Source organism: Haladaptatus paucihalophilus DX253 (assembly GCF_000376445.1).
Lineage (GTDB): Archaea > Halobacteriota > Halobacteria > Halobacteriales > Haladaptataceae > Haladaptatus > Haladaptatus paucihalophilus.
In genome coordinates, this window is sequence record NZ_AQXI01000002.1 from 115,344 (window position 1) to 346,029 (window position 230,686).

A 230,686-nucleotide genomic window follows, 5' to 3' on the forward strand; every position below is an offset into this window, starting at 1 on the left:
GGATACCGATTTGGACGCGTACGACGTTCTGTGGTGGCACAGCGAGGAACCACTCGATGACGGAACCGAAGCGTCCGAAGAAATACGGTCGTTCGTCGAATCTGGAGGGGGCCTTCTCCTGAGTCACGGTGCCGTCCTCGCCGCCGTATCCCTGGACATCGAAACGCAGCGACCCGATGTCGTTCGTCGCCGTTCGGTGGATTCCGGGGGATTTTTGATACGAACCCTCTACGAAGACCATCCCATCTTTGAGGGGTTCGATGAACCGGAACTCCTCACGACGTCCCGGTCGGAGGGACTCGTCGTTCAGTACGAAAAGCGCTCGCCGTACGACGGCGACGTACTGGCCGCGAGTGTCGAATCCGCACGGCGGCATCCCGCTCGGAAATCGCTCCTCCATTGGCAGGTCGGTGCGGGACGCGTCATCGGTATCGGACACGGACTACACGCATCTGCGGACGAGGACCCGCATTCGTCTTCCCGTCTACGATTGCTCGAAAACGCACTGTCCTACCTTTCGGGTGATGGAGACGTACCGCCGACGTTGGGGCGTCCAAAAGGCGAAGCGGAGTTCGAGGCGATGCGTGAGGTCGTACGGGACCCCCGCCACCGACCAGCGTATCATTTCACTCCGCCAGCGAACTGGCTCAACGACCCGAACGGCCTCGTTCAGTGGAACGGTCGCTATCACTTGTTCTATCAGTACAACCCTGCAGGACCGTTCCACGGGTCGATACACTGGGGGCATGCGGTCAGCGACGACCTCGTTCATTGGACGGACGAACCGATCGCCCTCACACCGACTCCGGAGGGACCGGATGAACACGGCTGTTGGTCGGGATGCTTTATCGATGACGACGGTACCCCTCGGCTGTTGTACACCGGTGGCCAACACGAGGACCAACTGCCGTGTCTGGCGACCGCGGAGGACGCCAGTCTTCGCTCGTGGGAGAAGGAGCCATCGAATCCGATCATCAAATCCGTCCCACGGTCGGTCGATATCCTCTCTACCGTGGACTGGAGCGCGGAATTTCGTGACCACTGCGTCTACAACGTCGACGACACGTGGTACCAACTCATCGGGTCGGGGGTCGAAGACGAAGGCGGAACGGCGCTGCTATTCAAATCTCAGAACCTCCAGGATTGGGAGTTTTGCTATCCACTCCTCGTCGGCGATTGGCGGGAGACGGGACCGGTATGGGAGTGTCCGGAACTCCTTCGATTCGACGAGGGAGCCCTCCTGCACGTTTCCGATTATCGAAACGTCGTCTACTTCACCGGGGAGTATGACGAGACAGAGCATCGGTTCGAACCGACGCATCGGGGAATACTCGATTACGGCTCCTTCTATGCGCCACAGTCCTTCGAGGACGACCGGGGACGGACCATCTCGTTCGGCTGGGTGAAAGAAGATAGAGACAGCGAGGAACGGTGGGACGCTGGCTGGTCGGGCCTGATGTCGCTCCCCCGGGTCGTTACGATGACGGACGAGCAGTATCCTCGCATCACGGTGGCGGACGAAATCACGCAACTGCGAGACGACTGTCACCGATACGAGGATCTTCGAGTCACACCGTCCGAAACGGGATATCTCGAGGAGATATCGAGTGACACGTTGGAGGTCGAACTCACCGTCGATGCACGGGACGTCCACGAGTTCGGTATCGTCCTCCGACAATCACCGGACGACACCGAGCGAACCGTCGTTCGCTGTAACGTCCCGCGCCGATTGCTCACCGTCGACCGAAGCGATTCGAGCACCAATCCGAACACCAACGACGCTTCACAGACGATGCCGATTCAACGTGCGGAGGACGGGACGATTCGTTTACACGTCTTTCTCGATCGATCCGTGCTCGAAGTCTTCGCGAACGATGCACAGTGTCTCACCAGTCGCATCTATCCGACACGTTCGGACAGCGTCAACGTAGACCTCTTCGCAACGCGGAAAGACGTGGTCGTCGAGTCGCTCGCGGTTTGGGAACTGGATACGACGACGCCCTGACGAAGCACGGGTTCTTTTTCGACCAGTCGCCGCTATGTCAACAAATCTAAATTAAAGATTAATCACTGTAGTTAAGAAACGTTCAAGTAGTAGGGTGAAAGACAATGATGTTAATGGGTAGCATATCGATACATCAGGTGCGGAAAGAATACGACGGTGACACGGGGACGGTCACCGCTGTCGACGATGTCAGTCTCGAGGTGAGCGATGGAGAATTTCTGACCATCGTCGGACCATCTGGATCGGGAAAGTCGACGCTGCTCAGAATGATCGCCGGGTTGGAGGACATCACCGGCGGCAGTATTCGGATCGGTGAGACGGTCATCAACGACGTCCCGCCGCAGCATCGAGGCGTCGCGATGGTCTTCCAGAATTACGCGCTGTACCCGCACATGAGCGTGCGGAAGAACATGTCCTACGGTCTCAAGTTGACGACCGACCTCGGTAGCGACGAAATCCGCCGCCGCGTCGAGGAGACGGCGGAGATGATGGGCATCGAGGAGCACCTCGAGAAGAAGCCTAACAATCTCTCCGGAGGACAACAACAGCGCGTCGCGACCGGACGAGCAATCGTCCGGCAGCCCGAAGTGTTCCTCTTCGACGAACCGCTGTCGAATCTCGATGCGAAACTGCGACTCCACATGCGAACGGAGCTTCAGCGGATTCAGAACGAACTCGAAACCACGTCCGTCTACGTTACCCACGACCAGACGGAGGCGATGACGATGTCCGACCGCATCGTGATTCTCCGAGATGGAACGATTCAGCAGGTCGGAACGCCCGAGGAAGTGTACGCGAGACCGACGAACCGATTCGTCGCGGATTTCATCGGCTCTCCGTCGATGAACTTCTTCGACGTTTCACTCCAGGGAACGACGCTCGCCGCCCCGAGCTTCGAGTACGACATCTCATCGGAGTGGGCACAACAGATCCGCGAGAACGGGACGAGCGACGAGTTCGTCCTCGGCATTCGCCCCGAACACATCGAAGCGACGGCGGACCAGTCGGCCCCGATTCGAGCGCGACTCGACGTCCTCGAACACGAAGGGAGCGACAACTACCTGTACCTCTCGAAAGGGGACGACGAATGGACGGTCCGCGTCGACGGAAACGTCCGGTACGACAGCGGAACGACGGTCGCTCTCGACCTACCTGCGGAACACATCCACGTGTTCGATAGACGCACCGGTGAGAATCTATTGCTCCGTGAGCGGCCGCTTCAAGAACGAACCGACTCGTCGGCACCTGCATGAGCGAGATGATCGACAGGACTCCACCCCCGGTAGCGGGTGGTCTCTGCAGAACCGTGTGACGAACACTCGACTACGAACCGAAAACGGAAATCGATACAATGACGCAGAACGACGCCAACACGACCGAATCGAACGGAAACCGAATCTCTCGCCGCCACGCTATCGGTACGGGTGGTGCGGTGTTGACGACCGCCCTCGCGGGGTGTAGCGGACTCACCGGCGGTGGCGGGTCGGATTCGGATAACTCGGGGAAATCCGGTGATGTCAACGTGGATTACTGGATGTACTTCGGGGCGCAGGAAAAAAAGGAGATGACGGAGCTGGTCAACGAATTCAACAAAAAGGACAACGGTATCCACATCAACGCGCAAAGCGTTCCGTTCGGAAGCTTCCTCAACAAGCTGTTTACCGCCGTTAACTCCGGGAATGCACCGCACATCGCCAGTTACTACGCCTCGTACGGTCGGCATCTCAAACCGATCACGGACCCCATCGACGACTACCTCTCGTCGAAGTCGAAGAGCGCGTACTTCGATATCGCACGCGAGAACACCAAGATAGACGGGAACACATACGCCCTTCCCATCGACGTTCACGGCAAGGGGCTGTACACGAACGACAAAGTCCTCGAGAAAGCGGGTGTCGACCCGGACTTTTCCGACTGGGATTCGTTCTCGAACGCTGCGAACACCATCAAGAAGAAGACCGACGCTCGTCCCTTCTCGTTCATCAACTGGAAAGCGGGACAGGCGGCGTACCGCGCATACATCATCGCCCTCACGCAAGCGGGCGGTAACGTCCTCACCGGTGAGCCGGGGGACTACAAAGTCGCATTCGACAACGAGAAAGGGATGCAAACGGCCCAGCTCATGAACGACATCACCGGGAAACTCGGCTGGGACTCCCAGAAGTTCCAGAGCGAATCCGCGCGCGTGGAGGATTTCGTCTCGGGCAAACTCGGCATGTTCATCGCCGGAACGTGGTCGATCAACAACTTCGAGAACGAGAACGGCGAGATTCCGTCCGACCTCTCCTTTACGTTCAAGAAGCCGTTCATGTTCCCCGGAGAGGGCGACAATGTCGCATGGGCCGAGTCGAATTCGTTGTACTTCCCGACGAACTCGAATCACACCGAAGAAGAGAAGAAAGCGGCCGTCGAGTTCGCGGAATTCGCCACCCAAAACAACACCCTGTGGGCGTCCGCTGGCGGTCACCTCCCGGCCGCGAAATCCGTGGCGACGTCGAAGGAAGTCAAGAACACGAAGCTCTGGACGGAGTTCGATACCATCTCGACCATGTACGAGATGGTGAAGGACAAACAGGTTCGGTACCAGCCACGGACCGGAATTCACATCAATAGCGACAAGTTCTGGGGCCCCTTCATCGACATGTATCTTCACAATACGTCCGTGAAGAAGGGTGTGAAAAACAGCGCGACCTCGCTCCAGCAAGCCTTAGATCGGCAGTAGGTGGTTCATCATGAGTAACGTCGATACATCTACAACCGCGGGGCGATTCGGGTCTATCCGAGAGCAGGTCGGAAGTCAGTCGACACGCCAACTGCTCGCTGGGCTCCTGTTTGCGGCCCCGTACTTGCTGTTGTTCAGTGTCTTTCTGCTGTATCCACTGTTGAAGGGGCTCTACATGAGCCTCTTCGAGTGGAACTTCCTCGACCCGTCGCAGTCGACGTTCGTCGGGGCGGCGAACTACGCTCGCTTGTTGAACGACCCGATGTTCTGGAACGCGTTCTGGAACACCATTCAGTTCGTCGCGATGACCGTTCCGCTCATCCTCGTCGTGAGCATGGTGCTCGCACTGGGGCTGAACAAGGAACTGAAGGGGAGCCGAATCCTCCAGTTCATCTACTTCAGCCCGTACGTGCTCACCGTTTCGGTCGTCGGCATCATCTGGCTCCAGATGTTCGCACAGAACGGCATCGGCACGTTGTTACTCGGCTGGCTGTTCGACGGGTCGCCGCTGAACTCGAAGTTCTGGGCGATGCCCGTCATCGTCGTCACGACGGTCTGGTGGCAATCGGGGTTCTACTTCGCCGTGTTGCTCGCGGCGCGACAGAACGTGCCCTCTCGACTGTACGAAGCGGCACGTCTCGACGGCGCCGGGCCGTGGCGTATGTTCTGGGACATCACGCTTCCGCACATGAAAAACGCCGTCCTGTTCGTGTTGGTCGCATCGACGATCTTCCAGTTCCAGATCTTCGGCCAGCCGTACATCATGACCAAGGGCGGTCCGGCCGGAAATACACAAACTCTCGTCTTGTACCTCTATCAACTCGGATTCGAAACGCGCGACCTCGGCTTCGGCGCAGCGGTGGGATACACGCTGTTGGCTATCCTGGTCGGCGTCTCGATTCTGAACTACGTCATCGTGGGGACGAACAATGAGTAATACAGATACCACCGTCGACGAATCACAGGCCGAATATTTCGACAGCGAACGGCTCTATCGGATCGGGTTGTACGTCGTCATGTACGGGTTGGCCGCCTTGTTCTTCATCCCGTACTGGCGGATGTTCCAGCTATCGGTGACGCCGATGAAGTTCATCTCGCAGGGTGGATTCCACCTCGTCCCGCCGGAGATCACGTTCGCGATTTGGAAGCGATACCTCATCGAAGAGCCCATCATCTACCAGTGGGCGTTCAACACGCTGTTGATCTCCTCGATTACGACGTTCATCGTGCTGGTCGTCGACTCGATGATCGCCTACTCGATTACGCGTTTGGAGTGGCCCGGGCGGAGCATCGTGCTGGGTGTCATCATGGCCAGCTTCATGATTCCCGGATACGTGAACATCATTCCGCTCTACACGTTGATCAACGACCTCGGGCTCATCAACTCGTACTGGGCCATCATCCTGCCGTTCGCGGCCGGACCGCTCGGCGTGTTCCTGCTCGTGCAGTTCTTCCGCGATATCCCGAAGGAACTGGAGGAAGCGGCGCGTCTCGATGGATTCTCGTCGGTGCGTATCTACACGCACATGATACTCCCGCTATCGACGCCCATCCTGACCGCGCTGGGGCTGTTCGTGTTCATCTGGAGTTGGAACCAGTTCCTCTGGCCGCTCATCGTCCTGAACGACGATGCGCTCTTCACGCTCCCCATCGGCGTCGTCACGCTCCGCTCGGTGAACGCGCTCTCGCCGAACCTCATCATGACGTCGCTCGCGCTCGCCTCGATGCCGTTGTTCATCGTCTTCCTCCTGTTCCAGGACAAACTCATTTCGAGCGTCCAGATGCAAGCGGGGACGGGATAACACATGGCCGAAACGACGGACCAAATCGCGTTTCGAAGCGCGCTCACGGCGGTGCCGAGCTTCGTCTACGGCAACGCACTTCGATTGGTCGTCCTGAGCGTCGCGTGGGTCGTTTGCTCGCTTCCGCTCATCACGGTCGGACCCGCGACGCTGCTCGCGTATGCGGCCGTTCAGGACCTGCGGTCGGAGCGGAACGCGGTGGATGTCTCGCGCTTGGGCTCGGTTCTCCGACGGAACGGCGTTGCGAGCGTCGTCTTCAGCGGCGTCCCGGTGGTCTTCGGCGGTATCTCGGTCCTCTACGGAATCCCGGCGCTCTCGCGGGGCATGCTGCTCGGCGAAATCATCGCGCTCATCGCCGGGTACGTCGCGATGTATTCCGCGTTGGTGCTGGTTCCAACGTTCAGTGCGATGGCGAGGGGCGTCTCTCCGGTGAGTGCGCTTCGCTACGGGATTCGGTGGGTCGCTTCCCACCCGACTGCCGTGCTCTCGATGGCGCTTCTCACGGTCGTCACCCTCGTCGTGACCGCGTTGCTCATGGTCGCGTTCCCCCTCCTGTTCGCTGGAATCGCCTTCTCGTTGCACGTCATCGTCACCGACGAGTTCGACACGCGCGCGGACGAAAACGGGCGGGCTTCGGCACTGGCGGCCGTGTGAGTACGCCATCTATTGTCCTCTCTCCGTTCGGTATCGTATCGACTGGGACGAGACGTGCGCTGGTGAGGGGATTATCGCGTGCTTGTGTGATATTCTAGCGATTTACGTGACGTAGCGGGAAATAAATATATTATATTATAAAATTTTATTTGAAAAAATTTCAGTGTGTGATGCATCTCGAAACTGCCTTTAGGATGTGGTAATATTGTAGACGCATGGACGATCAGGTCGAGGCGGAAGACACGGTTCTCCAGGAGACGCTCGAGGAGAACATCGGGATGTCTCAGTACGAGGCCAGTGTGTACCTCGCTCTTATCCGCGGCGGAAAGCAGTCGATGACGGAAATATCGGAGTCGAGCGGCGTCCCGAAACAGCGAGTGTACGACACCGTCAGCGACCTTCGGAACGAGGGATTCGTCGAAGTCATCGACGACTATCCGCGGAAAGCCTACGCCATCGACCCGTCCGAAGCGCTCTCGCCCATCAAGCAACAGATTACGCGAACGGAAGAGCGACTCGACGAACTACACGAAGCGGTAGAGGAAGTCGAAGGCGGTGTCGCGCTGTTCAAGAGCGAACCGACCATCAAGAAATACATACGAAAGGTGATCGAATCGGCGGAGGATAGCCTCTTTCTCCTTCTCCCGCGGAAACACCTGGACACGCTTCGAGACGACCTGACGGCTCTGCCCGCCGACGTCCATTCTCGCCTCATCGTTTCCGACCTGACCGAAGACGATGTCGACGGCGACGATATCTACCTCGACGAATCAGTCTCGGCCCTCGCGGACGACATTCACGGAGTCACCTCCAACGAACCGCTCATGGTGAGCGTGGATCGGGAACGTGCGTTCTACTGGACTCACGGCTCGAAACGGAAGATGACGTCCGAAATGCAGGGGTTCTACATCACGAATCCCGAGCTCGGATTCCTTTTTGATAGATTCCTCTCCGATTCTATCTGGCCGCTCGCTCGCCCGGTGAACCCGACGGACGACCCCGATTGGCCCACGTTTCCGAAGGAATACATCCGACTCAAGGACTGTCTTTCCGACCTCAAACGCGTGACACGGGAACGGGCGCTCGAGTCCTTCGAGGTGGAATTCGAGGGCTACGATACCAGAACCGGTGAAGCGGTGACGAAGCGTGGAACGGTCGCCGGGTATTATTTCACCGAATTCGATATCAGAGCGACGCTCAAAGTCGAACTCGACCGGGAGTACGATTCCGGCACGTCCGACGTTGTTACCGTCGGGGGGTGGAAAGCGACGTACGAAGACTACCAAGCACGTCGTCTCACCGTTTGGGAAAAAAGCGGAAAGGACCATCCCGCCACCATCGACGACGAAACGGAACGTCACCTCCTGCGCTGTCGAGAAGAGATTCCCGAGGAGTTCGGCGACGGTCGAATCGCACTCGGAATGGATGCGTTCGTCGATCGGATGCGTGAATTCATCGAGGAACGGAACGGGTCCCGTGATTACGAATCGATGCGAAAGTTCGGCGACTTGAAGGAACTACTCATCGAATTCGAAGCGAGCGACAGCGTCCCAGTCATCGAATGGGTCCCCACCGAAACGATTCCCGGTGGGCATACGGTCCATCTCGGGCAAGTTTTCGACGACTTCGGGTACGACCTCACCGTCTTTGGTACGTTCGGCGACCCGACACATCCCGTGTTCGAAGACGTGTTCTCCACCCACGATGTCCTCAGTGCAGGCGAGCCGACCTTCGCCGATTACATTCTGTTCGAAGACGGGAAGCTCATCCTCCGCGAGCCGAACTTCGACCAAGTGGATTGGGACACGGTGGTCGAGGAGATCGGTATCGAGACGCTCGCGGAGTCCGTCGATGGGACGACCGTCCTCGGTTTCGGGTCATGGTCGAACATCCCGTCGCTTCCGTCCGTTTGGGATGGGTTTCGGGACGAAATCTGGCCGCTCCTCGAAAACCCACCGAACTCGGTCGTCATCTCACCCGCGGACATTCAGCAGATGTCACCGAACCTCGTCAAAAACGGGCTCCAGTCCCTCCGCGCTCTCGACGACGTCGTTCCCGTGACGGTTACGACGAACCGGACACAAGCAAAGCGTCTCCTCACGGTCCTCGACGAGGAGGGGACGGACAGTTCGCTTTCGAACACGGCCATGACCCTCCGTAACGAAATCGGTGTTTCCAAATTCGTGGTCCACACGCTTCTCGAGGCGGCACTCGCCCGAGAATCCGGTATCGTGACCGCGCGAGCACCCAGACCGGCCCCCGAACAGGTCACGAACTCCGATGCCCACTTCGATACGGGGCTGACGCTCGGCCATGCGGAGGGGCTGTCCGACGGGACGTCACTCATCCTCGCGAATACGGTCGCGGGGTGTTTCATGCGCGAGGGAGTTCCGCCGACCGAGGAATCCATCCGTCATCTCCTCGACCAATACGATACCCTCTTCGAGGCTTAATAGCCCCGCATCGACCGAAGGCCACGCTCGACATCTACGGGCCATATCGAGCGGAAGCAACCATACCCGACGAGACTGACCGTTTCACGCCGACACGGAATTCGATTCGTGAACTTCGACGTATCGGTCGTCGGTTCCTGAAGCCGAATACTTACTCCCCTCGCTCACGTTCATTCTATGGTACAATGGTCGAGAGCGGACTGCGACGGTTGACCAACCGCCGATGGAAGGTGGGTGTCGGTATCCTTCTGGCCGTCATCCTCATCGTCGTCGGTGGTGTCGCGGTGTACTTCTCGCTTCCACATCACGGGACATCGGCCTCGGTGCAGTCGGCAGCAAAACGACCCACACGTCTCGATTTCGAAAACAGATGGTGTGACAGTTCTTTCTCCCACGAACGGGACATCGACCGTCGGACTCGTTTTCTATCCCGGCGCGCGCGTTGCACCGGATGCCTATTATGCCTCTCTCGCACCGCTGGTGCGACGTTCCAACGTGACGGTCTTCGTCCCGAAAATGCCGTTCAACGTCGCCCTCCTCGATGTGGGCGCTGCGGGGGAAGTCAGGTCTCGGTATCCCAGGATTCGGACGTGGTTCGTCGGCGGACATTCGCTCGGGGGCGTTGCCGCTTGTCGATATGCGAGCTCACACGACGTCCGAGGACTGGTGCAGTTCGCGTCGTATTGCGATACCAACGTGAGCGAACGTCCGATAGACGTACTGAGCGTCACCGGCAGCAGGGATACCGTTTTGGACCGGGAGGCCTACCGTGAGAGTAGAAATCTCCTCCCGCAGAACGCGACGGTCCGCGAAATCGCCGGAATGAACCACACCGAATTCGGTTCGTATCGCGGTCAGCGAGGGGACTCACGAGCGACCATCTCGTACGACGTCGCCCATCGACGGCTAGCGGATATCCTCGTTCCGTGGCTGAGCAAATCGGGTACTGCGACTGCGTAGCCCGGCTGTCAACCAGTTCGGTGCTCTGTTCGTCTCGACCCACGCCCGTGCTTTGAACCATCGTTACCGGATGAAATGTCACTTACCTCAGTCCATTCTCAAGATAGTCGAGGACTATCGGCCAGGAGTCCGCCGCGGCCCGTGCATTCGCTTTCGGGCTTCCCCCGTTGGCATCGTTCGTCGGGACACCGGTGTAGTCGGCGTAGGGCACTCCAAAGATGATACACCCGGGACGAAATCCTCTATCAAATCACGGCGGACGAATCCGACACTGACGACTCGACGGACGGGTCGGAGGATAGGGACGAGGAAAGGGAGGACGATCGCTGTAATTGATGTCTTTGGGACCGTGAGGTCGGCGTCCCCCGAAACCGTCACCACGTTCACCGTCGTTCACAATATTTCAATTGATACTTTCTTGGTAGTATGTGCCACATACTTATTATTGTACAGACGAAGTGTGTAGTCATGTCCAACGCTGCTTCAATCAACGCTGAATCGACGGTGGACGATTCCATAGATAAACAGATGTTCGTCCACGAATATCGGTTCGAATACGATATGAACGGTGAGACGCCACTTACCGAGTGTCTCATCGACATCATCGCATTCGTCACCGATGATTCTCGAGACGAAGCAAAATCGCTCGTTCATCAGCGTTGCCGTCACGATATTGAGGACCACTTTTCGATGCTCAATCGACGCCAAAAGTGGAAATCCTCCTTCTGGGTCGGTAGTCTGAACGTTACCATCAGTCGGGATGGAGAAATAGTCGTCCGAGAATTGTGATCGACTTTCCCTTTCACTTGGGTCGGCTTGGAAGCGTCCCCGACGTTCCGTCTACCATCGCAGTAACTGTCGATTCTGTCCCCAATCTAGCAGAGTGAGCTTCGGTGTGATTTCGAGGGGTCGATCGAAAATGACGAACTCATAGACTTCTCATCGAGTTCGAATCGTCCAGTAATGCTATGAGCGGACAGTGCAACGCTTATTCCCGATGATGGGGACAGGGCCTCCCCGGAAACGGGACGACGCACTGACACGGCCGGTTCGAGTCTTCGTCAGTGCGTCCGCAGATGGGCTGCCCGATAGCGTTCGTTGATGGGTTATCGTAAGACATATTCCATCTGTACTGGCAGCATCGATAAATACATTTTCGAATTTCATTGAAATATGTCTGACGAATGAGCAACGATAGATGATGAGGGATATCGGTCGTCGAAGAATCTTCGCCTTTAGTCCTGGTTTGGCATACGAGACCGGAGGATTCCGTTGCGACCGTGCAATGGCTCGGTTTTTGAGCTACATCGCCACCACGGACGAAACGTCGTTCGGCGGCCGATTGTCCCCGGTATCGGCTTCGACGGACACCTCCGGAATCGTCCTCACGGCATCCGACTCGTCCCCGATATATTATATTAATATTATTAGAAAATTCGTTAATTATATATTCTACACTGTGTACCGTAGGTCCATGACAGGTGGTACCGACCAACGGAGAGTAGCGATGACACGGCAGCGACGATACCGTCCGAGTTCGGACGCCGTATCGATAAACAGACCGGCGGAAAGGAGCGCCCAGGAACGACGACCCCAGTTAACGAAGACGAAGCTAAGTGGTGAGTCGCGATGGTGAGTGCCCTCAAAATAGTTCTCGCAGTCCTGCCGCTGGCGGTCATCGCCTACCTCATGATCGGCCGGTACTGGCCAGCGACTCGGGCGATGCCGATAGCATGGTTATCCGCCGTCGTCGTCGGAGTCACGAGTTGGCAGATGACGCCGTCGTGGGTCGCGGCCGCGACCATCAACGGCTTCATCACCGCGACGAACATCCTCTGGATCGTTTTCGGTGCGATTCTCCTGTTGTACACCCTGAAACAGACCGGCGCTTTCGACACTATCAACGCCGGGTTCACCTCCATCAGCGAGGACCGACGCGTTCAGGTGGTCCTGCTCGTCTTCCTGATGGGGTCGTTCATCGAGGCCGCCGCTGGTTTCGGAACGCCGGCGGCCGTCGTCGGTCCGCTCTTGGTCGGGCTCGGGTTTCCACCGCTCGCGGCGGTCGTGGTCGCGCTCACCGGAAACCTGATGGCCATCACCTTCGGCGCGGTGGGGACGCCGCTCATCATCGGGTTGCAGGACACGTTCTCGACGGCGAACGTGGCGACGCCCGCGGGAACGACGGTACCTGGTTGGGTCGCCCAAATCGGCGTGTGGGCCGCGTCGTTCCACGTTATCGTCGGTATGCTACTGCCGTTTATCGGCGTCGCCATGATGACGCGGTTTTTCGGCGAAGAACGTTCCATCAAACCCGCGCTCGAAGTGCTTCCACTCACCCTGTTCGCGTGGTTCACCTTCGCGGTTCCGTACTGGTTGACCGCGTACTTCCTCGGACCGACGTTCCCCGGCCTCATCGGCGCGATGAGCGGCATGGTGTTCACCGTCGGTACGCTGAAAGCCGGGTTCTTCCACCCCGACGAAGAGTGGGATTTCGCACCGCAGGAACTCTGGCCGGAACACTGGGTCGGCGATATCGAACCCGGTGAGACGTCCCCGAGTGACACTCCGGTCGCCGCCGACGGTGGCGTCGTGACGAAACAGATGCCCCTTTGGAAGGCGTGGACGCCGTACGCGCTGCTGGCGGCGCTGCTCGTTCTCACCCGCGTTTGGACTCCCCTCACGGACTTCCTGACGAGTACGCTCGTCCTCAAGTGGACAAACATCCTCGGTACTGGCCTCGATAACGACTTCGCACTGCTCTACCTCCCGGGGGCGGTCTTCGTATTCGTTCACCTGCTCACCATTCCGCTACACGGCATGAACGGACGCCAGATAAAGGATTCGTGGGTCGAAACGGCCGAGAACGTCACCCCCGCGGTCATCGCGTTGCTGTTCGCGGTGGCGACGGTTCAGATCATGATCCAGTCGGGCAAGGCCGCCAATATCGACAGCATGCTGGTCATCCTCTCGGACGCGACGGCGAACGTCGCGGGCGGCGTCTACCCGTTCTTCGCGTCGCTCGTCGGTGCGTTCGGCGCGTTCCTCGCCGGTTCGAACACGGTGAGCGACATCCTGTTTGGAACGTTCCAGTACAACGTCGCCGAGAACCTCGCCGTCTCGCGTACCATCCTCGTCGGTGCACAGGCCGTCGGTGGTGCGATAGGGAACCTCATCGCGATTCACAACGTGGTCGCCGCGCTCGCGGTGGTCGGCCTCGTCGGACAGGAAGGACGGGTCATCCGACTCGAACTCCTTCCGTTGACGTACTATGCGGGCATGACGGGAATCCTGACGATGCTGTTCGTCTACGTGATTTTCCCGGGCGTCTTCTGAAGCCGCCGAACTTTTTTCGCTTCGCATCGCCGGATAGGTGTGAGGAAACGACGATGGTTCGAGTGACTTCGTTCCACATAGTGAATTCGTTTCACAACGTGGTCAAATTTCGGACGGTAACTACAAACGAATGTGATTAGATACTTCGTTTGGGTATCAATCGATGAATCTCGACGAATTTGTAACCTCCTACGCACCGAACGAGACGCAAAACACGTTCGAACTGGAAAGTTCGAAGCTGCTCGATGTTTCGGTGGACGGTAGCGTCATGGCACGAGCGGGGTCGATGGTCGGCTACACCGGCGAAATTTCGTTCGAACAGAAGTCCGCCGGTGGACTGAAAGGAATGCTGAAACAGAAAGCCACCGGCGAGGGAGCGGTGATGATGAAGGCGACGGGAACCGGCCATCTCTATCTGGCCGACCAAGGCAAAGAGGTCCAACTGCTCGAACTGGACGCCGACGACGAGATCAGCGTCAACGGAAACGACGTGCTGGCGTTCGAGGACAGCGTCAGTTGGGACATCAAGATGATGAGCAGCATCGCCGGAGCGACCTCCGGCGGTCTGTTCAACGTCTATCTCTCGGGTCCGGGCTATATCGCGATTACCACGCACGGCAAACCGCTCGTCGTCCCGACGCCGGTCAGTACCGACCCCAGTGCGACGGTCGCGTGGAGTAGCAACGTCTCTCCGAGTTCGAAGCGGGATTTGAACCTCAAGAGCTTCATCGGCCGCTCCTCCGGGGAGTCGTACCAACTTCAGTTCGCCAACGAAGGCGGATTCGTCATCATCCAACCGTACGAGGAAGTACACCCCGAACAGTGACGGCCTCGTTCGGTCATTAGCTACGATCGCTCCCTGATCACGATATCTCGTTTTCCGCTCTCTTGTCCGGTTGATGCGCGGGACCTTCGGACCCTCCGGCTCGATCCACAGATCAAAAAACACGCTCAAATCCATAAATACAATATACTTTATTAAAAAGGAAAAATAAATATCCTTTTTATGCTATGGTACTAAACCTATTTTAGCTAACGCGGAATGGCTCCCATGAATTTACAAGACAATCAGAACGCTTCTACTCGTTCATTTTTGAACCCGTTTACGAGTGAGTTCCGTCCGTTCGCCCTCGTTCAGCTCATCCTGATTCCACTTCTTTTCACCGGGGTTCTTTACAGAGCGCAGAATTCCCCAGAATGGTTTGGTTCGTTTCATCTCGACCTTCTCTTTCTCTATGTTACACCCCTTTTGTTGCTCGCGCACACGTACTATCGGACCGATAGTGGACTGTGGATACACGTCGCACAGGCGTCTCTGTTGATACTTCTGACCTTCATCCTCCTCCGGCAGCACAACCTGTACATCCCGGGCGACGGACGCACCCTCCACGTCGTGCTGGTCTTCCTTCTGTACGCAGTCTATCCGTTCATCGGGTACGATTTCGTAGCGTTCCTCCGAAGTCGAGCGGTATACGTGGCCGCGTACGTCCTCATGCTCGGGGTGTTCTTTTTCCACGTCAACTCGATGGCCGCCGGTTCGACGAAAGCGTCGTTCGTCGTCTATATGGCGTTGCTATTCGGGGTAAACGTCTTCTTCATTCCGAGGTACGTCTCGCGGAACGTCTTCTTCTGGGGTCTGTCACTCGTCGCTGGGTTTTTCGTCGTGATAGGGCTCCCCGTCTACGTTATCGGGTCGTACGACCTCTGGTGGTTCCAGCCCCAACTCTTCGAGGCCACAGCCACCATTCCGCTGCTCGGGACGGAGTTCCACTACCTGCAATCCGTGCTCGACAATCCGAATATCCTCGCCGTCCTCACCTTCTCCGGAGCGTTTGCAGCGCTCGTGCTTGCCGTCGAAAACGTCTTCCAACGGCGGTTCCTCCTTGTGTCGCTCGCATCCGTACTGTTCTTCCTCAACGGACTCGCCACGTACCTGACGCATGCACGTGCATCGTGGTTGGCCCTCGCGTTGGCCACCGTCGTGTACGCCGGGTACGTTCTGTTCGGTCGTCGGAGCGTTCCGTTTACGGTCGTTCCGCTCGCGCTAGCATCCGCGGTCTTACTTCTCACAATCCTCTTCGCGGTCGGACCGATAGATGCACACGGGCGAGCACCGCTTTGGATGGCCGGACTTCGTGCCATCAAAAACGCACCCTCCGCCCTCGGCTACGGAGTTGTCAACACGCACGCCGTTATCGAACCGTTCGTCACCGACCCGCACTTCCGCGGGTACTCGCCCCACAATTCGTACGTCCAAATCTTCTTGCAAGTCGGCATCGTCGGTGGGATGGCGTATCTCGTAATCGTCCTCGGTAGCATCGTCGAGGGCATCGTTCGATGGAACTCTGTCGACGTGCCGATGCTCGGGTTCGCTCTCGCGTTCGCGGTTCACCAAACGTTTGCGGTGTACACGATGTTCAACAACGCCGTCGCCTCGATACTCGCGATGCTGGTCTTCGGGTATCTCATCTGCGGATACGAACGGTAGAACCGACTCGTTCCTCCCGTGTCCGTGCTTCGTGGTGCCGACCTCAAATCAGTTTGATGATCGCCGCCCACATGAAGAGAGAGATAACGCTCGCAAGTAAAAACGCGATCCAAAAGTCCGAGAAGTCGGGGAAGTCCGGGATAGTCGAGCCAGCGATGGCCATTTCTACTTCACGTTGGACCTCACGGAGTAATTAGTGTTGGGTTCAGATGGACAGTCATTAAATAGACATACGTCTCTTCGACTACCACCTCTGGGTCTTTCAGTGGAGTTTTCCGATGGTGGGGGATTTTCACGGTTTGAGTACACTACAATAATTGTCATATCATCCGAGTTCTTGTTCGTCGAATCCCTATCTCAAGAACAGCAAATAGGGAAACATACTTGTACGAAAATTAAATCAACTAATCAAACCGGAAACCGAATCGCCTTTCTTCTTCGCCCGAGACACCCATCCATGGTCGACGAGTCCGTTCTGATCGCGTTCGTCGCGGGTATCCTCCAAGGCATTTTCGAGTGGCTCCCGATTTCGAGCGAGGGGAATCTCACCCTGTTCCTCCGCGCGATGGGAAGTCAACCGAAAGCGGCACTCCGCTTTTCTCTGTTCCTCCACGCCGGAACCGCAATCGCCGCAACCGTCTACTATCGTGGAGAACTCGAAAACGTCCTCGGTTCGCTTCGGGGGTGGCGTCCCGATTCGGCGTTCGAGAATAGACAAGCCGAACTGTCGTTCCTCGTCGTAGCCACGCTCGCGTCGGGTATCGTCGGAATCCTCGCGTTGAAAACCCTCGATGCGGTCGTCTCCGAACTGGCAGGTGGCGGGTTCGTCGCACTCATCGGTGTGCTCCTGATCGGGACGGGAGTGTTGCTCCGCTTTGCCGACCGGTTCGAACTGGGTACCCGGGAAACCCCCACGTTGACCGACGCGATTCTCGTCGGTGGAATGCAGGGTTTGGCCATCCTTCCGGGTATTTCGCGCTCGGGGACGACCGCAGGGACCCTCCTCTTTCGTGGATACGACGGCGCTGACGCGTTTCGCCTGTCGTTTCTGCTTAGCATTCCCGCGGCCGCGGGTGCAGGTGCGTTGGTCGTCTACGAAACCGGTGGCCTCCCCACTGTCTCCCCCACGGTTGCACTCATTGCACTTGCAACCAGTGCTATCGTCGGCTATGTCACGATCGACGCGTTGTTGCGGGTCGTCGAACGGGTTTCCTTCTGGGCGGTCTGTGTCGGAATCGGGACGCTAGCGATCGCTGGGGGCGTCTTCCTCCTCGTCGTGTAATCTCCTCCGCGTCGAAATCGAACGCTTATGCGGTCCGTTTTTCTCGGCATTCAAAAGCCGATGAACGCGTAGCCGATTCCGAACGTCCCCAAAAGGATACCGGTCGCAATCATGGCCTCGTCTTTCGTCATTTTCTCATCTTCGAGTTATAGTTCCTCAACAATACATTCTTTTATACGAAGTTTGATGAGTTTTAAAGCAAGGATGGGGATTTTGCCAACTTGTGAGTGTTCCGCAACCACTGTCGGGCCACCGGCGTATCGAGTCACCGCTGCCGGTAGGTTACCTCTAGAATCTACGACTGCATTCTTTAGAGGAGGACCAGCAGTGTCTGACCGATTCCGAGCCAGACGGCGGCCGAGAGGAGTACTGCAACGAGGTATCCCTTCCAGAACGATGTCATCTGTTCGCCACCAAGGGCACTTTTCGTTCGCTCAATCCAACGGTGCCGTCCGTCGAAGGTGTCCTATCGGCCCGGAAGACTCTCCCATCCATACTATTTCCTCAACCCCACACGGTATTGTAATGAGGCCTCTACCGTCCGTAAAGATACCATTTCACTACTTCAGTGTCTCTTTACTCCTGGTCCGAACTATAATCTGCAGAAACGGAATGTCCCATTCCACGACTGATTTGACAATTTAATTTTGTATTTTACCCACTATATTGAATTTATTTAGTATTTAATCTGCTTATTTTGGTCAATGTTGGACGTAGCATTTATGATATTGCATATCTCTTTAATCAAATAGTGCTCTCCACATTCCGCTATCGCTTCGCTAGCGTTACTGGAACCATTTCACTCGTGGTACTTTCGGTCCTCATCGCGAACGAACGCGCGGTCCAATCGTTCGTTACCACGAGTTTTCCGGTACTCGATCAGCTTCATTCGACGGTACTCCCGATGCCGAAGATCGGAATTGCGGGCCTCATCACCGCCTTCGTCGTTACGGCGAGCCTCATTCCCATGTTCAAACCACGTCCTCGACGGGTATTGGACACGATTTCGGTCACGGAAAAACGACTGTTCATCGCCGTTTTAGGGCTCGCCACGCTCGGCTACGCGGACTACTCGTACCGTCTCCCTCGCTCGACGCTCATCATCATCACTGCACTGCTTGGGGTCGGTCTGCCCGCGCTATTCGTTTCGATTCGCCGACGTCCGACCGATACCAACGCGCCTGCAATCGTCGTCGGTGACGATGTTCGCTACGTCGCCGACGTTCTCAAAGCTATCAACACGCCCGTGTTGGGATACGTCTCGCCGCCGAGCGGAAACGAGATTCACGAGCGCGAATTGGAACGAGTCGTCACGGACGGTGGAACCGAACAACCGCTCCCGGGCGTCGAACGTCTCGGCGGCCTTTCGCGCTTGGAAAACGTCATCATCGAAAACAGCGTCGATACGGCCATCTTGGCCTTCTCGACCACGGACCGGGCGGAGTTCTTCGGTGCACTCGATACGTGTCACAAGCACGGGGTGACGGCGAAGGCTCCCAGTCGGCACATCGATAGTGTTCTCACGAAGACGGAAGCGACGGAGGACGACGAACTCGTCGAAGTCGCCCTCGAACCGTGGGACTGGCAGGATTACGTGTTCAAACGGGCGTTCGACGTGTTGTTCGCCGCGGCCAGCCTCCTCGCATTTGCCCCCCTCCTCGGCGTCATCGCACTGACGATAAAACTCGACAGCCCCGGCCCCATCTTCTACAGTCAGGCTCGGACCGCGGAGTTCGGCGGCACGTTCCAAGTGTACAAGTTTCGGAGCATGGTCACCGACGCGGAAGCGGAAACAGGGGCCAAAGTCAGCGAGGAGGACAAGGGCGAGGTCGACCCTCGGGTCACGCGCGTCGGTCGAATCCTCAGGCGGACCCATCTGGACGAAATCCCGCAGCTTTGGTCCATTCTCATCGGGGATATGAGCGTCGTCGGACCCCGCCCGGAGCGACCGGAGCTGGATTCCGACATCGAGACCGGCGTCGTCGAGTGGCGAAAGCGGTGGTTCATCAAGCCCGGCCTGACCGGACTCGCACAAATCAGCGACGCCACCGGACACGAACCGGCCAAAAAACTGCGGTACGACGTCGAGTACATCCGCCGACAGTCGTTCTGGTTCGACGTCCAAATCGTGACCCGCCAACTCTGGCAAGTGGTCCGGGACGTCGGTCATCTCGTCCGCGGAGAAGAAGAGCAGTAAGCGAGCGACCCCCGTCGGACCGCGCTAATTTTGTACACGATGCGTGCGGCGTTTCCCGACCGTTCGAAACCGCACGTGTGTCTGGCCGTTCTTCTTCGACGACCTCTCGTCGTGTTTCGAGCGTTCAACGACGCGAACCGATTTCTCCGAGAATCGGTTCCTCGTGTGTTTCTTCAGTAACGTCCTGCCACGTTCGGCAACAATCGTTTTTTATTCCTTCCGTACACACGAATCCGTAGAGACAAATGGAACTACTATCAATTGGGGCGCTAGTTGTATTCTGGGCGAGCTCGCTCGGAATTCTACAGACGTATCTCTTCTATCCCGCGTTACTTCGTGTGTTCACGAGCGACCGTCCACCCGTACAGTCCCCATCGGAATGGCCTTCCACGACGCTCGTCATCGCGGCGTACAACGAGGAGGACGTCATCGAGGAGAAGATAGAAAACAGCCTCGAACTGGACTATCCCGACGACAAGTTCGATATCGTCGTCTTCTCGGATGCGTCCTCGGACAGGACCGACGAGCTCGTGAAAGGGTACGCTGACGAGGGCGTCGAACTGATGCGAATCGAGGGGCGCGTCGGGAAGACGGAATGCCAAAACCAAGTCACGTCGAGGCTCGATTCGGACTTCATCGTCTATTCGGACGCGAACAGCATGTACGAACCAGACGCAATCAAACGGTTGATTGCCAGGTTCTCCGACGGCGTGGGATGTGTCGTTGGCGAACTCCGCTACTCGGACGACAGCGACGTCGAAGGCGAGTCGCTGTACTGGCGCTACGAGCAAGCCATCAAAAAGCTCGAAGCCCGGTTCCATTCCCTCGTGACCGGAAACGGTTCCATCTACGCCGTTCGACGCTCCTCGTACGTCCCCCTTTCACCGGGTGGCATCAGCGATTTCGCCGAACCGCTCGCCGTCGTCAGCAACGGTGAGAGAATCGACTACGCCGACGACGCAGTCGCGTGGGAACGAACCGGTGAATCGGTCGAATCCGAGATGTCCCGACGGATTCGAATCGTGACCCGCTGTTGGAACACGGTCACGGAGTTCACGGAACTCCTCAACCCGCTTCGATACCCCAAATTCGCCTTCCAGTTCATCTCGCACAAGATACTCCGCTGGTTGTCCCCGCTCCTGCTCGGAACCGCGTTCCTCGCGAACGCCGTCCTTCTGCTCCTCGACGCCAACCCGATTTACACGCTCTCGTTCGTCGTACAGGTTCTCTTTTACTTCTCTGCCGTCTTGGGATGGGTCTCGGAGCGATACGACGTGGCGATACCCGGACCGGTACACGTCACCTACTATTTCATCGTCTCCAACGTCGGGATGGTCCTCGGCCTGTGGAAGTTCCTGAAAGGGCAGAACATCGTCACGTGGGAAACCGCGGACAGAACGGGATGATCGCGTTTCGACCTCGTTAGTTCCCTTCTTTCCCGTTCGTCTTTGTCTCCGGCCGTCCTTTTACTTGTAACCGAGCGCCTGTAGCCGGTCTTCGACCATATCCTCGTCGAGCGAGGACTGGTCTTCTTCCTCCGGCGGGTCCGATTTGATGTCCCGTCTGGTTTCGCCCTCGACGACGAACCACGGCACTTTCACGAGTTCGGGAGCGCGGAGGCCGCGTGGATGTCCGTACGCCCGCACAGGAATCGGGGATAGTCTGTCTCCGAGCAGGTTCCCGTGGTCCGCGCTGACGACGGTCTTCCCCGGAATCTCATCGATGATTCGCTGGACGTGTGGGAACACCAGTCTGAGGTTCTCCTCGTAGGCCTCTTTTACCTCGGCGGGCGTGTCCTCGGAGATGTCGTACTGGAGTTCGTTCCAGATGGACCGGTCGCTTCGGAGGTTCGAGTCGTCGGTCGGTGCGAATCCTCGGTGGTTCATACTCCGTCCTTTCTCACCGATGAACGGGTAATGGGGCTGCATGAAGTGGACGATGAGACGCTTGTTCGGATACCGCTCGAAGGCGTCCATCGCCGCATCGACGACCGTCTCTGGGACGACTGTTTGAAGCTCATCGTCCCACTCCGTGAGGAGGTTGATGACGGAGTGAAACACGCCGTCCTCCAACTCCGTCACGTAGGGGTTTGCGGTCACGTACACCGTATCGTGGACCTCCTCGCCGGAAAAATTCCCTTGGATGAACTCCGAACTCTGACTCCCTCTCGACCGTCGAAACTCCAGTTTTCCGTCCAGAACGTTGTTTTCCTCGAAGGTATCGTATCGCGTTCCGTCGAGTATGACCAGCGTATCCCAATCTTCGTCCATGACATCGACACCGATATCGCCTCCCGCTTTTTGATGGACCTTCTTGTTGACCGCTATCCCGATTTTTCTGCATTCGCCCACGGACATTCGCGGATTTTGGAGGAGCTTTTTCACGTTAGACGTGTTATATCGGCCGAAATCTACCATTAAATAGGAGTTGGGAATACAGGAATATAGATGTGGGGGACTAGGATTATTCGTAACTGTTGTTAATGAGTTAATTCATCGTACAGCTCCACGAGATTGGCTTTCTCCTCTTCCCAACAGTACTCGTCGACGACTCTTTGGCGTCCCGCGTCTCCCATCTCGCTTCGTTTCTCTTCGTCCCGCAGGAGCTCTGTGACTGCATCCACGTCCGACTCTCGAAGGGATTCGGAGACGAAGATGCTGTAGTCCGAATCCAAATAGCGCTCGGTCGAGCCGCTTTTCGTCGCGACGACCGGCAGTTCGGCGTACATATACTCGAACATCTTCGTGGGGACGTTTCGCTCGAATCGCGCCGTATCGACCAGCACGAGGCCGAGGTCCGACTGGTAGAGGTAGGCGAACATGTCCTCGTAATCGACGTAGCCGAGGAGTTCGACGGCGGATTCGAGGTCGTGACGCCGGATGTACGATTTGGCTTTCCGCTCCACGTCGTCGTTCTGGAACGGACCGATGAGTCGGAGGGTGACGTCGATATCGCGCTGGCGAAGCTTATGCGTCAGTTTCAACATCCGCTGGAGGCCGCGTTCGCTGTCGAGGCCACCGACGTACGAGAGGGTGTATTCCGAATCGTTCTCTCCGTCCACCTCCCCGAATTCGACGTTTTCGAGGCGTGGGAAGTTCCGAACCGTGACGACCGAATCGTGGCCGCGGTTCGCGAACTGGTTCGCGGTCGGCAGGTCCGCGGTCACGATGCTGTCCATCGCTCGCGCCAACTGCGATTGAACCTGTGGAAATCCGCGAGCGAGAACGGGCTTTATCTCGTCCGGTATCCACTCCCGTACCCGAATCGCATCGGCGTAATCCTCGTGAACGTCGTAGACGACCTTCGAATCCGTTCGAAGGCTCAGCAGGATTCCGACCGTGAGAAGTTCCGGGTCGTGGAAGTGATAGACGTCCGCGTCGGCCTCTATCGCCATCTGATATATCTTCACGAGATGGGACCATCGCTCGACTCGGGAATCCACGGTACCGAGTGTGGTTATCCGTATTCCGTCCTTCGTAGTGTCTTCGTCGTGGTGGCAGAGCAATTCCACCTCGTACCCGGCATCGACGAGCGTCCGGGCCTGCTTATGAAAAATACGGGTGTCGAAGGGCGTATGAACCGTTGTGAGGATACAGACGGAGGTCACACCTCAATACGGTTCCGTGCGGACGATATATCTTTTGTCTTCAAATACGCTCGAAACTATACTAAATTCAGATTATACTAATCTATCGCCTCGACGAGCACCTTGTCGTTCTCGAAGCCGAGCAGATACACGACGACGCCGAAGACGCCGAGTGCGACCGCGCCGATAAGGACGGTTCCGAGGAAACTACCGATTCCCATCAGACGGCCGCCGACCAACACGATGGTGCTCACGAGGATGGCGATTACCCCTTTCCAAAACCGTCGAGAGTACGGCTGAATTCCGAGGAGATACCGAACCTCGACGAGGCGAAGGACGTTGAGCGTCGCGATGGAGCTACTCGTCGCGGCGGCCGCGCCGACGATACCGAACTGGCGGATGAGCAGGAAGTTCAGGCCGATGTTCATCGCACAGACGGCCACGGAATTGATCATCTGGAGCTTTTCGTACCCGGACATGATGAGCAGGTAGCCGGACGGTCCGACCATCGCCGCTGTCGTCTGCCCGAACGCCAAGATGACCAAGGCGAGACGAGCCGATTCCGTGGACGTTCCGAATATTTGGAGTACCGGCCCGGCATACGTCGCGAGGAATATCAACCCTAACACGGTGAAAAAGGAGACCCACTTGGTGACGACCGTATACACCATTTCCAGCCGATCTTTCTTGCCGTTGTGATAGAGGTCGGCGGCGAGCGACGGGAATATCGAACTCGCGGCCTGCAGGACCACGAGTAGCAACATCGACGTTTGATACGCCGCCTGATACCACCCGACTCTCGCGGGTGAAACGAAGAAACCCAACATCAGGATGTCCGTCCACGAGACGAGATACTGCGTGACGAGCGCGACGGTGAGCGGCATGGAGACGAGGAATATCTCCGTGAATTCGAACTGGGGACGAACGTCGAGGGAGATGACGCCGCGTCGCAAGAGGAAGAAGACCGCGAGCAAGACGCCGACCCCTAACGAGACCACGTAGCCCAGAATAGTTAGCCGGAGGTCGTTGAGGACGAACGCACCGACCGCCACGAGGAGAAACGCGACGCTCGATTGGCCGATGTCGCGTGTGTAAACGAAATATTTCGTCTCCTTGAGTCCCTTGGTCGCGTTGCTCGCGACCATCATCGTCGAGAACAACGGTATCCCGACGATGAACAACTGTATCGCGGACCCGAACCGGTTGCCCGTGAAGGCGCTGATGGCCGCCCGGTTGAAATATAGTAGCAGCGAGAGACCCGACCCGATGACGAGGGGCGTTACCAACCCGAGGAGTGCGGTTCCGCTCACCTTCGACGTCTCCTCGTCGTTTCGATATATCGGAATGAACTTCTGTACCGCCGTGTCCAGTCCGAGGCGGGCAGGAATGCTTCCGGCCTTCATGACGACCATTCCGAACGCGAACAGTCCCAACGCGTCAGTTCCCAAGCCCTGTGCGATGACGACGTTTATCGCGTATCGAAGACCTCGACCGACAATCCCGCCGACGAAGGCGATGGAGGCGAATTTAGCGATATTGTTCTTCATGTATCGACCAACGATTCCGTGATGTTAGTGCTTCAATCAAGTTTCCTAAACTCCATCGATAGTTATCTCGTCTCGGTCGGCGTGTCGATGGTTCGTTCAATAGTGGCTGTTGTTCCTATTTTTCAGCGTCCTGACCGACGTCGCTCGATAGCAGTACGCCGTGAGTCCGAGCATCGTGAAGAGATAGCGATTATCGGGAATATCGGACGTCACGAACGCGTTGAATCCCATAAACAGGAGTAGCGCGACGAACAGAATCCGATACGGGTCGCGATGGAGCGGCCGTTTCGGCGCGAGTAGCAAGTACGCGGCGCAACCGAACAACGACCCGAACAGCAACAGACCGAAGAGTCCGAATTCGACGAGGATTTCCAAGACGATATTGTGCGGGTAGTATTTCACATCGCCCATCCCGTACAGAATCGGCCAACTTCCGATGCCGTGGCCGAAAGCTGGCGCCGACAGCCACATCGGTATCGACGCCAGATAGTAGTCGACCCGTCCTTCCACCGACCCCGTGCTTTTGCCGGAGAGCGTTGCGACGATGCGCTGGATGGTGTTCGGGAGTTCGTCGAGATAGAGCAGGACGACGAAGACGATAGCTCCCACCAGTACGACCGCTCCGATCTTTTTCACGAGGTCCGTCCGGGCCAATTCGCGGGGGGACTTCGACAGGTCGAAATACCCGATTCCCAGCCAGAGGCCGGCACCGATGGAGGCAAGAAGCGGACCACGCGCGCCGTTCACGAGCAGGATGAATCCGAACAAAGCACTGAGGGCGATTCCCACTCGCCGTTGCATCTTCGATGACGCTTCGTACAGCGTGTACGCTACCGTGATGAGGAACGCAATCCCGATGACCCTCCCGACGAGGAGATACGTGGCATCGAACGGTCTGAGTTGGCTTTCACCCGCTACGACGATGAATTGGAAGATCGATATCGCCGCGATAACGACGGAAAAGATGACGGTGGCGGTCAAAAAGCGTCGTAGCCGTCTCTTGGATTTCGAGATGATGAGGGCCGGGGCACCCAGCGACCAGAACGTGACGGTGGCGAGTTCTAACGACTTCGAGGTCGCATACTCGGAGCTCGGGGTCCAGAGGTTGCTCAACAACGCATAGCAGATGAACGCCCCCAACAGGACAGTCAGAACCAGTCCGCTTCTCGGTGGGTGTTCCGTTTTCGTTATCAACACGTATCCGCCGACGATAGCTGAAATCACCGCCAGAATGGCCGTCAGATTCCCCGGAACCTTATCCAATATCGGGGCTTGTTTATACAAGCCCACGAAGAGAAAGAGAGTGAACAGCGCTTCGAAGGAGAATAGATTCTGTTTTAGAAGCCTCACGTCAATCCTACCGTCATCCATCAATTTAGGAGAACTCATGTTTTGAAGAACTTTCTCGAACCGTAGTCATCTACAAGCAACGAACAGGGATAATAAAAGCTTGTGGGCTATCGGGAAAACATGTATTAATAATTTAGGACCCTTTCAAAATATATCTTCTCAAACTGAGCCAAAAATCATCGAAAATAAAACCACCGAAATTGCACGTCGCGGTGGGGAATCCCGATTATTTCACCGATGTCACCACGTGAGCCCTTCGTACGTGATTCCCTCACGTCGTTCGACGATTCGACGCCCGTCCACGACGACCGGGTCCGTCATCGATTCGAATTCGTCGTCCAACGCGGCGAACTCGTCCCAATCCGTCACGACGAGCGCCCCGTCCGCGCCATCGAGCGCCGCTGTGGCGGATTCGACGTACTCGATATCGGGGAAATGCTCACGCATGTTTTCGGTCGCGACAGGGTCGTAGGCCACGACGGTCGCACCACGGTTTTGGAGCGCTTCGATGACCGGAATCGCCCGGGAGTTGCGAACGTCGTCGGTTCCCGGCTTGAACGCGAGTCCGAGTACCGCGATGCGCTTGCCCTGAGGCGGAACGTGGTCTTCGAGTAGTTCGAGCAACCGTTTCGGTTGTTTTTCGTTCACTTCGATGGCGGCTTCGACGAGCGACGGTTCGTACCCCTTCTCGTGTGCGGCGGCGACCAACGCGGCCGTATCCTTCGGGAAGCAGCTGCCGCCCCAGCCGACGCCGCTGCGAAGGAATCGCTCGCCGATACGGTCGTCGAGACCGATGGCGTCCATGACCTCGTAGGCGTCCACGTCGTACTCTTTGCAGATATTTCCGAGTTCGTTGACGAGGCTGACCTTCGTCGCGAGGAACGCGTTGTTCGCGTACTTTATCATCTCCGCCTCGCGGATGCCGGTTTCGACGACAGCGGGAGCGGACGACTCGACGAGCGGTTCGAAAACTGCCGACAGCCGTTCGTTCGCGCGCTCGTTCTCCGTTCCCAGAACCACCTTGTCCGGTCCGAGGAAATCCTCGACCGCGCTTCCTTCACGGAGGAACTCTGGGTTCATCGCCACGTCGAAATCCTCCCCTCGGCTCTCGTTCGACGCGTCTTCGATGATGGACCCGAGGACGTCCTCTGTCGTTCCCGGAACGACCGTGCTCTTGACGACGACGAGGTGGTAGTCGTCCTTCGACCCCAAGGCCTCGCCGAGCGAACGGGCTCCCGCCTCGATTATCGACGTGTCGATACTACCGTCCGCGCGGGAAGGGGTCGGCAATGCGAGGAACGTCGCATCCGTCTCGCGGACTGCACCGTAGTCGGTCGTCGCCGTGAGTCGGTCTCCTCCGTGTTCGGCGACGAGTTCGTCCAATCCGGGTTCGTGGATGGGTGCCTGACCGTCGTTGAGTTGTTCCACGATGTCCTCGTCGATGTCGATGTTGGTGACCGAGTGTCCGAGGTCGGCGAAACAGGCGGCGACGGTCGTTCCCACGTAGCCACTCCCGACGATGCTAAGTTCCATTAGGAACGGTACTAATCCCGGTTTCCTTGAACCTTCGCATATGCTTCGGTCTAAAAGTATTTATGACTGGCATCCCCGTTCAAAAGTATGAAAGCTGTAGTCCTGGCGGCTGGCAAAGGTACCCGCCTCCGACCGCTCACCGACGACAAGCCGAAAGGATTGGTCGAAGTGAACGGCAAGCCCATCGTCACCCACTGCTTCGAGCAACTCGCCGAACTCGGCGCGGAGGAGTTCATCGTCGTCGTCGGCTATCGCAAAGAAGACATCATCAGCTACTACGACGACGAGTTCGACGGGATTCCCATCACGTACACGCATCAGCGGGAACAGAAGGGACTCGCACACGCGCTGTTGACCGTCGAGGAGCACATCGACGACGACTTCATGCTGATTCTGGGCGACAACATCTTCCAGGCGAATCTCGAAGATGTGGTTCGTCGCCAGCAGGAGGACCGCGCGGACGCCGCGTTCCTTACCGAGGAGGTGCCGTACGAGGATGCCAGCCGGTTCGGAGTCTGTGACACTAACGACTACGGCGAAATCACGAACGTCGTCGAAAAGCCGGAGGACCCACCGTCGAACCTGGTGATGACCGGGTTCTACACGTTCACGCCCGCTATTTTCCACGCCTGCCATCTCGTGCAGCCCTCGAACCGCGGCGAGTACGAGATCAGCGAGGCCATCGACCTCCTCATCAGAAGCGGTCGTACCATCGACGCGATTCGCATGGACGGCTGGCGCATCGACGTCGGCTATCCCGAGGACCGCGACGAGGCGGAAGAGCGGCTCACGGACGAAGAAGTGGCCAGCCCGTCCGCATAAGGCCACCTCGCACCGTCCTCGCTTCGGTACGTAGCCCGCAACTTTCGGAGACGTCACCGTAACCGCATCGCTCAAACTATTCTACAGTAGAAACGGATTTAATAGAGGGCGCTTCATAAAAAGATGAATGGTCCAAACACCAGTCTCCAAAACGGTCCTCGTCACCGGCGGTGCGGGATTCGTCGGCAGCCACCTCGTCGATGCGCTCGTTCAGGAGAACGACGTTCGTATCCTCGACGACTTGAGCACCGGAAAGCGCTCCAACGTAAACGAAGAGGCGACGCTCATCGAAGGCGATATCCGCGACTCCGAGACCCTCGACCGCGCGACCGAAAACGTCGATCTGATATTCCACGAAGCAGGTGTCGTGAGCGTCCAACAATCCGTTGAGGAGCCGATGCGCGCGAACGAAGTGAATCTCGACGCGACGCTTGCCTTGCTCGAACGAGCGCGAGACCTCGACGCCCGCGTCGTCCTGGCGTCGAGTTGTGCGATTTACGGACAGCCGACCGAAGTTCCGATTTCTGAAGACGAGTCGTTTTCGCCGTCGTCCCCGTACGGCTTACAGAAGTCCGCGCTCGACCACTACGCTCTCCTCTACGAGGAACTGTATGGGTTGGAAACCGTCGCTCTCCGGTATTTCAACATCTACGGGCCGCGACAGTCGAGCGGCGATTACAGCGGCGTCATCAGCATCTTCAAACGCCAAGCGACGAACGGCGACCCGATAACCGTAGACGGCGACGGCGAGCAGACGCGTGATTTCGTCCACGTCGACGATATCGTCCGGGCCAATCTACTGGCCGCGACGACGGAACACGTCGGCGAAGCGTACAACATCGGTACCGGCGACAGCGTTACGATACGCGAACTCGCCGAGACGATCCGTGACGTTTCGGCGTCGTCGTCCGATATCGTTCACACGGACCCGCGTCCGGGGGACATCGACGAAAGCGAGGCCGACATCTCGAAAGCCACGGAGAAGTTAGGCTACGAACCAACGATTCCGTTGGACGAGGGGCTTTCGTCCTTATTGTGACTGTGTAGTCGGCTTTGACAGTACCATTGTCCACAGCACTGTGGTATTCGGATTTTCTCGCCTCTGAAGCGGTCAAATATCGGTGGTGGTGCCGGCGCTCGACCGGACTTGACCAGTGCAGCACAAAAATTCGACCGGAGGGACGTTATGGAACGAAACGATAGCGCTCTCGAGATAAGGGCTGTTGGCATCGCGCTTCCGTGTTTTTCCGGTGATACTACTCCCAGATGCACGCGGAAACCGGCTGGGAGCCGGAAATCGACCTCGAGGAAGGGATAAATTCGGTCTGCCAGCAGTATCGATAGACGGGAACGACGTCCGTCTTCTGTTTTATTGCTCGCGATATCGACCACTGCGTCGTATCGAGCGCAAACATCAATGCATCTCTACTCGCCAAAGCGGACGTCGGTGGAAATCACGCTTATTGAACAGGGGTTTGACTGTAGAGTATGGCGAAACTAGTGTACGACGGGCCGGACGGAACCAACGAACGCGAAATAGATGCGGATGCCATTGCCGACTCCGGCCGAGGAGGTGATATCAGAGTGAATCTCGAAGAGGACAGGTATCTGCACACTCCGTACACTGGTCTTTACTGGATACGAACGAGCGAAGACGAAGAAAAGATGCATTACTCGCACGTATGATGTTCTTTCCGTTCGATTCTCTCACGAACTATTCTCATATTGGGCAAAGGACTTTAGAGCGAGCCTCTCCGAGCGTTGATACATGAACTTCGACCCCACACAGAATCGTGAACGGGTCGCCTGGTGGCTCATCTTCGGTGTACTCGGCTTGATTATCGCGTTTATCCTTTACTCGTACGTCGGAACGATCGTCCTCGGACTGTTCGTCTACTACGCGACGCGGCCGATTTACCGAAGGTTGAGCCATCGGATACAACCACGTAGCCTTGCGGCAGGGCTTGCGTTGGGAGTGCTTGCGTTCCCCGGCATTCTCCTCATCGCGTACACGGTATTCGTGGGTATCCAGCAATTGAGCGAACTCGCAGGAATCGATCTCCGGCAGTACGAGTCCTCGTTGGGGCCGTACCTACAAACTATCCTTGGACAGCAAAATCCCCAAGACGCAATCAATCAAATTCTTTCGAATCCTCAACAACTCACCCAGTATCTCAATCCGCAAACGGCGAGCGGGGTAGTGACGTCGGCCGGTGGCTATCTCGGTGCCGCCGCATCCGGGCTCATACACGTCTTTATCGCGCTCATTATCGCGTTCTATCTCCTCCGGGACGACCAAAAACTCGCTGGCTGGTTTTCATCACAGATCAGCGGGGAGAACAGCGCGACGCACGCTTATTTGACGGAGGTCGACACCGACCTCGAAACGATTTACTTCGGAAACATTCTGAACGCGTTCGTCGTCGCCATCGTTGCAGCCATCACCTACACGGCACTCGATAGCATCGCACCGCCCGAAGTGGGCATTCCCGCAGCGGTCCTCTTGGGACTCTTGACCGGACTCGGCAGTCTGATCCCTGTCGTTGGTATGAAGATCGTGTACGTACCGATTGGCCTCTACCTTGCGGGGCGTTCGCTCGTGACCGCCCCGCAATCGATTTGGTTTCCAATCGTATTTCTCCTGGTTGCCGCGGTCATCGTCGACGGTGTGACCGAACTGCTGTTGCGGCCGTACATCTCCGGTCGGAATCTCCACGTCGGCCTCGTCTTGTTCGCCTACATTCTCGGCCCGCTCCTGTTCGGATGGTACGGATTGTTCCTCGGACCGCTTCTGTTGGTACTGCTCGTTCACAGCGCACGAATCATCCTCCCGGACCTTCTCCACGGCCGGGAGCTAACGCCGTTCGCAACCGCCGCAGACCCGATTCCGGATTCGAATGAGAAAACGAGTGAGGATACAACTGCGTCTGATACAGTCGATACTGAACCATCAGAAACTGACTCATCTACCGAATCGCCCGACGGAGGGGAATGAGGGACCGTCGGTTGACCGTCTCGACGCTCCCTTCTTTGTCACCGGTCGATTTCGAAGTCGTCGCGAGCCGCTTAGAACTGATGCGGAGCGCTCGCGTGCATCCCGACGAACTTCCAATCTTCCCCCCGCTTTGCAAGCGTACCGCTCCACCTGGAATCGAACTCACGGCGCGTTCCACTCGTCGTGTCCGTCCACGCCATCTCAACCGTGTCGCTGAACCAAGCGTGACGGTCGCGTTGGGTCACTCGCAGTTCGTGACTCGTCACCGTCCAGTCCTTCGACTGACGGGTCTGCTCGCGCAACCCCTCTTCGACGGCCTCGTACCCGACGAGTTGCTCCGTGATTCCGAACTTGACCAGCGAGTCGTCATCCGCGAAATATGGATAGAGCGGTTCGCCCTGACGAAGCGATTCGTAGTAGTCACGGACCGTAGCTTCAGCATCGTCGGTTTCCATGGCGAACGAAACTCCTCGTTCAAGTTCCAAAGGTCTTCGTCCCACCCGGTGGCAACGGGTAAATCGACGCTCACCTTCGAAACGAGATGAACGGATGCGAACGACTCGCCAGACGATGTATTACCGATTCCACGGCGCGTCGTCTGGGTCGATGAGACGCTCTTCACGTTCGATGGCGTCTATCGTTGCCATGTCCTCCTCGTCCAACTCCAGTTTCCGTGCTTCGAGGTTGTCCCGGAGGTGCGCCTCGCTCGACGTCTTCGGGATGGCAACGACGTGCTCCTTCGAGGCTAGCCACGCCAACGATACCTGATGGGGCGTCGCGTCGTGTTTCTCCGCGACCGTCTGAATCTCGTCGATTTCGGTCACCTCCCCGCGCGCTATCGGCGCGTAGGCGACGAGCCAGTGGTCGTCCTCGCGGGCGTACTCGTGGAGTTCCTCCTGCTGGAGCAGGGGATGCATCTCGACCTGATGGGCGAATATCGGCGCGTCGAGCGTGTCGCGCGCCTCGTCGAGTTGTTCCGGCGTGAAGTTACTCAGGCCGACGTGCTCGATCGTCCCCTCGTCGTGAAGTTCGTCGAACGCCGGAAGGGTCTCCTCGGCGTCGTACGTGTCGCGCGGCCAGTGGACGTACAACAAGTCCACGCTCTCGACGCCGAGTCTGTCGAGACTCTCGTCCGTGCTGGAGAGCACGTCGTCGTAGGCGAGTGTATCGTCCCACACCTTCGTCGCCAGGAACACGTCGTCGCGGTCGACGTCCGCGCGCTCGATACCATCGCCGACGTACGTCTCGTTATCGTAGGCCTGTGCGGTGTCGATGTGACGGTATCCCATCTCCAGCGCGGTGGAAACGATTTCCGAACACTGTTCCGGGTCGGTATTTTTGTAGGTTCCGAGTCCGATTTTCGATAGTTCGTCCATACGTTTCCGTGTAGACGAACGCACGTGAATGATACGGCCATCACGCCGTCGTTCGATTTTTCGTGATGAACCAGTCGAACCTCGGTCGCTACTCGTCCTGCACGAGCGTCGTCTCGATGAGCCGCGACGTTCCGCGCCTGATTCGGCCGCCGACCGCCGTCGAGGAGATGTCCAACTGTTCGGCGAGCGCTTCGTGCGAGGTCTGTCGCGGTTCCTCGAAATACCCCTCCTCGAACGCGGTCAGCAGGGCCTTTCGTTGGGCCTCGGTCAGCGATTTTCCGTCGGCGGTGAGGCTCTCCTGTTGGTACAGCCGGTCGAGTTCGAACGAGATGCCTTCCTCCCGGCAGTAGCTCCACAGTTTCGACAGCGACTTTCGGTCGGGCAATTGGACGCGGAGGAGCCACCCCTGTCTCACCGACCGCGCTTCGAGCATCATCCCACCGACTTCGGTTGTTTTCGGCGTGACCAGTTTCGTGCCGGGCGTATAACAGAGACGATAGATACGGGTGTCCCCGTGGTCGGCGACCATCTCCCATCGGTCGACCGTCGAATCGTCCCCCAATGCAACCTCGAACGGCTCGAAATTCCCGTCGTCGGTCTCGACGAGAAAGAAAAACATCCCCGTCTCCGGGTCGGTTCCCGTCGTCGGGACGACTTTGATAGCGACGTTCGATACCGACTTTATCGTGGGTGCCAGCGCGAGGTCCGGGTGATGAACCGTGACGTGCGAAATAAACGTCATAGTGGGTTGTAATGCGTTGATTCGCTACGTGTCCCATTCTCGTTGGCATCCATGTTAAACATTCGGTACCACGGAATTGTTCGCGTGGAAACCCGCCGCGTTCCGCCTTTCGCGTTCACTCCCCGTTCACTTCCTGTTCAAAAAGCGCTCACGTGGTCGTCTTTCGGCTCCCACACGTGACCGGTCATCCGTAGCTCCCGGAGGTCGTCGAGCGTTTCGCCGACGGTTCGGCCCTGCTCGCCCATCGCCGCCGTCACGAGGCCGAGCGGAACGCCGTCCTCGTACTCCTCGCCGAGTTCGAGAACGACGGCTTTGAGGTCGGCGCCTTCCGTCGTTTCCCTGATCGACTCGACGTCGGCGATCTCCCACTCGACGTCGTGGCCCGTGAGTGCTCGGTGGCGTCTGTAGAACGCTATCACCTCGTTGGGCGTTTCCGTTTCCCTTCGTTCCCCACAGTTGGGACAGCTGGCGACGAACGGCGTTCGTTCCTGTTCTGTCATCGGTGGTTAGGCGTTGTAGGCCTCTTGGGCCAGTCGGTGGAATTTGTGCAGCGTGTGCTCGTTCGGTCCGAGTTGGGCCTGCGCGAGCGCACCCGATTTCAACCCCTCGTACTGGCGCTCGACCAGTTCGAAGTCCTCCTCCTGCAGTTGGCGACTCGTTCGCACGAACTCCAACTCCTCGTCGGTCATCTCCGCATCCCTGAAGAAGTAGTCGGCGATGAGCTGGAAACGCTCCTCGTCTATGGGGTCGATGATGTACGTGCCGTAACCGTCCGCGGTACCGTACATGTTCACCGTGAAGTTCGGCCACATGTAGTAGAACTTCGCCTCGTGTTCGTCGTGGATCCGGAGGTCGTCGTCCACGTCCTCCTCGTGGGTGTAATGGAGCACCCAGTGATAGTCGTTCACTTCGAGTTCGGAGTCGTTGAGTTGGATTCCTTTGATCCAGTCCTGATGGTTCGCCTGGCAGTGGTCACACTCGGAGTAGTTCCCCCCGAACGTCTTCCAGTTGCACTCGACCTCCGAGACGAATCGTGCGGCGTGTTCGTACTCGTCGAGCGGGAGGACTTCGAGTTCCGTCGCCATCTTTCCGGCCTGTTCCGAGAGCGGTATCGGGTCGGTGTCGAAGTTGACGAACACCAGCGGTCCGATGCGGTCGGTCGAAACCTCCATGAGGCCGTTCGTCTCGGCGTCCAGTTCCGACACGTCCTCGTCGTCCAAGTCGGGATTGAGACTGGCCTCTTCGAAGCTCTTCGGCGTCGTCGAGAGGTCCCCGTCGAGGTCGTACGTCCAAAGGTGGTACGGACACTGAATCCGACTCATGTTGCCGGGGTCGGTCATGGGCGTGTCGTCGACCATCTTCGACCCGCGGTGGGCACAGACGTTGTAAAACGCGCGAACGTCGTCCTCGTCGTCCCGAAGGATGATGACCTGCTTATCGCCCACCGTCCGGGTGAAGAAGTCCCCGACCTCGGGAATGCTGTTGGCGTGGCCAGCGTACACCCAGTACCGCGAGAACACCTTCTCCTTCTCCATCTCGAAGACGTCCGGGCTGGTGAAGTACTCCGCGGGGAGGGCATTCGTTTCGTCGGTGATGTCCGGGCTGACCGCTTCGACCTGATCCGTTCCGTCGTTCCATCGTGTCATGTGACAACTTGTCTCGTCCTTGGGGTATAAAAATGAACCACAGATAGCTCCCCCATTCAAGTGAACCGGTGTTCGCGCCCCGGTTCGAGGACACCAATTCGCGTCGAAACTCCCGCCGGTTCGCTCGTTTTTTCCGGGGAAAACTCTGAAGATGGTCGATTCGAAACATCGTTGGTGGGTATGAGTGACAGTAACAATCGAAGGGACGTCATCGTCATCGGCGTCGGTGGAATGGGGAGCGCAGCCACGTACCACCTGGCCCGACGCGGTTTCGACGTCCTCGGATTGGAACGGTTCGATATTCCGCACACGCATGGCTCGTCGCACGGCATCACGCGTATCATCCGCCGCGCGTACTACGAACATCCGTCCTACATCCCGCTCATCGAGCGGGCGTACGAACTGTGGGACGATTTGGCCGAGCGGACGGGCAGGCCCGTCATCCACCGGACCGGGTCCATCGACGCCGCTCCCGAAGGGAACATCGTCTTCGAGGGCTCGCTGCGCTCCTGTGAGGAACACGACATTCCCCACGAAATCCTCACCGGCGCGGAACTGAACGAGCGGTTCCCCGGCTATCGCCTCCCGGACGAGTACAAGGCGCTGTACCAACCGGACGGCGGGTTCATCGTCCCGGAGGAGTCCATCATCGGCCACGTCGAAGCCGCACAGGAAGCAGGCGCTGACGTTCGCGCTCGACAGCAGGTCCTCGACTGGACGGAGACGCCGGACGGCGGCGTGCGGGTCGAAACCCCGAACGCGTCCTACGAAGCCGACAGCCTCGTGCTCGCCGCCGGTGCGTGGAACTACAAACTCGCGGACGCGCTGGAGGGCCTCGCCGTCCCCGAACGGCAGGTCCTCGCGTGGTTCCAACCCGAAACGCCGTCGCTGTTCGAACCCGACTCGCTCCCCGTGTGGAACATCAGTTCGCCGGAGGGACGGTTCTACGGCCTTCCAATCTACGGCGTCCCCGGATTCAAACTCGGCAAGTACCACCACCTCGACGAACAGGTCGATCCCGACGACTGGAACACCGAACCGGGACCCGCCGACGAACGACTCTTGCGCGATTTCACGGAGAAGTACTTCCCGGAGGCGGCGGGCCAGACCATGCGACTGGCGACGTGCATGTTCACCAACTCGCCGGACGAACACTTCATCCTCGATACCCTCCCGGACCATCCGCAGGTCGCGGTCGGGGCCGGGTTCTCGGGTCACGGATTCAAGTTCGCGAGCGTCATCGGCGAAATCCTCGCCGACCTCGCCGTCGAGGGCGAAACCGACCATCCGATAGACATGTTCGAGTTGGACCGGTTCGATTGAAGAGGCGTCTCTCGCTGAAACGGGGGGACCTTTTTTCAATACCTGTCCTATCTCACAATGACCCTTTTCACACGTTCCCGTCGATGTTAATGTGGTAAATGAGTACAAGTAGCATACTCCCCGATGAAGCCGGGACGCTCATCGTGGGTGCCGGGTGTGTCGGCTGTAGCGCGGCGTACCACTTGAGCGAACTTGGCCGCGAGGATGTCGTCGTCGTCGACCAGGGACCGCTGTTCGAAACGGGTGGCTCGACCTCGCACGCCCCCGGTCTGGTGTTTCAGACCGCCGGGAACAAGTTGATGTCCAAGATGGCTCAGTACACGCGGGAACTCTACGACGACCTCGGCGGCTTCCGGAAGTGCGGCGGTATCGAGGTGGCCTACACGGAAGACCGGTGGGAGTTCCTCAAACGGAAGCGCGAGTGGTCCCGCTCGTTCGGCGTCGAGGACGGGGAACTGCTCTCCCCATCGGCGGTCGAAGAGCGCGTTCCCCAGATAAACGCGGACGTCATCCACGGCGGGTTCTACGTCCCCTCCGACGGGAAGGCCCACGCGGTCGAGGCCTCGGAGGAGATGGCGAATCTGGCGCGCGAACGCGGAGCCGAGTTCTACGGGAACACGAAAGTCATCGACCTCGAAACCGACGACGGGGAAATCGATGCCGTCGTGACCGAACACGGCCGTATCGAGGCCGACGAGGTTCTCCTCGCCACGAACATCTGGGGGCCGCTGTTCGGCGAGATGGTGGACGTCGACGTACCCCTCAAACCGTGCGCCCACCAATATCTCGTCTCGGATTCCATCGACGAACTGGCCGGTTCCGAGCGCGAAATCGAACAGCCGATACTCCGCCATCAGGACCGCTCGCTGTACTTCCGCCAGCACGGTGACGCCTACGGCATCGGGTCGTACAACCACGACCCCCTCCTCGTCGAACCCGAGGACATCTACGGCCCGGACCAACTGGACGACCTCGGACTGGAGTACCCGTCGCTCCGCGAGTTTACGGCCGAACACTTCGTCGAGAACACGCATCCCGACCACGAACAACCGGCGTTCGACGCCGCGAGTGAACTGATTCCCGCGTTCGAGGAGTGTGACTGGGAAACCGAAATGAACGGGATGTTCTGTTTCACCACCGACGGGATGCCGATTCTCGGCGAAACCGAGGATATCGACGGCCTCTGGTGGGCGCTCGCCGTCTGGGTGACCCAATCGGGCGGCGTCGGGAACGTCATCGCCGAGTGGATGGAAAACGGCACCCCGCGACTCGACGGCGAGCGCGTGGACGCGACCGGTGCGTCCATCGACCGGTTCCAAGGCCACCACGGTGCCGACGAATTCGTCCGCGACCGAGCCGCACAGCAGTACCGCGAGGTCTATCAGCTCACCCATCCTCGGAATCAACCGAAGAAACAACGCGGCTTGCGCCGAAGTCCGTACTATCCGCGTCAGCAGGACCTCGGCGCGGAGTTCTACGCGAGCGACGGCTGGGAGTCACCGCAGTGGTACGAAGCGAACGAGGCGCTGCTCGACGAGTACGACGTCCCCGACAGACCCGAGTGGATAGGTCGCAACTGGTCGAAGGCACACGGAGCGGAACACCAAGCGGTCCGCGACCGGGTCGGGCTGTACGACCTCACATCCTTCACCGCCATCGAAGTGCGTGGCTCCGGTTCGGAGCGGTTCCTGCAGGGACTCCTCTCGAACGACATCGACGTGTCGCCCGGACGGGTGCGCTATACGACGATGCTCAACGAGGACGGGGGCATCCTCGCCGACCTGACCGTCTCCCGACTCGACGAGGACCGGTTCCTGATTCTGACCGGCGGCGGCAGTTCGGGGACGACGCAGGGCCGCTGGATTCGAGACCACGCCCCCGACGACGGCACCGTCGAGGTCATCGACCGGACCTCCGCCCGATGCGGCCTCGGCGTCTGGGGACCCAACGCTCGCAAGACCCTCGAAGGACTCGTCGAGACGGACATCTCGCACGACGCTTTCCCCTTCTTCTCCTGTCAGGAGACGTACGTCGGGGGCGTTCCGGTGACGATGCTCCGCGTCTCGTTCGTCGGCGAACTCGGCTGGGAACTGTACGCTCCGCAGGAGTACGGTGCGCAACTGTGGGACGCGGTCTGGGACGCTGGCGAGGAGCACGGCGTCCTCGCGATGGGCGATGCGACGCTCAACTCGATGAGCATGGAGAAAGGATTCCGGCTGTGGGGAACCGACATATCTCCCGAGTACAACCCCTACGAGGCGAACCTCTCCTTTGCGGTGGACATGGAGACCGACTTCATCGGAAAGGAAGCGTTGGCCGAAGCCAAAGAGTCTGGCATCGAACGAAGGCTCGTTCCCGTGACCCTCGACGAACCGGGTGCGGTCGTCGATACGGGCCACCCCATCGTCGACGGCGACGAGATTCTGGGCTACACGACCCGCGCCGACTACGGCTACACCATCGACGCCGGTATCGCCTACGCCTATCTGCCGACCGACTACACCGACGCCGGACAGTCCGTCGAGGTGGAGTACGAAGGCGAGCGGTTCCCGACGACGGTGCGGAACGAACCGCTGTTCGACTCCGACCGGGAGAAGATACTGCGCTGATTCGAGTGTCACGATGACGACGCAGATATCGAACCGTTCGGGACACACGTTCGCGCCAAACCGCACCTGTCATTGCAGTGCACGACGACGACCACACAGATGACTACCAACACGACGGAACGACTCTCCTTTTCGGACATCGAACAGGCCATCGAACGACTCGACGACCCGTCCGTCGTGAAGCGGACGCCCGTCGAACGGAGCACGTCGCTCGACGACCGAACCGGCGGCGAGGTGCACCTGAAGATGGAGCATCTCCAGTGGACGGGGTCGTTCAAAACCCGCGGCGCGTACAACAAAATCGAGCGCGACGTGGTGGGGACGGACACCGAGCGCGTCGTCGCAGCGAGCGCCGGGAATCACGCGCAGGGCGTGGCGCTCGCGGCGACCAAACTCGGCATCGATTCGACCATCGTGATGCCCAAGACCGCACCGCAGACGAAAATCGACGCGACGAGGGGCTACGGCGGCGAGGTGGAACTCGTCGGACAGGACTTCCGCGAGGCGATGAATCACGCACAGTCCCTCGCCGAGGACGGCTCCGCGGAACTCATCCACGCGTACGACGACCCGGCCATCATCGCCGGGCAGGGCACGCTCGGCGTCGAGATGTACGAGGACCTCCCGACCGTCGATACCGTCGTCGTTCCCATCGGCGGCGGCGGCCTCATCTCGGGTATCGCGATGGCTTTCGCCGAACTGTCCCCCGAGACGCGTATCGTCGGCGTCCAAGCGACGGGCGCGGCGACCGTCCCCGACAGTCTGGACAAAGGGATTCCAAAAACGCTCGACTCGGTGGACACCATCGCGGACGGCATCGCAACCGGCGGCATCTCCGAGTTGACGCTCTCGCTCATCGAACAGCACGTCGACGAAATCGTCACCGTGACCGACAGCCAAATCGCGCGTGCGGTTCTCTTCCTCCTCGAGCGGGCGAAACAGGTGGTCGAAGGTGCCGGTGCGGCCTCGGTCGCGGCCGTCATGAGCGAATCCCTCGACGTCGAGGGAGAGACGGTGATGCCGCTGCTCTGTGGCGGAAACCTCGATATGACGATGCTGCAAACCGTGTTGGTGCACGCGTTGACGAACCGCGAGCAGCTCCTTCGGCTTCGGGTGCGCATCCACGACCAACCCGGGGAGATGCAGGAGGTGTCCGGCATCATCGCGGACCACGGGGCGAACATTCGCAACGTCCGCCACGACCGCTCGGCACCGGAACTGGACGTCGGCGAGGCCTACCTCGTCTTCCAGGTGGAGACGAGCGGTGCCGGGCAGGCGAGGAATATCATCCGTTCGATACGCAGTCACTCCTACGAGGTCATCCACGTCAACTCCTGAGTCGGTTTCGGACGCGTGACCGCCATCGTCGAAGTCGAGCGGTTCTCTCTTTCGTTCATAGTGCGTTCGATGAGTTGCTATAAAATACGGTGGCGATTAAATTTTTGTCCGTCCATTAAATAGACCACAGTATAGAAACACGAGCTATTATTATCGAATCTCAAGACAGAGGCATGTGGCATTGTGTCATGGTGTCCTGGAACATGGGTTCGATGTCGGATTCGAGCGTACATCGCCTCTCAGCCGTCTCGGGACATCTGACAACGATTCAATGGATTGTTGGGAAATCGCCGTTGAATTCGAGCGACACGTCGTCGAGCGCCGAAGATATCGTCGTCAACTGCTCGAACGGACGGCCGACGCGTAGTTCCGTGCGGTACAAAAAACGTAACAGGAGATTACATGAGCGAAATATGAGTCAAGAACAAGGAATCGTACGCGAGTTCGTAGACGAAATAGACCCCCTCGTGTTCGGGTTCGGGATTCTGACCGCGGTAACGTTCCTCGGATACGTCTTACTGGTCGGCCCGGACCAAGCAGGAACCACCATGGAAGCCATCAACGACTGGTTGTGGACCAACTTCTCGTGGTTCTACCTCTGGGCGATGCTGATATTCGTCGGCTTCACGACGTTCCTCATCTTCGGCCCGTGGGGAAAGATCAAACTCGGTCCTCCCGATGCGGAACCGAGGCACGACTTCCTCACTTATTTTGCGATGTTCTTCTCCGCCGGAATCGCCGCCGGAATCGTGTTTTGGGGTCCCGCCGAAGCCATCTTCCACTACGGGAGCGGAACCCCACTCGCGGGTGCTGACTCCCCCGCGAAGCAACGCATGCTGGGGTCGCTCCAGTACACGTTCTTCCACTGGGGCATCTCGGCGTGGGCGGCCTACCTCATCGTCGGCGTGCCCATCGGCTACTTCGCACACAAGAAGGGTGCGCCGTTCAAGTTCTCTACCGTAATCGCCCCGATTGTCGGCGTCGAGAATCTCGACGACAGCTACTTCGCGCGACTCGTCGACCTCATCGCGGTGTTCGGGACCATGGGCGGCATCGCCACGTCGCTCGGATTCATCGGCCAGCAGTTGCTGATGGGGATGGACTATCAGTTCGGGTCGGTCCGAACGCCGTCGGCGTCGGCGTCGGCGCTCCCGCTCGACATCTTCGGCGTCCAACTCGGCGACCTCGGCATCATCCTCGTCATCATCGGCGTGACCACGGTGTTCACGCTCTCCGTCATCAGCGGCGTCGAGAAGGGTATCAAGCGGCTCTCCCAACTGAACGTCATCGTGTTCGTCTCGTTGGGAGTGTTGGTCTTCTTCATCGGCATCTACAACGGGATGGCCTCGTTCGTGCTCAATCTGGGGACGCAGGCCGTCGGTCAGTACTTCAACCAGTTCATCAAAATGAGCCTGTTCACGGGCGCGGCGACCGATTCGTCGTTCCTCGGAAGTTGGACCATCTTCTACTGGGCGTGGTGGTTCTCGTGGGCACCCTTCTCGGGCATCTTCCTCGCGCGGATTTCGTACGGTCGAACCATCCGCGAAGTGACGTTCGTCGGCGTCATCGCCACGACGCTGGCCACGGTTCCGTGGTTCCTCGTCATCGGCGGGATGTCGATGCGGATGCAACAACTCGGTCAAGCGGACATCCTCGGCGTCCTCGCGAACTACGGTGGTAACGAAGCCGTCTCCGGCTATCCGTTGTTCGGAGCGCTTCCAGCGGGTGCCCTGCTGTCGGGCCTGTTTTTCCTGTTGGTCATCACGTTCTTCGTCACCTCGGCCGACTCCTCGACGCTCGGCATCGCGATGCTGACCACCGGCGGGGAGGAGAACCCCTCGGAACTCAACCGCCTCATCTGGGGCGTCCTTCAGGGGCTCGTCGCCGCCGTCCTCATCGTCATCGGCGGTACGAACGCGCTCCAACAGGCAGCCATCATCACCGGCGGACCGGTCGCCATCATCGGTCTCATCGGCGTGTACGGCATGGTGAAGGAGTTCAGCAGTTTCAAGGGACGCGTCCTCGTTCAGGAGGGGGCGTCCATCCGGGACGACGATACGCTACTCGGCGGTCGAAGTAGCAGTGGCGGCGGGACGAGTGGTGCGGCGTCCGTCCGTCCCGCCGAGAGCGACGAGGACGACTGACGTTCATTCCTTTCGAGCCGAACATAAAAATTCCGTCTTCGCGCCCCCACGTTTTTACTCGTAAATCGGAAACTCCTGACAGAGGCGGCCGACGTCACCGCGTGCCTGTTCGAGGACGGTCTCGTCGTCGGGCGCATCCAACACGTCCGCAATCGTTTCCGCGACGGTTTGCATCGCTTCCGCGTCGAATCCGCGAGTGGTAACGGCGGGTGTGCCGATTCGGATGCCGCTCGTCACCATCGGCGACCGACTCTCCCCAGGAACGGTGTTCTTGTTGACGACGATACCAACGCGGTCGAGTGCGGTTTCGGCCTCCTTTCCGGTGAGGTCCGGGTGCGAGTCACGAAGGTCGACGAGGACGAGATGTTTGTCCGTCCCGCCGGAGACGAGCGAGAATCCGCGCTCTCGAAGCACCGACGCCAGCGTTTTGGCGTTCTCGACGACCCGCGTCGCGTACTCTTCGAACTCGGGTTCGAGCGCCTCGCCGAACCCGGCCGCCTTGCCCGCGATGTTGTGCATGAGCGGACCGCCCTGTGCGCCCGGGAAGACCGCCGAATCGACGGCATCAGCGTGCTCCTCGTCGCACATGATGATGCCGCCCCGTCCCGCACGAATCGTCTTGTGCGTCGACCCGGTGACGAAATCGGCGTGCGGAACCGGATTCGAGTGTTCGCCCGCCGCGACCAACCCCGTGATGTGGGCGATGTCCGCAAGATGGTAGGCGTCCACCTCCTCGGCGACGGCGGCGAATCGCTCGAAGTCGAACTCCCGCGGATACGCCGACGAACCGCTGACGATGAGGTCGGGGTCGAACTCTCGAGCGTGGGTAGCGAACTCATCGTAATCGATGTATCCGGTTTCCGGATCGACTTCGTACTGTTCGACTTCGTACAACTGCCCGGAGAAGTTCACCGAGTGGCCGTGCGAGAGGTGGCCGCCGTGACTCAGCGAGAGGGACAGGATTCGGTCGCCGGGGTCCAACATTGCGAAGTAAACGCCCATGTTCGCCTGCGTCCCGGAGTGGGGTTGCACGTTGACGTGCTCGGCACCCCAGAGCCGTTTGGCTCGTTCGACCGCCAACTCCTCGACGGTGTTCGCGTGCTCACAGCCGCCGTAGTACCGGCCGCCGGGATAGCCTTCCGCGTACTTGTTCGTGAAGACGCTTCCCTGTGCGTTCATCACCGCCTCGGAGACGTGATTCTCCGAGGCGATCATCCCCAGCGTCGATTCCTGTCTGTCGCGCTCGTTTTCGATCGCCGCTTCGACCGTCGAATTTCTCCCTTCGAGTTGCTCCGACATGTGTGAACAGATTACATACGTTGTCCGGCGTAGTTTTTCGGGTGTCTCACGCCGGATGTTTTTGAAGGTCGGCGAGACGGATGGACTCTTCCGTCTCTGCCGTGAACGTTCGCGTTCTGCAACGTTTCCACCCGTCTTCATCACCCTGTCGTCCACCGATGACGCGGAACGAAACGATCGTCTCGAAGACGGATGTCGGCCGGATTATTTCCAAATTGCTTTTAAACATGTTACTGTTTACAGACGCGATTATATGTGGCTTTGCGTTCGTGAATAACGCGAGGTTGTATACCAAATGTCAATGGATGCCGTAGTTTACAAGGGCGAACACGAGGTCGCCGTGGAGGAAGTCGAGGAACCGGAGATAGAGAACCCCAACGACGTCATCATCGACGTCACGACGACCTGTATCTGCGGCTCCGACCTCCACATGTACGAGGGGCGGACGGCGGCCGACTCCGGCCTCGTCTTCGGGCACGAACCGATGGGCATCGTCGACGAGGTTGGGGAGGGCGTCGAATCCCTCTCGGTCGGCGATCGCGTTTCGATTCCGTTCAACGTCGCGTGTGGATTCTGCGAGAATTGCGAGAACGGGTACACGGGCTTTTGCCAGACCGTGAACGACACCGGGAGCGTACCGGCGGGTGGCGCGTACGGGTACGTCGGCATGGGTCCGTACAAGGGCGGGCAGGCGGACCGCATGCGCGTACCGTTCGCGGACTTTAACGCGCTGAAACTCCCCGACGGCGACGAACACGAGGACGCCTTCGCGTTGCTCGCGGACATCTTCCCGACGGGATGGCACGGGACGGAACTGGCGAACCTCCAACCCGGCGAGTCGGTCGCCATCTTCGGCGGCGGACCGGTCGGACTGATGGCCGCCTACAGCGCCAAAATCAAAGGCGCATCGGAGATTTACGTCGTCGACCGCGTGGAGAGCCGCCTCGACCTCGCCGAGGAACACTGCGATGCGACGCCCATCAACTTCGAAGCGGGCAACCCCGTCGAACAGATAATCGATGAACACGGCGGCGAAGTGGACAAAGGCGTCGATGCGGTCGGCTATCAGGCGGTCGACCCGGACAAACAGGCCGACGATGCGTACGACCCGGCACGGGAGAACCCCGCGGTCGTTCTCAATCAGCTGATCAGGACCGTCCGTCCCACCGGCAAACTCGGAATCATCGGGTTGTACGTCCCGGAGGACCCCGGCGCACCGGACGAGATGGCGGCACAGGGCCGTCTCGGTATCGACTTCGGAAAGCTCTTCGAGAAGGGCCAACGCCTCGGTACCGGCCAATGTAACGTCAAAGAGTACAACCGAGAACTCCGCGACCTCATCATCTCCGGCCGTGCCGACCCCAGTTTCGTGGTCTCTCACCGCGTCGGGTTGGAACAAGCTCCCGAGATGTACGACCGATTCGACGACCGCGAGGAAGGGTTCACGAAAGTGCTGCTCGAACCCTGAACCGGCGTTCGATTCCGTCGTCAAATTACTTCTCGTTCGACCGTTTTCCGCATCAATCGCCGTTTCCACCAACCGCGTTTCTTCCCGTCACGCTCGACGACGTGATGTAACTGGTATTGGTTATATTTCTCCCACAAACATGACTTCCGTAACCGCATTTAATGGTGTTTCTATACCGTGGTGAATCGTTATTCCTTTCCACCATGGAATTATTCACGATGGAATCGATTTCACTTTCCGAGGCGAAGACGCTCATCGAAGCCGCAGAACAGAGAGCGAACGAGATAGAGAATCCGATGGTGATCACGGTTGCGAACGACGAAGGGAACCTCGTCGCCCAACATCGGATGGACGACGCGTGGCTCGCGTCGGTAAACATCTCGCGGAACAAAGCCTACACGGCCGCCGCGCTGGAGATGCCGACGCACGAACTGGCCGAAGCGTCGGAACCGGGGAACTCTCTCTACGGACTCCAGACGACGGACGACAACCGAATCGTCGTCTTCGGCGGCGGTTATCCCCTCGAACGCGACGGCGAGGTCGTCGGTGCGTTCGGCGTTTCCGGCGGCGCAGTCGAACAGGACCGCGAAGTCGCCGAGGCGGGCGTCGAGGAGTGGAACCGGAATAACTGACGGGCAACCGCCGAGGCGGAGAGCGAACTTGTACTATTCGCTTTAATACCCGTGAGCTACGGCCGCGGGGCGGCCTTTTGGAGCGCCGCCTCGGCGATGTTGCCGCCGTAGTCGGCACACCGGGACAGCGAATCGATGCTCAGTCGAAGTTGCTGGGCTTGGTGTGGACCGAGGTCGCGGAGATGATCGTCGATAGCGCGGCCACGATGGTCGACTTCGGAAACCGCGTGGCGAGCCTCGTTCGCCAGCTGAACGGCGTTTTCACGGTCGTCGGCGAGGAGTGCCTCCGTGGCGGTCTCGATGATGCGTTCCGCCTCTTCGTGGAGTTCCACGACCGACGTCGATACGGGTTCGGGGACAGAATCGAGTTTGACGGAGACCTGACCGATTTTCGCCGCGTGGTCGGCGATGCGTTCGAGTTGGCGAGCGCCGGTGAAGAGGTCGAAACAGACCTCCCGCGGGATGCCGAGTTCCTCGACCGCGGCGGGCGTTCGGAGCGTCTTTCGGAACAGTCGTGACACGACGAACCACAGTCTATCGACGTCGTCGTCGCGGTCGATGACGTCCCGCGCGAGAGCGTCGTCGCGCTCGGTGAGTGCACGTATCGCGTCTTTCAACATTTCGAGGGCGATGACGTGCATCCGCCCGACCGCGTTGGTGAGCGAAAACTGGGAGGAGTCGAAGAGCACTTGGACGACGAACGTTCTGTCCCTCTCTTTTATCACCTCGAAACCGGCGAGCGTCCGCGTGGCCGTGCGGATGGCGCGCCGATCGTCGGCCGTGATACGGCTGGTTTCGACCGTGATGACGTCGTACCCGCTCACGTACATGGCGATCACAGTGCGAACGAGTTCGTCACCGCCGCAACCGGTGCCGTCGAAGTGCCCTTCGAGGGCTTCGTCGCGGTGATTCGGCGTGAGGATGAGGGTGTACTCGTCCGGGTAGATGCCGAGCGCACTACCTTCCGATACCTCGTTCTCCGTCGCCCATCCCTTCGGAAGGGAAACGGTGTACGTCGACCCGCCCGTGATCTGCACTTTCCGTGTCTCCATATCCCCATACTCACAATAGAGACTATAAAAACTTCCTAAAATATATATTCTATTGGAATATATAGATATATGGCTATATCGGATGAGATATTTTGAGACGTATTCGGTTTGGCTTTTCGTCGCATTTCGGCCATCTCTGTGGCGACTCTTCAAGAAGGAATCCCTGGGATGAATCGGTGACGTCGCGCATATTTCGGGCGAAGTTCGTTGATATAATCTGCGACGAACTATCGAATCACTGGCGTACGGTTTCCCCTCAACGGCGCACGCGTTGGGACGTAAACCGTTACGGGACCATCTGACAGCTGTGCGATGAGCGACCGATGGCTCCCATCAATTCGCTGAGTAGAACACGCTGCTCGCCGGGATTCTGTTCGTCGATATGGAATACAAATATCAACGATATAAACCTCCAAAATGGGCTGCGGTGAACCGACTCTGGTCAAGTGGTTCAAAAGCATCCGAGTGGTTCGAGACGCCGCTGACGTCTCGACATTACGAGAGAGCGAAGTTCTTTCGAACGACCAGGTGGCACTCGGTTTGTTCCGGCCTGTAGAAACAGTGGACCCATCACACCGCCATCGAACCTCCACCGTTTCTTGTAACTATCGAAGGAAACGCCGATGGATGCTCAGCGTTACAGTTCGGATGATTTTCCGTACGCGTGGCGTGATTAGCGCAGTTCGTGTGCTTTCTTCACACGTCCCAGCGGGAACACGTGGCCGACGCCACTCGCCGCCGCGTGTATCAAAACGCGCACGTCGAAGCGATGAAGATGGCTATCGGGTGCCGCTGAACGAACGCACTTGGTCCGTGTTTCGTGGCGGGGAGAGCCGCACCCTGCAACCTGCTATAGTGCAGCGAAGGCGATAAACGATTTCGGCATGCAGTTGCTGTAATTTCGTCGTCAAAAAAGCCAATCTATTCAGTTGGTGATGGTTTATCGACGAAACACGAGACTCTCGACCGACGTTCGGAAACCAACTACCCGAGACGACTTTCCCGTTTCCACGGTCGAGAGTACGACCGGCAAACCATTTCCTCCAGAGTGGAGGAACCCTCACAAACTACGGGACGCTTTTTCTCGGTTGATATAGCGTTATGAAATACATTGATTTTACATGATGCCCGTCCGGTTTCGAACTCACCGCCGACACCCGTCCATTACAGTAGTAATTCTGTAATGGAAGGCTCCGTTACGGTCGTCGTTCTCGGCGCGAGCGGAGACGAGTATCGTCAGATGAACTTCGGATGGTCCGCCTCGCGCTCCGCCATGTTGATGTTCACCTCGATGACGTTCGCCGCGTTCGTCACTTTCTCGACGATCATGTCGTGATACTCCGTTTCGTTCATCCGGTTAGTTGGACCGGAAACGCTCACCGCCCCGAGAACGCGACCGTTCCTGTCGAGTACCGGCGCGCCGATGGCTTTGAGACCCTCTATCTCCTCCTCGTCGTTGTACGCGTACCCTCGCTCTCGGATTTGTTCGAGTTCCGAATCCAGTTCCTCTCGGTCGGTGATGGTGTTTTCCGTCTTACGAACCAGTCCGTAGCGGTCGACGATGGCGTCCACGCGCTCGGGCGGGAGCGACGCGAGAATCGACTTCCCGGTCGCCGAGAAGTGGAGATAGTCCGGTTTCTGCAGTTTGCTCGTCTGATAGTTGCTCCCGACCGCTTTCTCGCCTCGCACCTTGTACAGGTTCACGCTGAGACCGTGCTGTTCGGTTGCGAGGTGGGCGTACTCCCCCGTTTCGTCGGCCAAACTTTCGATTTCGGGTTTTCCGATGCTGTACAGTTTGTTCTGGTTGCGAACGTACTCGCCGAGGAGGAGGAACTGCAACGACAGCGAGTAGGTGTTTCCCTCCTGGACGACGAACTTGTTCTCCCGAAGCGTCGTGAGGTGATTGTAGACGGCACTTTTCGACATCCCGAGATGGTCGGCGAGCTCCGTGACGCGCGCGCCGTCCAACTCCTCCAGCGCCTGAATCACGTCGAACGCCCGCGTGACCGTCTTTAGGGTCCGCGACGAGCCGGTTTCGGTGGAATCTGCCATGCTAACCGATACCAAATAGAGCGATAAAAGCGTTTGTATATGGAGCAAAGATTTCCGAGGCTTCGAACCGATAGCCGTCGTCGGGGTCGAAATCGACAGACGACCCGTCCGATTCTCGAAGCCCTCAATTTCGGCTCGAACGGCCGATATCGGTGTCACGGCAGCTCATCATTTTTGAGCTTGCGTTCAAAATACGTGCAAATTGACTGTGGACATTTAGGCCGTTCACGAGTTGTGTTACCCATTATCTGAAACGGATAATGCTATCCGGTCGAAAATGCGCGTTTCACGCCCTGTATGGTTAATGATGAAGCTAGCTCCTGTTCTCAATAGGTATAACGACCGAAGCGACGAGAGAAGGGACAGAAATCGGTCGAAAATCGCTGAATCAAGGGCTGTTGTGTGGACAAAGCGTACTTCGCCGCGGAGGATATTCAAACGAGAATCCCGCTGATGACGAGCTGAAACGCTCGATTCTCGGTCTTCTAGCCAAGAACAGTCCGATTTGCTCGTTCGAGAACGCCGTTATTCGTCAGCGTCGGCGAGTCGCGTTAGCGCACCCGCGAGGACGCGCGTCGATGCGGCACAATCCTCCCACTCGGTCCACTCCAGCGGATTGTGTGAAATGCCGTCACGTGACGGGGCGAAAAGTAGGCCTGCATCCGTGACATTCGCAACGTGCATGGTGTCGTGGGCGGCACCCGAGTGCAGGGACAACGTGTCGATGTTCGCGGTCTCCCCGGCGGCTTCCAGCGCGGTGCGACACCGGTCGCTCATCGGAACGGGGTGGCGGTTCCACGGCCGCTCGAACGCAGTCGTCACGTCGCGCTCGGTTTCGATGCGGTCGAGGCTCCGCTTCGCTCGGTCCACGACGTACTCGATGGACTCCTGTTCGATGTCGCGGACATCGAGGGTCAGTTCCGCCCGTCCCGGAATGACGTTCGGTGCGCCCGGTCCCACGTCGAGTTTGCCGACGGTGGCGACCGCCGTGTCCGATTCGGCTTCGACGCGCTCACGCGCGGCGCGTTCGACGTCGAGAACGAACTCGCTCGCCCCCGCAAGGGCGTCCGACCGGTCGTCCATCAGCGTCGATCCCGCGTGGTTCGCTTCGCCGGTGATTTCGATGGCACACCGGGAGAGTCCCGTTATCGTCGTCACGATTCCGGCGGGGATACCCGCGTCTTCGAGGCGCTCGCTCTGTTCGATGTGGAGTTCGAGCCACGCGTGCCACTCGTCGGCGGCCACGCGCCCCTCGCCGAGAAAGCCGATGTCGTCGAGGGCGGCTTCGAGCGTCACGCCGGATTCGTCTTCGAGCGCGAGCGCCGTTTCGAGGCTCATCTCCCCGGCGGCGACGGCGGAACCGAGCAACCCGCCGTCGAACCGCTGGCCCTCCTCCTCGGTGAAACAGACGACCTCGACCGGCCGCGCCGGTTCGACGCCCGCGTCTTGCATCGCCCGAACCGCTTCCAGCGCGGAGTAGACACCGAGCGGGCCGTCGAAGATGCCGCCCTCCGGGACCGAATCGAGGTGGCTCCCGGCGGCGACCGCGGCCGCGTCGAGGTCCGCGCTCTCGGGCGTCCACCGGCCGACGATGTTTCCAACGCCGTCCACGCGAACGTCGAGACCGGCGTCCCGCAATCGCTCGCAAAAATACTCTCTTGCCTCCCTGTCCGCCTCGGTTCCGGTGAGGACGGTTCGACCGTGACCGTTTTCGACCGCGACCGACCCGAACGCCGCGTTGGCCTCGATGTCACGTCGTAGCCGTTGCTCGCGTACCTGCATGCGTACCAAGGCAACGTGGCCCACCCGCCTATTTGACTGTTTCCCAATCAGGCATTCGACTTACAGGTTTGACGCCCGGTTTCACTTCAGAAATCCAACTATCGTGTCGGTTTTTTCATAATCTTTATCACGGACGGTTGAGTGCGCTATTCTATGCCAAGCGATAGCAATAGCCGCAAGAATGAAAATAATAGCGATACGGCCGGTCACGGACGCGTCGACCGCCGGGCGTTCCTCGCCGCGACGGCGGCCGGTGTTCCCGTCGCGCTCGCCGGCTGTCTCGGTGGCGGCGACTCGGACGACTCCGGCGGCGGAAACGGGGACGGAAACGCGAAGATGGGCGGCACGCTCCAGTGGGGCGGTGCCGTGCCCGTGCAGGGACTCGACCCTCACCTCGAAAGCGCAGCCGCGACCAACCGCGTGCTCGAAAACATCACCGAGCCCCTCATCCGGTTGGCTCCCGACTACTCGCTGAAACCCCATCTCGCGAAGGACTGGACGACCTCCGACGACAACACGAAACTGGAGTTCACCCTCCAGAAGGGAGTGAAATTCCACGACGGCAGCGAGATGACGTCCAAAGACGTTCTCGCGACCTACAAGCGGATTGCGAACGGCGAGTACCTCGCCACCGGGTTCTTCGACTTCGTGGACTCGATGGACAACCCCGACGACCAGACGTTCGTCGTGCAGTTGTCCGAACCGTTCGCGCCGTTCCTCTCGCGGATGTCGACCGGGGAGATGCACATCGTCCCCGAGAAACAAGCACAGAAGAAGAAGATCAAGGAACCCATCGGAACGGGGCCGTACCAGTTCGAGAGCCACGAGGTGGAGACGTCGTTCACGATGACGAAGTTCGACGACTACTGGAACGCCAACGACGAGAACGGGCCCTTCCTCGACAAAATCGTCAAGAGCGAGATTACGGACCCCAACGTTCGACTGCAGTCGTTCCGCGCGGGCGAGTACGATTTCGTCAACGGCGTCCCGCCGAAGGACGTCGAATCGCTCAAGAACGATTCGTCCGTCCGCTTCGAAAAGCAGTTCCCGAAGGCGCTCGTCTACCTCGGGTTGAACTGCAACAAGAAGCCGTTCGACGACAAACACGCCCGCCTCGCGCTCGATTACGCGCTCGACAAGGAGAAGATCAGCGAGGCGGCGCTCTACGGCACCGGCAAGACGACGGCGACGCCCGCCGCGCCCGGCAGCAAGTGGGTGAACCCCGACATCAAACCGCGTCCGCGTGACCTCGACAAGGCCAGAGAACACCTGAAGAAGGCGGGCATGCCCGACGGATTCTCGGTTTCGTTCAAGATTCCGCAATCCTACCCGACGCAGGTGCAGGGTGCGAAGGTCATCTCGGACCAAGCGTCCGAGGTCGGCATCAACCTCAACATCCAGAAAATCACGTGGAGTACGTGGCTCTCTGACGTCTACAGCAAGCAGAACTTCGAGGCGACGACCAGTTCGTACCTCGCGCTGACCTACCCGGACGTGTCGTTCTACAAGTTCCTCCACCCCGACGGCGCGTTCTTCTTCACCGGCTGGAACAACGACGAATACAACAAACTCGTCGAGAAGGCCCGCCACATGTACGACGAGGACAAGCGCGCCGAACTGTACCACGAGGCGACCGAAATCCTCCACGAGGACCGCGCGGGGCACCTCCTGCTCTGGTGGCAGGCGAACCTGTACGCCGGTTCGACCGACTACAAAGGAAAAATCGGCACGCCGGACGGCTCGACGCTTCGGTTCGACGACAACTGGCTCGACGGATAACTCGGTGACCCACCATGTCAATGTCTAATTATCTACTGAGGCGGTTGGGGTTCATGGTGCTAACCCTCCTGTTCGTGACGATGATCACGTTCATCGTGACGACGATTCTTCCGGGGGACGTCGCGTTGCTCATCCTCGGGCCGAACGCCACCGACAAGTCGATTCAGGCGCTCCAAGCACAGATGGGGCTCGACAAGCCGTTGTACGTCCAATACGTGGACTGGGTGTTCGGACTCGTTCAGGGCGACATGGGAACGTCGCTCCGCTTCGGCGACCCGGTCATGGCGCTCATCATGGAGAAACTCCCGAAGTCGCTCCTCCTCGCCGGAGCGGCGACGCTCATCGCGGTCGTCTTGGCGCTGCCGCTCGGCGTCATCGCCGCGGTGAAACAGAACGAGCTTCCGGACCTGTTCGCGTCGATGTTCGGGTTCATCGGCGTCTCCATCCCCATCTTCCTGTGGGGGCTGGTGTTCATCCTCGTCTTCGCCGTCTGGCTGAACATCTTCCCGACGGGGGGCTACGTCCCGCCGAGCGAGGACCCGGTGGGAACGCTGACCCACCTCGTCCTCCCGGCGTCGGCGATGGGATTCGCCCTCACCGCCTACATCATGCGGATGACCCGCTCGTCGATGCTCGAAGTCATGTCCGAAGAGTACATCAAACTGGCGCGCTCGAAGGGGATGACCCAGCGGGTCATCGTCCTCAAGCACGCGCTCCGGAACGCCATCATCCCAGTCATCACGGTCATCGCGTTCCAGTTCAGCTACGCGTTCGGCGGCGTCGTCGTGCTGGAACAGGTATTCTTCTGGCCGGGTATCGGCAGGCTGACGCTGACCGCCATCCAGAGTCGCGACATCCCCCTGTTGCAGGGCTGTATCGTCGTCGTCGCGCTGATGTACATGCTCTCGAACCTCGCGGCCGACATCCTCTACGGCTACTTCGACCCGCGGATTCGCTACGGAGGTGACGAATAATGGCGACCTCGACGTCGAACTCGAATTCGACGGCCACGTCCGCGCGGATAGAACGCTTCCAGCGATTCGCGCGGCAGTTCAGGAACAACACCAAGGCGATGATAGGCCTCGTCATCGTCGTCTCCCTCGTCGTGGTGGCGATTTTCGCGCCGTTCATCGCGCCGTACTCGATTTCACACACGTCGGTCGCCGACCGAACGCAATCGCCGTCGATGGACCACCCGTTCGGAACCGACGACCTCGGCCGTGACATCTTCAGCCGCGTCGTGATGGGCAGTCGGATTTCGCTGAAAGTCGGCTTCGGTGCCATCACCGGCGCGCTCCTCATCGGAACGATAATCGGACTGGTGTCCGGGTACTACGGCGGCATCATCGACGAGTTGCTGATGCGGTTCATGGACGCCGCGATGTCCTTCCCGCCCATCCTGCTCGCGTTGACGTTGATGGTCGTCCTCGGCCCCGAACTCACGAACGTCATCATCGCGCTGGCGTTCGTCTACACGCCGTACATCGCTCGCGTCGCCCGGAGCGCGACGCTCTCGGAGCGAAACGAGGCGTACGTCGAGTCGGCCATCGCCCGCGGCGAGAGCAATTCGCACATCATCTTCCGCGAGGTGCTGCCGAACTGTTCGGCCCCGCTGCTCGTGCAGGGGTCGCTGAACATCGCCTTCGCCATGCTCGCGGAGGCGAGCCTGTCGTTCCTCGGCCTCGGCGCGCAACCGCCGACGCCGTCGTGGGGACTGATGATAAACAACGGGAGCGGGTTCATGCAAACCGCGCCGTGGATCATCATCTTCCCCGGTATCGCCATCGCCGTCACCGTCATCGGGTTCAACCTGCTCGGCGACGGCCTGAGAGACGTGCTCGACCCCAAGGTGGATTCGATAGAATGAACGGAAACGACGCGGACGGCGGGTCCGCTCCCCTCCTCGACGTTCGAGACCTCAGGACGGAGTTCCTGACGGAGGACGGGACGGTCGTCGCCGCCAACGACGTATCGTTCGCCCTCGATTCGGGCGAGACAATGGGCTTGGTCGGCGAAAGCGGGGCCGGAAAGAGCGTCACCGCGCGCTCGCTGCTCCAACTCGTCGATAGCCCCGGCGAAATCACCGGCGGGGAAGTCGTCTTCGACGGCGTGGACCTGTTGGGACTCTCCGAACCCGAGATGCGGTCCGTTCGCGGGAACAAAGTCGCGCTCATCCCGCAGGACCCCATGTCGTCGCTGAATCCGGTGCTCACGGTCGGCGAACAGATCGTCGAGACGATACTGCACCATCAGGGCGGCAACCGCGAGTCGGCGCGCGAACAGGCCATCGAGGTCATGCGCGACGTGGAAATCCCGGACGCGGCCGAGCGGTTCGGCGACTACCCGCACGAGTTCTCGGGCGGGATGCGCCAGCGCGTGCTCATCGCCATCGGCCTCTCCTGCAAGCCGGACCTGATAATCGCGGACGAGCCGACGACGGCGCTCGACGTGACGACGCAGGCGAAAATCCTCGACCTCCTGAACGAACTCCAGGAGGAAAAGGGGATGGCCATCCTGATGATAACGCACAACCTCGGCGTCGTCGCCCAGACGTGCGACCACGTCGGCGTGATGTACGCGGGGAACCTCGTGGAGACGGCGGAACTCGACGAACTGTTCGACAATCCCCAGCATCCGTACACGCGCGGTCTCATCGACTCGATTCCGCAGACGGACGTGGAGTACGACGACCTACCGACGCTGGCCGGGTCGATGCCGGACCTCACCGACCTGCCCAGCGGCTGTAACTTCGCACCCCGGTGTGAGTACGCGACCGAGGCCTGTCGGACCGGCGGCAATCCCCGGCTCGAACCGGCCGCGGGAACGACGTCGCGTGCGGCGTGTATCCGCACGGACGAAATCGACCTCAGGCAGGGGTACACCCCCGACGAATCGAGCGGCGAGCGAAAACGCATCGACCGGAGCGGCGAACCGCTGTTCGCGGTGAAAAACCTGAAAAAGCACTTCCCGTCCGGCGACGGGTTCTTCGGTGATCTCACGCTCACGCGCTCGGACGGCGGTATGCCGACGCTCGAACGGCGGGCCGTCAAGGCGGTCGACGGCATCGACTTCGAGATTTATCAGGGCGAGACGGTCGGTCTCGTCGGCGAGAGCGGGTGTGGCAAATCGACCGTCGCGCGCACGGCGCTCAAACTCCTCGAACCGACCGACGGCGAGGTGTACTTCGAGGGGCAACCCATCCACGAGATGAGCGGGTCGGAGGTGCGGAGCCTCCGCCGCGAGATGCAGATGATATTCCAAGACCCGCAGAGTTCGCTCAATCCGCGAAAGACCGTGGGTCAAATCATCGGCCGAGCGATGGAGAAACACGACATCGCGACCGGCGAGGAGAAACGGGAGCGAACCCGCGAGTTGCTGACGCGCGTCGGCCTCTCGCCCGACGCGCTCCACAAGTATCCCCACCAGTTCTCGGGCGGGCAACAACAGCGCATCGCCATCGCGCACGCGCTCGCCGTGGAACCGAAACTCATCGTCTGTGACGAACCGGTGTCCGCACTGGACGTGTCCGTACAGGCACAGATTCTGAACCTGCTCGACGAGATTCAGGCGGAGTACGGGCTGTCGTACCTGTTCATCTCACACAACATCGGCGTCGTCCGACACATCTGTGACCGCATCGCCGTGATGTACCTCGGCAAGATAGCCGAGTTCGGCACGGTCGAACAGGTGTTCTCGGCCCCGTTCCACCCCTACACCGAGAGCCTGCTTTCGGCGGTTCCGCACGCCAATCCGTCGCGGAAGACCGACCGCATCCTGCTCGAGGGGAGCGTGCCGAGTCCGCTGAACCCGCCGTCCGGGTGCCCGTTCCAGACTCGGTGTCCGAAGAAAATCGGCGACGTCTGTGAACAAACCGAACCGACGCTGGAGGAAAAAGAGGGAGACAGCGGTCACCAAATCTCCTGTCACCTCTCCGTCGGGGAGATGAGCGAACGACGGTCGTTCGTCGAGACGGCGGAATCGACGTCCGACGACTGACCCGTTTCGACGTCAGGCCACTCTGCCGTCCGTCGTCGATTTCTTTTATTGTCGCCATAACTACTTCAATAGTTTAAATACTGCACGGGATCGCGTGCTCGGAACCAGATTGCCAAAGTCGGGAATTCCATTGAAGTGGGTGGACGTGGAAGTGGTGCCGGGGGATATTCATGCAAGCGTACGTGATGCGTTCCATCGGCGAAACCGACGTTATCGAGAAGGACGAACCGGAAGCGGGACCGAACGACGCCATCGTTCGGCCGACGAAGGGGCTGGTGTGTACCTCCGACGTGCACACCGTCGGCGGGGCAATCGGCGAACGCGAGGACATCACGCTCGGCCACGAGGCCGTTGGTGTGGTCGAATCGGTCGGGAGCGAGATCGAGCAATTCGAACCCGGCGACCGCGTCGCCGTCGGCGCTATCACCCCGGATTGGGGGTCGCCGGCCGCACAGGACGGGCATCCGTCGCAATCGAACGAGGCGCTCGGCGGGTGGAAGTTCGCCAACGTCAAGGACGGCGTGTTCGCCGAGTTCTTTCACGTGAACGAGGCCGACGCGAACATGGCTCACATCCCGTCCGGCGTCAGCGACGAGGCCGCGGTGTACGTCACGGACATGATGAGCACCGGCTTCGGCGCGGCCGAGCGGGCGGATATTCCAATCGGCGGGACGGTCGCGGTCTTCGCCCAAGGGCCGGTCGGGTTGATGGCAACGAAGGGGGCGGCGCTCCGCGGTGCGGGGCAGGTCATCGCCGTCGAAAGCGTTCCAAAGCGCCAAGAACTCGCCGAATTCTACGGCGCCGACGAGGTGGTCGATTACACCGAGGTCGAAACCGTCGACGCCATCATGGATCTGACCGACGGGGAGGGCGTAGACGCCGCCATCGAAGCGCTGGGGTCGAACGCCACGTTCAAACAGTGTATCGAAGTCACCAAACCCGGCGGCGTCATCTCCAACGTCGGCTACCACGGCGAAGGGGAGTTCGTGGACATCCCGCGGGACGCGTGGGGGGTCGGTATGGCCGAAAAGGACATCGTGACGTCGCTCTGTCCCGGCGGTCGCCTCCGGCTCCGCCGCCTGCTTCGATTGCTCGATGAGGGCAAGGTGGACCCGACGCGGATGACGACCCATCGGTTCGACTTCGAGGACATCGACGAGGCGTTTCAGCTCATGGACACGAAAGAGGAAGGGATCATCAAACCTCTCATCGACTTCAGCTGAAGCGCTCGACGCGGAATTCCGCGCTGAACGCTCACTCTTTTCGGAGTCACCGCGGGGACGGGACGGAAAAATTATGTGTCCGTTGTTCTTCGGGAGCGATAGACCATGCAACGACGCGACCTGCTTCGCACCGGCGGTTTATTCGTCTGTGGCGGTATGACGGCCCTTTCCGGCTGTAGCGGTGTCGTCTCGAAACTCACGGGGTCCCTCGAAGTGACGACCACCGACTCGCGGGTCACGGGATTCGGAAACGTCGTCGTCACCGCGAGCGTGCGCAACGATTCGGACGAGACGAAATCGGGCACGCTCTGGGCGCAAGTGAAAGTCGATGGCGGCAGCACGTACGAGGAATCGGAAAACGTGATCGTCCCGGCGCACACCGAAAAGGAGTATCAAATCAGACTCGATATCGACTTCGGCGAATCGCTGTCCGCGGACCGGTATTCGTACAAGGCGTGGCTCGAATCGGACTGACGAGCGGTCGAGGCGACGCCGGTGGTCACGGCTCCCAGTCTACGAGTCGGACTCGTCTCCGCCGTCGGCGTCGGAAGCGCCGTCCTCGTCCGTCGCCGCGGTTTCGTCGAGTTCGTCCGTCTCCTCCTCCGTCGTGGACCGCACCTCGTCGATATCGACGTCCGTGCCGAGTTTCTCCTCGTCGATGGCGGATTCGAGCGTCTCGCGGTCCGTTATCGCGTCGATTCCCTTCTCGTCCACCGCCGACTGAATCGTCCCGGCGTCGATGGCTCCGCTGACGTCCTTTCGTTCGACCGCCGCTTTGACCGCGCGTCGGACCGCGATGTAGCCGACCGCGCCCGCGCTACCGGCCATCACCGCGCCCGGTATCCCGTATCGTTTGTAGCCGAACTTCGCCGCCTTCTTGCCGATTGTGAGTGGGCCGAGTCCGAACATCGTGTTTGGACACTGCCGCCGAACCCGTCTAAGGCTTGAGCCTGCATGCTCAACGAAACGACCCTCTTCACTCGACGTCCGTCCCCTTCGCGTCGTCGACGGAACGTACCGAATCGCGGTTCGTCCAGATTAGTAAAATCGTGATTAGTAAAATCGTGATTTAGATAATCGCCAGCATTATCTACCGTCGTCTCGAAATCGACGCATGAACCCACCGCGTTTCGTCAACCGCGAGCAAGAGCTCGATACGTTGCAGTCTCGGTTTCGAAGCGACACCGCCGACCTGATCGTCATCTACGGTCGCCGACGACTCGGGAAGAGCGCACTCGTCCGCGAGGCGATACGAGATACTGACGACGCCGTTTACTGGCAGGCAACAGAGGAGACGCCGGAGGTGCAACTCGCTAACTTCGTCGAGACGGCGAGTGAGACGTTTCCCCTCTTAGACGACATCCAACGTGACTGGGAGGCCCTGCTGCGTGCGCTCGGTCGGGAGAACGCGGTCGTCGTCCTCGACGAGTTTCCGTATCTCGTCCAGTCGGACGAAGCGCTTCCATCGAAGATCCAGCGCGTCTGGGATTTACACCTCGAAGACACGGCGATGACGCTCGTCCTCGTCGGATCGTCGATCAGCGTTATGGAGGAGAAGGTCCTCGGCGGAGGGAGTCCCTTGTACGGTCGGCGCACGGCGGCAATCGACCTCCCGCCGCTCTCGCTGGAGAACGCACGCCGATTCTATCCCACGGACGATCCGGATACGATACTTCGATATCGGGGCGTCTTCGGTGGAACACCGTATTACTTGCGAGCACTCACCCCCTCCGCATCGCTTCCTGCAAACATCCAGTCCCACGTGCTCTCGGAACACGGCGTTCTCCACAACGAGCCGGAGTTCCTGCTCCGGACGGAGTTCGGAATCCGAGAACCGCAGACGTACTACACCATTCTCCGGGCGATAGCGACCGGAAAGCGTGAAGCAAACGAGATCGCAAACTTCGCGGGCGTCGATTCGAACACGCTCGGATCGTATCTCTCGAAACTTCGTCGCCTCCGATTGGTCGAGCGAGATATCCCGGTGACGGCCGACCCCAACGCGACACGCAAGAGCCGATATCGACTGAACGAACCGCTCTTCCGGTTCTGGTTTCGGTACGTCTACGGTCAGGAAGGAACGCTCGTTCAACTCGGTGATGACGCGTACGAGCGGTCGGTCGAGCCGTCGTTCTCCGATTACATGGGGTCGATGTTCGAGATCATCTGCCAGGAAGCACTTCCGTCGCTAATTCCGAAGGCGTACCAAGGAATCGGATACTGGTGGCATCGGCAGCACGAACTCGATGTCGTCGGTCTCGGAAGCGATGGCACGCTCGTCGCCGGTGAATGTAAGTACACGTCTCGGGAGATGAACGAAGGTGATCTGGCGGACTTAGAGCGGAGTGCGGCGCAGGTTCGCTGGACGCCGGAAAACGGCACCGAACCGGCGTACCACTACTGCTGTTTCTGTCGCTCCGGGTTTTCGGACGGACTTCGAGCCACTGCCGACGAGCGTGACGACGTTTCGCTGTTCACACCCGCCGAAATCGTTTCGTAGGTCTCGATTCGGAACTCCTCGCGTATCATCGAAACCAAATTCTCCCCCATCGGTTTCCGAGGGACCCTTTCCCCACCGCCGCGACGCGGTGCACGGAACACGGAAAAGGGTGCGACCCGTAGTTCGGCCCGACGCGATGACACGGACGCTCACGCTCCCGAACGGAGAGGAGGTAACCGAGGACGACATCATCCTCTACGACGGCTATCCGTACCGGCTCCGGTTCGTGGACGACGACGAGTACGAGTTCGAACTCTCGCCTCTGTACTGGGGGAACAGCGGAATGGACGTCCCGTTCCCCGACCGGGAGGCGCTGGTCGAACAGTGGGAAGGCGACTCCCGAGGCACGCTCACGGACGAGGAGTGGAACGGGTGGCTCCGCGAGGCGCGCCACAACCCGAAGTTCTCCGACGACGAACTCGACGAACTCGCCCGCGAACTCGGCACGAACGACGGCCTACTCGACCGCCTCCGTCGGCTGTTCGGACGGTGATGCGGGCGGTAGCTGCGGACGACACCGTGTTCAACCGGTTCGGACTTCCGGGGTAGTCACCGTTATGCGTGCCGGTTCGTAAACACGGACATGGACCTATCGCTCGTCGACCTCGCACCGATACCGGAGGGCGGAACGGCGACGGAAGCGTTCGAGAACACGATAGAGCGCGCCCGTCACGCCGAGGAACTCGGCTACTCCCGCTTCTGGGTCGCCGAACACCACGATTTTACCGACCGGTTGGCAAGCACGACCCCCGAAGTGTTGATGGGCAATCTCGCCGCCCACACCTCGGACATCCGCATCGGGTCGGGGACGGTGTTGCTCAACCACTACAGCCCGTACAAGGTGGCCGAGTCGTTCGGCGTGCTCGACGCCCTCGCTCCCGGCCGTATCGATTGCGGACTGGGGAGAGCGACGGGCAACCCCGTCTCTGACTTCGCGTTACAGGACGACCGGAGCGAACGACAGCAACCGACCGACCACGCCGGGAAGATAGAGGAGGTCGCCGCGCACCTCTACGACGGGTTCGACGACGACCACCGGTTCAGCGAGCTCTCGCTGTCGCGGTCCCGCGAGAGCATCCCCGACGTGTGGGTACTCGGCTCCAGTCCGTCGAGCGCCGCCATCGCGGGTGATTTAGGGCTTCGATACTGCTTCGCGGCGTTCATCCGACCCAAACCCGCCGTGCGGGCGTTCGAGGTGTACCGGGACCACTTCCAACCGTCCGACATGGGCGCTGGCCCGGACGAACCGCACGGCATGCTCGCAGCGAACGTCACCTGCGCCGAGACGGACGAGGAGGCCGCGCGACTTCGTTCGGTCCCCGAAGCGAACCGCCAGCGGTTGCGTCGCGGGCAGATAGACCGCCCGCCGATTCACTCGGTCGAGACGGCCATCGACGAACTCGGGCACGTCCCGGACCCGACGCCGAGCACCCTCGCTCCGGGCGACTGGCCCCGCCAAGTCTCGGGGAGTCCCGAGACGGTCCGCGACCTGTTGGACCAGATGGCGGCCCAGACCGGCGTCGATGAAATCATCGTCCAGAACCAGTTCGCCGACCCCGAGGACGAACTCCGGTCGCACGAACTGCTCGCCGAGGCGGCGGATTTGACCCCTCGGTAAGCCGAGCGCCGCACTCCCTCGACAAGCCGGCCGCCGGACACACCTAACTTCCGGTGAGCAGGCGAAGCGCGACGCCGATGAGGATTACGATGACGCCGAGCGCCGTCGCCACCGGCGGGATGGGGACGAACAGGAGGACGATGCCAGCGAGGAGGACTATCGTCGAGGCTCGTACCATACGAACGGGCACCACCCGCCGTCTGTTAGAGGTTGTGGCGGACCGTTCCGATTTCGTCCGTGAGAACGATTTATTAGTAGCAGATTCATACGATATCGTACATCGAACGATGGCGAAACCACCGGAACTCACCCGCGACAACGAGGGGGCGTGGAAGTTGGCGGGGTCGTTCAGCAGCGGTCGGTATCAGTTCAGCGTGACGCCCGCCGCGGAGCGACTTCTCCGGGACGAACTCGGATGCGACGAAGGGGATATCGTCCCGTGGAACTGCTTTCGGGCGCTCGTCTACGCCGGAGACGCGTCGCTCCCCTCCGCGACGGATAGCCCCGTCGAGACCGGAGACGATTTGGCCCGACCGAACGGCGACGTCGAGATGTTGGACGCGGAGGCCCGCGCGCTCGCCGAGCACCTGCAATCGAAACGGTTCGACGAACGCCAGCGCGAGGCGCTTTCGACCCACGTCGCCGACACGAAACTGGACCCGTTGCTCGCCGTCGAAACGCTCGACCGAACCGAGGACTGGGTGGCGGAGACGACCGAATCGCTCGTCCGTGAAGGGGAAACATCGGATGAGAGACTCCAATCGGAATCAGACGCGGACTTCGGCGGGGAGAAGTCCGCGTCTACCGCATCGGACCGCCACTCCGCCACGACCGTCCTGCACGTGAGCGATTCGTACCTCAAACCCGGAGGGGAGAGCGACGTGGATGGCGTTCACGGTCTCGATGGCTTCGAGAAGGCGGTGGACGTCGCCGTCGGCGAGGCCGTCGATGCGGTCGTCCACACCGGGAACCTGTTTTCGAGCGCGACACCCTCGGATGAGGTGAACGCCGCCTGCCGCGAGCGACTGGAGCGACTGGAGCGACGCGACATCCCGTTTTTCGTCGTCGCGGGTCGAAACGAGGCCGAGGATACCGACGCGCTCGATGCGCTGACCGAAACGGCTGGCGTGCGTCGCCTCGGGACCACGCCGACGGCTATCGACGAGTCGGTCGCCCTGTACGGCATCGATCACCGGCAAGACGTGGGGGCGGGGAATGGGGGGATTCACCTCGAAGACCCCGAAGAACGCTGTCTCAAACTGTGTTGCGTCCACCAAGCGGTTTCGCCGCCGTACTCGGAGTACGGCGCGGACGTCGAGGCCTACGAACTGGCCATCGAGCACATCGACGGCTGGGTCGATGCGTTCCTCTGTGGCGGGACTGACCGCGCGGTCGAATGGGAGGGCGACGACCTCTGTGTGTACTACACCGGAACCACCGACGCCGCGCGGGTGCGCGACGACGAGGACGAACCCCTCGTGAGTCTGTTCACCGTCCGCGGGAAGTCGTTCGAGCGCGAGACGATTCCGCTCGACGGGTACGACGCGAGCGCGCGGGAGCGCGAGCGAGCGAGACGCGAACGGGAGAACGGTGACGAGAGGGATGGGTATCCCGGCAGAGAGGTGCGGTCCCGAGAAGCGACGAATCCCGACGCTCGACCCCTCACCGAGGCCACCGGGTCGCTGGCGACGATGCTCGACGACGCGGGGACGCCCGATTTCGAGGACCGTTCGACGGCGGAACTCGCGGACATGTACGCCCTCTTTTCGGACGTCAAAGGGCAGATCGAAACCCTCCGAACCGAGGTTCGTGACGTGCTTTCCTCGCGCGTCGGCGAAGGGCAAGAGGTTACGGGCTCGTTCGGGTCGGTCAGCGGCCGTCGCCGGACGCGAAAATCGCTCAAGGACTCGGAGACGGTCCTTACGGAGCTCGCCAGACACGGCGTCTCCCGGGAGGACGTCGTGACCGAACGGGTGGACGGGACGAAGGTCGAGGACGCCATCGAGGAGCGGAACCTCGACATCGACGAATCGCGCCTCTACGATATCAGCGAGAACGACTACGTTCGGCGGGACGACATCGACCGCGACGCGCTTCGACGGCGGTTCGAGGAGTAGGGGCGACGCCGACTCACTCCGGGAATATCGATTGCGGGAGATACGCCGAGACGACCCAGTTGGGGGCGTCCACGACTTCGTTGATTTTGAGGTCCACGATGGCGGAACACAGCAGGTACGCCTCCGAGCGCGTCAAACCGCGGGTTCGGTGGAGGTGCGAAATCATGTGCCGAATCGCCTTCTTGCTGGCGTCCATCAGGTCGTCGCTGATGCCGGTCGTGGCGTACACCCGGCCGCCGTCGGTCGCCGAAAACGGCCCGTCCGTCTCGAACTGCGGTTGCTCGATGTCCATGCCCGAGACGAGTCGGAGGCGGGCCGTCACCGTCATCGGCGCTTCGATACCCGTGACGCACACCTCGCCGTCGCCCTGCGCGCCGTGGCAATCGCCGATGCTGAACCGCGCGCCCGCAACTTCGACCGGCAGGTACAGCGTCGAGCCCGCCGTCAGGTGCTTCACGTCGAGGTTGCCGCCGACGCGGCGCGGGGGCGTCGTGCTGTGCTCCCCGCCGTCGGCGGGCGCGACGCCGAGGTTGCCCGGGAAGGGCGCGAGCGGGACGTCGATTCCGTTCACGAAGTGGCCGACGTCGCCGTCGAGGTCCCAGACGTGCAGTCCCGGGTCGGGAAACTCCTCGGGAAGCAGTCCGGTTCCCTCGTCGCCGCCGTAAAAGTACGAGAAGCCGATGCCCTCGTGGTCGAACGAGAGGAGGTCCACCGCGAGCACGTCGCCGGGTCGCGCGTCCGCGACGTCGACGGGACCGGTCAAGGCGTGGCCGGGGAGCGTCCCCGCGAGGGCGGCGACGTCCTCGACGGTCGAGTCCGCATCGAGGCGACCGTTCGTCGCATCCCGACAGTCGAAGCGCACCACGTCACCGGATTCGACCGTTCGAATCGGGTCGTGGTCTCGGCTCCAACTCGTGTGAATATGCTCGTCTCGGGCGGGTATGTGGTGGTCCGGGGATGGTGTCTGTGACATCGGCGTACACCCGAGTAGAGACGGAACGGGTATAAAATTCGTTCGCGGATTCCGGTGGCGTATCGATTATCGGACGGTGTAGCCGCCGTCGAGGACGATGGTCTCGCCGGTCATGTACGCGGAGGCGTCGCTCGCCAGATACACCGCCGTCGGGCCGAGCATCTCCGGCGACGCCATCTCGTCCTGTAACATCTCGTCCGTCCAGATATCGACGGCGTTCTCCGCGACTTCCGCACCTTGGTCCGCGTTGTCGGTGGCGACGTAGCCCGGTGCCAGATTGTTCACGCGGATTCCGTGTTCCGCCCACTCGGAGGCGAGTTGGTTCTTGAAGCCCTCCAATCCGGCCTTCGAGGCGTTGTAGGCCACCTGTCGCTGGGGATGGTTCGCGATGAACGCCGACATCGACGAGACGTTGAGGATGACGCCGCCGCCGTCCCCCATCATCTCGCGGCCCGCGGCGCGCGAGCAGAGGAACGCGCCCGTGAGGTTCGTCTCGATGACCGCGTGCCACTCGTCGAGCGACATCGTTTCCGCCGCCTCGTGGACGACGATTCCGGCGTTGTTCACGAGCACGTCTATCCCGCCGAACCGTTCGACGGTCGCCTCGACCATCGCCGCCACGTCGTCCTCGTCGGTCACGTCGCATTCGACTGCGAGAGTTTCGACGCCCGTCGTGTCAGCGAGTTCATCCGCGACGGCTTCGCCCGACGCCGCGCTCCGATTCGCAACGACGACGTTCGCGCCGACGTCGGCCAGCGCGGTTGCGATGGCGCGGCCGATACCGCGATTGCCGCCGGTGACGATGGCCGTCTGGTCCTGCAGGTCGAACGCATCGAGTACGGTCATAATCGTACCACCGGACGGCACCCACAAAACGGTTCGCCCCGAAATCACGACGAACGCGACCGGTTCGGACGCCCGACAGAAGGCCATTCTCGCAAAGCATTATACCGTTTCAGCGCCTTTCGTGGGACGATGTGTCAATACTGTTCCGTTCGTGAGGAAGGCTGGACCCAACTCCTCGCCTACGACGACGTGTATCAACGCGCCGTCGGTTCCGGCGGCGACGACGAGTACGGGTTCCACGAATCGTGGGACGACCTCCGCGACCAACTCGCGTAGTCACCGTCGCGGGAACGGTCCGTTCTCGGCGAGCGCGGGTTCCCTCTCTTCGTCCTCGACGAGACAGCGGTCGAGTTCGGCGGTCACCCCCGCCTCGTCGATGTCGGTGCCGATGAGCACGAGACGGGTCTCCCGCTCGTCCGGGGACCACTCCCCGAGGGGGCCACAGCGGACCGAGGGTCCGGCCTGATTCAATCCCATGGCGTTGTCGTCCCATCCGGCGATCCAACAGATGCCCTTGGTTCTGGCGAGGTTTCCGTCCCAATCGTCCAGCCACGCGTTCAACCGCTCCGGGTGGAACGGGCGTTCCCGTTCGTAGACGACGGTTTCGATGCGGTCTGCGACGGATTCTCCTGCATCGTGTGCGTGCCCCCCGTGGTCGTCGTGGTCGTGGTCCGCGTGTGTGTGGTCCCCCTCACGGTCGTGCCCGTCATCACCTCCCGCCAACGCGCGTTTCCACCCCGGCGATTGGCGCGCATCGTCGAAATCGAATCGCCCCGTGTCGAGAATCACGTCCGCGGGAACCTCCGAGTACGTCGTTCGAATCATGTCCGCGTTCGGTTGTAGTTCCCGCACGAGGGCCGCCACTTCGTCGAGGGACTCGTCGGAAACGGCGTCACACTTGTTCAGCAACAGCAGGTCGCAGAACTCGACGGTTTCGACCAAGACGTCGGTCAGCGGCCGCTGTCCGTCCGCCGCTTGGTCGCTCAACTGCCCCGTTTCCGCGTCGAACGCGTTGTCGAATCCGACCGTATCGACGACCGAGACGACGGTATCGAGTCGGTACTTCTCGGTCGGGTCGGGGGTTTCGTCGTCCATCCCGAGCAGCGTCCGCGCGAGCGGGATGGGTTCGCTCACGCCCGACGCTTCGATGAGGAGGGAGTCGAACTCGCGGTCGTCGAGTCTGGAAAGGGTCGAGCGGAGGTCGTCCTGTAGCTGACAACAGATACAGCCGTTGGAGAGGTCGATTACGTCGTCGGTTTCCCCCTGTATCAGCTCGGTATCGACGTTCATCTCGCCCACGTCGTTGACGACGACCGCGACCCGTCGGTCCCCCGGGTCGCGGAGGACGTGATTTATCAGCGTCGTTTTGCCCGCCCCGAGACAGCCCGTTACCACCGTGATCGGCGTTCGGTCGTCTCCCATGGGGTTGCCTTCGGGATGCGGCATCATAGCGTTTGGTTGTGAAAACGAACTGATTTTTTCGCTCGTCGGGGTCGGGCGTCGGTCGCGTGGCTCGTGTGCTTCGTGGAAACCGCGCGCGATTAATTTCTAAATAGTAAATATTATATTAGAAATTAAGAATATGAAAATAAAATAAAGAGTGCGGATACGGGGCCGGATTGGTCGGAATAAATACTAGTACCCCTATTCGATATCTGTAACGGACGTTCCGTCCAAACGTGCGCCGCACCGATCATATCTGAACACATGTTGAATATACAAGGACAGTATACGTATAATAGGAATCAATACGCGTACCTTGAGTGAATAACTAAACAATACCGTCACACATATCGTGAACTACTGAACACCACACTCAATGGCGTATATCGTCGAATTCACGTGTTTCAATCCGTTTTGCGTCTATACTCTCGCATTCACAAAACGTAAATATGCGGCCTTGGTACTGCGTGACGATGGTGGGTGATTCCTCCCCGAGTCGTCCGCTGAAAACCGTCGAGACCGCCATCGATATCGTCGATGCGATTCAGCGGTCCGACGGTTCGGACGTTCAAGAACTCGCTCGGGAATTCGACCTCGCACAGAGTACGGTCCACGGCTACGTGAAAACGCTCGAAAATCGTGGTTACCTCACCGTCGACGACGGGGAGTACCACGTCGGTCTGGAATTCTTGAACAAAGGTGGTCACGCTCGCAAGCGAAAACGCGAGTACGACTTCATCATCGGAAAACTGGACGACTTGGCCGAGCAGACCGGCGAGCGCGTTCAGTTCATCGTCGAGGAGAACGGTCGTGGCTACTATATCCACACGTCCATCGGCGAAAACGCCGTCCACGTCGATGCCCACATCGGAAAGAAGATTCACCTCCACGCGAGTTCGGCCGGGAAGGCGATTCTCGCTACCCTTCCCGAGGAACGCGTCCACCAAATCCTCGACCGGTGGGGAATGCCCGAGTACACCCAGCACACCGTCACGGACCGCGAGGAACTGTTCGACGAACTCCAATCGATTCGAGAGATGGGCTACGCGACGAGCGAACAGGAGTCCATAACGGGACTACGAGCGGTCGGCGCGCCGATACAGCCGTACGAGTCGAACCCCATCGGCGCTATCAGCTTCTCCGGACCGGCGCATCGTCTCACCGGCGACTGGTACGACGAGGAAGTACCCAACCTCGTCCTCGGCGTCGCCAACGAAATCGAGTTGGACCTCAAATACCAGTAACGGACGACCGTCGCAGGACGGAAACCGGTCGCCCTTTCACGATATTCGAATTGCTCCTTCGCCGATGATTCGGTAGTTGGAACGTAATTATTAAATACTAGTTCGAGAAGGCCGTGTCTGTTGATGACTGGTAACAAGAACCGTGTCTCACGGCGACAGTTCATAGCAGGAACGGTGGCAAGTAGCGCCCTTCTCGCGGGCTGTACGAGTAGCGGCGGCGGCGGTTCCTACCCGAGCAAGGATATGACCTACATCGTCCCCTTCAGTCAGGGCGGCGGGACCGACACCTACGCTCGCAAGGTCGTCCCCGCGATTGGCGACGAACTCGACACCGACATCGCCATCGAAAACGTCCCCGGGGCGGCGTCGCTGAAGGGTACCGGCGAGATACTGCGGGAGAAATCCGACGGCTACACGTTCGGGGGTTTCAATCCTCCGTCGACGCCGATCTCCTACCTCGTCCACGACCCGAGTTGGGACATCACGAACCTCGTTCCGGTGGCGACGTACGCCCGGACGCCGTACGCCATTTTCGCACGCCCGGACCTCAAGATAGAGGGGATGAAGGATTTGACGAAGCGGTACAAGAACGGCGACCTCTCGAAGTTCGCCGGGCTGGCTCGCGGCGGCATCGTTCACGTCGCGGCGAACGTGATGAAGGCGGAATACGACCTGCAGTACCAGAAGTACATCGGATACGACGGCGGCGGTCCGGCGATCAAAGCCGCCATCTCCGGCGAGGTCCCGGTCGTCGCGACGACCGACACAGCCGCGATGAGCGCCGTCGAATCCGGCGATCTGGAACCCGTGGCCATCCTTTCGAGCGAGGGAAGCAACGTGTTCAAGGACGCCCCGTCACCCTCGGACGAGGGACTCCCGAGCATCGACTACATCGGACAGCTGACCCGCTGTATGTTCCTCCCGAAGGGGACGGAGACGGAGAAGCGAGACACGCTCGAAGAGGGTGTGAAATCGGCCCTGAAGAAGGATTCGGTGCAACAGTGGTCCGAGAAGACGGGAAACATCGTCGAGTTCGGCGGCCACGAGAAGGCGAAAAAGGCGCTGAACGACTCCATCGAGACGATTCCGAAGAAAGTCGATCTGGACAAAATCGCGAACGAATAACGCACACACACCTACACAATGACAGAAAATTATCTGGATACGTACGATTACGACGTCGCCGTGGTGGGGAGCGGAACCGCGGGACTCGTCGCTGGTCTTCGCGCCGCGGAACTCGGCAACTCGGTCGCAGTCCTGGAGAAAGCGCCGAAGGAGCGCCAAGGTGGGCACACCCGATTCAGCGAATCCTTCCGCGTCCCGTCGGTCGGAACGGACCTCGAACAGTACGGTTACGAGTTCGCCGTGGACGACTACACGACGGCGGACTTCCGACGGGACATCATGAGCCAGACGAGTGGCAAAGCCGACGACGAGTTGACCGACACCCTCGTCGAGAACGCCGGGGAGACCGTCGAGTGGTTGACCGCGGCCGGTGTGGACTGGCAGATGGAACCGCTCGCCGTGGGATACACTGCCGCCCGAACGTGGTTCGACGGGGAGGAGTACGTCGAAACCCTCACCGACGCCGCCGAGGACGAAGGTGCGGACTTCTGGTTCGAAACGGAAGCCGAGTCGCTGCACCGCTCTCCGACCGGCGAAATCGACGGACTCACCGCACGAACGGCGGACGGACGGGTGAGCTTCGAGGTCGGCGCGGTCATCCTCGCGGCGGGCGATTACGGCTCCAGCGACGAGAAACGGGTTCGCTACTACGGCCCCGGCTACGACGAGATGAGCGTCCGCGGCAGTCGGTACAACACCGGGGAAGCCCTGATGATGGCCGAGTCGGCAGGCGCGAACCTCGTCGGTCAGTGGGGCGGCGCACACATGGCGCTCATCGACGCGGCGTCGCCGGACGTCGAAGGCGGCGCGAATCGAGTCGACGGCTATCAGTACGGTGCCATCCTCAACGACCATGGCGAGCGATTCGTCGACGAAGGAGAGGACGCCAGAGCGCACACGTACGCGAAGTTCGGTCGCCTCATCTTCGAACAGCCGAATCACGTCGCGTACATCGTTCTCGATTCGAAGACACAGGAGATGGTGCGGGCAACCGGCCCGTCCGACCCGGTTCGTGCGGACGACCTCGAAACCCTCCTCGCGGAGGTCGGTTGTAGCGACCCCGCGGTCGGTGCGGAGACGGTTCGGGCGTTCAACGACGCGTGCGACCCGGGCGAGTTCGACCCGAAAACGCTGGACGGCAACGCGACGGACGGACTGCCCCTCGAAAAATCGAACTGGGCGATTCCGATAGACGAACCGCCGTACTACGCCTACGTGGTGACCGGCGGCATCACCTTCAGTTTCGGAGGGGTAAAAATCGACACCGACGCGACGGTCATCGACACCCGCGACAGGTCGATTCCCGGCCTGTTCGCCGCGGGGAACAGCACGGGAGAACTGTTCTACGACAACTACCCCGGTGGAACGGCACAGACCAACGCGGCCGTCTACGGGAAAATCGCCGCGGAATCGGCTGATACGCACGTACAACCATGAGCAACGAAGAGCGATCGAAGACCCTCGAACGAAGTCCGGTGACGCCGCTCGCCGAGTTCCTCCGAGGGGTCGACGGCGGGCCGGTGTTCTTCGGATTCCTCATCGCCGTCGCCGGATACATGTTCGTTACCGCCGCCGGGTTCACCGCTTCGGCGCGGCTGTTCCCCAGACTCGCAGCCGGAACGGTACTCGTCGCCGGTGCGCTTCGGCTGGCGGTAACGCGGCTGAATATCGGCGTCGAGCGGAGCGAATCGGTCGTACTGAGCGGTGGGCAGTCGGAGGCGAACGACGACGAAGAAGCGTCGCTGGAATCGATGCTCGTCCTCGGGTTCCTGATCGCCGGGTACGTCCTCGGCGGGTTCCTCGTCGGGCTGTTCTGGTTGACGCCGCCGTTCGTCTTCCTGTACCTCCTGTACAACCGCCAACCGCTCTGGCGGACGGCGCTTCTCACCGCGGTCATGACGGGGGTCGCCTACGGATTCATGACGCTCATGAACCTCGACCTGCTGACGGGGGGATTCTGATGGCGGACGTTGGCATCCTCGTCGAGGCGACGAAGACGATATTCGCGTGGCCGAACGTCCTGCTCATCCTGCTCGGCGTCCTCATCGGCATCATCGGCGGCGCGTTGCCCGGCGTCGGCGGTGCGCTCACCGTCGCGATAGCGATGCCGTTCACGCTGGGGATGGGAAGCACGAGCGCCATCATCTTCCTCATGGCGATTTATAACGGCGTGATGTACGGCGGCAGCATCTCGTCGATTCTGTTCAACGTTCCCGGAGATTCCTCGGCCGCCGCGACGGCGATAGAGGGCTATCCGATGACGAAACAAGGGCGCGCGATAGACGCGCTGACGATTTCGGCTCTCTCCTCGGGACTCGGCGACCTCTTCGGCGCCATCGTGATCATCCTCCTGATGCCGGTGATGGTCTCGTTGGTGCTGATGTTCGGGACGCCGGAGTACTTCCTGATAGCGGTCTTCGGCCTCTCGCTCATCATCGTCGTCTCCGACGGGTCCTTCCTCAAGGACGTAATGGCGGGCGGGTTCGGTGCGCTCATCGCCACCATCGGCGTCGCGCCGATGTCGGTATCGGAGCGGTACACCTTCGGAATGCTCGGACTCTACGACGGCGTTAACTTCGTCGCCGCGCTCATCGGCATCTTCGCCATCTCCGAGATGCTCCGGCTCAGTCTTCGGGACGGTAGCATCTCCCGCGACGGCGACGTGAGCCTGAGCGGGAGCGTGAAATCGGGTATCTCGGACGTGCTCTCGAAACCGCTGACGTTGATAAAATCGTCCAGCATCGGCCTCTTGGTCGGTGCGATTCCCGGGTCCGGCGGGTCGGTCTCGACGTTCATCGCCTACGGCGAGGCGAAACGGTCGAGCGCGGACCCCGACTCGTTCGGAACCGGCGTCGAGGACGGGGTGATCGCAACCGAGTCCGCGAACAACGCGACCGTCAGCGGCGCGCTGATTCCGACGCTGACGTTCGGCATTCCGGGCAGTACGACGACCGCGGTGCTCATCGGCGCGCTCATGCTTCACGGATTGCGGCCCGGCCCCGCGCTGTTCGACGAACAGATAGGACTGACCTATTCGATTTTCGCCACGCTCGTCGTCTGCAGCGTCGTGATAATCGTCTTCGGGTTGCTCGTCGTTAGATGGGCGGGATACATCACGACGGTCAACACCGACCTGATAATTCCGGTCATCGTCTGCCTCTCAGTGTTGGGAGCGTACTCGCTTCACTCGAACTACATCGACGTGTTCGTCGTCCTCGTGATGGGTATCGTGGGCTATCTCATGGATGGCTACGGCTACTCGCTCGTCGCGTTCCTGTTGGGACTCATCCTCGGGCCGATAGCCGAGGAGAACCTGTATCGGTCGCTCCAACTGAGCGGCGGCAGTTTCGACATCTTCCTCGCGACGCCGTTGCGCATCGTGCTCGTGGCGATGATCCTGTTCGTCGTCGTCGGGCCGTACGTGCGACCGCTCTTCGACCAGCTGCATCGGCGGGCAACCAACCAGTGATCCACCGATAAAATCACTTTTCGAGCTTAGAAATCAATGAATCAAGAGACGATTCGCTGTGCGTTAGTACGGGGCGGAACCAGCAAGGGAGTCCTCATCGCGAGCGGTGAACTCCCGGCGGAACACCACGACGAGGCGATACTCTCGGTGTTCGGAAGCCACGAACCGCGACAGGTCGATGGACTCGGCGGCGCGACCTCTACGACCTCGAAACTCATGGTCGTCTCCCCGAGTTCGCGGCCGGACGTGGATGTGAACTACACCTTCGGACAGGTCGGCGTCACGGAACCGCTCATCGACTACGGCGGGAACTGCGGGAACATGACGACGGCCATCGGGCCGTTCGCGTACGACGAAGGACTCATCGACGCCGTTCCCGACGCGGACGGTCGCGTCTCGCTCACCCTCTACAACACGAACACGGAGACGAAACTGGAACAGTCCTTCCCGGTGGACGGGACGCGCGCGGTATCGACCGGTTCGTTCTCCATCGAGGGCGTCCCCGGGACCGGCGCGCGGGTCGATACGACGTTTCTCGATCCGGGCGGGTCGAAAACGGGGTCGCTCTTTCCGCTGGGGGGGCCGACGGTCACGGTCGAAACCGAACACGAGCGTATCGACGCGACGGTGTTGGACGTGACGACGCCCGTCGCGTTCGTTCGAGCGAGGGACCTCGGTCTCGACGGGACGGAAGGGCCGTCCGTCGTCGATACGGATGGACCGCTCCTCGAACGAATCGAACGGATTCGAGCGCACGTCTGCGCGGAACTCGGACTCGTCGATGACCCCGACGGTGCGGCGCGGGAGTCGCCGGGGTATCCGAAGCTCGCGTTCGTCTCCGAACCGCAGTCGTACGAGACGGAAAACGGTCGGGTCGATACGGAACGTATCGACCTCACGGCGCGCATCATGAGCATGCAGTACCTCCATCCGATTTACGCCGTGACCGGCGGCGCGTGTACGGCGGCGGCGGCACTGCTCCCCGGAACGATTCCGAACGAGGTCGCAGCCACGAGCGGAACCGAAGTGACGCTCGGGCATCCGCGGGGGACGATGACCGTTTCGGTCGGCATCGAGTCGGATTCCGTTCGCTCCGTGACGGTCTCTCGAACGCAGCGCCGTCTCATGGAGGGAACAGCGTTCTACACGGTATCGGACTCGGTTTCCAACGGGTAAGAGATACCGAGCGTCGAAACGGACGACCAGCCCCGTCGAGGTATTTCTAGACAGTAATACCAGTCAGTATATCCGTGATTCCTATTTGGTGTTACTGAATGATAATACCAATGTGGTCGTCGTCGAACGTCGGTTCGCGGTCGGAATGAGAGACAGCCAATTCAGGCCTTCGCGCCCGCGACCCCGCCGCCGATGGCCGCGCCGCATTCGTTACAGGCGACTAAGTAAAATCGTTTCGAGGCCGCGAAGAAACCTGTCGTGGCGTCCATCTCCACGAATTCGACGTCGGACTTTTCGGAAAGCTCCGCTTGACATTCGGGGCAGTGTACCATACCCCCGGATTGTGATAACTAACCTATAGCTTTTTTCTTTCAAGCACCGCCACCGGCCTTCGCACCAGCGACGCCGCTTCCGATAGTCGCACCACAGTCGGCGCAGTTCACGACGTAGAACCGTTTGGAGGCCGCGAAAAAGCCGGTCGTGGCGTCCATCTCCACGAAATCGACGTCCGACTCCGTTTCGAGGGTCGCACCGCAGTCGGGGCAGTGTACCATGATTGCACCGTTTGCGCGGAGTGTTAAATTTCCTATGGAATCGCCCATCGTCGGAAACACGACGGCTCCACCGACGCCACCCAAAAACGGGTCGCGTCGTTAGCTCTCCAACGTCGCGTCGAGCGTGATGTCCGGTCCGGCGAGCGCCTTCGAAACCGGACAGTTCTCCTTGGCGTTCTGTGCGAGGTCGTCGAACGTCTCCTCGTCGATGTCGGGAATCTCCGCCGTCAGCGTCAGGTCGATGCGCGGAATCTCGAAGCCGCCCCCGTCCGCTGGTTCGAGGTGCACGTCCGCCTCCGTGTGGAGGCTGTCCGGCGTGTAACCCTCCTCTTCGAGGAACGCCGTCAGTTGCATCGAGAAACAGCCGGAGTGGGCCGCGCCGATGAGTTCCTCGGGGTTCGTTCCGGGTTCGTCCTCGAAGCGGGTCGGGAACCGGAACGTTCCCTCTATCTGGCCGCTCTCCGTTTCGAAGTCGCCGCTCCCGTCCTTTCCGCCTTGCCACGTCGTGTCGGCTTGTCTTGCAGGCATCGTCACGCCCGGCTACAGTCGGCAGTCGTATGGAAGTATCGGCCCCCGAAGTCCCGGTTAGCGTCAGTCGAGGACGAAGGAAGTTATATAACTCCCCTCCGGGAAAAAACGGACGAAGAGGGCAATGACCCGCGAATCCACCACGCCCGTCAGGACGACAGCGCGGTCGCTCGACATCATCGACACGCTGCGCGAACTCGACGGTGCTCGCCTCACGGAAATCGCCGCCCACCTCGACCTCCCCGACAGCACGGTGCACAACCACCTCCGAACGCTCGTGCAGCGGGGGTACGTCGTCAGGGACGGGAACACGTATCACGTGAGCCTCAGGTTCCTCGATTTCGGGGAATACGCCCGCTCCAGACGCAAGGTGTACGAAGTCGCAAGCCCCGAAATCGACGAACTGGCGTCCGAAACCGAGGAATCGGCGAACCTCCTCGTCGAGGAGGACGGCATGGGCGTGTACATCTACAACGCACAGGGTGGAAACGCCATCCCGCTTGACACCCACCCCGGAACACGCGTCCCGCTCCACGCCACCGCGCTCGGGAAGGCCATCCTCGCGTTCCTCCCGGAGAGCAAGACCGAAGCGATTTTCGACCGTCGTGGGTTGCCCGCTCAGACGTCGAAGACGATAACCGACCGCGACGAACTCCGCGGCGAACTGGCGGCAGTCCGGGAACGAGGCTACGCCGTCGATGACGAGGAGCGCGTCCGCGGCGTGCGCTGTCTCGCGGTCGCCATCAAGAACGAAAACGGACAGGTCATCGGGGCCATCAGCGTTTCCGGTCCGGCGAGCAGAATCGAGGGCGACGTCCGCGACCGACTCTTGGACGGCCTCCGACGCGCGAAGAATATCATCGAACTGAAGCTCGCACACGCGTAGCACGGATGCCGAGCGACGTCGAACATCTTTCCCGTCCACACCTCTTCCGTCCGCATCTCTCCCGCTCGTTCTTCGCACACGCTCAGACGTGGAGCGTATCGTGCATCTCGGTGATGAGGGTGTTGCTGGAGTCTTGGGAAAGCTCCCAACACATCCCGCCGCCGTATCCGTTGTTCTTCACGAACGAGGCTTTGTTGGAGATGGACGACACGTCGTCGTAGGAGACGAACGTGTTTTCGGCGGCCGAGTACAGCCACGGTACCTTCGCGTCGGAGTGCCAGTGATACTCGTAATCCGACTGCGGCTTGAGGTTCTCCACGACTTCTGAGTACGTCACCGACGTAGACGAGTCGAAGGAGTTGAACAACCCGTCGTTAGTGGACGCCACGCCCGAGTAGGACCGCCCGTAAAACGGCATTCCCATGACGAGCTTATCCTTTGCTATTGGTTTACCTGCCCAATACTGCATGTGGTGTTTGGTGTCGAAATCCGACGATGCGGTCGGCGCTTCGAACGGTGCGTTGAAGTTCGTCTCGCTGCTCCAACTCCCGTGATAATCGTAAGTCATGACGTTCACGTGGTCGAGATACTCGCTGATGGTACCGACTTCGTACGCATCGTCCACGATATTCGGGTTGGGAGACCCGGCCATCGTCAAGTGAGTCCACGACCCGAATCGAGCGTCGAGTTCGTCACGACACGCCTTCAGGAGTAGTGTGAAGTTGTGGGGATCCTCTGCACGAACGGACCCGTCCGGGAACTCCCAGTCGAGGTCGAGACCGTCGAAGCCGTACCGTTCCATGACGTCGACGGCCGTCGTGGCGAACCGTTGGCGTCGCGCCGCGGTCGATGCGGCGTCCGAGAACGTCCCCGAGTACCACCCGGCGCTGATGGAGAGGAGGAACACGGTCCCCGTATCGTCGTAGGTCGCCAACTCGCTGAGGAGGTCTTCGTCGGCGGAATCAGCCACGCTAACCGTGCCATCCGACTGGACGTCGAGGAAGGCGAAGTTCAGGTGGGTGAGTTTGTCGAAGGGGATGTCCGCAGGGGTGTATTCGCCCGCGTAGGAGGGGTAATAGCCGACGACCCGGTTTCCGTAGTCGCCGTGTGCCGAGGCGCTTCCGGCACCGAGCGTCCCGGTCACCGCCAGTGCGCCGGTCCCCTTGAGGAACTTACGTCTCGATGCGTCAGGAGTTGTTTTTCGGCCGATGCGTTTCGGTACGTGTTTCTCGCCGTTCGACATACGTTCATCAACGACGGTTCGAGAATGAATAAATTTTATGTGGATTACGAGGAAACATATACGCGCGGAATTCTCCGTCCGTCTCCCTTGACGGGACCCCAACCATTATACGACCGACACGAGCACTGTTCGCTATGACTGCAGCGATGCGTCTGTCCGCCGTCGCGTGGGCGGCGAAGACTCGGCGCGAAATCCGAGACGTCGGGGCCGCCGACGGGTCGGTTCTCGTCGTTCCCGTCGGCAGTATCGAACAGCACGGCCACCACCTCCCGGTTTCGACCGACACCCTGCTGGCCGACGCGGTGGCCCATCGCGGTGCCGAACGCGCCGCGGATGACGTTCCCATCCTCGTCACACCGCCGGTCTGGTCGGGGTTTTCGCCACATCACCTCTCGCTCGGCGGGACCATCTCGCTCGAACTCGACGACCTCCTCGATGCACTGGCGGACGTGGCCGACACCGCGCTCGAAAACGGGTTCGACGGCCTCTGCTTCGTCAACGGTCACGGCGGCAACGCGGCCGCCATCAACAACGCCGTCAGCATCGTCGGAAAATCCCATCCCGACGTCGAAGTCGCGGGGCTGACGTACTTCCAACTCGCCGAACCGTTCGTCGACGAGATTCGAGAGAGCGAAACCGGCGGCATGTCCCACGGCGGCGAGTTCGAAACCTCGCTGATGCTCCACCTTCACCCCGAACTCGTTCGGATGGAGGACGCGGACGCGGAGTACCTCGACGAACCGTACGACCGCGGTACCAAGGACCTGCTCGTCGGCGGCCCGCTAGCGACGTACCGGCCGTTCGAGGAGTACTCGGACACCGGGGCCATCGGCGACCCGAAACTGGCGAACGCGGAAAAGGGCGAAAAACTCCTCGACCGATTGACCGACGAACTGGCAGACGTGTTCCGGAACGTCTCCGAGCAGGCGCGCTAACGACGATACCGTTCTCCGCTTTCGCGTCTCGCCCCTCTCATCGTCCCGGTATGACTCTAAAGTAATACTCGATGGGCGCTGGTCACAGAAACGTAGAACGACCGAATACATCGATTAGGACATCTAAAACGAGGTCATTGATTTTTCCGAGAGGGAAATACTTCCCGATAGTTCTGTCTAGCAGTACCATCCAGTATTAATATTTGGTACTACTATTTCGTATTACTATTTTCCGTCCGGTATCGTCACCGGCAATCGCCCGGACAGGGTTCGCCCCCCGGCCAGCAGTTCTGCCGCCGCGGCGAGCGACGCGGGCGTGTCGTCGTACGTCGTCAGGTACGTCCCGACGTCGGGCATCGCAGCGAGGTCGTACGGGTTCCGCGTTGCGACGACGATAGGGTTCGCGCCCGCCTCTTGCAAGGCTCGGACGACCGCTGCTTGGTCCGGATTCGATGCGGCATCGGACGTACAGACGACCGTTTCACGGGGCGAATCGGCGCGTTCCTCCGGTAGTTCCCCCGGCGCGAGGACGGTGCCATCGACGGCGACACCCGCCGCCGACAGTGCCGACGCGAACGCGCCGCCGCGGCCGGACGCCTCCTCTGCGGGCGACCCGCGGCCGCCGTCGAACTCGTAGACGGCAACGCGCTGGGAGAGCGGGAGCGCGTCGGCCTCGTCGCGGACGAGCGTGACGCCGCGTTCGGCGACTTCCCGCGCGGTGGAGCGGCACTCCGCCGCGCCGTCGTCCCATTCGTTCTCGCCGCCGACGTAGCCCGCTCCGTAGACCCGTTTGGCGCGGAGGACGCGCCGAACCGCGGCGTCGATGTGGGACTCGGCGATGCGCCCCGATTCGACCGCTTCGATAACGGCGTCGATGGCGGCGCGCTGTTTCGCCGGAGTGTGCGAGACACAGAGTTGGTCGCACCCGGCCTCGACCGCTTGCACACACCCTTCGACGGTTCCAACTCCGTCGGCGATGGCTTTCATTTCCATGCAATCCGTGACGACCAGTCCGTCGAAGCTCAACTCCTCGCGGAGGAGTCCCGTCACGACGCGTGGGGAAAGGGTCGCCGGTCGCTCCGCGTCCTCCGCGATGGTCGGAAACGCGACGTGCGTCGTCATTATCGCACCGATACCGGCGTCGATGGCGCGCCGGAACGGTTTCAGTTCCACCGCGTCGAGGCGCTCCCGGTCGTGGTCGATGACCGGTAGGTCGAGGTGGGAATCGACCGCGGTGTCGCCGTGTCCCGGAAAGTGCTTCCCGCAGGCGACGACGCCCGCGTCCTGTAGCCCATCGGCGAACGCCGCGCCCAGTTCCGCGACGCGTTCCGGGCGTTCGCCGAACGACCGAACACCGATGACGGGGTTGTCGGGGTTGTTGTTCACGTCGAGGACCGGCGCGAGGTCGATATCGACGCCGAGCGCGCGCAGTTCACTCCCGACTGCTCGTCCGGCGCGGGACGCGAGTTCGGGGTCGTCCGTCGCACCCAGCGCCATCGCGCTCGGCAGTTCGGTGCCCCACGGGAGGCGCGCGACCCGACCGCCCTCCTGGTCGATGGACAGGAGCAAGGGGGGCTTTCCGTGGGGGACGAACCCCTGTAACGTGCGCGAGAGGGTCCGAAGCTGTCCCGGCGATTCGACGTTCCGGCTGAAGTAGATGACGCCGCCGAGGTGGCGCTCGGAGACGAGTTCTTCTATCGCCGCGGTTGGCGTCGTCCCGTCGAAACCCGCGACGAACAACTGTCCGACCTTCTCGGGGAGCGACAGGGACGACACGTCCACCTCGAAATCCGTGTGAGTGGCGGGTGGGTTCGTCGATTCCGCCGACTCGGGTTCGGTTGTCGAACTCATCGGTATCAGTACCGCCTGTAATCGTCTCGCACGTCGAGGAATTCCGTCCTGTCGTCTTCCCACCTGTCCGCGATGGTTTCGGCGATTTCACGCGGTTCGGCCGACGCGTCGGCGGCGTCTATCGTCTCGCGGAGATAGCTCCCGCCCGCCAGTTTATCGACGAAGAACTCGTCGTCGTAGGCTATCCACTCGCAATCGTCGTACGTCGTGAACGCCGAAGCGAGGACCGTCAGCCCGACCGTCACGGGGTCGATGGCGTCCCGGTCGAGGACGTGTATCTGGACGCCCGTCACGTTCTCGCGCTCGTGTTTGGAGAACGTCGGCGAGAAGTACGCCGGGCGGAAGGCGACGCCCTCCAACCCTTGGTTCGAAAGCTCCGTCGCCCAGTCGTCCGCATCTATCCACGGCGCGCCGACGAGTTCGAACGGCTTTGTCGTCCCACGCCCCTCCGAGAGGTTCGTGCCCTCGAAAAAGCACATGCCGGGGTATAACGTGGCCGTTCCCGGCGTCGGCATGTTCGGCGACGGATACACCCACGGGAGGCCGGTATCGGAAAACCAGTCGGAACGCGACCAGCCGCGCATCTCCACGACCTCCACGTCCGCGCCCACGTCGAACTCGCCGTTGAAGTAGGTCGCCAATTCGCCGACGGTCATCCCGTGGACGATGGGAAGTTCGTACGCGCCCACGAACGAGGCCACCTCGTCGTCGATTCGGTTGCCCGCGACGGATAGCGGCGAGATGGGATTCGGCCGGTCGAGGACGACCATCCGTTTTCCGGCCTCCGCGACCCCTTTCAGCGCGTAGCCCAGCGTGTAGATGAGCGTGTAAAACCGACATCCGACGTCCTGCATGTCGTAGACGATGGTGTCGATACCGTCCATCATCTCGGGGGTTAGCTGTTTCTGGTCCCCGTAGAGGCTCTTCACCGGAAGACCGGTGCGCTCGTCGATGCTGTCCTCGACCTTCACGCCCGCTTGTGCGTCACCCCGAATCCCGTGTTCGGGTCCGAACAGCTTCCGGAGGTCGAACTCCTCGCGGGCATCGAGGAGGTCTATCGTGGTGGTGAGGTTGCTGTCGGTTCCCGACGGGTTCGTGATGAGTCCCAATCGTTCGCCATCGACCGTCTCGAAGCGGTCGTTCAGCAACCGTTCTACGCCGAGTGTTACCATATCTTCGGCAATGCAGTAACTCCTTAAAAAACCCCGTGTGCGAGAGGGTAGGTGTCAGTATAATTATATTGAGAAGGCGCGATTGTAGTGTCACTTCTCCCCCTGTTCGCTCCCTCGTTCATCCATTCGATGACTCACTCACCGAGTGGCGCAGCGGCGAGGTCGAACCAGTCGAGGTGGTCCTCGGTCAACAGCGCGTGGTTGTAGACGCGAAGTTCGTCGCCGAGATCGCCGACGTCGGTCACGAATCGCCGCCACTCCGCTTCCGAACCGATGACGGCGGGGTCGAGGGTGAGGCCGACGTCGACCGGTAGCTCGACCGCCTCCCGATACCCCCGCACGCGACGGCGAGCGAGGTCGCGGTCGCCGGTGTAACAGAGCGCGACGATGCGGTCCAGATGAGCGCGAACGCGGTCGAGGACGACGCCCGCGGGCCATCCGTCGTTCGGGTCACGCCCGAGGCCGTCCGACGCCGAGTAGGTTAGCTCCACGTCACCGCTGGCCGCCGCGATGCGTTCGAGGAACGAGTCGATGACCGACGCGCGGAAGTCGAAGAGGTCGGCGAGGACGGGATACTCCTCCGCGAGTCGGGAGAGCGATTCGATTTGGGGAGTCGGCGTTCGAAGCACGTCGCGGGCGAGCGACTGGACGATCTCACGGGCGCGTTCGAAATCCACCTCGTGGCTCGCCGCCCGCGTTCGGCAGGCCGAACAGAAACACTGCGAGAGGAGGAGTTCTTCTGGCTTGCCGCGGACGACGTGGTTTTTCGAGTGGCCGAACGCGGCACCGTGGCCGTGGAAGGCGTTCGGAAAGCCGAGCGATTCGAGGTTGATAGCGGCGATGTCGTAATCGGCGAGCGAGCGCACGACGCCCTCGAAGTAGTCGTGAACCTCGGGATGGGACGGACAGAACGCGTGGTCGTGGGGGTCCCCGAAGGCGCTTTCGACGCGATACTCCGGGTTCGACGCGCCGAGGTTCGTGTTGTGGAAACAGACCAACCACGCCGTCACGTCGATATCCACCTCGGTCAACCGCTCGACGACCTCTCCGAACGGGTCGGGATGGCCGTCGATTTCGTTCACGGGGGGGTCGATGGGCGTATCGACGAACGACTCCGGGGCGGGGCGAAAGTAGCACCCGCCTTCGTACGATTCGAACAGACCGTCGGAAGAACGCGGTTCGAGGGTTCTGATGGAGTGATAGTGTGCGGCGACGGTGACGCTCGTCACGCCCAGTTCGGCGAGTTCCCGTCTCGTCGCCTCGGGCGGCTGCGAGAGTAAACGCCACGGATAGCTCCAGACTGCGACCATACCAGCCAACGTTGGCGCCGTGTAATAAATATTCCCCGGTCGCGGTGCGAACGGGACATCGAATCAGTCGAAACGCCCGGCGGCGACCATCGCGTGAAACCGCTCGCGGAAGCGGATGAGACCGGTGTCCTTCCCGTCGTACACCTGATTCGTGAGCAGGACGGCGAACCGGTCGCGGGCGTGGTCGAGCCACAGCGAAGTGCCGGTGTAACCCGTGTGTCCGAGTCCGACGCGCGACCAGTTCGGCGCGGGGTACGTCCCGTCGGCGAGTCGCCACCCGAGGCTGTGGCGGGTATCGAGGTCCGGCACCCAGTCGTCCTGCAACCGCTCGACGGTGGCCGGAGAGAGCAGCGTTCCGTCCGCGGCGAGGTACGCCCGGGCGAACGCCGCGAGGTCGTCGACCGTCGTGAACAGACCCGCATTCCCGCTCTGGCCGTTCATGGCCCAGCCGAGCGGGTCGTGGACTTCTCCGCGGAGGATTCGGTCGCGGTACTCGTGGTCGTAGGTCGCGGCGACGTTCGAGACGTCTTCCAACGGCCCGAGTCGGGAGGTTTCCATCCCCGCGGGACCGAACACGTGCCGCTCCGCGAGTTCGCCGAGCGAGCGGTCGGTCGCGCCCCTGAGCGCCTCGGCCAGATGGACGAAGTTGAGACAACTGTACTCGTTTCGACTGCCGGGTTCGGCTTCGAGTATCGACCGGTCCCGAAGTCCCGCCAGCACGTCGCTCGGCGACTCCCACGATTCCGCGAACGAGTACGGCTGAAAGCCGGAACTGTGGGTCAACAGTTCGAGCAGGCGAACGTCGCCGCGCCGATAACCGTCGAGGGACGGGACGTGCCGTCGGAGTTCGTCCGACAGGGTGATGACGCCCGATTCGACGAGCGAGAGCGCCGTCGTCGCCGTCACGACCGGTTTCGTCAGCGACGCGCCGTCGAAAATCGTCTCGCGGGTCATCGCCGCGCCGCGCTCGGGGTCGCGTTCGCCGACGACGCCGACCGCATCGATACCGTCCGTCGTCCCGACCGCCGCCACGGAACCGGGATAGACGCCTTCCTCCAACCCGCGTGCGAGAACCGTTTCGAGCGAGTCGTCTCCTGTCGAGCCTCTCATTCCCGTAGACGAGGGAAGCGAACCGTCTTAATCCCTCTGTCCGGGCCATCCGCGGTGAACAACCTATTTGTGGCCAGCGACGCAAGAAACGACTCGATGACCTACGATTCGCTGTTGTTCGACGTGGATGGCGTCCTCCTCGCGTTCCACCCCGACCACCCGACGGTTTACCGGCAGGCCGTCGTGGAGACGTTCGACGCGTTCGACGTGTCGCCCGAGGACGCCCACGTGGACGCCTTCATCGCCGGGAGAACCATCGACGAGATGCGGCGAGCGTGCGCCGACCTCGGCATCGATTTCGGGCGGTTCTGGCCGGAGCGCGAGGCGAACACGTCGCGCCTCCAATCCAATATGATGGACCGCGGCGAGCGGGTCCCCTACGACGACTGTTCGGTTCTCCCGGACCTCGCCGCGCATCACGACATGGGGGTCGTCAGCAGCAACCAACACGCCACCATCGAGTACATGCTCGACCGGTTCGACTTCGCCCACCTGTTCGAGACGGCCTACGGCCGTGAACCGACGGTCGAGGGATTCGAGCAGACCAAACCCGAGACGTACTACATCGAGCAGGCGATGGCCGACCTCGACGTGACCGACGGCCTCTACGTCGGCGACAGCGCCTGTGACGTTCGCGCCGCCCACCGCGCGGGCCTCGACTCGGCGTTCATCCGACGACCACACCGCGATGGCTACGACCTCCCGGAGGACCCGACCTACGAGGTGGAGTCGCTCGCGGACCTCTTCGACCTTCCGGGTATCGCGGAGTCCGCGTAAGGACCGCCGTTTCAACCCGCGTCACCGGTTTTCGTCCGTTCTCCGTCCGTTCCCCACCCGGTCTCCGCCCGGTTTCGTCCGATCAGATTTTCGTCGTTCTCGAAACGCGACCACCTCGCATCGAACACTGGATATCGTTTCGACACAGCCGAAACGAAATGGAGAAGTCTCAAATAGCCGGTTTAGAACGGTTTCAGAGGATTTCGAGTCGTATTCGCGGGGGAAGTACATTCGATAGAGACGAAACGACGGCACATCACGCGTGTGAATACCTCTCGTGGCGAGATACGGCGTTCTCCGGTCGAAGACGCCCATTACGAAACTATGCATGTAATGTACCCACGAATCGTGTGTTCGGCTCGCTTCTCGGGGGGTTATAACGTACATATTTTCGTGATAAATCAGGGTCGATTTCGAGTCCACGGAAGCTCCCCCTCTCGTCCGCCGGAAACGAAGGTAGCAGTCCGCATGACCGCGGAGAGGAGGAATATCAGGGGTTCGCGGTTCGACGGAATCGAAAGCCGAGGGTTCGTGGAGCGAGAATACCGCGACGAATCGGACGTTCGGAAAAAGTACGAGACGAGTGACGGAGCGCTCACGTCGGCGGGCAGCGCTTGCCCATGACGACCGGTCGGGCCGCACCGGTCGCGCCGGGAACGTTGTTCGGCACGCCGTCCAGCGCCGCCGCGGCGAGCAGGGCGAACGCGGCGGCCTCCTTCGCGTCGCTTCCGACGCCGTACTCGTCGATGGTTCGGACCGGGGCGCTCACCTCGGCGTCGAGCATGTCGAGGAGCGCGGGGTTGTACGCCCCGCCGCCGGAGACGACGATTTCGTCCGGCGCGTTCGAGAGAAATCGCCGGTACGCGTCGGCGATGGAGCGGGCCGTCAACGCCGTCGCCGTCGCCACGACGTCCTCGTCCGTGCAGTTTCGCTCCCGGCAGGCGGCGACGAACTCCCGTGCGTACGAGCGGCCGAACTGCTCCCGTCCGGTGGATTTCGGCGGTTCCGCACGGAAGTATGGCTCGTCCAACGCATCGTCGAGTATCGCGTCGTGGACCGTCCCCTCGCAGGCCATCCGACCGTCGCGGTCGTACGTCCGCTCGCCGTCCGTCAGGAGTTCCACGATGCCGTCGATGACCATGTTTCCGGGTCCCGTGTCGAAGGCGGTCACGTCCTCGCGCGCCGCTCCGGGCGGCAACGCGGTGCAGTTCCCGATGCCGCCGACGTTCTGTGCGACGCGGAACGACTCGTCGTCGGCGAGCAGGGCGAGGTCTGCGAACGGAACCAGCGGCGCACCGTGTCCGCCGACCGCCACGTCCGCGGTTCGAAAGTCCGCGACCGTCGTGACGCCGGTTCGCTCGGCGATGTAGCTCCCGTCGCCTATCTGGAGCGTCGAACGGCGTCGGTCGTCGCCCACCGGCAGTCGTCGCGGTTCCGGTTCGTGACGAATCGTCTGGCCGTGCGACCCGATGGCGTCCACGGCCGAGATATCGAGGTTCGCGGCGTCCGCCGCCGCTTCCGCTGCGTCCGCGAAGACCGCCGCGAGCGCGACGTTCAGCCGACAGGCCTCGGCGACGGACCCCTCGTCGGAGCAGACGCGTTCGAGTCGCTCTCGGAAGGCCGAATCGTACTCCCGCGTGACGAACGATTCGACGGTCACGTCGTAGTCACGTATCGCCTCCCCGTCTCTCCGAATCCGACAGCAGGCCGCATCAACGCCGTCGAGCGACGTGCCCGACATGAGGCCGACGACGACGCGCTCGCTCACGCCGTCACCCCCTCGATTTGCTTCGTGACCGTCCCGTCGGCGAACCGCTGTCGAACGCGAGATGGTGAAGCGCGGCGTACTTCGTCTCCGGTCGAACATCGGGGAGGAGATACGTTTCGAACGTCGATGCCGTCGAAAATGCGCCCGTACTCGGTAAGACGGCGACACTGTGTGATCATCTCCCCGCTGTTTCTCGTCCCGCTACTTATACTTCCGTTCGAAGGGGAGCGACGTCAGTTATCGTCGCAATTCCACGTCGGCGGTTCGTCGATGTCGTACATCATCGTCTCCAACCGCTGGTCGAGACCGGCGGAGAGACCGCCGTCAACGACGAGTTCCGTGCCGGTGACGAACGACGCCTTCTCCGACGTGAGGTAGAACGCGGCCTCGGCCACGTCCTCGGGCCGTCCGAATCGCCCGACGGGATACTGGTTCAGCCACTCCTCGCGGACCGGCCCCTCGGTGGTCAATTTCTCGCTCGACGCGTCGGTGATGATGCTCCCCGGACAGACGGCGTTCGAGCGGACGCCGTGGCGGCCGTACTGCGTGGCGATGAGTCGGGAGAGCGCGACGATGCCGTTCTTCGCGGCGGAGTAAGAGGCGAGGCCGATGCCGAGTTTCGCGTTGATGGACGAGACGTGGACCATCGACCCGCCGCCCGATTCGACCATCGCCGGGAGGACCTCCCGAGCGCAGAGGAACTGGCCCTTCAGGTTCACGTCGATGATCCGCTCCCACGTGTCGTCGGTCACGTCGGCGACGTTGCCGTCGTCGAACGACCCGCCCGCGTTGTTCACGAGGACGTCAACGCTCCCGTGGCGCTCCATCGTCGCTTCGACCATGGCGGACACGTCCGCCGAATCGCTGACGTCGGTCCCGACGAATTCGGCCGTCCCGCCGTTCTCCTCGATGCGGGCGACCGTTTCCTCGCCGCCGTCCGAGTCCACGTCCGCGACGATGACGGTGGTGCCAGCGTCCGCGAGTCGCTCCGCGATGGCTCGGCCGATACCCTTCGCCGCGCCCGTGACGACGGCGACGTCGTTACTCCGCTCTGTCGTGCTCGTGTCCATATGCTCCACCCGTACCCGGTCCACAAAACGGTTTGTATCGCGACGACGAGTCGTTCTCCGAAGCAGAGCGTCACTAACCCAAACATTTTTCTATGTTCATTTTAAAATCGAACCGAGCATGGTTAACAGCAACCACGGTGCTAGCGATGAGCCTGAGAGAGCTTCGCTGACGCGACGACAGTGGCTCGCGCTCGGCGGCAGCGCGACGATGGCCGGACTGGCCGGGTGCGGCGGCAGCAACCCTGACGACCCGGACGTAACGATGTCGGGGACTCCCGACGATGCGAGCGGTTCCAACGGGAAAAACGGGACGCCCGTCACGACCGAACTGCACATGCGCGCGCCGGTCAGTTGGCAACCCAGCAAGGCCAACATCAACCCCTTCACCGATACGAAGAACACCGAGTTCTGGATGGACAACATGTGGTGGGAGTCGTTGGTTTGGCCCAACGCCAAGGGGGAACCGATGTACTTCCTCGCGGACGAAATCAATATCAAGGGGAGCGGCTGTGAGGTCGAGATAAAACTCAACGACGAGTACACGTGGTGGGACGGAACGCCCGTCACCGCACAAGACTTCCGCACCGCCGCGGTCATCAGCGATTACAAGGCGAGCTACGGCCCGGAGAACACGGACGACAGTTGGGAGGTGGCCGATAAACACACGATCAAACATCATCTCGCCGGACCGGCCAATCCGTCGTTGCAGAAGACGGCATCCCCATACTACACCGTCCCCGCCAAGCACGATTATTTCAAATCGTGGCTCGATAAGTACGAAGACGCGGGCGGTCAGAGCGCCGTGGAAAAGGTGACGAAGGAGCTGACTTCGACGACCATCACGCTGAACGACCTCACCGAGAAGGGTCTCGGCTGTGGGTTGTGGAAGCCGAAACAGCTCTCCCCCACCAACGCCGTCCACGAGAAGTACGAGGACCACCCGCGCGCCGACTGGACGAACCTGAAGACGTTCAACTGGCATCTCATCTCGGAGAAACAGAAGGCGATTCAGGCGCTCAACGCGGGCCAACTCGACATGGGGGACAAGACGATAAATCAGGCCAAGTCCAACGGCAACGTCGACGTGTTCAACCAGTTCGGCACGTCCAGCATCGTGAAGTTGGCCATGAACTGGAACAACGAACACCTCGCTCGCCGTCCCGTTCGTCGGGCCATCGCGTACCTCATGGACCACGACGAACTCGTGAAAGTCATCAAGAGCACGCAGGGACTGAACTACAAACCCCGAGACACCGTAACCGGGATGTCCGCGAGCACCGGGAATCAGTGGACGAGCAAGAGTTTCCAGAACAAGCTCATCGACTACGGTCGCACGTCGAAGCCCGAGAAGGCGAAACAGGTCCTCAAGGACGCGGGCTACACGAAGGACGGCGACGTCTGGGCAGGACCGGACGGCAGTCGCGTCGAGGGACTCACCTATCTGACGCCGCCGTGGACCATCTACGAGACCATCGGGAAGTACCTGAGTCCCAAACTCAAGGAGTTCGGCTTTGGCAACGAACTCATCATCCCGTCGAGCAGCGGGTTCTGGAAGCGGTGGACCGACACCCACGACTTCGACATGGTCAACTGGTTCTCGAAGACGTCACACCCGGCGAGCGCGTATTCCACCGTCAGCGTGGCCGGACTCGGTAAGTTCGACGAAGTTGTGAACGTAACGGAACCGAGCGGCGATTGTAGCGTCGATCGCCGAACGCCCGATCTCTCCCGGTCACGGAGCAAGAAGCTGAACCAACCGATCCGGCCGAAGTTCCCGAAGAACGTCGGACAGACGGGCAACGGCGGCGCAAAACAGACGTTGTATCCCGTCAAGTGGGGCAACATCATGTCCCAAACCCAGTCCACGAAGGAGGTCAAAGACCTCACGAAGAAACTCATGTGGTACACCAACTGGCAGGTCCCGCACATCGGCTTCTACGACGAGACGAGGGTGTACTGGGGCAACCAGAACAAGTTCGACTTCCCGACCGGGGACGACACCGGCCACTCCGAGAAGGCGAAGAACGAACACTTCACGAACGCTATCGAATTCCTGCTGAAAGGGCACGTCAGCGCGAAAACGAAGTAACCGCCCCGCCGCTGTCATCCCACGCGCGGTTTTTCGGTCCTCAGGTCCGATGGCATTTCACGAGGAGCGCCGCCGTTCCGGCACCGAGTGTGCCCGCACCGAGGACGTTGAGGACGGACACGACGTGTGCTGCCGTTCCCGGTTCCGACCAGAAAAAGAGCAGTATCGAGAGGAAACAGGCCAGACACTCGAACGCCAGCAGCATGGCGAACTTATCGGCGTTCGAGCAGACGTAATCGAACACGGTGGGTGCGTGAGACATTCGTTCGGGTCACTCGCACGTCAGGAATTAAGCGTTTCGCCCAGTCTCCTCATCGTCGTCGATTCGGGCGACGGCGTGAGCGACCCCACAGTCGGGACACTCGTAGAACTCCCGGTCGAACGTCGCGCCGCATCTGATACACTGGTACGTCTCGGTGTCGTCCGAGTCGTCTCCGAATAGGCTGCGGAGTCGCGTGAGGAGCGCCATACCTCGAACTGGGCCGCAGACGTAATGAAACCGCCCGTTACAGAGAATCCCTCCCATACCTTTATTGCGGTGGGAGAAACACAAGCACAGTAGCACGATGTATTATTCGAAGCGGATCGGGCAGTCAGTGCTAGTGTTCCTGCTGGCGCTGACGGTGACGTTCGCCCTGTACCGAATGTTACCGTTCGGCCCCGTCGAGATGGTGAAAAACCATCTGATGCAACAGATGATAGAACAGGGAAGCAGTCCGTCGCCACAGCAGATGGAACGCATCAACATGATGGTACAGACGTACACCGGTATCGACCCGTCCAAACCGTGGTACGTTGCGTACTACGATTACCTCCGAAACATCATCGTCTATCAGGACTTCGGACGGTCGATTTTTAAGAATCGACCGGTCTTCGACATCCTGTTCGAGGCGATGCCGTGGTCGCTGTTCATCAGCATTTACGGCCTCGCGCTCGGGACGACGGTCAGCCTGCTGCTCGGCGCGGTCATGGCGTACAACGAAGGCGGTACGTTCGACACCGGGATGACGATATTCTCCATCGCCAATACGACCGTTCCGTACTACATCGTCGCCATCCTCTCGCTCATCGTCTTCTCGTTCTCCCTCGGCTGGTTGCCGAGCGGCGGACGGATGGACCCGAACACGACGGCCGGACTGAACCTCCCGTTCATCGTCGGCGTCGTCAAACACGCCATCCTCCCCGTGTTCTCCTCGTTCATCGCCGGATTCGGCGGTGCACTGGCGTTTCGGGGGAACTGCATCCGCGAGATGGGCGAAGGCTACATCCGCGTCGCGCGACTCCGCGGCATCAGTCAGGGCCGCATCGCCATCCGCTACGTCGGCCGCAACGCGCTGTTGCCCGTCTACACGAGCATTATGATGGGCATCGCGGGCATCTTCGGGAGCAGCATCATCCTCGAAACCATCTTCAACTACCCCGCGATGGGGCTCGTGACGTACAACGCGCTGTTGAACCGCGATTACCCGCTCATCATGGGGTCGTTCATCTTCTTCACCAGCATCACGCTGTTGGGAATCCTCATCGCCGACCTGACGTACGGCGTCATCGACCCCCGCGTCAAAGGAGGGAGCGAACGTGAAGCCTACTGAGAATGGCGATGCCGAAACGTCGCACGCCGACACCCCTCGTCGAACCGACGACGAATCCGCACGAACCGACGGCGGAACGAACAGTCGGTCCGGTTCCGCCCCGATGGACGAGAGCATCTTCACGCAAACGTCGAACGTCCCAGAACTGACGGGACGCGAGAAGGCCCGGCGGTCGTTCGAGCGGCACGTCTACGCGCCCATCGCGGTGCTGTTGAACGATTGGCGGGCGCTCGTCGGGTCGCTCATCCTCCTCGGCTTCGTCGTCATGGGCGTCATCGCCGCGGCACCGTTCGGCATCGTCCTCGTCGAGAAAGCCACCGTGATGGAGGGACCGATATACCTCTCGCCGTTCCAAGACTGGGCGTATCCGCTCGGAACCAACGTGATGGGGAAGTCGATTCTGAAACAGGTCGTCCACGCGACGCCCGCGATGCTGGAGATGATCCTCGCCGGTGCGTTGCTGTCGGTCTGTCTCGGAACGCTCATCGGCACCGTCGCCGGTTACCGCGGCGGCCGCACCGACTCCGCGTTGATGACGCTCACGGACGTCGTTCTCACCATTCCCGGCATCGCGCTGGTCATCGTGCTGGCGAGCATCTACCAACCGGAAAGCCCCCTCGTCGTCGGCCTCATCCTCGGCATCGACAACTGGCCGAAGTTGGCGCGGACGGTTCGCTCGCAAGTGTTGAGCATCCGCGAGGAGGCGTTCACCGAAGCCTCGCGCATCATGGGCCTGTCGGAGCTTCACATCCTCCGCAAGGACGTGGTTTCGAACCTGATGCCGTACATCTCGGTCAACTTCGCGACCAGCGCCCGGAAGATAATCTTCGAGTCCGTCGGGTTGTACTTCCTCGGTATCCTCCCCCGCTCGAACCTGAATTGGGGATTGATGATGAACGACGCGTACAACCAAGCGAACCTGACGAACCCCGACCAGATACACTGGTTGCTGGTGCCGATGGCGCTCATCATCCTCATCTCGCTCGGATTCATCCTGCTCGCGCAGGGGCTCGACCGGGTGTTCAACGTCCGCCTTCGCGCGCGCCACGAAACCGCCGGAGGTGACGAATGAGCACCTCGGTCACGGACGAGAACGGGCAGGCGGTATCCCTCCTGCTCGCCATCAGGCGGTCGTTCCTCGCGTTCATCGTCGCGCTAGGGGTCGTCTGTTGGCTGTTGGCCGTCCTCCTCTCGGGCTATCTCCTCCCCTCGCTGACGCACGCCGTTCTCGCCGGAATGTTCGCCATCTGGGGGACTAGCGCGTTCATCTACGCCATCCTCGGTCACCTCGGACTTCGCTTGATAGGGTACAACTGATGACTCGACACGCACCACACGAATCCATGACCACCACCGATATCAAACACACCGACGGAGCAACACACGCCAACCGAGAGCAACGCATCGACCGACCGCGACACACCGACCGGTTCCGCGAAACCGGCGGCCGGAGGTGACGCCGATGGCAACCGAATTCCGGCCCGCGTCGGACACCGACACGCCGTCCGAGGAAGACGTCATCCTGGAAGTCCGGGACGCCAGCGTCTCGTTCAGCATGGACCGCGGGGATTCCCGCGTCCTTCGGGACGTCAGTATCGACGTCCATGCAGGCGAGGTCCTCGGCGTCGTCGGCGAGAGCGGGTCCGGCAAGTCGATGCTCGCCTCCGCGATGCTGGACGCCATCGTCTCGCCGGGACAGGTGGATGGGGAAGTCATCTACCATCCGCCGGACGGCGGCGAACCGGTGGACGTGCTATCCCTCTCCCGCGAGGAACTGACGAAGCTCCGCTGGAACGAGATTTCGTTCGTCATCCAAGGTGCCCAGAGCGCGTTCAACCCGACGATGACCATCGGTAGTCACTTCGAGGAGACGCTTCGCGCACACGGCGCGGACGTCTCGGAGGGAATGGAGTTCGCGCGCGAACTCCTCGCGGACCTCTACCTGCCGACCGAGCAGGTGTTACGCTCACACCCGCACGAGCTGTCCGGCGGGATGAAACAGCGGGCGCTCATCGCCCTCGGCCTCGTCCTCGACCCGAACGTCGTCGTGATGGACGAACCGACCGCGGCGCTCGACCTGCTGATGCAGCGGTCCATCGTCAGCATGCTGGAGGACCTCCAGGAGAAGTACGACCTGACGATGGTGTTCGTCACCCACGACCTGCCGCTCGTCGCCGACCTCGCCGACCGCCTCGCCGTGATGTACGCCTTCGACCTCGTGGAACTCGGCCCGACCGACGAACTCCTCGACGACGCGGCCCACCCCTACACCCGCGCGCTGCTCAACGCCGTCCCGAACATCTCCGACCGGGCGATGGACATCGAGGGAATCGAGGGGTCGAGTCCCGACCCCGTCTCGCTCCCGAACGGCTGTTCGTTCAACCCGCGCTGTCCGCTGGCCGACGGGACGTGCGAGTCCGAAAGTCCCCACCTCCGCGACGTGGACAAGGGTCACGAGGTGGCCTGCTTCTACCCCGAAGAGGCCCGTGAGACGGTCCCGCTGTTGCTCGACGAGCCGCCGAAGTCGGCAGACGCGGCGGATGCCGCCGACGCCAGCGGAGGTGAGCGACGATGACCGACCGCCGCGGTGACCCGCTCCTCTCGCTGCAGAACGTGAGCGTCCACTTCGAGAAAGAACGGTTGTTCGGCCTCGCCGGGTCCGAGACGGTCCACGCCGTGGACGACGTGAGCCTCGACATTTACGAGAACGACATCGTTGCACTCGTCGGCGAATCCGGGTGTGGAAAGACGACGCTCGGAAAGACGGCCATCGGCGTCCAGCGTCCGACGGAGGGGAACGTGCTGTACCGGGGGCAAGACGTGTGGGAAACCAAGGAATCCGGCGGCCTGTTCGACAGAAAAGAGTCCGCCGGCGAGTACTCGGCGGAGGAGATACGCCGTTCGCTCCAGATGATTCACCAGGACCCCGGCAGTTCGCTGAACTCGAACTACACGGTCGAGTCGAGCCTCGCCGACCCGTTGAAACACTGGCAACCGGAGATGAGCGAAGCGGACCGACGCGCCCGCATCTACGGCCTGCTCGAATACGTGGGTATGGCCCCGGCGGAGGATTACGCCAAACGGTATCCTCATCAACTCTCCGGCGGGGAACAACAGCGCGTGGCGCTCATCCGGGCCTTGCTGATGAACCCGGACCTCATCCTCGCCGACGAGGCCATCAGCGCGCTCGACGTGTCGCTTCGCGCCGAGATGATGGACCTCATGCTCGAACTGCAGGACCAGTTCAACACCTCGTACCTGTACATCTCGCACGACCTCGCCAACGCCAAGCACCTCACCCAGCGGGCGAACGGCCGCATCGGAATCATGTATCTCGGCGAACTCGTCGAGATAGGGACGCCCGAACAGATAATCCACGACCCACAACACCCGTACACGAAGGTGCTTCTCTGGGCGACCTCCGACCTCAGGAATCGGTCCGAGAGCGTGCCGGAGCCGCCGATTCGCACACTCGACATCCCCGACCCCGTGGACCCGCCGTCCGGGTGTCGGTTCCACACGCGCTGTCCCGAGGCGCGGACGGCGTGTACGGAATCGTGTCCATCGCTCGCCGACCGCGAGGGCGACGGTCGGCGGACGGCCTGCTTCCGAAACGAAGCAGACCACGCCTACTGGGAGAGCGAACCGCTCTCGGACGACGGACGGTCCGAAAAACCCCAAGCCCCCCGCGAGACCGCGGACGGCGACTGAACCTCAGTCGCACCGATACCGTTCGACCTTTTCCTCGTCCACCGTCACCCCGAGCCCCGGCCCGTCCGGGACCCGGAGCGCGCCGTTCTCGACCTCGAACGGGTCCTCGATGATGTAGTCGTCCCACCCGTAGTAGGTGCTGTCCGGCGGGAGGTTGATACCGGGCGTGCTCGCCACGGTGTGGAGCATCGCCGCGGTCTTGACGCCGAGGTCGAAGCCGCAGTGGTGGGACACCGAGACGCCCGCGTTGGCCGCCATGGCGACCTGTTCGCGCACGGCGAGGATGCCGCCAGCGGGCACGAGGTCCACGACGGCCACGTCGATGGCGTCGGCCTGCAACAGAAAGCGGAGGTTGCGCGGGAAGTACGTGTCCTCGTTGACCGCGACGGGCGTCCGCACGCGGTTGCGGAGCGAGGCGTACGTCCCGTAGGTGTCGATGCGAACCGGCTGTTCGAGGTACTGGAGGAGGATGCCCTCCTCTTCGAGTCGGGTGGCGACCCGAACCGCGTCCTCGAACGACCAGCCCTGATTTGGGTCGAGTCGGAATTCGAGTTCGCCGTCCACCTCGTCGTGCATCGCGCGGATTCGCTCGACGTCCTCGCGCCAGTCCGGCCCGGCTTTCGTCTTCAGCGTCGAAAAGCCGTGTTCGACGGCGCGTCGGGCGTAGGTCCGCGACTCCTCCGGCGAGAGGATACCGAGGCAGGTGGCGATGTCTACCGACTCGCGGGTCTTCCCGCCGAGCAGTTGATGGACGGGGACGCCCACCGTCTTGCCGAAGGCGTCCCAGAGCGCGGTTTCGACCGCCCCGAGAAACGGCCGAACTTTCACGTAGGGGAAGTAGAACGACTCGACGAAATCCCGTATTTCGCCCACCTCGCGGCCGACGAGTTCCGGGGCGATAACGTCGTCCACGACCGCCTTCGTCACCGCGGCGGACTTCATCCCGACGAGCATCTCGCCCCACCCCGTCACGCCGTCGTCCGTTTCGACCTTCACGAGCATTCGCGTGACCGACGTCACCTGGTCGTGGTTGCTCACGTAGGGAGCCAGTCCGAGTTCGTCTTCGAGCGGTTTGACACCCATCTCTACAGGGATGGCTGACACGTTCGTCACCGACATACTACATCCTCGAAGGCCACCTACAAATAACTCCGCACGGCGGCGAAATCGGTTTCCGCGTCCGGAGAACTTATGCGCCCGAGTGTTATCTGTCATATCGATGATTTCGGAGACGGTACGAGTTCTCGTCGTCGGCGCGCATCCCGACGATTGCGACCTCAAAGCGGGCGGCGTCGCGTGCAAATATGCGGACGACGGCCACGACGTGCTGTTCGTCTCGGTGACGAACGGCGAGGCCGGACACCACGAACTCGGCGGCGCGGAACTGGTTCGACGCCGCCGCGCCGAAGCGAACGCCGCGGCATCCGTTGCCGGGGTCGGGTTCGAGCAGTTCGACATCCCGGACGGTCGGGTCGAACCGTCGCTGGACAATCGGGACCGACTCATCCGCCGCATCCGCGAGTTTCGACCCGACCTCGTGCTCACTCATCGACCCAACGATTACCACCCCGACCACCGCTACACGGCGCAACTAGTGCGCGACGCCGCCTACCTCGTCGCGGTGCCGAACGTCTGCCCGGCGACGCCCGCGCTCGACTCGAATCCCGTGTTCGCCTACCTGAGCGACACCTTCGAGCGCCCGTATCCCTTCTCGCCTGACGTGGTGGTCGATATCGACGACGCCGCGGACCGGAAGTTCGAGATGCTCGACTGTCACGGCTCCCAGATGTACGAGTGGCTACCGTACGTCGAGGGCGTGCTGGATGACGTCCCCGACGACCCGGACGAGCGGTTCGACTGGTTGCGAAGCGGCGGCCTGCCGCACGTGGAAGCGCTTTCGACCGTCGCGGACCGCTACCGCGACGACCTCGTCGAGCGATACGGTTCGGCGGGCGAGGAGGTCCGCTACGCCGAGGCGTTCGAAGTGAGCGAGCACGGCGCGCCGCTGACGGACGAGACGAAGGCGCGACTGTTCCCGTTCTGACGCGAACGACAGGGTTATAGGGAGACGGTCTGACACGTCAATCGATGACGAACGTCTTGCTCGCCGGTGAGTCGTGGGTAACGGTACAGTTCGAGATAAAGGGGAGAAACGTCATGCGCGACAGCCAGTACGGGGAGGCGGCGGACCGGTTCATCGAAACGCTCGAATCGGTCGGCGCGGAGGTGACGTATCAGCCGTGTCACGTCGCCGCCGAATCGTTCCCGCGGACGACCGACGCGCTGGACGAGTACGACCTCGTTATTCTGAGCGACGTCGGCGCGGACACGCTCCAGATAACGGATCGAGTGGCGGGCGGCGACACGGACGTCGACCGCTGTGCGCTCCTCGCCGACTGGGTTCGGGACGGCGGCGCGCTCGGCATGGTCGGCGGCTACATGAGTTTCGCGGGAAAAGGCGGGCAGGCGCGATACGGACACACGCCGGTCGCCGACGTGCTTCCGGTCGAAATAGCGGCGGGCGACGACCGCGTGGAAACGCCCGACGGTTCGGTACCGCGAAACGAGGGCGTGTCGAACGCCGACCTGCCCGACGAGTGGCCGCACGTCCTCGGCTACAATCGGACGACGGCGAAACCGGATGCCGAGGTATGGGCGACGGTTCGGGACGACCCGTTCCTCGCCGTCGGCGACTTCGGGGACGGGAGTTCGTTCGCCTACGCGACGGACTGTGCACCTCACTGGGCACCCGACGGGCTTCTGTCGTGGAACGGCCTGCCGACGCTCTGGGAGCGGGTTCTCGACCGCGTTTGTTAGTCAGTTCACTTCGTCCAGATACGCGTTCCAGACGCCCATCGGGTCTTCACACGCGAGTTCCGAGATGGTCCGACAGCCGTCGTAGCCCCACATGAACACGCTGTCGGTACCGAGATCGAGCGCGGTTCGCGTGGCCGTCCGGACCTCCTCGGTCGCCGAATCGCCGGACAGACCGAAGCCCTGAATCCACAACTGACTCCGGAGGTCGTTTTCGTCCGCGAGTTCGACCAGCTCCTCGCCGAACCGCGAGACGAACTCACCCGGGTCGGCGTCCTCGGTGAACGCGTCCCAGTACGGGTCGGTGGCGAGCACGTCGATGTGTTCGTTCTCCGCGAGTCGCGCCCAATTGCGCGGCCCGTGGTCGGCCGACCCGGTGGGCATGAGACAGACCGCGTTTTCCGCGCCCGCCTCGTGTGCCAGCGCCATCATCTCGTCGAGGAAGTCGAGCATCGACTCCTCCCGGAACGACGAGACGGCCTCCGTTTCGGTCGCTGGCATCGGTTCGCCGTACTCCTCGCGGAATCCGTCGCGGCAGTGTTCACAGCGACAACACCACACGTCGCGGGGATGGTCGTCGCCGTACCAGTGGACGTCGTGCCAGTGGGGTTCGTCCCAGAAGAGCACGTCCGCGCCGAGTCCGGCGGCGTCGCGCGTCCACTCGCGCATGAACTCGCGGAACGCCGGGTCGTTGAAGCAGGCGGCGGGCACGCGCTCCCCGGTGTTGAGGACCTGCCGACTGTCGGGGTTGTGCGCGACGAACCGGGAGAACTCCTCGCCGCCGAAGACGCCGCCGACGGCCCACGGGTTGACGTAAACCGACAGCGACTGGTCGCTGCTCGCGGCGACGATATCCCGCATCGTCTCGCGGTAGAACGCTTGGTCGCGCTCGCTGAAGGTGTGGAGGACGGCGGTCAGTCCCTCTTCGCGAAGTCGTTCGAGGTCGGCCGCCGCGTGTTCGGGGTCCTGTACGCCGAAATAGCTCGCTCCGCGTTCGATGTCGGGCATGGTCGTGGCGTGATATCACTGCACAGCCGACAACCATGAACGTATCGACGAGGGGGGTGGAACGAAAGCGGCGGGAAAGCAATCGGAAAGGTATTATTCCACCACAGCGACCCGGATTTAACGGTCGGCGCGCGGGAGCGAACAACGTGAGCGACCCGCGCGAGGGACGAGTGACGTTCCGTGGGAACGGGGACGAGCGAGGAGGTTGGGGAGGGACGAGGGCGGTGCGGTCGCGGTATGAACGCCGCCAGGTTCCCGCGCCGCGTATACTCTCCTGTGCCGAGGTTGTCGGACTCTCCTGTGCCGAGGTTGTCGGCCGTTTCGTCCGCGTTCGAGTACAGGTGCGACCAGATACAGTGCGACCGGGTGAAGGTGCAACCGGGTACACGTACGATACCCAACGCGCGCAGTTCCCGGGATGGCAATCTGCGACCGACTCGAATCATTCGAGACGCGAACGACGAAGCTATTTGTTCCGTGCCATGGGAAGGTATCGTATGTCGAACGAAACCATCTACGAGGAGTTGGGCGTCCCGCACGTCGTCAACGCGGCGGGGACGAAGACGCGAATCGGCGGCAGTCGAATCCGGCCCGAAGCGATGGACGCCATGGCCCGCGCGTCCGAGGCGTTCGTCCGCCTCTCCGACCTGCAGGCCGAGGCCAGCGAGTTGATAGCCGAGGTGACGGGCGCGGACGCCGGGTACGTCACCTCCGGAGCGTCGAGCGCGCTGGCGCTCGGCGCGGCCGCCTGCATCGCGGGCGACGACATCGGCGCGATGGCGCGACTGCCCGAGACGGAGGGCGTGCCGGACGAAATCGTCATGCCGCGAACGCATCGGACGGGCTACGACCACGCGCTCCGGGCCGTCGGCGCGCGAATCGTGGACGTGGGAACCAACGACCGTCACCTCGGCACCGGGTCGCGCAACGTCGAACCGTGGGAAATCGCCGACGCCATCGGAGAGAACACGGCGGCGGTGGCCTACGTCGAGAAATCGTACACCGAACCGCCGCTCGACGTCGTGTGCGACATCGCACACGACGAGGGCGTCCCGGTCATCGTGGACGCCGCCGCCGAACTCCCGCCGATGAGCAACCTCTCAGCCTTTATCGACGCGGGTGCGGACCTCGTGGCCTTCAGCGGCGGGAAGGCCATTCGCGGCCCCCAAACCACCGGCATCCTCGCTGGTGGCGCGGACCTCATCGAGTCCGTCGCCGCCCAGCACCTCGACATGCACGCGGCCGAGGCGGTGTGGGAACCGGCCCCGAAACTCGTCCATCCGGGGCGACTCGGCGGCGTCCCGCGGCAAGGAATCGGGCGCTCGATGAAGGTCGGAAAGGAGGAAATCGTCGGCCTCATCCGCGCCCTCCAGCTTTTCGTGGAAGAGGACCACGACGCCGTAATCGAGGAGTGGCTCGAACGCGCTCGGCGAATCGCCGCCGAACTCGACGACGTGGACGGCCTCGAACCGTCGCTCACGGCCGACGACAAGACCGCCGTCGCGCCGGAGGTCGTGGTCTCCGTCGACCCGGAAGTGGCGGGCGTCACCGCGACGGACATCGTTGGCGGTCTCCGACGCGAGGAACCACGCGTCTTCGTCGGCGGGGACGCGCTTCCGGCGGGCGAGTTCACCGTGAATCCGATGTGTCTCACGGACGATGAGGCGGACTACGCCGTCGAGCGAATCGTCGCGCACGTCGAGGAGTGATACGGCGGCGAACGGTTGGCGTGAGTGGGAGGCTCGTTTGCGGTCGGCGCGTTCGTTTGCGATCGGCGCGTGCGAGAAACGCGCGCGAGGGACGACTGAGCGAACGCGAAGGAGTCGGATGGGGAGGGTTGAGGGCGGTGCGGTCGCGGTATGAACGCCGCCAGCAACAGTGGTCACGATGATAAAACGCGGGAAAGAGATGGAAGATGAAGCGACGCGACGATAAAACGTGGGAGAAAAACGAACGAGGGACGACGCGACGAAGGTGGTGTCGAACGTCCTACCTCGGGGTCGTCCGTGCGAGATTCTACAGCGTATCGAACTCGACGACGGTCTTGATAACGCCGTCGCCGGTTTCGAAGGCTTTTTCGGCGTTTTCCGGGGGGTACACGCCCGTGACCAACTTCTCGGTGAACCAGTCGGGAAACGCCGCGAGCGACTCCTTCGCCGCCTCGAAGTGGCGGACGTTCGAGTTGACGCTGCCGAGGAGCGCCTTGTTCTGGAGAACCAACTCGCGGTGGAGGTCACCGCCGTCGATTTCGAACATGTGGTCTCCGGGGATACCGAGGAGGGCGGCGACGCCGTTCGGCGCGAGCGCCCGTATCGTCTCGAAGGAGTGAGGCGCGTAGCCCGTCGCCTCGTAGACGAAATCCATCGGTTCGTGGACGTTCGCAACCTCCGAAACGGACGTTTCGCGCGAATCGACGTACGTCGCGCCCAGCTCCTCGATGATGTCGATGGTCGGGTCCGGCCTGTCGCGGCGGCCGAGGCAGTAAGTCCGCTCGAAGTCGTCGCGGTTAACGAGCATCGCCAGCGTGAGCAGGCCGAGCGGGCCGTTCCCGAGGACGAGCGCGCTCTTCGGTTGCCACTCGAACGGCGACCGACTGGCGTCGGCGTACTCGATGGCCTTCTCGGAGTTGCTGACGGGTTCGACCAGAAATCCGGTCTCCGAGAACTCGTCGGGGACGGGGACGAGGAACTCCGCGGGACTGGTGAAGAACTCGGCCATGTAGCCGTGCGCGCCGACGATGCCGCGTTCGAGATAGGTGCCGTCGGGTGCCACGTCCGGTTCGCCGCGGGCGAAGTAGTCGTTCGGTTCGCCCGCCGGTCGGCGGACGGTCGGGACCACGAGGTCACCCGCCTCGAATCGAGTTCCGTTCGGGTCCGCCACGACGCCGACCGCCTCGTGGCCGAGGATTTGGTAGTCCGACCCGTCGGGGAAGCCGCCGTGGGTTCCCTCAATGACTTCGTGGTCCGTGCCGTCGATGCCGACCCGGAGGGTCCGCACCAGTGCTTCGCCGGACTCGGGGTCCGGTTTCGGAACGTCCACCAGTTGTGGACCCGACTCGCCGCGACGGACTGCAACCGCTCTCACGTCGTCACTCCTCCCCGCGGGCGCTCGCCACGACCTCGATTTCGACGCCGATGTCGATGGGCAAGTCCTCGACCTGCACGGCGCTCCGGGCGGGATACGGCGCGGAAAAGTGTTCCGCGTACACCTCGTTTATCTCGTCGTAGTCGTCCATGTCTTGAACGAACACGGTCGCCTTCACCACGTCGTCCAGCGAGCGACCCGCCGCCGCGAGAACGGCGTCGATGTTTTCGAGCGTCCGGGTCGTCTGCTCGCCGATGGTATCGCCGACGATATCGCCGGACGTCGGGTCAACGGGTCCCTGCCCGGAGACGTAAATCCGGTCGCCGTCACGGACCGCTTGCGAGAACGGGCCGATGCTCGGCGGTGCGGCGTCCGTGCTTATCTCCTCCATTCAGTTCACCACCGAAAGGACCGACGCCGGTTTCGCGCTGACTCCGGTACTGGGTGTGACGTTAGTGTTGACTATTCGTACGACTCCGCGAATCGTGTTGGCCGTCATCGACCCGTATGGTCTCGGTGGGGAATCATAAAACCCGTTGGAGGGAAATTCGACCGCTAAACCAGCAGGTGGTCGTCGATACTGTTGTAAGGTCATCCTAAAAAGCGTACCGACCGTCGGGTGTAAACGCAAAACGGATCGTTGCGGTCGCTTCGAATCGAGTATCGAGAGATACAACGTGTCGGCCAACCATCGAGGTGGGACAGGATTGGGACGGGGAAATCCGTGAACAAGAGCGACCTAACGGGAATAGCGTCGGTCAACGGTGACCGGATGAACGCGGTGTCCCTCGCTCGACGGAGGGGGTTCGATTCGGATGGGCTAGCAGACGTCTCTCGGCTTGAATTCGGTTCCGACGACGATTATCTTCCGACGTCGTTTTAAGAACTTTGCGGGAGAACGACAGAACCAACCGGTCAGATTGTCAATGAAAAGAGATATACTGTCCGGTCGGTGTGTTATTGACGATGAAAGCGGTCGTTCTCGCTGCTGGCGAAGGGTCCCGGCTTCGACCCCTTACAAATCGTCGCCCGAAACCGATGCTCCCGGTCGGCAACAAGCCGCTCCTGGAGTCGGTCATCGAATCCATCGCCGCGGCGGGTGTGGACGAAATCGTCCTCGTCGTCGGCTATCACCGTGAACGGATTCAGACGTACTTCGGCGACGGTCGCCGGTGGAACGTCGATATCACGTACGCGGTACAGGAAAAACAGTTGGGTACCGGACACGCGCTCTTGCAGGCCGAACCGTACATCGGGTCGGACTTCATCGCGATGAACGGCGACCGATATATCGAACCGTCCGCCGTCGAAACGCTCATCGACGACCACCGACAGACGGGGGCGGCGGGGCTGGCGACGACGCGGGTCGAAACGCCGAGTCGGTTCGGCGTGATTGAACGCGACAAGCAAACCGTCACCGACATCATCGAAAAGCCGATACCGGGGACGACGACCTCGGAACAGATCAACGCCGGTGTGTACGTGTTCGGCCCGGACATCTTCGCCGCGATTCGCCAAACGGAGAGTCGCGGGGAGCTGGCGCTGACGCGAACGTTGCGAAACTACGTCGAAGACCATCCGCTGCGTGCGATTCCGTACGACGGCCTCTGGGGCGACGTCTCACACCCGTGGGACTTGCTCTGGCTCAACGGCTACGTGTTGGACAAACAGGATTCCATCACCGAAGCAGACACGGCACGGACGGCACACGTCGCTTCCAGCGCGGTCGTCCACGACGACGTGATGATGGGAGAGGACGTGACGGTGCGCGCTGGCGCGGTCGTCTGCAGGGGAACGTCGCTCGGCGAGAACGCGACGGTCTGTGCGAACGCCGTCGTCGAGGATGCCGTCGTCTTCCCGGACGCGACCATCGAACCGGGAGCGGTCGTCCGGGATTGCATCGTCGGCGCGAACGCGACAATCGGACCGAACACCACCGTCGAAGGCGGCGTTACGGACGTGACGCTGGACGAAACCGTCCATCACGACGTGACGTTCGGGGGTCTCATCGGAGACAACGCTCGAATCGGTGGCAACGTCACGGTCCTGCCGGGCGCTATCGTGGGTGACGGGGTAACGGTGGAGAGCGGAACGACCGTTCGTGAACGAATCGAAGACGGTGCGGTTGTACGGAGAGGATAGTTCATGTGTGGAATCACCGGTTACATCGGAAACGAAAGCTGCTCGACCATCGTCGCACAGTGTCTGAAGAACCTCGAATATCGCGGCTACGACTCCGCGGGTATCGCCCTCCTCGACGACTCGTTGGAGGTGAACAAGCGAAGCGGGGAGATAGACAACCTGACCGTTCCATCGACGTCGAACGCCACCTGCGGCATCGGTCACACACGGTGGAGCACGCACGGGGCACCCACGGAGCGAAACGCGCACCCGCACACCGATTGTACGGAGCGGATAGCGGTCGTGCACAACGGTATCATCGACAACTACGAGGAGTTCAAGACGGACCTCCTCGACGAACACCAGTTCACCAGCGAGACCGATACCGAGGTCATCGCCCACCTCATCGAGGAGGCCCTGAACGAGGACGGCGTGGACCTCCGCGAAGCGGTCGAACGGGTCGTCTCGAAGCTCTCCGGGAGTTTCGCCATCGCGGTCACGGCCGTCGGCTACGACGGCATCGTCGCGGCGCGGCAGGACAGCCCCCTCGTCATCGGCCACGACGACGACGCCACCTTCCTCGGGAGCGACGTGACTGCCTTCGTCGAACACACCCGAACGGTCACGTTCCTCGAAGACGGCGACATTGCACGCCTCACGGAGGACGGAGTGACCATCCTCAACGACGGCGAGGTGGTCGAGCGGGAGCCCCAAACCGTCGATTGGGACGCCGACGCGGCCGAGAAGGGCGGCTACGAACACTACATGCGGAAGGAGATACACGAACAACCGCGGGCGGTACGGCAGGCGCTCTCGGGACGTATCGACGAACTCGCCGGGACGGTGGACCTCGACCTCTCCCTGTCGGAGGAGTACTGTCGCTCCTTGGACGAGATTCAAATCGTCGCGTGCGGAACGTCGTACTACGCCGGACTGTACGCCGCCGGGTTGTTGGAGGAGTACGCCGACGTTCGCGTCTCGGTGCACATCGCGAGCGAATACGAGTTCAAGGGGAACCGCGACCCGTGGCGAACGCTCGTCGTCGCCGTCACCCAGAGCGGTGAAACCGCCGACACGCTCCGCGCGCTTCGCAAGGCCGCCGGTTCGGGCGCTCGCACGCTCGCGGTGACGAACACGGTCGGCTCGACCGTCACCCGCGAGGTGGACGACACGGTGTACATCCGCGCGGGGCCGGAAATCGGCGTCGCGGCGTCCAAGACGTTCGTATCGCAGGTGACGACGCTGACGCTCGTGACGGTGTATCTCGGCCAACAGCGGGACGCACTGTCCTCGAACGAGCGGGCGAGCATCCTCGAAGAGTTGTCCGCGGTGCCCAGTGCGATTCAACAGGTGCTCGACGCCGAGCCGACTGTACAACGGGAGGCAAAGGCGTTCGCCGACAGCGAGTCGTTCTTCTTCATCGGGCGGCGACTCGGCCATCCGGTCGCGCTCGAAGGCGCGCTGAAACTCAAGGAGATATCCTACGAGCACGCGGAAGGGTTCGCGGGCGGCGAACTCAAACACGGGCCGCTCGCGCTCGTGACGGAAGACACGCCGGTCATCGCGGTCCTCACCGACGAGACGAACGCGTCCGAGACGCTTCACAACGTCAAGGAGGTCGAATCGCGGGGGGCACCCGTTATCGGCGTTACCTCGGACGACGACCCCAACGCCGTCTTCGATACGACGTTCGACGTTCCGTCCATCGGCTTGATGGAACCCGTGGTCGGGAACGTGTATCTACAGCTGTTCGCCTACCACGTCGCAAAGGAGAAAGGCCGCGACATCGACAAACCGCGAAACCTCGCCAAGAGCGTTACCGTCGAGTAACCGTCCGGAGCGGCCACTCCTTCGACGATTTCTACCACGAGCGATACCGGAGTTTTCACTCGACATCGGGGGTGTCGGCGGGACGAAAACGGTCGCCGTTCGTCATCCGCGTAACCGCGATTACTGCGATTCCGTGTGGAGAATATGTGGCGTTCGTTCGACGGAACGAGGGTTACGGAGCCGAAAACGAAATCGCGTCCTGAAAACGGTTCTCGGGTTTGAAACCGTAACTCAGTGACACACCGGAGGGGAGTCTCGACTCCCGTGTCACAAATGAGAACTGCACTGAAACACGCGCTCGTCGTCCTCGTCGCGTCCAGTCTGCTCGTGACCGGACTCGCCGGAACGACCGCTGGACGAGGGCAATCGATGGCCGACTCGCACCGTCTCTCGCAAACGCAGTCACAACAGCCGTCGGCGTCGCAACTCGAATCGATGTCGTGCGGGGAACTCCGTGCGACGTACGAACGGGGCGTCGAACGGGTCCGAAACAGCGACCTGCCGGAACAACGGAAACAACGACTCATCCAACGCGGTACAGCGCTCTACAACCTGTACAAGTTCCGCAAGGGTTGTTGAGTACGTTCCACGAAAGATGTCGAATAAGTTCCGCAAGGGTTGTTGAATCGGAGGTTACCTCGACGCGCTCGATGGTCGCGGCGTCACCCCCAGAGCGGTTAAGCGACGTCCCGTCGAGGCGGTCGGTATGTGGCCGTGGGGACATCTGGCGGTGGGGTACCTCGCCTACTCGGGGCTTCGACGGACGAGAACGACCCGTCCGCCGACCGGCACCGACGTAATCGCGTTGGTCGTCGGGACGCAGTTCCCCGATTTGGTGGACAAACCGCTCGCGTGGTGGGTCGGCGTCCTCCCGACGGGGCGGTCGCTCGCACACTCGCTGCTGACCGCGAGCGTGCTGCTCGCCGTTACCTACGGCATCTGCCGACGAAACGGACACCGGTCCCGCTGGGCCGCCTTCGCCGTGGGGTACGTGTCACACCCGTTCGCGGACGTGCTCCTCACTGTACTGGCCGGTGGGTACGGACGGGCGACGTTTCTGCTGTGGCCGATTCTCCCGCTTTCGTCGCCGGCTTCTGGTCCGTCAGTCGTCGGCGTGCCCGGCGACTTCCCGATAGAACTGTCGTTGGTGGTCGCGGCGGTCTACGTCTGGCTGGCCGACGGCGCGCCGGGCGTCGCATCCGTCCTCCCGCTCGGGTCCGACCCGCACCGCGAACGGTAGTAAGGCGAACGCCCCCAATCTTTAGTTCGGTCGTCGTCGTAGGTGAGTGCTCCCGAGTCGGGCCGTCGGTACGCCCGCGGCGATGGGCGAGGCGATAGCGAACGATTCGACCGCTGTTCACGGACGGTTCGACCACCGTTCGACGAGTTCGGCATCGACACACGACGATGACAATGATAGATACGTCCGATATGTGGCAGTTGCTTCCACGACGCGTTCGCCGATTTCCCGCCGACCTCGGCGTCGTCATCGCACTCGTCCTGGTGACGGTCGGCGTCGTCCGCGCCGGAGGAGTCTGGACGCCGGTTCGACTGTCGTTCGGGTTCCTGTTCCTGTTCTTCCTGCCGGGATACAGCCTCGTCGCGGTGCTGTTCCCCGAAGCGAGCGGGAATCGAGAGTCCGACGGGGGTGACGAAGGAGACGGCACATCGACCGGATTTCCGCGGCGTATCGACGGTATCGAGCGCATCACGCTGTCTATCGCGGTCAGCTTGGCCGTCGTTCCGCTCATCGGCTACCTCGTCAGCTACTCGCCGTGGGGGTTGAATCTCGACCCGAGCCTCCTCGCTATCGGCGGCTTCACCATCGTCTGTGCCCTCGCAGGTGCGGTTCGTCAGTGGACGCTCCCGGAATCGGACCGGTTTTCGGTTCCTATCGAGGACGCGTATGCGCGCTTCACGCCCGACGTTTCGACGGTGACGAGCCACGTGCGGCCGCTGAACGTCCTCCTCGTCGTCAGCCTCGTCGTCGCCACTGCCGGAATCGTCTACACGACGACGACCCCGCGGAGCGACGAGCGGTTCACCGAGTTCTATCTCGGGACGAAAAACGCGTCGGGGAGCACGGTCACGGACGCGTACCCGAAAAACTTCACCGCCGGAGACGCGAAACATCTCCGCGTCGGTATCGGAAACCACGAGTACGAACGCTCGAACTACACCGTCGTCGTCCTCTTACAACGCGTGAAACGGAACAACGGATCGACCCGGGTCACGGCCGAGCGGCGGCTCGACCGGTTCCACGTTTCCGCCGGGCAGGGACAAACGGTCGTCGAAAACCGCAGTCTCGAACCGACGATGACCGGTGAACGGCTCCGGCTCCAGTTCCTTCTGTATCGCGGGGCGGCTCCGGCGTCGCCCTCGGCGAAAAACGCGTATCGACGGACGCACCTCTGGATTCGCGTTCATCAATAACCCTCCTCGACCTTTCGACGGACGAGTCGTCGGACGGTTTCTCGAATCGAACGGTCCGGCTGCCATCCCAACTCCCGTTCGGCCCTCGTGGTATCCACGTCGAAGTCGGTGACGAGGGTTTCGTTGCTCCGGGGATTCTCGATCAGTTCGATGTCCGGGGAGCGACCCGTTTCGTCCGCAACCGTCCGCTGGACGAGTTCGGCCAGTGACAACACGTCCGTCTGTTCCTCGCTCGCGATTTCGTATCCCTTCGTCCCGGTGGTTCCGTCGTCGAGTTCGTCCACCAACCGTTCCACGCTTCGACGGTATGCGTCCCCGACGTCCCGCACGTGGACGTAATCTCGCGCCTGCGTCCCCGGTTCGTAGACCGGCAGAGACTCGCCCGACATCGCGCGCTCGATGAAGAAGTTGATGACGGTGGACTTGCTGATCCGTTCCCCGTTCGCCGTGTGCTCGCCGTAGATGTTCGACTTGAGAAACAGGTGTGCCGGGAACGACCCGCGGGCGAAGATCTGGACCGCGCGCTCCCCGAGAACCTTGGTGCGTCCGTACCAGTTCATCGGCGTCCGTGGCGAATCGACCGTCACCGGCATCGACTCCGGGGTGCCGAGGACGGCCACGCTGAACGGAAACACGAGGGCGGCCGTCTCCCGCCAGCAGAACCACGCGACGTTGTTCGTCCCCTGTACGTTGACCTCGTAGGCGAGTTCCGGGTTCTCATCGCAGTTCTTCACGCCGCTGACTGCGGCGAGGTGAACGACGACATCCGAACCGGCGAGCGCGTCGGTTAAGCGGTCCCTCTCGCGGATATCGACGTGTTCGATGCCGCCGTCGATGGCGGGTCCGCTCTCGTGGTGTGAGAGCGGCCGAACGGTCCACTCGGGATGCGCGGTTCGGAGCACTTCGACGACGCGGCTCCCGACGTAGCCCGTCGCCCCCGTTACCGCGACCGTCGGCGGTTCTGCTGATCCGTTCATGCGTTCAGCCCTCCGCACGCCGTCGGACGAGGCGTTCGACGGACGCTCGAATCGAGCGGTCCGGCTGCCATCCCAACTCCCGCCGTGCGGCGGAGATGTCCACGTCGAAGTCGGTGACGAGCGTCTCGTCGCCGCGGGGGTTTTCGACGACTTCGATGTCCGGCTCCCGGCCCACTTCGTCGGCGACCGTCCGTTGGACCAGTTCGGCCAGTTCCATGACCGTCCACTCCTCGTCGCTCGCAATCTCGTACTTCGAGACGCCCGTCCGACCCGCATCGCATCGGTCCACTAACCGCTCCGCGCTCCGTCGGTAGGCGTCGGCGACGTCCCGCACGTGAACGAAGTTTCGCGCCTGTGTTCCCGGCTCGTACACCGAAATCGGTTCGTCCGCGAACGCGCGCCGAACGAAGAATTCGAGGACCATTCCGCGCGAAATACCGCGGTCGTTCACCGTGTGTTCGCCGTACACGTTGGCCTTGAGGAACAGGTGCGCCGGAAACGCATCCGCCGCGAGCGATTCGATGGTCCGCTCCCCGACGAGTTTCGTCTCCCCGTACCAGTTCATCGGTCGCCGCGACGCGTCCACGGTTATCGGGAACTCCTCGGGGTCGCCGAGGACGGCCATGCTGAACGGAAACGCCAACCCGGCACCCGTTCGTTTGCAGAACCACGCGACGTTGGTCGTCCCGTGAACGTTCGTTTCGAGCGCGAACTCCTCGTCGTCGCGGCACGAATCCACGTCGCTTGCGGCGGCGAGGTGGAGCACGACGTCCGAACCGTCCAACGCGCTTTCGAGCCGGTCGCGCCGTCGAACGTCGAGGAACTCCACGTCGATATCGCCGATGCGGTGGATTTCGCCGCGGTAGAAGTTGTCGAAGGCCCGAATCTCCCACTCGGGATGGTGCTCTCGAATAACGTTCACGACGCAACTACCGACGTACCCGCCCGCGCCGGTGACACTGACCGTCGGCGTCCCCGCGGATGCGTCCGTGTCGCTCATCGGTACCTCCTCTCCGTGGTCCCCGCGTCGTCGCCCCGTCCCCGTTCGAACGACGCGTCGAATGGTCCTCGCGGAAATCGAACGGATTCGACCGCCGACGTGACGTTCTCACGCACCTGTTCACCCAGCGATGGCTCCGCTACGAGAATCGTCCCCCCCATTTTACGTCGAGTCTCAACGACGAACGACATTACGTTTGCGGCGAACCACCGCGTGCGACGTGAATTTCGGGGAGTCCACCGCGAGGTCGAGACCGGACGCGACGACGGCGTTGTCCGCGACCGACCGTCCGCCGTCGCCGAACTCGCCGACCATCCGGCGAGTACCCCATCGTTCTGGTCCGCCACCGATTTGGAATTAGCGGCGCAATGTTGTTAGATATCTATCAAGAGTTATCCGTCGGAGCGTGGTTGATGAGACACGATGATTCCTCGCGTAGCCTATCTCGTCCTCGTCGTCGGGGTGCTCGGCGTCGGATTCGAACGCTATCGCACCCGCTTCGAGAAGCACGAACTAGGGGCCGCGCTCCTCGGCGCGCTCCTCGTCGCCGTCGTCGCGTTCGCACCACGTGTCGCGGGACTGCTGAACGACGTGGGACTCGTGGAAATCGTGGTCGGCATCGCCATCGTACTCGCGCTCGTCGCGGCCGTGATCGCCCGCCGTAAGGCGGTCCGGAACAGGCGGCGATTCAACGCGCTCGTCCGCGAACTGGCGATACGGGACGTGCCGATGGAGCGGTCGGACGAGGACGCGGTGTACGTCGTCATCCCGGCGTACAACGAAGCCGAGACCATCGGCGCGGTGATCGAATCGCTCCCCGAGACGCTCAGAGGTCGCGCGGTCGTTCCCCTCGTCGTCTCCGACGGGTCGTCGGACGGAACCGTCCGCGCGGCCCGTGCCACGGACGCCATCGTGGTCGAACACGTCGTCAATACGGGACAGTGTAGCTCCCTGAAAACCGGGTTCGAAATCGCAAGACGACAACACGCCGAAGTGGTGGTCGGGATGGACGCCGACGGCCAACACCGCGGTGACGAACTGCAACGCCTCGTCGGCCCCGTTCTCGACGGCGAGGCCGACTACGTTATCGGGTCCCGATACCGCGGCACCGACGCGTCCGAAAACGGGCCGATCCGTCGCGGGGGAATCTGGGCGTTCACGACGCTCATCAACGTCCTCACGAAGTCGTCCATCACGGACGCGACGAACGGCTTCCGCGCGCTCACCATCGACGCGTTCGAACGGATTTCGTGGGTCGAAGAGCGGTTTTGCGCGGTGGAATTGCTGGTGGAAGTACGAAAGAGCGGACTCAGGATGAAGGAAGTGCCCGTGACCGTGGAACGTCGGCAGGGCAGCACGACGAAGAAACCGAAACTCGGCTACGGGCTGGGTATCGCCCGGACGCTCGTGGGGTCGTATCTCCGATGAACGCGCACGACGGACGCCCGACACGACCGAGAAAAACTCGAACGTGACTGAGGAAACACGACATGACTGAAGAAAACTCGAACGTGGCCGAGGGTACCCGACACGACCGAGGAAACTCCGACACGACAGGGGAAACTCAAGAGGAGACCGGCTCGCGGTGGGAGTCCATCGGAACGGTGCTGAAGGTGCTGGTATCCGTCGCGTCGTTCGGCTACCTGCTGTGGAAGTTTCCGGTCGAACGGGCGTTTCGCTCCATGTTCGAAATCAGCGCTCCCTACCTCGTCGTGCTCGTGCCGGTCGTGCTGTTGCCCATCTTCCTCACGTCCCGGTCGTTGCAGTTGCTGTACGAGGAACACGAGTCGGTACGCTTTCTGCCGATATTCAAGGTGGATACGGTAGATTTCGTCGTCAATTCGTTTCTGCCGACCAGACTCGGCTCGCTCGCAACGACGCCGCTCATCCTGAACAAGTACACGGGTATCGAACTCCGGCGCGCGTTCGTCATCAAGGGCGTGCAACTGCAGATGATAGCGGCCATCAACGGTCTCGTCGCGCTGACGGGGCTGTTCGTGCTCCTTCGATACCTCGGACGGAACATCGCCCTCGTGCTGCTCGCCAGCGCGAGCGTCTATCTCGCGCTCCCGGTCTTCGCGTTCCTGCTCGGGTGGATAGACCTTCCACGGGTCATCACGGACAGGGCACCGAAGTTGCTCGCGTCGGTCGGCGAGATGCAACACGACCTGTTCTCGTCGAACAAGCTCAAATCCGTCGCGCTCCTGTTCGTCTCCTTCGTCGTCCTCTCCGGCGTTCGTTTCGGTATCGTCGGTGCGAGTCAGGGATTGGAGTTGTCGCCGCTTCGCTACCTTCTCATCCCGACGCTCATCTACTCCGTCACCGTGCTCCCCGTCTCCATCGGCGGCATCGGAGTCACCGAGGTGACGGGAACGACGGTGCTGGTCGCGTTGGGCGTCTCGCCGAGCGTCGCCACGAGCGTCATCATCCTCGACCGGGTGTTCGCCGCGTATCTTCCGCTCGCGCTCCTCTACGTCTACGCCAACTACGTCGTTCACTCGGACGTGAGCGTATGAAACGCTGGATGACCGGACCGGTGAAGCACCTAAATTTTCGAAGAAAAGAGATGGTTTCCGACTGATGAGGAAACAATTATCCAAAATGATGGTCATACGTAGTGAAAATAGCGGGCACAACCGATAAGTAATGGTGAGTGGTCTGACAATCGGGGGACAAAGATGACAGATTTGAGTAGCAAACGGGTACTCATCACGGGGGGATGCGGTTCGATAGGATCGTCGCTCGTTCGGCGAGTGTTACAGGACGGCCCGGAGTTGGTTCGCGTAATCGACAACGACGAGGGACGGCTACACGAGATGAAAACGAAACTGGGTGCACAGTACCCGCGTCGGTTGGAGACGTCGTACAAGGACGTCCGCGAGTTTCACGAGATGAGACAGGCGATGGAGGGAATCGACGTCGTATTCCACGCGGCGGCGTTGAAACACGTCGGTATCGTCGAACGCGACCCGTTTCAGGCCGTCAGAACGAACGTCAGGGGGACCGAAAACGTGCTTCGCGCCGCGACGGAGACGGACGTCGAAGCCGTCATCGCCGTCAGCACGGACAAGGCGTCCAACCCCGTTTCGGCGATGGGCGCGACGAAGTTGCTCTCCGAGCGACTGACCGTCGCCGCGAACGAGAGCGCGGACGGACGGAACGTTCGATTCGGTTGCGTCCGGTTCGGTAACGTGCTCGGGACGCGCGGGTCCGTGGTTCCGGTGTTCGTAGAGCAGATTCGACGAGGGGGACCCATCACCGTGACCGACCCGGAGATGACGCGGTTCGTCATGCGGCCACGGGACGCCGCGGAGTTCGTCGTGGAGGCGTTCGGGACGACCACCGGCGGCGAAGTCGTCGTCCGCAAGATGCCCGCGTTCAAGCTCGGAACGCTGGCCGACGCGCTTCGAGAGCAGTACGCGTCGGAGTTCGGCTATCAGCCCACTGAAATCCCGACGAGGGTCGTCGGGTCCGGACCGACCGAGCGCTACCACGAAAAACTCGTGTCCGCGGACGAAGTGAAACACGCTGTCGAGGAACGCGACCGATTCGTGCTCTTTCCGAACGACGAGTCGATGCCGTCCGAGGCCGACGGAAACGCGCTCTCCGGGGAGTACACGTCGGCCGACGCGCGACGGCTTTCGAAAGCCGAGTTGCTGCGGATGCTCGACGACGTAAAGGGAAAACTATCGACCGCGGAGACGGTCCCGTAGCGTCACCGCTCATAGACGACGACGCCACCGTTCGAATACACGCGTTCGTGACGTCGGTCGAAACCCGGCACGGGGTCGTAAGTCAACTCCCATCGACCTTGCATCGCTCCGTACATGCGATACACGCGAACTTGCGTCCGGTAAGCGATGTATCTACTATTTCCGTTCAACGTCGTTCGGTTTAACAGCTCCTCGTCCATGTACACGTAGGTATCCGCACTTGGATCGTCGAGTCGAGCTGGTCTCGGATTGTGAAGTCGAACCGTCGATTTCGCGTAGAAGAAGTCCGTGGCGATGTCCCCCGGAACGTGGGTGCTGAACCGTTTCGCAGCGGTTTCCTCGGCGGTGAGATATTGGCGTTCACCCTGCGGGTGGTCGGGAACGACGAGCGGGGTTACCAACTGCGACGTCACCAGCAGGAAGAAGACTGCGAGGACGGCGGTGCTCCGTCGCCGCCCCGGAACGTGTCGGCGAAGGACCGCAACGGCCACGACGACGAACAACAGCAGTTCCATGTAAAAGTACATCCGGGACGGGTTTACCGCGGAAACGCTCACGGCACCGACGCCGGTGAGTGCGATACAGACGGCGATACCGGCTAAAATGGCCCGAGTTTCGTGGGAGTCCGTCCGCCGCGCGAGAACAAGCCACGCGATTCCGGCGAGCGGGACGAGTGTCAACCCGTATCCGCGTCGGAGGACGAAGTTCACCGGTTCGCTGGCGACGGGCGTGGCCGCCTGAGGGACGACGTGAACGGTTTCGACCGACGTGACGTGAAGTGCCAGCAGGAATCGGCCGATAACGCCGACGATGTAATCCGTGATGATGGTCAACTGGACGACGACGAGCACGCCCGACAGAACGGTGAGCATCAGCAGGGTCGATGGCGTCGTCGCCCGTTTGAGCGGGTCGTCCATCCACTCCCTCGACTGGAGCAGGATGAAGGCGGAACTCCCGACGACCGTACCGAACACGAGGAGCGCCGTTAGCTTGTGCGTGTACACCATCGCAACCGTAAAGAGGAACGTCAGAACGAGGTCAACAGTTCGCTTGTATCGGAGGTATCGCCCGAAGACGACGAGGAACGGAATCCAGAGGCCGACCGCGAGCGTCTGTGCGATGGGATTGGTGGCGTAGATGACGGACGCGGCACCGACGGTGACCAAGAGCGTAGCGTAGATTCCGACGCGCTCGGACGACAACCGACGCGTGACGACGTACGCGAGGAGGGGAAAGAGGGCGCCGAAGACGAAGGCGTACACGTCCAACATCCGCAACGCGTCCACACCCATCACGTCTCCCGTGAGGGCACCCGAGACGAGAAAAAAGGGAGCTTTGCCGTAAAACGGGAAGTCGAGGTTGACCACGCGACCCGTCTCCATCAACGAAACGATACCGCCAGCATACTTGTCGGGGTCCATTCCGACGTAGCTACTCGGAAACAGCACGACGAGTGCCCGGTAGTAGACGCTGAGGCAGACGAGTGCCGCGAGCAGATACCGCGTCGGAAACGACCTGACGGAAACGACGTACGCGACGAAAAGCACGGCGACGGCCCCGACACCGACGGTAAGGAACGGGTACAGTCGGCCGTTCATGTGGACGGAAATCGCCGTCGCCAGCAAAATCCAACTGGCTGCGATAACGACCACCTTGAGCGCGTCCGCAGAACGAAACGTCACGACGGAGCGGGAATTCATTTCGGTCCGTTCAGGACACGACCGAGACGGTTACGAATCTATCGGCCTGTCTACCTATCTGTCCTATATGTTCTTGCATTGATTAGAGAGCGGACCCGACATAGTTGGTTCGTCTTCGAGATGTAACTTTCGACGAATCTTTTTGCCGCTCCGTACCGCCGATTCACGGGCGCTACCGAATATCCATGAAGATTGGAATACTGAATCCGACGGTCTTGGTCAGACACCCGCAAATACTCGCGCCACGGTTAGCGGAGGCAGGACACGAAGTCGTGTTCTACCAGCCGGAAGAGGGGCGGGGGAATCCGCCGACCGGGGAGAACATCACGGTGAAACACTATCCGGCACGCTTCATCCCGAAAATCCGCTATACGCTTCCGACGCCGGGATTCTATCGGCTGTTGACGGACGACGTGCCGACGCTCGATAGACTCGTCATCGGCGGCTACCTCTATCCGGTGTGTTCGATAGCGGCGATACTGGGGCGGCGGTTCGACGTCGAGACGACCGTCATCGTGAACAACCTCGTGGGCGTCGAGTGGTTTTACGGGGACCAGTTCATCGATGCGGTATCGAAAGTCTACACGCACTCCGTCGGTCGTCTCACGTTCTTGGCCGCCCACAACGTGGTCGGACAGGGAGAGTACGTCCGCGACGGACTGAACCGATTCGCGCCCGAGGGGCGAACGTCGGTCATCTCGACCGGAATCGACCTCGACCACTACGCGCCGGGCGCGACGTCGCCCGCCGAATTCGAGCGAACGGATTCCATCGAACTGGTGTACGTCGGTCGCCTCGACCCGGTGAAGGGGGTACGGAACTTGCTGGAAGCGTTCGTCGAACTGCAGGAGCGAGGGACGCGGGACTACCACCTGACGCTCGTCGGCGACGGGACGAAGCGGGCCGACTACGAACGGTTCGTCGAACGACGGAGGGTACAGGATGCCGTCACGTTCGCCGGATATCAGGACGACGTTCGGCCGTTCCTGTTGGCGGCGGACGTGTTCGTGCTGGCGTCGGTGGCTGAGGGACCACCGGCGGCGATACGCGAGGCCCAAGCCTGTGAGACGCCCGTCGTCGCCACCGACGTCGGCGGCGTTTCGGATTTGGTTCACGGTGGCGTCGTCGTCCCGCCGAACGACCCGGAGGCGCTGGCGGACGGAATCGAAACGCTCGCCGAGGAGGATCTCGCCGCCCGCGGTCGGATGGCGCGGGAGTACATGGTCGAACACTTCGACGTCGATTCGATGATGGACGAGTACGCCGCGATTCTCGCTGGCGGGTGAGCGAACACCGATTCGGCTCCGTGCCGCGGAGGTCGTGCCTGTCCACCGAGCGACGGCGGTCATAAGAGTTAATAATTTAAATAAAGTATCTGGTCATTCAGCATGGACGGGAGGAAATCAGACACGAACGAGGAGAGTGCGGGGTATCGTAGCTACGTCCCATCGAAGCGCGTCATTCGAATCGCGTTCGTTCTCGTCTTACTGGTGTTGAGCGCGCCGATTGCAAGCGCGTATCTCCAGAGCGGGACCGAATGGTCGAGCGCGAGGATGGAAAACAGGACCGTCCCGCCCGCCAACGGGGTGACGGTCGTGACGTCGGACGCGTACGGTGGCGGTCGCATCGGTGCATACGGACCGAGCGGAAAGACGCTGTACTACAACGATTCACACGACTTCTACCACGACGTGGACCCGAGTGCGAAGGGGGAGAATACCGTCCTCTACGTGGCGTCCGACGACGTGAGCAAGAGCGAGTGTGATTCATCCGTGAAATGCCGACGGAGCGTCGTCGAACGGCTCAACCTGACGACGGGGAAGATAACCCGTATCTGGTCGGACGTGCGCCCGTCCCGCGGTTCGAGCGCGATTCACGACGTCGATTACCTCGGAAACGGGAAGCTCCTCGTGGCGGAGATCAATCCGCCGGACGGCGTGTACATCGTGGACACGAACACCGACAACATCGAGTGGTACTGGCGGGCGGAGCAGAACTTTTCCCACGCGAGCGGCGGGAACTTCCCGCGGGATTGGACGCACATCAACAACGTCCAGCAACTACACGACGGACGAATCGCGGTCAGCGTCCGCAATCAGGATCAGGTCATCTTCCTCAATCGGTCGACGGGGATGAAGTCCAACTGGACGCTCGGTGCCGACGACCGGCACGAGACGCTCTTCGAGCAGCACAACCCGGACTACATCAACGAGTCGAACGGCGGACCGGCGCTCCTGGTCGCCGACTCGGAGAACAACCGTGCCGTCGAGTACCAGCGGTCGAACGGTAGCTGGAACCGGACGTGGGCGTGGAGCGATTCGAAGATGCAGTGGCCCCGCGACGCGGACCGACTGCCGAACGGTCACACGCTCATCACCGACTCCAACGGGGACCGAGTGCTGGAGGTCAACAAGCAAAACGAAATCGTCTGGTCGATGTCGTTCCCCGGACCGTACGAGGCGGAGCGGCTCGGAACCGGCGACGAGAGCACGAACGGAACGAGCGCGAAGGCGCTCGGTCTCGAACCGCACACCGCCGGTTCGACCACGGACGGGACGTCGTACGTCGTCGCGGCGATGGCCGAGCAAGCGGTGCACACCGGGATAAATCTCCTGCCGCCGCGAATACTCCACGCGCTCCTCTTCGTGTTTCCCGTGTGGATAACGCCGGTGAGCGCGATTGCAGCCCTCGCGTTGGCGGGAGTGGTCGTGCTCTGGTTGTTGTTCGAACTGCACTGGGCCAGTTACACGCTCTCCTTTTCGCTCCCGGTTCGGCTCTCGCGCGAGTCGTCCGACACCGACTCGAGCGACGGGAACGCGGAACGATAAGCGGACGTTCCCGCTTTCGGTCGGGTCGTAAAATTCGCTACGACAGGCGAACGCGAACCCGCTACGACAGGCCGCCCGAAAACGCGCGCTGAACGTGCGTAAAGACGACGTAACCGAATCCCAACAGTCCGGCGAGCAGTATCCAGCGGAGTCGCAGCTGCCATCGCGGTCGGACGTGCGCCGGTGACGTGAGTTCGAGCAGCATCAGCAGGCCGACGAACGAGACGAGGAAGAACGTCTCGACCGAGAGCACGCCCAGAATCGAGAGCGTGGCGGCCGCGACGAGCATCAGCCCGAGTTGGCCGTAGACGAACCGGCGTCGGTGGTCGAGAGTCATCGGTATCGGTACTCGACGGGGACACGTAGAAACCTATCGGCGGTCGTGATCGGCGCGAAAAATCGAAACAGCGGTGATCTAATCCGACTGTGCCGGGACCGACTCGGTTTCGTCCCGAATCACGTCGGGGACGAACCTGTCTTCGTGCGATTCTATCCGGTCCGTGTGGCGGGAAAGCGCCTGCAACACGTCCCGAATCCCGTCCTCGAACGACTGTCGCTGCTCGCCGATGAGCGACATGTAGCGGTCGTTCTCTATCTCCATCTTGTGGGTTTCGTTCTCCTCGCGCGGGTTCTCGAAGTGCTCGACCGACGTGTCGAAGTCGAACTCCGACGCCACCTCGTCGATGGTCTCGGCGATTTCGACGATACTGATGGCGCGGGTCACTTGGTTGTACACCACGAAGTCCTCGGGGCGGTCGTCCGCGTCGCCGAGCGCGAGGCGTGCGAGTCCTTCGACCGTATCTTCGAGGCTGGCGAAGGGTTTTCTCTGTTCGCCCTTGCCGTACACCGTCAGCGGGTAGTCCGCGGCCGCTTGCGCACAGAAGCGGTGGACGACGGTACCGAAGTAGTAGTCGAAGTCGAAGCGCGTCTTCAGTCGATCGGAGTCCCGCGTCTCTTCGGTTTCGGTGCCGTAGACGATGGCGGTCCGAACGTCGCTGATGGGAATCCCGAACTGCTTGTGCGCGAGGCGCATGTTCGCGGCGTCGTGGGATTTCGTGAGGTGGTACCAACTGCCCGCCATCGCGGGGAACGGCACCTCGTCGCGCTCGCCGCCGTTCTCCATCGTCGCACCCCCTTCCGGAATCGGGAACTCGGGCGCGCCGTAGACGCCCGTCGTCGTCGTCTCGATGAAATGGGTGTCCGTGAGGCCGTTCTCTTCGAGTCCCCACAGGAGGTTGCGCGTCGATTGTAGGTTGTTGTGCTGGGTGTAGTTCGCGCGCTCGCCGTTGATCTGCGAGTACGGTGCCGACGGCTGTGCGGCGGTGTGAACGATAGTTTTCGGTTCGTGAACCCGAAGGAGTTCGTCCACGAACGACTTCTCCGTCAGGTCGCCCTCGACGAACGAGAGGTTCGAGACGCCGAGTCGGTCGCGCGCGGCGGCGACGCGTTCGTTCGGGTCGGCGACCGGAACGGCGCTCTGACCGCCGACCTCCTCGACCCATCGACGTCGCCCGCAGTCGTCGACGCTGACGACGCGCTGGTCGGTTCGGTCGGCGATTCGAAGCGCGGTCGGCCAGCCGATGTAGCCGTCGCCGCCGGTCACGAGAATCGTCATGGGTTTCCCTCCTCGCTCGATTCGTCCGCCTCGGTTCGGCGGTCGCTCAGGTGCTCCCAGATTTCGGTACAGCCCACGCCATCCTCGACGTCGTGAAGATGGTGAGTGTGTTCGCGTTCGCGTCTCATTTGAGTGTCAGGGAACCATCCGTTCCGCCTTCAAGATTGTGGGCGTAACGGCGGTGAAACGGTCGAAATAAGGCAGTACGACGGGGTTCTCCGCCGTTTCTCATCGAATCGTTCGGGAAACGAAAACATAATCCGACGGCCGTCGGAACGACCGTCAGCGTCGGGCCGGGCCCATCGAGCGAACCCCGATAGCGACTACCTAACCGCGGTAGCGTCGGTCACGGTTCCGTGTCCTCGCCCGGCCGTTCGTCCGTCCCCTGGTCCATTCGTTCGTCGGTTACGATGCCGTCGGCGGCGTCGAGCAGGACGGACACGGTGTCCGTCGAAATTCCGTCCGACGCGAACACGACCCGCTCGTAACACGTGGTTAGGTCGGCGAGCGTCTGGTATTCGCGGTCGGTAACCACCGACTCGGCCGCGTCCCGGAGTTCGCGCGGCGTTGCCCACGGAGTGAGGTCGTAGTTACGGAGGAGATACCGACGGAACGCCGCGTAACCGATTTTGACCGCTCGCTCGTGGTCGCCCGACGAGAGTCGCGTCCGGGCGGTGTCGAGCGCGTCCAGTTCGTTCGCCGCGTCGTCTTCCGTCTCTGACAGGTCCTGCTCGACATCGCCGTCCGTCGAGTCGTCTCGCGCGTCCTCGCCGCCGGACAGTCCCTCGTCCGCCCCGTCCATATCGTCGCTCCGGCGCGACCGCACGAAGACCGTTCCGAGGAGGAAGACGAGGGTCAACAGCGCCGCACCGGCCCACGGCAACGAAATCCAACCGAGCAGGCTGGCGGGTTTCGAGACGGGTTCCACGACGTCGCTCGCCTGTGCGTTTTCCAGATTCGACGGTGGCGGTTCGTACGCCGCGACCACGGTCGCCGACTGGTCCGGGCCGACCGACGACGGAAGCTCGAACGTCGCGTTGTAGCTCCCGTTCGGCCCCGTTTCCACCGACGTGACGCGATTGCCGTTCACCCGAATCACGACCGTGCCATCAGTCACCGCTGTATCGTTCACCGCGGTATCGTTCCGCACTCGGAGTCGGCCGTGCGCTTCGACGCGGCTACCGTTGCGAGCGGCGTCCATCGACAGCGAGGTGTTCGTCCGTTCCACGCGGAGCTTACGGGTCGCGTTCGCCCCCGACAGGGCCTTCTCCGAGAGCGGAACCGTCGCCCGGAGCGTTCGGTTCCCGGACCGAATCGACGACGGAAGTCGGGTTCGAACAGTGAACGTGCCGTTCGGACCCGTCGTCGTCGTCCCGATGCGCTGGTCGCCGATACTGACGACGACCGGGACGTCCCCCGCCGAGACGCCTTTCGCGCCGACGGTTCCCGAGACGACGACCGGCTTCCCGAATCGGGTTTCGTTCGGCGTCCGCGTCAGTCCGAGCGTCGAATCGACCTGCGTTACGTTCGCCGCCACGGTGTCGGTCGATTCGAGGTAGGCGGATTCGTTCAGCGGGTGATACCTGACGGTCAGTCGTTTCTTGTTCAGGGGAAGCGTCGTCGGTCGATACGAGGCGGTGAACCGGCCGTCACCATCCGTCCGCGTCTCGATGGTTCGGTTCCCCACGTCGAGCGTGACGTTGCGATTCGAGATACGACTCCCGTTCGCCGTCGTCAACACGCCGGTCAAGTTCATCGGGTCGAGGAAGGAGACGTGATTCGACTGCGCGGTGACGTTCAACGCCGTCCGCTTGAACACGGCCGACTCGACGCTCGATTGCGTGGTCGAGATGTTCCGTGAAATGGTCGTCACCTGCCGCGACGAGCGGTTCAGGTCGACCCCCGTCGTCCCGGAGACGTTCCGGTACGTCGATTTCAAGGACGCACCCGACTGATTCGTCCGTTCGGCCAGTTGGTCGAGCCGCCGCGCCTGCTGTCGTGCGCGTTTCGTGTTTCCGTTCCGACGCGCCTTCCGATACTGCTTGTACGTCCGGCGATACTCCTGCACCGAATCGATAAATTTCCGTTGATTCTCCTTCCCCTGCCGGAACTGCTCCGTGTGGTTCGGGTTCCCCGGTGTCGATTGTTGAACCTCGACGTACTGACCGAGCTGGTTCGAGAACCGGTCGCCGACGATGCCGCGCGCCTTCTCGTACTGCCCCCGTTTGACCCGCACCATGCTGTTGCCGAGCCGATGGGCGAGTCGTTCCCGGAGCCACCGTTCGACCGCCGCCGAATCGCCCCGCTGTTGCACTCGGTCGGGGTCCCGGTGGCGCGGAACGGTCGCCGTCGTCCGACCGCCGATGGACCCGTTCGTCCCGTTTTCGGCGACGCGTCGCTCGGGCGACGTCGTGACCGTCGATTGTCCACCGCCGACGGCCGACGCGACGACGAGGGTGGCGACTACCGCCACTGCCAGCACGTATCTCGAACGGTTCATGGAACTCGGGTCCCGGCGGACCGCCACCCGGGTCGTCGGGCGACGACCCGACGGCTGTCCGGCGTTACGGCCGCCGCGCTGACGCCGACGTAAGCCGGAGCGGGGCTTAAAACCGGGCGACCGTTAGCGACGGTATGAGGGGGCTATCCGCGCGGGAACGTGAGCGCTGACTCGACGGCGGGCGGCGATTTTCGGTGCACCGATGGCGACGTCACCTCGGACGACGGAAACGACCGCTTACCGCCAGAACGATGTGGACGTGTTAACTGCCAACGTCGGCTCACCCTCAGGACGATGCACGCGACTCGTCGCCACTGGATGGTCGTCTCGTTCGGGCTCTCTTTTTCGGTGTTGGCGGTGCTGCTCGACCGTCCGGCGCTCGTCTTCGGCACGGTGGGCGTCGCGTGTTGGTCGCTCGTTCGCTCCGTCTCCTTCGCGTCGGAACTCCGACGGCAGGTCGAGGAAACGACCGTCATCCAGACGCCCGCCCGCGACAGCGTTCGGACGAACACGTCGCTATCGGTGAGCGTGGACGTCGAGGGACCGCGTGACACGCGACTCGACCTCAGCGTCGAATCTCGTCCGCCGCTCTCGAGTCGCGGGGCGAGCGCGGCGGCCCGGACCGCGACACTCGGTGCGGACGAGGCGACCGCTGCGACGACCTATTCGGTGACGATTCCGACCGCCGGAACCGCCTCGTTTCGACACCCGGTGCTCGAAAGCACCGACGAGTTGGGACTGTTCACCGGCCGGTGGGTCGGGGACGACGAACCGACGGTGACCGTCACGCAACGGACGCCGCGGAACGTTCACGTGGGACGCGGCGGCCAAATGGCACAGACGAGGTACGGGAATCAGCAGGCGGAACGAAACACGAGCGGACAGGCGACCGCCGAAATACGCGAGTACACGACCGGCGATAGCCTCCGCCACGTCGATTGGAACGCGACGGCTCGGTTCAACTACCCGCACGTCCGCGAGTACGAGAACGAAGCCGACCGCAAGGTGGTGATATTCATCGACCGGCGGCCGTCGGTCGGGAACGGTCGTCCGGGCGAAACTCAGTTCGCGTACCTTCGGGAGGTCGCGCTCGCGCTCGTCGAAGAGGCCAACGAACGGTCGGATTCGATCGCCCTGTACGCGGTCGGCCGCGACGGGATAACCGCGCGCTATCCGTTCCGTTCGACGCCGACGCACTACGCGGCCATCCGCGAGACGCTCTACTCGCTCGACCCTGAAGGTTCCGAGGGCGGTGTCGGCGGAGAGAGGAGTGAGGAGCGAGCGGCCACCGAACGAATGTCCGGGTCGGTCGCGTCCAGACGGCGGAGAACCCTCCGCGGGGACGACTCGGCGTTCGCGACGCGACTCCGACCCTTCCTTACGAACGCGACCGGGGCGGGGGCGAACGCCACGCCCCTGCGTTCGACGGTCGAACGGGGACTCACGCGACACACCGAGAACGTCTCTGCCGTCGTTCTCACGTCCGACGCCCACCGGCACGAGGTGCGGGACTGCGTTCGGCACGCGAGTCAGCAAGCGACCTGGGCGAACGCGTTTCTCGCGCCGCGCGTGTTGTTCGACCCGACCGACCTGACGGACCTCGACGAGACGTACGGACGGTACGTTTCGTTCGAGCGGTTCCGACGGAAACTCGGCGCGTATCCGCGGGTGTCAGCCTTCGAGGTCGGACCGGGAGACATGCTCGAAACCGTCCTCTCCTCCGCACGGGAGGCGCGCGTCTAACCATGCTCGAACCGAACGTTCGAACGCGATTCGGCGGAGTCGCCGTCGTCGCGGCGGCGAGCGCGCTGGCGTTCGCCCACCGGGGGGAGGGGGTGGTCGCGGGGGTCGCACTGGTCGCGCTCTGGGCGTTCACCCCGGCGGTGTACGCGTTCGTCGGCGGACAACTCGCCGTCGTCGCGCTGTATCAACCCCACGCTCTCGACTGGACGGTCCCGGTCGTCGAACTTGGGGTGACGCTCGCGCTGTTGTCGCCGTCGGTTCGGACGTCGAGCGCGCGGAGGAAGTCGGGAATCGCCGCCATCGTCGCTTGCTGTGTCGGCCTGGCGTGGGTCGGCCTCCTCGAACTCGGCACGCTAACCGTCGCGGCGGTCGTCGTCGTCGCGGCCGGTACCGCGTCGATGCTGATCACCCGGTACGGCCGTGCGGTCACGCGGGGTGACGTTCGATGAGCAACGAGCCACCCAGACCGGACGCGGAGCGCGATTCGCCCGGCGAGGACGAGCGGTTTCGACTGAAGGCGGAAGTCGAGATACTCCGCGAGGAGAACGCGGCGCTCCGGGAGGAGTACGCCCGCGTTCGACGGATCAGGAACCGAAACGCGGCGGTCGGCCTCGCGGTCGTGGGACTGGTCGCGGTCGGCGGAGCGGTGCTCCTGCCGTCCGTGCGGACGATTCTGCTCGTGCTCGGTGCGACCGGGTTGTTCACCGCGACGCTGGTCTACTCCCTCGAACCGACGCGGGTGCTCCCCGCGAGCGTCAGCGAAGCGGTCTACGGGACGCTGGCGGCCAACGAATCGTCGCTCGTCGCCGAACTGGGGTTGGACGGCTCGCCGACGTACGTTCCCACCGACGCCTCGGGAACGCCGTCGGTCGTGTTGTTCGTCACGCGGGCGACGGACGACGACCGGCCGTCGCTCCCGGATTCGGACGCCCTGTTCGTGATTTCGGACGGAGCGAACGAACACGGTGTCGCGCTCCACCCGAGCGGCGCATCCCTCCTCGACTCCGTTCGACGGTCGATACCCGACGAGGTGGGACGGACGCCGGAAGACCTCGGTAACGGTCTGGCGGAAGCCGTGGAAACCCTCGGCATCGTCGATGCGGCCTCCGCCGCGGTCGAAGACGAAAATCGTCTCACAGTGTCCGTGTCCGGGCAGTCGTACGGCTCGCTCGACCGATTCGACCACCCGGTCGTCTCGGTGTTCGCGGTAGGGCTGGCCGCCACGCTCGACGAACCGGTCCGCGTCGAACACGTCGAATCCACCGACGAAACCGACTCACTCGTCGAACTTCGCTGGGGCGAGTGATCAGGCGTCGTCCTGGTGGTCGTCGTCCGTCTGCTGGTGGTCGTCACCCTGCTGGTGCCCACCGTCAGGGGTCGGGACGAGTTCGTCCATCGTGCTTCCCGGCGGGTCGATAGACTCCTCGACGGAATCGAGTACGTCCGCCACCGTCGTCTCGCGTAACTCCGCGTCCGCGTCGAGCACCAATCGGTGGATGAGCACGGAACGAAGGTGAAACTTCACGTCGTCGGGTACCACGTAGGAACGGCCGTGAATCGCCGCTCGCGCCTTCGCGGTCTGGAGGAACGCTATCGATGCGCGCGGGGAGCCGCCGTACTCGACCGCCTCGTGCGTTCGAACCGCCTCGACGAGCCGCCGGATGTACGTTTTTATTTCCGGGGCGACGTGGACCTCGGTGACCTCACGTCGCGCGTCGTCGATGGCGTCGGCCGTCACGACCTGCGCTACGTCGTCCGGCCCGAGGTTCGGGTTCACATCGATGCGGTCGAGCAGTTCCTGCTCTTCGTCGGCGGACGGGAGGTCGACCACGACTTTCTGCTGGAACCGGTCGCGCTGGGCCTCCGGGAGTTGGTATGTTCCCTCCATGTCGATGGGGTTCTGCGTGGCGATGACCATGAACGGGTCGGGAAGCGAGAGCGTCTCGCCGTTGATGGTCACGTGTTCTTCTTCCATCGCTTCGAGGAACGCGCTCTGGGTTTTCGGCGTGGCGCGGTTGATCTCGTCGGCGACGACGAGGTTAGCGAAGATGGACCCCTTTTGGAGCGTGAACTCGCCGGTCCCCTCCCGGTAGACGTGGGTGCCGGTGATGTCGGCGGGCAGCAGGTCGGGCGTCATCTGAATCCGGCTGTGCGAGAGGCCGGTCGCCCCCGCGAAGAGATTTGCGACCATGGTCTTTGCGATGCCGGGGACGCCTTCGAGCAGGACGTGGCCGCCGGTCAGCAGGGAAACCGTGAGGTGTTCGACGAGGTTTTCCTTCCCGATGAGCACGTGGCTGACCTCCGTCAGAATCGAGTCGTACAGCGCCTCGGCGTCAGTCATCGTCCTCACCTCCCGTTCGCGCGGCGCGACTGGCGGCGACGACCCGCTCGATGCGGTCCCGCGACCACGACGGATACCGGCGTTCGATGGCGGCGGCCAACTCGTCGTCCTCGACGGACGGGACGGCGGACGCGTCGGCGTTCGCCCCGAACCGGCGGCTCCAGCCGACTCGCGCCGACAGCCGGGAAACAGCGTTCGAAATCGACTTCGGGTGGCGCACAGCGAGGGCGACGAGGGCGAGCGCGCTGACGAGGGTGAGCTGTGCCGCGAGCGACCGCCGAAGGACGACGAGCACGAGGGCGAACGGTGGCGGCGCTTCGCCGTGCGCGTAATCGAAGACGGCGCGGTCGTGTGCGGCGAGCAGGTCCCGAACGAAGCGTTCGTTGCCCGGACGGGAGAGCATCGAGTTGATGGCGATGCTCGGGTCGCCGACGACGACGACTCGCCCGTCGCCGACGGTCTCGACCGTCGCAACGGGATAGCTGTCGAGGTGTTCGGTCCCGTCGAGCGTCCCGTTGCCGTTCACGTCGCGGTAGCCGAAGTCGGACGTGGCGGCGAGCGTAGTCGCCCCGTTCGGTCGGATAGCGGTTCCGTAGTTGAGCGTCAGTCGGTCCGCCGTTGCGACGAGCGAATCGTTCGCGGCGGTCGTGTTTGCGGTGGTCGTGTTTGCGGCGGTCGTGTTTGCGGTGGTTGCGATTGGCATGGCTGGTGAGTGGTAGTTGTGTCGTTCGTCGCGGAGGGCGGCCCCGTCGATTCGGGCGTCCGCGCCGAGCGACGCGAGGAGGTCGTTGCTTCGGTTCGCGCGGTCGTCCATCACGACGACGGTGCCGCCGCGACGGACGAACCGGCGCAAGGCCATCCCCCGCGAATCCGACTGCGGGGCGACGACGAAGGCGACTGTCCCGTTCGCGCGAAGCGTACGATACCGCGACGGTTCGAGCACGACGTTCGGTCCGCCCCCGGAGTCGTCTATCCACCCGCGAAGGGTCGAAGTCCCGTCCCACGTGGGATTGTACGCGCCGAAATCGCGGGTCGAACTGACGCTTCCGACGGCTATCGTGACGAGAACGAGTATCGACAGGACGAGCAACGCAGCGGTCGGAGCACGGGGCGAGCCGCGTCCGTTCACTGTCGCTCCTCACACCCCGAGGACGCTATCCACGTCCCGGTCGCTCGCCATCGTCTGTCGGTCCCACCCGGTCCGAGAACGGCCCCCACGCGCGTTTTGCACGGTACCGCCTGTAAACGCGCTCCGGTCATTATCGGTGATGCGACGATGGTCCTTACAAAGGTATCGGCTATCGTGACGAATCAATGGCGGAGTATATCGTTCGTATCCGAGACGGGACGGTCCAGCGGGAACAGGATGGTGCGATGAACGAAGAACAGTTCATTCAGTGTGGAGAAATGAAATGGTACTGTAAATTCACCATACACAACCCGTTTTACGCGACGATTTCCGCGGAACGGATTCGTTGCGCCGAGCGAACAACGGTTCGAACGGACGAACGCGCGTCACCGCGAACGATATGTGCGAAATAGTCCAGTCGTAACGGCGTTATCACTCGCTGGACCGGGAGGTAACGTCGAAGTGGGCGCACACCCTCGGACTCGTGTTCTTACCGTCTCGGATGGGTCACGAACGGTCCCCAGATACCGTCGAAATATCGAGGTTAGACCGTCGGAATCATCTAAATAACAAATAAAGGTGCTCGCTTAGGAGGGCCGTGATATATATGATACCGTCATCGCTCGATGGACGACAGATCGCTGGTGGACGCCGCGTCCGAACGGCACAACCGCCGAAACGCGAAGAAACACCAAAATCGATCGAGAAAAGCGAAGACGAGAGAGCGTCGATGGAACGAGCAAACGCCACCCACAGGAGGTGACCGTTCTATGTGTGGCATCATCGGGTGTGCGGGGGACGACGGCGACATGGTTCCGACGTTGTTGAACGGACTGGCAAAGTTGGAGTATCGCGGATACGACTCGACGGGGTTGGCGGTCAGCGGGTCCGATATCCGAGTCGTCAAGCGCGAAGGGGACCTCGACGAACTCGTCGGGACGGTCGATTCGGAGTTCGACCGCGGCGGCGCGGCAGGTATCGGCCACACACGGTGGAGCACGCACGGAAAGCCGTCCGACGAGAACGCACACCCGCACACGGACTGTGCGGGCCGGGTCGCGGTCGTGCACAACGGTATCATCGAGAACTATCAACTCCTCCGCGACGAGTTACAATCGTTGGGTCACGAGTTCGAGAGCGAAACAGACACGGAAGTCGTCCCGCACCTCATCGGTCACTACTTGGACACCGGGTTGGCGCGGAAGGACGCGTTCCGTCGAGCGGTCGAAAAGTTGGACGGAAGCTACGCGCTCGCGGCGGTATTCGACGACCACGACGAAGTGATGGCGACGAAAAAGGATTCGTCGCTCGTCCTCGGCGTCGGCGACGGGACGTACGTGGCGAGCGACGTGACCGCGCTCGTCGGGCACACCGATACCGTCGTCCACCTGCACGACGGGGAGTTCGCCTTCCTTACCGAAGACGGTTACACCATCGTCGATGAGAGCGGGACGCCGCAGTCGAAGACGGGGACGGAAATCGAGTGGGACGCGGAGTCGGTCACCAAGGGCAGCCACGACCACTACATGCGAAAAGAGATTCACGAACAGTCGAACGCGCTGCGCGAGTGCCTTCGTGACCGGTTTTCGACGGGGGATTCCGTCTCACTCGACGCCATCGAGGACGGCTACCGTCCGGAGTCCGTCCACCTCGTCGCGTGCGGAACGAGCTATCACGCGGCGCTCTACGGAGCGAAGCTGTTGCGAAAGCGAGGGATCCAGGCGCAGGCGCATCTGGCGAGCGAGTACGCGCTGTCCCCGCCACCGGTACGGGACGGGGCGCTGGTCGTCGGCGTCACCCAGAGCGGCGAGACGGCGGACACGCTCAGTGCGCTCCGAACGGCCACAGCGGAGGGTGCGCGTACGCTCGCGCTGACGAACGTCGTGGACAGCACCGCGGCGCGCGAGTGCGACGACGCGCTCTACATCCGGTCGGGACCGGAAATCAGCGTCGCCGCCACGAAGACGTTCGCCAGCCAACTCGTCACGCTCGTGCTGTTCGCGCTCCAGTCGTCCGGTCAGACGAGTGACGAGACGGAGCGGCTCCTCTCGGCGCTCACCGAACTGCCGGAACACGTCCAACGCCTCCTCGAAACGACGGCGGCACCGACGACGGCCCGCCGATTCGCGGACAGTTCCGGCTACTTCTTCATCGGCCGGGGGGTGCAGTATCCCGTCGCGTTGGAGGGCGCGCTCAAGATGAAGGAGATAACCTACGAGCACGCGGAGGGGTTCGCCGCGGGCGAACTCAAACACGGGCCGCTCGCGCTCGTGACGGAGGACACGCCCGTCTTCGTCTCAGTCGTCGGCGACGACGAAACCGCCCGGAAGACGGTCGCCAACGCGAAGGAAGTGAAAGCGCGCGGCGCGCCGCTCGTGGCCGTCACCGACGGCGTGTCGTCCATCGACCGCTTCGCGGACGAGGTTCTGACGATTCCGCGAACGAATCGCACGCTCGCGCCGATACTCGTCAACGTGCAGTATCAACTGCTCGCGTACCACACGGCCGACCACCTCGGCCGCGACATCGACAAACCGCGAAACCTCGCCAAGAGCGTCACCGTCGAGTGACGTTTCCGCGACCGCTTCCGGTGGCGGACAGCCCCGCCGCTGGACCGCGACCGGTATCGACAGAACAGGTGCCGCTCCCGCGCGGCGTGGTAATGACGAGGGGGTCGCGGCCGTGCGCCGAGTAGACGACGTTTCGCCGGGCGACCCAGCGGTCGTAGCGGCGCGTCGTGACCGCGGTCGGGGATGACGGAAACAGTTGCGCCCCGACCGTCGTCCACGAGCGCTGTGCGACGACCGGGCAGTTCGGCGGCGGCCCGTTCCCGTGGAGCCACCCGTACAGCGGCGTGTATCGCGCGTCGGCCCGGCCCGGATAGTAGTTCGTCGAGAGGATGACCACGTGTCCGTCGCCGACCCACCCGCCGTCGATTTCGTTCGAGGCGAACGTCGCGGTGGCGAACTCGGACGGCGTTACCGTCGGTTGAGCGGACGTGGCGTGCAGGCCCGCGAAGGCGACTGGAACGCTCGCGACCACACAGAGCGCGAGAAGCGGAACCGCGAGTCGGCGGACGGCGGTCCGAACCGCGGTTTTCGACGTTCGACGGACGCCGACATCGACGACCGCCAACGACGCGAGCGCGCACATGGAGAAGTGGGTGAATATCTGGCTTCGGACGGCGAGCGACTCGTACTCGTGCGTGAGGGAACCGGTCAGCGCGAACCCGATGAGGACGAGCGGGGCGGCGAGGAGGGAACCGACGACGACGGCGGGCCCTCCCGCGTCGGACGCCCGCGGCAATCCCCACGCAGCCAGCAGGCCGATACCCGCGATCGGAAGCAATAACGCGAGTTGGAGCGCGTCCGTTCCGGCCGTGCCGGGGAAGATGGGAAGAAAGTGATTGGCGACCAACAGCGTCACCACGCCGACGATGAGGCCCGCCGGAACGAGGCGCTGGACGGTCGTTCCCACGGACGGGAGCAGCGAGACGAACGCCACGAGGAAGACCAACCACGCGAGAAACAGGCCGGGAAGCGAGGAGACGTAGCTGGCCTCCGCCAGACCCGTGAACTGATAGTAAGCCACCGTGAACGTCCAGAAACCGACGAGGACGACGATGCCGAAGGCGACCCGGCGCGTCGTCGGTCGTCGGAGCGAGCGGACGAACACGGCGAGCAACGCGAGCGCGGCGACCATCGCGCCGAGATTGTGCGTGAACGGCAGGAACGCGACGGACACGAGCGTCAGCGCCATCCACGCCGGGCGTTCGGTCCGGAGCGCCCGGTAGAACGCGATGACGGTCACGAGGACGAGCGCGTGGCCGAGCATCTCGCTGCTGACGGCGGCCGAACGACCGAGGTAGACGCCCTCGGCGGCCAACGCCAACCCGGCGAGGGTGGCCGCGATTCGCGTGTGCGACGGCTTCCAGTCGCGCCGAGCACAGACGCGGCGGACGACGCTCACGACGACGAGCGCGGGAACCGTCCCGATGACCGCGACGAGGAACTGCGAGACGGCGAGCGGACCCGCGCCGGTCGCCTGACTCACCCCGGTCAGGTACGCGGCGAAGACGTACTCGTCGGGGTTGAGAAAGCGACCCGCTGCAGCGAGGTGTCCCGCGGCACCGGCCTTTCGTGCCAGCGCGGCGAAGTGGTAGCCATCGACGTTGTACGGCAGGGACGTCCAGTGGAGCGGGAGCGTCCGCATCGCCACGCCGACGAGGAACACCGCGAGGCCGATGAGCAGGTAGCGACGTCGGTCAGTCATCCGCGTCACCCCCAGAATCGGGGTCGCGTGCGTGTCGGGGAACCGCCGACAGGAGCGCTCCCGGTTGCGCGGTCGTGAGCGCCGCGACGGCGAGGACGGCGCTGAGACACATGACGCCGACACCGCCGACCACGGCACCGGCGATGACGCGCGGATTCAAGACTGGCGGAATGCGGATGCCGTAGAGCACGAGCAGGTCGTGGTTCGCCAACAGCGCGAGCACGCCGAGCGCGAGCGCGAGCGCCACGACGGTTGCGACCGCGCCGACCACGGCCGCGTCCACGAGGACGGTTCGGAGGAGACTGAGCGGCGACGCCCCCGTCGCTCGATGGACGCCGAACACGCGTCGGCGCGAGTGGACGGTGTAGGCGACGGTCGCCGTCGTGCTCCCGACGGTCATCAGCCCGGCCAAGCAGACGAAGACGGCGACGAGGAGGTTGAGGTTGCCGAACGCCGTCGAAATCGCGCGGCCGATGCCCGTCTCGCCGCTTGCCCCGCTGCTGGCGAGCGCGGTGGCGATTCGGTCGTCGCCCGTGACGCGGTAGGTCGCCGTTCCCAGTTCCCGTCCGTCGGCGGTCACCCGAACCGCGTGCGACCCGGGGGGTTGGCGACCGAGGCCGACGCTCACCGTCGTTCGCGCGCCCGGTTCGAGCGTGACCCGGCGGGTGGTCCGCTCGCCGTCGGCGACGAGCGTCACCGTCTTCGAGAGGGTGGCGTTCCACGGATTGGTCAGCGTGAGGAGGCCGGTGGGACGGGTGAGGAGGGACGGCTTCGACGGCCGAACCCGAACGCGAGCGGAGAGGGAGCGCGGCGCGTCGCGCGAAACCGTCACCGTCTCGCGCGCCGTCCGTCCGCCGTGTGCGGCGCGAACGGTCGCGTTCCCCGTCGCGCCGAGTCGGACCCGTGCGGTGCCGTTCGAACCGGTCCGCACCGTCCGTCCGCCGACCGAAACGGTAGCGTCGGAAATCGGTGCGCCGCCGACGCCGAGTACGCTGACGAGGGGAGTGCTACCGGGCGGCGCTCGGGCCGGAAGGCCGCGGAGTTCGATGGCGTCGCGCGGAACGACGCGAATCGAGCGGGTCTGCCCGCCGACCGAAATTCGATGGCGGCCGAGTCGCGTCGCGCGAACCCGGACCGCGACCACCCGATGTTCGTGCGGCCCGAGCGTGACGGACGTAGCGCGCGTTCTGCCGTCGATTTCGACGGTCAGGGTTCGAGTCACGCGGGACGAGCCGAGGTTTTCGACCTGCACCCGAACCGGGACGGTGGCGTTTCGCGGGACCCGTTCGGGCGTCGAGACGCCGACGACGACGGCCGTGTCGCGGTCGGTGGCGACGGTCCCCGTCGTCCGAATCACCTGCACCATCCCGCGGTCCACGCGGGCGAGGTGGCGGGCCGTTTCGAGCGAGACGACCAGTTGGTCGTCGAAGGGACCCGGCGCGCGGTACTCGCCGACGATTTCGACGCGGGTCACGCCCGGAACCGTGCTGCCGCCGAGGGTGAGCGAGTCGTTCGCCGTCACGCCGAGGGTTCGGGCGAGGTCGGCGCCGATGACGGCTTCGCCGGGGTCGTCGGGCCGTCGCCCGCGGACGAGGGTCGCGTTCGAGACGCGCTCGAACGCCCCGTAGTTCGCCCCCCGAACCAGCATCGGTCGGCCGTCGCGGACGGCGAACGCGAGGATTTCGGGGCTGGCCGCGGTTCCGTGGTCGCGGAGCGCCGTCGCGTAGCTCTCGGGAACGCGGCTGTCTATCGGGTGCGACGCACCCGGTTGGGCGACCGTCGTCCCGCCGGTTCGGACCATCGGCGTGACGACGCCCGCGATGGACGCGACGACGACGACGACCAGACAGAACGCCGCGAGGGGCGCGACGCTCGGGACGAGGATTCGCCAGTCGAGCAATGAGAGGGACCGACCGCGGGAGAGCGAATCGGCGAGACGGGCGCTCCACCCCGCCCCGTCCCGCGGAGACAGCGACCGGACGGGTGGCCCTCGGGTACAGGCGCGTGCGGCGAGATACCCGGCGAACGCGCCGACGACGACGACGACGCCGTACAGCGGCAGGAGTATCGCCACGGCGCGAGGGGAGACGCGAATCGAGAGCGACGTCGGCATGTGCAGGTACACGGCGGCGTTGACGGCCGTCCGCGTCACGACGACGCCGACGGCGTACCCGAGGGCGGTGCCGACCGCGGTCAGCGCCCCCGACCTGAGCGCGTACAGGCGGCGAATCCGGGTCGGGCGGTCCCCGGTGGCTCGGGCGACGAAAATCGTCCGCCGCCGGTCGTAGGTGTGCATCCGCGTGACGCCGTAGACGGTGACGCCGACGAGGACGCCCGCCCCCGCCGCCGTCAACCCGAGGACGGTGACGACCTGCCGCATCCCGGCGAGGAAGAACGCGAGCGCCGACCGGAGCGGAACGCCGCCGGGTGGGACGGAGGCGGAGGAGGCGGCTGACGCCGGTTCGACGACGAACGCGCCCATCGTGCCGAGCCGCTCGACCACCGACTCGTTCGTCACGTACCACCGCGGCGGCAGGACCGACTCCGGCGCGTGTCGAGGCCGAACCGACAGCGACAGTCGAGCGTCCCGCCCGCGAACGACGCGCTTCGTTTCCGACCCGACGTCGCCCGTCGCTCCGCCGGACTCCGGCGGACAGGGAATCGTGACTGACGACCGGCGGTCGAACGACGTCGCTTGCGGGCAGGCGACGCCGACGACGCGGGTGGCGGTCCCGTCCGCCTCCTCGACCGTCGCCGTGGGGAGAACCACCGCTTGGCCGTCCGCCGCGGCGCGGGCGCTCGAAACGGTCGGGTAGAAAGTCGCGTGGCCCTCGGTCGTATACTCCTTCGCCATGGAGGTCGTCTGCGCACCTGCGGCGAGGACGACGAGGGTCGTGCCCGTGAGGAACGCGACGGCCACGACGACGACGAGGACGGCGAGCGCGTCGCGGCGCGACCATCGACGGAGCAGGTGTCGTCGGTAGCCCACCGACTACCCCCGTCCCCGCGTCGTTTCGGAGCGGTTCGCAGTCTGAGTCGCCCAGAGGTGAATCTCCTGATCCGCGTTCTCGACGGTCGGCGTCGGCGGCACGGCCCCCTCGTACAGCAGGAACACGACGCGCTGATGGGGACCGCCGACCGACGACGGAACGGCGTACGGGATGGTGCGACTATCGCCAGCGTCGAGCGTGATGCGGCGCGTCGTGAGGGTCCGCCGCGTTCGAATCGACATCGGGTCGTTCGGTCGGACGCGCTGGTGTTGCACGACGACCGTGTAGCGAACCCGACGGTGTTCGTGGTTTTCGATGCCGATACTGCCGTCGAAATCGGGGGCCGCGACACCCGCGGACGGGACGGCAGTGGACGAGTTTCCGGTACTGAGGTAGAACTCGGTGTACGATTCCGTCCGCCCGAGTCCGCCGAGCGCCGTGCCGATGCTGACGAGCGCGGCGACGAGGAGCAAGACTAACACGACGTTCAGCACGCTGTCGAGGCGCGTTTCCGCCCTCCGAATCCGGAAACGGCGGAGCGTGCGCTTCGGGGACGGGAAGCCGACGGAGCGGCGCTCGGGGCGCCGACGCGCGGCCGCGGCCACCGAGACGAGGAGGGTGAACCCGGCGGTCGAGAACAGCACCGGAACGGGTCGGATGCCGACGCCCGACCCGTCGAGACCCAGCGCGACCGCCGCGACGACGAGCACGCTCGCCACGACGGAGAACCCGACGCGCTCGAACCCGTCGAGTCGGGTATCGTCGGTCGTTCCGTCCCCGGGCGGAAACAGCGCGGAAAGCAGGACGTAGCCAGGGAAGAAGAGAACGAGGGGAAGCGTCAGAACGAGTCGAATCGGTTGAGCACCGATGAAAGGGACGAACGGCGACCCGGCCGCGAGAACCGAACACACGTCCACCGCGACGAGGTCGGCCGATGACCGAAGGTCGAACCCGGACGCCGACGTGGACGTATCACTCATTCACCAAGCGGACGACAGCCGTCGTCAAGAATCCTTCTGAAAATCCGACACATATCTCCGTGCGAACAACGGCTGATTTTACCGGCTGAATCGACGGGACCACGCGATACGACCGGTCAGAGTCAGTAAGCCGGTCGAACGGCAAAAATCGGAGGAGAGCGTTCGCCCGTCGAGCGTCGATGAACCGGGAGAAAAGTCGTCGCCCCCGGCACGCATTATTAACTGAACCGTATCATTTTACTATATTTGCTATAATTATGACCCATTTTAGCAGCTACAGTAATAACAGTTGGCCGAGAACGGGAAAACGAGATGAACGACATCGGCACGATTCCGACACGAAGTCCGATGGTACCCTCCGAAGAGAGAAATCGGCGTCCGACCGACCCGCTCGACGAATCGAACGACCGCGACGGATTCGAAATCCGTCCGAGCGACCGGTGACGATGCCGGGAGACGTACTCGTCGTTGGCGGTTACGGCGCGGTTGGTCGCGTCGTCAGCACCCGACTCGTCGCGGACGCGCCGGGGCGGGTCGTCGCCGCCGGACGAACGGCAGAGAAAGCGAAGCGGTTCGCGGCGTCGGTCGAAGGACTCCGGCCCGGTGTCGTGGATACCGAGGCCCCCGCGACCTTCGACGACGTTCTCGACGGCGTTTCCACTGTCGTCGTGTGCCTCGACCAAGGCGGTCCGGCGTTCGCCGCCGCGTGTCTGGAGCGGGGAATCGACTACGTGGACGTGTCACCGACGGATACGCACCTTCGGGAGATAGAAGCGCTCGACGACACGGCCCGTGAGACGGGCGCGTCGGGCGTCCTCAGCGTCGGCCTGTCGCCCGGCATGACGAACCTGTTCGTCGCCGAGAGCGCCGGAGCGCTCGAAACGGTGGACCGAGCGGACATCACCCTCCTGCTGGGGGTAGGCGAGTCGTTTGGTCCGGACAGCCTCGAATGGACGGTCGGGGCGGCCAGCACTGACTTCGCGGTGAAACGCGAGGGGCGACGGATGCCCGTTCAGGCGTTCACGGACCCGCGGACGGTCGTCCTGGCGGGATGGGGTCGCCGTCGGGCGTACCGCGCGAACCTCGCCGACCAGCACGTCCTCGCGCGGACGACGGACATTCCGTCGGTCGAGACGCGACTCTGTTACGATTCGCGGCTACTGACCGAATACGTCGCCGCGACGACGCGACATGGACTCGCACGACCGTTCGTGTCGCTCGTCGGGGCCGACCGCCTCGCGTCGCTCATCGACCGCGCGCCGTTCGGCGCGGCCGAGTCGGTCGTCCAGACTGAAGTCGTCGGAACCGCGAACGGGCGACGGAAACGGTTCGTTCGATGGGTTCGCGGCCCGAATCAGGCTCGAGCGACGGCGTTGGTCGCCACCACGACCGTCCGACGGTTGTGGGACGACGGTACGAGCGCCGGGGTGGGGCACCTCCACGAACTGTTCGCACCCGACCGGTTCGTGACGGCGCTTCGAGAAGCGGGGTACGCGGTCGGTCGGGAAGAAGCGCCGCCGGTGTAGGCGTCGGGGGAGAGACACCAACAAACGGCCGAGACAGTCACGAAAGCGTCGGTCAAGGGGGCGCTCGGCTCAGCCCTTTTCCCGACCGATGAGCACCATAGTCATAAACTAAACCACAAGATAGATTATGGAGTTGTCTAATTTCTATAGCTGAATAGAAAACTATGCGCCGTCGTCAATTCGTCCTCGCCTCCGGAATCGGAGCAGTTGCCGCGTTGAGTGGATGCCTCGGTAGCGACTCCTCCCCCCCTCCACGGAAATCGAGCGTCATCACGAACTTCGAGATGCAATCCGGGTCGCTCGTCATCGACCTCGTTGACAACCCGTGGCTCATGTCCCGGTACGACGGGAATCAGGGGTCCGCCGGGATGTTGAGTCCCGTCGGAATCGCAAACGCCAAAGGCAAGAACGGCGGTGGCGGCGGTCGGGGTGCAACCGGTCGCGGCTCGGGGAGCTACTCGTCCGCCCCGCGAACCGGCCACGGCTACGCGTGGTATCACGGCGGCGGCTACGCCGACGACTGGTACGACGACCACGACGACGAGGTGACCAGGTATCAGGTCGCAATCGCCACGCTCGGTATCGCCTACCTCGGCAGCACCGCGCAAATGCAGGACGACGCGCCGGACGCCGGGGCGGTCCCGTGGGACAAGACGTTCCAGAATCCGAGCGGCACCGTCGAATACGACGTTTCGGGTCGAAGCGACTTCTCGCGTGACGGCTGGTATCGCGTCGGTGCGAACGTCATGGACGCCGACAGCAATCACGACTTCCGCTGGGAGTGTTTCGACCTCGAAATCGACAGCGGCGTCGGCGATGGGTTCAGCATCGACGAAGAGTGGAAAGTGTCGCCGCGCATCTGAACGCGTCCGCGGTCCGCAACACGGCTAGCAACGGAAACGCAATGGAACCTCACATCCCCGCGATACATGGCTAAGAGGCGAACCGGAACGACGACGTTCCTCGTACTCACGTTCGTCGTGTCGTTCTGTAGCTTCGTCTACGAGTTCGTCTACTCCGAACTGCTGACGGTGATGTACGGCGAGACGGTGACCCAGTACGTCATCACCGTCGGACTGTACTTCTTCAGCCTCGGCATCGGTGCCGCGCTCTCCGACGACCTGAATCCCGACTCTCACGGCGGGAACTTCTTCCGGACGGAAGTGTTCCTCGCCGCCGTCGCCCCGGCGGGATTCCTGCTCGTCATCGGCCTCAACAGCGTGCGTATTCCCCCGGCCGTCCCGGCGGAACTGCTCTGGGTCGTCGCGCGTCTCCCCGTCGTCGCCGTCGGATTCCTCTCCGGGTTCGAACTCCCCCTGTTGACGCACATGGTGGACGAACTCGGAGACGACGGGGAAGCGGCCCCCGCGTGGCTCCGTCGCCTCGGCGGACGGGTACACGGGAGCGTCATCGCCGTCCTCCGTCTCTTCTGGGACGTAGAGCGCAAGACGGGGACGCGGAGCGGCCTCTCGGTTGTGCTGGCGATGGATTACGTCGGCGGCCTCGCCGGAGCGGTGCTGTACGCCAGAGTGCTCTATCCCGGCTGGGGACTCATCCCGACGATATTCGTCCTCGCGCTGCTCAACGCGGTCGCTGCGCTCGTCTTCATCGTCCGCTTCGGCGAGTGGTCGTGGACGCCGCTCGACGTTCGAGCGCCGCTCGTCCGTCGGGTTCCGACGGTGCTCCTCGTCGTCTGCCTGCTGTTGACCGTCTCGTACGGCGGCGTCGTCGCAAAGCACGACACGGCGGACGAACGGCTCTCGGAGCTCTACCTCGAACAACACATCGAAAACGAGTATCGACCGGGCGCGATGCGGGCCCAGGTCGTCTCGCAGGGGACGACGCCGTACCAGCACGTCATCCGGTACAAGCGCACGTGGACCGGTGCCGGACCGAATCCGTACTTCACCGGCGACACCGAACGGTGCCTCCGACTCGGTTCCGCGATACAGATGTGCGATAGCTGGGCGGACAGCTATCACAACGGGTTGGTCGACGTCCCGATGTCGATGTTCGAACGCGGCCCGGAGACGAAGGTGCTCGTCGTCGGCGGCGGCGATTGGGTCGCCATCGACCACCTCCGGAAGTACGACGTCACCGTCGACCAGGTGGACCTCGACGCCGAGTTCATGAACCGGACGAAAAACGACCCGTTCTTCAGCCGATGGCACCACGACTCCTACGAGTACGAGCGGCTGAACACGACCATCGCCGACGGCTACCAGTACCTCCGGAAGACGGACGAGCAGTACGACCTCGTGCTCCTCGACATCCCCGGAGCGACGAACGACGACCTGCTCAAACTCTACTCGAAGGAGTTCTACGGTTCGGTGCGTCGCCACCTCACCTCGGACGGCGTGCTGGTGACGTGGACGTATTCGGCCGACAGCTACCCCGAACACCACAAGGCGTTCGTCAACACGGTCGGTGCCGCCGGGTTCACCCGCCAACTGCCGTACTGGGCGTGGGAGGACATCGACAGCGACGGCGAGACCGAACGCATCGAGCGATTTTACGTGCTCGCACCCGGCGACCGACGGCCGCTCGGCGTCGAAAACGGAACCGCGTACGTGAATCGATACGCCGACCGGTACCGCGACCGCCGCTGGCAACCGGTGCCCCACTACCGCGGCGTCCGGGTGAACACCATCTTCCACCCGAACTACGACATCCTCATCGACACCTAACCATGCCCTCCGACACGCACGACACGGACCACACGCCCACGACGCTGTACTTCGGGTACACCAGCGACGCGCCCGACCTCGCGTCGCTCGACGTGAAGACCGTCCATCCCGACACGCTGCTCGGCCGCCCGGCGGTGTTCACCGTCATCGGCGAGTCACACTACGTCGGCCTCCCTGAACTCGGGTTCCACGAACTCTGTTCGTGTACGTCAATCACCTCGGAGACGGCGCACGAGACGCCGCTTTCGACCGCCGTCGAGCGCGAGTTCCGGTTCGACGGCGAGCGCGTCGGCGCGACGACGGTCGTCGAAGGACGACCCATGAGCGCGTTTCCCGGCCCGAACGCGGCGACGGTCGCCTACCGATTCGGTCCCGACGCGTGGACCACGATTCTGGTCGGCGACGCCGGATACGAGACGTACCACACCTACCCGGAACACGACCTCGCCCTCTACACCGAGACGGAACTGATTCGACAGCACGAACCACCCGCGACACCGGCCGGTGCCGCGAATCCACACCCAACGGAGTGACACACGATGGCAAACAACCAGACGCAGACGACGTACAGTGGAGATATCACGCTCAACGGCTCGAACCGACCCCCGGTCGAACTCTGGGACCCCGGCGACGTGTTCGTGGCGAGCGATAGCGTCGGCGGCGATTTCGACGTTCGCAACGCGGAGTACGTCTTCACCCACCACGCCGTCGATGGCGACGGCGACGTCGCGGACGCGGAAACGACGATTCGGGGGGACATCGAGGACGGCTACGTCGAGCGCGCCGACGGCGACGTTCGAATCATCGACGCGGAGGACGTGTTCATCGCCGCCGATGCGGTCGATGGCGGGTTCTCGGCCCCCGGCGCGGAGAACGTCTATTCCGACGGCGTGTCGCCGACGGCGACGCCGGACGAGTACGACGTTTCGACGCTCGGCTGGCAGCAGTCGGGGAGCGCGAGCGATCCGTCGGTCGGCGTCTACGCGGTCGGCATGGAACACGAAATCGAAGTGACGGGGGCGCGGACCGACCTCGAACTCTACCTCGTCGGGCACGGCCACGACGTGACGGTCACGGGACGGAGCGCCGACCTCGCGGTCCACTTCGTCGGCTACGACAACACCGTCCACGTCGGTCCGTATCTCACGACCGACGTCGTTTCGGACGCTGGATTCGACAACGAAATCGACGCCGAACCGTATCCCACCGAGGACCTCATCGAGATGTCCCGGAGCGAAGCCTACTCGAACGCGGGATTCGGCCGGAGAAAAGTGACGTTTCAGGTTCCAGCGGACGACGACGAGGAGTGGTGTCCCAACTGCGGGGCGGCGGCCGACGCCATCATCGAGCGACACCAGATGGAGGCGTTCTTCCTGTTCGGCAGACCCGTGCGGACGTACGACCGGAGCACCAACCCGGCGCGCGAGTGCGAACAGTGCTCTCCGAACGCGGTTCACGCCGAACTGTCGCCGGAAGAACGACGCTCGATCCTGGATTGAAGCGCGCGTTCTACATAAACTATATATCTAATGCCTAATAAATGAAGGAAGTACGAACCATCCGCCCCGTCTCGGCCGACGGTCCGCGGGGCGGGACACGGACGCTACACAGTTATGTCGAGAAATGAGCCACAACCGGCCTTGATGTCGTCAACGACCTGTCGATACACGTTCGACCCGGCGACGCAGACGGACGCGCAACTCCAGACCACGTGGGAGTGCCCGCACGAGGCCCACTCGGAAAGCGAATACTGCGTGTTCCACATGAGCCGGAACGAGCGCGCGACACACGACGTCACGGCCGACGATATCGTCGAAGTCCTCCGGTCGAACCTCCAATCGGCGGACACCCGCGTCAACGAGTACGTCGGGGCGGACCTGCCCCACCTCTCGCTCACGTATCAGGACGTCAACGGAACGACGAACCACGTCCTCAACTTCCAGCACGCGAGCATCGACGGACTGGATTTGACCCACGGACGCCTCGACCAAGGACTCATCCTCCGCGAGGCGAGCATCGGTCGTCTCAAGTTCGAGGATTCGGTCGTCACGGGCACCGTCGATGCGAGAGAGCTGACGGTGCGGGAGAACGTCACGACGGACGAGGCGACGTTCGAACAGGACGTGCGGTTCGAGGGTGCCGTGTTTCAGGGCGACGTCGACTGCGACGAGACGGTGTTTCGCTCGGACACGAGTTTCGCGGACGCGACGTTCAACGGCGTCGCGCACTTCCGCAACGTCGAAACCAGCGGCAGCAGCCACGTCCTCGACGACCACATCTCGTTCGCGGACGTGACGTTCCGCGACGACGCGAGTTTCCGACAGGCGACGTTCGATTACGTCACGTTCGAAGGGGCTGAGTTCACCGCCGGGTCCGACTTCGAACACGTCAACTTCAGCGGCGACGCCCGCTTCGACGGCGTGACGTTCCACCGGATGGCCGACTTCGACGAAGCGCGGTTCGACGACGACGTGAGTTTCACCGACGTTCGCTTCATGCAGTTGGCCGAATTCCGCGGCGTCGAGTTCAACGGCGGCAGTCGGACGACGAACGACGACGTGACGTTCGAAGGGGCGACCTTCGAGGGCGAAGCGGACTTCAAACTCGCGCGCTTCCGGTTTTCGGACTTCGAGGGGACGACGTTCAAACGCTCGGTCAACTTCGACCGCGCGACGTTTCGAGCGCGCACCGACTGCCAACGCCTTCAGGTCGCCGGGGAGATTCAGCTCGACGGAGCGGTGTTCGAACAGGAGGTCGATTTCACCGAAAGCACCGTCGGCGACGATATCGTCGCCGTCGAAACCGAGTTCAAGGGGGACGCGACGTTCGAACGCGTCGCGTTCAATGGCCGCGCGCGGTTCGACGAAGCGCGGTTCAACGAGGATGCGAGTTTCCGCGGCGCGACCTTCGACGGCCCGGCGGAGTTTCGCGGGGCGGTGTTCGAAGGCGAGGCGCGCCACATGGAGGAGAACGCGTCGTTCAAGGAGGCGACGTTCCGCGACGACGCGGAGTTCGAGGCGGCGAACTTCACCAACGTCTCGTTCTGGGACGCGACGTTCCACGGGTCCTGTGACTTCCGCCGCGCGGTCGTCCACGAGACGGCGAACTTCCGCCTGCTCGGCGGCGACCGCGAGACGTACATCGACTTCACCGACGCGACGGTCAACGGCGGGACCATCACGCAGGTCGGCGGCAACGCGATTCCGTACGATTTCACGCGCGCGACCGTCGGCAGCGTCCAACTGGACGGCGAGGGGAACGAACACGAACTCCTCGACCACTTCCGGTTCTGCCTCACCGACTTCGATCACTTCGATTTCAGTAACCACCACGTGTACCTCGAACGCAACGACTGGACGATTCACGATTTCGTCGGGAACAGCGCCACCGGCCAGTTCGCCGTCGAGATGAACAACGAGATAATCGAGGAGACGTACCGGAAGGCACAGGAGAGCGCCGATGCGGTCGGCGATACGCCGACGAGCAGGGAGTTCGAGTTCAAACACTACTACTACAACCGCAAGAAGAACCTCGACATCATCCTCAACGAGTACTCGCTGAACACGTGGGCGCGGGGCAAGAAGGCCGCGAGCGTCACGCTCAACTTCTTCATGCAGATAACCTGCGGTTACGGGAACCGACTGCCGCGAATCGCCGCGCTCACCTTCCTCCTGCCCGCGCTGTTCGGCGTCCTCTACGCGCTCGGCGGGCCGTTCCTGACGCAGGCGGGCAGCGTCTTCCACCCGGCGGAGGTCGGGAAGTCGTCACCGGAAATCCTCTTCGACACCGTGTACTACAGCTACATCAGCTTCAGCACGGTGGGCTACGGGGACATCAACCCGCTCGGGCACGTGGCGCGGGTGCTCGCCGCGAGTCAGGGGATGTTGAACGGGTTGTTCTTCACCCTCCTCACGTTCACGCTGTTCAAGCGCGTCCTCGGCGGCAACTGATGCAGGGTCGGGGGATCGCTCGACGCGGGGTCGGCCCGCGGGTCACGTTTCGTCGTGACTCTCGTCCTCGGTTTCGAGCGCGTACTGGCTGTCGTCGATGTGTTCGAGCCGCCGTTCCGTCTCTTCGAGGAGCCGATTGCCGACCTCGGTGCTGACGATGCCCCGTTCCATCGCCGCCTTGATGCCGACGATTTCGTATCGAACGACCTCGGCTTCCGCGGTGAGTCCCTCCTTCTCTCGCAGATGTGGATGTTCGTCGAGCAGCGTCGAGATAGCGCGATTCAACCGCCGTTTCTGGGACGTGTATCGCGTGTCGATGTTTTCGTATATCTCCGCGGAGATGTCGTCCCGTTCGTGGAGTTCTTCGGCACCCGCGAGGGCGGCGTTGACGCCGTGTAACCGCCCCATGAGGAGTTCGTACCGGCGTTCGGCCGCGGAGGTGATGACGATTCCGAGTCGCTCGATGAGCCGTCCCATCGTCAGGCCGTTGACGACGAGGGTGACCGCGGCCACGCCGAACACGATCGCGGAGAGTTCCTCCCGGAGGGCGACCGGAAGACTCCGCGGCAACCCGAGAACGAGCGCGATAGGAACGGAGGCGTGGATGCCGCTCCAGACGATAACGTGCTGGTACGACCGGGGAATCGTGCTCGTGAATCGCCTGTTCAGCAACGCGACGAGCGGGTAGACGACGACCGCCCGCGCCAGAAAGACGAGGACGACGGCGACCAGAATCTCACCGGCGTACCGTTCGAGCAGGTCGAGCGGGGTTGCGACGCCGATGGCGACGAAGATGACGGTGTTCGCGATGAACGCCGCGCTCGCCCAGACCGTTCCGAGCGTCAGCCGCGTTCGCGCGCTCACCGCGTCACGGGTTCCGTGCGTGCCGACGACGAGACCGGCACCCAGCACGGCGATGACGCCGCTGACGTCGAGGTGCTCCGCGAGGACGTACACGCCGTACGCGAGGACGACGGTGAAGACGATTCCCGTCATCGGTTGGTCCACGAGGATGAGGAGACGATAGGCGACGTACCCAGCGACCAGGCCGATGAACGTGCCGCCGACCATCGCGATGACGATGCCGAACCCGACGTCCCTGACGACGAGCGAGGGTGTGATCAGCTCGGTGGCGGTGACGTCTCGAACGCGTGCTTCGAGGAGGACGGAGAGGAGGACGGAATACAGCACGATGCCGACGCCGTCGTTCAGAATGCTCTCCCCTTCGGTGAGCACCGACAGCCGTTCCGGTGCGCCGAGGTCCTCGAACAGGGCGACGACCGAAACGGGGTCGGTCGGCATCGCAATCGCACCGAGAAGAAGGGCGACGGCCACGGAGAGTCCGAGCAGTTGCGAACCGAGGACGCCGACGATGGCGACCGACACGACGAGGCCGACGACTGCGAGCACCAAAATCGGAACGACGTCCTCGCGTAGCTGTTCGGTGTCGATGTTCATCGCGCTTTGAAATATCAACGTCGGCAGGATGACGAGCAGAATGAGTTGGTTCGAGAGCGGCGTCGTCAGCGGAAGGTCGAGAACGGAGACGGCCAACCCCGCCAGAACGAGGCCGACGGTGTACGGGATGCGAACGATTTTCGTCGTGAACGTCCCGACGACTCCCGCGATGACGAACACGGCGAGAAGCGTGAAAAGATGCGATTCGAGACTCCCCGCTGCCTGAATCCCCCCGGAAACCATCGTCCGGGATACACGTTCTTCAGGGGGTTAACTATGGGTGGACAAACCGACTTTCGACGGCGGTGCGCATTTCCGCCACGTTCCCGTAGGGGACGACATGCGACTCACCGTGTACGGCCCGCTTCGGAGCTCGACGGGCGAAAAGACGGTTTCGATGGCGTTCGACGGAGGGACCGTCGAGGACGCGCTCGCCGTCTTCGTCGAGCGATACCCCCGATCGGAGACCCAGTTGTTCGACGACGACGGGAGCCTCCGAACCAGCGCTCGCATCTCCGTGAACGGGGAGCGGGTCGAGGTAGACGATGCGTGCCCGGCCGACGCGGAAGTGACGGTGTTTCCTGCCGTACAGGGCGGACGTACCGATGGACAGGGTAGACCTACCGACGGATAAGGTGAACCGACCGACGGAGCGTCGAGAGACGAATTCCGTTTCACGGGAGAGCCCCGGACGAATCGCGGAAAATCGAAGAACACTCGGAAGTAGGAGAGCGCTCAGCGGTCGTACTGTGCGCGAACCAGGTCGGCGAGGCCGCGCTCTTCGAGGCGGTCCATCGGCGCGAGCATCGTCAGTTGAACGACGCCGGGAAGGCGTCCGATTTCGACGCCGCCGGTGAACGTACACCGAGCGCGCACCTCCCCTTCGGTCATGTCGAGGAGCGCACCCGCGCGTTCGAAGGCGTTGTCCGTCGCGTCGTTGATTGTCGCGCCGCTGCCGACGACCTGTATCGGTCCCGTCTCGGCTATCGCTTCGACGTCGTACTCGTCGGCGAGGCGTTCGCCTCGTTCCATCTCCCGGTCCGTGTAGGGTTTGCTGATGTACGGCAGGTCCTCCTCGTTCGGCAACAGAAGCGGGCCGTCGATGTCGAGGCCTTTGATGACTTCGACCTCGAACTCGGCCCGTCCGCTCACGTCCGTCGTGTGAAGCGAGAGTTCGCCGTCGCCCTGATTCGCGTGCATGTCGCCGACGTACACGCCGCCGCCGTCGATTTTGACGGGGCAGACGAGGACGGCACCCTCGCGGACCGCGTTGATGTCCATGTGGCCGTCGGTGCGCTCCGCGAGTTCGTCCTCGTCGGCGAGTCCCCAGTCGTGATCCGCGCCGATGAGGAACTGGCCGAAGTCGCCCGCGTTGTGGGAGTCCGGCATCTCGATGGGCGGCGTCGTCCCGACGTTCCCGATGAACGGGCGGAGGTGACCGAGCGTCCCCGGCATCTCCGACGGTTCGTAGAGGAGGATGGGGTGCTGGCGGGAGTGTTCGGGCAGCGCCATCGCCTCGTCGGCCCGGTGCGCCAAGTCGTCGGCACCCTCCTCGCCGACGGTGAGTCCCACCGTCCGGTCGTCGTCGAAGGCGACCGTGTACCCGTACTCGAAGCCGAACGAGGAGGCGTTCGCGCCGCACTCGGCGCACTTTATCGACTCCTCGCCCGTCCCCTCGACGATGCTCTCGGGCCACTTCGTCCCGCACTCCGGGCACACGTGGTCCACGAAGGGGTCGTCGCCGAACGCGCCCTCACGTTCGCGCATGCTGCCGGTGCTGGTGGCGATGCTCGTCACCTCGATGTTCTTGATTTTCAACGCGATGGCGTCGCCGACTTCGGCGTTCTCGACGCGAATCGGTTGGGTAACTTCGTGGCCCCCTCTGAACTCGGGCGTTATCATCGGCCCCCAACACGCCGGTGGCGTGTGTGTTTTGATAGTTCCCCCGTCCGCGACGGTGCCCGCCCACTCCTGGTCCGGTCCCACGAGACCGAGCGTGTACCGGTCGACCGCGAGTTCTTGCTGGACTTCTTGCTGTGCCATGGTCGTCCGCTAGAGAGGGGCGGGATTATCTTAAACAATCGTGTGACTGTTCGGTCGGCGGCGCGACGAAATCAGCGCGCCGGGAACCGGTGTCGGCAATCAGTTAAGTCGGCTCGGAGTGACGGACAGAGGTGAGCGACGGTCCATGTACGATGACATACTCATTCCGACCGACGGCAGTCGAGGTGCCACCGCGGGTGCCCGCCACGGGTTGAACCTCGCACGCGCGTTCGATTCCCGAGTGCATCTATTGAGCGTCGTCGACGAGCGCGCGTACAGCGCGCGACTCGTCGATATCGACCGGGATATTCGAGAACACAGGGAGGCGCTCGAAGACCGCGCCGAGGAGGCGCTCGACGAACTGGCGGACCTCGCCGCCGATGCGAACGTGCAGTCCGAGCGCGTTGTCGAACACGGAATTCCCTCCGAGGCGATTCGGTCCTTCGTCGACGACCGGGATATCGACCTCGTTTCCATGGGGACGCACGGCCGAACGGGTCTCGACCGGTATCTGCTCGGCAGCGTCACCGAACGCGTGGTTCGAACGAGCGACGTTCCGGTCCTCACCTCCCGAGAGGCGGCGGAAAACGAGCGGAGTTACGACGCGATTTTGCTCCCGACCGACGGCAGCGATGCGGCCGCCGGTGCGGTCGAGCACGGACTCGCAATCGCGGAGCGCTACGGGGCCACCGTCCACGCGCTCTCGGTGGTCGACGTGCGACAATTGACCGGCATGTACGAGACGGATTCGTGGACGCCGCGGCTGTTGGACGTCGTTGAAGAGGCACGCGAGCGGTCGGTCGAGGGGGTCGCCGAACGAGCGAAAGACCGCGGACTCGACGTCGTAACGCACGTCGAACACGGTATACCGTCGAGCGTGATTCGGGAGTACGTCCCGGAGCAGGATATCGACCTCGTGGCGATGGGGACGCACGGCCGAACGGGTCTCGACCGGTATCTCATCGGCAGCGTCACGGAGCGGACCATCCGAACGAGCGACGTGCCGGTGCTCACGGTCCACCATCGGGAGTGACGGACGAGGCTATTTCCGCACGCGTCCCGAACAGCGTTCGATGAGTTCCATCACACTTCCCGAACCCGAGCTAGATGGGACGGTCAGCGTCGACCGCGCCATCGCGTGGCGGGCCAGTCGGCGGTCGTTCGGCGCGGCACCCGTGTCGCGGGAGGACGCGTCGCGCGTCCTGTGGGCGGCGCAAGGCGTGACGCACACGAGGGACGGCATCGAGATGCGCGCCGCACCGAGCGCCGGGGCCACCTATCCGCTCACCCTCTTTCTGGACGTCGGTCCTGACGGGGCGAAGGCGCTCCCGCCCGGCGTTTTCCGGTACGACCCGCCGAGCCACTCCCTCGAACGGATACGCGATACCTCCGTTCGGTCGGCGCTCACGAGCGGGGCGGGCGGGCAGGCGGTCGTGCGGGACGCCCCCGCGGTGCTCGTCGTCACCGCCGATTTCGAGCGAACGAGACGGGAGTACCCCGACCACGGGACTCGGTACGTGTACATGGAGGCCGGACACGTCGCCGAAAACGTCCAGCTCGTGTGCGAGGCGCACGACTTGTGTACCTGTCCCGTCGGCGCGTTTTCCGACGAGAGTGTAAAGAGAACTCTCGATTTACCCGCCGAACTCGACCCGGTGTACCTGTTGCCGTTCGGTCATCGGCGGTGAACGAGCGGGGGGACTGTGCTGTCCCACATCAGGTCCGCACGGCGGGATGCGGCGACGCTTCGAGCAGAATCGTACCGTCATCACGGCGGGTGAGGGACATATCGCTCCCGAACTTCTCGATGACGGCCAGGTTTGTTCGGACGTGTGCGGTGACGGTCGGAATACGGACGGTTCCGCCGACGAGCGCGAGGACGGTCATCACCTGGTCTGCCATGTACTCGTCCACTGGAGCGCCGCCGGCGTGGAACTCTTCGAACCGGCGGAACGCATCGTCCGCGACTTCCTCCGAGGTTCGCCCTCGTTCGCCCACCGAATCGAATCCGGCGAGCGACCGGTCGTACACCGCGGACAACAACAGCGACGAGCCGAGCGAACGGGTGGAGACGTATTCCACGCGCCGTATTTCGGGCGCACAGCCCGCGTCGGCGAGCCGTTTCCGCGCGCGTTCCGCCTGTCGCTCCGCGACCATCCGGTCCGCGAGTTCCGTCGCCGCTTTCGAACGGATTTCGACCCGGTCGAGTTCGCCACGGCGCTCGATTTCCAGCGGCGAGAGCGCCCCCGGAGTCGTCCGCAGTATCGCCTCCCCGCCGCCCGCGGGATAGAAGCCGGTTTTCGTACAGTCTCCGTCAGCATCGAGCCCACACCGGGTGAGAAGCGGTAGTTTCACGCGTCGGAAGTACGCCACCGTCGGTGCCCACTTCACGTCGGTGCCGCCGCCGGCGGTCATCCGGAACGGTTCGTCGGCGGCCATCGCTATCGGGAGCACGGTGTCGAAGAGAAGCGTGATGCTCCCCGCGGTGCCGATGTCCACGGCCATCGGGTCGAAGCGAACGGTACCCGGTCGGAAAGTCAGCGTCGATGAGTCGAGTCGTGCGCCCGCGACGTCGGCGGCGCAGATGGTCGCTACGATATCGACCGCGGTGACGTGCTGTGGTTTGAGGCCGGGATTCGGACGGGACCCCCGAACGTTAGTCATTCGAAACGGCGTTTCGGTGACGGCCGAGAGGCTAAGCGCCGTTCGTAGCAGTTGACCGCCACCGACGGTACCATCTATCTCTATCATGCGTGGGCCGGAACGGGCATTCGGGACGAATCGAAATGGCGTCCTTCCCAGAATCCTCGCAATTCAACCACTTGAAGGTGGGTCCCGGTATCGGGTCCGTGTCGGCGGTGCTCGAGGGAACCGACCGGCCGGAAACGACGGTCTCAGGACTCGCCGTAGTCCCCGCCGTACTTCAGGAAGAAGTACCCTATCCCGAGCGTGAACGCCAGTGCGCCGGTCGTGGCGAGACCGAGCGTCTTCGCGTCGTTCGATATCGCGGGTTCCGACGGCCCTGACGCGGCACCGACCGTGATGGAACCGGTCATGCCAGCGCTCTTGTGCGGCACGCAGTAGTACTCGTAGTCCCCTGCCGTGTTGAACGTGTGAGAGTAGGTGTAGCCGGTGTTGTACACCTTGCTCTGACCACCCGGCGTGCCATCCCAGTTGCCGCCGTCGGGTTGGCTTTCGACGAAGATGTTGTGGTTGTCCGAATCCCACACGAACTCCAAGGTCGTTCCCGGCGATATCGTCATCGAATCAGGGTCGAAGATGAGGTCCCCGCCGGGACCCACTTGGACCGTCTGCGTCGGGCCGCCGCCGCCACCCCCGCTCGCGTTTCCGCCGCTTTGGTTTCCGCCGCTTTCGTTCTGTGCTGCCGCCGTTCCGGACGCTCCGGTCGCCCCGGCCGCCACGACCCCCGTGGAACCGAAGAGAAATCCGCGCCGAGTGACCGATGTGTCCCCCTCCTCCCCCGTCATGAATACCCCTTCGGTGGGCTGACTACTGAATGCTTTGGCGCGCTCGGGAAAAACGACGACCGTTCCCGTCAGTGCTCGTCGAAGCGTTCGCCCGCTTCGATGGAAACGTCCAACCAGTTCTCCATCGGAACGAGGGGACACTCGTAGGCTTCGGAGTACGCACAGAACGGGCTGTACGCGCGGTTGAAGTCGAGAATCCATTTCCCGTCGGCGGTGCGGTCCTCGGATTCGAGGTCGAGGTACCGACCCGCCGGATACGTTTCCTCTCCGTTCGTCTCGTCGCGGAACGGAACCCACAGACGTTCTTCTCCCTGTTCCGCCTTGAACGCGGTCAGCGTACACTCCGTTCCGCCGACGGTAAAGCGGAACTCGCCCCATCGGAGATATCCCTGTGCACCGTCCTGCGTCGTCTCGACGGTGATCTCCTCGTGGTCATCGAACACGGCCAGTTCGAGTTCGAACCGTAGGTCCTCGTCCGGCGGGTAGTAGTCGAGACCGTCGAAGGACTCGCGCTCGGCGACGGGAATCGGCGAGCGAGGGTGCTTTGCGAAGAACTCGTCCTTTTCCGCCCGCTCTTGCTCCAGTTCCGCGGTCCAGTCGGCCATACCAGTGGGTACGCGCGCGGGACAGTTAAAATCGAAGAAATCGGAGGTCTTCGAGGGAGGTGGAAGCGCTTCGAAGCGCCATCCCGTCCGGCGTCGGTCGGTGGAAGTATATGGCACGCTTCGAGCGACCGACCGACATCGAGGGTGGGGGTTGAGGGGGTGGGGGGTGAGGGGAATCGACGGGACGCGCTGCGCCGTCTGAGGTGAGTGTGTAGGTGAGGTGGTCGGTTCGTCGTTAGAACGTGAACACCTGGTCCGCGTCCTCGACCTCTTCGAGGAACGTCGCCGCGCCAGCGAACTTGGTGGTGAGAGAGTCGTCTATCGCGTCCTTGTCCCACTGGAGCATGTCGAGCGTCGTCGTGCAGGCGACGGTCGTAACGAGGTCGCCGCCGTCGGAGACGAGCATGTCGAGGAGGTCGTAGGGGTTCGGCATTCCGGCGTCGAGCAGGTCCTCGATTTCGGAGAGGTCCTGTTCGCCTTCGAGAAGGTGGGACAGTCCGTCGAAGGTGAAGTAGACGAGGACTTCGGTTTCGGACGCGATTGCCGTGTGTCCGAGGTTGACCGCCATTGCGAGACTTTTCGGGCTGTCGTTGTCGACGATGATTCCGATTTTATCCATAGATATTCACTCCGTTTTGCGGACGTAGTGTTTGTACACGTCGTCGCCTTCCTGTTGGTCGAAGAGTTCGACGCCATCGGTCGTGTCGGCCCAGCCACCGAGGTCGCTCATGCTGCCGGGGTCCGTAGCGAGTACTTCGAGGACTTCCCCTTCGGAGAGCTGGTCGATACTCTGCTTCGTTTTGACGACGGGCATCGGGCAGTTCTGCCCCTTCACATCGAGTGTTTCCGTGATTTCGTACTCGGTCATAGTATTGACGTCATCACCCAATACTGGATGGGGTATGAAAAACGTATCGATAGTAGTTCGCGTCTCGAGCACAACCATTTTTCCCCATACACGCACGATAGGCACATACACCCCTTGAAGGAAGTGTTAGAGCTGATAGTATTGTGCGGTATTCGGATAACCATGAAAAGCCTTATTTGGTAGCGGGAGATAGACGAGAGTGACAATGTCCGAAGCAACCACCGACGAACCGGTCGCAGCGACCACTCCCGAAGAACTCAAAGACCGCATCGACGCGGGCGAGGACGTCTTTATCCTCGACGCGCGTTCCGAGGGCGACTTCGAGGAGTGGCACATCGATGGGGAGACCGTCAGCATCGTCAACTACCCCTACTTCGAACTGCTGGACGGCATCCCGGAGGACCTCCACGACGACCTCCCGAACGACCAGCGCATCACCGTCCTCTGTGCGAAAGGTGGCTCCAGCGAACTCGTCGCGGAACACCTCGAAGACGACGGCTACGACGTCGAACACCTCGAACGCGGCATGAAGGGATGGGCTCGCATCTACGAGTACACGGAACTCGACGTGGACGTCGACGCGACCATCGCACAGTACCGACGGCCGTCGAGCGGCTGTCTCGCCTACCTCGTCGTCTCCGACGGCGAAGCCGCGGTCATCGACCCCCTCCGCGCGTTCTCGCAGGAGTACATCCAGGACGCACGCGTGTTCGGCGCGGACCTGAAGTACGCCATCGACACGCACGTTCACGCGGACCACATCTCCGGGATTCGTGACGTCGCGACGGCGACGGACGCGAAAGCGGTGCTCCCGAAGCCCGCGGTGGACCGCGGCGTCGAGTACGACCAACCCTACGAAACCGTTCGCGACGGCGACTCGCTCACCGTCGGCGACGTCGAAATCGGCGTCGTTCACACGCCCGGCCACACGAGCGGAATGACCGCGTACCACGTGGGCGACGTGCTGTTCACCGGCGACGGCCTGTTCACGGAGAGCGTCGCGCGCCCGGACCTCGAAGACCCCGAGGCGGCGAAGAACGCCGCGAAAATCCTCTACGAGAGCCTCAACGAGAAGGTCCTGCCGCTGTCGGACGACACGGCTATCGCGCCCGCCCACTTCAGCGACGCGGCGACGCCGAACGACGACGGCACGTACACCGCGGAACTCGGCGACCTCACGGAGCGCATGGACGCGCTCACGATGGACGAAGACGAGTTCGTCGATTTCATCGTCGCTGACATGCCGCCGCGACCGGCGAACTACGAGGACATCATCGCCACGAACCTCGGTCAGCAGGACCCCGACGACGAGGAAGCCTTCGAACTCGAACTCGGCCCCAACAACTGCGCGGCCAGCGAAGAAGCGCTCACCAACTAAAACCGAAGACCACGCTTACCACCGGACGGTCGCCGCGATTCCGAACGAAACGCGGCCCCGTCCGGAACCTCATTCCTCTCAAACCCCGGTTCTCCCTTCCGTTTCGCGCCGTTCCACAGCACACCGGTGGCCGACGGACCGCGTGTCTCACCGATGCCATTGCGTTTAAGTCGATAGAGAAAATAGTATTGTATGAGATGAGCAATACTAACTTCGAGCCGTCCACGGTCGCACGACGCGTACAGGACGACGACGCCGAGGACCTGTACGTCCTCGACGTTCGACGGGAAGAAGACTACGAGGAGTGGCGGATTCCGGACAGTACGAACCTACCCATCTACGACGAACTCCTCGAATTCGATTACTCCTCGCTCGAAGACAATCTCGACGAGATTCCCGAAGACGAGGAGATAGCCATCGTCTGCGTCGGCGGAATCACGTCGGCGCGCGCCGCCGAGTTCCTCCGGGAGCACGGCTACGACGCCGAATCCATCGAGGACGGAATGAACGGCTGGGGGCGCGTCCACCGTCAGTACGACCTCGACGTGGCGGATGGCGTCGTTCAGGTCGTCCGTCCCGGAACGGGGTGCGTTTCCTACCTCGTCCACGACGAGGACGAGGCCGTCGTCGTCGACCCGACCCAGTACATCGACGAGTACCTGACCGTCGCGGACGAGCGGGACCTCGATATCGTCGGCGTCGCGGACACGCACGCGCACGCGGACCACGTTTCCGGCGCACGACGGCTCTCCGGCGAACTCGACGTTCCGTACTACCTCCACGACGACGACGCGGGCGAACTCGAAGAAGTGGTCGAACTCGAAGACGGCGACGAGATTTCCGTCGGCGACCGCTCCCTCGACGTCGTGTACACGCCCGGCCACACGCCGGGGAGCGTCTCCTTCGAATTCGGCGACGCGCTCCTCTCGGGGGACACGCTGTTCCTCCGGAGCGTCGGTCGGCCGGACCTCGAAGACGGGGCCGAGGACGCCGTTCGTGAGGCCGCGAGCGAACTGTTCGACAGCCTCGACCGCCTCACCGACCGCGACGACGAGACGCTCGTCCTCCCCGGTCACTTCAGCGACGAGGAGATGCGCCCGCTCGCCACGAGCCTCGAAAACCTGCAGGAGGAGACGACCAACGAACTCCTCAGCTACGTCGAGGCCGACGACGAGACGGCCTTCGTCGAGACCATCGTCGAGAGCCTCGCCGACGAACCCGCGAACTACAACGAGATAAAGCAGATCAACTGGGGGAAAGAACAACCCGGCGGCGACGTCGAGTCCCTCGAACTGGGGCCGAACAACTGCGCCGCGAACTAACGAACAGCGGTTCTGTCGGTCGGCGACGAGCGGACAAGGAGAGTAGATGGCGTCGGTCAGTGGCGAACGAAGAGTAAATGGCGTAATCGGCGGCGAACGAACGGAGAGTAGACGACGCTCGTCGCCGCTCTCAAGGTACATGACGGTGAACACCCACCATGGGGCGCGACAGTGCGTGGTGGAAGGAAGCCGTCGTCTACCAAATCTATCCTCGAAGCTTCTACAATTCGGACGCGGACGGCATCGGCGACTTGCGAGGCATCCGCGAAAAGGTGGACTACCTCGACGAGTTGGGCGTCGATGTCGTGTGGCTCAACCCGGTGTACGATTCGCCGCTCGTGGACGGCGGCTACGACGTTCGGGAGTACCGGTCGATACACCCCGATTACGGGGCGATGGACGACTGGGAGGCGCTGCGCGACGAACTCCACGAGCGAGGGATTCGCCTCATCATGGACATGGTGACGAACCACACGTCCGACGAACACGAGTGGTTCCGCAAGTCGCGGCGAGGGGAGGACCCCTACCGAAAATACTACTGGTGGGCCGGCGGCGACCCGGATAGCCCGCCGAACAACTGGGAGTCGTTTTTCGGCGGCCCGGCGTGGAGTTACGACGAGCGGCGCGAGGCGTGGTATCTGCACCTGTTCGACCAGAAACAACCGGACCTGAATTGGCGAAACCCGGCCGTGAGGGAGGACATCTTCGAGATGCTCCGCTGGTGGCTCGAAAAGGACTGCGACGGGTTTCGCTTCGACGTCATCAACCTCATCTCCAAACCGTCGGCGCTCCCCGACGGCGACCCCGATTCGACCCCACGAGGGAGGGAATACTTCATCGACGGACCGCGGGTCCACGAGTACGTCCGGGAGATGTACGACCGGGTGCTCAGCGAGTACGACATCATGACCGTGGGGGAGACGTCCCACATCACGGTCGAGGAGGCGCGACGATTCTACGAGGACGGCCTCGACATGGTGTTCACGTTCCAACACTTACACATCGACAGAGGGGATACGGGACCGTGGGACTTCGACGACTGGGACCTCGACGAACTCCGCGACGCGACCGCGGCGTGGCAGCGGGGCGTCAGCGAGCAATCGTGGAACAGCCTGTTCCTCGGTAACCACGACCAGCCTCGAATGGTCTCGCGGTTCGGCGACGAGGGAAGGTACAGAGTCGAATCCGCGAAGATGCTGGCGACGTATCTCTTTACGTTGCGCGGAACCCCGTTCGTCTATCAGGGGGACGAACTCGGGATGACGAACCCGACCTTCGAGCGACTCGACGAGTATCGGGACGAGGAGACCATCCAACAGGTCATGTTGGCGTTGCGGAGCGGGGGCGTTTCGACGTTCGACCAGATTCGGGAGGCGGTCGATTTCTGGAGTCGCGACAACGCCCGCACGCCGATACCGTGGTCGGACGAACGGAACGCCGGGTTCACCGACGGCGAGCCGTGGATCAAGGTCTGTGAGAACTACCCCGAGGTCAACGTCGAACGGGAACGCGACGACGAAGATTCCGTACTGCAGTACTACCGTCGCCTCATCGACCTCCGTCACTCCACCCCCGTCATGGTGTACGGGCGCTACGCGCAACTGCTGGACGACCACCCCGAGATATACGCGTATCTTCGGACGCCGACGGACGGGTCGCGGTCGCTCCTCGTCGTCCTGAACTTCTTCGACGGAGAGCCGACGTTTCGGCTTCCGAACGACGTCAGCTACGACCGCTGGGAGAAGTTAATCGGCAACTACGAGTCGGCGTCCCGCGACTCGATACGGGAGTTCGACTTGCGGCCGTACGAGGCGCTCGTGTACGCTCTCGAATGAGGGTATCGAGCGACGGATAGCGGGGTTTCGAGCGATTGGAAGAGGGGTTTGGAGTGACGGACAGCGGGGCTATTGACGGATATCGCGGCTACTTCACGACGAGGACGGGCATCGACGCCCGGCGGGTGACCGTCTCGGCGACGCTTCCGAGGACGAGCCGGGTGGCACCGGCCCGGCCGTGGCTCCCGAGAACGATGCGGTCCGTATCGTGCTCCTCGGCGTACTCGACGATGACGTGTTTCGGTTCGCCGAACTCGGTCTCGGTTCGTAGCGTGACGTCGAATTCGTCCGCGATTTCCTGTGCCTTATCGAACAGCTTCGTCGCCTTTGCTCGGGCCGACTCGTACCACTCGTTCCAGTACTCTATCGAGACGGACCCCGGCGGGGCACCGTCCCGGAACTTCGGTCGCATCACCTCGACGATGTTGAATCCGGACCCGATGGGGTCCATGACGTGCAGGACCGTCACGTCGGCGTCCGGGTAGTCGGACAGCGCCACTTCGAGCGCCTTCGACGAGAGCGGCGACCCGTCGATGGGAACGAGGATTCGCTTCGTCATATTCATGGTACGAGTCCGCACGCAATAGCGATACCGACGGGTCAATCGACGGCGCGCTCGACGAGGCCGGTAACGAGGAGGAATACGACCGACCCGAGCGCTATCAGTTCCCACCCCCCGACGGAGATGGAACGCACGTCGAACAGAGTGTGCAGCGACGTGTACAGGACGACCAGTTGGAGGCCGAACGACACGGCGACGGCGGCTATCAACCACCGATTCGAGAGGAGCGGTTGGTCGAACCGCGACCGGATGACCTGGATGACTATCATTTCGATGGTGACGATGAACGTGAACAGGAGCGTCTGTGCCGTCGTGATGTCGCGAACGGCCTGCAGTCCGTAGAAGAAGAGTCCCAGTCCGACGACCGTCATCGTGAGTCCGATGGTGAGTATCGAAACGATCATTCGTCGGTCGATGACCGACTCGTCACCACCTCGCGGTGGACGTTCGAGGACGTTGGACGCCTTGGGGTCGGTGCCGAGCGCGAGCGCCGGAAGGCCGTCGGTCACGACGTTGATCCACAGGAGCATCACGGGCGTCAGGATGAGGGCGTCCGATTCCGACGCGAACAGCCCCGGGAAGAAGAAGCTCCCGACGAGAACGCCGAGGAAGACGGTAAGCACTTCCCCGGCGTTGGCCGACAGCAGCAGGTTCACGAACTTTCGGATATTGTCGAAGATGGCGCGGCCCTCCGCGATGGCGTCGCGGATGGTGACGAAGTTGTCGTCCTGAAGGACCATATCGGAGGCCTGTTGTGCGACGTCGGTGCCGCGGGTCCCCATCGCGATTCCGACGTCGGCGTTGCGGAGCGCGGGCGCGTCGTTGACTCCATCGCCCGTCATCGCGACGTTGTGTCCGTTCTCCTGTAGCGCTTTCAGAATTCGAACCTTGTGGTGCGGGGAGACGCGGGCGAAGACGTCGACGTTCTCGACGACCTCTCGAAGGGCCTCGTCCGAGAGCGTATCGACCGTCGTCCCGTCCATGGCCTCCTCCGAGCCGAAGCCGATGGTCTGGGCGATGGCACCGGCCGTCTGAACGTTGTCCCCGGTCGCCATGACGACCCGGATACCGGCGTTCCGACAGTCCTCGATGGCTTCCGAAACCTCCGCCCGTGGCGGGTCTATCATCCCCTGCAGTCCCACGAAGATCATGTCCCGCTCGACGCGTTCCGGGTCGTCCTCGGGGTCCTCGACCGGGCGAACGGCGAAACCGAGCACCCGGAGCGCGTCCGAACCGAACGCCCGGTTGCGGTCGAGGATTTCCTCCCGTTTCGCCGCCGTGAGTTCCCGAACGCCGTCGTCCTCCAGAACGCGGGTACACCGGTCGAGAACGACCTCCGGGGCACCCTTCATGTAGGCCGTTGGCGTGGCGGCATCGAACCCGTCCGTATCCGAGAGCGTCGAGGGAGATTCACGGGCGATGACGGTCATCCGTTTGCGTTCCGAGGAGAACGGAATCTCGCGCAGTCGTTCGTGCTCGGGGTCGATGCCCGCCTTCGCGGCCGACACCAGCAGGGCGATTTCGGTCGGGTCTCCGTAGTACGGGTCGTCGGCGGAATCCGGCGCTCGTTCGGCGTCGTTGCAGTAGGCCCCGCAGGTCAGGAGCGGGACCAGTCGTTCGCGGTCGGCGTCGTCGCCGTCGTGACGAAACTCGCCCGCCGTCGAGAGGCCGGTTCCCGTGACGGTTCCGTTCGTTCCCGCGGTGTACACCCGCTTGACCGTCATCTGATTCTCGGTGAGCGTCCCCGTCTTGTCGCTCACGATGACGTCGACCGACCCGAGGCTTTCGACCACGGGGAGTCGCCGAACCAGTGCGTCGCGGTTGAGTATCTTGCGCGACCCCATCGCGAGGGTCAGCGTCACGACCGCCGGTAACCCCTCGGGGACCGCCGCGACGGCCAGGGTGATGCCGGTCAGCAAAATCGACAGCCAGCCCGCCGCGGTGAAGACGAACTGCGCCACCGCGATGACGAGTATCAGTCCGACGATTCCGATTCCGATACGCTTTCCGAGCGCGTCCACCTCCTTCTGAAACGGCGTCTCCCGCGTCTCGGCTTCCTGTATTTCGGTCGCGATGTCACCAACTTGGGTGTTCATCCCTGTCTCCACGACGACGGCCCTCCCCCGCCCCTTGATGGCGGTGGTGTTCATGAACACCATGTCGTCCCGCTCGGCCAACGGTGTCTCCGAGGGAACGGGGTCCGTCCCCTTCGCGACGGTGGTGCTCTCCCCGGTGAGGGCCGATTCGTTGGTCTCGAGCGCCGTCACCTCCACGAGTCGAGCGTCCGCGGGGATGGCGTCGCCCTGCTCGATGATGACGACATCCCCCGGTACGACATCCTCGGCGTCGATTGTCACCTTCTCGCCGTCGCGGAGCACGGTCGAGTTCGGCGTGGAGAGTTCCCGGAGGGCCTGTATCGACATCTCGGCGCGGTAATCTTGGAAGAACCCGAAAACGCCGTTTGCGAACAGGATGAGGAGGATGAGTCCGGCCTCCTCGTATCTGGGGGTGGCACCCGGGAGGAGTCCGACGGCTATCGAAAGGAGCGCCGCGAGTATCAACAGGTAGATGAGAAAGTCCTGAAACTGGGCGAGAAAGAGTTCGTACGGCGAGACGGCCTCGTCCTCCCGAATCCGGTTCGGTCCGAACTCCGACAGTCGCTCGCTCGCTTCGTCGGTCGAGAGCCCGCTTTCGTCCGAATCGAGCGCCTCGAAGACGCGTTCTTCGGGAACGCTGTGCCACTCAGTCGGGGTCGTTTCGCGGGACATGAGGGAACTCATCGGTCGATGACGAAGCGGACGGTCGGTTCGCGGGGGAACCGTAACTCGGAGACGGTTCGTCGAAATAGCGGCATCTTCGCGCAGAGACGAGGGACGGATAGTTGGATGTTTGGGTCGAGGCGGGTTCACGAACTCACGTCGGGGTCGCCAAGCAGATATCCGCCGAACCCGGTGACCCAGAGCAACAGCGGGTACGCCACCCACCGTTCGACGCCGCCGGACCCGAGGACGTTCAGCGGATTCGCTTCCTGCAGAACGAACACGCTCACTAGCGTCGCCAGCGATATCACGCCGAACAGCAGACAGAAGTACTTGAACGGGCGCGTGACGACGCGAGAGGAGAGGACGACGGTGATACCGCCGCTGAAGAACGTGAGCAGGGCGAAGAGGCCGTGCCACGGAACGACGTTGCCGGGGAACACGCCGACGCCGAAGACCCCGAACCCGAACACGGCGAGGGGTATCGTGAGGACGCGCCGTCCCGTTGACCGGTGGAGGAAGTAGGCGGCGACGAGAAGCAGTGCACCCGTCACGAGCATCGTGCTGTTGAAGATGGTCGCCGATGGCTCGTGGATAATAGGGTTCGGCGGTTGCGTGGAACCGAGGTCGCTGATGTCCTGTCTGGTCGAGTAGTCCGGATAAAGAACCTCCCCCGTGATGATGCCCATGAACGAAATCCCCCCGGCGAGGAACATGGCGGCACCCGCTCTCGACAACCTCATCTCGTCGGAATTAGACCGGTTCAATCGGCTTTCCGTCCCACCCATGGTTGCAAATGGTTCCGAAAAAGTATAAATTCCCCAGTATATTTGACGGGGCGAATTCCCGACCCACGGACCGCGGCGGGACGGTCACTCACGGGCGGCCGGTCGGTCGAGCGCCGTCCGCACGTGTTCCCTGAGGGCGGACGCGGCGAGCGACCCGGTGACGTGTCCGGTTTCGATGACGGTGAGGGGGATACCGTCGTAGCCGGAGCGTTGCGCATCGAGTTCGATTATCCTGTCGTAGCGGGCGAGTAGAGGGCGACAGTCGGCGGTGGCCGCTCGAAACGCCCGCTCGAAATCGAGCACGTCTCGGAGGCGGTCGGGGTCGGTTCGCGCCCGCGCCGCCGTCATTCGTCGATAGGCGGACGTGGCGAACATCTCACCGAGAGCGGCCCCCGCGAAGATGGGGGCGTATCGGTCAGCCGTCCCGTGAAACGACCGGTGGAGGTTCGTCACCCAGCCGCCGAGGCTGATGCCCGAGACGGTAACGGCGGGTGAACCCCGCTCGCGCACCGCCGCTGTCAGCGCCTCGACCATCGCTGTCGAGGCGGCACACATCCCGACGAAGTTCGAAAGCGCGCCCATCGCACGGGCGTAGCTGAAACTCGACCGGTCGTGGAACGGTGCCCGGACGAGTATCACGTTCACCGGGACGCTCCAATCCTCGGCTGCGAACAGTCGCCGAGCCGAGTTGGAGCTGAATCGGCCGAAATCGAACGGGTCCTCCCCGCTCCCGTGGTGGAAGATGAGTGTCGGCGCGTCGTCGCCGTACCACTGCCAGACGCAATACGCACCGCGGAACCCACCGGCGGGCGTGGCGACCGTCACCTCGCGGTGGCCGCTCGTCTCCACCTCGTCGAGGGCCAATCGAGTTTCGACAACCGTCTCGTCCAGTCGTGGGCCGTCGAGGCTCCGCGCGAAGAACGTCGCATCCCGAAGCACTAGTCCGCTCGCTGTCACCGTGGCGACGTCCAGAAATTCGTGGTGGTTCATGGCCGTTTCGGAGGTACACCTACGTACCCCGACGCCGTTGTGGGTCTTGAAAACGTGGTTCTCCCAGACATCCGCACTCGACAGCGCAATCCGCGTAGAGACGACGGGTCCGTGTCGAACCGTATTCGAGTCCGCCTCGGCGCGGTCACCGCGTTCGCTCTATCGGCGATAACCGTCGCCATCGCCGCCGTCGCGCTCGGTAACCGTCGCACTGAAGACGAAATCGAAACGCACGTCGACGAACTCCTGTCGGACAGCGAACCGCGGGACGGGGAGTTCTCGCGGGACGACATCGAGGAGCTGCCCGCTCCCGTCCGACGGTATTTCACCCACGTCTTGGACGACGGCCAGCCACACGTACAGGTCGTCCGACTGCACCAACGCGGGGAGTTCCGCCTCGGCGGGCCGGACTCCGAGTGGCGGCCGCTCGTCGCGGACCAGTACGTCACCACGCGGCCGCCGGGGTTCGTTTGGGACGCGAGCATCGACGTCCTGCCGCGGGTTCCCGCGCGCGTCCTCGACTGTTACGAGGGCGGCGACGGGGTGCTCCGTGCGTGGCTGCTCGGGGCGGTTCCGGTCGCGAGCGCCGGTCCGTCACCCGAGATGAACGAAGGGGAACTCCTTCGCTATCTCGCCGAAGCCGTCTGGTATCCGACCGCGCTCCTCCCCGCGCAGGGCGTCGAATGGGAGGCCATCGACGACCGGTCCGCGAGGGCGACGCTCGAACACCGATCCGCGTCCGCTTCGGTCGTCTTTCATTTCAACGAGCACGACGAAATCGAACGCGTCACCGCGGAGCGCTACCGCATGGAGGACGAGCGTTACGAATCGTGGACGGGCCACTTCCGGGACTACCGGGACCGCAACGGGCGTCGGATTCCGGTCGAAGCCGAGGTCGGTTGGGGACGACCGGACGACGACGAACGCTACTGGCGGGCGACCATCGACCGAATCGAGCACCGACCGATGGGTACGAACCGGCAGTCCGACGGCGAACTGTAATCCGAATTCGAGGTCGAGAGCGAGGGGAACGGCGGATTCAAACAAAAGACTCAATACTGACTAATTATTCAGTAAGCACATGGGGTATGGCCACTCACAGAAGCGGCCGTGGTTAGCGGTCGTCCTCGGCGTGGTCGTGACCGGATTGGGACACGCGTATCTGGGCCGGTGGCGACGAGCGGTCGCATGGCTTTCGGTCGACCTCGGAGTAGCGACCTTCGTGACGCCCGAAGTGACGTTGCAGGCGCTCGCAACGGGTGCGCAGCTTCCGACCGCGGAACTCGTTCCCATCTTCGCCGTGACCTCTATCAGCATCGCGGACGCCTACTTGCTCGCACACCGAGCGGGGTCCAACTCGCCGTCCGACGACGAATCAGGGACAGAGCGGGTCTGTCCGCACTGTGGCCGGTCGGCCGAACCGGAGTTGGAGTTCTGCCAGTGGTGTTCGACACGACTCGACGAACCCGACGCACGCGCTGAATCCGAGAACAAAGCGTGAACGTCTGGCGAATCGGATTCGGAGACGAAGAGACGACACCCTCTGGTCGATAGCGGCCTTCGAGGACCGATTTTGAATCGAGGAGCGGGATTCATCATGTTGGAGGTCCAACTCGTACGCGCATGTTCCGCACGATACTCTCGGTAATCGGTCTCATCGAACTCCTTTCGCCGGAGGCGCTCATCGAACGCGCCGAGCGGCTCGCGCTCGACAATCCGGACGACTGTGAGTTGCAGTCGTGGATCGTTCCGATTGCACGGGTCGAGGGACTCGCCTTCGTGACGCTCGTGTGGCGAAGCGACGCCTCGTATTCGCGGCTCAAGCGGTTCCTCGGCGTCATCGGCGTTCTGGCACTGATGTACCCGCACGCCTACGTCGACTACGGGTCCGAACTCGTGTACGTCGATGCGGCCGAGTGCGAGTGGAAATCGTGGGTGTACCCCTGGACTCGCATCGTCGGGTTGCTGTACGTACTCGTCGCCGTCAATGAAATGCGAAAGGGACGCTCCTCGAACGCACGTTCGTCGGAATGAGCGGGACGGTGCACCGACCGTTGCGGCGCAGACGCTATCGACACTCCTTCAGTAGTGCGTTCGCCGGGCGGAGAAGACGTTTCTTCCCGAATCGGGCGGCCGTTCGTACGCAGACCTCCGTATTTAGGCGTGGAGCCAGACCTTCGGATGGTTCTCACGGAGATGGTCGTGGTACCACTTCATCGCCTTCGGGTACGAAGACGAGATCATCTGTAAGCCGCAGTGGTTACAACGCGCAGCAGGCATTGGCAGAGCCTTGAAGGACGGGGGTATAACTGTTCCCATTTCCCGCGGTAGGCGACCGTCAGCCGACGCTCGGGGTTCGCCGGCGTCGATACCGGGGACGTCCGCACCGGAAGGAGACCGCTTTCACGGACTCGGGACGGGAGAGTCGGCGTCCCGTGCGGCGTCACGAAGCCGCTCCTGTTCGGCGGCGTCCATCTCCTCGAAATTCCGTGCGGCGTCCAGTATCATCGGGACGAGTTGCGGGTCTCCCGCGCTCGGTATCGAAGTCATCCCTTGCGAGAGCGCGTAGCGCAGACACGTTTCGATTTCGTCGGGAGTGTCGTACGGTCGGTACCACGTTTCGTACGGTCGTTCGTCTCTAGGGAGGTCCTCCGGCCACGGCTCCTCGGCGAAGGCTTTGATACACAGCGTTCCGAGGCCGCGTTCCTGGGCGAGGTCCAACACCGACCGATAATCGTACTCCGGGCCTTCCTTCGCGTCGAGCGTGTAGTTGAGCGGGAACATCACCGTCTCCAGTTCGGGAATTCGTTTTATCGCGGTCCGAATCACGCTCGGGTCCCCGTGGCTCGTGAGACCGATGTGACCGATGATTCCCTCCTCTTGCGCCTCCTTGAACGCAGCGAGCGCCCCCTCGTCGTGGCCTTGGGCCATCTCGGGACTGTAGTCGCCGGTAACGGTGTCGAGTTCGTCGTACCGGGTGAGCGCGTGGAACTGATAGAGGTCGATGTAGTCGGTGTCGAGTCGGTCGAGCGAGCGGTGGAGTTCGCCCCACGCGCCGTAGTAGGTGCGCTCTTGGGTTTTACAGCCCAAGAATATCTCATCGCGGTGTTCGGCGAGCTTCGGCGCGAGTTTCAACTCGGCGTCGCCGTACGTCGGCGCGACGTCGAAGTGGTTGACGCCAGCATCGAGGACGTCCTCGACCATCCGATTCGCTTCCGGTTGGTCGAGGAAGTCGAGAGCGATGGTGCCGAACGTGAGAATCGAACTCTCGTGGCCAGTTTCTCCGAGCGGTCGAGTTTCCATGGTGTATATCAACGAAGGACACACGTAAAGTGGTATCCCACGGTAACCGCGACGCGATGAGAAATCGAGAGAGCGGAAGGATTCGAGCGCACTCCGCCGGGAATCGAACTGACGATTCGACACGTATCCGGCCCGGGTGCCGACGGAAGGCCGTTCACCGATGGTGAACACATTTGCCCGCTGATTCGGACGACGGTTATCGAAGTCCCGTGACACCACGATAGAGCGCATAGAATCGCCACGTATGCCGAGATTCACCGTGAGCAAACGATTTTATTCGCGTGTTTGGTGTTCGACCGTAATCCTGTTTGTCGCGCCGAGAACGAGGCCCGGCATGTCCTCTTCGAGGCGTTTGCCGCTCATTCCGGGAGCGGTACCGGAAACAGTAACGGCACCGACGGCACGGCCGTCGTCGGACGGAATCGCCGCCGCGACGGCGCGCCGGTCGGGGTCGAGTTCACCCCGGTCGAACGCGAGTCCGTGGTCGCGGACGGTCCGTAGTTCCCGAATCAGCGACGCGCGCGACGTTATCGTCCGGTCCGTCGGTGTCGGCGTGTCCCCGTCGAGGAGCGAATCGAGACTCGCGGGCGGACGATGGGCGAGGATGGCCTTTCCCGCGGCGCAAGCGTGCAGGGGAACCCGACTCCCGTCACGGAGCGCGAAACCGGCGTCGTCGCCCGCTCTGTACACGAAAACGGCGTCGCCGTTCTCTTCGATGACGAGACTCGCCGTCTCACCGCTGGCGTCCGCGAGGCGGTCTATCTCCGGCCGGGCGACGCGGTACAGCGAGTCGGTGTCCCGGACGCCCGTTCCGAGTTCGAGGAAGCGCAGGCTGAGTCGGTATCGTCCGTCCTCGTTGATGACGTACCCGAGTCGTTCGAGGGTGGCAAGATGGTTGTGAACGCTGCCTTTCGAGTGTCCGAGTCGGTCGGCGAGTTGGGTGACACCGGCCCGTTCGAGCGTCGCCAGGGAGTCGATGATTTCGAACGTCGTCGCGGTGGCACCGACCGGATATTTCGGCATGGTAGTGGATGTCGGTACGGGCACAAAAAATCGTTCATCGATGGTGAACAGATGCGCGTCGGTAGTCGGTGAGAGAACGGCGTCACGGATTCAGCTGAAACCGGTCGATACCAACGAATTCACCGGTAGCGTCGGAGATGACACACCAGCAATCGATGTAGCTCGTTCACCGTCGATGAACGCCACCCGAGATAGTACTCTAACCCGACATCGTATTTTTTATTTAGATTCGTCGTTATATTCCACATATAGGATAAAAATCAACACCTATTTTCCTTTTTGCCCAAATAACTAAGTTTCTCTAGTTTCTGGTCTATGGTATTGTAAACGATGACGAAGAGTAAACTCGGTGTGAAACGGCGAAACGTGCTGAACGGAACGTGCAACCCGAATCTTCTCGCGGGGTCCGGGGCTCCAACCCTCGATTCGACGGGGACCGAGAACGTCCGGTACGCCACGGTCGGCGACTACGGGCGACGGGACGAGGAGTCGGCATGAGCGGCCGAATCGTCGACTACGAACTCTACGAGGTACCGCCACGGTGGTTGTTCCTCAGGGTGGAGACGAGCGACGGGGTGGTCGGCTGGGGCGAACCGGTGGTCGAGGGGCGGGCGCACACCGTCCGTACCGCGGTCGAAGAACTGCTCGACACCTATCTCCTCGGGAAATCGCCCGATTCGATAGAGGACCACTGGCAGACGATGTATCGCGGCGGCTTCTACCGCGGCGGTCCCGTCCTCATGTCGGCCATCGCGGGCATCGACCAAGCGCTCTGGGACATCAAGGGCAAGCGGTTCGGCGCGCCCGTGTACGACTTGCTCGGAGGGACGACCCGCGACCGCATCCGCGTCTATCAGTGGGTCGGCGGCGACCGCCCGAACCGAGTGGCGGATGCCGCCCGCGAAAAGGTGGACGCCGGATTCACCGCGCTGAAGATGAACGCCACGGCGGAACTGCGGCGCGTGGATTCGCCAGCGGCCATCGACGAGGCCGTCGCCCGTTTGGCGGCCGTCCGTGATGCCGTCGGGAACGAGGTGGACATCGGCGTCGACTTCCACGGCCGCGTCTCGAAGCCGATGGCGAAGCGGCTGGCGAAGGCGCTCGAACCCCACGAACCGATGTTCATCGAGGAACCGGTTCTCCCGGAGCACAACGACGTCTTACCCGAAATCGCGCGCCACACGACCATCCCCATCGCCACCGGCGAACGCATGTTCAGTCGGTGGGATTTCAAGGAAGTCTTCCGGGCCGGGAGCGTGGACGTCATCCAACCGGACTTGAGCCACGCGGGAGGTATCACCGAAGTGAAAAAGATCGCCGACATGGCCGAGGCGTACGACGTGGCGATGGCACCGCACTGCCCGCTCGGGCCGATCGCGCTGGCGTCGTGCATTCAAGTGGATGCCGTCTCGCCGAACGCCCTCATCCAAGAGCAGAGCCTCGACATCCACTACAACGAGACGAGCGACGTGCTCGACTACCTCGCCGACGCCTCCGTGTTCGAGTACCGCGACGGGTACGTGGACCTCCCGGACGGGCCGGGACTCGGCATCGACATCGACGAAGAGCACGTCCGAGCGAAGGCGGGTAACGTCGATTGGCACAATCCCGTCTGGCGACACGAGGACGGCAGCGTCGCGGAGTGGTGACGATGCCGGAGTCACCCCCAGTCGAGGGCATCCGCCGTTTCGAGGGCGAGACGGCACTCGTCACTGGGTCGACCCGCGGTATCGGCGAGGAAATCGCAAAACGGTTCGCCCGCGAGGGCGCGAACGTCGTCGTCACCGGCCGAACCCGAGCGGACGGCGAGGAAACCGTTGCGGCAATCGACGCGGCGGGCGGGACCGCGACGTTCGTTCGCGCGGACATGCGCGACCCCGACGACATCGCAGCGCTCGTCGAGGCCACCGCGGAGAAGTATGGCGGTCTCGACGTGCTGGTGAACAACGCGGGCGTCGAGACGAACACCGCGGCGGACGAGGCGACGATGGACGACTGGGCGTTCGTCGTGGAAACGGATTTCCGCTCGTACTGGCTCTGTGCGAAGCACGCCCGCGAACACATGGACGAAGGGAGCATCGTCAACGTCTCCTCGAATCACGCGCGACTGACGATGCCTGCGATGTTCCCGTACAACGCGGTGAAAGCGGGTATCGACGGGATGACGCGCTCGATGGCGCTCGATTTCGGTCCCGACGTTCGCGTCAACACCGTCAACCCGGGATGGGTCGCCATCGGCCGCACGATGGAGGAGTTAGACGAGGAGTACCGCGACCATCTCGAATCCATCCACCCCGTCGGGCGCATCGGCACCCCGGAGGACATCGCCGGTGTGGTTTCCTTCCTCGCGAGTTCAGACGCCGCGTTCGTGACGGGCGCATCCCTCGTGGCGGACGGCGGTCGCACCGTCGTCATGCAGGACGACTCGTTGCCGGACTATCGTAAGCGACGCGAGGACGGTGAGGACTGATGGCGCTCGGAGTGACGGGGGGCCGAACTGGACGCGGACGATATCGGAAGTCCAGGCGATAACGGTGGTGGGGTGTAAAAACCGAGTGACACTTCGTGGCAGTAGTTTAACGGAAGGTCGGGACGTCCTTCGGACGATGGAAAACCCTCAGTTCGAGGAGTTGCAGGAACGAGCGGCGAAAGCGGTTACCGAAGACGAACTCGCCTCGGTCTACGTCGGTCTCGTTCACGAGAACGGCGAACAGCAGTACTTCTTCGGGAACGACACCGACGGAAACGAGGAGCTACAGGAGATGACCGTCGCCCAATTGGGGATGTTGCTTCGAGTACTCGCGGACCGCTCGAACGCCAGTATCGACGAGATTGCCGACGTCGCAATCGAACACGCCGGACAAATGCAGCTACAGTAGCCACGGAGTCCCAAGATTCCGGGGAGTTCGTCGCGGGGCGCTTCCGCCGCGTTTCTACCACCAGAAAAGGAACCAGCTAGCGTCACCTATCTTTCTGCGAGGAGAGAATCCCGTCGTTTACGGCGGGAGTGAATCCTACACTTCCTACGCAACCTACCGCCGATGGCAGCCCGGATATTCCACGCCAACCCATACAATTAAGTAATATTCTCTACATAGCCTATGTATGGCGATTCAGGTCACTCGCACTTACGTTGCCTCCATACGGAACCAGCAACAGGTGAAGGGTGACTTGGACTCGCTCGGGTTCGCCGCCTCAAAACTCTGGAACATTGCACGATGGACGATAGAGCGCATCTGGAGCGAAACAGGGACAATCCCCGAGGATGGCCCGCTCAAAGCATACCTGAAAAACCACGAACGCTACGCCGACCTCAATTCTCAGTCGAGTCAGCGAGTCATCGAAGAACTCGCTGAAGCGTTCCGTGGTTGGTATGCCAAGCGCCGAAACGGGGACGACCGTGCGAACCCACCGAAGTACCGTAAACACAACGGCGACCACCCACGTTCCACGGTCACGTTCAAAGAAGACGGCTTCAAACACGATTCTCACAACAACCGGATTCGCCTCTCCAAAGGCCGAAACCTCAAAAACCACTGGTCTGACTTCATCCTCTGCGATATCGAAACCCGACCAGATGTCGTCGTCGAGAATGTCCGCCAAGTGCGCGCCGTCTGGAACGGTGACGAATGGGAACTCCACATCGTGTGCAAACACGAAATCGAGGCCGAGTCTCCCGGAGACGAAACCGCTGGTATTGACCTTGGTATCTCGAACTTCGCCGCCATCGCGTATTCCACGGGCGATCACGAGTTGTATCCGGGGAATGCCCTCAAGACCGACGAGCGATACTTCGCCAAGGAGATAGCGAAGTGCAACTCCTCTCGGTCAAACAAGGCACTCCGACTCCGACGGAAGCGTTCCGAACGGCGGTCGCACTACATGCACGCCGTCACCAGACACATCGTCACAGAGTGTGTCGAACGGGATGTCGGAACGGTTGCTGTCGGCGACCTCGAAGGTATCCGTGAAGATGACGAAACTGTCGAGGCTCGAAACTGGGGCGACCGTGGCAACGAAGGCTTGCACAGGTGGGCGTTCGACCGCTTCACGAACCTGCTCACGTACAAGGCGAAAGCCGAAGGCATCACCGTGGTCACGGTGAGCGAGCGAGACACATCGAAGACGTGTTCGTGGTGTGGGCAGAAGCGCAAGGCGAATCGCGTAGAGCGCGGCTTGTACGTCTGTCGTGGGTGTGACGCCGTGATGAATGCCGACTCAAATGGCGCGGAGAACATTCGGCGTCGGTTAGACCAAGCAGAAAAGGTAACTCTGAATCCCTCCGCGGATAGGAGTAGCGGGCGTGTGGCACGTCCTGTAGTCAACCTGTTCCGTCGTGGAGAACGCGACCCGAGTTGTGGACAGGGGATGTTCGCTGAACAAGCGAGCATCTGCAAACCGTAAATATCCCAACGCGGAACGGGAAGCCCCGCCGTTTACGGCGGGGAGGATGTCACCGTTCGGAAAGCGCGACCGGTCGCGTCCGTGTGCTTCGGACCACCAGCCATCCGAGACCGACGAGGAGAGCGGCGAATCCACCGACGAGCAGCGTTCGCGTATATCCGACGAGGGTGGCGACCCCGACGAACAGCGGCGGACCGACGGTGGTTCCGAGGCGGAGGACGCTGGTCCGAATGCTCATGATGCTCCCCCGAAACTCGTCGGGCGCGAGTTCGTTCAGCGCGGTGTCCGTTATCGGTTCGGCGAGTCCTTGCCCCAAGCCGAACAGCAAGAGCGCTCCGGCGACGACGTAGACCGAATCCGCGACGGACACCATGACGAGGCCGATGCCGTAACTCGTGAAGCCGAGCGCGATGGACTGGAAACTCGAAAACGACCGGAGCAACCGGTCGCCCTGCATGGCCGTCAGGCCCATCATCACGGCGGGTAAGCCGAGGAGGAGGCCAATGACACCCGACGAGTACTGGTAGGAGTTGGCGAGGATGAACGGCACGACCGTGAGTTGGGCACCGTAGAGGAGGAGGAAGATGCCGAATATCGCGGTGTAGAGGACCAGATAGGGTCGCATCGACGTCGGACCGGTCACGAAGTCGTGGATGCTGGTATCGGCGTCCGTCCCGGTATCGGACGGTTCTTCGAGAAAGACGATGCCGGGGAGTGCGACGACGACGCCGAGGAGGAAGCAGACGAACGGTGCCATCCACGAGAGGGTCGCCAGTCCCCCGCCGAGGAGCGGATACCCCGCGGCACCGACCGCGAGAATCGCCGCGTTCATCCCGATCAGCGTTCGGCGTTTCTCACCCGTGAAGAGGTCGCCGAGCAGCGTGACCGTGAGCGTCGCGATGGCGCTGCTGGCGGCGCCTTGGACGGCTCGGAGGGCGAGTATGGCCTCGAAGTTCGAGAGCAGGACGATAGCGGAGCCGCTGAGACCGAAGACGACGAGCGACGGGATGAGGATTCGTTTGCGACCGATTCGGTCCGCGACCATCCCTATCGGGACGGTCAAAAACACCCCCGGAAGGGTGAACGCGGAGAGCAACAGACTCGCCTGTGCCTCCGTGATGTTCCACGCGTCCTGCACGGCGGGGAGGGCGGGGCTGATGAGCGAGACGCCCATCACCGCGACGAGGGTGCTCGCGAAGATGACGGTCGTTGCGGGGGACTCTTGGAGGGTTCGAAGACGTTTCATTCAGGTCGTCCGGAAATATTTGCGACGAACCGTGGAGAGGGTTTTGATGTCGGCAACCGCGACGGGGGACGGATGTGTCCCGCGAGCGTCACCCGTGCTCCGCATCCGACAACTACAACAGCGACGGTTCCGAACCTCCTCTATTCGATGTCCTCCAGTGACGTTCCCCGCGACGCGCTCTCCCGGTCGCTCGTAATCGCCGTGCTCGGGTTTCTCCTGAGTATCGCGGTCATCGACGAGGTTGCCGCGAGCAACGCGGCGGTCGCGCTTTCGGACGCGTCGAGTCGGACGATTGCGGTGCCACAGTGGTTGTACTTGGCGACCGGTGGTGCGGTGATCGGTGCGTCGGCCATCTTGGCGAGCGTCGTCACCGACCGTTCGTTCATCCGGTCGATGCACGACTGGCAAAAATCCGTCCCGATGTGGGTCCCGATTCGGCGAGGCGCGCTCTATCTCGCACAACTCCTCGGCGTCGCGGGGCTCGCAATCGTCATCTATCGCGGCTTCGTCGGGCCGCAAATCCCGACCGTGAACGTCGCCATCATCCTCGTGTTCGGGGGCGTCCGCGCGGGGCTGACGATGGTCGTCTATCTCGTCGGGAACGTGTGGCCCGCGCTGAACCCGTGGCGGACGATAGCGCGACGACTCCCCACGCTCGGTCGTGCGTATCCGTCCCGCGTCGGCCGGTGGCCCGCGGTCGGCGGGCTGTTGCTTCTGGTGTGGCTCGAAACGGTCATGCCGGTCAACAAGGTTCCGGCCATGCTCGCAACGGCGATTTGCGCGTACACAGTCATCACGCTCGTCGGGGCGGTCGTCTACACGCCCGAGTCGTGGTTTTCGAACGCCGACCCGGTGTCGGTCACGTTCCACTTCTACGGGCAGGTCGCCCCGCTCCGCTGGTCCGCGGACGGCGTGACGCTCCGCCCGCCCGGATTCGACCTCCGCGAGTCCGGGGCCGTCGCGACCACCGCCGACATCGCCTTCGTCGTCGCGCTCATCTGGGAACTCACGTTCAGCGGGTTCGTCACGACGGCGACCGGCGTGTCGTTCATCACCGCCGTCGTCGATGCGGGCGTTCCCCCGCTCGTGGTCTACGCGCTGCTCTTCGTTCTCGGGTACGCCCTCTTCCTCGGTGCCTTTCGGTTTGCATCCCGCGTCACTCGACGGACGGGGGAAACCTACCTTCCGCCCCGGACCATCGCCCTCCGCTTCGCACCGCCGCTGCTCGCCATCGCCGTCGGCTACCACCTCGCACACTACTTCGGGTTCTTCGTCTCGCTCCTCCCGTCGCTCGTCCCCGCGGTCGTCTCGCCGCTCTCTCCCCCGGCGAACCCGGTCGTCCTGACCCTCCCGGAGTGGTTCGGCGGCCTCGTCATCGGGTTCGTCCTCGTCGGTCACCTGCTCGCCGTCTGGGTCGCCCACTCGCAGGCGTACGCGACGTTTCCGAGCCGACTGCAAGCGATTCGGAGCCAGTACCCGTTCATCCTCGTGATGATCGCCTACACGATTATCAGCCTGTGGCTCGTCTCGCTTCCGACGGCGAGTCCGGCGTTCGTGTCGTGATCAGACCGTGAACTCCATCGGCGGCATCTCCATGAACGCCGTCTCGTACCCGTCGTGCCGGGCGAGTTGAGGCGGCGAATCGACCGAGATTCGAAGCGTGTCGCCGGACCGCACGTCCCCGACGGGAGCACCGTAGTGGGTATCGAGGGCCGCGTCGAGGGCGGGTGTGAGCGTCCCCTTCGATACCGTGGTCCCGTTTCGCAGGAGTTCCATCGAGAGGGACATCCGCGGCAACACGATGCGGTTGTACGGCGTTCTCGGCGACACCGCGAGATACGATTTCCCGTCGTCGGCGAAGCGATTCTCCCCCTCGATGACGGTCACGACGAACTTCGCGTCGCCGGACGATTTTGTCCCGACGAGCGTTCCCGGCAGCGATGCCGGTGCGGGCGCTCGACCGACCGGGACCGTCATCGACATCGGGTCGAGGGCATCGCGGCTCCCCTGCTTTTCGCCGAACTCCCGATACTCGACGTCGTATATCTGGTCCGTGTCGAATTCGAAATCGATGGTCGCCGACGCGCCGTCCGACAGTCGGGACGCGAGCGACCCGGTTCGGCGCACGCCGACCGACCCGACCCTGACAGTCGCGCTGTACGAGCCGTCGCCGTCGAGTGAAACGTTGTCCCCGTAGTGAAACCCCATATTCTGCGAAAGCATCGGCCACGGAGCCCGTTTATCGACCGTCTTCCCGCCTTTTTCGATGGTGAGTTGAACGTCCGCCGGGATGGTCGTCTCCGTTTTCGCGTCCCACGTGGAGACCATCATGTGGAGCGTGTCGTCCGGTTGCACGACGACCTTGGAGTTCGATTGGCCGGTGACGTTCCAGAACCGATGTGGGTACGAGTACATTAGCGCGAAGCGGAGGTCCCCATCCGTTCCCATCCCGTACATCTTCATTCCCTCCATGTACGCGGGATGATAGACCGCGGCGGGACGGTTTTTCACTCTCGGCGGGTCACGCCACGCGGATCGTTTTTCGAATCCGAGCGAGTCCAGACAGCCGGTGAGGAGGGACCCCCCTGCAAGTGCCGTGCCAGTTCGGAGGAACGTTCGGCGGCGCATTAGGTGGGTGTTGTGCGAGTGTTCGAATGAGGGTGTTGGTTCAGTAGTCGAACGCGGTCCCCGAATCCGCCGGAGTCACGGGACCCGAACCGACGGGCGACCAATGGGCGGACCGCTCAGCCCGGCGCGCGGAACGCCTTGAGGCGAAACTGGAGGATGATGGGTTCGAGAACGTCCTCCCGTCCGGTCCACGTGATCGTCACTTCCGTCAGTCGGTACGACGGTCCCACGGGAACCCGCCGAGCCGAGAGGCGAGCCTGCCATCCGTCTCCCTCGATTTCGGTCTCGCCACGCCGTTCGCCGCCGAGATGTTCGAGATATCCCATGGCCTGTTCGATCGTGAGGCCGCGAAACCGACGCGTGACGCGGAGAGTCCCGTCCTCAACCGTCCGTTCGACCGGTGGTATCGAATCCAAGGCCGCCTTCCGCCGCCGTGCCCACGATGGGGCTCCTGATAGGGTCATTGTGGCTCACGCTCACTAGCAGTCGGCTAGCGACGACGATAACAGTTGTTGGAATTCTCACCCGTTGCGAACGACACCAACGCGCGACCGTTAGCGGCGAGAAATACACGGGAAACCGCCCGGGAACGGGTATCACGGCTCGAAGACGGACGTCACTTTTCCACGACCCGCGCGACGGGCGCGTTGTTTTTGACGCTCTCGATACCCCGTTTGGCACCCTGTTTCGACGAGTATCCCTCGCCGCTGTCCGCGATGATGTTCCGGTTCGCGACGACGAGGCGCCAGCGCCACTCGCCCGCGCTGTCCTCGTACACCTCGAATTGGGGTTCGCTTGGCATATCCGGCGTATGTTCGACCACCAATAAAAAGGGTCGCCTTCCTGCGAAACTGATGGTCACGTCGCCGACCGTTTCAGACACGTGAAATTTAGACGACATCCGTTACGGGGAGGCCGGAACTGAAGGCGACGGCGAACGGACCGCTCACCGCGTGATATCCCTGTATCCCCGGTTATGGCCGCCTAGAAGACTTCTATCGCTCGAATTCGGATGTAACCCCGAAAACGAGTGTATCGTCGTTTCAGCGCTTCTATCGCCACAAATCGGCGTCATTGGAGTTATCACGTGTTTTTAGACCACGGGTGGAATTACAGACAGTATGAAGAAACAGCCGCTTCTCGCGATCAGCGCCGTGTTCGCCCTGACTCTGCCGTGGCTCTTCACGGGTATCATTCAGGAGGTATCCGGTCTTTCGACCATCATTGTCGTCGGGATGACCGGTCTCGCCATCGTCGGCGCTTCGTTCATGCTGGCGTGGGGTGCCGAAACGGCGGAGAAGGACGTTCCGCGGGCGTTCGCAATCGCGATTTTGGCGATTCTCGCCGTCGCGCCCGAGTACGCCGTCGACGCCTACTACGCGTGGAACGCGGGGGCGAACGGGGCGACGGCACAGGCCTGCAGTCAGCTTTCTGGGAGCGCGATAGCCACCGCCGAGCCAGGAACGCTCGCACAAGCCTGTCACGACGCGAACCTCGCCGTCGCCAACATGACCGGCGCGAACCGCATTCTCATCGGTCTCGGATGGTCCGGAATCGCGCTCTACACCATCTACCGCGCAACACGCTCCGGTGACTCGTCGGTCGTCCAGCGGCCGGGGTCGCTCACCGATGCCGTCAAAATAGATCGTAACATCTCACTCGAAATAACGTTCCTACTCGCGGCGACGGTGTACGCGTTTTTCATCCCGCTCGGAAGCGGAATCGGTATCGGTGACACGCTGATTCTGGTCGGCCTGTACGTGCTTTACATCGGCGTCATCATCAGGAACGACGTCGAGGAAGACACCGCCCACGTCGGCGTTCCCGCTTATCTTCAGTCGTTCTCGAAGTGGGGTCGGGTCGCGGCCGTGTTCGGCCTCTTCGCGTACTCCGGGTACATGATCTTCGAGGCGGTCCACCCGTTCGCCCACGGGTTGGAGACGCTCGGGACGTCGTTCGGTATCCCGGAGTTCTTCATGATCCAGTGGATTGCACCGCTGGCCTCCGAATCGCCCGAGCTAATCGTCGTCCTCTATCTGGTGAACAAGGCCCGTTCGACGGCGGGGTTCAACGCGCTCATCTCCTCGAAGCTGAACCAGTGGACGCTGCTCATCGGCACGCTCGCCGTCGTCTACAGTATCGCTTCGGGGACAGTCGGCACGCTCGCGTTCGACGAGAAGCAGGCGGCGGAGATATGGATCACCGCCGCACAGAGTTTCTTCGCGCTCGGCGTCCTCGTGAACTTCGAGATAGACGTCCGCGAGGCGCTCACGCTGTTCGTGCTGTTCGCCTCACAGGTGGTGTTGGAGTTCGGCGTGCTCCAACTCGTCTCGGAGCCAGCAGCCGCCTCGTTGAGCCTCGCCTTGCTGCACGCCTACACCGTCGTCTACGTGCTGCTCGGCGGCTGGCTGTTCGTCCGCCGCCGCGAGAACGTCCGTCGGCTCACCGGACGTACGGTCGCCACCGTTCGAAACGCGTTCACCGGGGGCACCGATACGTCCGAGCACGGGTACTGAGGGCCGAGAGCGGGGAGCGGGACGCGCCCCGAGGTTCGCCGCTCTCGGTGGATGCGTCGGCCGAACCCGTTCCAAAGGCGTGCTTGTCGGGGGAGGGTACAATTGCGGACAGAGAGGAGTGAAACTTTAGTCGTCTACGCGAAAACTGGAGGTGAGTATGTCTCGCCGCCACGAACAACGGATACCGCGCTCCAAGTGGACGCGCGACCACGCTTCTCGACTCCGCCGGACTCCTGACACCACCGCACCGATAATCTATCCCCCCGAGCGGCGGATCAGCGACGAGTATCACCTCTGGGACACCTGGTTTCTCCGCGAACGCGACGGATCCATCGCCGAAGTTGACGGCTATCGAATCGCGTTCTCGCTCTCCGCGTCGTCGTCCCTTCTTCCCGGAAAACGCCACGACGAAGCGCGTATCCGGTACTTCTACTCGACGGACGGGCGGGAGTGGACCTACGGCGGGCCGGTCTTCCCCGAGGGCGAGGCGTTCGGTTCCCGCCAGTGGGCTGGGTCCACCCTCCTCGACGACGGCACCGTGTACGCCTACTACACCGCCGCGGGCCACCGTGACGAACCAGAACTCACCTACGAACAGCGGATATGCGTCGGCGCGGGCGGTACCGTCTCGACGGACGGAGACGGCCTTCGTATCGACGGCCCGTGGGACCACTCGGTGCTTTTGGAACCGGACGGCGAGCGCTATCAGACGCAGGAGCAGTCGATGCGACAGGACGGGCCGATATACACGTTCCGCGACCCGTGGTTCTTCGAGGACCCCGAAACGGAGGAGACGTACCTCCTCTTCGAGGGAAACACGCCCATCGACGACCCCGACCCCGAGCGGACGTACAACGGCTGTATCGGCATCGCGTACTCCGAGACGGGCGACCCGGCGGACTGGGCGGTCCTCGACCCGCTCCTCGACGCCGAGCGCGTCAATCAGGAACTCGAACGGCCGCACGTCGTCGTCCGTAACGGGCGCTACTACCTTTTCACGCCGAGCCACCAGCACACGTTCGCGCCCGGTTGTAGCGGGTTCGACGCGCTCTATGGCTTCGTCGCGGACTCCCTCTTCGGTCCCTACGAACCGTTGAACGAGACGGGTCTGGTCGTCGCAAATCCCGAGAACGCCCCGTTTCAGGCGTACTCGTGGCTGGCGTTCGGGCACGGCGACGAAATCCTCGTCACGTCCTTTTTCAACTACTTCGACCTCAACGGACTCTCGCTCGACGACGTCGCCTTCCTCCCGGAGGCGGAGCAATTCCGTCGCTTCGGCGGGACGTACGCGCCGACGCTCCGCCTGCAGGTCGCGGGGAATCGAACCCGCATCTGGGGCGAACTCGGCTACGGACGGATTCCGCTCGAACGCGAGTCGCTGGCCGCACCCGACCGCGTTCGCTACCGGGCGACGGACGACGGAGACGAAGACAGCGACGGCGGCGACTACTGAATCAGTCGTCGCCCACCTCGGCCGTCGAACCGACGTCCACGGACGGGGTGGCGGAAACGTCGAGTTCCCACGCGTCGAGGGAGACGATACGGGCGTCCCCGCCCGCGGCGTAGAGCGAAACGCCGTCGGCGTCCGCGCGGGTCGGGTAGATTCGTCCCGTGAGACAGCGCCGCTCGTTTGCGAACACTTCGACGATGGACCCATCGACGAACACTCGAAGGTCGATTCGGTCGTCGCCGTCGAGCGGCATCCGTATCGGGTCGTCCGCCGTTTCCGGGTGGAGGCTCGACGTCGACCGTTCGAGGATGAGTTCGTCCCGACGAACGTGGAGCGGCGTCCGTTCTTCGCCGTCCACGGTCTCGCGGAGGACGACGCCCACCTCGTCGGCAGTCCCGAGGTCAAGGGAGAGCGAGAGTTCGAGCGACCGTCCGCGGGTCTGGAGGACTTCGCGCTGGCCGTCCGAAAGCCCGAACGACTCGAAGCCGTGGTGACCGCCCCGAAGTGACGTGACCTCGGCCGCGGGCCGCTGGCGGAGTTCGCCGTCCTCGACGCTGAGGACGCGGGGGAGCGAGAGCGCGCCCGACCATCCGGCGTCCCACTGCGCGCGCTCGCTGCGCGCTTCCTTCAGCCACCCGAACGTGAGCGGACGCCCCGAAGCGTCGTGGAGCGTCTGTGGCGCGTAAAAGTCGCCGTAATCGAGGTGGCCGAACTCCTCGCGCTCGAAGCGCCCGTCGCGGACGTCCCCGAGGAAGTACAGCACGCTCTCGTAGTTCGAGACGTGGAGGAGGGACTTCTCGCCGAGGTCGAGGAGTTCGGGACACTCCCACATGTGGCCAGCGCCCTCCCAATTCCCCGTGAGCAGTGGCCCGAGGTAGGTCCAGTCCCGAAGGTCGTCCGACCGATAGCGGAGCACCGTCCCGCCGACGCCCTCGATGCTGGAGCCGATGAGCTGATACCACGAGCCGTTTTCGCGCCAGACGCAGTGGTCGCGGAACTCCGCCTCCCAGTGGTCGGTCGAGAGGATGTCGAGTTCGACTGGCGTGTCCGTCACGACGGGGTTGGCGGGTTCTTTCGCCCAGACGTCGAGGCTATCGTCAGTGGCAGTTGCGAGACACGGGAGCTGGCGACTCCCGCGGCCGCCCGTGTAGAGGATTCGAGCGGTGCCGTCGTCGTCGACCGTACAACCCGACCAACAGCCGTCGCGGTCCGGGCCGTCGAGGTCGGGCGTGAGCGCGACCGGGTGGTCTTCCCAGTGGAGGAGGTCGTCGCTCGTCGCGTGCCCCCAATGGATGGTGTTGTGGTAGGGGCCGCCCGGATTGTACTGATAGAAGGCGTGATAGGTGCCGTTCCACTGAACGAGACCGTTTGGGTCGTTCAACCAGTTCGCGGGCGGTGCGAAGTGATAGCGCGGGCGGTCGTGGTCGCCGCGGAAGGCCGTGCGCATCGCGGCGAGGTCGGCGGCGGCCTTCGGGCGGCCGACGAGTCCGTCCTCGGCACCCGAACCGAGGAAACGCAGACAGCCCGCGAGGAGCGTCTCGCGGCCGCCATCCGCGCCGGGTGCGTCGAACTCGACGTTCGCGCCGACGCCGAGGACGGTGCCGTCGCCGGGTTTCCACTGGACGACGGACACCTCGTTTGGATGGTCGATGTCTCCCCGGTACGTTCCAGCGAGCACGTCCGCGCGTTCCGGGAGGACGTCGACGTACCGCGCATACGGCTGCGTACCGCCGTCGCCACGGGTATGGAAGCGGATGTCGTCGAAGGCCGCGACGGCGGGATGGTCGGCATACTGGGACTTCCAGAGCGGCCCAACGGCCGTTTCGACCGGTTCGGTGCCGACGGCATCCGGGGGGACCGAATCGATGTCGAGGGGTTCGACCGCGGTCAGCGCGTGGAGGGTTACCAGGAGAGTGCCACCGCGCTCGAAATAGTCGGCGAACGCGTCGGCGAACTCGGCGATAGCTGACGGGTCCAGGGGAGTGTCACGGTGCCACCAGAGAACGTCGTAGGCGTTAAAATCGCCGCCCGCACGCAAATCGGCGAACGAAACGCGTTCGACGGTTCCCAACTCGGTGGTCACCCAGTCGAACGCCGTCCGCTGTTCGAAGGAGAGATCGTCGGAGTGCAGGAACCCGATGGTCGGAGACGACGGTACCATTGACAATACATATCGGGGCACGTTATATAATGGACACGGCTTTTTCAATGCCGCGTGCCGGATATCGTGAGTCAGGGCCAGTTACTCCGCCTCGGCGTCTGAACACGAGCGAGCACGGACGCTCGTCCCGCCGTCGTTACGTTCGGTTTGCATCACGGACACCGCGAACCGTGGTCTCGACCGCTTCGAGACCGGCGTCGTGCAGTAAATCACCGACGACGACGGAATCAGCCACGCGCGCCATCTCGTACGCCGAGTCGTAGTCGTGGATGCCGCCACCGTAGAAGAGACTCGCGGCCGTGAGCGCATCTCGCGCCGCAGCGACGGCGGTCGGGTCGCCGAGCGTCCCGGAAAATTCGAGATAGACGATATCCTGGTTGAGGACGTGCTCGGCGAGGCGGGCGTAGGCGGCGATGTCGGCGATATCGAGGTCACAATTCGCTCGGGTATACGTCGCAACCGCGGACTCGGGATTTAGGACGATGTACGCCTCGGTGTACGTGCGCTCCCAATCGATACGCGCGGACGACCGAATCCACTCGTGGTGCGCTCCCGTTATCCACGTCGTGTCGCCCGCGTTCAGGACGATGGGTATCAGATAGCCGGAAAAGGCGTCGTTCGGGGGCACGGTCGGCAGATAGGTCGGTTCTACGAATACCGGAACGTCGGCGGACGAGAGCGCGTCGAGAATCGACCGGACGTTCGATTCGGTGACGTTCGTAGTGCCGCCGACGACGATGGCATCGGTCCCCGTGTCGGCGATGGCGGCGTAGGTATCCCCGTCACGAAGTGATTTGTCGGGGTCGACCTTGGTCACGTGATGCCAACGTTCCCACGGAGTCGCCATAGCACACGTAGTACGAACACACGCAAACCGTTTTCGAGGATTCGAGGAGCACTCTCCGGAGTCGAAGGTGGCCGTAACCCGCCGAACCGTTTCGTTCTCACGAAAGGGGAATTAGAGAAACGTGCGAGAGTTGAATTCGACCCGAGAATTAATTTGTCCGCGGTTGTGATTGCTTGTATGGTCACGTTTGAGGTGACGCTGCCCGACCGTATCGACAGCGACATCGACCGCCTTGTCGACCAAGGTGACTTCCTGAATCGAGAACAGGCGATAGAAGAACTCCTCTCGCTGGGAGTGTCGGCCCATGGGGTGAGCCACGAAACGGAAGACGAACTGTCCGAAGACCTGTTCACGCAAGCCGTCGACGACCAGCAGGACCCCGCTAGCTATCAAGACGAACCGCTCTAGTTTTCAGGGTAAAACCGGCTAGCGGATGCCGCGCTGACGGAACATTCTCTTCGAAACCGGCACAGCGGCCGCGGACGTAGAGGGCGGAGTGTCGAGTGTGAGCGTTCCGTGAGCAGTATGAGCAGCGGAGCAAGTATGAGCAGATGAACTGGTGAGAAAGTATGAGCAGAGGTACGCAAACTCCGTCCGCGAGCGTCGAGTCAGCGGATTTTCGAGTCTCGTCGCTCGTCCGACCGAAGAACGACGAGTCGGACACCACTCCCCCGCCCAAAGTGCCGACGAACGGTCAATTCCAGTACGGGAGAGAGCGGCTTACGGCACGATGGTACAAACGATAATTACGACGGGACGAATCCAGAACTATTGAATAATTGATATTCTATTCGCCGTCGTCTAGCGAGGGGTGGTATCATGGATGAACTACTGTCCGACAAGGTAGCGGTCATAACCGGCGGGTCGAGTGGTATCGGCCGTACGATTGCGAAAACGTTCGCCGAGGAGGGCGCCGATATCGTCGTCGCTGACGTTCGTGAAGACGCTCGCGAAGGCGGGCCGCCGACGCACGAACTGATTTCCGAGGAAACGGATTCCGAGGCGACGTACGTCGACTGCGATGTCACCGAGCCTGATGACCTGGAGGCGAGTGTCGAAGCGGCGGAACGGTACGGTGGAATCGACATCATGGTCAACAACGCGGGGATTTTCCGGGGAGAGGACTTTCTCGACGTGTCCGAACGGGAGTACGACCAACTGATGGACGTCAACGTCAAGGGAGTGTTCTTTGGGGCGCAAGCCGCCGCCAAACGGATGGTTGCAAACGGTGGCGGCAGTATCATCAACCTCTCCAGCGTCGCCGGGTTGGAGGGAACCGGGGAGTACGTCACCTACTGTACCTCGAAGGGAGCCGTTCGACTGATGACGTACGCACTCGCCGACAAACTCGGTCCGGAAGGCGTTCGCGTCAACGCGATTCATCCCGGCGTCATCGAGACGGCGATGACCACCGACGACGTTGCCATCGTCGGAACCGAAGAAGGGGAGATGTACGAGCAGATGATTCCCTCGCGTCGATTCGGCACGCCGACGGACGTCGCCAATGGCGCACTCTACCTGGCGTCCGACCTCGCGGATTACGTCACCGGGGAGTCGCTCGTTCTGGACGGAGGGCTCACGAACACCGGGTGAGGTTTTCGTGTTGGGTTTCGTTTGGTGAGGACAGGTTTCCCGCTTCCCCGAGGGAGGCGACCCGGCCAGAATCACTTCCGCTCGTGGTTTTAGGCGGTCGGAGGTCACACAGGCCGTTGTTAGTTCCCGCTCGTCTCCAGTTTGGATTCCGCCGGTGCTGATTCCACCGAGTTTACCCCCCGTTTTCCACCGCGAAGTACGTGATTGACCAAATTTCCATGTGCGCGCCGGAGGCGCTCGGAGAGCGCTTGATGGGAGATTCCTATTTCTTCGGCGAGGTCTTCTGCTTTCACCTCACGTGGCACCGAGTAGTAGCCGTGCTCGGCAGCGAGCTGAAGCGTCGTTTGCTGGCGGTCCGTTAGTCCTACTGGACTACTACTTTGGTCGGTGAGGTCGTGAATAGAAGTGACATCAAAATCGATGCCGTGTTCCAGACAGCAGTCGTTGGTGCGCGTAGCCATCATCCGATCAGCAAACAACAGACGAATATTCCAGTGGTCGTCGTGGCCCGTTGCACGGAGCACCGTCCCTTCTTGTTCTACGAGAAGACGAACCAGATGTTCGATGTGGTCGTCCCATTCGAACTGATACAGACAATCGGATTCGAACTCGGCTATGAGCCGAAAGTCGACAACGCTGTCGTCCTCAGCAAACATTGCTTCGAGCGTCGCGCGTTCAGGCGAGTCGAATCGGAGAAAGGACAGCAAGAACTCATCATTGGTGGCGGCGATTCGTTCAGCGTCAACCGTCACCGTCTCGAGTTCCGCAAGGGTATGTGCAAGCGCGAACTGGTCGCTCGGGATAATTACGTCAACGATTGAACCGGTCATGTGTCGTGGGAAGTGGGTGGGCTCGGCTCTCTATCCGTGCAAGGCGCCCGCGTGTTCGATTTTACACTCCATCGCACTCCGGACAGAAGCCATCTGTGGGAAATGATGCGAATAGACCACATACGTTCAGGCGTTGTTCATCCGCGCCGTCGTCGTTGTGCCACACATCAGACAGCGAATGACCCGGTACGGTTCACGGGAGAACTTCGCATTGTTCGGTTTGTCGCTTTCAGTGCGAATCTCGATCGAGACTTCGTGAGGCGTCTGCACCGCACAATTCTCACACGGTTCGAGATTGTCACCTCTTCTCTGGTCTGTTTTTGTCATGGTGAGTTCGTTCCATCATTTCCCGATGAATTCATCGAGCGTTCATCTGCTTGTTCTTGAACCATCCGTACCAACGGACGGATATCTTCGAAGCGTGGCCCCCGCCAAACTGTGTTCTCATCCCAGTTCCACTCGATGACATCCGCAGCGCTGAGCATCGGGAGATGAATGTGTGTCATTCGGAGTGAAAGTTGGCGTTCTCGCTCGTCGGTACTGCTCACGTCTGTGGGAACGTGGGGATGGTCGTCATCCAAATAGTCGTATTCGAGGAGGGAGAATAACAGTTGTCGGCGATGCGTATTCGCCAATATTTCGAAGAAGGTGTTCAGCGGTACCTCCTGTATAGCGGCTGCGTTTTCGCCTTCCTCCGCTCGTTCGTTTGAAATATTGCTCATGTTTCGTTCGTTTACGGATTTGTTCATGGTTCTCACACCGATTCGACCGATAACTGCTGGTGTATTACTCCCGGAGGTACCGTCGCTAGGTAAGGGTTCACTCTAATCTGTTAGGGTGATTTCTCGAGATTGATTAAGAATTCGTGAAATAAAGGATGTCATTTACGAGTTCCAAAGTAGAATGGTTTTCAGCGAACCTGAGTACGCATAGCACTGTTGACTCTTCCGGCAGAGAGTTGATAACCGTGAGTCGCTACTAGCGGGAATAATGGAACAACCGTCATTGACGGATGCGCTTCGAGAAACCCTCGCACTCTTCGATGGAAACGCGACACCTCGGACGACGAGCGAAGTCGCAGACCAGCTCAACCTCGGACAGCGAAGCACCTACACTCGACTGAAGCGCCTCGTCGAACACGATGAACTCGAAACGAAGAAAGTCGGGGCCAGCGCACGGGTCTGGTGGCGTCCGCCAACTAACGCCGACCAGGATATTCCAGACTGGCCGGCCGCCGAGTCGCTCGTCGACGATGTACTCGACGACGCCGATGTCGGAGTGTTCGTTCTTGATGAGGACTTTCAGGTGGCATGGGTCAACGACGCTACCAAACGGTACTTCGGACTCGACTATGAACGGGTTGTCGGGAAGGACAAGCGTACGCTCGTAAACGAATATATCGCCTCAACTATCACGGAGTCAAACTTGTTTGCGGAAACGGTCCTTGCGACGTACGACGACAACACGTACACGGAACAGTTCGAATGCCACGTGGAGCCCGGCGACGGACACAAGGAGCGGTGGCTCGAACATCGCAGTAAACCAATCGAGGCCGGTGCATACGCCGGCGGTCGAATCGAACTCTACTACGATGTCACCAATCAGAAGCAGACCGAGCAATCGCTTGAAGAGAGCAAGCAGCGGTATTCAAGCCTCGTCAGCAATTTACCAGGGATGGTCTATCGATGTCGAAACGAAACCGAATGGCCGATGGAGTTCGTCAGTGACGCTTGCACCGACCTGACCGGGTACGACGCCGACGCTATCGAATCCGGAACAATCAGCTGGAGCGACGATATTGTCCACCCTGACGACCGCACTCAGATCTTGGAAACTGTCCAATCTGGGCTCGATCGAAACGGACAATTCACCACCCAATATCGCATTCTGACCGCGCATGACGAAATCCGGTGGGTCTGGGAGCGCGGTCGCAGCGTCACCGACACGTCCGGCTCTTCGACACTCGAAGGAGTCATCACAGATATCACGGGGCAGAAGATAACCGAGCAGGAACTCCAAGAGAAAGAACTCGAGAACGTGTACGAGCGAATGGACGACGGGTTCGTCGCGCTCGATGAGGACCACCGGTTCACGTATGTCAATAACCGTGCGGGGGCTCTTCTAGAGCGATGTCCCAGTGAACTCGTCGGCGAGCACATCTGGGACGCGTTCGAACGGAGCTCGACAGTCAAGGCGGCAATCACGGACGTCTTCGAGAATCAGGAACCAAAGTCCCAGGAGATATTCTATGACCCACTGGAAACCTGGTTCGAAGCCCACATCTATCCCGCAGAGACGGGTATCTCGGTCTATTTCCAGGACATAACAGGTCGCAAGGAGCGACAAACAGAGGTCAAACAATATGAGCGCATCGTCGAAGCTGTTGACGACGGGATCTACGTTCTCGATAGCGACTACCGGTTCTCGATGGTAAGCAACGGTCTTACCTCGATGACAGGCTATGAGCGTGACGAACTCATTGGCGTCCATGCGCAAGCCATTTTTGGCTATGACTTCTTCGACATCGAGGAGGCAAAACTGGCTGAATCAGAGTCGAGTGATTCCAGTTTCGCAAAACTCGAAGATGAGATACATACGGCAAGTGGTTCGACGCTCACAGTCGAAAGCCGGTTCAGCCGATTCGAACTCGAAGATGGGGAGATAGGTCGTGTCGGAGTCATCCGTGACGTTACTGACCGCGTGAAACATGAACGGCAGCTCGAGAAGCTGAAGCGTCGATATCAGAAACTCGTCGACAATTTCCCGAATGGGGCGGTCGTACTATTCGACGAGGACTTACGATACCTGACAGTAGGTGGTGAAGTTTTTGAAGGGCTCGACGTTTCAGCTGATGATCTCGAAGGAGAAAGGGTACCTAAAAGCCTCCCCGCAGAACTCCGCAGAGATATTGAACCAAGGTACAGTGCTGTCTTCGACGGTGAGACGAGCGATATCGAAGTCGACTTCGGCGGTCGAATCCGACGCATCCAAGCCTTCCCTATCTACGACGAACAGGGAACAGTATTCGCAGGAATGGCAATGTCACAGGATATTACCGATCGGATCGAACGCGAACGGAGATTAAAGCGACAGCGCGAGCATCTCTCTGCACTCAACCATTTCAACGACGTTTTCCACGATATCATCGAGGCGGTTATCGAGCAATCCACCCGCGAGGAGATAGAAACGATCGTCTGTGACCGACTTACGGACACGGACAACTACCGAGTCGCATGGATTGGCGAAGTCGATAACTATACCCAGACAGTGAATGTTCGGACGGGAACGGGCGTCGAAGGATATCTCGACGACATTACGATTTCCGTCGACCCGAACGACGAACGTAGCAATGGACCCACAAGCAGAGCCATCCTCGAACGTGAGGTACAGACCACGCAGGACATCTCCACCGACTCTAGTTACGAGTCTTGGCGGGATTTCGGACAGAAGTATGGATTTCGCTCCTCCGCGGCAGTTCCGATCGTCCACGAGGAGACGCTGTACGGTATACTTACCCTCTACTCCGACCAACCAGACGCATTCACGGGCAAGAAATGTGAGATAATCGGGCAACTCGGCGAAATCACGGGGCAAGCAATCGCCGCCGTCGAGCGCAAGCAGGCACTGATGAGTAACGAAGTCGTCGAACTCGAGTTCCAACTCACCAACGTCTTCGAGACCCTCGGAATCGACGAAACAACGGATGGTCGAATCACCCTCAACCAATCCGTTCCAGCCAGCGGTGGAATGCACCTCGTATACGGCACCGTAACGACCGACGCTCGCGATGCGCTCGGTGCGTTGATTACTCAGCTCCCTCAGTGGAATTCGATGACCGTAATCGACGAAGGGGAGGACGTTTCACGCTTCGAGCTCCGACTATCCGAGCCACCCGTGCTCTCGACGGTAGCCGCACAAGGCGGCTCTGTTGACACAGCCCGGATTGAGGATGGTGACTACCACATGCGGATTCACCTCGCACCGAGCGTCGAAGTACGGGAGATAATCGAGACCGTTCAAGCCGAATATCCGGGTATGGAATTGCTCGCTCAACGGCAGGTCACGCGTACTGGTGATCCGATAGCTCAATTAGACCAGTTCCTCGAAGAGGACCTCACCGACCAACAACGAACATCGCTCAACGCGGCCTACAACTCCGGATTCTTCGAATGGCCTCGCCCAACGACTGGGGAAGATATTGCCGACTCACTCGGTATCTCGTCGCCAACCTTCCACCAGCACCTTCGAACAGCAGAGCGAAAGGTGTTCGACGCCGTCATCGAGGGCTCGATAATGACCTCGTGAGAGCCGAAATTGTAGGCACCGAGTCGGTGAGTAGCCGAAACCTGCTCCCCCGAGGGAGGCGACCCGGGCAGAAACACTTCCGCTTATCGTTGTAAGCGGAAGTGGATGAGATTTTGGCTGAAATGCTGAAACCAGTAACGAGAGGGGCTGAAAGCACCGCATTCCAATATATAAATCACATGTAGCTATATAAAATTGCAATCAGTGGGAGTTGAGACTTCACCGGGTTTAGCGGGACTGAGATTTGTGGTTTCGGCCGAATTAGTGAACAAAAACTGCTTCAGACCGACGCTCGAACGACAATTATTGTCTCACTACCAACTATTCCGGGAGATCTCCAAGACTACTACCGGTGTTGCCACGCAGAACTTGGGCGCTTCCTCGAACTGAGTAGCCGGTAGCCGATTCCTGTCTTTTCTTCAGCAGCGTGAGCGTATTATCGGCCGTTACAATCGGAGCGTGTTCGTACTCACCGGTCAACTCGACTTGCACGAGTAAATCAACCGCTCGCCAGATCGAGTACAGCAAGCAGGCAAACGCGAAGTAGAAGAGTCACAGCACAAAATTCTCCGGCATCGTTGCGGCTATGAACCGTTTGATGCTCTTGTAGCCGCTCTCGATTCCCCACCGGTATTCATACTCACGCAACAACCTCGAATCCCCATTCGTAATGAACACCGAAAACTGCCGATGTCCGTGCAATCAGAATTAGCTCGGCGTCGGTACACAATTTTAGTCTGTCACGTACCGATCCTGGTCCCACTGGAGTAACCGCTTTGCTTGGACTTGCTCACTCGTCCGCATCCGCTTTGGCCCGACGTATTGAAGCCCACGTTTAGCGATTTCCTCAAAGATGTGCTGACTGTCGAACTCCCGATCTATCAGGGCATTATCGACGAGAACATGCTCTTGGACGAAATCCAAAAAATCACGGACGATCTCCAATTGGGAATCGCCATTCCGAACTGGTTGTGCATCTAAAACGGTCGATACTGCATTTCACCCGATGATAGGCATACTCACCGTCATCTGGCCCATTATCTATGGTCCGAGTAACTTCGCCTCCACTTTTTGAAGATGTTCATGCAACGTGGACGCTGATATGTCCAATTCATCAGCCAATCCGTCTGCAGAGATACGCCGGGGCGTCGAATAGTAGCCCTCCTGTCGTGCGAGTTGAAAAACCTCATGCTGTCGGCGAGTCAGTCGATGAAGTGGCAGTCCTCCCAATCCCGTCCCCCAAGCCGCCTCTGTGACACCCAGTACGTCGATTTCTGCACCTACAGACTCACAAATCTCGTCAATGATCGACTCTACCTCTTCCCGATTGTAGTTAGTGAGGAGTCGCCAATACTCCACACCGTTGTTACCGTCCACGGGTTCCGCGTGGACGAAGCCGCGAGAGAGGAACTCGTCGCTGATTTGTGTCGTTCCGTCGTGGTCGATGAGAAGTCCTTTCGTCGCGTTCCCCGGTGTTGAGGTTGCTTCAAGTCGATGCATCTGGTTCACTTCTGAAACGACGTACACCTGTGGATGAGCACGAATTTGTTCGATCCCCGATGAAATCTGTGCTTCGGTGTTCGCGTAGATGGTGTAAAGTGTCGTCGTCCGACCGTCCTGTCTCGTCCGTGTTCCGTACCCGATCAACCCAATATCTAACTCCTCTGTTAATTCAATGACCCAGCAGTCCGGGTGCCAGACCACGAGAGAAACGCAGAGGGCCCTGTCTGTGTGTTCAGAAGCGTTCATGTGTAGTGTCTCCTGTGCTCGTTGCGATGTCGGTTTCCCTCGTGTTCGCCTGCTCAAAGTTCAGTAGCTTCTCTTTGAGGCCAGGATAGATATACCCACCGAGGGAGTCTGTGCCGACAACACGGTGGCAGGGAATGACCACCGGAATCGGATTCCGTGCGCAGGCTTGGCCGACAGCGATGGGTGCCGTTCCCAATCGTTCAGCTATCTGCCCGTAGGTTCGGGTGTCGCCGTATGCGATCGTGCGGAGTTCTCGATGAACATCGCCAGTGAATCCGTCTGTAAAATCGAACGTGAGTTCGAACTGACGGCGACGACCGTTCTCGTATTCAGCCAATTGCTCTCTGATGGTATGCCGCGGCTCAGCAATTCGTGTGGTGTCTAACTCGATTTGACGGGCGAATAGTTCGTACGTCATTGATAATTACTACTCACGAGAGATCGATAAAGATGGAACCGGTGATAGCAGGTCGTCCTGTTACTGGCTGTCGTCTTCTATGAGAACTGTGAGAAGAATACAAACTATGAGGGGAGACAAGGCACCAGCTTGGCGAGCATTCTTTGTCGGTGCGAGAACGATCAGTCCATTTCTTGTCGGAATTGTCCCGTTTGCGCTCGTCACAGGTGCGACAGCAGTACGCGTTGGCATGACCCCAAGTCAGGCAGTTGGAATGTCCCTATTTATGTTCGCTGGGACAGCGCAACTCGCTGCAATCGAGCTCATGAAGCAAGCCGCCCCCATGGGGGTGGTTGTTCTGACGGCCATCGTTGTCAACGTTCGACTCGTCATCTATAGTATTTCAGCTGGCACATATTTTGATGGGGAAAATGTGCCAAGAAAACTACTGGCTGCGTATCTCCTCACTGACGAGTCGTATGCAGTAACGTTCACTCGATTTCGAGAGGAGACACCTCAAGTTGGTCAGCGAATTTGGTTTTACATTGGTGCGGCTGGTGCACAATGGATAACGTGGCAAGCAGGAACATTGACGGGAGCTGTTTTTGGAGCAAATATTCCCGAAATCATCTCTCTGGATTTCATCATTCCGCTAACGTTCTTAGCGCTGTTGATGCCGTTACTCACCGACCGTGCATTTCGAGTCACCGCGATAGTAGCCGCCGTCGTCAGCATTCTCGGTGCGAATATTCCATTCAATCTTGGGTTCATCGTCGCTGTTATAGGAGGAATTTCGGCTGGAGTAATAATCTCCTCTCGAACAAAATCGTCTTCATCGCGATTAGGATTAACAAAGGACAGAGATGCAGACACTCCCAACGGTGAGAGATGATCCCGATGGTGACTGGCTACGATTCAGTGATGATTTGGGTCATCATCGTTGCAGCGGGTATCGGAACGTTTGTGCTCAAATTCCTCTTCTTTTTGATTTTCAGTAGAATCAACGAGATGAACCCGATAGCTACAAAAATTCTCAATTTTGTGCCAGCCGCAGTGCTTGCCGCATTGGTTGCACCCTCGATCCTCGTGATCTCTACCGAACTAAACGGAACACTTATTTTTGACACACCGAAGCTCATCGCGGGAGTCATTGCAGGGGCGGTTGCCTATCGTACGAATAACGCGCTTTGGACCATCAGTGTTGGACTCCTCGCTCTCTGGACGGCCAATCTGGTCCTCTGATTGCCACACTCGGTGTGCGTTCTCAGTATGGCATTCCTACAGAAGACCAACCGTACAGCTTCGAGGGATTGCATAGATTGAGAGATTTATCGTCAAAATATTCAATAGTTGTAAAGATAGAACCAGACAGGGGACTTTGAAAAGTTCGATTTTAGCCGCCAGAGAACTGAAGCGCTGCAGATCAATCCTCAAACAATCAGAATTTGTTCGAGGGGAGTTCGTGCATTGAGAGCGCCGATCTAAACTTCTGGTAATCACGAGGTCCGAGACGACGGCGGATTCGGCACCCGCTCGAACGTACGATTTCGGTCGACCGGTACGAGAATCGCTTCGAAGGGAACGACGAATCGGGCACCAATCAGTGTACCGACATCTCTGAAAGGACGGTGACGCAGTATACACCGCCGATGATGAGGAGAATTCCGATAGCACCGATCATATCTATCGGTTCGTTGAATAGGACGGTGCCGATAGCCGCGACGCCGACGATTCCCAACGCGGCCCACGTTCCGTACACGACGCCGATCGGCAGTTCCTCCAACGTCAGTGAGACCAGATAGAACGCCAACCCGTAACCGATAACCACGCCGAGACTGGGGACTGGTTGCGAGAATCCCTCCGAGAGTTTGAGGGATGTCGTTCCGACGAGTTCGGAGAAGATTGCGCAGGCGAGCAACACGTACGGATTCATACCGACAGCTCCAGCGCCGACGGATATGTAAATAGTGAAACAACCCGCCACTTCCGATTCGTTTTCACGAGGATGGCGTCCGACGGTGGCGGTTCGACATGCGACCACCGCCAGCGATTGAACGAACGGTAGCCACTCGTATCGAACCCCTCCGTGTAGTCGTCTCGCGAATCTCGCGATTGACCAACATATTTACTGGATGGGCGAGGACGACCACCCATGACGGAGTTAGGAGAGCTCGGATTGTCGAGTTACGAGGAGAAGGCGTATCGGACTCTGCTAGTGACTGGAGCGGTAACCGCAACCGAACTCTCCGAGGATAGTGGCGTCCCCAGAGGCCGCATTTACGATGTACTCAACGGTCTGGAAGCACGCACGCTCGTACGAACGCGGTCGGGAGAACCGAAACGGTACGTCGCCGTCGAACCGGAGACCGTCGTCGAGCGACTACTGGCCGAGCGAACGCACGAACTGAAGCGAGAGTGGAATCGCTATCGAGAGAGAGAGCCGAAACGGTGCGTTCGAACCTCCTACCCACGCCGCCGACCGAGAGCAATTTCTGGCTCGGGTCGCTCGGGAGCGACGAAATGGGGACGGCACTTCGACAGCACGTGCGTACCGCGGAGGAGTACGTCCACGCCGCCGTCGGAACACCCTACGAGAATGCGACGTGGGAAACGCTACAGCGGGAATTCGATGCGTTTCTCGAGGGTGCTAGCGCGGACATCGCTGTTGATCTCTTGCTTAGTGAAACGGTAGTGACGACGCTCCCGGATACGCTCCCACAGCGACTCGATGAACAGCCCGTCGACGTTACTATCAGGACGATTCCGAATGTCGAACTGTCGTTCGATGTGGTCGACCGAAGTGAGACGACCATCGACATTCCGCATCCCGTGTCCAGAGACGACCGCCTCGGGGTGGTGGGAGTCAAAAATTCACAGGTCGTCGAGGAATTCGAGCGGCACTTTCAGCGGCTGTGGACCGACGCGGAGCCACTCCTCGACTGAGGTCGATGGCCGACATCCAGGGTGGAAAGCCGACTGGCGAAGGGGAATCGACGGCACGGATGGGGCAGGCGCAAAATCGGGCGTCCACCCAAAAGACGAATTCGAGGACCGCGATCGTGTATCGTCAGGGTTCGCGGAGCGTGAACCACCAGTCGTGGTACTCGTAACCCTCCGCGTCGGCCTCTTCGCGGCGAGCGTCGGCGGCGGAAACGTCGCCCGGCGGCCGGAGGAGCACCTTGTCGCCGTGCATGTCGTTGTTCGGCCAGTTCGCCGGGGTCGCCACGTCCTCGTCGTCGGCGGTGACGAGGGCGCGGACCGAGCGGACGATTTCGTCCATGTTACGCCCGATTTCCTTCGGATAGTAGAGCAGCAGGCGAAGGATGCCGTCCGGGTCGACGATGAACACGGAGCGGACGGTGCTGGTGCCCTGCCCCGGGTGGATCATACCGAGCGACTCGGCCACGGTGCCGGTTTCGTCGGCGATGATGGGGAACGTGATCTCGGTGTCCATGTCCTCCTCTATCCATTCGGTCCACTTGATGTGCGAGTGAACCCGGTCGACCGAGAGCCCGATGAGGTTGACGTCCAGTTCGTCGAACTCGTCCATGTGCTGTTGGAAGGAGACGAACTCCGTCGTGCAGACGGGCGTGAAATCGCCGGGATGGCTGAACAGGACGAACCACTCACCGGCGTACTCGTCGGGGAGGTCCATCTCGCCGTGCGTGGTGTTCACGTGAAGGTCGGGGAACTGGTCGCCGATCAGCGGCATTCGTGCTCGGGAGGCGTCTTGCATGGGCTATCAGCATCGTATACCACAGGCAATAGTATTAATATTCTGTCATTATTCTTGCTGACACGTCTCGGTTTACTTTCGGATAGCTCCGGGATGCACGCGCGAAGCGAGCACCGACCGTGGAAAGGCCGACCGTCCCGAAAGCGCACCGAACATCTTCTCACGGCGTAGGATTCGGGGGGTTATTGATAATCACGGGCATCCAAGTTCCGGGTACGATGAGTAAACCAGTCCCGTTCGATGCGGTCCGCGAGTTCGAGGTAGACGGAACCTCGTACAAGATGGCGGACCTCACGGTCCTCGAAGACGAGGGCCTGTGCAACCTCGACAAACTACCGGTGAGTATCCGAATCCTCTTGGAGTCCGTCCTCCGGAACGTCGATGGCGAAACCATCACCGAGGAGGACGTTCGCAACGCCGCCTCGTGGCAACCCGAGGTTCCGGACGTCGAACTCCCATTCACGCCCTCCCGCGTGGTCCTGCAGGACCTCACCGGCGTTCCCGCGGTCGTCGATTTGGCGGCGCTTCGCTCCGCGGCGGACCGTGCGGGCGAGCAACCGTCCATCGTCGAACCCGAGGTTCCCATCGATTTGGTCATCGACCACAGCGTCCAAGTCGATTACTTCGGATCCGAGGACGCCTACGAGCGGAACGTAGAGATGGAGTACGAGCGGAACGCCGAACGGTACAAGGCGCTCAAATGGGCACAACAGGCGTTCGAAGACTTCAACGTCGTCCCGCCGGGAACCGGCATCGTCCACCAGGTGAATCTGGAGTATCTGGGCCGCGTCGTCCACGACCGCGACGTCGATGGGGAGAACTGGTTGTTCCCGGACACGCTGGTCGGGACGGACAGCCACACGCCCATGATCGGCGGCATCGGCGTCGTCGGGTGGGGCGTCGGCGGCATCGAAGCGGAGGCGGCGATGCTCGGCCAACCCATCACGATGAAGCTCCCCGAAGTGGTCGGCGTCCGCCTGACCGGCGAACTGCCCGAGGGCGCGACCGCGACCGACCTGGTTCTGCACGTCACGGAGCAACTGCGCGACGTCGGCGTCGTGGACCGCTTCGTGGAGTTCTTCGGTCCCGGCGTTTCGAACCTCACCGTCCCGGACCGGGCGACGCTCTCGAACATGGCCCCCGAACAGGGATCGACTGTCAGCGTGTTCCCGGTGGACGAGGCGACGCTCGACTACCTCGAACTCACGGGACGCAAACCCGAGCACATCGAACTCGTCCGCGAGTACCTCGACGCGCAAGGGCTGTTCGGCGAGCAGGAACCCGAATACACGGAAACGGTCGAGTTGGACCTCTCGACCGTCGAACCCAGCCTCGCCGGGCCGAAACGCCCCCAAGACCGCGTTCCCATGGGCGACATGCGGACCCACTTCCGAAACCTGCTCTACGACGAGTTCGGAGACGAACTCGGGGACGTGGACGAGGAAGCCGTCGCCCGCTGGCTCGGCGAGGGCGGCGCGGGTGGCAACGCGGAGGGAACCGGCGCGTCCACGGACGGCGGAACGGTGGCGGAGCCGGAAACGGCGGAAGCGCCGGCGGAACCCGACCTCGGTGAACTCACGAAACGCGTGTCCGTCGAGATGGACGACGGGTCCGAGGTCGAAATCGGCCACGGCTCCGTGGTCGTCAGCGCCATCACGAGCTGTACGAACACCTCGAACCCCTCGGTGATGCTCGCCGCGGGGCTGCTCGCCAAGAACGCCGTCGACCGCGGCCTCGACGTCCCCGACTACGTGAAGACGAGCCTCGCGCCGGGAAGCCGCGTCGTCACGGAGTACCTCGACGCGTCCGGCCTCCTCCCGTACCTCGAAGACTTGGGGTACAACGTGGTCGGATACGGCTGTACGACCTGTATCGGCAACGCCGGACCGCTCCCGGACCCCATCGAGACCGCCATCGACGAACACGGTCTCTGGACGACGAGCGTCCTCTCGGGCAACCGGAACTTCGAGGCGCGCATCCACCCGAAGATTCGTGCGAACTACCTCGCCAGTCCGCCGTTGGTCGTCGCCTACGGCCTCGCGGGGCGGATGGACATCGACCTCGAACGCGAACCGCTCGGGACGGACGACGACGGCGAACCGGTCTACCTCGCCGACCTCTGGCCGTCGTCGGACGAGATTCACGCGGCCGTTCACGACAGCGTGGACACGTCGATGTTCGAGGACAAGTACGCCTCCGTGTACGAGGGCGACGAGCGCTGGAAGGGCCTCGAAGCGCCGACCGGAAACGTGTACGAGTGGGACGAGGAGTCCACGTACATCCGCGAACCGCCGTTCTTCAAGGACTTCCCGCTGGAGGAACCCGGCGTCGCGGACATCGAGGACGCGCGCTGTCTCATGTTGCTCGGCGACACCGTGACCACCGACCACATCAGTCCCGCCGGTCCCTTCGGCCCGGACCTGCCCGCGGGCCAGTGGCTCCTCGACCACGGCGTCGAACCGCACGAGTTCAACACCTACGGGTCGCGGCGCGGCAACCACGAAGTGATGATGCGCGGCACGTTCGCCAACGTGCGAATCGAGAACGAGATGTTGGACGACGTGGAGGGCGGCTACACCATCCACCAGCCGACCGGCGAGGAGACGACCGTCTTCGAGGCGTCCGAGCGCTACCGGGAGGACGGAACCCCGCTCGTCGTCGCCGCCGGGACGGAGTTCGGAACGGGGTCGAGCCGCGACTGGGCGGCGAAAGGAACCGACCTGCTGGGCGTGAAGGCCACCATCGCGGAGAGCTACGAGCGCATCTACCGTGACAACCTCGTCGGCATGGGCGTCCTGCCGCTCCAGTTCCAGGACGGGGATTCGTGGGAATCGCTCGGCCTCGACGGGTCCGAGACGTTCTCCGTCCACGGCCTCGACGAGGGACTCGACGTCAAAGACGAACTCGCGGTCGTCGCGGAACGTGAGGACGGTTCGACAATCGAATTCCCGGTGACCGCCCAAGTGGGAACGCCCGCGGCGGTTCGGTACGTCGAGAACGGCGGCATCCTCCACCTCGTCCTTCGGCGGTTGCTCACGGAGTGACTGTCCGACTCCGACCGTCGAATCAGAGCACGCGAAAGACGCGAACCGTGTCGCGGTTACCCCGTTCGCGGACGAGTTGGGCGAGGCCGAGGTCCGAGAACACCCGCTTCCAGTTCCGGTGGTACAGCGGGAACTCGTCGTTGACGTAGCTCACTTTCTCGGAGCCGCGACCGCGCTGCGGGCTGTTCCCCTCGTTTTCGGCGGTGATGATGAGGTCACCGGTGACGCGAATCAGTTCTTCGAACACCCACTCGTTCTCCGGATGGATGTGCTGGAGCGTTTCGACCGAGTAGATGACGTCGAACGCGTCGTCCGGGAACTCGGGGAGGAGGTCTTCGATAGCGCCGGTGTGGAACGTCCCCGTCGCGGCGAGTTTCGGATATTTCTCGGCCATCACGTCGAACGACTCGTCGTTGATGTCGATGCCGGTGAGGTTCGTGTACCCCTCGTCGCGGAGGCGGTCGAGGTGACGTCCCGAACTACAGCCGATTTCGAGAATCGCCGCGTCCTCCTCGACGTAGTACTCGAAGACGGTGCGAAGGGTGTCGCTCACCTCGTTCGCCCCGATTCGAGCGTAGTAGGCGGGCGAATACGCCCCCGAGCGCTCGGCCCAAGTGCGACGATTGTCATCCGGTTCCATAGCGGATATCTCGTGGGGAGGGAGTTAAGCGCCGTCTTCGACGAGCGTGCTGGCGGCGTCGATGACCGCCGTCGCCGTCTCGCTGCTTACCCGATTCGCGGCGAAGGCCGCCCGTTCGTACCGTTCGGTCACGTCGGCGATGGTCGAAAGCGTCTCGGCGGCGAGGTCGGCCTCCCGGCAGGCGTTGTAGAACTCCCAGTGGGTCGATGTGGCCGTCGGAACCACGGCGTCGAATCGGTCGCGGGTCGCCGCGTACCCCATCTCGACGGCCGTCTCGAATTCGCCCGCATCGCGGGCCGAACGAGCGCGGTCGAGGAACGCCGCCGCGGACACGGACGGGTCCGTCGTGGCGTCGTCCGATTCGGTCACGGCATCGACATCCGTTGCCATTCCGTCGCGTCCGTCGGGGTCGGCGTCGCCGCCACCGAAGTCGGAGCGCCAGAGGAAAAAGCCGCCGAGCGTGATGAGGGCGGCCACGCCGAGACTCACCAACCAGCCGCGGGTCGTCGAGTCTAGCGGACCGTCGTCGGCGCCCGAAACCGCGATTTCGGTCGCGGTGAGCGCCGACTCGACGTTCTTTCCGCGGCCGTCGAACCGCGCGACGAACGTCGCGTTGCTATCCGCGGGAACGAGAGACGGCGGCAGGACGAGGGAAATTCGATAGGTGCCGTTTTCGTCCGTCCGGGTGGACGCGACCTGCGTCCCGTTGACGAGAATCGACACCCGTTGGTCCGCAACCGGTGTGTCGGTCGTCGTAGTGAGATATCCGGAGAGGTCCACGCTCCGCGTCTTCCCGGTCGTTCCCGAGAGCGTGAGCGTCGTCGCCGACGATTCGACCACGACCGGAGCTGTCGCGTTCAGGGCGTTGAGCGCGCGGCCACGGAAGGGAAACGCGACGCGGATGGCGCTCGAATTGGCGGGGACATCCGCTGGAAGCGTCGTGTTGAAGGAGAACGAACCGTCCGGGCCGGTGCGCGTCGTTCCGAGTCGCGTCCCCCCGAGGAAGACGGCGAGCGGCACGTCGGTTGCGCCGACCTGCCGAGCGTGGACGCGCCCCGAAACGGCCACAGTGTCGTTGTACCGCACCCGCCGCGTGTGGTTCGAAATATCGATCATGGCGGCGACACGGGAGACGTTTGCTTGAACCGTCGCGTTCGAGCCGAGATAGATGGACCCGTTGGTGGGGTGGTACTCGACGCGGAAGGAGCGGTTACCGCGCGACACCACCGCCGGTCTGCCGACGAGCGAGAACGACCCGTTCTCGCTCGTTCGGACGCGTTGTGAACGATTGCCACCCAGACGAAGCCAAATAGATTGGTTCTCGAGGCCGGTATCGTTCTCGTCCGTCAGTCGGCCGGTGACGCGAATCGGGTCGAAAAACGAGACGTTCGGCGTCCGTATCGTCGCCGTCAGGTTCGTCTGGGTGAACTCCGCCTTGCGTACTGTCGCCTGCTGACTGGAGATGTTTTGCGTGACGTTTCGAATCCGCCCCATCTCGCCCGCCGTGCTGGTGTTCGTCCGATTCGAGAGGCGGTTATAGTTCGTCGTCAGGTTGCTACTGGAGCGGTCGATGTCCTTCTGGAGACGTTCGAGTTTCCGTGCGAGCGTGCGGGCTTTCTCGTCGTTTCCGTTCTGCTTCGCCCGCTGGTAGCGGTCGTACAGTTGGCGGTAGCGTTGGACGCGCGAGACGTATTGTCGTTGGCTCCGTTGAGCGTCCCGGATGGTTTTCGCCGTTTTGTCGTCCGCGGTTCCGTCCGTCTGTCTCGAAACTTCGACGTACTTGCTCAGGAGGTCGTCGTAGTCGTCGCCGAGGACCGAGTGGGCTTTCTCGTATTGGCCCTGCTCTATTTTCACGGTACTCGACCCGAGTTGCGACGAGAGCCGACCGGACAGCCACTGTTCGAGTTCCGAGACGTCACCCTCTGACTGCACGTCGTCGGGGTTTTCGTGGTGAACCGTGGAGTTATTGCGGGCGAACGAAGCCGTCCCGACGTGTTCCGGTTGGGAGGAAAATCGGGCGACGTCGGACGTCGACACTGCCGCTGCCTGTGCGGGCAGTACCGTAGCTACGAGGAGGAGGGTGAGAAGACCGAGCGATGCGGCAGACCGAGACACATCTATCACGTCACAGTCGTCCGTGAAAACAGCTTCTTTCTGTGAGTGGTACTATCTGGAATCAATCACATTCGTCGGCACCCCGTCGTCCGAAGGGTGAAATCACACGAGTGCGCGGCCGAAAGCCGCCGATTCCAACGATTCCGTTCGTCCGCGTATGCCGATAGTCGTCGGCTATCGTCACATCAGTCGTCGCGTCGTCCGTCACAACGAGGAACTCCCCCTCGCATTCCAGAGATTCGGTCGGGATGTGGCGAAGGTACCGGTTGTACTCCGGCGAGTAGCGCATGGCCGAGTCGCGGAGCGACCGGTCGTGGACTCGCCAGACCGCGTTTTTGTCCGCGTCCCGACACCGTCGAACCGTCCATCGGCCGTGTTCGTCAGGCATTCGTTGACCAACGGGAGGACGAAACGGGTGTAAATAAGTCCACAGGAAGGGAGGAAGAAGGGGATATTTCGGCTTTCAATACAATACATTAAATTGGGAGGGGGAAGGTTGTCAACGGTATGGAGGTGACGCGCCGATACGAAGTCGGGGTGGTGCTCGGCTGTCTGCTCGCGGGCGGAGCGTTGCTGTTCGACCAGCTGCTGCTCCTCGTCGGAGCGGCCGGAATCGGTGCGTCGCTGCTCGTCCGGCAGTATCGGTTCACGCGCGACGTGTTGGCCACCGCCGACGCGCTCACCGTGACCCAATCGATGTCCCAGCGCCGCGTGGCGACCGACGAGGACACGTCGGTCGCCGTCAGCGCGACGCTCTCCGAGCCGTCGCCGCTCGCCGTGGCGGTCGAACCCCGCCCGCCGATGACCGCGACCGAACGCGACCCGGAGAACCAATCGTTCACCCTCGCCGCCGGGGAGCGAGACGCGACGACGACGTTTTCGCTCCGCTGGCCGGTCGCCGGGAAGTTCGAGTGTGAACCGCCGACCGTAACGCTCACCGACCCGGCCGGGCTTTTCCGCTCGGCGGTGCCGATGGGAGACGCCGAGAGCGTGACCGTCGCGCCGCGACGGCCGCGAGCGCTCCACGTTGGGATGGGCGGCGAGAGCATGTCGACCGCGTTCGGCGAGCACAAGACGGGCGACCGCGGCGTCGGTCTCGACCCGGCCGAGATTCGCCAGTACGTGCCGGGAGACACGATGCGGCAGATAGATTGGAAGGCGACCGCGCGGATGAACACCCCGCACGTCCGGGAGTTCGACGCGGAAACCGACCTCTCGACCGCCCTCGTCGTCGACCACCGGTCCTCGATGACGACGGGAATCGAGGGGGAGACGAAACTGGATTACCTTCGGCACGTCGCGCTCGCTTACGCCGACAACGCGCGGACGAACACCGAACCGCTCTCCCTGTACACCGTCGGTGATGCTGGCGTGACGACCACCCGCCAACCGGACGCGAGCGCCCGACATTACACCGACATCGAAACGCGACTGCACGACCTCGTTTCGACCGCCGTGGAAAACACGACGGAGACGGACCCGACGACGAACGGTCCGTCGGGAGCGCGGGCGCAGACGCCGCGTGAGGCCCGCGAGATGGCGACGCATCTCCGGTCGGAGGACTCGGCGTTCGGGCGGACCCTGCTCCCGTACGTCGTCGAGTCGGAGCGATACGTGCAACGAATCGAAGGCGACCCGCTCTACAAGACGGTTCGAACCTACCTCGGCGGCGTCCGCGGGTCGGTGATGACGGTCATCCTCACCGACGATACGCATCGGATGGAAGTTCGGGAGGCGGTCAGGGCGGCGCGACGGCGCTCCGAGCACGTGCTCGTCTTCCTCGCGCCGACGGTGTTGTTCGAGCGCGGGGGTGTCGGAACCGTCGAGAGCGCATACGAGGGCTACGTCGATTTCGAGGAGTTCCGGCGCGACCTCACGCGAATCGACGGCGTGACGGCGCTCGAAATCGCCCCCGCCGACCGAATCGAAGCGATTCTCGCCGAAACGCGACGAGCGAAGGAACCGGCCGCGGGGGGACGGTAACGATGCGACGCGAACGTCCCACGTGGCTAGGCGGCGTCGGCGCACTGCTCGTCGCGGTCGGGTGCACCGTCGCAACCGGTTTGCCGGGATTCATCGCCGGAACGGTGCTCTTCGTGCTATGGTACACCGTACCGACGCTCTACACGGTGGCGTTCGGACAGTTGGTCGTCGCCGCTCTCGCCGACGACATCGGCGTCGCGTTCCTCGTCCTGCTGGAACTCGGACTGCTCGCCGTGCTCGTGGGACCGTCGCTCAGGCAAGATAGACCGGGCTGGCGAATCGGCGTTACGAGCGTCGTCGCCGCCCTGTTCGGGGGGGGAGCGCTGGCCGTCTATCGGTGGAGCGGCCGACTCCCGTTGGTCGTCGGCGGCGTCGTGCTCGTCGTCGCCGTCATCTCGTACGGCCTGCATCGGTACGAACGCGTCGCGCTCGGACTCGTAGAGGACAACATATGAGTAACCAATTCGCTTCATCGACCACGAACGACGACGACCGGCGGGCGGCGTCGGACGACGCATCCGTCGCCGACCTCACCGCCCGACTCGAACTGCTCGCAGAGGAGAACGAACGATTGCGCGACGAGTACCGTCGCGCACGGCAGACGAGTTACCGGCGGACCGCGCTCGGAATGGCCGGAATCGGCGCGCTGGCGGGACTCGGCGGCCTGCTGTTTCCCTCTTCGCAAACCGTTCTCTTCGCGCTGGGCGGAACCGGACTGTTCGCCGGGGTACTCACGTACTTCCTCACCCCGGAGCAGTTCGTCTCGGCGTCGGTCGGCGAGCGAACCTACGCCGCCCACGCCGCGACCGGTGCCGAACTCGTCGAGACGCTGGGGCTGTCGGGGACGTCCGTCTACCTCCCGACCGGAAACGCGGCGGACGAGAACGCGGGCGTACGGCTGTTCGTCCCGCAACACCGCGAGTACGACCTGCCCGACGGGGACGATGCGACGACGTTGTTCGTCGTGACGGACGACGAGCGCAAGCGAGGGGTTGCCGTGCCGCCGACGGGGGCCGGACTGTTCCACGAGTTCGAGGGGATGGTCGGCGACACCGCGGACCGCCCCCCCGAACTCGCAGATCAACTCGCAGACGCGCTCGTCGAGGGGTTCGAACTGGTCGAGAGCGCGACGCCGGACGTGGACGAGGACGGCCGCGTCACCGTCGCTATCACCGGGAGTCGGTACGGGGCGGTAGACCGGTTCGACCACCCCATCGCGTCGTTCGTGGCCGTCGGACTGGTGCGCGGGACGGACCGCCCGGTCACGCTCGAAAGCGCCGAAAGCGACGACGACCGGTCGGACTACCTCGTCACGTGTCGGTTCGACGACGAGGAGTAAGTCGAACGGGAGTCGCGTCACGGACACGCGGACGACGAACGTTCGTTGTCGGAAGCACCGCTTTACTCCTCTCGGTGGCATATCTGGTGAGCATCGACGGGATAGCGGAGTACTTCAAAATCCTCGCACAAGCACAGTTTACTGTACTCGGAATCTTCATTTCCGTCTTCGTCGCAAGCGTCACCGGAGCGGAATATCCCGGCGTTACGGCCTATCTATACCGAAACGACGGACGGATTACGCGGACGCTCGAGATTTTAATCGTATCGCTCGTGAGTCTGGTGTTCTTCCTCGGGTCCACCGGTGGGCCAGCGGAGACGTACGGTGGTGCGATTCCCGCGACCATAACCGAAGCGGTGCGAGAAGGATTGGACGACATCCTTCCGAACGGGCGAAGCCGCTGAGAATTCTTTCGTCCGAGTGAGAATCGGGCGATGGCCAGCGACGGAGGGGGAAATGTAAATTGGTAAATTTGATCGAGGCTGAAAACCCCATCAACATTCATAACAGTTAATGGTCGATGAGTCGTGTATTGCATGGGCAATGGTAGCAATCAACATTGAGACGGAAGACGGACAAAAAGAAGCGCTACGTCGGATGCTGACGATTCGAGCGTTCGACACGAAGGCGGGCGAACTGTTCGGTGACGGGGAACTGCCGGGGTTCGTCCACCTCTACATCGGTGAAGAGGCGGTCGGCGTCGGGGCGTGCGCCGCGCTGGAAGAGGACGACTACATCACGAGCACGCACCGCGGCCACGGCCACTGTATCGCAAAAGGACTGGACCTGGAGCGGATGATGGCCGAACTGTACGGTAAGGCGAACGGCTACTGCAACGGCAAGGGCGGTTCGATGCACATCGCGGACGTCGATGCGGGCATGCTGGGCGCGAACGGTATCGTCGGTGCCGGGCCGCCGCTCGCCACAGGGGCCGCGCTCACGTCGCAAGTCAAGGGCGAGGACACGGTAGCGCTGGCGTTCTTCGGCGACGGTGCCGTCGCGCAGGGGCAGATTCACGAGGCCATCAACCTCGCGGCGACGTGGAACCTCCCGGCGGTATTCCTCGTCGAGAACAACCAGTTCGGCGAGGGGACCCCGGTCGAAAAGCAACACAACCTCCAAAACCTGAGCGAGACGGCGGAGGCGTACAACATCCCCGGCTTCACGGTCGACGGGATGGACGTGACCGCCGTCTTCGAAGCCGTCAAGGAGGCCCGAAAGCGCGCGGTGGACCGCGAGGGACCGACCTTCATCGAGGCGGACACCTACCGCTACCGCGGTCACTTCGAGGGCGACCAACAACCGTATCGAACCGACGAGGACATCGACCTCTGGAAGGAGAACGACGCCATCGAGTCGTTCAAGGAGCGACTCATCGACGCCGGAACCATCACGGAATCGGAGTTCGAGGAGATGGAAGCCGACATCAGCGCACAGGTGGAGGAGGCGGCGAAGAACGCCAAAGAAGCGGACTACCCCGACCCGAACGAGGCCTACGACGACATGTTCAACGCAACAGTACCGGAGATAGACGGCTTTGCACAGCAGATGCGGACCGACGGAGGTGAGGACCGATGAGCACGGAAAGCGCGCCGTCGTCCGGACCGTCCCAGACGGAGGAGATGACGGTACGGGAGGCGATTCGCCTGGCGATGCGGGAGGAACTGGACCGCGACGATGACGTCTTCGTCATCGGCGAGGACGTCGGCGAGTTCGGCGGCGTCTTCGAGGTGACGAGCGGTCTCGTGGACGAGTACGGCGAGGACCGAATCCGGGATACGCCGATAAGCGAAGCCGGATTCATGGGCGCGGCAGTCGGTGCGGCGGCGACCGGGACGCGACCCGTCGTCGAAATCATGTTCGCGGACTTCCTCGGCGTCTGCTCGGAGCAGATAATCAACCAGATGGCCAAGAATCGGTACATGTTCGGCGGCAAGACCGAGATGCCGGTGACGGTTCGAACGACCGAGGGTGGCGGCATGGGTGCGGCCAGTCAGCACTCCGGCACGCTGCACACGTGGTTCGCCCACTTCCCGGGCATCATCGCCGTGGCCCCCGGAACGCCGCGGGCCGCGAAGGGGTTGTTGAAGTCGGCTATCCGCTCGGACGACCCCGTGTTCGTGTTCGAGAACAAGGCGATGTACGAGCAGACGGGCGAGGTACCGCTCGACGAGGACTACACCATCCCGCTCGGGACGGCCAAGGTCGAGCGCGAGGGTGACGACGTGACGGTCGTCGCGACCCAACGACTGGTCGGCGAATCGCTCGACCTCGCGGACGAACTCGCGGGCGAGACGAGCGTCGAAGTCATCGACCTCCGGTCGCTCTACCCGTTGGACACCGACACGCTCGTCGAGAGCGTGAACAAGACGGGTCGCCTCGTCATCGCGGACGAGAGTCCGCTCTCGTACGGCACCCACGCGGAGGTGGCGACGCGAGTCATGGAGAACGCGTTCTTCAGCCTCGACGCGCCGATTCAGCGCGTCGGCGTCGCGGACGTTCACATCCCGTTCAGCCCCGCGCTGGAGGAGGAAGTGCTCCCGGACGCTGACGACGTGAAAGCGGCCATCGACCGCATCGTATAAGTGTCCCAGACAGTGGGACTCATCGTCAACCCGGTCGCCGGACGCGACATCCGGCGACTGACGGGCGGTGCCAGCGTCAGTAGCAACTACGCGAAACGTCGGACGGCGACGTGCGCCCTCGAAGGCCTGACGGTGACGGACGACATCGAAGTCCTCGTCATGCCGGACAACGCCGGACTCGCAGATAGAATCGTGGCGGGCGCGCCGGACGACCTCGTGGTCAACCTGCTGGACATGACCGTCACGGCGACCGGCGAGGACGCTCGAACCGCCGCGGAGCGGTTCGCGGCCGAGGCGGATGCCGTCGTCGTGCTGGGCGGCGACGGAACGAACCGCGACGTGGCCCACGGTATCGGCGACGTGCCAGTGGTGAGCATCTCCACCGGTACGAACAACGTCGTCCCGACGCCCATCGACGGGACCGTCGCGGGCGTCGCCGCGGGGGTCGTCGCGACGGGGGCGGTACCGGCCGACGAGGCGACGGTGCGGCACGGAAGCGTCGAGGGACTCGTGGACGACGGAACGGGAGTGCGCCGAATCCGCGGACTGGCGACGCTCGGGATTTTAGACCGGCAGTTCGTCGGAACCCGAGCGATTCTCGACCCGGGGGACATCATCGGCGGCGTCGTCTCGCGCGCGTCGCCGACCGAAATCGGTCTCCCCGGAATCGCTGGCGGATTCGCGGTCCACCGCCCCGACGACCCCGGCGGCGTCGGCTTCCGATTGGAGACGAAAGGCGAGCGAGAGGAACGCGACGAGAACCGGAATCGAGAACGGAAAGTGCGGGCCGTCACCGTTCCGGGCGTCGTTTCCACCGTTTCCGTCGAGGAACACCGGGTGCTCGCCGACGGCGAGGCGTTCGAGTTCGACGTTTCGAGCGGCGTTATCAGCGCCGACGGCGAGCGCGAACTCGAAGTTCGGGACGCGGCCGTCAGATTGCGACCCGTCGCCGACGGGCCGCGACTCGTCCGAATCGAGCGGGTGGTAGAACGGGCCGCGAGCGAGGGCTACTTCGGCGTCGAGTGACGGAGTTTCCCTACTTTTCGCCCGCCGCAATCACGAGCGGCCACGGGTTTTCGACGTGCTCGACGAGCGTTCCGAGGAAGCGTGCGGCGTCCGCCCCGTCCACGATTCGGTGGTCGAACGAGAGCGAGAAGGAGATGCGCTTGCGAACGGCTACCTCGTCGTCGTCGGTCGGAACCACTTCGCGTTTGATGGCGTTGACGCCGAGGATGGCGATTTGGGGCGGGTTGATGACCGGGTCGAACCGCTCGACGCCGAGGACGCCGAGGTTCGAGACGGTCATCGTTCCCCCCGTGAGGTCGTCCATCGTGTACTCACCGGAGAGCGCTCGGGCGGTCACTTCCCTCCGCCTCGCCGCGAGCTCGGAGAGCGAGAGCGAATCCACGTCGCGGATGACGGGGGCGATGAGTCCGGCGTCGATATCGACGGCGACGCAGATATTGTGTGATTCGTGAAGCTGGTGCACGCCATCCTCGAAGGTGGCGTTGAACTCCGGGTGCGCGTCGAGCGCTGCCGACAGCGCGGTCAGGAGGACGTCCGTCACGGACACGTCGGGGGCGAGCGCCTCGTCCGCGGCCGCCGCCGCGGCGAGCAGTTCCTCGGCGTCGGCGGAGCGATGTTCGGTGACGTGCACCGCCTCGCGGTCGCTCTGGCCGAGGCGGTCCGCGATGGTGCGACGCATACCCGTCAGCGGTCGTTCCTCGTCGCGGGTTCCGGGAACCGTCTCCGGTTCGTCGTATTCCGTCCCCTCGACCGCCAGCCGAACGTCGCTTTCCGTGAGCGGACCTTCGACGGCCGCCCCGACGGTTTCCACGTCGACGCCCAACTCGCGTGCGAGTCGGCGGGCGCTCGGCGTGGCGAACACCCGACCGGAGGGAACGTCGGGTTCGGCGGCCGATTTCGCCTCCGATTCCATTTCCGCCGCCTCCGCTTCCATCGACTCGGCTTCCGTCGCCTCCGCCGCGGCCTCGACGTCGCCCTCGGTCACGGCACCCTGTGGTCCGGTTCCTTCGACGGTGTGAAGCGCCACGTCCAGTTCCTCCGCCCGTCGCTTGGCCCGCGGCGTCGCTTTGACGTCAGTCGGCGGTTCGGCCGTTTCACTCTCGGCTGCCGCTTCGACGTCGCTCTCGTCGATGGCACCCTGCGGCCCGGTGCCGTCGATGGTCGTCAGGTCGACGCCGAGTTCGTCGGCCCGTCGCTTCGCTCGGGGCGTCGCCTTGACCTGCGTCGTCGCCGTACCGCTGGATTCGGCGGCTGACTCCCGGTCGGCGGTCCGAGCCGTGGATTCGCTCGCGGCGGCGGATGACGCTTCGGACGGCGTTTCCGCGGACGCTCCTTCGACCTCCGCGACCAATCCGTCGATGTCAGCGTCGGGTGCGGCGACGATGCCGAGCGGCGCGCCCGGGTCGGTAACGTCGCCTTCCTCGACGAAGACCCGCCTGAGCACGCCCTCCTCCCGCGCGTCGATTTCGGCCGTCGTCTTCTCCGATTCGATTTCGGCGATGACGTCGCCTTCCGCTATCGCGTCGCCCTCCGAAACGGTCCACGCGTTGAGTGTCCCGGAGTCCATCTCCAGCCCCAGTTTGGGCATTTTGACAATGTATCCCATGACAGAGCTAGACAGTGGCGGTTGTATTAAATCTCCACGGCGGGGTTGGGAATGGTGCATTTCGACTGACGGGTCCGAGACGACGAGCGCGACTTCGACCGGACATCCCGGTGAAAATCGATGTCGAAACGGGAGGGAATAGGGCGAGGTTGCGTGTGCCAGTACAATCCTTTCACGTCTCGCGGGAGAAACGAAGGGTATGGCAACGGAATCCAACGAGGAGACGTATTCGTGCGAGCACTGTGACGAGGAGTTCGACGGAGAGGAACGGCTCTACGACCACATGCGGGACGAACACGGCATCACCCCGGAGGAGCAACACAGCGAGGAGTCCGCGGCGGCCCCCTCGGACGCGAGTGCGTCCACCGGGTCGCTCACCGACGAAACCAACGAATCGCCGTCGGCGGCCGAGCCGTCGGAAGCGGCCGGACCCTCGGAGAACGAGGACGATATCGAACCCGACTCGGACGACACCGACGAACGCGGGAACTGAGGGACTCGAATCGACGGGCGAACACGGCGACCCGACAAGAGGTATTTTTTCGAATCAGTCTCCACGGACCGACGACCGGCCGTCCGCGGAGGAACCGAACAGGTCCGTTTCGAAGTAGGTCAGTTCGACGATGAGGGAGACCGCGGCGAGCGCCGCGACGGTGTAGAAGACGCCGCGCTGGGCCGAAAAGAGGTGCCAGAGCATCGTGGGGAGAAACAGGACCGTGCCGACCAGCCCGATTGCGGGCGGAATCGCCGACACGTCTTCGTGGTCGCGCTGGGTCAGCGCGAGGTAACTCGTCCCGCCGAAGACGACGATGAACGTCAGCGACGCGAACGAGGTGATACCCTCCAGACTCCCGGCGACGGTGAACGCCGCGGTCAGCACGCCGAGAACGAGGATGATGTGCTTCGGCAAGTCCTCGTCCGCGTGGAACTCGTCGGACGAACTGGCGTCGAGTTTCTTGGGCAAGAGCCCGTTCTCGATGAGACGGTCGGAGAACTGCGCACTCGTGAACAGCGTCGCGTTGATGGCGCTGGCGGTGGAGAACAGCGCCGAAAGGGAGATGACGAGTTCGCCCCAGTAGCCGCCGAACTCCGAAGCGGCGGTCGCCAGCGCGACTTCGGGGTGTTCGGACACCAGCGCGACGCCGACGATGCTGGTGGTGACGATGGCGACGCCGATGTAGATGAAGACGGCGGTCGGAATCGAGAGGTAGATTGCGGTCGGATTGGTGTCGCTGTGGTCCTTGATGGTCCCTTGCGAGTACATGAGCAGCTGCCAGCCCTGAAACGCCACGAACGACATCGCGGCGGCCATGATGGGTGCGAAGCTCACCGAATCGAGGCCGGTGTGGATGCCGCCGTTGGACGACCCGAACCAGAAACCGACCACGACGAACCCGATGAGGACGGCAATCTTGACGACGACGAGCGCGACTTCGACCCAGCCCGACTCCTCGACGCCGACGAGGTAGAGGGCGACGAAGATACCGATGATGGACAGGGACAGCACCGCCCGTAACGGGAGCCCGAGGACGTGCTCGATACCTGCGATATCGACGGCGTGGTTGCCGAAGGCGTAGGCGTACATGGCTATCGAGCCGACGTAGCCGAACAGGAGGGTCCACCCCGCCATCCCCGCGAGCGTGGAACTGTCCGCGAACCACTCCAGATAGGTCGGCGATGCACCTTCGGGGTCGCTCAGTTAATTCAGTTTGATGTACGAGTACCCGGCGCACATCGCCACGATTCCCGCCAAGACGAACGAGAGCCACGCCAGCGCGCCGGACACTTTCACCACGACGCCGAGAACCGCGTAGATACCGCCACCGATCATCCCGCCGAGGGCCATCGACACCGCACCGGTCAAACCGAGGCCCCCGCCGTCTATGTCGTCACTCATTTTCGCTAGCTTGGCAGTTGGAGGCTTTTCACTTTTGTAGCCGCATGTGGAACCAATTCATAAGGAAAGCGGGTCCGAACGAGGTGTCGCGGAATTCCCGATTCGAACGGAGACGGCCACAACGGTTTGCAGGGAGGAGTGATTTAGACGAGACGATGGTAGACATTCGCTTCGACACGCTTCCCCCCCGAAACCGACTCGGCTGGTGGGTTTTCGTCCTCCTACTCGCGCTCGTTGCGGGGTTCGTCACCTACTCGTTCGTGGGGCTGGTGGTGCTCGGAGTCTTCGGCTACTACGCGACCCGTCCCATCTATCGGCGGCTGCGCGTCATCACCGATTCGGACGGGGTGATAGCGGCGTTGACACTCCTCGTGGTGTTTCTCCCCATCGTTCTGCTCACGTTCTACGCAGGATTTCAGCTGTTTCAGCAGGCACAGCAAGCGTTCGGCGGTACCGCAAATTCGACGCTCGTCACGAACTATCTCGGCGCACTTCCGAAAGCACAACAGGAGCGGGTCCTCGCCGCCATGCAGCAGCCACAGCAGTTCGTCTCCAACCCGCAAAAGACGGTGCAGACGGTGCTTCATTCGGGACTACGGGTCACATCGGCCGTCATCGGCGGGATAATGCTCATCGCGCTCTCGGTGACGCTCGCGTACTTCTTCCTGAAAAACGACGATCAACTCTCCTCGGGACTCACCCAGTTGTTCGGGGGAAAGGACACGACGGCGTACGCCTACGCCGTCGCCGTGGACGAGGACCTCGAATCCGTCTTCTTCGGCAACCTGCTGTTCATCGTCGTGATGTCACTCATCGCGGCGGCCGCCTACTGGGGGACGAACGTCGTCGCGCCGGGCGACCTTCACGTTCCGATGGTGTTCGTGCTCGCGTTCCTCACCGGCGTGGCGAGCCTGATTCCCATCGTCGTCGGGAAACTCGTCTACCTGCCGGTCGTCGGCTATCTCGGGATACAGGCGGTGAACGCGGGCGGAGACTACCTCGTGTTCGTCGGGGGCGTGCTCGTCGTCTACTTCCTCCTGCTCGATACGCTGCCACAGACGTTCCTCCAACCGTACATCACCGGCCGCCAACTCGACATGGTGATGATGATGTTCGCCTACCTGCTCGGCCCCATCCTCTTCGGCTGGTACGGCTTCTTCCTGCTCCCGATACTGTTCATCCTGATGCTGGAGGCGGTTCGCATCGTCCTCCCGGAACTCCTTCACGGGGACCCGCTCACCCCGTCCGTCTCGATGGGAGAATCGGTCGGCACGAACCCGAGTTCGGTGGGGGACGTACCACAAGACGGAAAAACGGACGAGGGCAGCGGTGACGCGGAGGCGGACGTCGAATAGCGCGCGTCGAACCCGCGTTCCCGCCGAATCTTTTTCGGACATCGACGATGTAGCCACGACGATGTTCGCGCACATCCACCAGTATCAACACGAGCAGGTTGCGGACGCCAATCGGACGGCCGGGGAGTCTCAGACCGAGGATTCGGTCGACAAGGACGCGGAGGAGTACTTCGGCAAGAACATGAACGAGTTCGACATCGAAACGTGGGAAACCGTCGAGTACGAGGGAGACCCGATTCAACGACGAACCGTCGCCCTCGACGACGTGGTTGCGATTTCCGTGCCGGACGAACCCGCCGAGGGTGACGACCCCGACCTGCCGGGCCGGACGATTCAGGTCCGAACGGGCGGGGGCGAAACGTTCGTTTCACAGGCCAAAATCGTCGAGGTGCAGGATGCGAACCCCGAGGGAACGTGAATTTTGGGACAGCAGTGAACCGCGGGCGTGAGTCCGCGGGACAAACCGGCCGGAAGATACAGCAAAGTCAAGCGATTCTACCAACTAATGCGAGAGTTCCACGTCCACACGCCTGACGACGAACGGGAGGCCGTCGCGTCGATTCTCGACGAGTACGATGTCGATTACACGGTCGTGAGCGAGGACGCGGGGAGCGCGCTCTTTTTCTTTCCGCTTCCGACCGCGATGGTCGAACCGATTCTCGACGAGTTTCGAGACTCGGGACTCGACGCGGAGGTCGATACCGTCTCGACGAAGGCGGAGTTGGTCGAGACGCCGAACTTCACCGAACTCCGACAGCGGTACAGCGGGTCCGTTCAGAAACTCTCGAAAGCCGAACTGCACGCCAAAATCCGGGAGATGCAGTGGCCGTATCAACTCTACTACCTCGGGACGCTCCTCTCCGTCATCGCGGCCGCCGCGGGGTTGCTGCTGGACCAACCGGCGCTCATCATCGGGTCGATGATCATCGCGCCGCAGGTGAGTTCCGCCCTCGCGGCACCGGCCGGCGTTCTCTTGGGCGACTGGGAGTTGTTCGTCGACAGCGTGAGAGAACAAGGGCTCGGCCTCGGCGTCGCGATACTCGCCGCGGCGCTGTTCGGATGGGTCGTTCGGTGGACGGGGGTCGTCCCGCCGGGGTTGTCGATACTGCACGTCGAACTCGTCGGCGTCCGACTCGCGCCGACCGCCCTGTCCACGCTCGGTGCCATCATCGCCGGTATCGTGGGCGCGTTCGGCTACACGACGGAACAGTCCACGACCATCATCGGCGTCATGATAGCGGCTGCGATAATCCCGGCGGCGGCGGCGACGGGACTCGCAATCGCGTGGGCGACGCCGCTGCTCGCCGTCGGCGCGTTTCTCCTCCTGCTCGTCAACATCCTCGCCATCAACATCGGCGCGCTGGTCACGCTCCTCGGGATGGGGTACGCGCCGAGATGGGCGGAGGAGGATGGGTCGTTCCGCGAGTCGATTCCGTCCGGGCGACGAACGGCGGTGTACGGGACGCTCGCCATCCTCCTGCTCGCGACGGTCGGGACGGGGGTTCTGACCGGGACAAACGTCGCGTTCAGTCGGACGACGAACCGGAACGTGGAAACGACGCTCGACCGACCCGCGTACTCGAACCTCTCCCTGTCGGGGGTGCAAACGGCGTACGGCGGAATGGGGTGGCGGTCGACGCCCGCGAACGTGACGGTGGTCGTCAGTCGTAGTTCCAACACGGCGTACAGCGACCTCCCCACCCTGTTGGAGCGGCAAATCGAGCGAGACGCGAACCGGAACGTCCACGTTACCGTCGAATTCACCGAGTCGGGAACGGCGAACGCGAGGAACACCTCGAACACGTATCGTTCGTTCCCGCACCCCAGGGTTTCGAGCCCGCACGGAGCGTGAATAGTTCGGTCGCGGTGCGAAGTCCTCTCGCCGGTATCACAAAGTACCTTTCACCAGCAGGCACAGCGAAGGAGTGGCCCCTCGTCGAAGGACGAACCCAAATGCAACCGAAAGACCACCGCGAACGCGACCCGGCGGACCGACCGGACGCGCCGTTGGACGAGCGCTATCCGGGGTTGAAGGTGCTAACGGAATCGCCGGAGAACGCACAGACCGCCTCCCGGGAACACCTCGAAAACTACCTGACGCCGCGCGAGGAGCATTACATCCGAACTCACCACCGGACGCCGAAAATCGACGCCGAGGAGTGGGCGGTTTCGCTGACCGGCATGGTCGAGAATGAGGTCGAACTCTCGGTGGCGGAGATAAAACACGACTACCCGACCGAATCGGTCGTGCACATGATGGAGTGTTCGGGGAACGGACGGGCGTACTTCGACCCCGACGCGGAGGGGGACCAGTGGACTGTCGGCGCGGTCGGGAGCGCGGTGTGGACCGGGACGCCGGTTCGTGCCGTCCTCGAAGCGCACGAGGCCGCCACCGACGACGGACTATGGCTGTCCGTGATGGGCGGGGAAGCGAAAGAGGACGAGGACGTGTTCTGTCGGTCGATTCCGATGGGAAAGGTGCTGGACGATTGCCTGCTTGCATACGAGATGAACGGCGAACCGATGACGCCGGAGCACGGCTATCCGCTTCGCCTCCTCGTCCCGGGGTGGTTCGGGAACAACAGCGTCAAATGGGTCGACCGGATGCACGTCATGGAAACGATGGTGTCGGGAGACGAGTGGGAGTCGAAGGGCGGACGCGACTACACGGAGTACCAGCAGTCCTCGTATCGAATCGTTCCGGCCCAGGACGACGAACCGGAGCGCTACGAGTCGGTGGAGACGTTCAGCACGTACGAACAGATGCGGAAGACCGACGAGATTCGAAACGCCTACTGCTTCGACCAACTCGTCAAGTCGCTCATCACGTCGCCGACGGGCGACGCCACGCCGTCGACCGACGGGCGGGTCGAAATCACGGGCGTCGCGTGGTCCGGTGACGATGCGGTCGAGCGCGTCGAGGTGTCGGTCGACGGCGGCGAGACGTGGAACGACGCCGAGTTCGTCGGACCGGACCTCGGACGCCACGCCGTCCGAAAGTTCCGGTACGTGTGGGACGCGACGGCGGGAGAGCACGCGCTGCTCTCTCGGGCGACCAACGAAGAGGGACGCACACAACCGGCGACCGTCTCGGACCCCGACGAGGGTCTTCGCGGGATTACGGACGGAAAATACCCGTGGAACGAGAAGGGGTACGGAAACAACGCCTACCGCCCGCTCGGCGTCTCCGTTTCGGTCGAGGAGTAGACGGCCGAATCGTTCGGATTGTCACGTCGTCCACGGGAGTCGGTCGAACAATCGGTCTATCACCACCACCCCTCCGGCGATGACGACCCACAGGACGAGAACCGCGGCTATCAGCACGACCCAGTGAGGGACCGGCGTCGGGGGAGAACCCGGGTGGAGCGGGATGAAAGGGGAGAGCGTCATCGTAATCGGTGCTCAGACGTTTTCGGAGGGAGTTTCCCGTCCCTCGCTCGACCCCGTTCGGTAGACGTAGAGACCGGCCCCGATGATGAGGAGGCTGACGACCATCCAGTGGGGATTGTAGCGACCGCCCCGCGAGAGGGGTTGGTGGAGTCCCAGAAGCACGTGGTCGACCAGAACGTCGTAGAGGTCGAACGCGCCCAGGCCGACGACGGCGGAACCGGCTATCGGGCGAACGGGTAACGGACTCGCCGCGCGTCGTTCGGCCCGCCAGAGGAGTCCGCCGCCGATTCCCATGATGACGACCATGGTGATGGAGAACAACCCGTCGGCGAGCATGTTCGTTCGCAGTCCTGCCATCGTGGTTTGCGGATACAGGCCGGAGACGAGGTGGTGCCACTGCAACACGAGGTGGAGCACCAGTACATCTATCAGGCCGCTGAATCCGAATCCGAAGATACCGGCAGCGAGGAGTGCTCGCCGCGTCACGCCGCCGAACGCGTCTCGTTGATGACTCATGGATGTTCGATGGACAGGCGCGACGGGCTTAGACGACGGGGCTCAACTCGCAGGCGATTTAAAACGGGTTTCGACGGGGGGTCATCGTTCCTCGATTCGAACGTCTGTGACTACCCCACGCACCGCCCAATCGCCTTGGTTAGGAGTATATCGTCGTACCTTCGGGGTCGTCCAGTCGCCGTTCTTCCGGTCGGCGCGAACGTCGCGTCGAACGCGTGAATCCTCCTCGCCGTCGATTTCGACCCGCAGTCGTTCCTCCGGGTCGTAGTCGACGGGCGTCGCCTCCCCCTCGATGGTCGAGTCGCCATCGACCGTCATCCGAATTCGTTCACCCAATTCCACGTCGCCAAGCGTTTGAACGAGCGTCATTCGTGGACACCTCTCGACTGTGAATTAGCGGGACCGATAGCTCGGTTTCTAGCGGACGTTTCCAACGAGCGGCAAAAAACGAGGAACGGTGGCATGCTTAGTCATCGGCGGTCGCCTGCTGGTCGAACTGTTCGCCCGCCTGCGAGAGTTCGTCGAGGGCTGACTGCTCTTCGCGGAGCGTCTCCGCCAGCATGTCCGACGCCTCATCGTGGCCGAGTTTCTGGGCCAGCGACGTGACGTTACCGTAGGCGGCGATTTCGTAGTGTTCGGTCTTCTGCCCGGCGGCGATGTTGTAGCGGTCGAGTATCTCGCCGTCGTTCTCCGAGGCGAACTCCTCGTGCTCCTCGATGAGCGCGTCCACGACTTTCTCGGACTTCTCTTGCGGTTCCTCGCCGAGTTGCGAGAACACTTCTTCGAGGCGGTTTACGTGCTCCTGCGTCTCCTCGCGGTGCTCCGAGAACGCCTCGCGGGCGTCCTCGTCGTCTGTCTGGTCGGCGAGCGTCTCCAGCGCGTCGACGAGCTGTTGTTCGGTGTAGTACAGTTCTTTCAGGCCGTCTACGAGCAGTTGTTCGGTCGAGTCTGTTGTCATAGTAAATCTCCGACTAGGTCGTGTCGACCCACCACAATGAGAATCGAGGCTACATGCGCAGGCACTCTAAAACGGGGGCACCGAACCGGACGAGACGGGTCGAAATCGCGCGGGAAAGAAGCAGGTCGGCGTTCAGTTCCGCTCGTGTCGCCCTTCCTCGAACTCCCCGACAACTTTGTCACAGAAGGCGGGCAAGTCGTCGGGGTTGCGACTGGTGACCAGTCCCTCGTCCACGCCGACTTCCTCGTCCACCCATTCCCCGCCCGCGTTTCGGATGTCCGTCCGTAAACTCGGGTAGGAGGTCAGCGTCCGGCCCTCGACGACATCGGCCTCGACCAGCGTCCACGGACCGTGGCAGATGACGCCGATGGGCTTGCCCGCGTCGAAAACGTTCCGAATCAACTGTACCGCGTCGCTGTCCGCACGGAGTCGGTCCGCCCCGACGGCACCGCCCGGAATCAACAGGGCGTCGTAGTCGGCGGTGGAAACTTCCGAAAACGTTCGTTCGACCTCGTAGGTGCCGCCCTCGTCGAGGTCGTTGTTGACGGTCCGAACCTCGCCGGTTTCGGCACCGACGACATCCACGGTCGCGCCCGCATCGGCAACCGCCTGCTGTGGCTCGGTGAATTCGACCTCCTCGGTTCCGGCCTGTGCGATGAAAATCGCCACGTTCGTGTCGGTGAGTGTGTCTGCCATCGTTCTCCGTCGAGCATAGCGCATCGGTATCCCTAAAGACGACGGCGTACGGCAACCGTCCCAACCGGTTGGGACGGCAAATAGAGAGGGACACGAACCGGAATATCTACGTTACCGTCCGGTTCACGGAGTCGGGAACGGCGAACGCGAGAGGCTCATCGGACTGAGAACACTCACGAGCGCCAGCGATCTCCCGACAGGGGTACGGACTCGTTTCCACCGCGTAAGCGGCCTATACTATTGAGGTTCCCGAGTGGACGGAAAACGAGGGGTTGAATGGGGTATCAGCGGGGGCTTTGCACGCAGTGGTCACGTCGTGACAGATTGACCATCGTCATCATCGCGGTAGCGGTGGCGTTCCTCGTGGGAACGACGGTGTTGTTGGTCGCGGCGAACACGCAAACGTCGTCGATTTCGTCGGGATTCAGCGATTCGATGGCCGTCACCCACTACGACACGGTGGACGAGGCGAACGCCGCCGCCGGGGGAGACGACATCGTGCTTCCGGTCGCAGCGGTCGAGCAAAACGGGACGAGCGGGTACGTCGTCGGCGTCCCGGACGACGCGCCGACCGTTCTTCAGGATATCTCCGTCTCGTGGCGGGAAGCCCGGTTTCCGCACGCGCCGTCGAACGCGACGCTCGCCGGGCCGGTCGAGAACCGAACTCGACAGCGGTTGGTCGGGAGCGGACAGACGAAAACGGTCTCCGTCGCACCGGCGTCGGCGGACAAGTCCGTCTTCCCGTCGTCGTGGTACGTCGGCGACCCCGCCACGGTCCGGTCGCTCGGCGCGACCGGCGCGTACGTCGTGGATACGACGCCGAAGAGCGGCGGCGGGGCGGGAGGCGGAATCGCGGGCGTCGTCACGCCCGGCCTGTACCAGTATTTCATCGCGGGAATGGGGGGCGTGGTGGACCTGTTGGGACTGGCGACCGTCGGCGGCGGCGTCCTCGTTCTCGTCGTCGTGTACAACGTCACCCGGATGAGCGTCCGCGACCGGTTGGACGCCATCGAGGTCATCCGCGCCACCGGCGGGACGCCGCGGAGCCTGCTCGCCATCTTCGGCGTTCGCGCCGGACTGCTCACCGGAGTCGGCATCGCCCTCGGCTACGCGCTCGGCATCATCGTCACGAGGGGTGTCGTCAACGCCGCGGTGGCCGCCGGGCTTCGGATTTCGCTGTCGCCGTCGGTCACACCGGCCGTGCTCCGTGTTCTCCTCCCCGGATTCGCCTGCCTGCTGTTCGCCGGTGTCGCCGCGGGCGTGCTCGCCGTCCGACCGGCGACGAAGACCCCCCCGTCCCATCTCCAGCAATTATACAGCCAGCGCGGGGGGACGAGCGAAACGCGATGGTCGAAGGTCGACGGGCGGGTGCCGTCGGTCGTGGATACGACCGTGCTCCAGTGGCGTGCGGTCGTCCCGGCGGCGACGATACTGACCATCTTCGTCCTCATCGTGCTCCTCGTCGGGTCGTTGGTCGGCGTCCTCGCTCCCCTCGCCACGACGTCGGGCGGGACGGTGACCGAACCCGGCGCGCCGTACCCGATGGCGAGCCGAATCGACGCCGGATACGCCGACTTGCTCCGCCAACAGGGTGTCACGGCCAGCCCGGAAATCATCGTCGTCCAACTCCGGGACGGACAGCCGTATCTGGCCAGAGGGGCGAACTGGAGTTCGTTCGCGGGGGTGTCGAACGCGACGCTCATAGACGGACGCGCACCGCGGGACAAGTACGACGCCGTTATCGGCCGCGACCTCGCGCGGACGCTGAACGTCGGCGTCGGCGACAGCCTCACGCTCGGCGGCGCGTCCTCCCCCGCGTTCACGCAGGTCACGATTACCGGCGTGTACGCGGCCGAGGGAATCGGGGACGACCAACTCGTGGTTCCGCTCGCGACCGCACACGACCTCTCGACCGACCCCGGTACCGTCCACTTCATTCGCACGGCTGGGGGCGACGCGCGCCTGTCACGGTCGCAATCGAACACACCGGATATCGTCGTCAGCAGCGTTTCGGCACCGGATACGGCAGTTCGTGGAACGAAGATTCCGGTACGGATTTCGATGCGGAACGCTCGTTCGACGGAAAAGACACGGCGGCTGACGGTGACGTTGGGGTCCGCCTCGAACTCGCGCACGATCACGCTCGGGGGCGGTGAACGACGGACCGTGACGATGAACGTATCGGCATCGTCGCTCGGGAATCGGACGCTCCGCGTCGGAGGGTACACGCAGTCGGTCGGTGTGTACAGCGAGCCGCCGCTGTCCGTGCCCACGTTGCCGTCACAGGCACCGCCAAACGAGACGATGGCAGTCCCTGTTCGGACGATAAACGGCGGGAACGTCTCCGGTGCGACGGTTCGCGTGGGAGAGCAAACCGCGCGGACGAACGAGGACGGAATCGCGGTCGTTCGCCTGCCGGGAGAGGAGGGTAACTACGACCTGACCGTCCGCAAGGGGAACCGAACGAACACGTCACGCCTGCACATCGCGTCGGGGGCGACGCGCGAACCGATCGGAGCCGTTCGCGTTTCGCCGGACGAGGTGAGTGCCGTCTCCCGTCCGACGACGAAACTCGTCGTGTTCAACCCGTGGAGCAAACCGATAACGCGGACGCTCTCGCTCGTCACACCGACGGGAACGAAGGAGAAAACCGTCTCCCTCGATCCGTACGAATCCGCGGTCACGACGTCGGAACTCGGCGGCGCTGCCGGTGGTTCCGGGTCGAGTGACTCGAACGACCGACTGACGCCGGGGGAGTATTCGGTTCGGCTGGTGTCCGGCGGACGGACGATTGCGGCGGACTCGTTCACCGTCCACGGCGACGACCGGACGTTCTCCACGCTCGCCCGGAACACGGAGTACGCCAGCGGAAGCGGACTCGGGCAAGCCGTTCGCGGCGTGTTCGGCAACTTCAACCTCCTGTTGTTGGTGATGGTCGTCCTCGCCGGACTAACTGCGGTCGGCGGAACGACGGCGACGTTCGCCCAAGCCGTCCACGCGCGACGGCGCGCCGTCGGGGTGTACCGCGCGACCGGCGCGACGCGAGGGAGACTAGTTCGCATCCTCCTCGCCGACGCCTGTCGCCTCTCGATTCCGGCCATCGCCGCCGCGCTCGTGGCCGCACTGTTGACGGTACGGCTCCTCGCCGTCACCGGGTTGTTCACCGTCTTCGGCATCCGGCTCTCGACCGCCATCCCGCTCCCGATACTCGCCCTCGCGGTGGGGAGTGCGCTCGTGTTGATGGGGCTGAGCGTCCTCATCGCGGCGCTGCCCTACCTCCTCGCCACGCCGACCGCGGTTCAGCGTGGAACGACGAGCGGGGCGGCCGCCGACCGCGAGACGGAAACGGCTTTCGACAGTGAAACGGAATCGTCCTTTGACCGTGAAACGGAATCGCCCTTCGGCCGCGAATCGGAATCGTCATTCGACCGTCACGAGACGCGACCGGAGTGACCATCGATGAGGATGCGACTTCATCGAACCGGAAAAGACTAGACGAAAACGATTGTAGATGGGGGAGAATGACCGAAACCGTACTGGAAGCGAACGCCGTCCGCGTCGTTCGAGGGGGACGCGACGTCATCGAGGACGCCTCGCTCTCCATACCGACGGACGCACAGCTCCTCGTGCAGGGACCGAGCGGCGCGGGAAAGACGACGCTGTTCAACGTGCTCGGATTGCTCGACACACCGACGGACGGGACGGTCACGATTCGAGGCGAGGACACCGCTTCGCTCTCCGAACGAAAACGCGCGAAACTGCGCCGGGAGACGCTCGGCTTCATCTTTCAGGACTTCCAACTCATCGGAGATTTAACCGCGTGGGAGAACGCCGCCCTCCCGCAGGACCACACGGGCGAGCGGGACGAGGAGTGGCTCGAAACGCTGTTCGAGCGGCTCGAAATCGCCGACCGCGCGGACCAGTATCCGGCGACGCTCTCGGGCGGCGAGAAGCAACGCGTCGCCATCGCCCGCGCGCTGGCGAACCGCCCTGCCATCGTGCTCGCGGACGAACCGACCGGCCAACTCGACCCCGACACGACCGAGCAGGTGCTCGATTTACTGTTCCGACTGCAGGAGACGGCGGACACGGCGCTCGTCGTCATCAGCCACGACATGCAGTTGACGCCGCGGTTCGACACCGTGGTTCGATTGGAGGACGGGCGGATTCGAGCGGACCCGACGTGAGAAAGCGGGAGACGCGGGTCGTTCGAGCCGCTACCGGCTTCGAAGCCACGTGACGAACAGAAACGAGAGCGACCCGGTGACGGCGGCGAGAGCGACGGTCACGATTCTGGAAACGCCGCGGGTCGGGGTCATGAACCAAAACGATACCGAGATGGTCAACACCGTTGCGACGAAGCTATGGACGGTCGTTCTCGACGGGGATTTCGTGAGCGACACGGGTGTACTCGAACAACCGTGTCGGAGAACTAAGTAGTTCGGGGAGCGGTACCGTCGTCGGTCGCTCGACGAGGTGATAGTCGGCGTCGGTCGTCGAGTCAGTCGTCAGCGTTCCCCTCGACGGGAACCTCGTCCGTCACGCCGTTCGGCGGCGTCACGGTGTCCAGGAGGTCCTCGACGACATCGACCGGCGAGCGGTCGCTCAACTCCGCCTCGGTGCTCAAGACGAGGCGATGGCGCATCACGGGAACCGCCAGCGCCTTCACGTCGTCGGGAATCACGTAGTCGCGGCCGTGAATCGCGGCGCGGGCCTTCGCGGTGTGGAGCAGTGCGAGCGTCGCGCGCGGCGACCCGCCGTGCGTGAGGTCCGAATGCGTCCGGGACGCGCTCACGAGCGATTGGATGTAGGATTTGACCGACTCGGCGACGTGCACGGTTCGCACCCGCTCGCGCGCGTCGAGGATGTCATCGACGGTCACGACCCGCGAGAGGTCGGTCGGCCCGAGGTCCGGCGTCTCGTCGAACCGGTCGATGAGTCGCAACTCGTCCTCATCGGAGGGGAGGTCCACGGTGAGTTTGCACTGGAATCGGTCGCGTTGCGCTTCGGGCAGTTCGTACGTCCCGTCCATCTCGATGGGGTTCTGGGTGGCGATGACCATGAACGGCGACGGCAGCGACAGGGTGTCGCCTTCGATGGTGACGGTCCGTTCCTGCATGCCTTCGAGCAGTGCGCTCTGTGTTTTCGGCGTGGCGCGGTTGATCTCGTCGGCGACGAGCAGGTTCGTGAATATCGGCCCGCGCTGGAGTTGGAACTCCCCGGTCCCCTCCCGGTAGACGTGGGTGCCGGTGATGTCGGCGGGCAGCAAGTCGGGCGTCATCTGCACGCGGGTAAAATCGAGACCGGTCGTGTGCGCGAATGCGTTCGCAATCGTCGTCTTCGCCACGCCGGGGACGCCTTCGAGAAGGATGTGCCCACGAGTGAGAAGCGAGACGGTGATTCCTTCCACAACGTCGTCGTTACCGATGAGAACGGTCTTCATTTCCTCGGCCAGGACGGAGTAGACTGCCTCGGGGTCCATCGTTTCCGAGTCTTTCGAACGGGAGGGGATAAATCAATGGATTCGCCGAACGGAATCGTCAGTTCGAGCGCTCGTCGCGGTGCGTGGCGACGACGCGTCGAATGCGCTCCGAGTCCCAGTCGGGGTGCCGGTCGCGCAGATACGCTATCATCGCGGCTTCGGACATCTTGGGCGGTTCGACCGGCGACCGCTCCGTCGCTCGCTCGCCCGTCAAGCGAGACGTTCGCTCGTCCAGTCGGGACCGGGCGGACGACCAGAGCCGACGGACGGGTTCCGGCCGCTGTGCCCACGCGAACACGAGCGCGAGACAACCGCCGCCGACGAGGAGTTGCAAGAGCGGGGACTCTCGAAGCACCAAGACGGCGAGCGCGAGCGGCGGGAGGCGCGACGTGTGCGAGTAATCGAGCAGGACGGTGCGGTTGTCGGCGATGACCGCGCGGACGAACTCTCGGTTGCCCGGTCGGTCGAGCATCGAGTTTATCATGGCGCTGGAGTCGCCGACGACGAGGACCCGTCCGTCGCCGAAGCGTTCGACGGTGGCGACCGGCAGCGACGAAATCGCCTCGTTGTCGTCCAGTTGCCGATTGCGGTTCGCGTCGAGATAGGCGAACTCGGACGTGCTGACGAGCACGGTCGCGTTGTTCGGCACGACCGCCGTGCCGTAGTTGAGCGTGAGCGACGACACGTTCGCCACGAGCGAGTGATTCGAAACGTTTCCGGCGACCGGCATCACGGGCGAGCGGTACCGTCGTCGGTCGTCACGGATGGGACGGCCGTCGAGGCGCGCCTCCGTCCCGAGGGCCGAGAGCAGTCGATTCGTTTCCGGACCGTAATCGCCCGCCACGAGGAGCGTTCCGCCCTGTCGAACGAACCGGCGGAGACGCGACTGGTCCGTGGCCGAGTAGTTCCCCTCCGGCGAGAGGATAACCGCGACGGTTTCGTTGGGCGAGACGCGCGAGTAGGCGGCGGTGTCGTGGGCGACCAGCGGCTCCGCTCCGCGATCCGTTGCGATGCCGCGGAGCTTGCTCGTTCCGTCCCACGCGCCGTTGTACGCGCCGAACGAGGCGCTCGACGTGGACGAGGCGACGACGAGTCCGACCACGACGAGGAGGACGAGCGCCCCGAGGACGAGCGTCGGCGTCGGGTAGTCGGTCGGCCGTTTCACGCTCAGAACACCCCCGGCGGGAGAATCGCGAGGATTCGTCGGACGACGATGATACCGAAGACGACCAGCCCGAGCGCGATGAACCACTTCAGCCGTCGTCGCCACCGCGGCGTCACGTTGAACGGTGCGGTGAGTTCGACGATGACGAGCAGTCCGATGAGCGAGAGGACGAAGAACAGTTCCAGCGAGAGGGACCCCAACGCCGCCAGTACGAGGAGGGAGGCGAGCATCCACGCGAGTTGACCGTGGATAAATCGTTGGCGACGTTGAGTCGACATCTACAATTAACCACAGGGACCGGACTTACCAAAGTATCGGTCTTCGGTACCCGGTGGGTTGTTCTCGGAGCCGAAATACCTACCATCGTGTCCGAGAAATGAGAGTGTATGTGGCCCTGGGGACACCTCGCTGTCGGCTACCTCTGCTACTCGCTGTGGTGTCGATACCGGAACCGACCGCCGTCGGCGCTCGGCGCGGTGACCGTCGCCGTCGGCACGCAGTTTCCCGACCTGATAGACAAACCGCTCGCGTGGACGTTCGCCTTGCTCCCGACCGGTCGCTCGCTGACCCACTCGGTCTTCACCGCCGGACTCCTGCTCGCCGCCCTCTGGGTCGGCGCGCGACGATACGATAAACGCCTGCCGCTGGGTGCGTTCGCCATCGGCTACCTGAGCCACCTCGCCATGGATACAGTGAAGCCGGTCATGAACGGAAACTTCGGGGATACGAGTTTCCTGCTGTGGCCCGTCCTCTCGCAACCGGCATACTCGACGCCGAAGAGCTTCCTCGCCCACTTTGCGGAGTTCGAACCGACACCGTTCGTCCTCCTCCAGTTCGCGCTCGCGGGAGTCGCGCTGGTCGTCTGGATCCTCGACGGCGCACCGGGATTCGACGAGGTTCGTCACCTGTGGCCGACGACGAGTCGGGAGCGCGTCGGCGAACGATAGCAGAGACGATAGAGAAAGTCGGCTTGGCGCGGACGACGATGCAACGTCCCCGACGATGGCGAACGGGTCGTCGTCGCTGACGCGCGCCGTCCGCTCGCGGCCATCACCACCGCGACTGCCGCGGTCATCACCAGCACCGGACCACTACTCTCTCAGTCGTCCCGAGTTCCAGACGGCGAATCGGTGAGGAAGTCGAACGACGAGTCGGCGGAGCGGTCGAACGGCGAACCGGCGATGGTTCCCGCCGTGGACCCGCCGTCCGCTCTGGTTTCCGTGGCGGTCCCGCTCCTGGCGGGGGACCCGGCCGCCGCCGTCGCCCCGTCCCGAACGTCGAAGTTCGAAACCTGCTCGTGCAGCGACTCGGCGAGGTCGGAGAGATGCTGGACGTTCCCGGACACCTCCGACAACGAAGCGGTCTGTTCCTCGGTCGCCGCCGAGACGGTGCTCGCCTCCGCCGCGGTCTGGTGGCTCACGCTGGCCGCCTCGTCGATCATCGAAACGACCTCCTCGGCGGAGGTGGCCTGCTCGCCGGTGGCGTCGCTGATCTCCCTGATGCCGCCCTCCGCTTGCCGACTGGCGTCCGCGATTTCGTCGAACATCTCGATGGCGTCCTCGATGGTCTCCGAGCCGTTTTCCACGCGGGCGCTCATCGCCCCCATCCCGTCGGCCGTCTCGGTCGTTAGCGCCTGAATATCGGCGATACTGGACTCGATGTCGTCCGTCGCACGCGCGGTCTCCTCCGCCAAGTCCTTGATCTCGTTCGCAACGACGGCGAACCCGTCGCCCGCCTCACCCGCGCGGGCGGCCTCGATGTTCGCGTTCAACGCCAACAGGTTCGTCTGCTCGGCGATGTTGGCGATCATATCGACGATATCGCCGATTTCGGCCATCTCGTCCTCCAGCGTTGCGACTTGCGTGACCGCCTCGTCCGCCCGCGCTTCGATGGCGTGAATCTCGTCGGTCGCCTCGGCGGCGTACTCCTGTCCCGTTTCGCTTCGTTCGACGGCGGTGGCGGCCGTCGCAGCCACTTCGTCCGCGGCCGAGGCGATTTCTTCGACGGTCGCGGAGACGTCGTTCATCTCGGAGAGGACCTCATCGAAGCTCTCGCTCTGGGTTTCCGCGCCGTACGAGATTTCCTCGACGGATTCGGCGACTTCCTCGCTGGCCTGCTCTATCTCCTCCGTGCTGCACGCCACGTCTTCGCTGGACCCCGCTACCTCGTCCGCGATTCGCTGGACGGTTTCGATGCTGTCGCCGAGTTGCTCGATGCCCGCTTCGAGGGCGGCCGTCACGTCGCCGTAGTCGCCCGGGAAGTCAGTCTCGACCCGTTGGTCGAGTCGCCCCTCTTTCAGCCCCTCGCTCGCGGCCGAAATCTGGTCGAAACTCGCCGACAGTTGGTCGGTGCCGTCCGCGAGGTCGTCCAAGACGGTACCGTACTGTCCCGGTCGGTCCGCGTCGATGGCCTGCTCCAGTCGGCCGTCTCTCAGCCCCTCGCTCGCGGTCGAGATCTGGTCGAAACTCGCCGACAGTTGGGCCATCCCGTCGTCGAGGGTATCCAAGACGGCACCGTACTGGCCCGGTCGGTCCGTCTCGACGGAGCGGTCGAGTCGGCCGTTACGGAGGTCGTCGCTCGCGCTCCGAATCTCCCGAAAACTCCGCGAGAGCTGGTCGCTTCCCTCGTCGATATTTCGCATGATTTCGCCGTAAGTGCCGGGGTAGTCGGTCGTGATATCCTGCTCCAGCCGTCCGGTCTTGAGATTGCGGCTAACCCCGTCGAGGTCGGCGAAGACTCCGCGCAAGTTCTCCTGCATGTCGTTGAAGGCATCGACCATTCGACCCAGTTCGTCGTCCTCGGGGTGGTCGTCGAGGTCGGTGTCGAGGTCGCCTTCGCTCGCGGCGACGGCCGCGTCCGAGAGCCGTTCGACCGGCGACGTGATACGACGGGCGACGAAGAGACCGATAGCGATGGCCGCGAGGAACGACAGGCCGGTCAATCCGACGATTTCCAGCTGGCTCGTCCGCGTGGCGCTGTCGGCGGCGGCCACCTGCTCCCCCATCTGCGTTCGAACGGACTGTTTGATGGAATGCGCCTCCGATTCCATCTCGGTTCCCAGCGGGGTCATCTCCCCCGCCACCCGCGTCGCACGGTTCGTCTCACCGGCCGTTCGCGCGTCGAAGAACTGGCTTCCGAGTTCGTCGTACTCCTCGTGCTGGGAGCGAATCGCGGAAAGGCGGTTCGCTTCCTTCGCGCTCAAGTGCGCGGATTCCAAGGTTCGTATCTGCTCGTCGAACCGCTCGCTCGCATCTTCGAAGTCCGCTTTCGCCCCCGATTCCCCGAGTTGCGCGGCCTGAATCGCCCCTTTCTGTTGCTCGATGGCGATTATCACTTCGGCGGCAGCGTCCATCTCTCGTCCGTCCTCGGCGATTTTGTGGGACTCGGTATCGACCGAGGCCACGGCTTCGTACCCCACGGCCCCCGTCACGGCGACCAGTCCGGCGACCAGAACGAATGCGAATATCAGCTTCGGTCTGAGGTCGAAGCCGTCGATCGTCAGTTTATCCAGTATAGACAGACGGGAGTGTGATCTATCGGTCATTGGAAATTCTCGTTTGTCAGCAACCACCCCCGCCACATAAAATATCGCTTCGTGCACACGTCTTACATTTTATATATTCGTCGAAGACAAGTGGTGGAACGAAAGCGGCAAAACGGGACGTCCGGCGACGGCCGCGTCCGAGAGCCGTTCGACCGGCGACGGCGCGATACCGAACCGAATTCGAGGTTTCCGACGAGCGTTCGACACGACCGTTCGACCGCGTTCCGTCGGACGAGCCATGCGCTCCGTGGACGCTATTCCGCGTCCGAGTTCCCCTCCGTGGCGGCCTCGTACACCGTCTTCCGGTCGTCGAAGTAGACCGGCGCGTCGGCGTCGGCTTCGAACCGAACGACGCGCTTCATCGCCTCCCGGCCGTCGTCGACATCCGACCGGAGGTCCTCGGCGAGGGAGACGTACCCGTCGGCCAGCTCCCGAAAGGCGACCATCCGCGCTCGCTTGGCCTCGACGACCGCCCGCGTTTCGTCGAGGTCCGTCTCCAGTTCCGCGACCGCCGCGGCGTCGATGTCGTCTCCCTCCGTGCCGCTGTCGTCGAGACGCGTTCGTATCTCCGCTATTTCCGCGTCGATGTCGTCCAACAGTTCGTCGGCTTCGGACGCCATCGTTTCGACGCGCCCCGAGAGGAGGCCCGCCTGCGTCTCGCAGTACTCGACGAACTCCTCGGGCGACAGCGAACTCCCGTCTTCGTCGTCCATGGTGGACGGTTGGGGTGTCCGATAGAAATCGTTTGGGTCGGTGGACGCGCGGTCAGGGTTTCGGCCGTTCGACGCGTTTTTGCCCCCGTTCCCTGACTCGATCGATGCGCGAGCGAGCGGTCACCCGCGTCTCTCCGACCATCGCGCCGACGAACGCGCCGATGGCGCCGCCGGTGCTCGCCGCGTTTCGACTGATGAACCCGCCGATTGCGCCGCCGATGGCGGCACCGATGGCGGCGTGACGGGCGCGACTCAATGCACGTGTGAGGCGAATGGAACGCATACACATCTACTAGTCGCCGAGACGCATAAATCCACTCGCGGATTCGGGGTGTCGTCGCGGACCTCCGCGAACCGTCATCCCGGATTCGAAAAGAAAGCGGGTCAGAACGCGTCCATCGCGGCGAACGCGTTGCTGATGGGGTGATAACCCGGTTCGACGGCGGTGCCGCGGTTAGGGTCGTCGCGCTCGTTCGTCCGGGACAGGCGCTCGAACCAGTTCCCGTGTTTCGTGTTGACGAAATTCGTCTCGGCGTACTCCCAGAGGCGGTCGTACCACGAGAGATACGCCTCGTTGTCCCGGCCGAGGAGCGCCGCCGCGCCGATACCCTCGGTTATCGCCCAGCCGTACTTGTCCGCGACGACGGGGGACCCGTCCACATCGACGGTGTAGTAGAAGCCGCCGTGGTCGTCGTCCCAGCCCATCTCGGTCGCGTGGTCGAACAGTTCGCGGGCGGACGTTCGAAGCCACGCCTCGTCGCGGACGTCGGCGAGTTGCGACAGGAGCTTCGACCACTCCAGATGGTGACCGGGTTGGTAGCCCCACGGGCGGAACTGGTGGTCCGGTTGGTCCTCGTTGTAACCCATGTCGTGCGTCCAGTCCGAGTCGTAGTGTTCCCAGAGGCGGCCGTCCGTCTCGGCCGCGAGGTCCCGAACGAGACGCTCGGCGATGGAGTAGGCGCGGTCGAGATAGCGCGCGTCCCCGGTCACGTCGTGGGCGACGAGCATGGCCTCGCAGGTGTGCATGTTCGCGTTCAGCCCGCGATACGGGGCGAGGTCGTCCCACGCGCCGTCGGCGCGGTCGGCGTACAGTCCGTGGTCCGGTTCCCAAAAGCGTCGGTCGATGGTTTCGACGGCGCGTCGGAGTTCCTCTTCCGCGCCCGGGATTCCGGCTTCGAGCGCGCGGGCGCTGGCGAGGACGACGAACGCGTGACCGTAACAGTAGCGCGTGTCGTCGGCGGTTTCCCGGCCGCGGAGTATCCAGTCGTAGCCGCGATTCTCGGCGTCCCACTGGTGGTTCGAGAGGAAGGACAGACCGTGCTCGGCGGCCGTCCGGCACCAGGCGGGACCGTCGAGGAGCGCGCCCACGCTGAAGTTGTGGACCGCTCGTGCGGTCGCCACGAGGTGTTTCGTCCGGCCGTCGTAGACGAAGCCGTCCCGTTCGTCGAGCTGGGCGACGTACCCGCCGTAGCGGGTGTCGATGCAGTCGGGGTAGTAGAAGTTCAGAACGCGGAGTATCTCGCGGCGAAGCTGTCGTGGGTCGTGATAGTTCAGGGTCATGCTCGTGGGTTTCGTTGGGTGTGGTTGGGTTTCGTCGGTTATAGTCTGAAAGGGGAGGTTCCCGTTCGAAAGGGGGAATCTCCGTTCGGGAGGGGTGTCTTCGTCTCCGTGAGTATCGCGGTCGGATCACTCGATTCCGCGCCTCATTTCGTCCGTCGATCTCGGGACACGACGACGGCGCGCAAGTCGTTGACGTTGGTTCCCGTCTCGCCGGTTTCGACGAGCGCGTCGTGAGCGGCGAGGAACGGAT

208 protein-coding genes and 2 pseudogenes (2 of these 210 only partly in view) are annotated in these 230,686 nt (G+C 62.3%); 114 read left to right on the forward strand and 96 right to left on the reverse strand.

All coding sequences use genetic code 11. The annotated features are described in order from the left end of the window. The 15 genes from B208_RS0116780 to B208_RS0116880 form a co-directional block, all read left to right on the forward strand. On the forward strand, window positions 1-2,005 hold the 3' portion of the coding sequence (locus B208_RS0116780) for a GH32 C-terminal domain-containing protein (RefSeq protein ID WP_007983277.1). The gene continues 152 nt to the left of window position 1, outside the view; only the last 2,005 of its 2,157 coding nucleotides appear in the window; its start codon lies off the left edge, out of view; its stop codon occupies window positions 2,003-2,005. A gap of 113 nt (window positions 2,006-2,118) precedes the next feature. Further along, on the forward strand, window positions 2,119-3,258 hold the full coding sequence (locus B208_RS0116785) for an ABC transporter ATP-binding protein (protein WP_049805661.1): 1,140 nt from the start codon (window positions 2,119-2,121) through the stop codon (window positions 3,256-3,258). 98 nt (window positions 3,259-3,356) lie between these two features. Beyond that, window positions 3,357-4,727 carry an extracellular solute-binding protein gene (locus B208_RS0116790; RefSeq protein WP_007983281.1) on the forward strand — a complete coding sequence of 457 codons (1,371 nt, stop codon included), beginning with the start codon at window positions 3,357-3,359 and terminating at the stop codon, window positions 4,725-4,727. A 10-nt stretch (window positions 4,728-4,737) separates the two neighbouring features. After that, window positions 4,738-5,664, forward strand: coding sequence for a carbohydrate ABC transporter permease (locus B208_RS0116795; protein WP_049805662.1), 927 nt, complete (start codon window positions 4,738-4,740; stop codon window positions 5,662-5,664). Then, window positions 5,657-6,529, forward strand: coding sequence for a carbohydrate ABC transporter permease (locus B208_RS0116800; protein WP_007983284.1), 873 nt, complete (start codon window positions 5,657-5,659; stop codon window positions 6,527-6,529). Before B208_RS0116795 ends, B208_RS0116800 begins: the two co-directional genes overlap by 8 nt. 3 nt (window positions 6,530-6,532) lie before the next feature. Beyond that, window positions 6,533-7,183 (forward strand): hypothetical protein, encoded by a 651-nt coding sequence (locus B208_RS0116805; protein ID WP_007983286.1) that lies wholly within the window; start codon window positions 6,533-6,535, stop codon window positions 7,181-7,183. Window positions 7,184-7,398: 215 nt separating this feature from the next. Next, on the forward strand, window positions 7,399-9,636 hold the full coding sequence (locus B208_RS0116810; RefSeq protein WP_007983288.1) for a TrmB family transcriptional regulator: 2,238 nt from the start codon (window positions 7,399-7,401) through the stop codon (window positions 9,634-9,636). Window positions 9,637-10,011: 375 nt separating this feature from the next. After that, entirely contained in the window at window positions 10,012-10,596 is a 585-nt protein-coding gene (locus tag B208_RS0116820) for an alpha/beta hydrolase (RefSeq protein ID WP_007983290.1), read from the forward strand. Between the two features lie 468 nt (window positions 10,597-11,064). After that, window positions 11,065-11,385, forward strand: coding sequence for a hypothetical protein (locus B208_RS0116825; protein WP_139025546.1), 321 nt, complete (start codon window positions 11,065-11,067; stop codon window positions 11,383-11,385). Between the two features lie 840 nt (window positions 11,386-12,225). Continuing rightward, on the forward strand, window positions 12,226-13,929 hold the full coding sequence (locus tag B208_RS0116835; RefSeq protein WP_007983294.1) for an L-lactate permease: 1,704 nt from the start codon (window positions 12,226-12,228) through the stop codon (window positions 13,927-13,929). Window positions 13,930-14,092: 163 nt separating this feature from the next. Then, complete coding sequence (locus B208_RS0116840; RefSeq protein WP_007983296.1) at window positions 14,093-14,755, forward strand: AIM24 family protein; 663 nt, start codon at window positions 14,093-14,095, stop codon at window positions 14,753-14,755. 426 nt (window positions 14,756-15,181) lie between these two features. Next, complete coding sequence (locus B208_RS0116845; RefSeq protein WP_232423847.1) at window positions 15,182-16,417, forward strand: O-antigen ligase family protein; 1,236 nt, start codon at window positions 15,182-15,184, stop codon at window positions 16,415-16,417. 457 nt (window positions 16,418-16,874) lie between these two features. After that, window positions 16,875-17,699: an undecaprenyl-diphosphate phosphatase gene (locus B208_RS0116855; RefSeq protein WP_007983301.1), complete on the forward strand. Its 825-nt coding sequence runs from the start codon at window positions 16,875-16,877 to the stop codon at window positions 17,697-17,699. 904 nt (window positions 17,700-18,603) lie between these two features. Beyond that, window positions 18,604-19,896, forward strand: a complete 1,293-nt coding sequence (locus B208_RS0116870; protein WP_007983304.1) for a sugar transferase — start codon at window positions 18,604-18,606, stop codon at window positions 19,894-19,896. A 338-nt stretch (window positions 19,897-20,234) separates the two neighbouring features. Continuing rightward, entirely contained in the window at window positions 20,235-21,302 is a 1,068-nt protein-coding gene (locus B208_RS0116880) for a glycosyltransferase family 2 protein (RefSeq protein ID WP_007983308.1), read from the forward strand. A gap of 60 nt (window positions 21,303-21,362) precedes the next feature. On the opposite strand, the gene B208_RS0116885 is transcribed toward B208_RS0116880, so the two are convergent. The 5 genes from B208_RS0116885 to aglM all read right to left on the reverse strand — a co-directional run bounded on the left by B208_RS0116885 (window position 21,363) and on the right by aglM (window position 27,912). After that, window positions 21,363-22,166 carry an alkaline phosphatase family protein gene (locus B208_RS0116885; protein ID WP_018129006.1) on the reverse strand — a complete coding sequence of 268 codons (804 nt, stop codon included), beginning with the start codon at window positions 22,164-22,166 and terminating at the stop codon, window positions 21,363-21,365. A 209-nt stretch (window positions 22,167-22,375) separates the two neighbouring features. Beyond that, complete coding sequence (locus B208_RS0116890; protein WP_007983312.1) at window positions 22,376-23,503, reverse strand: glycosyltransferase family 4 protein; 1,128 nt, start codon at window positions 23,501-23,503, stop codon at window positions 22,376-22,378. Window positions 23,504-23,580: 77 nt separating this feature from the next. Next, window positions 23,581-25,029, reverse strand: a complete 1,449-nt coding sequence (locus B208_RS0116895) for an oligosaccharide flippase family protein (protein ID WP_007983314.1) — start codon at window positions 25,027-25,029, stop codon at window positions 23,581-23,583. A 96-nt stretch (window positions 25,030-25,125) separates the two neighbouring features. Further along, window positions 25,126-26,292: an O-antigen ligase family protein gene (locus B208_RS0116900; protein WP_007983316.1), complete on the reverse strand. Its 1,167-nt coding sequence runs from the start codon at window positions 26,290-26,292 to the stop codon at window positions 25,126-25,128. A 327-nt stretch (window positions 26,293-26,619) separates the two neighbouring features. Next, window positions 26,620-27,912 carry a UDP-glucose 6-dehydrogenase AglM gene (gene aglM / locus B208_RS0116905; RefSeq protein WP_007983318.1) on the reverse strand — a complete coding sequence of 431 codons (1,293 nt, stop codon included), beginning with the start codon at window positions 27,910-27,912 and terminating at the stop codon, window positions 26,620-26,622. Window positions 27,913-27,999: 87 nt separating this feature from the next. On the opposite strand from aglM, the gene aglF reads away from it, so the two are divergent. From aglF to B208_RS0116925, 4 genes are all read left to right on the forward strand, one after another. Next, complete coding sequence (gene aglF / locus B208_RS0116910; protein ID WP_007983320.1) at window positions 28,000-28,734, forward strand: UTP--glucose-1-phosphate uridylyltransferase AglF; 735 nt, start codon at window positions 28,000-28,002, stop codon at window positions 28,732-28,734. 127 nt (window positions 28,735-28,861) lie between these two features. Beyond that, entirely contained in the window at window positions 28,862-29,773 is a 912-nt protein-coding gene (locus B208_RS0116915) for an NAD-dependent epimerase/dehydratase family protein (RefSeq protein WP_007983321.1), read from the forward strand. 449 nt (window positions 29,774-30,222) lie between these two features. Continuing rightward, window positions 30,223-30,420, forward strand: coding sequence for a hypothetical protein (locus B208_RS23385; protein ID WP_007983323.1), 198 nt, complete (start codon window positions 30,223-30,225; stop codon window positions 30,418-30,420). 82 nt (window positions 30,421-30,502) lie between these two features. Then, entirely contained in the window at window positions 30,503-31,729 is a 1,227-nt protein-coding gene (locus B208_RS0116925) for an AI-2E family transporter (RefSeq protein WP_007983325.1), read from the forward strand. Window positions 31,730-31,800: 71 nt separating this feature from the next. On the opposite strand, the gene B208_RS0116930 is transcribed toward B208_RS0116925, so the two are convergent. From B208_RS0116930 to B208_RS0116950, 5 genes are all read right to left on the reverse strand, one after another. Then, window positions 31,801-32,184: a nuclear transport factor 2 family protein gene (locus B208_RS0116930; protein ID WP_007983327.1), complete on the reverse strand. Its 384-nt coding sequence runs from the start codon at window positions 32,182-32,184 to the stop codon at window positions 31,801-31,803. Between the two features lie 120 nt (window positions 32,185-32,304). Continuing rightward, a complete protein-coding gene (locus B208_RS0116935; protein ID WP_007983329.1) occupies window positions 32,305-33,105 on the reverse strand; it encodes an aldo/keto reductase in 801 nt (266 codons plus the stop codon). Between the two features lie 88 nt (window positions 33,106-33,193). Further along, window positions 33,194-33,847, reverse strand: coding sequence for a helix-turn-helix domain-containing protein (locus B208_RS0116940; RefSeq protein WP_007983331.1), 654 nt, complete (start codon window positions 33,845-33,847; stop codon window positions 33,194-33,196). Window positions 33,848-33,984: 137 nt separating this feature from the next. Continuing rightward, on the reverse strand, window positions 33,985-34,347 hold the full coding sequence (locus B208_RS0116945; RefSeq protein ID WP_007983333.1) for a hypothetical protein: 363 nt from the start codon (window positions 34,345-34,347) through the stop codon (window positions 33,985-33,987). A 6-nt stretch (window positions 34,348-34,353) separates the two neighbouring features. Beyond that, window positions 34,354-35,493, reverse strand: a complete 1,140-nt coding sequence (locus tag B208_RS0116950) for an aromatic ring-hydroxylating oxygenase subunit alpha (RefSeq protein ID WP_007983334.1) — start codon at window positions 35,491-35,493, stop codon at window positions 34,354-34,356. A 180-nt stretch (window positions 35,494-35,673) separates the two neighbouring features. Here B208_RS0116950 and solA point away from each other — a divergent pair, with 180 nt between their 5' ends. From solA to B208_RS0116975, 4 genes are all read left to right on the forward strand, one after another. Beyond that, the gene (gene solA / locus B208_RS0116955) at window positions 35,674-36,816 is read left to right on the forward strand and encodes an N-methyl-L-tryptophan oxidase (RefSeq protein WP_007983336.1); all 1,143 of its coding nucleotides are present in this window, start codon (window positions 35,674-35,676) and stop codon (window positions 36,814-36,816) included. A 98-nt stretch (window positions 36,817-36,914) separates the two neighbouring features. Further along, entirely contained in the window at window positions 36,915-39,425 is a 2,511-nt protein-coding gene (locus B208_RS0116960; RefSeq protein ID WP_007983339.1) for a GcvT family protein, read from the forward strand. A gap of 99 nt (window positions 39,426-39,524) precedes the next feature. Beyond that, on the forward strand, window positions 39,525-40,763 hold the full coding sequence (ilvA, locus tag B208_RS0116965; protein ID WP_007983340.1) for a threonine ammonia-lyase: 1,239 nt from the start codon (window positions 39,525-39,527) through the stop codon (window positions 40,761-40,763). A gap of 413 nt (window positions 40,764-41,176) precedes the next feature. Continuing rightward, window positions 41,177-42,907: a BCCT family transporter gene (locus B208_RS0116975; protein ID WP_007983344.1), complete on the forward strand. Its 1,731-nt coding sequence runs from the start codon at window positions 41,177-41,179 to the stop codon at window positions 42,905-42,907. A gap of 54 nt (window positions 42,908-42,961) precedes the next feature. On the opposite strand, the gene glyA is transcribed toward B208_RS0116975, so the two are convergent. Continuing rightward, window positions 42,962-44,206, reverse strand: a complete 1,245-nt coding sequence (glyA, locus tag B208_RS0116980) for a serine hydroxymethyltransferase (RefSeq protein ID WP_007983345.1) — start codon at window positions 44,204-44,206, stop codon at window positions 42,962-42,964. 301 nt (window positions 44,207-44,507) lie between these two features. Here glyA and B208_RS0116990 point away from each other — a divergent pair, with 301 nt between their 5' ends. Both B208_RS0116990 and B208_RS0116995 read left to right on the forward strand, forming a co-directional pair. Beyond that, window positions 44,508-45,674, forward strand: a complete 1,167-nt coding sequence (locus B208_RS0116990) for a glutathione-independent formaldehyde dehydrogenase (protein WP_018129010.1) — start codon at window positions 44,508-44,510, stop codon at window positions 45,672-45,674. A 203-nt stretch (window positions 45,675-45,877) separates the two neighbouring features. Beyond that, entirely contained in the window at window positions 45,878-46,306 is a 429-nt protein-coding gene (locus B208_RS0116995; protein ID WP_007983351.1) for a GlcG/HbpS family heme-binding protein, read from the forward strand. A gap of 56 nt (window positions 46,307-46,362) precedes the next feature. On the opposite strand, the gene B208_RS0117000 is transcribed toward B208_RS0116995, so the two are convergent. The 3 genes from B208_RS0117000 to B208_RS0117010 all read right to left on the reverse strand — a co-directional run bounded on the left by B208_RS0117000 (window position 46,363) and on the right by B208_RS0117010 (window position 51,192). Next, complete coding sequence (locus B208_RS0117000; RefSeq protein WP_007983354.1) at window positions 46,363-47,358, reverse strand: phosphate uptake regulator PhoU; 996 nt, start codon at window positions 47,356-47,358, stop codon at window positions 46,363-46,365. Window positions 47,359-48,594: 1,236 nt separating this feature from the next. After that, the gene (locus B208_RS0117005; RefSeq protein WP_007983356.1) at window positions 48,595-49,410 is read right to left on the reverse strand and encodes an IclR family transcriptional regulator; all 816 of its coding nucleotides are present in this window, start codon (window positions 49,408-49,410) and stop codon (window positions 48,595-48,597) included. A 525-nt stretch (window positions 49,411-49,935) separates the two neighbouring features. Further along, window positions 49,936-51,192 carry a Zn-dependent hydrolase gene (locus tag B208_RS0117010; protein ID WP_007983358.1) on the reverse strand — a complete coding sequence of 419 codons (1,257 nt, stop codon included), beginning with the start codon at window positions 51,190-51,192 and terminating at the stop codon, window positions 49,936-49,938. A 153-nt stretch (window positions 51,193-51,345) separates the two neighbouring features. Between B208_RS0117010 and B208_RS0117015 the strand changes: the two genes are divergently transcribed. The 6 genes from B208_RS0117015 to B208_RS0117040 all read left to right on the forward strand — a co-directional run bounded on the left by B208_RS0117015 (window position 51,346) and on the right by B208_RS0117040 (window position 58,664). Then, window positions 51,346-52,971 carry an ABC transporter substrate-binding protein gene (locus tag B208_RS0117015; RefSeq protein WP_007983360.1) on the forward strand — a complete coding sequence of 542 codons (1,626 nt, stop codon included), beginning with the start codon at window positions 51,346-51,348 and terminating at the stop codon, window positions 52,969-52,971. A gap of 14 nt (window positions 52,972-52,985) precedes the next feature. After that, on the forward strand, window positions 52,986-53,945 hold the full coding sequence (locus B208_RS0117020) for an ABC transporter permease (RefSeq protein WP_026177911.1): 960 nt from the start codon (window positions 52,986-52,988) through the stop codon (window positions 53,943-53,945). Continuing rightward, window positions 53,945-54,838 carry an ABC transporter permease gene (locus B208_RS0117025; protein ID WP_007983363.1) on the forward strand — a complete coding sequence of 298 codons (894 nt, stop codon included), beginning with the start codon at window positions 53,945-53,947 and terminating at the stop codon, window positions 54,836-54,838. Before B208_RS0117020 ends, B208_RS0117025 begins: the two co-directional genes overlap by 1 nt. Continuing rightward, on the forward strand, window positions 54,835-56,967 hold the full coding sequence (locus tag B208_RS0117030; protein WP_007983365.1) for a dipeptide ABC transporter ATP-binding protein: 2,133 nt from the start codon (window positions 54,835-54,837) through the stop codon (window positions 56,965-56,967). The genes B208_RS0117025 and B208_RS0117030 overlap by 4 nt, the downstream gene beginning before the upstream one ends. A 170-nt stretch (window positions 56,968-57,137) precedes the next feature. After that, complete coding sequence (locus B208_RS0117035; RefSeq protein ID WP_007983367.1) at window positions 57,138-58,190, forward strand: NAD(P)-dependent alcohol dehydrogenase; 1,053 nt, start codon at window positions 57,138-57,140, stop codon at window positions 58,188-58,190. A gap of 105 nt (window positions 58,191-58,295) precedes the next feature. Further along, window positions 58,296-58,664: a hypothetical protein gene (locus B208_RS0117040; RefSeq protein WP_007983369.1), complete on the forward strand. Its 369-nt coding sequence runs from the start codon at window positions 58,296-58,298 to the stop codon at window positions 58,662-58,664. A gap of 39 nt (window positions 58,665-58,703) precedes the next feature. On the opposite strand, the gene B208_RS0117045 is transcribed toward B208_RS0117040, so the two are convergent. Next, window positions 58,704-59,099: a hypothetical protein gene (locus B208_RS0117045; RefSeq protein ID WP_007983371.1), complete on the reverse strand. Its 396-nt coding sequence runs from the start codon at window positions 59,097-59,099 to the stop codon at window positions 58,704-58,706. A 205-nt stretch (window positions 59,100-59,304) separates the two neighbouring features. Between B208_RS0117045 and B208_RS0117050 the strand changes: the two genes are divergently transcribed. The 3 genes from B208_RS0117050 (at window position 59,305) to B208_RS0117060 (ending at window position 62,308) form a co-directional block, all read left to right on the forward strand. Beyond that, window positions 59,305-60,690 carry an ATP-binding protein gene (locus B208_RS0117050; RefSeq protein ID WP_007983372.1) on the forward strand — a complete coding sequence of 462 codons (1,386 nt, stop codon included), beginning with the start codon at window positions 59,305-59,307 and terminating at the stop codon, window positions 60,688-60,690. A gap of 136 nt (window positions 60,691-60,826) precedes the next feature. After that, window positions 60,827-61,183: a hypothetical protein gene (locus tag B208_RS0117055; RefSeq protein ID WP_007983374.1), complete on the forward strand. Its 357-nt coding sequence runs from the start codon at window positions 60,827-60,829 to the stop codon at window positions 61,181-61,183. Window positions 61,184-61,273: 90 nt separating this feature from the next. Then, on the forward strand, window positions 61,274-62,308 hold the full coding sequence (locus tag B208_RS0117060; protein WP_007983376.1) for an LLM class flavin-dependent oxidoreductase: 1,035 nt from the start codon (window positions 61,274-61,276) through the stop codon (window positions 62,306-62,308). Window positions 62,309-62,351: 43 nt separating this feature from the next. Here B208_RS0117060 and B208_RS0117065 read toward each other — a convergent pair whose 3' ends face one another. Then, window positions 62,352-62,486 (reverse strand): hypothetical protein, encoded by a 135-nt coding sequence (locus B208_RS0117065; RefSeq protein WP_007983378.1) that lies wholly within the window; start codon window positions 62,484-62,486, stop codon window positions 62,352-62,354. Window positions 62,487-62,595: 109 nt separating this feature from the next. Here B208_RS0117065 and B208_RS0117070 point away from each other — a divergent pair, with 109 nt between their 5' ends. After that, the gene (locus B208_RS0117070; RefSeq protein WP_007983380.1) at window positions 62,596-64,425 is read left to right on the forward strand and encodes a metallophosphoesterase family protein; all 1,830 of its coding nucleotides are present in this window, start codon (window positions 62,596-62,598) and stop codon (window positions 64,423-64,425) included. 13 nt (window positions 64,426-64,438) lie between these two features. Here B208_RS0117070 and B208_RS0117075 read toward each other — a convergent pair whose 3' ends face one another. Together B208_RS0117075 and B208_RS0117080 are read right to left on the reverse strand one after the other, a co-directional pair. After that, a complete protein-coding gene (locus B208_RS0117075) occupies window positions 64,439-65,398 on the reverse strand; it encodes an acetamidase/formamidase family protein (protein ID WP_007983382.1) in 960 nt (319 codons plus the stop codon). A gap of 66 nt (window positions 65,399-65,464) precedes the next feature. Beyond that, a complete protein-coding gene (locus B208_RS0117080) occupies window positions 65,465-66,244 on the reverse strand; it encodes an SDR family NAD(P)-dependent oxidoreductase (protein ID WP_026177912.1) in 780 nt (259 codons plus the stop codon). Window positions 66,245-66,373: 129 nt separating this feature from the next. Between B208_RS0117080 and B208_RS24475 the strand changes: the two genes are divergently transcribed. After that, window positions 66,374-66,520 (forward strand): hypothetical protein, encoded by a 147-nt coding sequence (locus B208_RS24475; RefSeq protein ID WP_007983385.1) that lies wholly within the window; start codon window positions 66,374-66,376, stop codon window positions 66,518-66,520. On the opposite strand, the gene B208_RS0117090 is transcribed toward B208_RS24475, so the two are convergent. After that, a complete protein-coding gene (locus B208_RS0117090; protein WP_018129012.1) occupies window positions 66,521-67,666 on the reverse strand; it encodes a CobW family GTP-binding protein in 1,146 nt (381 codons plus the stop codon). Window positions 67,667-68,160: 494 nt separating this feature from the next. Here B208_RS0117090 and B208_RS0117095 point away from each other — a divergent pair, with 494 nt between their 5' ends. The 6 genes from B208_RS0117095 (at window position 68,161) to B208_RS0117120 (ending at window position 74,701) form a co-directional block, all read left to right on the forward strand. Further along, the gene (locus B208_RS0117095; protein WP_007983388.1) at window positions 68,161-68,931 is read left to right on the forward strand and encodes an IclR family transcriptional regulator; all 771 of its coding nucleotides are present in this window, start codon (window positions 68,161-68,163) and stop codon (window positions 68,929-68,931) included. A gap of 174 nt (window positions 68,932-69,105) precedes the next feature. Next, the gene (locus B208_RS0117100) at window positions 69,106-70,056 is read left to right on the forward strand and encodes a Bug family tripartite tricarboxylate transporter substrate binding protein (RefSeq protein WP_232423848.1); all 951 of its coding nucleotides are present in this window, start codon (window positions 69,106-69,108) and stop codon (window positions 70,054-70,056) included. A gap of 18 nt (window positions 70,057-70,074) precedes the next feature. Beyond that, entirely contained in the window at window positions 70,075-71,493 is a 1,419-nt protein-coding gene (tcuA, locus tag B208_RS0117105) for an FAD-dependent tricarballylate dehydrogenase TcuA (RefSeq protein ID WP_007983392.1), read from the forward strand. Then, a complete protein-coding gene (locus B208_RS0117110) occupies window positions 71,490-72,017 on the forward strand; it encodes a tripartite tricarboxylate transporter TctB family protein (RefSeq protein ID WP_007983395.1) in 528 nt (175 codons plus the stop codon). Before tcuA ends, B208_RS0117110 begins: the two co-directional genes overlap by 4 nt. Beyond that, a complete protein-coding gene (locus B208_RS0117115; protein ID WP_007983397.1) occupies window positions 72,017-73,525 on the forward strand; it encodes a tripartite tricarboxylate transporter permease in 1,509 nt (502 codons plus the stop codon). Before B208_RS0117110 ends, B208_RS0117115 begins: the two co-directional genes overlap by 1 nt. A 36-nt stretch (window positions 73,526-73,561) precedes the next feature. Then, window positions 73,562-74,701, forward strand: a complete 1,140-nt coding sequence (locus B208_RS0117120) for a PrpF domain-containing protein (protein WP_007983399.1) — start codon at window positions 73,562-73,564, stop codon at window positions 74,699-74,701. Between the two features lie 161 nt (window positions 74,702-74,862). Here B208_RS0117120 and B208_RS24480 read toward each other — a convergent pair whose 3' ends face one another. The 3 genes from B208_RS24480 to B208_RS0117135 all read right to left on the reverse strand — a co-directional run bounded on the left by B208_RS24480 (window position 74,863) and on the right by B208_RS0117135 (window position 75,783). After that, entirely contained in the window at window positions 74,863-75,033 is a 171-nt protein-coding gene (locus B208_RS24480; RefSeq protein ID WP_007983401.1) for a hypothetical protein, read from the reverse strand. 39 nt (window positions 75,034-75,072) lie between these two features. Then, complete coding sequence (locus B208_RS0117130; RefSeq protein WP_026177913.1) at window positions 75,073-75,255, reverse strand: hypothetical protein; 183 nt, start codon at window positions 75,253-75,255, stop codon at window positions 75,073-75,075. A gap of 99 nt (window positions 75,256-75,354) precedes the next feature. Continuing rightward, window positions 75,355-75,783 (reverse strand): OsmC family protein, encoded by a 429-nt coding sequence (locus B208_RS0117135; protein ID WP_018129013.1) that lies wholly within the window; start codon window positions 75,781-75,783, stop codon window positions 75,355-75,357. Between the two features lie 124 nt (window positions 75,784-75,907). Between B208_RS0117135 and B208_RS0117140 the strand changes: the two genes are divergently transcribed. Continuing rightward, the gene (locus B208_RS0117140; protein WP_007983406.1) at window positions 75,908-76,669 is read left to right on the forward strand and encodes an IclR family transcriptional regulator; all 762 of its coding nucleotides are present in this window, start codon (window positions 75,908-75,910) and stop codon (window positions 76,667-76,669) included. 82 nt (window positions 76,670-76,751) lie between these two features. Here the strand turns inward: B208_RS0117140 and B208_RS0117145 are convergent, their stop codons facing one another. Further along, window positions 76,752-77,912 (reverse strand): glycoside hydrolase family 18 protein, encoded by a 1,161-nt coding sequence (locus B208_RS0117145; RefSeq protein WP_007983409.1) that lies wholly within the window; start codon window positions 77,910-77,912, stop codon window positions 76,752-76,754. 134 nt (window positions 77,913-78,046) lie between these two features. On the opposite strand from B208_RS0117145, the gene B208_RS0117150 reads away from it, so the two are divergent. Further along, window positions 78,047-78,847, forward strand: a complete 801-nt coding sequence (locus B208_RS0117150) for a creatininase family protein (protein ID WP_007983411.1) — start codon at window positions 78,047-78,049, stop codon at window positions 78,845-78,847. Window positions 78,848-79,072: 225 nt separating this feature from the next. Here the strand turns inward: B208_RS0117150 and nagZ are convergent, their stop codons facing one another. The 4 genes from nagZ to B208_RS0117170 form a co-directional block, all read right to left on the reverse strand. Beyond that, complete coding sequence (gene nagZ / locus B208_RS0117155; protein ID WP_018129015.1) at window positions 79,073-80,698, reverse strand: beta-N-acetylhexosaminidase; 1,626 nt, start codon at window positions 80,696-80,698, stop codon at window positions 79,073-79,075. 5 nt (window positions 80,699-80,703) lie between these two features. Further along, window positions 80,704-81,870, reverse strand: coding sequence for an exo-beta-N-acetylmuramidase NamZ family protein (locus B208_RS0117160; RefSeq protein ID WP_007980847.1), 1,167 nt, complete (start codon window positions 81,868-81,870; stop codon window positions 80,704-80,706). Window positions 81,871-82,004: 134 nt separating this feature from the next. After that, a complete protein-coding gene (locus B208_RS0117165; protein ID WP_007980848.1) occupies window positions 82,005-83,180 on the reverse strand; it encodes a hypothetical protein in 1,176 nt (391 codons plus the stop codon). Window positions 83,181-83,243: 63 nt separating this feature from the next. Next, complete coding sequence (locus B208_RS0117170; RefSeq protein ID WP_007980849.1) at window positions 83,244-84,290, reverse strand: serine hydrolase domain-containing protein; 1,047 nt, start codon at window positions 84,288-84,290, stop codon at window positions 83,244-83,246. 96 nt (window positions 84,291-84,386) lie between these two features. Here B208_RS0117170 and B208_RS0117175 point away from each other — a divergent pair, with 96 nt between their 5' ends. After that, window positions 84,387-85,067 carry an HAD family hydrolase gene (locus B208_RS0117175; protein WP_007980850.1) on the forward strand — a complete coding sequence of 227 codons (681 nt, stop codon included), beginning with the start codon at window positions 84,387-84,389 and terminating at the stop codon, window positions 85,065-85,067. A gap of 595 nt (window positions 85,068-85,662) precedes the next feature. Here the strand turns inward: B208_RS0117175 and B208_RS0117185 are convergent. Together B208_RS0117185 and B208_RS0117190 are read right to left on the reverse strand one after the other, a co-directional pair. Then, the gene (locus B208_RS0117185) at window positions 85,663-86,835 is read right to left on the reverse strand and encodes an anhydro-N-acetylmuramic acid kinase (RefSeq protein ID WP_026177915.1); all 1,173 of its coding nucleotides are present in this window, start codon (window positions 86,833-86,835) and stop codon (window positions 85,663-85,665) included. Between the two features lie 233 nt (window positions 86,836-87,068). Further along, window positions 87,069-87,905, reverse strand: coding sequence for an SDR family NAD(P)-dependent oxidoreductase (locus B208_RS0117190; RefSeq protein WP_007980854.1), 837 nt, complete (start codon window positions 87,903-87,905; stop codon window positions 87,069-87,071). A gap of 118 nt (window positions 87,906-88,023) precedes the next feature. Between B208_RS0117190 and B208_RS0117195 the strand changes: the two genes are divergently transcribed. Next, window positions 88,024-89,994 (forward strand): ABC transporter substrate-binding protein, encoded by a 1,971-nt coding sequence (locus tag B208_RS0117195; RefSeq protein WP_007980856.1) that lies wholly within the window; start codon window positions 88,024-88,026, stop codon window positions 89,992-89,994. Window positions 89,995-90,034: 40 nt separating this feature from the next. Here the strand turns inward: B208_RS0117195 and B208_RS0117200 are convergent, their stop codons facing one another. Both B208_RS0117200 and B208_RS0117205 read right to left on the reverse strand, forming a co-directional pair. Further along, window positions 90,035-90,256, reverse strand: coding sequence for a hypothetical protein (locus tag B208_RS0117200; protein ID WP_007980858.1), 222 nt, complete (start codon window positions 90,254-90,256; stop codon window positions 90,035-90,037). 27 nt (window positions 90,257-90,283) lie between these two features. Next, window positions 90,284-90,463 (reverse strand): hypothetical protein, encoded by a 180-nt coding sequence (locus tag B208_RS0117205; protein WP_007980860.1) that lies wholly within the window; start codon window positions 90,461-90,463, stop codon window positions 90,284-90,286. Between the two features lie 127 nt (window positions 90,464-90,590). On the opposite strand from B208_RS0117205, the gene B208_RS0117210 reads away from it, so the two are divergent. From B208_RS0117210 to B208_RS0117235, 5 genes are all read left to right on the forward strand, one after another. Continuing rightward, entirely contained in the window at window positions 90,591-91,586 is a 996-nt protein-coding gene (locus tag B208_RS0117210; protein WP_007980863.1) for an ABC transporter permease, read from the forward strand. Then, the gene (locus B208_RS0117215; protein WP_007980865.1) at window positions 91,573-92,658 is read left to right on the forward strand and encodes an ABC transporter permease; all 1,086 of its coding nucleotides are present in this window, start codon (window positions 91,573-91,575) and stop codon (window positions 92,656-92,658) included. Before B208_RS0117210 ends, B208_RS0117215 begins: the two co-directional genes overlap by 14 nt. Then, window positions 92,655-92,903, forward strand: coding sequence for a hypothetical protein (locus tag B208_RS0117220; RefSeq protein ID WP_007980867.1), 249 nt, complete (start codon window positions 92,655-92,657; stop codon window positions 92,901-92,903). Before B208_RS0117215 ends, B208_RS0117220 begins: the two co-directional genes overlap by 4 nt. A 145-nt stretch (window positions 92,904-93,048) precedes the next feature. Further along, on the forward strand, window positions 93,049-94,161 hold the full coding sequence (locus tag B208_RS0117230) for an ABC transporter ATP-binding protein (protein ID WP_007980871.1): 1,113 nt from the start codon (window positions 93,049-93,051) through the stop codon (window positions 94,159-94,161). Then, entirely contained in the window at window positions 94,158-95,297 is a 1,140-nt protein-coding gene (locus B208_RS0117235) for an ABC transporter ATP-binding protein (protein WP_007980873.1), read from the forward strand. The genes B208_RS0117230 and B208_RS0117235 overlap by 4 nt, the downstream gene beginning before the upstream one ends. A gap of 3 nt (window positions 95,298-95,300) precedes the next feature. Here B208_RS0117235 and B208_RS0117240 read toward each other — a convergent pair whose 3' ends face one another. Then, window positions 95,301-96,416 (reverse strand): mandelate racemase/muconate lactonizing enzyme family protein, encoded by a 1,116-nt coding sequence (locus B208_RS0117240; RefSeq protein ID WP_026177917.1) that lies wholly within the window; start codon window positions 96,414-96,416, stop codon window positions 95,301-95,303. Window positions 96,417-96,516: 100 nt separating this feature from the next. On the opposite strand from B208_RS0117240, the gene B208_RS0117245 reads away from it, so the two are divergent. Next, entirely contained in the window at window positions 96,517-97,341 is an 825-nt protein-coding gene (locus B208_RS0117245) for a PIG-L deacetylase family protein (protein WP_007980877.1), read from the forward strand. A 44-nt stretch (window positions 97,342-97,385) separates the two neighbouring features. Next, window positions 97,386-98,114 (forward strand): glutamine amidotransferase, encoded by a 729-nt coding sequence (locus tag B208_RS0117250; RefSeq protein ID WP_007980879.1) that lies wholly within the window; start codon window positions 97,386-97,388, stop codon window positions 98,112-98,114. On the opposite strand, the gene B208_RS0117255 is transcribed toward B208_RS0117250, so the two are convergent. Beyond that, on the reverse strand, window positions 98,115-99,119 hold the full coding sequence (locus tag B208_RS0117255; RefSeq protein ID WP_007980881.1) for a hypothetical protein: 1,005 nt from the start codon (window positions 99,117-99,119) through the stop codon (window positions 98,115-98,117). It abuts the gene before it with no gap. Window positions 99,120-99,616: 497 nt separating this feature from the next. Here B208_RS0117255 and B208_RS0117260 point away from each other — a divergent pair, with 497 nt between their 5' ends. After that, window positions 99,617-100,828, forward strand: coding sequence for an aminotransferase class V-fold PLP-dependent enzyme (locus B208_RS0117260; RefSeq protein WP_007980883.1), 1,212 nt, complete (start codon window positions 99,617-99,619; stop codon window positions 100,826-100,828). Between the two features lie 307 nt (window positions 100,829-101,135). Here the strand turns inward: B208_RS0117260 and B208_RS0117265 are convergent, their stop codons facing one another. Further along, window positions 101,136-102,203 carry a glucose 1-dehydrogenase gene (locus B208_RS0117265; RefSeq protein WP_007980885.1) on the reverse strand — a complete coding sequence of 356 codons (1,068 nt, stop codon included), beginning with the start codon at window positions 102,201-102,203 and terminating at the stop codon, window positions 101,136-101,138. 4 nt (window positions 102,204-102,207) lie between these two features. Beyond that, window positions 102,208-102,594, reverse strand: a complete 387-nt coding sequence (locus B208_RS0117270; RefSeq protein ID WP_007980887.1) for a Rid family detoxifying hydrolase — start codon at window positions 102,592-102,594, stop codon at window positions 102,208-102,210. A 575-nt stretch (window positions 102,595-103,169) separates the two neighbouring features. Between B208_RS0117270 and B208_RS0117280 the strand changes: the two genes are divergently transcribed. From B208_RS0117280 to B208_RS0117305, 5 genes are all read left to right on the forward strand, one after another. Further along, a complete protein-coding gene (locus B208_RS0117280; RefSeq protein WP_073096668.1) occupies window positions 103,170-104,345 on the forward strand; it encodes a sugar phosphate nucleotidyltransferase in 1,176 nt (391 codons plus the stop codon). A gap of 3 nt (window positions 104,346-104,348) precedes the next feature. After that, window positions 104,349-106,154 carry a glutamine--fructose-6-phosphate transaminase (isomerizing) gene (gene glmS, locus B208_RS0117285; protein WP_007980890.1) on the forward strand — a complete coding sequence of 602 codons (1,806 nt, stop codon included), beginning with the start codon at window positions 104,349-104,351 and terminating at the stop codon, window positions 106,152-106,154. Window positions 106,155-106,427: 273 nt separating this feature from the next. Continuing rightward, entirely contained in the window at window positions 106,428-106,733 is a 306-nt protein-coding gene (locus tag B208_RS0117295) for a hypothetical protein (protein ID WP_007980892.1), read from the forward strand. Between the two features lie 127 nt (window positions 106,734-106,860). After that, on the forward strand, window positions 106,861-107,394 hold the full coding sequence (locus B208_RS0117300) for a metal-dependent hydrolase (protein ID WP_007980893.1): 534 nt from the start codon (window positions 106,861-106,863) through the stop codon (window positions 107,392-107,394). A 173-nt stretch (window positions 107,395-107,567) separates the two neighbouring features. Then, entirely contained in the window at window positions 107,568-108,587 is a 1,020-nt protein-coding gene (locus B208_RS0117305) for a DUF1616 domain-containing protein (RefSeq protein ID WP_007980894.1), read from the forward strand. Here B208_RS0117305 and B208_RS0117310 read toward each other — a convergent pair. The 3 genes from B208_RS0117310 to B208_RS24485 all read right to left on the reverse strand — a co-directional run bounded on the left by B208_RS0117310 (window position 108,581) and on the right by B208_RS24485 (window position 110,879). After that, the gene (locus tag B208_RS0117310) at window positions 108,581-109,564 is read right to left on the reverse strand and encodes an NAD-dependent epimerase/dehydratase family protein (RefSeq protein ID WP_007980895.1); all 984 of its coding nucleotides are present in this window, start codon (window positions 109,562-109,564) and stop codon (window positions 108,581-108,583) included. The two genes, B208_RS0117305 and B208_RS0117310, sit on opposite strands and share 7 nt — an antisense overlap. 4 nt (window positions 109,565-109,568) lie before the next feature. After that, complete coding sequence (locus tag B208_RS0117315; RefSeq protein ID WP_007980896.1) at window positions 109,569-110,564, reverse strand: NAD-dependent epimerase/dehydratase family protein; 996 nt, start codon at window positions 110,562-110,564, stop codon at window positions 109,569-109,571. 174 nt (window positions 110,565-110,738) lie between these two features. Next, window positions 110,739-110,879 carry a hypothetical protein gene (locus tag B208_RS24485; protein WP_007980898.1) on the reverse strand — a complete coding sequence of 47 codons (141 nt, stop codon included), beginning with the start codon at window positions 110,877-110,879 and terminating at the stop codon, window positions 110,739-110,741. A 108-nt stretch (window positions 110,880-110,987) separates the two neighbouring features. On the opposite strand from B208_RS24485, the gene B208_RS0117330 reads away from it, so the two are divergent. The 3 genes from B208_RS0117330 to B208_RS0117340 all read left to right on the forward strand — a co-directional run bounded on the left by B208_RS0117330 (window position 110,988) and on the right by B208_RS0117340 (window position 114,277). Next, the gene (locus B208_RS0117330; RefSeq protein WP_007980899.1) at window positions 110,988-111,992 is read left to right on the forward strand and encodes a glycosyltransferase family 2 protein; all 1,005 of its coding nucleotides are present in this window, start codon (window positions 110,988-110,990) and stop codon (window positions 111,990-111,992) included. Window positions 111,993-112,054: 62 nt separating this feature from the next. Beyond that, window positions 112,055-113,080, forward strand: coding sequence for a lysylphosphatidylglycerol synthase transmembrane domain-containing protein (locus B208_RS0117335; protein WP_007980901.1), 1,026 nt, complete (start codon window positions 112,055-112,057; stop codon window positions 113,078-113,080). A 162-nt stretch (window positions 113,081-113,242) separates the two neighbouring features. Further along, window positions 113,243-114,277, forward strand: coding sequence for an SDR family NAD(P)-dependent oxidoreductase (locus B208_RS0117340; RefSeq protein ID WP_026177918.1), 1,035 nt, complete (start codon window positions 113,243-113,245; stop codon window positions 114,275-114,277). Between the two features lie 2 nt (window positions 114,278-114,279). Here the strand turns inward: B208_RS0117340 and B208_RS0117345 are convergent, their stop codons facing one another. Then, window positions 114,280-115,977 carry a glycosyltransferase family 39 protein gene (locus B208_RS0117345; protein ID WP_007980905.1) on the reverse strand — a complete coding sequence of 566 codons (1,698 nt, stop codon included), beginning with the start codon at window positions 115,975-115,977 and terminating at the stop codon, window positions 114,280-114,282. 185 nt (window positions 115,978-116,162) lie between these two features. Between B208_RS0117345 and B208_RS0117350 the strand changes: the two genes are divergently transcribed. Both B208_RS0117350 and B208_RS0117355 read left to right on the forward strand, forming a co-directional pair. Continuing rightward, the gene (locus B208_RS0117350) at window positions 116,163-117,263 is read left to right on the forward strand and encodes a glycosyltransferase (protein ID WP_007980907.1); all 1,101 of its coding nucleotides are present in this window, start codon (window positions 116,163-116,165) and stop codon (window positions 117,261-117,263) included. Window positions 117,264-117,365: 102 nt separating this feature from the next. Further along, window positions 117,366-118,805, forward strand: coding sequence for an aryl-sulfate sulfotransferase (locus B208_RS0117355; RefSeq protein WP_007980909.1), 1,440 nt, complete (start codon window positions 117,366-117,368; stop codon window positions 118,803-118,805). Window positions 118,806-118,866: 61 nt separating this feature from the next. Here the strand turns inward: B208_RS0117355 and B208_RS0117360 are convergent, their stop codons facing one another. From B208_RS0117360 to B208_RS0117375, 4 genes are all read right to left on the reverse strand, one after another. Beyond that, on the reverse strand, window positions 118,867-119,142 hold the full coding sequence (locus B208_RS0117360; RefSeq protein WP_007980911.1) for a hypothetical protein: 276 nt from the start codon (window positions 119,140-119,142) through the stop codon (window positions 118,867-118,869). Window positions 119,143-119,220: 78 nt separating this feature from the next. Continuing rightward, on the reverse strand, window positions 119,221-120,420 hold the full coding sequence (locus tag B208_RS0117365; protein WP_007980913.1) for an NAD-dependent epimerase/dehydratase family protein: 1,200 nt from the start codon (window positions 120,418-120,420) through the stop codon (window positions 119,221-119,223). Next, a complete protein-coding gene (locus tag B208_RS24955; RefSeq protein ID WP_007980915.1) occupies window positions 120,417-120,548 on the reverse strand; it encodes a hypothetical protein in 132 nt (43 codons plus the stop codon). Before B208_RS24955 ends, B208_RS0117365 begins: the two co-directional genes overlap by 4 nt. 218 nt (window positions 120,549-120,766) lie before the next feature. Then, window positions 120,767-122,920 carry a hypothetical protein gene (locus B208_RS0117375; RefSeq protein WP_232423849.1) on the reverse strand — a complete coding sequence of 718 codons (2,154 nt, stop codon included), beginning with the start codon at window positions 122,918-122,920 and terminating at the stop codon, window positions 120,767-120,769. 294 nt (window positions 122,921-123,214) lie between these two features. Between B208_RS0117375 and B208_RS0117380 the strand changes: the two genes are divergently transcribed. The 3 genes from B208_RS0117380 to B208_RS0117390 are packed head-to-tail and all read left to right on the forward strand — an operon-like array spanning window position 123,215 to window position 125,969. Continuing rightward, complete coding sequence (locus tag B208_RS0117380; protein WP_232423850.1) at window positions 123,215-124,663, forward strand: DUF58 domain-containing protein; 1,449 nt, start codon at window positions 123,215-123,217, stop codon at window positions 124,661-124,663. A 2-nt stretch (window positions 124,664-124,665) separates the two neighbouring features. Then, entirely contained in the window at window positions 124,666-125,112 is a 447-nt protein-coding gene (locus B208_RS0117385) for a hypothetical protein (protein WP_007980923.1), read from the forward strand. Beyond that, on the forward strand, window positions 125,109-125,969 hold the full coding sequence (locus B208_RS0117390; RefSeq protein ID WP_007980925.1) for an MFS transporter: 861 nt from the start codon (window positions 125,109-125,111) through the stop codon (window positions 125,967-125,969). Before B208_RS0117385 ends, B208_RS0117390 begins: the two co-directional genes overlap by 4 nt. Here B208_RS0117390 and B208_RS0117395 read toward each other — a convergent pair whose 3' ends face one another. The 3 genes from B208_RS0117395 to B208_RS24960 are packed head-to-tail and all read right to left on the reverse strand — an operon-like array spanning window position 125,970 to window position 128,264. Next, the gene (locus tag B208_RS0117395) at window positions 125,970-127,004 is read right to left on the reverse strand and encodes an AAA family ATPase (RefSeq protein ID WP_007980926.1); all 1,035 of its coding nucleotides are present in this window, start codon (window positions 127,002-127,004) and stop codon (window positions 125,970-125,972) included. After that, window positions 126,997-128,133, reverse strand: coding sequence for a DUF4350 domain-containing protein (locus B208_RS0117400; RefSeq protein ID WP_232423851.1), 1,137 nt, complete (start codon window positions 128,131-128,133; stop codon window positions 126,997-126,999). The genes B208_RS0117395 and B208_RS0117400 overlap by 8 nt, the downstream gene beginning before the upstream one ends. Then, window positions 128,130-128,264: a hypothetical protein gene (locus B208_RS24960; protein ID WP_268741689.1), complete on the reverse strand. Its 135-nt coding sequence runs from the start codon at window positions 128,262-128,264 to the stop codon at window positions 128,130-128,132. Before B208_RS24960 ends, B208_RS0117400 begins: the two co-directional genes overlap by 4 nt. 639 nt (window positions 128,265-128,903) lie before the next feature. Here B208_RS24960 and glmS (B208_RS0117410) point away from each other — a divergent pair. Then, window positions 128,904-130,703 carry a glutamine--fructose-6-phosphate transaminase (isomerizing) gene (gene glmS, locus B208_RS0117410; protein WP_018129023.1) on the forward strand — a complete coding sequence of 600 codons (1,800 nt, stop codon included), beginning with the start codon at window positions 128,904-128,906 and terminating at the stop codon, window positions 130,701-130,703. Here the strand turns inward: glmS (B208_RS0117410) and B208_RS0117415 are convergent. The 3 genes from B208_RS0117415 to B208_RS0117425 are packed head-to-tail and all read right to left on the reverse strand — an operon-like array spanning window position 130,690 to window position 136,375. Then, entirely contained in the window at window positions 130,690-132,405 is a 1,716-nt protein-coding gene (locus tag B208_RS0117415) for a hypothetical protein (protein ID WP_007980930.1), read from the reverse strand. The two genes, glmS (B208_RS0117410) and B208_RS0117415, sit on opposite strands and share 14 nt — an antisense overlap. Next, entirely contained in the window at window positions 132,398-135,394 is a 2,997-nt protein-coding gene (locus tag B208_RS0117420) for an ABC transporter permease (RefSeq protein WP_007980931.1), read from the reverse strand. The genes B208_RS0117415 and B208_RS0117420 overlap by 8 nt, the downstream gene beginning before the upstream one ends. A 3-nt stretch (window positions 135,395-135,397) precedes the next feature. After that, entirely contained in the window at window positions 135,398-136,375 is a 978-nt protein-coding gene (locus tag B208_RS0117425; protein WP_007980933.1) for a DUF1616 domain-containing protein, read from the reverse strand. A gap of 312 nt (window positions 136,376-136,687) precedes the next feature. On the opposite strand from B208_RS0117425, the gene B208_RS24965 reads away from it, so the two are divergent. The 7 genes from B208_RS24965 (at window position 136,688) to B208_RS0117460 (ending at window position 144,538) form a co-directional block, all read left to right on the forward strand. Beyond that, window positions 136,688-136,819, forward strand: coding sequence for a hypothetical protein (locus B208_RS24965; RefSeq protein ID WP_007980934.1), 132 nt, complete (start codon window positions 136,688-136,690; stop codon window positions 136,817-136,819). Window positions 136,820-136,821: 2 nt separating this feature from the next. Continuing rightward, window positions 136,822-137,901, forward strand: a complete 1,080-nt coding sequence (locus tag B208_RS0117435; protein WP_232423852.1) for a saccharopine dehydrogenase family protein — start codon at window positions 136,822-136,824, stop codon at window positions 137,899-137,901. Window positions 137,902-138,065: 164 nt separating this feature from the next. Next, window positions 138,066-138,764: a hypothetical protein gene (locus B208_RS0117440; protein ID WP_026177919.1), complete on the forward strand. Its 699-nt coding sequence runs from the start codon at window positions 138,066-138,068 to the stop codon at window positions 138,762-138,764. Between the two features lie 66 nt (window positions 138,765-138,830). Further along, the gene (locus B208_RS0117445; protein ID WP_007980939.1) at window positions 138,831-140,588 is read left to right on the forward strand and encodes a spermidine synthase; all 1,758 of its coding nucleotides are present in this window, start codon (window positions 138,831-138,833) and stop codon (window positions 140,586-140,588) included. A 2-nt stretch (window positions 140,589-140,590) separates the two neighbouring features. Continuing rightward, window positions 140,591-141,121, forward strand: coding sequence for a hypothetical protein (locus tag B208_RS0117450; RefSeq protein ID WP_007980941.1), 531 nt, complete (start codon window positions 140,591-140,593; stop codon window positions 141,119-141,121). 6 nt (window positions 141,122-141,127) lie between these two features. After that, window positions 141,128-142,087, forward strand: coding sequence for a hypothetical protein (locus B208_RS0117455; protein WP_007980943.1), 960 nt, complete (start codon window positions 141,128-141,130; stop codon window positions 142,085-142,087). A 144-nt stretch (window positions 142,088-142,231) separates the two neighbouring features. After that, complete coding sequence (locus B208_RS0117460; RefSeq protein ID WP_007980945.1) at window positions 142,232-144,538, forward strand: pentapeptide repeat-containing protein; 2,307 nt, start codon at window positions 142,232-142,234, stop codon at window positions 144,536-144,538. Window positions 144,539-144,580: 42 nt separating this feature from the next. On the opposite strand, the gene B208_RS0117465 is transcribed toward B208_RS0117460, so the two are convergent. Further along, window positions 144,581-146,239, reverse strand: coding sequence for a cation:proton antiporter (locus tag B208_RS0117465; RefSeq protein WP_007980947.1), 1,659 nt, complete (start codon window positions 146,237-146,239; stop codon window positions 144,581-144,583). 97 nt (window positions 146,240-146,336) lie between these two features. On the opposite strand from B208_RS0117465, the gene B208_RS0117470 reads away from it, so the two are divergent. Beyond that, window positions 146,337-146,630, forward strand: a complete 294-nt coding sequence (locus B208_RS0117470; RefSeq protein ID WP_171970532.1) for a ubiquitin-like small modifier protein 1 — start codon at window positions 146,337-146,339, stop codon at window positions 146,628-146,630. Window positions 146,631-146,731: 101 nt separating this feature from the next. On the opposite strand, the gene B208_RS0117475 is transcribed toward B208_RS0117470, so the two are convergent. Beyond that, window positions 146,732-148,039: an acetamidase/formamidase family protein gene (locus B208_RS0117475; RefSeq protein ID WP_007980953.1), complete on the reverse strand. Its 1,308-nt coding sequence runs from the start codon at window positions 148,037-148,039 to the stop codon at window positions 146,732-146,734. Window positions 148,040-148,184: 145 nt separating this feature from the next. Between B208_RS0117475 and B208_RS0117480 the strand changes: the two genes are divergently transcribed. Beyond that, on the forward strand, window positions 148,185-149,072 hold the full coding sequence (locus B208_RS0117480; RefSeq protein ID WP_007980955.1) for a universal stress protein: 888 nt from the start codon (window positions 148,185-148,187) through the stop codon (window positions 149,070-149,072). 40 nt (window positions 149,073-149,112) lie between these two features. Beyond that, window positions 149,113-149,727 (forward strand): SagB/ThcOx family dehydrogenase, encoded by a 615-nt coding sequence (locus B208_RS0117485; RefSeq protein WP_007980957.1) that lies wholly within the window; start codon window positions 149,113-149,115, stop codon window positions 149,725-149,727. A gap of 28 nt (window positions 149,728-149,755) precedes the next feature. Here the strand turns inward: B208_RS0117485 and rtcA are convergent, their stop codons facing one another. The 5 genes from rtcA to B208_RS0117515 all read right to left on the reverse strand — a co-directional run bounded on the left by rtcA (window position 149,756) and on the right by B208_RS0117515 (window position 153,000). Further along, window positions 149,756-150,790: an RNA 3'-terminal phosphate cyclase gene (rtcA, locus tag B208_RS0117490; protein WP_007980959.1), complete on the reverse strand. Its 1,035-nt coding sequence runs from the start codon at window positions 150,788-150,790 to the stop codon at window positions 149,756-149,758. Between the two features lie 143 nt (window positions 150,791-150,933). After that, a complete protein-coding gene (locus tag B208_RS0117495) occupies window positions 150,934-151,527 on the reverse strand; it encodes a plastocyanin/azurin family copper-binding protein (RefSeq protein ID WP_007980961.1) in 594 nt (197 codons plus the stop codon). A gap of 68 nt (window positions 151,528-151,595) precedes the next feature. Continuing rightward, on the reverse strand, window positions 151,596-152,132 hold the full coding sequence (locus B208_RS0117500; RefSeq protein ID WP_007980962.1) for a DUF1684 domain-containing protein: 537 nt from the start codon (window positions 152,130-152,132) through the stop codon (window positions 151,596-151,598). Between the two features lie 235 nt (window positions 152,133-152,367). After that, window positions 152,368-152,751, reverse strand: coding sequence for a DsrE family protein (locus B208_RS0117510; protein WP_007980964.1), 384 nt, complete (start codon window positions 152,749-152,751; stop codon window positions 152,368-152,370). Window positions 152,752-152,757: 6 nt separating this feature from the next. Next, window positions 152,758-153,000: a sulfurtransferase TusA family protein gene (locus B208_RS0117515; protein ID WP_007980965.1), complete on the reverse strand. Its 243-nt coding sequence runs from the start codon at window positions 152,998-153,000 to the stop codon at window positions 152,758-152,760. Window positions 153,001-153,205: 205 nt separating this feature from the next. Here B208_RS0117515 and B208_RS0117520 point away from each other — a divergent pair, with 205 nt between their 5' ends. The 3 genes from B208_RS0117520 to B208_RS0117530 all read left to right on the forward strand — a co-directional run bounded on the left by B208_RS0117520 (window position 153,206) and on the right by B208_RS0117530 (window position 157,535). Further along, a complete protein-coding gene (locus B208_RS0117520; RefSeq protein ID WP_007980966.1) occupies window positions 153,206-154,378 on the forward strand; it encodes an MBL fold metallo-hydrolase in 1,173 nt (390 codons plus the stop codon). A 197-nt stretch (window positions 154,379-154,575) separates the two neighbouring features. Then, a complete protein-coding gene (locus B208_RS0117525; RefSeq protein ID WP_007980967.1) occupies window positions 154,576-155,700 on the forward strand; it encodes an MBL fold metallo-hydrolase in 1,125 nt (374 codons plus the stop codon). 158 nt (window positions 155,701-155,858) lie between these two features. After that, on the forward strand, window positions 155,859-157,535 hold the full coding sequence (locus tag B208_RS0117530) for a glycoside hydrolase family 13 protein (protein ID WP_007980968.1): 1,677 nt from the start codon (window positions 155,859-155,861) through the stop codon (window positions 157,533-157,535). 88 nt (window positions 157,536-157,623) lie between these two features. Here B208_RS0117530 and B208_RS0117535 read toward each other — a convergent pair whose 3' ends face one another. From B208_RS0117535 to B208_RS0117550, 4 genes are all read right to left on the reverse strand, one after another. Beyond that, complete coding sequence (locus B208_RS0117535) at window positions 157,624-158,094, reverse strand: universal stress protein (protein WP_018129024.1); 471 nt, start codon at window positions 158,092-158,094, stop codon at window positions 157,624-157,626. A 41-nt stretch (window positions 158,095-158,135) separates the two neighbouring features. Next, the gene (locus B208_RS0117540) at window positions 158,136-160,877 is read right to left on the reverse strand and encodes a cation-translocating P-type ATPase (RefSeq protein WP_007980970.1); all 2,742 of its coding nucleotides are present in this window, start codon (window positions 160,875-160,877) and stop codon (window positions 158,136-158,138) included. A gap of 125 nt (window positions 160,878-161,002) precedes the next feature. Beyond that, window positions 161,003-161,599: a DUF998 domain-containing protein gene (locus B208_RS0117545; protein ID WP_232423853.1), complete on the reverse strand. Its 597-nt coding sequence runs from the start codon at window positions 161,597-161,599 to the stop codon at window positions 161,003-161,005. Window positions 161,600-161,728: 129 nt separating this feature from the next. Continuing rightward, on the reverse strand, window positions 161,729-162,634 hold the full coding sequence (locus tag B208_RS0117550) for an alpha/beta fold hydrolase (RefSeq protein WP_007980973.1): 906 nt from the start codon (window positions 162,632-162,634) through the stop codon (window positions 161,729-161,731). Between the two features lie 111 nt (window positions 162,635-162,745). Between B208_RS0117550 and B208_RS0117555 the strand changes: the two genes are divergently transcribed. The 3 genes from B208_RS0117555 (at window position 162,746) to B208_RS0117565 (ending at window position 164,668) form a co-directional block, all read left to right on the forward strand. Next, on the forward strand, window positions 162,746-163,636 hold the full coding sequence (locus B208_RS0117555) for a DUF6920 family protein (protein ID WP_007980975.1): 891 nt from the start codon (window positions 162,746-162,748) through the stop codon (window positions 163,634-163,636). Between the two features lie 79 nt (window positions 163,637-163,715). Beyond that, entirely contained in the window at window positions 163,716-164,135 is a 420-nt protein-coding gene (locus B208_RS0117560; protein ID WP_007980977.1) for a zinc ribbon domain-containing protein, read from the forward strand. 122 nt (window positions 164,136-164,257) lie between these two features. Then, the gene (locus B208_RS0117565; protein WP_007980979.1) at window positions 164,258-164,668 is read left to right on the forward strand and encodes a hypothetical protein; all 411 of its coding nucleotides are present in this window, start codon (window positions 164,258-164,260) and stop codon (window positions 164,666-164,668) included. 123 nt (window positions 164,669-164,791) lie between these two features. Here the strand turns inward: B208_RS0117565 and B208_RS24970 are convergent, their stop codons facing one another. The 3 genes from B208_RS24970 to B208_RS0117575 all read right to left on the reverse strand — a co-directional run bounded on the left by B208_RS24970 (window position 164,792) and on the right by B208_RS0117575 (window position 166,960). Next, complete coding sequence (locus tag B208_RS24970; RefSeq protein WP_264782234.1) at window positions 164,792-164,914, reverse strand: hypothetical protein; 123 nt, start codon at window positions 164,912-164,914, stop codon at window positions 164,792-164,794. 123 nt (window positions 164,915-165,037) lie between these two features. Further along, the gene (locus tag B208_RS0117570) at window positions 165,038-165,937 is read right to left on the reverse strand and encodes an aldo/keto reductase (protein ID WP_007980981.1); all 900 of its coding nucleotides are present in this window, start codon (window positions 165,935-165,937) and stop codon (window positions 165,038-165,040) included. Between the two features lie 273 nt (window positions 165,938-166,210). Further along, on the reverse strand, window positions 166,211-166,960 hold the full coding sequence (locus tag B208_RS0117575; protein ID WP_007980983.1) for an IclR family transcriptional regulator: 750 nt from the start codon (window positions 166,958-166,960) through the stop codon (window positions 166,211-166,213). A gap of 330 nt (window positions 166,961-167,290) precedes the next feature. Between B208_RS0117575 and B208_RS23955 the strand changes: the two genes are divergently transcribed. The 5 genes from B208_RS23955 to B208_RS0117600 all read left to right on the forward strand — a co-directional run bounded on the left by B208_RS23955 (window position 167,291) and on the right by B208_RS0117600 (window position 171,364). Beyond that, on the forward strand, window positions 167,291-167,458 hold the full coding sequence (locus tag B208_RS23955) for a hypothetical protein (RefSeq protein WP_007980984.1): 168 nt from the start codon (window positions 167,291-167,293) through the stop codon (window positions 167,456-167,458). Further along, window positions 167,455-168,609, forward strand: coding sequence for a galactonate dehydratase (dgoD, locus tag B208_RS0117585; protein WP_007980985.1), 1,155 nt, complete (start codon window positions 167,455-167,457; stop codon window positions 168,607-168,609). The genes B208_RS23955 and dgoD overlap by 4 nt, the downstream gene beginning before the upstream one ends. Before the next feature lie 2 nt (window positions 168,610-168,611). Next, a complete protein-coding gene (locus B208_RS0117590) occupies window positions 168,612-169,430 on the forward strand; it encodes an SDR family NAD(P)-dependent oxidoreductase (RefSeq protein WP_026177922.1) in 819 nt (272 codons plus the stop codon). A gap of 136 nt (window positions 169,431-169,566) precedes the next feature. After that, the gene (locus B208_RS0117595; RefSeq protein WP_007980987.1) at window positions 169,567-169,839 is read left to right on the forward strand and encodes a hypothetical protein; all 273 of its coding nucleotides are present in this window, start codon (window positions 169,567-169,569) and stop codon (window positions 169,837-169,839) included. 226 nt (window positions 169,840-170,065) lie between these two features. After that, window positions 170,066-171,364 carry an RNA-guided endonuclease InsQ/TnpB family protein gene (locus B208_RS0117600; RefSeq protein ID WP_026177923.1) on the forward strand — a complete coding sequence of 433 codons (1,299 nt, stop codon included), beginning with the start codon at window positions 170,066-170,068 and terminating at the stop codon, window positions 171,362-171,364. Window positions 171,365-171,413: 49 nt separating this feature from the next. Here B208_RS0117600 and B208_RS0117605 read toward each other — a convergent pair whose 3' ends face one another. Further along, complete coding sequence (locus tag B208_RS0117605) at window positions 171,414-172,610, reverse strand: MFS transporter (protein WP_007980989.1); 1,197 nt, start codon at window positions 172,608-172,610, stop codon at window positions 171,414-171,416. A gap of 147 nt (window positions 172,611-172,757) precedes the next feature. On the opposite strand from B208_RS0117605, the gene B208_RS0117610 reads away from it, so the two are divergent. Next, window positions 172,758-174,173 carry a hypothetical protein gene (locus B208_RS0117610; RefSeq protein WP_007980990.1) on the forward strand — a complete coding sequence of 472 codons (1,416 nt, stop codon included), beginning with the start codon at window positions 172,758-172,760 and terminating at the stop codon, window positions 174,171-174,173. Here the strand turns inward: B208_RS0117610 and B208_RS0117615 are convergent, their stop codons facing one another. From B208_RS0117615 to B208_RS0117625, 3 genes are all read right to left on the reverse strand, one after another. Beyond that, window positions 174,174-175,238, reverse strand: coding sequence for an iron transporter (locus B208_RS0117615; protein ID WP_007980991.1), 1,065 nt, complete (start codon window positions 175,236-175,238; stop codon window positions 174,174-174,176). 116 nt (window positions 175,239-175,354) lie between these two features. After that, window positions 175,355-175,702 (reverse strand): hypothetical protein, encoded by a 348-nt coding sequence (locus B208_RS0117620; protein ID WP_232423854.1) that lies wholly within the window; start codon window positions 175,700-175,702, stop codon window positions 175,355-175,357. Window positions 175,703-175,854: 152 nt separating this feature from the next. Beyond that, window positions 175,855-176,040: an HVO_2922 family protein gene (locus tag B208_RS0117625; RefSeq protein WP_007980995.1), complete on the reverse strand. Its 186-nt coding sequence runs from the start codon at window positions 176,038-176,040 to the stop codon at window positions 175,855-175,857. A gap of 319 nt (window positions 176,041-176,359) precedes the next feature. Here B208_RS0117625 and B208_RS0117630 point away from each other — a divergent pair, with 319 nt between their 5' ends. Further along, on the forward strand, window positions 176,360-177,754 hold the full coding sequence (locus B208_RS0117630; protein ID WP_007980997.1) for a sodium:calcium antiporter: 1,395 nt from the start codon (window positions 176,360-176,362) through the stop codon (window positions 177,752-177,754). 157 nt (window positions 177,755-177,911) lie between these two features. Further along, the gene (locus tag B208_RS0117635) at window positions 177,912-179,207 is read left to right on the forward strand and encodes a glycoside hydrolase family 68 protein (RefSeq protein WP_007980999.1); all 1,296 of its coding nucleotides are present in this window, start codon (window positions 177,912-177,914) and stop codon (window positions 179,205-179,207) included. 1 nt (window position 179,208) lies between these two features. Here the strand turns inward: B208_RS0117635 and B208_RS0117640 are convergent, their stop codons facing one another. Continuing rightward, window positions 179,209-181,365 (reverse strand): GH32 C-terminal domain-containing protein, encoded by a 2,157-nt coding sequence (locus tag B208_RS0117640; RefSeq protein WP_007981001.1) that lies wholly within the window; start codon window positions 181,363-181,365, stop codon window positions 179,209-179,211. Between the two features lie 136 nt (window positions 181,366-181,501). Beyond that, window positions 181,502-182,212 (reverse strand): phosphoglycerol geranylgeranyltransferase, encoded by a 711-nt coding sequence (locus B208_RS0117645; protein ID WP_007981003.1) that lies wholly within the window; start codon window positions 182,210-182,212, stop codon window positions 181,502-181,504. A gap of 177 nt (window positions 182,213-182,389) precedes the next feature. On the opposite strand from B208_RS0117645, the gene B208_RS0117650 reads away from it, so the two are divergent. Together B208_RS0117650 and B208_RS0117655 are read left to right on the forward strand one after the other, a co-directional pair. Continuing rightward, the gene (locus tag B208_RS0117650; protein ID WP_007981005.1) at window positions 182,390-182,620 is read left to right on the forward strand and encodes a ribbon-helix-helix domain-containing protein; all 231 of its coding nucleotides are present in this window, start codon (window positions 182,390-182,392) and stop codon (window positions 182,618-182,620) included. A 411-nt stretch (window positions 182,621-183,031) separates the two neighbouring features. Continuing rightward, window positions 183,032-183,805, forward strand: a complete 774-nt coding sequence (locus B208_RS0117655) for an SDR family oxidoreductase (RefSeq protein WP_007981006.1) — start codon at window positions 183,032-183,034, stop codon at window positions 183,803-183,805. A 119-nt stretch (window positions 183,806-183,924) separates the two neighbouring features. On the opposite strand, the gene B208_RS23055 is transcribed toward B208_RS0117655, so the two are convergent. The 3 genes from B208_RS23055 to B208_RS0117675 form a co-directional block, all read right to left on the reverse strand. Beyond that, window positions 183,925-184,635: a helix-turn-helix domain-containing protein gene (locus tag B208_RS23055; RefSeq protein WP_007981008.1), complete on the reverse strand. Its 711-nt coding sequence runs from the start codon at window positions 184,633-184,635 to the stop codon at window positions 183,925-183,927. Window positions 184,636-184,761: 126 nt separating this feature from the next. Beyond that, window positions 184,762-184,962 carry a DUF7835 family putative zinc beta-ribbon protein gene (locus tag B208_RS24775; protein WP_049805664.1) on the reverse strand — a complete coding sequence of 67 codons (201 nt, stop codon included), beginning with the start codon at window positions 184,960-184,962 and terminating at the stop codon, window positions 184,762-184,764. After that, on the reverse strand, window positions 184,959-185,384 hold the full coding sequence (locus B208_RS0117675; RefSeq protein ID WP_232423855.1) for a hypothetical protein: 426 nt from the start codon (window positions 185,382-185,384) through the stop codon (window positions 184,959-184,961). Before B208_RS0117675 ends, B208_RS24775 begins: the two co-directional genes overlap by 4 nt. Before the next feature lie 241 nt (window positions 185,385-185,625). Here B208_RS0117675 and B208_RS0117680 point away from each other — a divergent pair, with 241 nt between their 5' ends. Continuing rightward, window positions 185,626-188,940, forward strand: coding sequence for a PAS domain S-box protein (locus B208_RS0117680; protein WP_007981014.1), 3,315 nt, complete (start codon window positions 185,626-185,628; stop codon window positions 188,938-188,940). 346 nt (window positions 188,941-189,286) lie between these two features. On the opposite strand, the pseudogene B208_RS24780 reads toward B208_RS0117680, so the two are convergent. From B208_RS24780 to B208_RS0117700, 3 genes and pseudogenes are all read right to left on the reverse strand, one after another. Further along, window positions 189,287-189,939: pseudogene (locus B208_RS24780) on the reverse strand (transposase); the annotation flags it as partial. Window positions 189,940-189,981: 42 nt separating this feature from the next. Beyond that, window positions 189,982-190,689 carry a helix-turn-helix domain-containing protein gene (locus tag B208_RS0117695; protein ID WP_007981017.1) on the reverse strand — a complete coding sequence of 236 codons (708 nt, stop codon included), beginning with the start codon at window positions 190,687-190,689 and terminating at the stop codon, window positions 189,982-189,984. Continuing rightward, complete coding sequence (locus B208_RS0117700; RefSeq protein ID WP_007981018.1) at window positions 190,676-191,107, reverse strand: methylated-DNA--[protein]-cysteine S-methyltransferase; 432 nt, start codon at window positions 191,105-191,107, stop codon at window positions 190,676-190,678. The genes B208_RS0117695 and B208_RS0117700 overlap by 14 nt, the downstream gene beginning before the upstream one ends. A gap of 106 nt (window positions 191,108-191,213) precedes the next feature. Between B208_RS0117700 and B208_RS23390 the strand changes: the two genes are divergently transcribed. Together B208_RS23390 and B208_RS0117710 are read left to right on the forward strand one after the other, a co-directional pair. Then, complete coding sequence (locus tag B208_RS23390) at window positions 191,214-191,978, forward strand: AzlC family ABC transporter permease (protein WP_073096671.1); 765 nt, start codon at window positions 191,214-191,216, stop codon at window positions 191,976-191,978. A gap of 5 nt (window positions 191,979-191,983) precedes the next feature. Beyond that, window positions 191,984-192,328, forward strand: a complete 345-nt coding sequence (locus B208_RS0117710) for an AzlD domain-containing protein (RefSeq protein ID WP_026177925.1) — start codon at window positions 191,984-191,986, stop codon at window positions 192,326-192,328. A gap of 358 nt (window positions 192,329-192,686) precedes the next feature. On the opposite strand, the gene B208_RS0117715 is transcribed toward B208_RS0117710, so the two are convergent. After that, a complete protein-coding gene (locus tag B208_RS0117715) occupies window positions 192,687-193,019 on the reverse strand; it encodes a DMT family transporter (protein ID WP_007981021.1) in 333 nt (110 codons plus the stop codon). Between the two features lie 219 nt (window positions 193,020-193,238). On the opposite strand from B208_RS0117715, the pseudogene B208_RS25055 reads away from it, so the two are divergent. Then, a pseudogene (locus B208_RS25055) lies at window positions 193,239-194,029 on the forward strand (TrmB family transcriptional regulator). A gap of 124 nt (window positions 194,030-194,153) precedes the next feature. Here the strand turns inward: B208_RS25055 and B208_RS0117730 are convergent. Further along, complete coding sequence (locus B208_RS0117730) at window positions 194,154-194,822, reverse strand: peroxiredoxin (protein WP_007981025.1); 669 nt, start codon at window positions 194,820-194,822, stop codon at window positions 194,154-194,156. A gap of 218 nt (window positions 194,823-195,040) precedes the next feature. Between B208_RS0117730 and B208_RS0117735 the strand changes: the two genes are divergently transcribed. Continuing rightward, window positions 195,041-197,866 (forward strand): aconitate hydratase, encoded by a 2,826-nt coding sequence (locus tag B208_RS0117735; RefSeq protein ID WP_026177926.1) that lies wholly within the window; start codon window positions 195,041-195,043, stop codon window positions 197,864-197,866. A 22-nt stretch (window positions 197,867-197,888) separates the two neighbouring features. Here the strand turns inward: B208_RS0117735 and B208_RS0117740 are convergent, their stop codons facing one another. From B208_RS0117740 to B208_RS0117750, 3 genes are all read right to left on the reverse strand, one after another. Then, window positions 197,889-198,506 (reverse strand): class I SAM-dependent methyltransferase, encoded by a 618-nt coding sequence (locus tag B208_RS0117740; protein WP_007981028.1) that lies wholly within the window; start codon window positions 198,504-198,506, stop codon window positions 197,889-197,891. Between the two features lie 24 nt (window positions 198,507-198,530). Then, the gene (locus B208_RS0117745) at window positions 198,531-200,621 is read right to left on the reverse strand and encodes a hypothetical protein (RefSeq protein WP_232423856.1); all 2,091 of its coding nucleotides are present in this window, start codon (window positions 200,619-200,621) and stop codon (window positions 198,531-198,533) included. Between the two features lie 61 nt (window positions 200,622-200,682). Beyond that, complete coding sequence (locus tag B208_RS0117750; RefSeq protein WP_007981030.1) at window positions 200,683-201,009, reverse strand: hypothetical protein; 327 nt, start codon at window positions 201,007-201,009, stop codon at window positions 200,683-200,685. Between the two features lie 119 nt (window positions 201,010-201,128). Between B208_RS0117750 and B208_RS0117755 the strand changes: the two genes are divergently transcribed. The 7 genes from B208_RS0117755 to B208_RS0117785 all read left to right on the forward strand — a co-directional run bounded on the left by B208_RS0117755 (window position 201,129) and on the right by B208_RS0117785 (window position 207,554). Next, window positions 201,129-202,604: a DUF58 domain-containing protein gene (locus tag B208_RS0117755; RefSeq protein WP_007981031.1), complete on the forward strand. Its 1,476-nt coding sequence runs from the start codon at window positions 201,129-201,131 to the stop codon at window positions 202,602-202,604. A gap of 2 nt (window positions 202,605-202,606) precedes the next feature. Further along, window positions 202,607-203,059 (forward strand): hypothetical protein, encoded by a 453-nt coding sequence (locus B208_RS0117760; RefSeq protein WP_007981032.1) that lies wholly within the window; start codon window positions 202,607-202,609, stop codon window positions 203,057-203,059. After that, window positions 203,056-203,943, forward strand: a complete 888-nt coding sequence (locus B208_RS0117765) for a hypothetical protein (RefSeq protein WP_007981033.1) — start codon at window positions 203,056-203,058, stop codon at window positions 203,941-203,943. The genes B208_RS0117760 and B208_RS0117765 overlap by 4 nt, the downstream gene beginning before the upstream one ends. Before the next feature lie 86 nt (window positions 203,944-204,029). Beyond that, the gene (locus B208_RS0117770; RefSeq protein WP_007981034.1) at window positions 204,030-204,347 is read left to right on the forward strand and encodes a hypothetical protein; all 318 of its coding nucleotides are present in this window, start codon (window positions 204,030-204,032) and stop codon (window positions 204,345-204,347) included. Window positions 204,348-204,486: 139 nt separating this feature from the next. Then, complete coding sequence (locus B208_RS0117775; RefSeq protein WP_007981035.1) at window positions 204,487-205,521, forward strand: thiamine pyrophosphate-dependent dehydrogenase E1 component subunit alpha; 1,035 nt, start codon at window positions 204,487-204,489, stop codon at window positions 205,519-205,521. Continuing rightward, on the forward strand, window positions 205,518-206,528 hold the full coding sequence (locus B208_RS0117780; protein WP_007981037.1) for an alpha-ketoacid dehydrogenase subunit beta: 1,011 nt from the start codon (window positions 205,518-205,520) through the stop codon (window positions 206,526-206,528). Before B208_RS0117775 ends, B208_RS0117780 begins: the two co-directional genes overlap by 4 nt. Continuing rightward, window positions 206,529-207,554 (forward strand): NAD(+)/NADH kinase, encoded by a 1,026-nt coding sequence (locus B208_RS0117785; protein ID WP_026177927.1) that lies wholly within the window; start codon window positions 206,529-206,531, stop codon window positions 207,552-207,554. Between the two features lie 10 nt (window positions 207,555-207,564). Here the strand turns inward: B208_RS0117785 and B208_RS0117790 are convergent, their stop codons facing one another. Further along, window positions 207,565-209,160, reverse strand: coding sequence for a 2-oxo acid dehydrogenase subunit E2 (locus B208_RS0117790; protein WP_007981040.1), 1,596 nt, complete (start codon window positions 209,158-209,160; stop codon window positions 207,565-207,567). A gap of 199 nt (window positions 209,161-209,359) precedes the next feature. On the opposite strand from B208_RS0117790, the gene B208_RS0117795 reads away from it, so the two are divergent. Continuing rightward, complete coding sequence (locus tag B208_RS0117795; protein ID WP_007981042.1) at window positions 209,360-209,653, forward strand: hypothetical protein; 294 nt, start codon at window positions 209,360-209,362, stop codon at window positions 209,651-209,653. 54 nt (window positions 209,654-209,707) lie between these two features. Here B208_RS0117795 and B208_RS0117800 read toward each other — a convergent pair whose 3' ends face one another. Both B208_RS0117800 and B208_RS23065 read right to left on the reverse strand, forming a co-directional pair. Then, complete coding sequence (locus B208_RS0117800) at window positions 209,708-210,859, reverse strand: APC family permease (protein ID WP_368085861.1); 1,152 nt, start codon at window positions 210,857-210,859, stop codon at window positions 209,708-209,710. Continuing rightward, on the reverse strand, window positions 210,860-211,057 hold the full coding sequence (locus B208_RS23065) for a hypothetical protein (RefSeq protein WP_018129029.1): 198 nt from the start codon (window positions 211,055-211,057) through the stop codon (window positions 210,860-210,862). Between the two features lie 155 nt (window positions 211,058-211,212). Between B208_RS23065 and B208_RS0117805 the strand changes: the two genes are divergently transcribed. The 4 genes from B208_RS0117805 (at window position 211,213) to B208_RS0117820 (ending at window position 215,619) form a co-directional block, all read left to right on the forward strand. Next, window positions 211,213-212,412, forward strand: a complete 1,200-nt coding sequence (locus tag B208_RS0117805; protein ID WP_007981044.1) for an AI-2E family transporter — start codon at window positions 211,213-211,215, stop codon at window positions 212,410-212,412. Window positions 212,413-212,473: 61 nt separating this feature from the next. Then, complete coding sequence (locus tag B208_RS0117810; protein WP_007981046.1) at window positions 212,474-212,830, forward strand: hypothetical protein; 357 nt, start codon at window positions 212,474-212,476, stop codon at window positions 212,828-212,830. 87 nt (window positions 212,831-212,917) lie between these two features. Then, the gene (locus B208_RS0117815; protein ID WP_007981047.1) at window positions 212,918-214,264 is read left to right on the forward strand and encodes a TIGR00341 family protein; all 1,347 of its coding nucleotides are present in this window, start codon (window positions 212,918-212,920) and stop codon (window positions 214,262-214,264) included. Between the two features lie 101 nt (window positions 214,265-214,365). Continuing rightward, window positions 214,366-215,619 (forward strand): sulfite oxidase, encoded by a 1,254-nt coding sequence (locus B208_RS0117820; protein ID WP_007981048.1) that lies wholly within the window; start codon window positions 214,366-214,368, stop codon window positions 215,617-215,619. A 21-nt stretch (window positions 215,620-215,640) separates the two neighbouring features. Here the strand turns inward: B208_RS0117820 and B208_RS24490 are convergent, their stop codons facing one another. From B208_RS24490 to B208_RS0117845, 5 genes are all read right to left on the reverse strand, one after another. Next, on the reverse strand, window positions 215,641-215,802 hold the full coding sequence (locus B208_RS24490) for a hypothetical protein (protein WP_007981049.1): 162 nt from the start codon (window positions 215,800-215,802) through the stop codon (window positions 215,641-215,643). Between the two features lie 12 nt (window positions 215,803-215,814). Continuing rightward, window positions 215,815-216,318, reverse strand: a complete 504-nt coding sequence (locus B208_RS0117830; protein ID WP_007981050.1) for a DUF2243 domain-containing protein — start codon at window positions 216,316-216,318, stop codon at window positions 215,815-215,817. 81 nt (window positions 216,319-216,399) lie between these two features. Continuing rightward, window positions 216,400-216,687 (reverse strand): hypothetical protein, encoded by a 288-nt coding sequence (locus tag B208_RS0117835; protein ID WP_007981051.1) that lies wholly within the window; start codon window positions 216,685-216,687, stop codon window positions 216,400-216,402. Window positions 216,688-216,784: 97 nt separating this feature from the next. After that, window positions 216,785-217,276, reverse strand: a complete 492-nt coding sequence (locus B208_RS0117840; RefSeq protein ID WP_007981052.1) for a YciE/YciF ferroxidase family protein — start codon at window positions 217,274-217,276, stop codon at window positions 216,785-216,787. Between the two features lie 132 nt (window positions 217,277-217,408). Further along, window positions 217,409-217,972, reverse strand: a complete 564-nt coding sequence (locus B208_RS0117845; protein ID WP_007981054.1) for a type 1 glutamine amidotransferase domain-containing protein — start codon at window positions 217,970-217,972, stop codon at window positions 217,409-217,411. Between the two features lie 276 nt (window positions 217,973-218,248). On the opposite strand from B208_RS0117845, the gene B208_RS23070 reads away from it, so the two are divergent. Further along, complete coding sequence (locus B208_RS23070; RefSeq protein WP_232423857.1) at window positions 218,249-221,425, forward strand: ABC transporter permease; 3,177 nt, start codon at window positions 218,249-218,251, stop codon at window positions 221,423-221,425. A gap of 68 nt (window positions 221,426-221,493) precedes the next feature. Further along, window positions 221,494-222,159: an ABC transporter ATP-binding protein gene (locus B208_RS0117855; RefSeq protein ID WP_007981059.1), complete on the forward strand. Its 666-nt coding sequence runs from the start codon at window positions 221,494-221,496 to the stop codon at window positions 222,157-222,159. Between the two features lie 314 nt (window positions 222,160-222,473). On the opposite strand, the gene B208_RS0117865 is transcribed toward B208_RS0117855, so the two are convergent. The 3 genes from B208_RS0117865 to B208_RS0117875 are packed head-to-tail and all read right to left on the reverse strand — an operon-like array spanning window position 222,474 to window position 224,897. Continuing rightward, entirely contained in the window at window positions 222,474-223,454 is a 981-nt protein-coding gene (locus B208_RS0117865) for an AAA family ATPase (protein WP_007981062.1), read from the reverse strand. A 58-nt stretch (window positions 223,455-223,512) separates the two neighbouring features. Beyond that, window positions 223,513-224,619 carry a DUF4350 domain-containing protein gene (locus B208_RS0117870; RefSeq protein ID WP_007981064.1) on the reverse strand — a complete coding sequence of 369 codons (1,107 nt, stop codon included), beginning with the start codon at window positions 224,617-224,619 and terminating at the stop codon, window positions 223,513-223,515. Between the two features lie 2 nt (window positions 224,620-224,621). Next, window positions 224,622-224,897, reverse strand: coding sequence for a hypothetical protein (locus tag B208_RS0117875; protein WP_026177929.1), 276 nt, complete (start codon window positions 224,895-224,897; stop codon window positions 224,622-224,624). Between the two features lie 108 nt (window positions 224,898-225,005). Here B208_RS0117875 and B208_RS0117880 point away from each other — a divergent pair, with 108 nt between their 5' ends. After that, window positions 225,006-225,566, forward strand: a complete 561-nt coding sequence (locus B208_RS0117880) for a metal-dependent hydrolase (protein ID WP_007981067.1) — start codon at window positions 225,006-225,008, stop codon at window positions 225,564-225,566. A 152-nt stretch (window positions 225,567-225,718) separates the two neighbouring features. On the opposite strand, the gene B208_RS0117885 is transcribed toward B208_RS0117880, so the two are convergent. From B208_RS0117885 to B208_RS0117910, 5 genes are all read right to left on the reverse strand, one after another. Continuing rightward, window positions 225,719-228,163: a HAMP domain-containing methyl-accepting chemotaxis protein gene (locus B208_RS0117885; RefSeq protein ID WP_007981069.1), complete on the reverse strand. Its 2,445-nt coding sequence runs from the start codon at window positions 228,161-228,163 to the stop codon at window positions 225,719-225,721. Between the two features lie 254 nt (window positions 228,164-228,417). Continuing rightward, window positions 228,418-228,876 carry a hypothetical protein gene (locus tag B208_RS0117895; RefSeq protein ID WP_007981072.1) on the reverse strand — a complete coding sequence of 153 codons (459 nt, stop codon included), beginning with the start codon at window positions 228,874-228,876 and terminating at the stop codon, window positions 228,418-228,420. A gap of 52 nt (window positions 228,877-228,928) precedes the next feature. Further along, on the reverse strand, window positions 228,929-229,159 hold the full coding sequence (locus B208_RS0117900; protein WP_018129030.1) for a hypothetical protein: 231 nt from the start codon (window positions 229,157-229,159) through the stop codon (window positions 228,929-228,931). Window positions 229,160-229,260: 101 nt separating this feature from the next. Further along, on the reverse strand, window positions 229,261-230,436 hold the full coding sequence (locus B208_RS0117905; RefSeq protein WP_007981074.1) for an AGE family epimerase/isomerase: 1,176 nt from the start codon (window positions 230,434-230,436) through the stop codon (window positions 229,261-229,263). A 143-nt stretch (window positions 230,437-230,579) separates the two neighbouring features. Continuing rightward, window positions 230,580-230,686, reverse strand: partial view of a glycerate kinase type-2 family protein gene (locus B208_RS0117910; RefSeq protein WP_018129031.1) — the final stretch only. Its footprint extends 1,225 nt past the window's final position; the window shows 107 of its 1,332 coding nt (coding positions 1,226-1,332); its start codon lies off the right edge, out of view; its stop codon occupies window positions 230,580-230,582.

Coding starts and splice junctions, on each gene's coding strand:
- B208_RS0116785 (WP_049805661.1), top strand. CDS start 2,119: ATGGGTAGCATATCGATACATCAGGTGCGGAAAGAATACGACGGTGAC.
- B208_RS0116790 (WP_007983281.1), top strand. CDS start 3,357: ATGACGCAGAACGACGCCAACACGACCGAATCGAACGGAAACCGAATC.
- B208_RS0116795 (WP_049805662.1), top strand. CDS start 4,738: ATGAGTAACGTCGATACATCTACAACCGCGGGGCGATTCGGGTCTATC.
- B208_RS0116800 (WP_007983284.1), top strand. CDS start 5,657: ATGAGTAATACAGATACCACCGTCGACGAATCACAGGCCGAATATTTC.
- B208_RS0116805 (WP_007983286.1), top strand. CDS start 6,533: ATGGCCGAAACGACGGACCAAATCGCGTTTCGAAGCGCGCTCACGGCG.
- B208_RS0116810 (WP_007983288.1), top strand. CDS start 7,399: ATGGACGATCAGGTCGAGGCGGAAGACACGGTTCTCCAGGAGACGCTC.
- B208_RS0116825 (WP_139025546.1), top strand. CDS start 11,065: ATGTCCAACGCTGCTTCAATCAACGCTGAATCGACGGTGGACGATTCC.
- B208_RS0116835 (WP_007983294.1), top strand. CDS start 12,226: ATGGTGAGTGCCCTCAAAATAGTTCTCGCAGTCCTGCCGCTGGCGGTC.
- B208_RS0116840 (WP_007983296.1), top strand. CDS start 14,093: ATGAATCTCGACGAATTTGTAACCTCCTACGCACCGAACGAGACGCAA.
- B208_RS0116855 (WP_007983301.1), top strand. CDS start 16,875: ATGGTCGACGAGTCCGTTCTGATCGCGTTCGTCGCGGGTATCCTCCAA.
- B208_RS0116870 (WP_007983304.1), top strand. CDS start 18,604: ATGCCGAAGATCGGAATTGCGGGCCTCATCACCGCCTTCGTCGTTACG.
- B208_RS0116885 (WP_018129006.1), bottom strand. CDS start 22,166: ATGGACGAAGATTGGGATACGCTGGTCATACTCGACGGAACGCGATAC.
- B208_RS0116895 (WP_007983314.1), bottom strand. CDS start 25,029: ATGAAGAACAATATCGCTAAATTCGCCTCCATCGCCTTCGTCGGCGGG.
- aglM (WP_007983318.1), bottom strand. CDS start 27,912: ATGGAACTTAGCATCGTCGGGAGTGGCTACGTGGGAACGACCGTCGCC.
- aglF (WP_007983320.1), top strand. CDS start 28,000: ATGAAAGCTGTAGTCCTGGCGGCTGGCAAAGGTACCCGCCTCCGACCG.
- B208_RS0116915 (WP_007983321.1), top strand. CDS start 28,862: ATGGTCCAAACACCAGTCTCCAAAACGGTCCTCGTCACCGGCGGTGCG.
- B208_RS23385 (WP_007983323.1), top strand. CDS start 30,223: ATGGCGAAACTAGTGTACGACGGGCCGGACGGAACCAACGAACGCGAA.
- B208_RS0116925 (WP_007983325.1), top strand. CDS start 30,503: ATGAACTTCGACCCCACACAGAATCGTGAACGGGTCGCCTGGTGGCTC.
- B208_RS0116930 (WP_007983327.1), bottom strand. CDS start 32,184: ATGGAAACCGACGATGCTGAAGCTACGGTCCGTGACTACTACGAATCG.
- B208_RS0116935 (WP_007983329.1), bottom strand. CDS start 33,105: ATGGACGAACTATCGAAAATCGGACTCGGAACCTACAAAAATACCGAC.
- B208_RS0116940 (WP_007983331.1), bottom strand. CDS start 33,847: ATGACGTTTATTTCGCACGTCACGGTTCATCACCCGGACCTCGCGCTG.
- B208_RS0116945 (WP_007983333.1), bottom strand. CDS start 34,347: ATGACAGAACAGGAACGAACGCCGTTCGTCGCCAGCTGTCCCAACTGT.
- B208_RS0116950 (WP_007983334.1), bottom strand. CDS start 35,493: ATGACACGATGGAACGACGGAACGGATCAGGTCGAAGCGGTCAGCCCG.
- solA (WP_007983336.1), top strand. CDS start 35,674: ATGAGTGACAGTAACAATCGAAGGGACGTCATCGTCATCGGCGTCGGT.
- B208_RS0116960 (WP_007983339.1), top strand. CDS start 36,915: ATGAGTACAAGTAGCATACTCCCCGATGAAGCCGGGACGCTCATCGTG.
- ilvA (WP_007983340.1), top strand. CDS start 39,525: ATGACTACCAACACGACGGAACGACTCTCCTTTTCGGACATCGAACAG.
- B208_RS0116975 (WP_007983344.1), top strand. CDS start 41,177: ATGAGTCAAGAACAAGGAATCGTACGCGAGTTCGTAGACGAAATAGAC.
- glyA (WP_007983345.1), bottom strand. CDS start 44,206: ATGTCGGAGCAACTCGAAGGGAGAAATTCGACGGTCGAAGCGGCGATC.
- B208_RS0116990 (WP_018129010.1), top strand. CDS start 44,508: ATGGATGCCGTAGTTTACAAGGGCGAACACGAGGTCGCCGTGGAGGAA.
- B208_RS0116995 (WP_007983351.1), top strand. CDS start 45,878: ATGGAATTATTCACGATGGAATCGATTTCACTTTCCGAGGCGAAGACG.
- B208_RS0117000 (WP_007983354.1), bottom strand. CDS start 47,358: ATGGAGACACGGAAAGTGCAGATCACGGGCGGGTCGACGTACACCGTT.
- B208_RS0117005 (WP_007983356.1), bottom strand. CDS start 49,410: ATGGCAGATTCCACCGAAACCGGCTCGTCGCGGACCCTAAAGACGGTC.
- B208_RS0117010 (WP_007983358.1), bottom strand. CDS start 51,192: ATGCAGGTACGCGAGCAACGGCTACGACGTGACATCGAGGCCAACGCG.
- B208_RS0117015 (WP_007983360.1), top strand. CDS start 51,346: ATGCCAAGCGATAGCAATAGCCGCAAGAATGAAAATAATAGCGATACG.
- B208_RS0117020 (WP_026177911.1), top strand. CDS start 52,986: ATGTCAATGTCTAATTATCTACTGAGGCGGTTGGGGTTCATGGTGCTA.
- B208_RS0117025 (WP_007983363.1), top strand. CDS start 53,945: ATGGCGACCTCGACGTCGAACTCGAATTCGACGGCCACGTCCGCGCGG.
- B208_RS0117030 (WP_007983365.1), top strand. CDS start 54,835: ATGAACGGAAACGACGCGGACGGCGGGTCCGCTCCCCTCCTCGACGTT.
- B208_RS0117035 (WP_007983367.1), top strand. CDS start 57,138: ATGCAAGCGTACGTGATGCGTTCCATCGGCGAAACCGACGTTATCGAG.
- B208_RS0117040 (WP_007983369.1), top strand. CDS start 58,296: ATGCAACGACGCGACCTGCTTCGCACCGGCGGTTTATTCGTCTGTGGC.
- B208_RS0117045 (WP_007983371.1), bottom strand. CDS start 59,099: ATGTTCGGACTCGGCCCACTCACAATCGGCAAGAAGGCGGCGAAGTTC.
- B208_RS0117050 (WP_007983372.1), top strand. CDS start 59,305: ATGAACCCACCGCGTTTCGTCAACCGCGAGCAAGAGCTCGATACGTTG.
- B208_RS0117055 (WP_007983374.1), top strand. CDS start 60,827: ATGACACGGACGCTCACGCTCCCGAACGGAGAGGAGGTAACCGAGGAC.
- B208_RS0117060 (WP_007983376.1), top strand. CDS start 61,274: ATGGACCTATCGCTCGTCGACCTCGCACCGATACCGGAGGGCGGAACG.
- B208_RS0117065 (WP_007983378.1), bottom strand. CDS start 62,486: ATGGTACGAGCCTCGACGATAGTCCTCCTCGCTGGCATCGTCCTCCTG.
- B208_RS0117070 (WP_007983380.1), top strand. CDS start 62,596: ATGGCGAAACCACCGGAACTCACCCGCGACAACGAGGGGGCGTGGAAG.
- B208_RS0117075 (WP_007983382.1), bottom strand. CDS start 65,398: ATGTCACAGACACCATCCCCGGACCACCACATACCCGCCCGAGACGAG.
- B208_RS0117080 (WP_026177912.1), bottom strand. CDS start 66,244: ATGACCGTACTCGATGCGTTCGACCTGCAGGACCAGACGGCCATCGTC.
- B208_RS24475 (WP_007983385.1), top strand. CDS start 66,374: ATGTGTCAATACTGTTCCGTTCGTGAGGAAGGCTGGACCCAACTCCTC.
- B208_RS0117090 (WP_018129012.1), bottom strand. CDS start 67,666: ATGGGAGACGACCGAACGCCGATCACGGTGGTAACGGGCTGTCTCGGG.
- B208_RS0117095 (WP_007983388.1), top strand. CDS start 68,161: ATGGTGGGTGATTCCTCCCCGAGTCGTCCGCTGAAAACCGTCGAGACC.
- tcuA (WP_007983392.1), top strand. CDS start 70,075: ATGACAGAAAATTATCTGGATACGTACGATTACGACGTCGCCGTGGTG.
- B208_RS0117110 (WP_007983395.1), top strand. CDS start 71,490: ATGAGCAACGAAGAGCGATCGAAGACCCTCGAACGAAGTCCGGTGACG.
- B208_RS0117115 (WP_007983397.1), top strand. CDS start 72,017: ATGGCGGACGTTGGCATCCTCGTCGAGGCGACGAAGACGATATTCGCG.
- B208_RS0117120 (WP_007983399.1), top strand. CDS start 73,562: ATGAATCAAGAGACGATTCGCTGTGCGTTAGTACGGGGCGGAACCAGC.
- B208_RS24480 (WP_007983401.1), bottom strand. CDS start 75,033: ATGGTACACTGCCCCGAATGTCAAGCGGAGCTTTCCGAAAAGTCCGAC.
- B208_RS0117130 (WP_026177913.1), bottom strand. CDS start 75,255: ATGGTACACTGCCCCGACTGCGGTGCGACCCTCGAAACGGAGTCGGAC.
- B208_RS0117135 (WP_018129013.1), bottom strand. CDS start 75,783: ATGCCTGCAAGACAAGCCGACACGACGTGGCAAGGCGGAAAGGACGGG.
- B208_RS0117140 (WP_007983406.1), top strand. CDS start 75,908: ATGACCCGCGAATCCACCACGCCCGTCAGGACGACAGCGCGGTCGCTC.
- B208_RS0117145 (WP_007983409.1), bottom strand. CDS start 77,912: ATGTCGAACGGCGAGAAACACGTACCGAAACGCATCGGCCGAAAAACA.
- B208_RS0117150 (WP_007983411.1), top strand. CDS start 78,047: ATGACTGCAGCGATGCGTCTGTCCGCCGTCGCGTGGGCGGCGAAGACT.
- nagZ (WP_018129015.1), bottom strand. CDS start 80,698: ATGAGTTCGACAACCGAACCCGAGTCGGCGGAATCGACGAACCCACCC.
- B208_RS0117160 (WP_007980847.1), bottom strand. CDS start 81,870: ATGGTAACACTCGGCGTAGAACGGTTGCTGAACGACCGCTTCGAGACG.
- B208_RS0117165 (WP_007980848.1), bottom strand. CDS start 83,180: ATGGTCGCAGTCTGGAGCTATCCGTGGCGTTTACTCTCGCAGCCGCCC.
- B208_RS0117170 (WP_007980849.1), bottom strand. CDS start 84,290: ATGAGAGGCTCGACAGGAGACGACTCGCTCGAAACGGTTCTCGCACGC.
- B208_RS0117175 (WP_007980850.1), top strand. CDS start 84,387: ATGACCTACGATTCGCTGTTGTTCGACGTGGATGGCGTCCTCCTCGCG.
- B208_RS0117190 (WP_007980854.1), bottom strand. CDS start 87,905: ATGGACACGAGCACGACAGAGCGGAGTAACGACGTCGCCGTCGTCACG.
- B208_RS0117195 (WP_007980856.1), top strand. CDS start 88,024: ATGGTTAACAGCAACCACGGTGCTAGCGATGAGCCTGAGAGAGCTTCG.
- B208_RS0117200 (WP_007980858.1), bottom strand. CDS start 90,256: ATGTCTCACGCACCCACCGTGTTCGATTACGTCTGCTCGAACGCCGAT.
- B208_RS0117205 (WP_007980860.1), bottom strand. CDS start 90,463: ATGGCGCTCCTCACGCGACTCCGCAGCCTATTCGGAGACGACTCGGAC.
- B208_RS0117220 (WP_007980867.1), top strand. CDS start 92,655: ATGAGCACCTCGGTCACGGACGAGAACGGGCAGGCGGTATCCCTCCTG.
- B208_RS0117230 (WP_007980871.1), top strand. CDS start 93,049: ATGGCAACCGAATTCCGGCCCGCGTCGGACACCGACACGCCGTCCGAG.
- B208_RS0117235 (WP_007980873.1), top strand. CDS start 94,158: ATGACCGACCGCCGCGGTGACCCGCTCCTCTCGCTGCAGAACGTGAGC.
- B208_RS0117240 (WP_026177917.1), bottom strand. CDS start 96,416: ATGTCGGTGACGAACGTGTCAGCCATCCCTGTAGAGATGGGTGTCAAA.
- B208_RS0117245 (WP_007980877.1), top strand. CDS start 96,517: ATGATTTCGGAGACGGTACGAGTTCTCGTCGTCGGCGCGCATCCCGAC.
- B208_RS0117250 (WP_007980879.1), top strand. CDS start 97,386: ATGACGAACGTCTTGCTCGCCGGTGAGTCGTGGGTAACGGTACAGTTC.
- B208_RS0117255 (WP_007980881.1), bottom strand. CDS start 99,119: ATGCCCGACATCGAACGCGGAGCGAGCTATTTCGGCGTACAGGACCCC.
- B208_RS0117260 (WP_007980883.1), top strand. CDS start 99,617: ATGTCGAACGAAACCATCTACGAGGAGTTGGGCGTCCCGCACGTCGTC.
- B208_RS0117270 (WP_007980887.1), bottom strand. CDS start 102,594: ATGGAGGAGATAAGCACGGACGCCGCACCGCCGAGCATCGGCCCGTTC.
- B208_RS0117280 (WP_073096668.1), top strand. CDS start 103,170: ATGAAAGCGGTCGTTCTCGCTGCTGGCGAAGGGTCCCGGCTTCGACCC.
- glmS (WP_007980890.1), top strand. CDS start 104,349: ATGTGTGGAATCACCGGTTACATCGGAAACGAAAGCTGCTCGACCATC.
- B208_RS0117295 (WP_007980892.1), top strand. CDS start 106,428: ATGAGAACTGCACTGAAACACGCGCTCGTCGTCCTCGTCGCGTCCAGT.
- B208_RS0117300 (WP_007980893.1), top strand. CDS start 106,861: ATGTGGCCGTGGGGACATCTGGCGGTGGGGTACCTCGCCTACTCGGGG.
- B208_RS0117305 (WP_007980894.1), top strand. CDS start 107,568: ATGATAGATACGTCCGATATGTGGCAGTTGCTTCCACGACGCGTTCGC.
- B208_RS0117310 (WP_007980895.1), bottom strand. CDS start 109,564: ATGAACGGATCAGCAGAACCGCCGACGGTCGCGGTAACGGGGGCGACG.
- B208_RS0117315 (WP_007980896.1), bottom strand. CDS start 110,564: ATGAGCGACACGGACGCATCCGCGGGGACGCCGACGGTCAGTGTCACC.
- B208_RS24485 (WP_007980898.1), bottom strand. CDS start 110,879: ATGGTCGGCGAGTTCGGCGACGGCGGACGGTCGGTCGCGGACAACGCC.
- B208_RS0117330 (WP_007980899.1), top strand. CDS start 110,988: ATGATTCCTCGCGTAGCCTATCTCGTCCTCGTCGTCGGGGTGCTCGGC.
- B208_RS0117335 (WP_007980901.1), top strand. CDS start 112,055: ATGACTGAAGAAAACTCGAACGTGGCCGAGGGTACCCGACACGACCGA.
- B208_RS0117340 (WP_026177918.1), top strand. CDS start 113,243: ATGACAGATTTGAGTAGCAAACGGGTACTCATCACGGGGGGATGCGGT.
- B208_RS0117345 (WP_007980905.1), bottom strand. CDS start 115,977: ATGAATTCCCGCTCCGTCGTGACGTTTCGTTCTGCGGACGCGCTCAAG.
- B208_RS0117350 (WP_007980907.1), top strand. CDS start 116,163: ATGAAGATTGGAATACTGAATCCGACGGTCTTGGTCAGACACCCGCAA.
- B208_RS0117355 (WP_007980909.1), top strand. CDS start 117,366: ATGGACGGGAGGAAATCAGACACGAACGAGGAGAGTGCGGGGTATCGT.
- B208_RS0117360 (WP_007980911.1), bottom strand. CDS start 119,142: ATGACTCTCGACCACCGACGCCGGTTCGTCTACGGCCAACTCGGGCTG.
- B208_RS0117365 (WP_007980913.1), bottom strand. CDS start 120,420: ATGACGATTCTCGTGACCGGCGGCGACGGCTACATCGGCTGGCCGACC.
- B208_RS24955 (WP_007980915.1), bottom strand. CDS start 120,548: ATGAGACGCGAACGCGAACACACTCACCATCTTCACGACGTCGAGGAT.
- B208_RS0117375 (WP_232423849.1), bottom strand. CDS start 122,920: ATGAACCGTTCGAGATACGTGCTGGCAGTGGCGGTAGTCGCCACCCTC.
- B208_RS0117380 (WP_232423850.1), top strand. CDS start 123,215: ATGCACGCGACTCGTCGCCACTGGATGGTCGTCTCGTTCGGGCTCTCT.
- B208_RS0117385 (WP_007980923.1), top strand. CDS start 124,666: ATGCTCGAACCGAACGTTCGAACGCGATTCGGCGGAGTCGCCGTCGTC.
- B208_RS0117390 (WP_007980925.1), top strand. CDS start 125,109: ATGAGCAACGAGCCACCCAGACCGGACGCGGAGCGCGATTCGCCCGGC.
- B208_RS0117395 (WP_007980926.1), bottom strand. CDS start 127,004: ATGACTGACGCCGAGGCGCTGTACGACTCGATTCTGACGGAGGTCAGC.
- B208_RS24960 (WP_268741689.1), bottom strand. CDS start 128,264: ATGACCGGAGCGCGTTTACAGGCGGTACCGTGCAAAACGCGCGTGGGG.
- glmS (WP_018129023.1), top strand. CDS start 128,904: ATGTGTGGCATCATCGGGTGTGCGGGGGACGACGGCGACATGGTTCCG.
- B208_RS0117415 (WP_007980930.1), bottom strand. CDS start 132,405: ATGACTGACCGACGTCGCTACCTGCTCATCGGCCTCGCGGTGTTCCTC.
- B208_RS0117425 (WP_007980933.1), bottom strand. CDS start 136,375: ATGAGTGATACGTCCACGTCGGCGTCCGGGTTCGACCTTCGGTCATCG.
- B208_RS24965 (WP_007980934.1), top strand. CDS start 136,688: ATGAACGACATCGGCACGATTCCGACACGAAGTCCGATGGTACCCTCC.
- B208_RS0117435 (WP_232423852.1), top strand. CDS start 136,822: ATGCCGGGAGACGTACTCGTCGTTGGCGGTTACGGCGCGGTTGGTCGC.
- B208_RS0117440 (WP_026177919.1), top strand. CDS start 138,066: ATGCGCCGTCGTCAATTCGTCCTCGCCTCCGGAATCGGAGCAGTTGCC.
- B208_RS0117445 (WP_007980939.1), top strand. CDS start 138,831: ATGGCTAAGAGGCGAACCGGAACGACGACGTTCCTCGTACTCACGTTC.
- B208_RS0117450 (WP_007980941.1), top strand. CDS start 140,591: ATGCCCTCCGACACGCACGACACGGACCACACGCCCACGACGCTGTAC.
- B208_RS0117455 (WP_007980943.1), top strand. CDS start 141,128: ATGGCAAACAACCAGACGCAGACGACGTACAGTGGAGATATCACGCTC.
- B208_RS0117460 (WP_007980945.1), top strand. CDS start 142,232: ATGTCGTCAACGACCTGTCGATACACGTTCGACCCGGCGACGCAGACG.
- B208_RS0117465 (WP_007980947.1), bottom strand. CDS start 146,239: ATGGTTTCCGGGGGGATTCAGGCAGCGGGGAGTCTCGAATCGCATCTT.
- B208_RS0117470 (WP_171970532.1), top strand. CDS start 146,337: ATGCGACTCACCGTGTACGGCCCGCTTCGGAGCTCGACGGGCGAAAAG.
- B208_RS0117475 (WP_007980953.1), bottom strand. CDS start 148,039: ATGGCACAGCAAGAAGTCCAGCAAGAACTCGCGGTCGACCGGTACACG.
- B208_RS0117480 (WP_007980955.1), top strand. CDS start 148,185: ATGTACGATGACATACTCATTCCGACCGACGGCAGTCGAGGTGCCACC.
- B208_RS0117485 (WP_007980957.1), top strand. CDS start 149,113: ATGAGTTCCATCACACTTCCCGAACCCGAGCTAGATGGGACGGTCAGC.
- rtcA (WP_007980959.1), bottom strand. CDS start 150,790: ATGATAGAGATAGATGGTACCGTCGGTGGCGGTCAACTGCTACGAACG.
- B208_RS0117495 (WP_007980961.1), bottom strand. CDS start 151,527: ATGACGGGGGAGGAGGGGGACACATCGGTCACTCGGCGCGGATTTCTC.
- B208_RS0117500 (WP_007980962.1), bottom strand. CDS start 152,132: ATGGCCGACTGGACCGCGGAACTGGAGCAAGAGCGGGCGGAAAAGGAC.
- B208_RS0117510 (WP_007980964.1), bottom strand. CDS start 152,751: ATGGATAAAATCGGAATCATCGTCGACAACGACAGCCCGAAAAGTCTC.
- B208_RS0117515 (WP_007980965.1), bottom strand. CDS start 153,000: ATGACCGAGTACGAAATCACGGAAACACTCGATGTGAAGGGGCAGAAC.
- B208_RS0117520 (WP_007980966.1), top strand. CDS start 153,206: ATGTCCGAAGCAACCACCGACGAACCGGTCGCAGCGACCACTCCCGAA.
- B208_RS0117525 (WP_007980967.1), top strand. CDS start 154,576: ATGAGCAATACTAACTTCGAGCCGTCCACGGTCGCACGACGCGTACAG.
- B208_RS0117530 (WP_007980968.1), top strand. CDS start 155,859: ATGGGGCGCGACAGTGCGTGGTGGAAGGAAGCCGTCGTCTACCAAATC.
- B208_RS0117535 (WP_018129024.1), bottom strand. CDS start 158,094: ATGACGAAGCGAATCCTCGTTCCCATCGACGGGTCGCCGCTCTCGTCG.
- B208_RS0117540 (WP_007980970.1), bottom strand. CDS start 160,877: ATGAGTTCCCTCATGTCCCGCGAAACGACCCCGACTGAGTGGCACAGC.
- B208_RS0117545 (WP_232423853.1), bottom strand. CDS start 161,599: ATGAGGTTGTCGAGAGCGGGTGCCGCCATGTTCCTCGCCGGGGGGATT.
- B208_RS0117550 (WP_007980973.1), bottom strand. CDS start 162,634: ATGAACCACCACGAATTTCTGGACGTCGCCACGGTGACAGCGAGCGGA.
- B208_RS0117560 (WP_007980977.1), top strand. CDS start 163,716: ATGGGGTATGGCCACTCACAGAAGCGGCCGTGGTTAGCGGTCGTCCTC.
- B208_RS0117565 (WP_007980979.1), top strand. CDS start 164,258: ATGTTCCGCACGATACTCTCGGTAATCGGTCTCATCGAACTCCTTTCG.
- B208_RS24970 (WP_264782234.1), bottom strand. CDS start 164,914: ATGCCTGCTGCGCGTTGTAACCACTGCGGCTTACAGATGATCTCGTCT.
- B208_RS0117570 (WP_007980981.1), bottom strand. CDS start 165,937: ATGGAAACTCGACCGCTCGGAGAAACTGGCCACGAGAGTTCGATTCTC.
- B208_RS0117575 (WP_007980983.1), bottom strand. CDS start 166,960: ATGCCGAAATATCCGGTCGGTGCCACCGCGACGACGTTCGAAATCATC.
- B208_RS23955 (WP_007980984.1), top strand. CDS start 167,291: ATGACGAAGAGTAAACTCGGTGTGAAACGGCGAAACGTGCTGAACGGA.
- dgoD (WP_007980985.1), top strand. CDS start 167,455: ATGAGCGGCCGAATCGTCGACTACGAACTCTACGAGGTACCGCCACGG.
- B208_RS0117590 (WP_026177922.1), top strand. CDS start 168,612: ATGCCGGAGTCACCCCCAGTCGAGGGCATCCGCCGTTTCGAGGGCGAG.
- B208_RS0117595 (WP_007980987.1), top strand. CDS start 169,567: ATGGAAAACCCTCAGTTCGAGGAGTTGCAGGAACGAGCGGCGAAAGCG.
- B208_RS0117600 (WP_026177923.1), top strand. CDS start 170,066: ATGGCGATTCAGGTCACTCGCACTTACGTTGCCTCCATACGGAACCAG.
- B208_RS0117605 (WP_007980989.1), bottom strand. CDS start 172,610: ATGAAACGTCTTCGAACCCTCCAAGAGTCCCCCGCAACGACCGTCATC.
- B208_RS0117610 (WP_007980990.1), top strand. CDS start 172,758: ATGTCCTCCAGTGACGTTCCCCGCGACGCGCTCTCCCGGTCGCTCGTA.
- B208_RS0117615 (WP_007980991.1), bottom strand. CDS start 175,238: ATGCGCCGCCGAACGTTCCTCCGAACTGGCACGGCACTTGCAGGGGGG.
- B208_RS0117620 (WP_232423854.1), bottom strand. CDS start 175,702: ATGACCCTATCAGGAGCCCCATCGTGGGCACGGCGGCGGAAGGCGGCC.
- B208_RS0117625 (WP_007980995.1), bottom strand. CDS start 176,040: ATGCCAAGCGAACCCCAATTCGAGGTGTACGAGGACAGCGCGGGCGAG.
- B208_RS0117630 (WP_007980997.1), top strand. CDS start 176,360: ATGAAGAAACAGCCGCTTCTCGCGATCAGCGCCGTGTTCGCCCTGACT.
- B208_RS0117635 (WP_007980999.1), top strand. CDS start 177,912: ATGTCTCGCCGCCACGAACAACGGATACCGCGCTCCAAGTGGACGCGC.
- B208_RS0117640 (WP_007981001.1), bottom strand. CDS start 181,365: ATGGTACCGTCGTCTCCGACCATCGGGTTCCTGCACTCCGACGATCTC.
- B208_RS0117645 (WP_007981003.1), bottom strand. CDS start 182,212: ATGGCGACTCCGTGGGAACGTTGGCATCACGTGACCAAGGTCGACCCC.
- B208_RS0117650 (WP_007981005.1), top strand. CDS start 182,390: ATGGTCACGTTTGAGGTGACGCTGCCCGACCGTATCGACAGCGACATC.
- B208_RS0117655 (WP_007981006.1), top strand. CDS start 183,032: ATGGATGAACTACTGTCCGACAAGGTAGCGGTCATAACCGGCGGGTCG.
- B208_RS23055 (WP_007981008.1), bottom strand. CDS start 184,635: ATGACCGGTTCAATCGTTGACGTAATTATCCCGAGCGACCAGTTCGCG.
- B208_RS24775 (WP_049805664.1), bottom strand. CDS start 184,962: ATGACAAAAACAGACCAGAGAAGAGGTGACAATCTCGAACCGTGTGAG.
- B208_RS0117675 (WP_232423855.1), bottom strand. CDS start 185,384: ATGAACAAATCCGTAAACGAACGAAACATGAGCAATATTTCAAACGAA.
- B208_RS0117680 (WP_007981014.1), top strand. CDS start 185,626: ATGGAACAACCGTCATTGACGGATGCGCTTCGAGAAACCCTCGCACTC.
- B208_RS0117695 (WP_007981017.1), bottom strand. CDS start 190,689: ATGAACGCTTCTGAACACACAGACAGGGCCCTCTGCGTTTCTCTCGTG.
- B208_RS0117700 (WP_007981018.1), bottom strand. CDS start 191,107: ATGACGTACGAACTATTCGCCCGTCAAATCGAGTTAGACACCACACGA.
- B208_RS23390 (WP_073096671.1), top strand. CDS start 191,214: ATGAGGGGAGACAAGGCACCAGCTTGGCGAGCATTCTTTGTCGGTGCG.
- B208_RS0117710 (WP_026177925.1), top strand. CDS start 191,984: ATGGTGACTGGCTACGATTCAGTGATGATTTGGGTCATCATCGTTGCA.
- B208_RS0117715 (WP_007981021.1), bottom strand. CDS start 193,019: ATGAATCCGTACGTGTTGCTCGCCTGCGCAATCTTCTCCGAACTCGTC.
- B208_RS0117730 (WP_007981025.1), bottom strand. CDS start 194,822: ATGCAAGACGCCTCCCGAGCACGAATGCCGCTGATCGGCGACCAGTTC.
- B208_RS0117735 (WP_026177926.1), top strand. CDS start 195,041: ATGAGTAAACCAGTCCCGTTCGATGCGGTCCGCGAGTTCGAGGTAGAC.
- B208_RS0117740 (WP_007981028.1), bottom strand. CDS start 198,506: ATGGAACCGGATGACAATCGTCGCACTTGGGCCGAGCGCTCGGGGGCG.
- B208_RS0117750 (WP_007981030.1), bottom strand. CDS start 201,009: ATGCCTGACGAACACGGCCGATGGACGGTTCGACGGTGTCGGGACGCG.
- B208_RS0117755 (WP_007981031.1), top strand. CDS start 201,129: ATGGAGGTGACGCGCCGATACGAAGTCGGGGTGGTGCTCGGCTGTCTG.
- B208_RS0117760 (WP_007981032.1), top strand. CDS start 202,607: ATGCGACGCGAACGTCCCACGTGGCTAGGCGGCGTCGGCGCACTGCTC.
- B208_RS0117765 (WP_007981033.1), top strand. CDS start 203,056: ATGAGTAACCAATTCGCTTCATCGACCACGAACGACGACGACCGGCGG.
- B208_RS0117775 (WP_007981035.1), top strand. CDS start 204,487: ATGGTAGCAATCAACATTGAGACGGAAGACGGACAAAAAGAAGCGCTA.
- B208_RS0117780 (WP_007981037.1), top strand. CDS start 205,518: ATGAGCACGGAAAGCGCGCCGTCGTCCGGACCGTCCCAGACGGAGGAG.
- B208_RS0117790 (WP_007981040.1), bottom strand. CDS start 209,160: ATGGGATACATTGTCAAAATGCCCAAACTGGGGCTGGAGATGGACTCC.
- B208_RS0117795 (WP_007981042.1), top strand. CDS start 209,360: ATGGCAACGGAATCCAACGAGGAGACGTATTCGTGCGAGCACTGTGAC.
- B208_RS23065 (WP_018129029.1), bottom strand. CDS start 211,057: ATGAGTGACGACATAGACGGCGGGGGCCTCGGTTTGACCGGTGCGGTG.
- B208_RS0117805 (WP_007981044.1), top strand. CDS start 211,213: ATGGTAGACATTCGCTTCGACACGCTTCCCCCCCGAAACCGACTCGGC.
- B208_RS0117810 (WP_007981046.1), top strand. CDS start 212,474: ATGTTCGCGCACATCCACCAGTATCAACACGAGCAGGTTGCGGACGCC.
- B208_RS0117815 (WP_007981047.1), top strand. CDS start 212,918: ATGCGAGAGTTCCACGTCCACACGCCTGACGACGAACGGGAGGCCGTC.
- B208_RS0117820 (WP_007981048.1), top strand. CDS start 214,366: ATGCAACCGAAAGACCACCGCGAACGCGACCCGGCGGACCGACCGGAC.
- B208_RS24490 (WP_007981049.1), bottom strand. CDS start 215,802: ATGACGCTCTCCCCTTTCATCCCGCTCCACCCGGGTTCTCCCCCGACG.
- B208_RS0117830 (WP_007981050.1), bottom strand. CDS start 216,318: ATGAGTCATCAACGAGACGCGTTCGGCGGCGTGACGCGGCGAGCACTC.
- B208_RS0117835 (WP_007981051.1), bottom strand. CDS start 216,687: ATGACGCTCGTTCAAACGCTTGGCGACGTGGAATTGGGTGAACGAATT.
- B208_RS0117840 (WP_007981052.1), bottom strand. CDS start 217,276: ATGACAACAGACTCGACCGAACAACTGCTCGTAGACGGCCTGAAAGAA.
- B208_RS0117845 (WP_007981054.1), bottom strand. CDS start 217,972: ATGGCAGACACACTCACCGACACGAACGTGGCGATTTTCATCGCACAG.
- B208_RS23070 (WP_232423857.1), top strand. CDS start 218,249: ATGGGGTATCAGCGGGGGCTTTGCACGCAGTGGTCACGTCGTGACAGA.
- B208_RS0117855 (WP_007981059.1), top strand. CDS start 221,494: ATGACCGAAACCGTACTGGAAGCGAACGCCGTCCGCGTCGTTCGAGGG.
- B208_RS0117865 (WP_007981062.1), bottom strand. CDS start 223,454: ATGGACCCCGAGGCAGTCTACTCCGTCCTGGCCGAGGAAATGAAGACC.
- B208_RS0117875 (WP_026177929.1), bottom strand. CDS start 224,897: ATGTCGACTCAACGTCGCCAACGATTTATCCACGGTCAACTCGCGTGG.
- B208_RS0117880 (WP_007981067.1), top strand. CDS start 225,006: ATGTGGCCCTGGGGACACCTCGCTGTCGGCTACCTCTGCTACTCGCTG.
- B208_RS0117885 (WP_007981069.1), bottom strand. CDS start 228,163: ATGACCGATAGATCACACTCCCGTCTGTCTATACTGGATAAACTGACG.
- B208_RS0117895 (WP_007981072.1), bottom strand. CDS start 228,876: ATGGACGACGAAGACGGGAGTTCGCTGTCGCCCGAGGAGTTCGTCGAG.
- B208_RS0117900 (WP_018129030.1), bottom strand. CDS start 229,159: ATGCGTTCCATTCGCCTCACACGTGCATTGAGTCGCGCCCGTCACGCC.
- B208_RS0117905 (WP_007981074.1), bottom strand. CDS start 230,436: ATGACCCTGAACTATCACGACCCACGACAGCTTCGCCGCGAGATACTC.